The organism is Geomonas limicola (assembly GCF_014193675.1).
GTDB lineage: Bacteria > Desulfobacterota > Desulfuromonadia > Geobacterales > Geobacteraceae > Geomonas > Geomonas limicola.
Genome location: NZ_BLXZ01000004.1, coordinates 1 through 230686, shown reverse-complemented (window position 1 = coordinate 230686; position 230686 = coordinate 1). Strand labels below are relative to the sequence as shown.

General features: G+C 61.7%; 206 protein-coding genes and 1 tRNA gene. 109 read left to right on the top strand and 98 right to left on the bottom strand.

Translation table 11 applies throughout. The features are described 5' to 3' along the window. Positions 1 to 567: 567 nt before the first annotated feature. Positions 568 to 1980, bottom strand: coding sequence for a tyrosine-type recombinase/integrase (locus H7688_RS11440; RefSeq protein WP_183361246.1), 1413 nt, complete (start codon positions 1978 to 1980; stop codon positions 568 to 570). A gap of 618 nt (positions 1981 to 2598) precedes the next feature. Between H7688_RS11440 and H7688_RS11435 the strand changes: the two genes are divergently transcribed. Continuing rightward, entirely contained in the window at positions 2599 to 3618 is a 1020-nt protein-coding gene (locus H7688_RS11435) for a P63C domain-containing protein (RefSeq protein WP_198424491.1), read from the top strand. Positions 3619 to 3715: 97 nt separating this feature from the next. On the opposite strand, the gene H7688_RS11430 is transcribed toward H7688_RS11435, so the two are convergent. From H7688_RS11430 to H7688_RS11390, 9 genes are all read right to left on the bottom strand, one after another. Further along, positions 3716 to 4147: a hypothetical protein gene (locus tag H7688_RS11430; RefSeq protein WP_183361245.1), complete on the bottom strand. Its 432-nt coding sequence runs from the start codon at positions 4145 to 4147 to the stop codon at positions 3716 to 3718. Positions 4148 to 4266: 119 nt separating this feature from the next. Further along, complete coding sequence (locus tag H7688_RS11425) at positions 4267 to 6669, bottom strand: DUF3631 domain-containing protein (RefSeq protein ID WP_183361244.1); 2403 nt, start codon at positions 6667 to 6669, stop codon at positions 4267 to 4269. A 184-nt stretch (positions 6670 to 6853) separates the two neighbouring features. Then, entirely contained in the window at positions 6854 to 7054 is a 201-nt protein-coding gene (locus H7688_RS11420; RefSeq protein WP_183361243.1) for a helix-turn-helix transcriptional regulator, read from the bottom strand. 115 nt (positions 7055 to 7169) lie between these two features. After that, positions 7170 to 7625, bottom strand: a complete 456-nt coding sequence (locus H7688_RS11415; RefSeq protein ID WP_183361242.1) for a hypothetical protein — start codon at positions 7623 to 7625, stop codon at positions 7170 to 7172. 68 nt (positions 7626 to 7693) lie between these two features. Then, the gene (locus tag H7688_RS11410) at positions 7694 to 8977 is read right to left on the bottom strand and encodes a tyrosine-type recombinase/integrase (protein WP_183361241.1); all 1284 of its coding nucleotides are present in this window, start codon (positions 8975 to 8977) and stop codon (positions 7694 to 7696) included. Between the two features lie 339 nt (positions 8978 to 9316). Beyond that, entirely contained in the window at positions 9317 to 9445 is a 129-nt protein-coding gene (locus H7688_RS22925) for a helix-turn-helix transcriptional regulator (protein WP_183361240.1), read from the bottom strand. Between the two features lie 350 nt (positions 9446 to 9795). Continuing rightward, positions 9796 to 11160: a biosynthetic peptidoglycan transglycosylase gene (locus H7688_RS11400; protein WP_183361239.1), complete on the bottom strand. Its 1365-nt coding sequence runs from the start codon at positions 11158 to 11160 to the stop codon at positions 9796 to 9798. A gap of 275 nt (positions 11161 to 11435) precedes the next feature. Then, positions 11436 to 12191: a hypothetical protein gene (locus H7688_RS11395; protein ID WP_183361238.1), complete on the bottom strand. Its 756-nt coding sequence runs from the start codon at positions 12189 to 12191 to the stop codon at positions 11436 to 11438. Between the two features lie 156 nt (positions 12192 to 12347). Then, the gene (locus H7688_RS11390) at positions 12348 to 14132 is read right to left on the bottom strand and encodes an NACHT domain-containing protein (RefSeq protein ID WP_183361237.1); all 1785 of its coding nucleotides are present in this window, start codon (positions 14130 to 14132) and stop codon (positions 12348 to 12350) included. A 297-nt stretch (positions 14133 to 14429) separates the two neighbouring features. On the opposite strand from H7688_RS11390, the gene H7688_RS11385 reads away from it, so the two are divergent. The 8 genes from H7688_RS11385 (at position 14430) to H7688_RS11350 (ending at position 25278) form a co-directional block, all read left to right on the top strand. Next, the gene (locus H7688_RS11385; protein ID WP_183361236.1) at positions 14430 to 14909 is read left to right on the top strand and encodes a relaxase domain-containing protein; all 480 of its coding nucleotides are present in this window, start codon (positions 14430 to 14432) and stop codon (positions 14907 to 14909) included. A 574-nt stretch (positions 14910 to 15483) separates the two neighbouring features. After that, entirely contained in the window at positions 15484 to 16212 is a 729-nt protein-coding gene (locus H7688_RS11380; RefSeq protein WP_183361235.1) for a 4Fe-4S dicluster domain-containing protein, read from the top strand. Further along, on the top strand, positions 16209 to 19265 hold the full coding sequence (locus H7688_RS11375) for a molybdopterin-dependent oxidoreductase (RefSeq protein ID WP_183361234.1): 3057 nt from the start codon (positions 16209 to 16211) through the stop codon (positions 19263 to 19265). The genes H7688_RS11380 and H7688_RS11375 overlap by 4 nt, the downstream gene beginning before the upstream one ends. A gap of 400 nt (positions 19266 to 19665) precedes the next feature. Next, positions 19666 to 20916, top strand: coding sequence for a two-component system sensor histidine kinase NtrB (locus H7688_RS11370; RefSeq protein ID WP_183361233.1), 1251 nt, complete (start codon positions 19666 to 19668; stop codon positions 20914 to 20916). After that, a complete protein-coding gene (locus H7688_RS11365; RefSeq protein WP_183361232.1) occupies positions 20913 to 22262 on the top strand; it encodes a sigma-54-dependent transcriptional regulator in 1350 nt (449 codons plus the stop codon). Before H7688_RS11370 ends, H7688_RS11365 begins: the two co-directional genes overlap by 4 nt. A 150-nt stretch (positions 22263 to 22412) precedes the next feature. Beyond that, on the top strand, positions 22413 to 22925 hold the full coding sequence (locus tag H7688_RS11360; protein ID WP_246329791.1) for a single stranded DNA-binding domain-containing protein: 513 nt from the start codon (positions 22413 to 22415) through the stop codon (positions 22923 to 22925). A gap of 43 nt (positions 22926 to 22968) precedes the next feature. Further along, a complete protein-coding gene (locus tag H7688_RS11355; RefSeq protein ID WP_183361231.1) occupies positions 22969 to 23823 on the top strand; it encodes a transporter in 855 nt (284 codons plus the stop codon). A gap of 480 nt (positions 23824 to 24303) precedes the next feature. Beyond that, positions 24304 to 25278 carry a hypothetical protein gene (locus H7688_RS11350; protein WP_183361230.1) on the top strand — a complete coding sequence of 325 codons (975 nt, stop codon included), beginning with the start codon at positions 24304 to 24306 and terminating at the stop codon, positions 25276 to 25278. Positions 25279 to 25459: 181 nt separating this feature from the next. On the opposite strand, the gene H7688_RS11345 is transcribed toward H7688_RS11350, so the two are convergent. Both H7688_RS11345 and H7688_RS11340 read right to left on the bottom strand, forming a co-directional pair. Further along, positions 25460 to 27226: a cytochrome c3 family protein gene (locus tag H7688_RS11345; protein WP_183361229.1), complete on the bottom strand. Its 1767-nt coding sequence runs from the start codon at positions 27224 to 27226 to the stop codon at positions 25460 to 25462. 77 nt (positions 27227 to 27303) lie between these two features. Then, positions 27304 to 27846, bottom strand: a complete 543-nt coding sequence (locus H7688_RS11340; RefSeq protein ID WP_183361228.1) for a thioredoxin domain-containing protein — start codon at positions 27844 to 27846, stop codon at positions 27304 to 27306. Positions 27847 to 28279: 433 nt separating this feature from the next. Here H7688_RS11340 and H7688_RS11335 point away from each other — a divergent pair, with 433 nt between their 5' ends. Next, positions 28280 to 29218 carry a cation diffusion facilitator family transporter gene (locus tag H7688_RS11335; RefSeq protein ID WP_183361227.1) on the top strand — a complete coding sequence of 313 codons (939 nt, stop codon included), beginning with the start codon at positions 28280 to 28282 and terminating at the stop codon, positions 29216 to 29218. A 122-nt stretch (positions 29219 to 29340) separates the two neighbouring features. Next, the gene (locus tag H7688_RS11330; protein WP_183361226.1) at positions 29341 to 29955 is read left to right on the top strand and encodes a hypothetical protein; all 615 of its coding nucleotides are present in this window, start codon (positions 29341 to 29343) and stop codon (positions 29953 to 29955) included. Between the two features lie 304 nt (positions 29956 to 30259). Here H7688_RS11330 and arsB read toward each other — a convergent pair whose 3' ends face one another. From arsB to H7688_RS11305, 5 genes are all read right to left on the bottom strand, one after another. Next, on the bottom strand, positions 30260 to 31312 hold the full coding sequence (gene arsB / locus H7688_RS11325) for an ACR3 family arsenite efflux transporter (protein ID WP_183361225.1): 1053 nt from the start codon (positions 31310 to 31312) through the stop codon (positions 30260 to 30262). A gap of 33 nt (positions 31313 to 31345) precedes the next feature. Continuing rightward, positions 31346 to 31762 carry an arsenate reductase ArsC gene (locus H7688_RS11320; RefSeq protein WP_183361224.1) on the bottom strand — a complete coding sequence of 139 codons (417 nt, stop codon included), beginning with the start codon at positions 31760 to 31762 and terminating at the stop codon, positions 31346 to 31348. Positions 31763 to 31815: 53 nt separating this feature from the next. Beyond that, positions 31816 to 32157, bottom strand: a complete 342-nt coding sequence (locus H7688_RS11315; protein WP_183361223.1) for an ArsR/SmtB family transcription factor — start codon at positions 32155 to 32157, stop codon at positions 31816 to 31818. Positions 32158 to 32331: 174 nt separating this feature from the next. Next, the gene (locus H7688_RS11310; RefSeq protein WP_183361222.1) at positions 32332 to 34284 is read right to left on the bottom strand and encodes a molybdopterin biosynthesis protein; all 1953 of its coding nucleotides are present in this window, start codon (positions 34282 to 34284) and stop codon (positions 32332 to 32334) included. 24 nt (positions 34285 to 34308) lie between these two features. Next, positions 34309 to 35541, bottom strand: coding sequence for a molybdopterin molybdotransferase MoeA (locus H7688_RS11305; RefSeq protein WP_183361221.1), 1233 nt, complete (start codon positions 35539 to 35541; stop codon positions 34309 to 34311). A 289-nt stretch (positions 35542 to 35830) separates the two neighbouring features. Here H7688_RS11305 and H7688_RS11300 point away from each other — a divergent pair, with 289 nt between their 5' ends. Next, positions 35831 to 36178 carry a DUF3088 domain-containing protein gene (locus H7688_RS11300; protein WP_198424490.1) on the top strand — a complete coding sequence of 116 codons (348 nt, stop codon included), beginning with the start codon at positions 35831 to 35833 and terminating at the stop codon, positions 36176 to 36178. Between the two features lie 176 nt (positions 36179 to 36354). After that, complete coding sequence (locus H7688_RS11295) at positions 36355 to 36537, top strand: hypothetical protein (RefSeq protein WP_183361220.1); 183 nt, start codon at positions 36355 to 36357, stop codon at positions 36535 to 36537. Between the two features lie 423 nt (positions 36538 to 36960). Here H7688_RS11295 and H7688_RS11290 read toward each other — a convergent pair whose 3' ends face one another. From H7688_RS11290 to H7688_RS23010, 7 genes are all read right to left on the bottom strand, one after another. After that, complete coding sequence (locus tag H7688_RS11290; RefSeq protein ID WP_183361219.1) at positions 36961 to 37422, bottom strand: hypothetical protein; 462 nt, start codon at positions 37420 to 37422, stop codon at positions 36961 to 36963. Positions 37423 to 37509: 87 nt separating this feature from the next. Next, entirely contained in the window at positions 37510 to 38190 is a 681-nt protein-coding gene (gene mobA / locus H7688_RS11285; RefSeq protein ID WP_183361218.1) for a molybdenum cofactor guanylyltransferase, read from the bottom strand. 27 nt (positions 38191 to 38217) lie between these two features. Further along, complete coding sequence (locus H7688_RS11280; RefSeq protein ID WP_183361217.1) at positions 38218 to 39150, bottom strand: formate dehydrogenase accessory protein FdhE; 933 nt, start codon at positions 39148 to 39150, stop codon at positions 38218 to 38220. A gap of 9 nt (positions 39151 to 39159) precedes the next feature. Continuing rightward, positions 39160 to 40062 (bottom strand): NrfD/PsrC family molybdoenzyme membrane anchor subunit, encoded by a 903-nt coding sequence (gene nrfD / locus H7688_RS11275; RefSeq protein WP_183361216.1) that lies wholly within the window; start codon positions 40060 to 40062, stop codon positions 39160 to 39162. Beyond that, positions 40052 to 40873 carry a 4Fe-4S dicluster domain-containing protein gene (locus tag H7688_RS11270; RefSeq protein ID WP_183361215.1) on the bottom strand — a complete coding sequence of 274 codons (822 nt, stop codon included), beginning with the start codon at positions 40871 to 40873 and terminating at the stop codon, positions 40052 to 40054. Before H7688_RS11270 ends, nrfD (H7688_RS11275) begins: the two co-directional genes overlap by 11 nt. Then, positions 40873 to 43494 carry a molybdopterin-dependent oxidoreductase gene (locus tag H7688_RS11265; RefSeq protein WP_503826606.1) on the bottom strand — a complete coding sequence of 874 codons (2622 nt, stop codon included), beginning with the start codon at positions 43492 to 43494 and terminating at the stop codon, positions 40873 to 40875. The genes H7688_RS11270 and H7688_RS11265 overlap by 1 nt, the downstream gene beginning before the upstream one ends. A gap of 21 nt (positions 43495 to 43515) precedes the next feature. After that, a complete protein-coding gene (locus H7688_RS23010) occupies positions 43516 to 44118 on the bottom strand; it encodes a molybdopterin-binding domain-containing protein (RefSeq protein WP_198424488.1) in 603 nt (200 codons plus the stop codon). Positions 44119 to 44627: 509 nt separating this feature from the next. Here H7688_RS23010 and H7688_RS11260 point away from each other — a divergent pair. The 26 genes from H7688_RS11260 (at position 44628) to ybgC (ending at position 78051) form a co-directional block, all read left to right on the top strand. Then, positions 44628 to 46736: a diguanylate cyclase domain-containing protein gene (locus H7688_RS11260; protein WP_183361213.1), complete on the top strand. Its 2109-nt coding sequence runs from the start codon at positions 44628 to 44630 to the stop codon at positions 46734 to 46736. A gap of 208 nt (positions 46737 to 46944) precedes the next feature. Then, entirely contained in the window at positions 46945 to 47658 is a 714-nt protein-coding gene (locus H7688_RS11255; protein ID WP_183361212.1) for a PilZ domain-containing protein, read from the top strand. 220 nt (positions 47659 to 47878) lie between these two features. After that, the gene (gene larB / locus H7688_RS11250; RefSeq protein WP_183361211.1) at positions 47879 to 48634 is read left to right on the top strand and encodes a nickel pincer cofactor biosynthesis protein LarB; all 756 of its coding nucleotides are present in this window, start codon (positions 47879 to 47881) and stop codon (positions 48632 to 48634) included. After that, positions 48631 to 49788 carry a nickel pincer cofactor biosynthesis protein LarC gene (gene larC, locus H7688_RS11245; protein ID WP_183361210.1) on the top strand — a complete coding sequence of 386 codons (1158 nt, stop codon included), beginning with the start codon at positions 48631 to 48633 and terminating at the stop codon, positions 49786 to 49788. The genes larB and larC overlap by 4 nt, the downstream gene beginning before the upstream one ends. Further along, on the top strand, positions 49785 to 50234 hold the full coding sequence (locus H7688_RS11240; protein ID WP_183361209.1) for a phosphatidylglycerophosphatase A family protein: 450 nt from the start codon (positions 49785 to 49787) through the stop codon (positions 50232 to 50234). The genes larC and H7688_RS11240 overlap by 4 nt, the downstream gene beginning before the upstream one ends. Continuing rightward, positions 50231 to 51460 (top strand): competence/damage-inducible protein A, encoded by a 1230-nt coding sequence (locus tag H7688_RS11235; protein ID WP_183361208.1) that lies wholly within the window; start codon positions 50231 to 50233, stop codon positions 51458 to 51460. The genes H7688_RS11240 and H7688_RS11235 overlap by 4 nt, the downstream gene beginning before the upstream one ends. A 74-nt stretch (positions 51461 to 51534) precedes the next feature. Then, a complete protein-coding gene (locus H7688_RS11230; protein ID WP_183361207.1) occupies positions 51535 to 53529 on the top strand; it encodes a sensor histidine kinase in 1995 nt (664 codons plus the stop codon). Between the two features lie 164 nt (positions 53530 to 53693). Further along, complete coding sequence (gene recA / locus H7688_RS11225) at positions 53694 to 54692, top strand: recombinase RecA (RefSeq protein WP_183361206.1); 999 nt, start codon at positions 53694 to 53696, stop codon at positions 54690 to 54692. 11 nt (positions 54693 to 54703) lie between these two features. Beyond that, a complete protein-coding gene (locus H7688_RS11220; protein WP_183361205.1) occupies positions 54704 to 55855 on the top strand; it encodes a type IV pilus twitching motility protein PilT in 1152 nt (383 codons plus the stop codon). Continuing rightward, on the top strand, positions 55856 to 56317 hold the full coding sequence (locus tag H7688_RS11215; protein ID WP_246329790.1) for a regulatory protein RecX: 462 nt from the start codon (positions 55856 to 55858) through the stop codon (positions 56315 to 56317). A gap of 10 nt (positions 56318 to 56327) precedes the next feature. Further along, the gene (gene alaS, locus H7688_RS11210; RefSeq protein WP_183361204.1) at positions 56328 to 58955 is read left to right on the top strand and encodes an alanine--tRNA ligase; all 2628 of its coding nucleotides are present in this window, start codon (positions 56328 to 56330) and stop codon (positions 58953 to 58955) included. Between the two features lie 142 nt (positions 58956 to 59097). Continuing rightward, complete coding sequence (locus tag H7688_RS11205) at positions 59098 to 60237, top strand: hybrid sensor histidine kinase/response regulator (RefSeq protein WP_183361203.1); 1140 nt, start codon at positions 59098 to 59100, stop codon at positions 60235 to 60237. Positions 60238 to 60364: 127 nt separating this feature from the next. Then, a complete protein-coding gene (argB, locus tag H7688_RS11200) occupies positions 60365 to 61243 on the top strand; it encodes an acetylglutamate kinase (protein WP_183361202.1) in 879 nt (292 codons plus the stop codon). A gap of 308 nt (positions 61244 to 61551) precedes the next feature. After that, entirely contained in the window at positions 61552 to 62748 is a 1197-nt protein-coding gene (locus tag H7688_RS11195) for an acetylornithine transaminase (protein WP_183361201.1), read from the top strand. A gap of 265 nt (positions 62749 to 63013) precedes the next feature. Then, the gene (gene argF / locus H7688_RS11190; protein WP_183361200.1) at positions 63014 to 63925 is read left to right on the top strand and encodes an ornithine carbamoyltransferase; all 912 of its coding nucleotides are present in this window, start codon (positions 63014 to 63016) and stop codon (positions 63923 to 63925) included. A 136-nt stretch (positions 63926 to 64061) separates the two neighbouring features. Then, the gene (locus tag H7688_RS11185) at positions 64062 to 65276 is read left to right on the top strand and encodes an argininosuccinate synthase (RefSeq protein WP_183361199.1); all 1215 of its coding nucleotides are present in this window, start codon (positions 64062 to 64064) and stop codon (positions 65274 to 65276) included. Positions 65277 to 65340: 64 nt separating this feature from the next. Next, a complete protein-coding gene (locus tag H7688_RS11180; RefSeq protein ID WP_183361198.1) occupies positions 65341 to 65781 on the top strand; it encodes an NUDIX domain-containing protein in 441 nt (146 codons plus the stop codon). A gap of 203 nt (positions 65782 to 65984) precedes the next feature. Beyond that, entirely contained in the window at positions 65985 to 67142 is a 1158-nt protein-coding gene (locus H7688_RS11175; RefSeq protein ID WP_183361197.1) for a hypothetical protein, read from the top strand. Positions 67143 to 67363: 221 nt separating this feature from the next. Next, positions 67364 to 68740, top strand: coding sequence for an argininosuccinate lyase (gene argH / locus H7688_RS11170; RefSeq protein WP_183361196.1), 1377 nt, complete (start codon positions 67364 to 67366; stop codon positions 68738 to 68740). A gap of 241 nt (positions 68741 to 68981) precedes the next feature. Continuing rightward, a complete protein-coding gene (locus H7688_RS11165; protein ID WP_183361195.1) occupies positions 68982 to 69752 on the top strand; it encodes a fibronectin type III domain-containing protein in 771 nt (256 codons plus the stop codon). An 85-nt stretch (positions 69753 to 69837) separates the two neighbouring features. Continuing rightward, positions 69838 to 70125: an Asp-tRNA(Asn)/Glu-tRNA(Gln) amidotransferase subunit GatC gene (gatC, locus tag H7688_RS11160; protein ID WP_183353984.1), complete on the top strand. Its 288-nt coding sequence runs from the start codon at positions 69838 to 69840 to the stop codon at positions 70123 to 70125. 213 nt (positions 70126 to 70338) lie between these two features. Further along, positions 70339 to 71796, top strand: a complete 1458-nt coding sequence (gene gatA / locus H7688_RS11155; RefSeq protein WP_183361194.1) for an Asp-tRNA(Asn)/Glu-tRNA(Gln) amidotransferase subunit GatA — start codon at positions 70339 to 70341, stop codon at positions 71794 to 71796. A 144-nt stretch (positions 71797 to 71940) separates the two neighbouring features. Next, complete coding sequence (gene gatB / locus H7688_RS11150) at positions 71941 to 73380, top strand: Asp-tRNA(Asn)/Glu-tRNA(Gln) amidotransferase subunit GatB (RefSeq protein ID WP_183361193.1); 1440 nt, start codon at positions 71941 to 71943, stop codon at positions 73378 to 73380. 68 nt (positions 73381 to 73448) lie between these two features. Next, a complete protein-coding gene (gene mtnA / locus H7688_RS11145) occupies positions 73449 to 74489 on the top strand; it encodes an S-methyl-5-thioribose-1-phosphate isomerase (RefSeq protein WP_183361192.1) in 1041 nt (346 codons plus the stop codon). Beyond that, complete coding sequence (gene glnE, locus H7688_RS11140) at positions 74486 to 77653, top strand: bifunctional [glutamate--ammonia ligase]-adenylyl-L-tyrosine phosphorylase/[glutamate--ammonia-ligase] adenylyltransferase (RefSeq protein WP_183361191.1); 3168 nt, start codon at positions 74486 to 74488, stop codon at positions 77651 to 77653. Before mtnA ends, glnE begins: the two co-directional genes overlap by 4 nt. Continuing rightward, on the top strand, positions 77653 to 78051 hold the full coding sequence (ybgC, locus tag H7688_RS11135) for a tol-pal system-associated acyl-CoA thioesterase (RefSeq protein ID WP_183361190.1): 399 nt from the start codon (positions 77653 to 77655) through the stop codon (positions 78049 to 78051). Before glnE ends, ybgC begins: the two co-directional genes overlap by 1 nt. A 132-nt stretch (positions 78052 to 78183) precedes the next feature. On the opposite strand, the gene lspA is transcribed toward ybgC, so the two are convergent. Continuing rightward, complete coding sequence (gene lspA / locus H7688_RS11130) at positions 78184 to 78672, bottom strand: signal peptidase II (RefSeq protein ID WP_183361189.1); 489 nt, start codon at positions 78670 to 78672, stop codon at positions 78184 to 78186. Positions 78673 to 78717: 45 nt separating this feature from the next. Then, a complete protein-coding gene (gene ileS, locus H7688_RS11125) occupies positions 78718 to 81495 on the bottom strand; it encodes an isoleucine--tRNA ligase (protein ID WP_183361188.1) in 2778 nt (925 codons plus the stop codon). Between the two features lie 152 nt (positions 81496 to 81647). On the opposite strand from ileS, the gene H7688_RS11120 reads away from it, so the two are divergent. Next, a complete protein-coding gene (locus tag H7688_RS11120; RefSeq protein ID WP_183361187.1) occupies positions 81648 to 83465 on the top strand; it encodes a KUP/HAK/KT family potassium transporter in 1818 nt (605 codons plus the stop codon). 119 nt (positions 83466 to 83584) lie between these two features. Here the strand turns inward: H7688_RS11120 and H7688_RS11115 are convergent, their stop codons facing one another. Then, positions 83585 to 83908 (bottom strand): hypothetical protein, encoded by a 324-nt coding sequence (locus H7688_RS11115; RefSeq protein ID WP_246329789.1) that lies wholly within the window; start codon positions 83906 to 83908, stop codon positions 83585 to 83587. Positions 83909 to 84114: 206 nt separating this feature from the next. After that, complete coding sequence (locus H7688_RS11110) at positions 84115 to 84870, bottom strand: endonuclease/exonuclease/phosphatase family protein (RefSeq protein WP_183361185.1); 756 nt, start codon at positions 84868 to 84870, stop codon at positions 84115 to 84117. A 653-nt stretch (positions 84871 to 85523) separates the two neighbouring features. Between H7688_RS11110 and H7688_RS11105 the strand changes: the two genes are divergently transcribed. From H7688_RS11105 to H7688_RS11085, 5 genes are all read left to right on the top strand, one after another. After that, on the top strand, positions 85524 to 86273 hold the full coding sequence (locus tag H7688_RS11105) for a TerC family protein (RefSeq protein WP_183361184.1): 750 nt from the start codon (positions 85524 to 85526) through the stop codon (positions 86271 to 86273). A gap of 65 nt (positions 86274 to 86338) precedes the next feature. Further along, a complete protein-coding gene (locus H7688_RS11100) occupies positions 86339 to 86584 on the top strand; it encodes a PGPGW domain-containing protein (protein WP_183361183.1) in 246 nt (81 codons plus the stop codon). Between the two features lie 103 nt (positions 86585 to 86687). Then, a complete protein-coding gene (locus tag H7688_RS11095) occupies positions 86688 to 86906 on the top strand; it encodes a ribbon-helix-helix protein, CopG family (protein WP_183361181.1) in 219 nt (72 codons plus the stop codon). A 51-nt stretch (positions 86907 to 86957) separates the two neighbouring features. Further along, positions 86958 to 87935, top strand: a complete 978-nt coding sequence (locus H7688_RS11090) for a Tim44 domain-containing protein (protein WP_183361179.1) — start codon at positions 86958 to 86960, stop codon at positions 87933 to 87935. A 140-nt stretch (positions 87936 to 88075) separates the two neighbouring features. Then, positions 88076 to 88984, top strand: coding sequence for an alpha/beta fold hydrolase (locus H7688_RS11085; protein ID WP_183361177.1), 909 nt, complete (start codon positions 88076 to 88078; stop codon positions 88982 to 88984). A gap of 8 nt (positions 88985 to 88992) precedes the next feature. On the opposite strand, the gene nrfD (H7688_RS11080) is transcribed toward H7688_RS11085, so the two are convergent. From nrfD (H7688_RS11080) to fdh, 3 genes are read right to left on the bottom strand one after another with little or no spacing between them, the layout of a single operon-like run. Beyond that, the gene (nrfD, locus tag H7688_RS11080) at positions 88993 to 90036 is read right to left on the bottom strand and encodes an NrfD/PsrC family molybdoenzyme membrane anchor subunit (protein ID WP_183361175.1); all 1044 of its coding nucleotides are present in this window, start codon (positions 90034 to 90036) and stop codon (positions 88993 to 88995) included. Continuing rightward, on the bottom strand, positions 90033 to 90821 hold the full coding sequence (locus H7688_RS11075) for a 4Fe-4S dicluster domain-containing protein (protein ID WP_183361173.1): 789 nt from the start codon (positions 90819 to 90821) through the stop codon (positions 90033 to 90035). Before H7688_RS11075 ends, nrfD (H7688_RS11080) begins: the two co-directional genes overlap by 4 nt. Before the next feature lie 2 nt (positions 90822 to 90823). Beyond that, the gene (gene fdh, locus H7688_RS11070) at positions 90824 to 94108 is read right to left on the bottom strand and encodes a formate dehydrogenase (protein WP_216631597.1); all 3285 of its coding nucleotides are present in this window, start codon (positions 94106 to 94108) and stop codon (positions 90824 to 90826) included. A 378-nt stretch (positions 94109 to 94486) separates the two neighbouring features. On the opposite strand from fdh, the gene H7688_RS11060 reads away from it, so the two are divergent. Next, positions 94487 to 94960 (top strand): BON domain-containing protein, encoded by a 474-nt coding sequence (locus tag H7688_RS11060; RefSeq protein ID WP_183361169.1) that lies wholly within the window; start codon positions 94487 to 94489, stop codon positions 94958 to 94960. A 224-nt stretch (positions 94961 to 95184) separates the two neighbouring features. Here the strand turns inward: H7688_RS11060 and H7688_RS11055 are convergent, their stop codons facing one another. The 8 genes from H7688_RS11055 to H7688_RS11020 all read right to left on the bottom strand — a co-directional run bounded on the left by H7688_RS11055 (position 95185) and on the right by H7688_RS11020 (position 104406). Beyond that, positions 95185 to 95364: a CsbD family protein gene (locus tag H7688_RS11055; protein WP_183361167.1), complete on the bottom strand. Its 180-nt coding sequence runs from the start codon at positions 95362 to 95364 to the stop codon at positions 95185 to 95187. Positions 95365 to 95632: 268 nt separating this feature from the next. After that, the gene (fusA, locus tag H7688_RS11050) at positions 95633 to 97768 is read right to left on the bottom strand and encodes an elongation factor G (RefSeq protein ID WP_183361166.1); all 2136 of its coding nucleotides are present in this window, start codon (positions 97766 to 97768) and stop codon (positions 95633 to 95635) included. Between the two features lie 193 nt (positions 97769 to 97961). Next, a complete protein-coding gene (locus tag H7688_RS11045) occupies positions 97962 to 98267 on the bottom strand; it encodes a phasin family protein (protein WP_183361165.1) in 306 nt (101 codons plus the stop codon). Positions 98268 to 98279: 12 nt separating this feature from the next. Then, complete coding sequence (locus tag H7688_RS11040; protein ID WP_246329788.1) at positions 98280 to 98534, bottom strand: hypothetical protein; 255 nt, start codon at positions 98532 to 98534, stop codon at positions 98280 to 98282. A 316-nt stretch (positions 98535 to 98850) separates the two neighbouring features. Further along, the gene (locus H7688_RS11035) at positions 98851 to 100314 is read right to left on the bottom strand and encodes an efflux transporter outer membrane subunit (RefSeq protein WP_246329787.1); all 1464 of its coding nucleotides are present in this window, start codon (positions 100312 to 100314) and stop codon (positions 98851 to 98853) included. A gap of 95 nt (positions 100315 to 100409) precedes the next feature. Next, positions 100410 to 102368 carry a MacB family efflux pump subunit gene (locus H7688_RS11030; protein ID WP_183361163.1) on the bottom strand — a complete coding sequence of 653 codons (1959 nt, stop codon included), beginning with the start codon at positions 102366 to 102368 and terminating at the stop codon, positions 100410 to 100412. A 2-nt stretch (positions 102369 to 102370) separates the two neighbouring features. After that, the gene (gene macA, locus H7688_RS11025) at positions 102371 to 103573 is read right to left on the bottom strand and encodes a macrolide transporter subunit MacA (protein WP_183361162.1); all 1203 of its coding nucleotides are present in this window, start codon (positions 103571 to 103573) and stop codon (positions 102371 to 102373) included. A gap of 125 nt (positions 103574 to 103698) precedes the next feature. After that, entirely contained in the window at positions 103699 to 104406 is a 708-nt protein-coding gene (locus tag H7688_RS11020) for a response regulator transcription factor (protein WP_198424487.1), read from the bottom strand. 231 nt (positions 104407 to 104637) lie between these two features. On the opposite strand from H7688_RS11020, the gene lon reads away from it, so the two are divergent. After that, positions 104638 to 107076: an endopeptidase La gene (gene lon, locus H7688_RS11015; protein ID WP_183361160.1), complete on the top strand. Its 2439-nt coding sequence runs from the start codon at positions 104638 to 104640 to the stop codon at positions 107074 to 107076. 257 nt (positions 107077 to 107333) lie between these two features. On the opposite strand, the gene H7688_RS11010 is transcribed toward lon, so the two are convergent. Both H7688_RS11010 and H7688_RS11005 read right to left on the bottom strand, forming a co-directional pair. Then, positions 107334 to 107819, bottom strand: a complete 486-nt coding sequence (locus H7688_RS11010; RefSeq protein ID WP_183361159.1) for a DUF3124 domain-containing protein — start codon at positions 107817 to 107819, stop codon at positions 107334 to 107336. Between the two features lie 86 nt (positions 107820 to 107905). After that, the gene (locus H7688_RS11005; protein WP_183361158.1) at positions 107906 to 108778 is read right to left on the bottom strand and encodes a LysR family transcriptional regulator; all 873 of its coding nucleotides are present in this window, start codon (positions 108776 to 108778) and stop codon (positions 107906 to 107908) included. A gap of 97 nt (positions 108779 to 108875) precedes the next feature. On the opposite strand from H7688_RS11005, the gene H7688_RS11000 reads away from it, so the two are divergent. The 5 genes from H7688_RS11000 to H7688_RS10980 all read left to right on the top strand — a co-directional run bounded on the left by H7688_RS11000 (position 108876) and on the right by H7688_RS10980 (position 112035). Then, positions 108876 to 109289 (top strand): CidA/LrgA family protein, encoded by a 414-nt coding sequence (locus H7688_RS11000; protein WP_183361157.1) that lies wholly within the window; start codon positions 108876 to 108878, stop codon positions 109287 to 109289. After that, positions 109279 to 109995 carry an LrgB family protein gene (locus H7688_RS10995; RefSeq protein ID WP_183361156.1) on the top strand — a complete coding sequence of 239 codons (717 nt, stop codon included), beginning with the start codon at positions 109279 to 109281 and terminating at the stop codon, positions 109993 to 109995. Before H7688_RS11000 ends, H7688_RS10995 begins: the two co-directional genes overlap by 11 nt. Before the next feature lie 133 nt (positions 109996 to 110128). Then, positions 110129 to 111118: a zinc-dependent alcohol dehydrogenase family protein gene (locus tag H7688_RS10990; RefSeq protein WP_246329786.1), complete on the top strand. Its 990-nt coding sequence runs from the start codon at positions 110129 to 110131 to the stop codon at positions 111116 to 111118. 391 nt (positions 111119 to 111509) lie between these two features. Continuing rightward, positions 111510 to 111647, top strand: coding sequence for a hypothetical protein (locus H7688_RS10985; RefSeq protein WP_183361154.1), 138 nt, complete (start codon positions 111510 to 111512; stop codon positions 111645 to 111647). A 181-nt stretch (positions 111648 to 111828) separates the two neighbouring features. Further along, a complete protein-coding gene (locus tag H7688_RS10980; protein WP_183361153.1) occupies positions 111829 to 112035 on the top strand; it encodes a hypothetical protein in 207 nt (68 codons plus the stop codon). A 77-nt stretch (positions 112036 to 112112) separates the two neighbouring features. Here H7688_RS10980 and H7688_RS10975 read toward each other — a convergent pair whose 3' ends face one another. The 3 genes from H7688_RS10975 to H7688_RS10965 form a co-directional block, all read right to left on the bottom strand. Continuing rightward, on the bottom strand, positions 112113 to 112586 hold the full coding sequence (locus H7688_RS10975; RefSeq protein WP_183361152.1) for a phosphate-starvation-inducible PsiE family protein: 474 nt from the start codon (positions 112584 to 112586) through the stop codon (positions 112113 to 112115). A 262-nt stretch (positions 112587 to 112848) separates the two neighbouring features. Then, positions 112849 to 115572 (bottom strand): HAD-IC family P-type ATPase, encoded by a 2724-nt coding sequence (locus H7688_RS10970; protein ID WP_183361151.1) that lies wholly within the window; start codon positions 115570 to 115572, stop codon positions 112849 to 112851. A gap of 1313 nt (positions 115573 to 116885) precedes the next feature. Then, a complete protein-coding gene (locus H7688_RS10965) occupies positions 116886 to 117335 on the bottom strand; it encodes a magnesium chelatase subunit ChlI family protein (protein ID WP_246329784.1) in 450 nt (149 codons plus the stop codon). A 32-nt stretch (positions 117336 to 117367) separates the two neighbouring features. Here H7688_RS10965 and H7688_RS10960 point away from each other — a divergent pair, with 32 nt between their 5' ends. Next, positions 117368 to 117802: a helix-turn-helix domain-containing protein gene (locus H7688_RS10960; RefSeq protein ID WP_183361149.1), complete on the top strand. Its 435-nt coding sequence runs from the start codon at positions 117368 to 117370 to the stop codon at positions 117800 to 117802. Between the two features lie 304 nt (positions 117803 to 118106). Here the strand turns inward: H7688_RS10960 and H7688_RS10955 are convergent, their stop codons facing one another. The 5 genes from H7688_RS10955 to H7688_RS10935 form a co-directional block, all read right to left on the bottom strand. Then, the gene (locus H7688_RS10955; protein ID WP_183361148.1) at positions 118107 to 119021 is read right to left on the bottom strand and encodes a hypothetical protein; all 915 of its coding nucleotides are present in this window, start codon (positions 119019 to 119021) and stop codon (positions 118107 to 118109) included. Between the two features lie 695 nt (positions 119022 to 119716). Beyond that, positions 119717 to 120955, bottom strand: a complete 1239-nt coding sequence (locus H7688_RS10950) for a type II toxin-antitoxin system HipA family toxin (protein WP_183361147.1) — start codon at positions 120953 to 120955, stop codon at positions 119717 to 119719. Then, a complete protein-coding gene (locus H7688_RS10945) occupies positions 120942 to 121286 on the bottom strand; it encodes a helix-turn-helix domain-containing protein (RefSeq protein WP_246329783.1) in 345 nt (114 codons plus the stop codon). Before H7688_RS10945 ends, H7688_RS10950 begins: the two co-directional genes overlap by 14 nt. Before the next feature lie 472 nt (positions 121287 to 121758). Further along, on the bottom strand, positions 121759 to 123087 hold the full coding sequence (locus H7688_RS10940; protein ID WP_183361146.1) for an RNA polymerase sigma factor sigma-70 region 4 domain-containing protein: 1329 nt from the start codon (positions 123085 to 123087) through the stop codon (positions 121759 to 121761). Then, on the bottom strand, positions 123077 to 123748 hold the full coding sequence (locus tag H7688_RS10935) for a hypothetical protein (RefSeq protein ID WP_183361145.1): 672 nt from the start codon (positions 123746 to 123748) through the stop codon (positions 123077 to 123079). The genes H7688_RS10940 and H7688_RS10935 overlap by 11 nt, the downstream gene beginning before the upstream one ends. Positions 123749 to 124256: 508 nt before the next feature. Here H7688_RS10935 and H7688_RS10930 point away from each other — a divergent pair. The 10 genes from H7688_RS10930 (at position 124257) to H7688_RS10885 (ending at position 131434) form a co-directional block, all read left to right on the top strand. After that, positions 124257 to 125195, top strand: a complete 939-nt coding sequence (locus tag H7688_RS10930) for a site-specific integrase (protein ID WP_183361144.1) — start codon at positions 124257 to 124259, stop codon at positions 125193 to 125195. Between the two features lie 682 nt (positions 125196 to 125877). Next, positions 125878 to 126135 carry a DUF6471 domain-containing protein gene (locus H7688_RS10925; RefSeq protein WP_183361143.1) on the top strand — a complete coding sequence of 86 codons (258 nt, stop codon included), beginning with the start codon at positions 125878 to 125880 and terminating at the stop codon, positions 126133 to 126135. A gap of 9 nt (positions 126136 to 126144) precedes the next feature. Beyond that, positions 126145 to 126474 (top strand): hypothetical protein, encoded by a 330-nt coding sequence (locus H7688_RS10920; protein WP_183361142.1) that lies wholly within the window; start codon positions 126145 to 126147, stop codon positions 126472 to 126474. A 93-nt stretch (positions 126475 to 126567) separates the two neighbouring features. Beyond that, positions 126568 to 127740 (top strand): DNA cytosine methyltransferase, encoded by a 1173-nt coding sequence (locus H7688_RS10915; RefSeq protein ID WP_183361141.1) that lies wholly within the window; start codon positions 126568 to 126570, stop codon positions 127738 to 127740. Positions 127741 to 127900: 160 nt separating this feature from the next. Further along, a complete protein-coding gene (locus tag H7688_RS10910; protein WP_246329782.1) occupies positions 127901 to 128530 on the top strand; it encodes a GIY-YIG nuclease family protein in 630 nt (209 codons plus the stop codon). 27 nt (positions 128531 to 128557) lie between these two features. Then, a complete protein-coding gene (locus H7688_RS10905; RefSeq protein WP_183361139.1) occupies positions 128558 to 129004 on the top strand; it encodes a very short patch repair endonuclease in 447 nt (148 codons plus the stop codon). 14 nt (positions 129005 to 129018) lie between these two features. After that, a complete protein-coding gene (locus H7688_RS10900; RefSeq protein ID WP_183361138.1) occupies positions 129019 to 129414 on the top strand; it encodes an EVE domain-containing protein in 396 nt (131 codons plus the stop codon). Between the two features lie 220 nt (positions 129415 to 129634). Beyond that, a complete protein-coding gene (locus H7688_RS10895; RefSeq protein ID WP_183361137.1) occupies positions 129635 to 130222 on the top strand; it encodes a recombinase family protein in 588 nt (195 codons plus the stop codon). Between the two features lie 90 nt (positions 130223 to 130312). After that, entirely contained in the window at positions 130313 to 130885 is a 573-nt protein-coding gene (locus tag H7688_RS10890) for a thermonuclease family protein (protein ID WP_183361136.1), read from the top strand. 27 nt (positions 130886 to 130912) lie between these two features. After that, a complete protein-coding gene (locus H7688_RS10885) occupies positions 130913 to 131434 on the top strand; it encodes a hypothetical protein (RefSeq protein ID WP_183361135.1) in 522 nt (173 codons plus the stop codon). Positions 131435 to 131498: 64 nt separating this feature from the next. Here H7688_RS10885 and H7688_RS10880 read toward each other — a convergent pair whose 3' ends face one another. From H7688_RS10880 to H7688_RS10870, 3 genes are all read right to left on the bottom strand, one after another. Further along, positions 131499 to 131846 carry a hypothetical protein gene (locus H7688_RS10880; RefSeq protein WP_183361134.1) on the bottom strand — a complete coding sequence of 116 codons (348 nt, stop codon included), beginning with the start codon at positions 131844 to 131846 and terminating at the stop codon, positions 131499 to 131501. A 140-nt stretch (positions 131847 to 131986) separates the two neighbouring features. Continuing rightward, entirely contained in the window at positions 131987 to 132283 is a 297-nt protein-coding gene (locus H7688_RS10875; RefSeq protein ID WP_183361133.1) for a hypothetical protein, read from the bottom strand. Positions 132284 to 132789: 506 nt separating this feature from the next. Next, on the bottom strand, positions 132790 to 132963 hold the full coding sequence (locus H7688_RS10870) for a hypothetical protein (protein WP_183361132.1): 174 nt from the start codon (positions 132961 to 132963) through the stop codon (positions 132790 to 132792). 158 nt (positions 132964 to 133121) lie between these two features. Here H7688_RS10870 and H7688_RS10865 point away from each other — a divergent pair, with 158 nt between their 5' ends. Continuing rightward, positions 133122 to 134600, top strand: a complete 1479-nt coding sequence (locus H7688_RS10865; protein WP_183361131.1) for a recombinase family protein — start codon at positions 133122 to 133124, stop codon at positions 134598 to 134600. On the opposite strand, the gene H7688_RS10860 is transcribed toward H7688_RS10865, so the two are convergent. Beyond that, positions 134587 to 134994, bottom strand: coding sequence for an ATP-binding protein (locus tag H7688_RS10860; protein ID WP_246329781.1), 408 nt, complete (start codon positions 134992 to 134994; stop codon positions 134587 to 134589). The two genes, H7688_RS10865 and H7688_RS10860, sit on opposite strands and share 14 nt — an antisense overlap. A 67-nt stretch (positions 134995 to 135061) precedes the next feature. Here H7688_RS10860 and H7688_RS10855 point away from each other — a divergent pair, with 67 nt between their 5' ends. Then, the gene (locus H7688_RS10855) at positions 135062 to 136684 is read left to right on the top strand and encodes a recombinase family protein (RefSeq protein WP_183361130.1); all 1623 of its coding nucleotides are present in this window, start codon (positions 135062 to 135064) and stop codon (positions 136682 to 136684) included. Continuing rightward, positions 136681 to 137061, top strand: coding sequence for a hypothetical protein (locus H7688_RS10850; protein WP_183361129.1), 381 nt, complete (start codon positions 136681 to 136683; stop codon positions 137059 to 137061). Before H7688_RS10855 ends, H7688_RS10850 begins: the two co-directional genes overlap by 4 nt. Before the next feature lie 202 nt (positions 137062 to 137263). On the opposite strand, the gene H7688_RS10845 is transcribed toward H7688_RS10850, so the two are convergent. Beyond that, positions 137264 to 137548, bottom strand: a complete 285-nt coding sequence (locus tag H7688_RS10845; RefSeq protein ID WP_183361128.1) for a hypothetical protein — start codon at positions 137546 to 137548, stop codon at positions 137264 to 137266. Positions 137549 to 137717: 169 nt separating this feature from the next. Between H7688_RS10845 and H7688_RS10840 the strand changes: the two genes are divergently transcribed. Further along, a complete protein-coding gene (locus tag H7688_RS10840; RefSeq protein WP_183361127.1) occupies positions 137718 to 138374 on the top strand; it encodes a recombinase family protein in 657 nt (218 codons plus the stop codon). 329 nt (positions 138375 to 138703) lie between these two features. On the opposite strand, the gene H7688_RS10835 is transcribed toward H7688_RS10840, so the two are convergent. The 9 genes from H7688_RS10835 to H7688_RS10795 all read right to left on the bottom strand — a co-directional run bounded on the left by H7688_RS10835 (position 138704) and on the right by H7688_RS10795 (position 142006). Continuing rightward, positions 138704 to 138877, bottom strand: coding sequence for a hypothetical protein (locus tag H7688_RS10835; protein ID WP_183361126.1), 174 nt, complete (start codon positions 138875 to 138877; stop codon positions 138704 to 138706). 107 nt (positions 138878 to 138984) lie between these two features. After that, positions 138985 to 139257 carry a hypothetical protein gene (locus H7688_RS10830; protein WP_183361125.1) on the bottom strand — a complete coding sequence of 91 codons (273 nt, stop codon included), beginning with the start codon at positions 139255 to 139257 and terminating at the stop codon, positions 138985 to 138987. 154 nt (positions 139258 to 139411) lie between these two features. Continuing rightward, positions 139412 to 139582, bottom strand: a complete 171-nt coding sequence (locus H7688_RS10825) for a hypothetical protein (protein ID WP_183361124.1) — start codon at positions 139580 to 139582, stop codon at positions 139412 to 139414. 112 nt (positions 139583 to 139694) lie between these two features. Next, the gene (locus H7688_RS10820; protein ID WP_183361123.1) at positions 139695 to 139844 is read right to left on the bottom strand and encodes a hypothetical protein; all 150 of its coding nucleotides are present in this window, start codon (positions 139842 to 139844) and stop codon (positions 139695 to 139697) included. A gap of 87 nt (positions 139845 to 139931) precedes the next feature. Then, positions 139932 to 140162 (bottom strand): hypothetical protein, encoded by a 231-nt coding sequence (locus tag H7688_RS10815; protein ID WP_183361122.1) that lies wholly within the window; start codon positions 140160 to 140162, stop codon positions 139932 to 139934. Further along, the gene (locus H7688_RS10810) at positions 140155 to 140370 is read right to left on the bottom strand and encodes a hypothetical protein (RefSeq protein WP_183361121.1); all 216 of its coding nucleotides are present in this window, start codon (positions 140368 to 140370) and stop codon (positions 140155 to 140157) included. The genes H7688_RS10815 and H7688_RS10810 overlap by 8 nt, the downstream gene beginning before the upstream one ends. A 132-nt stretch (positions 140371 to 140502) precedes the next feature. Continuing rightward, complete coding sequence (locus H7688_RS10805; RefSeq protein WP_183361120.1) at positions 140503 to 140721, bottom strand: hypothetical protein; 219 nt, start codon at positions 140719 to 140721, stop codon at positions 140503 to 140505. After that, entirely contained in the window at positions 140708 to 140929 is a 222-nt protein-coding gene (locus H7688_RS10800) for a hypothetical protein (RefSeq protein WP_183361119.1), read from the bottom strand. Before H7688_RS10800 ends, H7688_RS10805 begins: the two co-directional genes overlap by 14 nt. 72 nt (positions 140930 to 141001) lie before the next feature. Further along, positions 141002 to 142006: a replication initiation factor domain-containing protein gene (locus tag H7688_RS10795; protein ID WP_183361118.1), complete on the bottom strand. Its 1005-nt coding sequence runs from the start codon at positions 142004 to 142006 to the stop codon at positions 141002 to 141004. Between the two features lie 704 nt (positions 142007 to 142710). Between H7688_RS10795 and H7688_RS10790 the strand changes: the two genes are divergently transcribed. The 3 genes from H7688_RS10790 (at position 142711) to H7688_RS10780 (ending at position 144213) form a co-directional block, all read left to right on the top strand. After that, positions 142711 to 143046: a helix-turn-helix domain-containing protein gene (locus H7688_RS10790; RefSeq protein ID WP_183361117.1), complete on the top strand. Its 336-nt coding sequence runs from the start codon at positions 142711 to 142713 to the stop codon at positions 143044 to 143046. Between the two features lie 3 nt (positions 143047 to 143049). Then, on the top strand, positions 143050 to 143637 hold the full coding sequence (locus H7688_RS10785; protein ID WP_183361116.1) for an ImmA/IrrE family metallo-endopeptidase: 588 nt from the start codon (positions 143050 to 143052) through the stop codon (positions 143635 to 143637). Positions 143638 to 143985: 348 nt separating this feature from the next. Further along, the gene (locus H7688_RS10780; RefSeq protein WP_183361115.1) at positions 143986 to 144213 is read left to right on the top strand and encodes a protein L; all 228 of its coding nucleotides are present in this window, start codon (positions 143986 to 143988) and stop codon (positions 144211 to 144213) included. Positions 144214 to 144290: 77 nt separating this feature from the next. Here the strand turns inward: H7688_RS10780 and H7688_RS10775 are convergent, their stop codons facing one another. Then, complete coding sequence (locus tag H7688_RS10775) at positions 144291 to 144953, bottom strand: magnesium chelatase domain-containing protein (protein ID WP_246329780.1); 663 nt, start codon at positions 144951 to 144953, stop codon at positions 144291 to 144293. 270 nt (positions 144954 to 145223) lie between these two features. Beyond that, positions 145224 to 146174 (bottom strand): thioredoxin-disulfide reductase, encoded by a 951-nt coding sequence (trxB, locus tag H7688_RS10770; RefSeq protein ID WP_183361114.1) that lies wholly within the window; start codon positions 146172 to 146174, stop codon positions 145224 to 145226. A gap of 151 nt (positions 146175 to 146325) precedes the next feature. Between trxB and H7688_RS10765 the strand changes: the two genes are divergently transcribed. The 3 genes from H7688_RS10765 to ilvA are packed head-to-tail and all read left to right on the top strand — an operon-like array spanning position 146326 to position 149353. Next, positions 146326 to 147081, top strand: coding sequence for a hypothetical protein (locus tag H7688_RS10765; protein WP_183361113.1), 756 nt, complete (start codon positions 146326 to 146328; stop codon positions 147079 to 147081). Between the two features lie 46 nt (positions 147082 to 147127). Continuing rightward, positions 147128 to 148123: a cation diffusion facilitator family transporter gene (locus H7688_RS10760; RefSeq protein ID WP_183361112.1), complete on the top strand. Its 996-nt coding sequence runs from the start codon at positions 147128 to 147130 to the stop codon at positions 148121 to 148123. A gap of 21 nt (positions 148124 to 148144) precedes the next feature. Further along, on the top strand, positions 148145 to 149353 hold the full coding sequence (gene ilvA / locus H7688_RS10755) for a threonine ammonia-lyase (RefSeq protein WP_183361111.1): 1209 nt from the start codon (positions 148145 to 148147) through the stop codon (positions 149351 to 149353). Between the two features lie 113 nt (positions 149354 to 149466). Here ilvA and recQ read toward each other — a convergent pair whose 3' ends face one another. The 26 genes from recQ to H7688_RS10625 all read right to left on the bottom strand — a co-directional run bounded on the left by recQ (position 149467) and on the right by H7688_RS10625 (position 172938). Then, positions 149467 to 151260, bottom strand: coding sequence for a DNA helicase RecQ (gene recQ, locus H7688_RS10750; RefSeq protein WP_183361110.1), 1794 nt, complete (start codon positions 151258 to 151260; stop codon positions 149467 to 149469). A 149-nt stretch (positions 151261 to 151409) separates the two neighbouring features. Beyond that, positions 151410 to 152087, bottom strand: coding sequence for a TIGR04282 family arsenosugar biosynthesis glycosyltransferase (locus H7688_RS10745; protein WP_183361109.1), 678 nt, complete (start codon positions 152085 to 152087; stop codon positions 151410 to 151412). A 124-nt stretch (positions 152088 to 152211) separates the two neighbouring features. Further along, positions 152212 to 152979 carry a GTP cyclohydrolase FolE2 gene (gene folE2 / locus H7688_RS10740; RefSeq protein ID WP_183361490.1) on the bottom strand — a complete coding sequence of 256 codons (768 nt, stop codon included), beginning with the start codon at positions 152977 to 152979 and terminating at the stop codon, positions 152212 to 152214. A gap of 111 nt (positions 152980 to 153090) precedes the next feature. Continuing rightward, a complete protein-coding gene (gene queC / locus H7688_RS10735; protein WP_183361108.1) occupies positions 153091 to 153771 on the bottom strand; it encodes a 7-cyano-7-deazaguanine synthase QueC in 681 nt (226 codons plus the stop codon). A gap of 210 nt (positions 153772 to 153981) precedes the next feature. Continuing rightward, on the bottom strand, positions 153982 to 155736 hold the full coding sequence (rpoD, locus tag H7688_RS10730) for an RNA polymerase sigma factor RpoD (protein ID WP_183361107.1): 1755 nt from the start codon (positions 155734 to 155736) through the stop codon (positions 153982 to 153984). Between the two features lie 28 nt (positions 155737 to 155764). Then, the gene (gene dnaG / locus H7688_RS10725) at positions 155765 to 157540 is read right to left on the bottom strand and encodes a DNA primase (protein ID WP_183361106.1); all 1776 of its coding nucleotides are present in this window, start codon (positions 157538 to 157540) and stop codon (positions 155765 to 155767) included. Between the two features lie 18 nt (positions 157541 to 157558). Continuing rightward, positions 157559 to 158080 carry a CvpA family protein gene (locus H7688_RS10720; RefSeq protein WP_183361105.1) on the bottom strand — a complete coding sequence of 174 codons (522 nt, stop codon included), beginning with the start codon at positions 158078 to 158080 and terminating at the stop codon, positions 157559 to 157561. A gap of 115 nt (positions 158081 to 158195) precedes the next feature. Beyond that, on the bottom strand, positions 158196 to 158639 hold the full coding sequence (locus H7688_RS10715; protein WP_183361104.1) for a GatB/YqeY domain-containing protein: 444 nt from the start codon (positions 158637 to 158639) through the stop codon (positions 158196 to 158198). 9 nt (positions 158640 to 158648) lie between these two features. Next, the gene (rpsU, locus tag H7688_RS10710) at positions 158649 to 158846 is read right to left on the bottom strand and encodes a 30S ribosomal protein S21 (RefSeq protein WP_183349251.1); all 198 of its coding nucleotides are present in this window, start codon (positions 158844 to 158846) and stop codon (positions 158649 to 158651) included. 126 nt (positions 158847 to 158972) lie between these two features. Continuing rightward, positions 158973 to 159305: a phosphoribosyl-ATP diphosphatase gene (locus tag H7688_RS10705; RefSeq protein ID WP_183361103.1), complete on the bottom strand. Its 333-nt coding sequence runs from the start codon at positions 159303 to 159305 to the stop codon at positions 158973 to 158975. A 234-nt stretch (positions 159306 to 159539) separates the two neighbouring features. Next, positions 159540 to 160298: an imidazole glycerol phosphate synthase subunit HisF gene (gene hisF / locus H7688_RS10700; RefSeq protein WP_183361102.1), complete on the bottom strand. Its 759-nt coding sequence runs from the start codon at positions 160296 to 160298 to the stop codon at positions 159540 to 159542. 25 nt (positions 160299 to 160323) lie between these two features. Then, positions 160324 to 161049 (bottom strand): 1-(5-phosphoribosyl)-5-[(5-phosphoribosylamino)methylideneamino]imidazole-4-carboxamide isomerase, encoded by a 726-nt coding sequence (hisA, locus tag H7688_RS10695; protein WP_183361101.1) that lies wholly within the window; start codon positions 161047 to 161049, stop codon positions 160324 to 160326. Positions 161050 to 161276: 227 nt separating this feature from the next. After that, on the bottom strand, positions 161277 to 161900 hold the full coding sequence (gene hisH, locus H7688_RS10690) for an imidazole glycerol phosphate synthase subunit HisH (RefSeq protein ID WP_183361100.1): 624 nt from the start codon (positions 161898 to 161900) through the stop codon (positions 161277 to 161279). Between the two features lie 158 nt (positions 161901 to 162058). Further along, positions 162059 to 162646: an imidazoleglycerol-phosphate dehydratase HisB gene (gene hisB / locus H7688_RS10685; protein ID WP_183353920.1), complete on the bottom strand. Its 588-nt coding sequence runs from the start codon at positions 162644 to 162646 to the stop codon at positions 162059 to 162061. Positions 162647 to 162695: 49 nt separating this feature from the next. Beyond that, positions 162696 to 163985 (bottom strand): histidinol dehydrogenase, encoded by a 1290-nt coding sequence (gene hisD / locus H7688_RS10680; protein WP_183361099.1) that lies wholly within the window; start codon positions 163983 to 163985, stop codon positions 162696 to 162698. 81 nt (positions 163986 to 164066) lie between these two features. Then, on the bottom strand, positions 164067 to 164390 hold the full coding sequence (locus tag H7688_RS10675; protein ID WP_183361098.1) for a hypothetical protein: 324 nt from the start codon (positions 164388 to 164390) through the stop codon (positions 164067 to 164069). Positions 164391 to 164413: 23 nt separating this feature from the next. Continuing rightward, a complete protein-coding gene (hisG, locus tag H7688_RS10670; RefSeq protein WP_183361097.1) occupies positions 164414 to 165052 on the bottom strand; it encodes an ATP phosphoribosyltransferase in 639 nt (212 codons plus the stop codon). Between the two features lie 57 nt (positions 165053 to 165109). After that, positions 165110 to 165186: transfer RNA gene (locus H7688_RS10665), tRNA-Pro, on the bottom strand. Positions 165187 to 165200: 14 nt separating this feature from the next. Continuing rightward, entirely contained in the window at positions 165201 to 166463 is a 1263-nt protein-coding gene (gene murA, locus H7688_RS10660) for a UDP-N-acetylglucosamine 1-carboxyvinyltransferase (protein ID WP_183361096.1), read from the bottom strand. A 25-nt stretch (positions 166464 to 166488) separates the two neighbouring features. Then, positions 166489 to 167349: a peptide chain release factor N(5)-glutamine methyltransferase gene (gene prmC / locus H7688_RS10655; protein ID WP_183361095.1), complete on the bottom strand. Its 861-nt coding sequence runs from the start codon at positions 167347 to 167349 to the stop codon at positions 166489 to 166491. 191 nt (positions 167350 to 167540) lie between these two features. Further along, positions 167541 to 168614: a peptide chain release factor 1 gene (prfA, locus tag H7688_RS10650; RefSeq protein ID WP_183361094.1), complete on the bottom strand. Its 1074-nt coding sequence runs from the start codon at positions 168612 to 168614 to the stop codon at positions 167541 to 167543. Between the two features lie 33 nt (positions 168615 to 168647). Then, positions 168648 to 169553, bottom strand: coding sequence for a DUF1385 domain-containing protein (locus tag H7688_RS10645; RefSeq protein WP_183361093.1), 906 nt, complete (start codon positions 169551 to 169553; stop codon positions 168648 to 168650). A 99-nt stretch (positions 169554 to 169652) separates the two neighbouring features. Continuing rightward, a complete protein-coding gene (thyX, locus tag H7688_RS10640) occupies positions 169653 to 170342 on the bottom strand; it encodes an FAD-dependent thymidylate synthase (protein WP_183361092.1) in 690 nt (229 codons plus the stop codon). Positions 170343 to 170549: 207 nt separating this feature from the next. Beyond that, complete coding sequence (gene rpmE / locus H7688_RS10635) at positions 170550 to 170756, bottom strand: 50S ribosomal protein L31 (protein ID WP_183361091.1); 207 nt, start codon at positions 170754 to 170756, stop codon at positions 170550 to 170552. 99 nt (positions 170757 to 170855) lie between these two features. Then, positions 170856 to 172106: a transcription termination factor Rho gene (gene rho / locus H7688_RS10630; protein WP_183353910.1), complete on the bottom strand. Its 1251-nt coding sequence runs from the start codon at positions 172104 to 172106 to the stop codon at positions 170856 to 170858. A 376-nt stretch (positions 172107 to 172482) separates the two neighbouring features. Continuing rightward, entirely contained in the window at positions 172483 to 172938 is a 456-nt protein-coding gene (locus H7688_RS10625) for a peptide chain release factor family protein (protein ID WP_183361090.1), read from the bottom strand. Positions 172939 to 173133: 195 nt separating this feature from the next. Here H7688_RS10625 and H7688_RS10620 point away from each other — a divergent pair, with 195 nt between their 5' ends. Further along, positions 173134 to 173985, top strand: coding sequence for a metallophosphoesterase (locus tag H7688_RS10620; RefSeq protein WP_183361089.1), 852 nt, complete (start codon positions 173134 to 173136; stop codon positions 173983 to 173985). On the opposite strand, the gene H7688_RS10615 is transcribed toward H7688_RS10620, so the two are convergent. The 3 genes from H7688_RS10615 to H7688_RS10605 all read right to left on the bottom strand — a co-directional run bounded on the left by H7688_RS10615 (position 173948) and on the right by H7688_RS10605 (position 176187). Continuing rightward, positions 173948 to 174277: a hypothetical protein gene (locus H7688_RS10615; RefSeq protein ID WP_183361088.1), complete on the bottom strand. Its 330-nt coding sequence runs from the start codon at positions 174275 to 174277 to the stop codon at positions 173948 to 173950. The two genes, H7688_RS10620 and H7688_RS10615, sit on opposite strands and share 38 nt — an antisense overlap. A 116-nt stretch (positions 174278 to 174393) precedes the next feature. Continuing rightward, a complete protein-coding gene (locus tag H7688_RS10610; protein ID WP_183361087.1) occupies positions 174394 to 174732 on the bottom strand; it encodes a hypothetical protein in 339 nt (112 codons plus the stop codon). Positions 174733 to 174924: 192 nt separating this feature from the next. Then, positions 174925 to 176187, bottom strand: coding sequence for a glycosyltransferase domain-containing protein (locus tag H7688_RS10605; RefSeq protein ID WP_183361086.1), 1263 nt, complete (start codon positions 176185 to 176187; stop codon positions 174925 to 174927). Between the two features lie 461 nt (positions 176188 to 176648). Between H7688_RS10605 and H7688_RS10600 the strand changes: the two genes are divergently transcribed. The 35 genes from H7688_RS10600 to H7688_RS10430 all read left to right on the top strand — a co-directional run bounded on the left by H7688_RS10600 (position 176649) and on the right by H7688_RS10430 (position 228195). Then, positions 176649 to 178469 (top strand): tetratricopeptide repeat protein, encoded by a 1821-nt coding sequence (locus H7688_RS10600; protein WP_183361085.1) that lies wholly within the window; start codon positions 176649 to 176651, stop codon positions 178467 to 178469. A 229-nt stretch (positions 178470 to 178698) separates the two neighbouring features. Then, a complete protein-coding gene (locus tag H7688_RS10595; RefSeq protein ID WP_183361084.1) occupies positions 178699 to 179919 on the top strand; it encodes a tetratricopeptide repeat protein in 1221 nt (406 codons plus the stop codon). 52 nt (positions 179920 to 179971) lie between these two features. Then, the gene (locus H7688_RS10590) at positions 179972 to 180532 is read left to right on the top strand and encodes a class I SAM-dependent methyltransferase (protein WP_183361083.1); all 561 of its coding nucleotides are present in this window, start codon (positions 179972 to 179974) and stop codon (positions 180530 to 180532) included. Positions 180533 to 180697: 165 nt separating this feature from the next. Then, positions 180698 to 181642, top strand: a complete 945-nt coding sequence (locus tag H7688_RS10585; RefSeq protein ID WP_183361082.1) for a glycosyltransferase family 61 protein — start codon at positions 180698 to 180700, stop codon at positions 181640 to 181642. A gap of 340 nt (positions 181643 to 181982) precedes the next feature. Continuing rightward, positions 181983 to 182921: an NAD-dependent epimerase/dehydratase family protein gene (locus H7688_RS10580; protein ID WP_183361081.1), complete on the top strand. Its 939-nt coding sequence runs from the start codon at positions 181983 to 181985 to the stop codon at positions 182919 to 182921. After that, the gene (locus H7688_RS10575; RefSeq protein ID WP_198424486.1) at positions 182921 to 183679 is read left to right on the top strand and encodes a nucleotidyltransferase family protein; all 759 of its coding nucleotides are present in this window, start codon (positions 182921 to 182923) and stop codon (positions 183677 to 183679) included. Before H7688_RS10580 ends, H7688_RS10575 begins: the two co-directional genes overlap by 1 nt. Then, complete coding sequence (locus H7688_RS10570) at positions 183676 to 184776, top strand: GHMP family kinase ATP-binding protein (RefSeq protein WP_183361080.1); 1101 nt, start codon at positions 183676 to 183678, stop codon at positions 184774 to 184776. Before H7688_RS10575 ends, H7688_RS10570 begins: the two co-directional genes overlap by 4 nt. A gap of 15 nt (positions 184777 to 184791) precedes the next feature. Continuing rightward, positions 184792 to 186306, top strand: coding sequence for a UxaA family hydrolase (locus H7688_RS10565; RefSeq protein WP_183361079.1), 1515 nt, complete (start codon positions 184792 to 184794; stop codon positions 186304 to 186306). A gap of 93 nt (positions 186307 to 186399) precedes the next feature. Beyond that, positions 186400 to 186930: a DJ-1/PfpI/YhbO family deglycase/protease gene (locus H7688_RS10560; RefSeq protein ID WP_183361078.1), complete on the top strand. Its 531-nt coding sequence runs from the start codon at positions 186400 to 186402 to the stop codon at positions 186928 to 186930. Beyond that, a complete protein-coding gene (locus tag H7688_RS10555) occupies positions 186927 to 187805 on the top strand; it encodes a thiamine pyrophosphate-dependent enzyme (protein WP_183361077.1) in 879 nt (292 codons plus the stop codon). Before H7688_RS10560 ends, H7688_RS10555 begins: the two co-directional genes overlap by 4 nt. Beyond that, complete coding sequence (locus tag H7688_RS10550; RefSeq protein WP_183361076.1) at positions 187793 to 188731, top strand: transketolase C-terminal domain-containing protein; 939 nt, start codon at positions 187793 to 187795, stop codon at positions 188729 to 188731. Before H7688_RS10555 ends, H7688_RS10550 begins: the two co-directional genes overlap by 13 nt. Beyond that, positions 188724 to 189428, top strand: a complete 705-nt coding sequence (locus tag H7688_RS10545) for a cupin domain-containing protein (RefSeq protein ID WP_183361075.1) — start codon at positions 188724 to 188726, stop codon at positions 189426 to 189428. Before H7688_RS10550 ends, H7688_RS10545 begins: the two co-directional genes overlap by 8 nt. Beyond that, positions 189422 to 190750, top strand: a complete 1329-nt coding sequence (locus H7688_RS10540) for a B12-binding domain-containing radical SAM protein (RefSeq protein ID WP_183361074.1) — start codon at positions 189422 to 189424, stop codon at positions 190748 to 190750. Before H7688_RS10545 ends, H7688_RS10540 begins: the two co-directional genes overlap by 7 nt. 64 nt (positions 190751 to 190814) lie before the next feature. Beyond that, a complete protein-coding gene (locus tag H7688_RS10535; protein ID WP_183361073.1) occupies positions 190815 to 192233 on the top strand; it encodes a B12-binding domain-containing radical SAM protein in 1419 nt (472 codons plus the stop codon). Next, positions 192230 to 195583: an oxygen-independent coproporphyrinogen III oxidase gene (gene hemN, locus H7688_RS10530; RefSeq protein ID WP_183361072.1), complete on the top strand. Its 3354-nt coding sequence runs from the start codon at positions 192230 to 192232 to the stop codon at positions 195581 to 195583. Before H7688_RS10535 ends, hemN begins: the two co-directional genes overlap by 4 nt. Beyond that, positions 195580 to 196536: an aldo/keto reductase gene (locus H7688_RS10525; RefSeq protein ID WP_183361071.1), complete on the top strand. Its 957-nt coding sequence runs from the start codon at positions 195580 to 195582 to the stop codon at positions 196534 to 196536. The genes hemN and H7688_RS10525 overlap by 4 nt, the downstream gene beginning before the upstream one ends. Positions 196537 to 196709: 173 nt before the next feature. After that, complete coding sequence (locus H7688_RS10520; RefSeq protein ID WP_183361070.1) at positions 196710 to 197675, top strand: NAD-dependent epimerase/dehydratase family protein; 966 nt, start codon at positions 196710 to 196712, stop codon at positions 197673 to 197675. Positions 197676 to 197694: 19 nt separating this feature from the next. Beyond that, complete coding sequence (locus H7688_RS10515; protein ID WP_183361069.1) at positions 197695 to 198645, top strand: NAD-dependent epimerase/dehydratase family protein; 951 nt, start codon at positions 197695 to 197697, stop codon at positions 198643 to 198645. 144 nt (positions 198646 to 198789) lie between these two features. Continuing rightward, positions 198790 to 199989: a DegT/DnrJ/EryC1/StrS family aminotransferase gene (locus H7688_RS10510; protein WP_183361068.1), complete on the top strand. Its 1200-nt coding sequence runs from the start codon at positions 198790 to 198792 to the stop codon at positions 199987 to 199989. Positions 199990 to 200112: 123 nt separating this feature from the next. After that, entirely contained in the window at positions 200113 to 202476 is a 2364-nt protein-coding gene (locus H7688_RS10505; RefSeq protein ID WP_183361067.1) for a TIGR00180 family glycosyltransferase, read from the top strand. Beyond that, the gene (gene pseB, locus H7688_RS10500; RefSeq protein WP_183361066.1) at positions 202476 to 203486 is read left to right on the top strand and encodes a UDP-N-acetylglucosamine 4,6-dehydratase (inverting); all 1011 of its coding nucleotides are present in this window, start codon (positions 202476 to 202478) and stop codon (positions 203484 to 203486) included. Before H7688_RS10505 ends, pseB begins: the two co-directional genes overlap by 1 nt. Before the next feature lie 14 nt (positions 203487 to 203500). Then, a complete protein-coding gene (pseC, locus tag H7688_RS10495; RefSeq protein ID WP_183361065.1) occupies positions 203501 to 204670 on the top strand; it encodes a UDP-4-amino-4,6-dideoxy-N-acetyl-beta-L-altrosamine transaminase in 1170 nt (389 codons plus the stop codon). After that, positions 204667 to 205362: a pseudaminic acid cytidylyltransferase gene (gene pseF / locus H7688_RS10490; RefSeq protein WP_183361064.1), complete on the top strand. Its 696-nt coding sequence runs from the start codon at positions 204667 to 204669 to the stop codon at positions 205360 to 205362. Before pseC ends, pseF begins: the two co-directional genes overlap by 4 nt. A gap of 29 nt (positions 205363 to 205391) precedes the next feature. After that, positions 205392 to 206537: an N-acetyl sugar amidotransferase gene (locus H7688_RS10485; protein ID WP_183361063.1), complete on the top strand. Its 1146-nt coding sequence runs from the start codon at positions 205392 to 205394 to the stop codon at positions 206535 to 206537. Between the two features lie 16 nt (positions 206538 to 206553). Beyond that, positions 206554 to 207168, top strand: a complete 615-nt coding sequence (hisH, locus tag H7688_RS10480) for an imidazole glycerol phosphate synthase subunit HisH (protein ID WP_183361062.1) — start codon at positions 206554 to 206556, stop codon at positions 207166 to 207168. A 25-nt stretch (positions 207169 to 207193) separates the two neighbouring features. Beyond that, positions 207194 to 207967 carry an imidazole glycerol phosphate synthase subunit HisF gene (gene hisF / locus H7688_RS10475; protein ID WP_183361061.1) on the top strand — a complete coding sequence of 258 codons (774 nt, stop codon included), beginning with the start codon at positions 207194 to 207196 and terminating at the stop codon, positions 207965 to 207967. Continuing rightward, positions 207964 to 209013 (top strand): UDP-2,4-diacetamido-2,4,6-trideoxy-beta-L-altropyranose hydrolase, encoded by a 1050-nt coding sequence (pseG, locus tag H7688_RS10470; protein ID WP_183361060.1) that lies wholly within the window; start codon positions 207964 to 207966, stop codon positions 209011 to 209013. The genes hisF (H7688_RS10475) and pseG overlap by 4 nt, the downstream gene beginning before the upstream one ends. Then, positions 209010 to 209570 (top strand): UDP-4-amino-4,6-dideoxy-N-acetyl-beta-L-altrosamine N-acetyltransferase, encoded by a 561-nt coding sequence (gene pseH / locus H7688_RS10465; protein ID WP_183361059.1) that lies wholly within the window; start codon positions 209010 to 209012, stop codon positions 209568 to 209570. The genes pseG and pseH overlap by 4 nt, the downstream gene beginning before the upstream one ends. After that, complete coding sequence (pseI, locus tag H7688_RS10460) at positions 209567 to 210616, top strand: pseudaminic acid synthase (protein ID WP_183361058.1); 1050 nt, start codon at positions 209567 to 209569, stop codon at positions 210614 to 210616. Before pseH ends, pseI begins: the two co-directional genes overlap by 4 nt. 23 nt (positions 210617 to 210639) lie before the next feature. Further along, a complete protein-coding gene (locus tag H7688_RS10455; RefSeq protein ID WP_183361057.1) occupies positions 210640 to 212070 on the top strand; it encodes a B12-binding domain-containing radical SAM protein in 1431 nt (476 codons plus the stop codon). Positions 212071 to 212106: 36 nt separating this feature from the next. Beyond that, on the top strand, positions 212107 to 214308 hold the full coding sequence (locus H7688_RS10450; protein WP_183361056.1) for a serine/threonine-protein kinase: 2202 nt from the start codon (positions 212107 to 212109) through the stop codon (positions 214306 to 214308). 57 nt (positions 214309 to 214365) lie between these two features. Further along, entirely contained in the window at positions 214366 to 217014 is a 2649-nt protein-coding gene (locus H7688_RS10445; protein ID WP_183361055.1) for a class I SAM-dependent methyltransferase, read from the top strand. 13 nt (positions 217015 to 217027) lie between these two features. Further along, positions 217028 to 223045 carry a glycosyltransferase gene (locus H7688_RS10440; RefSeq protein WP_183361054.1) on the top strand — a complete coding sequence of 2006 codons (6018 nt, stop codon included), beginning with the start codon at positions 217028 to 217030 and terminating at the stop codon, positions 223043 to 223045. Next, complete coding sequence (locus H7688_RS10435; protein WP_183361053.1) at positions 223032 to 226400, top strand: O-linked N-acetylglucosamine transferase family protein; 3369 nt, start codon at positions 223032 to 223034, stop codon at positions 226398 to 226400. The genes H7688_RS10440 and H7688_RS10435 overlap by 14 nt, the downstream gene beginning before the upstream one ends. 1 nt (position 226401) lies before the next feature. Continuing rightward, the gene (locus H7688_RS10430) at positions 226402 to 228195 is read left to right on the top strand and encodes an O-linked N-acetylglucosamine transferase, SPINDLY family protein (protein ID WP_246329779.1); all 1794 of its coding nucleotides are present in this window, start codon (positions 226402 to 226404) and stop codon (positions 228193 to 228195) included. 291 nt (positions 228196 to 228486) lie between these two features. Here H7688_RS10430 and flaF read toward each other — a convergent pair whose 3' ends face one another. The 4 genes from flaF to H7688_RS10410 form a co-directional block, all read right to left on the bottom strand. Beyond that, the gene (flaF, locus tag H7688_RS10425; protein ID WP_183361052.1) at positions 228487 to 228879 is read right to left on the bottom strand and encodes a flagellar biosynthesis regulator FlaF; all 393 of its coding nucleotides are present in this window, start codon (positions 228877 to 228879) and stop codon (positions 228487 to 228489) included. Continuing rightward, positions 228869 to 229258 (bottom strand): flagellar biosynthesis repressor FlbT, encoded by a 390-nt coding sequence (locus H7688_RS10420; RefSeq protein WP_183361051.1) that lies wholly within the window; start codon positions 229256 to 229258, stop codon positions 228869 to 228871. Before H7688_RS10420 ends, flaF begins: the two co-directional genes overlap by 11 nt. 4 nt (positions 229259 to 229262) lie before the next feature. Further along, entirely contained in the window at positions 229263 to 230042 is a 780-nt protein-coding gene (locus H7688_RS10415) for a hypothetical protein (RefSeq protein WP_183361050.1), read from the bottom strand. 75 nt (positions 230043 to 230117) lie between these two features. Continuing rightward, the coding region (locus H7688_RS10410; RefSeq protein ID WP_183361049.1) for a flagellin at positions 230118 to 230686 on the bottom strand (569 nt) is incomplete at its 5' end.

Sequence of the window (230686 nt, the reverse complement as noted above, 5' to 3'; positions counted from 1 at the left end):
ATATCAAATTTGCCGTACCCCCTTGCCCCCTGGCGGCCGCAGCCGTCCAGGGGGCTTCTCGTTTAGGCCACATCTAGCTGTTTCCCTTCCAGCCACTGAAAAAAGTCAGCAGCTCGGCAGAGGAGATGCCGCCCGATCTTAGACACTGGCGGCATGGTCGTATGCTTGCGTCCTGTACGAGCGAGAGATAGGTTGGTCAGGAAAAAGCTTTTGCTCTTCCCACTTAGGGCCGCCATCTCGGCAACGGTGAGCCGCTGATCCGGATGGATTGTTGCCGGAAGCTCCCGGTGTCGATTCTTGCTACCCTCAGGCCTACCGCGTCTTTTTTCCTGCGCTACTGCACTCTTCATAGGAACTCCAAAAATTGATGTCTCCCCCGGCTGGGGTCGCCCATACCGGCACCTCCTCTGCGATATTCCAATTTTCGTTATTAACTCGTACTGCCAACTTATAGAGAGACCGATTGTGAAACAAGTCATTCGCCACAAAAAAAATGCAGAGACGAAAAAACCCGGTCAGCGTGGCCAACCGGGCGTAGTATTTTTGCTTCTCTGTAAGGGTATCCTGCTATGCGGCGTTTCTCTTCTGTCTACGATCCTCTAGGTTAACGACCTTACCAGCCTCCCCGCCGTTGTCAGTCTCTGGAGCCGTTCCGTTAAGCCCGGCGTGTTCGAGGATATAAGCCGCCACAGCTTCTACGTCCTGACGAAGAAAATCCATCTCGTGCTGGACGTACCCCTCTGTTACATCGGCAGGCTTTGCGTGGTTCACAAGTCGCTTCTGCGTCCAAGCCGGAACTTTCAACGCATTGCAGAAGGTCAGGAAGGTGCGCCTGAAATCGTGCAGCATGAAGTTAACACCGCTTTCCTGAGTCACCTTCTCCAAAGACTTGCGAGGGTCGCGCAGGTGCCCGGTTACACCGTAGGAAGGGAATATAAAACCTTCTGGACCCGAGTAGAAATTTTCCTTATGTGCCTTCAGCACATCCAAAGCATACTGAGCCACCGGTACAACGAGTATTTTGCCGTTCTTTGTTTCCCGAAACGTAGCAACACCCTGATCAAGATCCACGTCCGACCATTTCAGGCGCAGGATCTCATTTTTCCTGGCACCGGTAAATATGCCAAGGGTGAGTACGGTGCGAGTCCTTACAGTGTCCAGCTTCTTCAACCCCTCAAACCACGGCTTCAACTGCTCGGTGGAAATGTAGCTTTCCCTGCGGTCCAACTTATACCATCCGTCCGTCTTGGATAGGATGCTGACAGGGTTCTTGAGGAACACATCATCATACACAGCCCCACCGTAGGAGAGGACGGCCCGCAGCACGCGCATGGCCGCATCTGCGGCCCCTTTGCCACCACGCTGTCCCTTGCGTTCATTACCCTTAGGAGTAGTGTATTTCTGTTGGATCTTTCCCCTACCTATTTCGATGTGTCGAGCCTCTACCATGCTTCCGGTGATCTCCCTGGCCGGACGCTCCATCCAATCAGCGAAGTGAGTCTCCATGCTCTGCCGGTATTGCCCAACGGTGGAAGCCTTGAGTTTCCCCTTGGCCTCCTTCATGGCAAGGTATCTATCAAATAGGGCGGCAAGGGTAACGTCTTTTGCCTCTTCAATCTTCCTGGTCCGCGCTTCTTCCTGCCTATGAGCCTCCGCCTCCCTCCGGCGGTCCTCGGGGATGACGTCGTTCTCCGCATCGTCCAAGATCTTCTTGGCGCGCTTACATACCTCATCATACTGGGCAGAGTCCACGTTGCCATGTTCATCCCGCCTCACCTTCCCGAGGGTTTCCCTAACCTCTAGCCTATTACCCGTAGGGCTTTTCCGGCTCTTGCACCTGCATTGCACGAAGTAAGTCGCGGTAGACGCCGACACCCTGACACCAAATCCTGTCAACTTGGTGTCGAAGTAGTTAACCTGTTTCCCCGGCTCCCCCTTCAGGTTGCCGACTGCGGTCGCGGTCAGTCTCTTGGTAGGCAAGGCATGCCCCTCCGAAAATATGTAGCAGATATGTAGCAAGTGGGCTTAAAATAGCTTATGACCTAATAATAGTCAACTAGATAATCTATTCAGCCATTTACACTACTTGCAAAGTTACGATAGGGCCAATAATGGTTAAAAATACGAAGCACACCAAACTCGAAATCAGGTGTACCGAAAGGTACCTAGGGTTCGAATCCCTATCTCTCCGCCAATAAAACAAGGGGTTAGCTCAATCGGGCTAATCCCTTTTTTCATTTTGGCACATTGCCGTATCCTTCCTCGTATCCTCTGATCCTTTTGCTAGCATAATTCTCTTGGCTTCACTGTCACGAGCTGTGGCAACGTTGGCCTTCTGCTCCGCCCGCTCCCACCTACTGGCAATTCCATCTACGCTCCTACCATGGTTAGTCCTGCCTGAGGGGGGGGGTGGCATGAAACGCCACTACATTTAACCATTATTGTCCCGCAAAAAAAATGCGCCTAAAAACGGAATTCTATGGCTGAGCAACGTCGCAATGTTTACAATGTAAGTAATATGGCAAAAATAACTTGCATCTTATTTTTTTGCAGGTTAATATTCGAGCCAAATGTATCCTTAGCACAAAGGAGTATTGCATGACTGAGCACAAAGGGCGGGCAAAGGGTGGCTACGCTACAGCAGCTAAAATGACGGCGGAAGAGTTGAAAGAGCGCGCAATGAAGGGCGTGGAAAAACGCAAAGAGAACGCGGAACTCCCCGTCGCGCTGCATGAGGGGGAATTCCCTATTGGCGATTCTTTGATCGCCTGTGCTCATCTGCCTAACGGGCAGAGGATCATCACTCAAGCAACGTTCCTGCGCGCGCTGGGAAGGTCGCGTTCCCCTAAAGCTGGCACGGGCGTCCTCAGCACTTTAGACGCGTTGCCGTTCTTCCTCCAGGCGAACGTACTTCAGCCGTACATCTCTGCGGAAGTGGCCGATGCTAGCAGACCAATCTTCTACAAGAGTAAAAAAGGTACGCGGAATGTGGGATATGACGCCACGCTGCTCCCAAAAGTTGCAGAGGTCTATCTCAAGCTGCGCGATGACTCGCTCGCGAAGACGGGGGAGGTTCCGAGACAGTACGAGCACATCATCAATGCTGCTGACATCCTCATGCGCGGATTAGCCCATGTAGGCATCATCGCACTGGTCGACGAGGCCACAGGATATCAGGATGTCCGGGCAAGAAACGAACTCAACGTAATCCTGCAGGCGTACATTGCAAAAGAGCTGTTGCCCTGGACAAAGCGCTTTCCGGACGAGTTTTATAAGCAGATTTTCCGGCTTCATAACTGGCCATTCAACCCGATGTCTGTGAAACGCCCCGGATATGTCGGTACGCTCACGAATAAACTCGTATATGAAAGGCTCCCTGACGGCGTTCTTGACGAGTTGAAGAAGCGCAACCCTCCCAATGAAGCAGGCAACCGCAAATATCGGCACCACCAGCTCCTGACAGAGAATGTCGGGCACCCCCACCTTGAGAAGCATGTCGCTTCCGTTACTACATTGATGAGAGCATGCGACAGCTGGCAGATGTTCGAGACGTTGTTCTTGAAAGCTTTCCCGATATCCGGAGACCAGGGCAAGCTGTTTAGTGATGAAGGCGAGTGACAGATCGGCGTGACGACGTAGGGAAGAGAGGGGGCTCCAGCAAGGGTATCCCCCCCTCTTTTCATTTTTCGGGATGGGGGCAGCCGTCCATAATGAATTAACCGGAACGCCCTGAATCTTTGGCCAAATCATCCCCGTTACTGGCAAGGACATGACCGTCTCCCCAATCATTGCATGCCTCCCGCACGGCTTCAGCATGGAGTACGGCGTAGTTAGCTGTAGATTCCCCCCGCAGGAGCCGCACTTTGTCTGTCAAGATGCCGCAGGAGACTACTCTCTGGTAGGCGTTGATTTTTTGGATATCCTCGGCGCCGATCGAGTCCAATAGGCGATGATTTAGTTCCTCGTACCGGTCGGCAAGTTCCTGACGGACCTTTTCGACCTCTTGCCGTACCTCCTCCCGACCAAGGGCAGCAGTGACAGTCTTAGGGTCTCTGCCAACGCGTTTTCCTATGGCGTTTGAGGTTAGTCCCTCGGCTGCAAGATTGGCGATCCTGCGAAGTTCATCCGTTGTTACTCGTGGTTTCATAGCGTATTTTTCTCCATATCTTTCCGTATTAAAAAAGACGGCTCCGCTCTTCTGGCAGCAGGCGAAAGGGATGTGTTGCCAAGCTTTCGTCGCGGCCCCACCTTGTCCCCCTTTAAGCGTTAGAAGGGAGCTTCTAACTCCCCTGCAACAACGCAACTATCTCGCAATCTTGAGGTGTTACCAGTTCCAACCTCCGCCACAGTCCCGCAACGTGGCGCGGTGCCCGCAACGGTCGGATTAATGATGTGCGATATAAAGCCTGTGTCAGATATATCCGCAACTGAGACATTATCCGCAACGCCTGAATCGCCTGTACGTACTAGTTGTGGCATTGTTTCGGCTTGTTGCGGCTCTTTAGGGGGTGGTAGGTAACGAGAGAAAGCCTCTTGAAACTGGTCGACGGTGTAACCCTTCGGTGTCGAGTTGTATATCCTGATCGAACGGGAGGTAATGCCGTACTCCTTCAACCGTGATGCCACTTGGCGGGGGCTGATCGCTTGTCCCCGATTGTAAGTTGCCCAAGGCTTTTCGTCGTCGCTACACAGGGCCCGTATTAGGTCTGCGGTGCTAATCCGATCTGTTCCTCGTTCCTCAAAAAGTTCGGCTATATCTGAGAGTAATTCGGTCCCGACAGTCAGGCTCCGCTCCTCCCCGCCGCACAACTCAAGAGCTGCCGTCGTTCCTCGCTGGAGCCATTCCTCCCCTGCCGTCATGGCAATGGCGAGAAGCGGCTCCCAATTGTCCTGGGCACGGTCATTCAGAGCGGGAGGAAGAGGTGGACGTGCTCGCCTTACCGCCTCCTTCGCGTCTTCTGCAAATCGAGCAAGCTTTGAGCGCAAGTTAGCAAATAGGTTCTGCTCTGCGTGGCGTATGCGGTCGACTGTTTCTTCAGGTAATTTCCGCCTCAACTCCAAAGTAATAGCGCGGTCCATAAGCGTATCCGCAAGGTGTCCTATTCCTGCGAGGGCCTTAGCTCCCCAAGTGTTAAACTTTGTGGGTGTAAAATTTTCTCCAATGCAGCGAATTACATAGGCGCTGTCTCTAGTGTGGCCGCTATTCAGCAGGCCGCGCAGCTCCTCGTTATCTTTCATGAAGGCATCAGCTTCGTCGATAAGAAGGGTGGGGCCCCATGCGTCGATAGTACGGAAAAGGGCCGAAGGGGTAATGCTGCTGGCCGTCAACGGCTTGGCTACCAATCGGCCCAATAAAGACAACAGCTGGGTCTTCCCGCAGCGTTTCTCAGGCGCGGTGATAATGGCTAGCGGGGCGACCTCGATCACATCGATAAACCACGTTATTGCGATCCAGAGCGCCGCAGCTGTTGCTGTTTCTGGCGTGCAGATAATGAACCGCCGAATAGTTGCTGCAATATCCGATAAAACTTCTGCAGGGACCACCTCCTCCGGCCACAGTTCAACGCTCTCAAAGGGCAGGTCTTCTCCCTTGCCCCCCTTCCTGGCGTCCTTTACAGCGTCATCTAAGGTCTTTTGCCTGATGCCAAGAAATTTGGCTTCTTCCCCGCGCACCCGGTCGTACTGAACTAGTGAGAGCTTTGATAATCTCGTGGCTGCTTCTTCAAGATCAGGGGGAGCAACTCCAGACGTTGTGGGAGTCGTAGCAATGATGGCTATGCTTTTCGCAGCGTCGATACAGGCTCTGACCGCTTCTAGCCCAGAGATGCGGGCGAGGTCATTAAAGTCCGTGTCCTTCTCACTCCTAGATGGGGGGAACCGGGGGACGGCCAGCAACCCGTCCACAGCCACAGCTGCTTCGGTAGCCTTGGTAACACCAGGATTTTCTTCCGTATGATGGTCGTCGTCGGCACAAACGATAATTCGGATTGTTTTGTACTCGGAGCGGATCACCTGGGCGACGGAGGGCAAGTTTCCCGCATCGAAAGCAATCACAACGGTATGACCGGTAGCTTCGTGGATGCTGGCTCCGGTTGCGTACCCCTCACAGATGGCAACCGTGCCATCTTGAATTTCCCCGATCATGAAAAACTTACCCGCCTTGTCGGTGCCGGGCTTGAACCTCTTGGTTCCGTCTTGGGCGATTGTCTGCAATCCATGTAGCGCACCCGCCAAGTCCCGGACAGGTACAAGGAGCATCTCGTTGGCCGTCTTTAGGCCGTATGGGTGGACTCCTTTCCTCTTGAGATAGGAATGTTCTAGCGTTGCGGCCGCAGCGGCTTCCCAGATGGTCACGCAGGATGCTCGACAGTCGGCATGGCGCTCCTTTTCAACTCTTGCTCTCTCGCTCGAAGCACTACATGTTGCAGGAAACCTAGCACTATGGGTAGAGGGGGCCTTCCATGTGCGTTTACTCCCCGGTTGCTTCCAAGTCCCATAGACACCATTGGGTTTTCCATCCGCGTGCAAGAGGTACCACCCAGCCTTGTTTCCCCGCTTGCCGTCTGCGACGTCGAATCGGTGGAGTCGCCCATCCGGCATGATGCAATCAGGCAGTTCATAACCGGCCTCCAGAGCCGCTTCGCGAAATGCTGAAATTACGTCAGTCATCGCCTCTCCTCTCTGGCGTCCATCCTCAACGTCTCCGTCAAGAGGTAGTAGACGCAATCCAGAAGCGAATGCACGAGCCGGTCCTCGTCTCGCTGCTCCAGTTTTTTGGCGAGACCAAGCAACGCACATCGTAAGGGAAAGGTCAGGAGAGGAGTCGGTTTTTTTCCTGCGTGGGCTGTTTGCATCATTCCACCTCCGCAACTACTGCTTGGCGGACAGCCAGCCAGCTTTCGATTTCAGATCGTCGGTAACCAACGCGGCCAGGGGAAAGGCGAATCCGGTGGGGGAACTGTCCAAGGCGCTCGAGCCGCCAAACCGTCGTCCTGCTCAAGCCGGTTACTTCACGGATTTTCGAAGGGGGAATTACTGCAGGTGAGTAGGTCATTTTAAACCTCCGCAAAAGATTACGTTCGGCATCGCTACCGTACGGTTTCTCTTTTACGCAGGTTGTCTCAAAAAGTCAGTTAGATTGCAGGAGAAATTAAGCGGCGGTTATACACCTAGTTTTTTTCTTGTTGATCGTCAGGTGAGATCGTGCCGACACCTGCTTGTTGACCTTGAGGAGGGCCGATACGTATAAACCGACGGAGAGGCGACTCCATCAACAGTTCCTTTGCCCTTTCCAATTCCTCCCCGCTAACTACTTTACGGACAGCGGCGACTGACATCCCGTGAACTTCGGCAAGGGTAGCAAAAGCAGAATCGGATCCGCTTTTGTCATACAACGCAACGTATTGCTGGCACAGTCGACGGTTCCTATCTCCCGTCCGTGTTGTTCCTGCGGGTCGGTGCGCTGCTTTTTTTGAGGGCTTAAACATCTCAGGGCACAGCAATTCTGCAATTGCATGCCGCTCTTCAGGAGTAAGGTCCTCTCCTCTCATAAGCTTCTTGGCGTAGTAGGCGCCAGCTGCAAGTTCATACATCCTTTTCCAGTTGCTTATTTTTCTTTTTGGCAAGTTCACCTCCTGCCTATTATTTGCTGTTGCGGGCCTTCCACCCGTTGTTTAAGGGCTCGCGCGATCCGTTATGGTTTTCCGCTGTGCTTGGCGTTGCCGATGGGGATAATCTTTCCCCCTGTAGTACCGACAAGGATGCTGTTCAACTTCCGTTCCCACGTCTCAAGAGCCTGTTGTTTCTCTTTGTCGTAGGAGTATCGGTTGTAGATGTGGCCAACCCCCTGCTTCTGCTTCGTGACGTGATTCTGCACCCGGTCAAGGATATCGCCAGGAGTACCCGCTTCTGCCATGCAAGTGGCAGCGGTACGACGAAGGTCATGAGGGGTAAAATGGGCGATTTTCAACCGATCCTCCACCTTACTCTCCGGCGTGTGCGGGAGATTCTCTTTGATGCAGTGCGTCATGGTGCGGACTTCATACGGTTTCGCTGGAAGGGGCGAACCTGCGGCGTCTCTACCCGGATCGGCCGGAGATTCGAAAATGTACCCATCCTTAGTGCCGATCAACTGGAGTGCCAACGGGGTTAGAAAAACTCGGTGGGCCTGCTTGTTTTTTGAACGCTCTGCCGGGATCGTCCACCAACTCCCCTCGATCTCGTCTCTGTGCATGGCAATAACCTCGCCAGGGCGCTGGGCGGTCACCAGAATCAATTTCAAGGCCCGGCGGATATTATCGCTCATTCTGGCTTTTTCGAGATTCTCCCAGAGGGTCTTTATCTCCGGGGCGGACAACGCACGCTCTCGGCTCTTTTCCGCTGCTGGCCGATCCATGCCCATAAAGGGGTTAGCCTCTAGTACGTCACGCTTAACGGCGTAGCTGAACATTTTGCGGGTGTAGGCATGTACCCGGTTTGCCATAACCGGCGCTCCTCGGTCTTTTATCTCGTCCGTGATGATTAAAAGGTCGCGGCGCTTGATGTCCGTGATCTTCCGTTTCCCCCACCTGGGCACAATCTCAGCCCTCAGAGCCCGCTCGATCTCCTTCCAGCCCCGATTGTGCTCCTTAGCATAGCGATTAATGTATTCCTGGACGAAATCGGCAACGAACGGGGTACGGCTGCGTTCAAGTTTGGCAGCATCCTGCTCTGCGAGTGGGTCAATCCCGTTTTTAACCTTTACCTTTGCAATGTCGAATTTTTCACGGGCAGTTGCCAAGGATACCTCGGGATATCCTCCGTCGCCAAGCCGCATGAAGCGCTTGCGCCCTTCGAAGGTGTAGATGTAGTACCACGCCTTTTCCCCGGAGGTGTACACCCTGATGCAGAAGCCTTGCCCTTCGCGCACCCAATACTCTTTGATGTCGGGTTTTAGGTTCATGATGTACTTATCGGTAAAGCGCCCTGATTTTGTCATCGCGAGGCCCCCTCAGGAAAGGATACGGCAGAAACGTATCCTTTAACGTATCCTCTGGCGTGTTGGCAATAGGTGAACTCATAAGGGATACTGTGAAACAGATATTAGCCTCAATGTACAGCTGTGTCAAGCATGTACGGAGCTAAAAAGTCATGTAATGGAAAACAGTGGAACTGATCGAACCTGCCTAATACCTGACTCGAAATCAGGTGTACAGAAAGGTACCTAGGGTTCGAATCCCTATCTCTCCGCCATTTAGAACAGGGGGTTACAGCGATAGGCTATAACCCCTTGTTGTGTTTTTTGGCCCGAGCAACCTCTCGTGCAACCTCCAGGCTTTCATGCCTTTGGCCGAACCACTCTTTCCCGCCCATTTAGCCACTTTTCAACCTCGTCAAGACGCCAGCCAACAGCCCCCCTCCCCAACCTGATCCGCGCCGGGAAATCCCCATTTTTTTCTAACGCCATTGCGTGGTGTTGCTCAGACCAATAAATTCAAGCAATTGCCTGCACCTTAGGACCCATTTCATGAGTAACCTCCGGAGATGGCCGAGTTGTGCAATCACGTTGGCGCCCGACCGTTTTTAGACCTGCCGGATTGAAGGACTGCTGAAACCGTGCTAGGTGTAGGTATTAGTACTTACAAATATTTTATCCTGAGGGGTACTCGGAACTGGCCACGAAGGGGACAACCGGTGTTCAAAATGTGTGATGGCGGGGAACGAGACAAATCTTGGGAGTGGACGGTGCGACATGTCAAACTTCCTAGCTGCAATCTCACCCAGGGGATTCCCCCCCCGTCCTCCCCCTCGAGCGGTTTAATGATGGAAAAAATTGGAGAGTAAAGCCATTCCCCCATCAAGGTCCTTTATTTTACCGCTAGTGGTTGCGTCTCGATATAGCATTAAAAGCTCATCTAAATCTGCGTCCGTAAACATTCCTAATGTTTTTGCATATCTGGCTGTCTGAACGATTTTATGTACTAATATTTTTGAATTAATGTTAGATACTCTTTCAATTAAAAAAAATGATTCAGCTTTTGAGGGTTTAGCTACAATATGATTCCAAAAAAAATGCATTGCTTCCATAACACCATAAACCCCTCGCTCAAATCTAACAGACGCAAGATATAAATCGATTTGCTCATTCTTAGTAAATATTTTGTCAAAGCAAATTGCCAATAGGATTTCGATACTCTTTCTTCTCAGCAACTTTGATTGATCATGGATGAAAAGGGTTCTTACTAATTGCTGAGTTATAGTGGAGCCACCTGAACGCCTTTTTATATTGATAAGCCCTAAAGAAGCACGGATTAAGGCACGCATCGAGACTCCGCTATGTTTGTAAAAGTTGCGATCTTCTATAAGTATAAGAAAGGTTTTTAGATTATCGGTCTTAATTTTTAAGCGATTCATTTCATAGCGGGCTAGGGTGGCGCGATAGATTACGTGCTCAAAATTTGTTACGATTCTGAAGCGTAGCAACTTAGCTAGATTTTGGGTGAATAGCAACATCCGATGTTCATGTACATCAAGTAACGCCCCCCGATATGTGTATGCTAGCAAAAACGCCCATAAGATAGACGTTGTTAGTGTCAACACCCACAGCGGGATCATAGTAAATTGTTTTAGAATAGTTATTTCGGGAGCAAGGCAGGCAAGAAGAAAAAATATTACGGCGGAAGATATTCCTGCGAGAGCATAGTATGGATATGTTACATAAGTGAACCAACCTGGGAATAGTTTTATTGCAAACGGCTCATCCGCCCCCTCTACACGCCAATTTGGTAGTATTAGTTGAACCGTTCCATAACTTAGGCCCATCATTCTTCGCAGGACAATCACCTTTCGAGCTGCAAAAACAAGAGCCCTCTGCCTGTCAGCGAAATACAGCAAGGAGACTACTGACAGTCCCATTATAAATGAAAGAAGGACCCCCATTGTTACGTATGAGGGGATTACCGACTTAAACTGGCTCGAAAGCTTATCTAAGGACCCAACTGCTAAAGATCCGAGCCCTGCAGCGACAATGACCGCAATATTTGATGCATTTAAAAAGACACGTTCCTCTGACTCCAAGCTTTTAGCGGCTGTCTTATACTCCTCCAGCGCAACGTCGCGCTCCTTAAATGCATATGTCGGAAAGTGCTGTCGCCACCCCCGATCCAAATCATCATCTATCACTGAAATATCCTTAATTTGTTTATTTCTCCGCCGCCACCCCAGTGAACTGAGAGGCGCTCATCGCATTCAAACTCTTAAAAGCTCCCGGGGTCCGCTTCTTCGGGATCACGTTGTCGCCGATTTTTATCAGCAGGCTGTGGTCCTTATCTCATCCCTTTCATCCATTTCTATGAGGGGTTAGCAACTCGCACCTACTTTCACGATCTAAATGTTTTTTGTCAAAGGAGGCCCTGCGAGCCCTTGAGCGATGGCGTACCATAGAATCTTAATCCTAATTATTTTGATGGGAATCTAAGTAGGTATTCAAATATCCTATCTGGTGTATTGGTCATAACCATGCCTGTGACTGTCAGCCAGGATCCAGAAATAAGCATATAATAATCAAGAGTCGCTTTATCCCTTAATTCATCTTTGAGAATTGAGATTTGGTGACTAAGATTCCCAGTGACACTATCTATTTTCTCATTCAATTCATTCTTAACCCGCTCAATTAAATTATGATTAGCATCAATTGAGGTTTGAAGTTCAATGACTCGTTTCAGTAAGTACTCCACCTTTTCATCAACATCTTTGAAATTTTGTGTAGACACGGTCAATGCCCCCGAACCAATTGTTGCACCGCCTGTCATACTAAAGGCGCCGAAGCAACCGTTGGTTTGTTTGAGGACAGATTTTAACTCAAACACCCAATTTATAAATGATTTGTGGTAGCCAGCATGGTTATATTTTTTACTTTCTTTTACCAATGACCATACAACTGTCAGTAATCCCATTATTTCTATAACAATACCAATTACTCGAAAGCAATCCAAACCCCACCTAAATCTAGTAAGTAATGGTATAGAGGCCACTGAAAATCCAACTGGAAATATGACTAACAAAAAATTTGATCCTCTCTTGACCCAGTTAAGAAGCTTACTCATAACTAGCAATAAATCGGCCATGACAAGCCATATGAAACCGCAAATGATCCCTATCAAAATCAATAGGGTGAGCAGCATTGAGCCAACTGCTGTAAAAAAAATCGCCATAGTAAGTCCTTACAGATCTCTTGGCGTTAATACCCTCGCATTTAAACGTCTGGGAATTCACCAACGCCCGCGTTACCTGCATACCACATGAATCTCCCGGCTTATTCCCGAGTGGGTCAGTTATTTGAGTTCCGTGGACAATCGAGCGTAGCCACCCTACAGGAAATCTTCCATAAAATCTGTTTTCTCTTGCTCTTTCAGGTACTTTTGACAATCTAAGCCCCGACGGTGTAGTAGGTCAAATACTGCCTCAGCGAAAAGAGTAATTGCTTCGAAACAGATATTATTATCTCTCAATTTCTTCAATGACACCCACCGAGTGCTTGTTTTTGGTTGAAAATCATTTAAGTACTGATGAATTAGATCTTTAGAATCGTTAAAAATCTTGTTTCGTTGTAGGTAATTAGCTAATATACTTCGAGAGGTAACTCTTAGTTCAGATGTTTCAAGAATTGATCTTAGCAGCCTATCGTAGCCAAACCAGATCCAACTTGTTGGTTCCAATGTAAAATAGAACGTTTTCTCAAGAATATTGGAATAATCTTTGGTGATTATTTTTTTTGGTATAGTTTTTTTAGGAGGATTTAAATATTTTCGACAAGCTGGCAACAAAAGATACTTACTGAATCTATATTTATCTATCTCTTCGAGATACAGAAGCTCCTGGTGCCATTTATGCGAATCTAAGTCCATTTTGTCGTAAAACTTAACTGAAACAGAATCTGGCTTGTATTTTATAAAAGATGCAGCAAAGTACTCTTGAATGCTTTTGTGTAAGAAACGGAAAACCTTGCCTTCGTATACTATTAGACAAGTTATTCTGTTGATATCTTGTACATATTTTTGTGGATCAGCGTCAAGTTTACAAATCGATATTGCCCTTGCCGCACATTCATACAAGGTTGAAGCTTTAAATGTTTGACCATTATCTTTTGACAAGAAACACAATGCCTCAAAAATCCTTTGATATTCTATATCATTAAGCGTGCATCTCCGTTCTCTAGTGTACCCAGGCTTTGTTCCATCGTGTCTTTGTAGCATAAGGTGAAACATGCTTTCAAAAAATTCTGAAAGTTGTTCTGGTATTTTTTGATAAGCCTTGTAAGTCAGCACTAAAAGAGTGATCATAAGAGGAGTACATAGCATTTCTTTAATATCAGATTTATGTACATTAATTCTATCAATTAATGTTTCTGCAAATTCTGCACTCTCACTTAATTTAGATATTATCACCTTGTACTCATCATTCCTAACATAGTCAACTTTTGCTACACTAAATGATGGCAAGTACTCTATCCCACTTTCAGGCCTAGAGCTAACTACTATTTTAATTCCTCTATACAAATTAGTTATATCTTCAATCTCGTTTATCAAAGATTTCTGTATCTTATCTGGGACCTCATCGAATCCGTCCAATAAAAATAACATTTTTTCTAGGCTGCATAAATATCTAAATATTTCTGGGTCAATATCAAAACCAAGTTCAACCAACTTTGCATTTATTATTGGCATCAACTCTTGTTCGGAATTTATTCTCCTGAGTTCTATAAATACCGGGATAAAGTTTCCATTATCTAACTCTGTCATGCACAGGTGACGCATTAGTATAGATTTACCTTGCCCAGCAATCCCTTCTATCAATATATTACCGTCGATTTCAAAGTCAGACACCGAGTTGACGACCCTGCGTTCACCATTTAACAAGACATGGCTTTGGCAGTAAAATGAAGACAACTGAATAGACTTATCAGTTTGCCAAATTGTTTTAACTCGGCCTACTTCTTCTATCTTATTGCTAAGAGCAGAAATATTATTTAATGCTGAGATTCTTTCCAGTTTATCCTTATAGCCATCTTTAAAACTCGCATAGAGATCAGCTGTTATTTGATCTATAAGCTTTTTAATAGCTATTGCTCCTCCAATTGCGATGGCTGTTGGCATATCCCCCCCTTCCCGGTTAATAAATCCTTAGATGTCCCAGTTTTCGTTAGATTAAATTAAAACCATCTTCCGATCAAGCTAATTATTGCAGTTACTATGCAACTTTTCCCAACTACACAGGCCCTCGTTAGAATCATTCTCTGCGTAGGTTATTTGGTTAAATTCTTCTTAACTCGATCTCCCTCATGCCGATACAAAAAAGTCATCGTTATCCTAAGCTAGGGGGGCAAATATGTGCCACCACTTTTGCTACGCAGACAGGCCGACCTTTCCAATATGATGTAAATCTCGCCTGGCATGGGGGCAGAGCAAGCCGGCCGGTACTTCTCCAGGGAGGATTACTACCTCCGGGAGGCCGAGCAGGGAGAGATTTCCCGGTGGCTCGGCCATGGCGCCCGGGAGCGCGGGCTCGATGGTCCGGTTGGTGAGGGGGAGTTCCACGCCCTGTGCCGGGGGGAGGACCCGGACGGACGGAGGATCGTTGAGCCCCGGCTCTCCCGCGACAAGGAGACCGGGGAGCTTGTTGAGACCCGGCGGGCCGGCAACGACTGCACCTTTTCCGCGCCCAAGTTGGTCTCGGTCCTCTATGCCTGCGGCAACTCGGAAGTGAAAGAGGCCCACGACGCGGCGGTCCTTACGGTCATGCGGCGCGTCGAGAAGTACCACTGCCACTTCCAGAGCCCCGAGGGGCTTCGGACACGGACACGGCCGCAGGGTCAGGTCTGGACATGGACAAGGCATTGGGACTTGGCCCGTGGTAGAAAAATATTGGGATAAGGTTGTGTGACTAGTATTTGAATCTCCATCTATCCGACATAAAACAGAAGGCCGTAGTCCTCAACTACGGCCTTCTGTCATTTCTGCTTTGTAATGCCTTACTTTTATAGAACCGCCTCCAATTGCAGTTCTGTACAGCGGCGAACCGCTTCGCGTTCACGACACCGATCGCCCTCCGGCCGTTTTCAATTTCGCGGATATGGCGTTTTGGGATGCCTGCCGATGTGGAGACCTGCGTCAATCCTTCACGGTGGCGGAATCCTGCCAGCATCGCACCCGCCCCATTTCCATCAAATTCGGAGCCCCCCCTCCAAGCCGAGCTTTCTTCGACTTTTGACAACCAAGCTTTGCTGCATACGCCCTTAGTTCTCGCAGCTTCTTTGGCAATCCTGCGAATAGATTATCTCCATACTGCACCCTCAGTGGTCACCTTAAAGACCTTTGCCTGTCCATAGCCACACACCCATCGCAAAAGCTTGTCACTGCCATCGGTTTTGTATATAGTGGCGCCGCACTTCCGTCTTGCTACAACATCCCGCCGAAGTGAATCCCCCGCACGAAGGATACAACAGACATGACGAGCACCGAAGGGACTCCGTCCCTGCCACAGGATGACCTGCATCCGGAATCAGTCACCCAGCACACCTCCCGGCGTGCGTTTCTCACCCAGACGGTCCTGGGGATCCTCGCCGCCGGCTCTGCGCGCTCTGCCGGGGCCGCAGAAAAGGTCGCGGAGCAGCGCTGGCGCATGATCATCGACCTGAACCGCTGCACCGGATGCCAGTCCTGCGTCATCGCCTGCAAGGCTCAAAACGACACCGCACCGCAGCAGTTCAACACACGGATCCTGATCGAGGAGAGCAAGGACACCCACGGCTCGCGGGTCGCCTTCACCCCGGTGCAGTGCAACCAGTGCGAGAACCCGCCCTGCGTTCCCTCCTGTGCCCCCAACGCCACATTCAAGCTGCCTAACGGCATCGTGGTCACGGATTGGGAGCGCTGCAGCGCCACCCTCTCCTGCATCAGCGCCTGCCCGTACGAGGCGCGCTACCCGGATCCCCGCCACGGGAACAAGGTAGACAAATGCGACTTCTGCCTGCACCGCCTGGTCAAAGGGCTCAACCCTGCCTGCGTCGACGCCTGCCCCAGCCGGGCCCGCCTTTTCGGCAATGCACTCGCACCTGAAGGGGAGTTCGCCCAGTATCTCTCGCGCAACGACCTGGTCTCCCGCAAGCCCGAACTTGGTATAACCACGAGTCTTCTCTACGTGCCGCTGCGCGCCAGATCAGGGAGGACTGCATGAACATATTTTCCGCATTGGAATCCTCCGTGTTGAAGCTTTCCCGACGCAACTTCCTCACCTACGCTTCGGTCAGCACGGCGACCCTGCTTGCCGCCCGCTCCCAGGCCGAGGCGGCGCGACAGTGGCTCGACCCGCGCCGGGTGCAGGCGACACCGGCCAGCCCCGGCGACAGGGGAACCCGCACCGTCTACTCCGCATGCCTCGGGTGCAACGCGCGCTGCGGCACCCGCATGACGGTTCAGGACGGCAAACTGGCAACCATTGCCGGCAATCCGTACCACCCCTACAACATGCGCTTCGATCCGCTCGAGTACCACACCCCGGTCCGGGAGAGCCTGCAGACGCCGGCTTCGGTCTGCGGAAAGGCACACGACGCCCCCAACTACGTCAACAACCCTTACCGCCTGGTGCGCCCGCTCAAGCGGAGCGGTCCCCGCGGCAGCGGCCAGTTTGAGCCGATCGAATGGGACCGGATGATCGAGGAGATCGTCCAGGGGGGAAAACTCTTCGCCCACGTGGGCGAGGAGCGCCGCGTCCCCGGTCTCGCCGAACTCAACTCCGACCGCCCCATCGACCCGAAGGCGCCGGAGCTCGGGCCGGTGCGTAACGGTTTCGTCTTCATCGCGGGACGCGACCAAAGCGGCCGCCAGGAGTTCACCAGCCGCTTCGTGAAAGAGGCCATGGGGTCGGTGAACCGCGTAGGGCACACCGACATCTGCGGCCTGGGTTTCCGCATGGGGAACTTCGCGCTCACCGAGAAGAAGGAGGTCGAACTCAAGGCCGATCCCTTGAGTGCCGAATACCTGCTCCTCTTCGGTGCGAACATCTACGAGGCGACCCAACCGGGGATCAACACCTACGGTGCCCTGGTGGCAAGCCGCAGCGCCGCCGGCAAGACCCGCTTCACCGTCATCGACCCGCGCGCCACCAACGCCTCGGCCCACGCGGAGGACTGGATCGCCATCAAGCCGGGGCAGGATGGCGCCTTCGCCATGGGGATGGTCCGCTGGATGATGGAAAACGACCGCTGCCACACGGCGTACTTGAGCGCCCCCAACCCGAAGGCGGCTGCGAAAGTTGGTCACGGCTCGTACAGTAACGCGACCCACCTCGTCGTAGTAGAACCGGGACATCGCCAAGAGCACCGCTTTCTGCGCATGTCGGATCTCAACCCCGCACTGACCGGGGAACAGGCAAGCGCCTACGTGGTGCTCGGTGCGGAGGATAAACCGTTTCCCTTCGATGCGGTGGAGAGCGCCCAACTCGACCGCGAGGCGACACTGGTCGGCCCCAACGGGAGCACCATCCGGGTGAAGACCTCCTTCCGCCTGCTGGCCGAATCGGCGCGCAGGTTCACGCTGGAACAGTACGCGGCAAGCGCCGGGGTGACGCCGGAGCAGATCGTACGCGTTGCCCGCGAGTTCACCTCGCACGGCACCCGCGCCGCGGTCTGCCAGTACCACGGGGCAGGCAACTACGCAAGCGGCGTGCACGCGGCCTACTCGGTCGCCGTCTTGAACGCGCTGATCGGGAGCGTGGACCGCAAAGGGGGCTACCTGAAGGGAAGCGGCGCCGCGGGGAGCTGGAACCAGGGGAGCTTCGACCTGAAGGCGTTCCCCTCCCAGCTGAAGGCGAAAGGGGTCATGCTCTCCCGCGAGGGGGCAAGCTACGAGAAGAGCAGCGAATACCGACGGAAAAAAGAGGCCGGCGGCAGCGGCTACCCGGCACGTCGCCCCTGGTTCCCCTTCACCTTGGGGGGGCTCTGCGTCGAGACCTTGAGCGGCATCGACCAGGGCTACCCCTACGCCTGCCAGGTTCTCTTCAGCTACTTCTTCAACCCGGTCTACTCGATCCCCGGCGGGCAGCGTTTCGCCAGCACCCTGAAAGATCCGGCGAAAGTGCCGCTGCACGTCTCGATCGATGTCTGCATCAACGAGTCGAACCTCTACGCCGACTACATCGTGCCGGACATCACCTATCCCGAGGGGCACTACGCCTTCCTCACCCCGCACGCCCCGGCCCTCAAGTTCACCGCGGTGCGTACCCCCGCTATCGAACCGATAACCGGGAAGACCAAGGACGGCAGGTCTTACGGGCTGGAGACCTTCCTGATCGACCTGGCGCTGCGGGCCAAGCTCCCGGGGTTCGGAGCAGGAGCAATCCCCTCCGGCGACGGCAAACTGCACCCGCTCACCACGGGCGAGGACTACTACCTGCGCGGCATAGCCAATCTTGCCGAGAGCGCGAAGCTCCCCGAGGCCTCCCCCGAGGAGGTATCCTTCGTCGAGCAGAACTATCCGGTGGCACGGTTCAAGGCGATGCTCAGCGAGAGTCAGTGGAAAAGGACCTGCTACCTGCTGGCGCGCGGCGGCGCCTTCACCGGACGCTACCGGGACGACTTCCAGGGCGAGAACCACAAGGCGGGGGTGAAGCGGGTCGCCCTCTACAACGAGGAACTGGCTACCTGCCGAAACTTCCGATCCGGCGCCCTCATTCCTGGCGTGGCGACCTACCTCCCTCCGGAAGACGCCGCGGGGAACGTCCTCGAAAGGGCTGACAGCGATTACCCGTTTGCACTGGTCACCCACAAGATGAACCTGCACGCCCAGTCCCGCACCACTTCGCACCGCTGGTCCATGGAGGTGTTCCCCGAGAACTACGTGGTGATGCACCGTGACGATGCTGCGCGGCTTAAGATCCTTGATGGAGAGAAAGTCCGCCTGATCTCTTCGAGCTCACCCCAAGGAGTCACCGGAAAGGTACGGGTGAGCACCCTGGTGCGCCGGGGTTGCCTCGCCGTCTCCTTCCACTACGGCCACACCCAGATGGGCGCCTCATCCCTTCCGGTACGCTCGGCGGACCAGGTGTTCTTAGGGAAGGACGTGGCGGGGCCTCAAGGGCTCAAGGGTGACCCGCGGCTCGGCACCGGAATCCTTCCCAACGACCTGGGGAGGATGGACGAGGCGCTGGGAGGACTGCCGCTCGTGGACGTCGTGGCGGGCATCCCGGACTTCAGCTCCACGCGGGTCAGGGTGGAGAAGCTTTCTTCCTGATACAGGAGACATGAACGACTGAAGGCCGTGGTCCAAAGACCACGGCCTTTTTACCATCTATCCGATCGTGCAAAACGTTAATAGCTCCTGGGTCAGGTCCTGATGGAGCAGGGGCACTGCGCTCCCTTTGGTACACCTTTAAAAAACACCGGGAAGCGGGTCTTCCTGAAGTAGCCAGATCCCAACGGAACATGGACAATGTAGAGAACTGTGATACTCCTTCTGGCAACCTCTCTACTCGCGGCAGCGCACCTGACATAGCTTGAGCCGCGGTAGCTCAAGAGAACTCCGGCCTGGACAACGGTGTCCCGGTCAATCGTGCAGCTATCGTCTCACTCACAGAGTGCGTCTCCACGTAAAGCGCACTGAAACACAGCTGGTTCGTGCAACCAGGAAGTACATGCTCAGAAAAGCCATCATATCGGCAGGGCTTTGCCTCTCCCTTCTGCTCCTGTGGTTTGCCGCCTACAACTACCGACAGGCAGGCCCCATTGCCGAAGAAAACCTGCGCGGCCTGGCGCTGACGCTGAGCGCCGCAATCGACCGCCTTGCAGTCCACGACCCTTCCCTGGCCGACCTCGCGAAGTTTCGTCCGCCCGACATCGCCTATTTCGCGATGATCGACCGGCACGGCATCTACCGTTTCCACTCCAACCCGGACCTCATCGGCACGTCCAGCGGAGACGACGATCTGAAGCGGGGGTTTCCTGGAGCCGCCCCCACCGAAGAGCGGGTGACTCTCGGCACCGGAGAACGGGCCTTCCAGTTCACGACCCCCCTCTACCTTCCCTCGGAAACACTCGTCCTGCGCCTCACGCTCCACACCTACCGCGCCGACTCGGTCATTCGTCGGGCCAGGCTGAACACCGCCCTTTTGCTCGGCATGCTGGGCGTCGTGTGGGTCCTGATCGCCGTGTTGCTCCGCTCTGCGCGCCGGGAGGAACTGATGCAGCGGGAAATGACGCGCCAGGAGAGCCTCGCGCGGCTGGGGGTCATGGGGGCCATGCTCGCCCACGAGATTCGCAACCCGCTCGCCGGCATCAAGGGGTTCGCCCAGGTGATCGAGAAAAGGCCCGCCGAACCCCGCAACAGCGGATTTGCCCAAAGTATCGTGGCGGAGGCCTGCCGTCTGGAGAACCTGGTCACCGAACTTCTCTGCTACGCCTCGAGCGAACCGCCCGCAAAGGATGCGTTCGATCTCGGGGAGGTGACCAACCACGTGGCAGCGATGCTTTCCGACGAGGCTCTCCAGCTGGGGGTGGACGTTTCCATCCAGGCTGCGCAAGAGGTGCGGGTCTGGGGCAATCGGGACCGGATCGAGCAGGTGCTGCTCAACCTGGGGAAGAACGCCCTCCAGGCGATGCCCGAAGGCGGAACCCTGCGCTGGAGCGTCGGTTCCTCGGGCAAGAGCGCCGTCGCCAGCGTCGAAGACAGCGGAGCCGGAATTGCCGGGCACGACCTCCCCAGGGTGTTCGAGCCGTTCTTCACCACCAAGGCGCGTGGCACCGGCTTGGGGCTTGCCCTGTGCCGGAAGATAGCCGAGGAGCACCAGGGGAAAATTCAGTTGACGAGTAAACCGGATGAGGGTACCAAGGTGACGCTGACCCTGCCCCTTGACAGATCCGGCACAGTACACGGGAGTGGACGATGAAGGGAACGATCCTGCTGGTGGAGGACGATGCAACCTTCCGCAGCTTTTTGCAGACCATCCTCGAGGATGACGGGCACCAGGTGCTGTGCGCGGCGGACGGCATCAAGGGGCTCAAGCTCTTGCGGCAGGGGAGCTTCGACGTGGTGATCTCCGACCTGAAGCTGCCAGGGAAGAGCGGCCTTGAGTTGTTCCGCGAAACCAGAAACGACCTCACGGCTCCCCCGTTCATCTTCCTTACCGCGTTCGGCAAGGTGGACGAGGCCGTTGCCGCCATCAAGGAAGGGGCGGTCGACTTCCTCACCAAGCCCCTGGACTCGCCGGACACCCTCCTCGACGTGGTGCGCCGCACCATCGCGGGTCAGATGCAGGCGCGCGAATACCTCTCACTCAAGGAATTGGAAGCGGCCGGGCTGCCACCGGAGGAGCTCATCTTCGCCGGCGCTGCCATGCAGGCGGTGCGTCGCTTGGTGCACGAGGTGGCGGACACCCAGGCTAACGTCCTCATCTTCGGAGAAAGCGGCACCGGGAAAGAGCTGGTGGCCCGGACCGTACACCTGCTGAGCTCCCGGAGGGGGTGCCCCTTTATCCCGCTCAACTGTGCCGCCATCCCGGAAAACCTGCTGGAAAGCGAACTCTTCGGCCACGAAAAGGGTGCCTTCACCGGTGCGATCCAGCCCCGGCAGGGTAAATTCGAACTTGCCAAAGGGGGAACGATCTTTCTGGACGAGATCGGCGAGATGCCGCTCCCCTTGCAAGCCAAGCTGTTGCGTGTCCTGCAGGAGCGGGTGTTCGAGCGGGTGGGAGGAAACAGGGAGATCAAGACGGACGTCAGGATTGTCGCCGCCACCAATCGCAACCTCCGCGAAGAGGTGGACCAGCGACGTTTTCGGGAAGACCTCTACTACCGGCTCAACGTTTTCCCCCTCCATCTCCCTCCCCTGCGCGACCGCAGGGACGCCATCCCCTCCCTGGTTGGCTATTTCCTCAAACGGTTCAGCGGCCAGCTCGGCAAGAGCCTGAATGGGATCGACCCGCAGGCGCTTGCCGCACTGCAAGGGTACTCCTGGCCGGGAAACGTCCGGGAACTGCAAAACGTCATGGAGCGGGCCGTGATACTCTCCCGGGACCTCGTCAGACCGGGTACGCTGCCGGACGAGCTTTTGAACCAAAGGAAGCCGGAAACCCTGGACAGCCGGGAGGCCCTTAAATCCACGGAACGGGAACTCATCGTCAAGGCGGTCCAGAAGCACGGAGGGAACCGCCGTCTGGCTGCGGCTGAATTGGGGATGTCCCGCAGATCACTCCAGTACAAACTGAAGGAGTACGGGCTGCTGGACGAGAGCTGAGCCGTGCAGACGCGAGGTGCAAAGAAGTGCACCTGTTCCAGGGGAAGCTTTTTCACCGAAGCCGATCATCTCGTAAGATATCAGCGTGTTACCCTGATGCGCCCCGCTGGCACGAAACGTGGAATCAGGGTACTGGAGGAAAAACACCCTATGTGCAAAGACCGCGTCATCTTCTTCATGCTGCTCACACTCTGCCTGAACTTTCTGGCGGCCGGTTCCGCTTGCGCAGGTTTTGGCTTTGGTGGGGACAACCTGGGGAAAAGCGGTCTCGACTTCAGCAAAGGGTACGACGTCAACACGGTGACGACGGTCTCGGGTAGCGTGCTCACCTCTCCCAGAACGGAAGAAAACGGAAATGTTTTCGTGGACATCAAAACCGGTGCCGGCGTCGTTACGCTCAGCGTGGGAAAGAGGTCCGAATGGGAAAGAAAGGAGCTCCAACTGCGCCCCAACGACCAGGTGAGCGCCAAGGGTTCCCATGCCCAGGGTAAGGACGGCAAGACCTACCTGATGGTACAGAAGCTCGATAACCGCAGCTCCGGAGGGCAGGCCGTCCTGCGCAACGAGAGAGGCGGCCCCGCGTGGATGGGGGTCAATTCCGGTGGGATGACCGGCAGCCCGGGTGGCGGCATGATGCGGGGCGGCGGCCGGATGATGCGCTGACCGGAGAAATACCTTTACAGCACGTTGCCTCAGGAGGTGCGCCATGGCGCTGCAGATCAAGAAGGTGTTCGGCATCCTTGCACTTGCGGCCCCGCTCCTTTCCCCTGCGCTGCTCCGTGCTGATGACGTACACTACGCGGTGGGGCTTGGCTGCGAGTTTGCCTCCGGCAGCTACGGAACCGGCATTCGCACCGATTCGGTCTTCCTGCCGTTCACGGTTGCCGTGTACCCGACACAGCGGCTGGATTTCTCCCTGGAACTCCCCTTCGTTTACCAGAGCACCGGTGCGGTGGTGGCGGGTCAGTACATGACGATGCAGGGACAGACCGGGGTGGCCCAGCCGGCGATGCTGGCCGGGTCGATGATGGGAGGTGGTATGCGCACCACGGCCTCCGCCAGCGAGGTGAATACCTCCCACTACGGGTTGGGTGACACGAAGCTTAAGGCCGGGTACGTCCTGTACACCGAGGAGGAGTACGTCCCCGCTCTACGGCCCAACTTCTACCTGAAAATCCCCACGGCCGACAAGAACAAGTTCCTTGGTACCGGCGCCTTCGACGAAGGATTTGCCCTCGAACTCAGCAAGTGGTACGGCGACTGGTTCGCCGACGGCGAGTTCGGCTACACCATTCAGGGAAAGTCGGAAATCCTTGCGGTGAAGAACTACCTGTACTATTACGCCGGCGGCGGATACCAGCTGGGCGAACGGCTGCGCCCGATGCTCCTGGTGAAGGGAAGCACCGCGACCACCGAGGGTGGCGGCCCGCTCCTCGAACTGCGCCTGAGGGCCAAGTACCAGCTCTCCAAAGAACTTGGCCTGGACGGTTACCTCGCCAAAGGAATTGAAACTGCCAGCCCGGACTACGGTCTCGGATTGGCAGTCAGCTACCAGTTCTAGAATCCTCACCGGTCACCGTCCCCGACGTGCACAGGCCGCCGGGGACGTGTCCTTTGTTTGTCTTACCCCTCCCCCCACACCGTTCCCCTCTTCTCGTACCCCAGGCGCGCCCCTGGTAGTCAGCTCCCCCTGGCAGACTGGACACCCGTACTTCGTCATGTTCGGTAAAGAAGTGCAAAACTTCGTTCGAGTGGTGCAAAAGATTTCACTTCATCTGCTCCTCCGCCCGACCGCCCAGCGGTAACCCGACAGTGTAAACAGCCGGTTATCGGCAGGCACCCGTTTGGCACGAAGCGTGGAATACCCACGGCAGGTCACAGCGTTAGGGAGGGAAGATGAAGATACAGACCTTACTGGTAACGGTACTACTCCTGGTGTCGATCCTAACCCTCGCCGGTTGCATGGGAGTGTGTCACCTGATGTAAGCGCCCTTGACGGGGACTTCAGATTTTCAACAAACAAGATAAGAGGAGCGGGACCATGAGAACGAGATTTGCGGCGGCAGCGGTACTGGTTGTGGCAGGGTTGATGGCAGGTTGTGGCGGTTCCGGCGGCAGCGCTGGCACGACGGGGAGCACCGGGACTCCGGCGGGCAGCTCGCTTGCCGCGGTATCCGGTAAAGTTGCGGACGGCTACCTGGTGAACGCAACGGTGTTCATGGACAAAAACGGCAACTACCAGCCCGATGCGGGAGAACCGACCGCCACCACTGACGCCAATGGCAACTACACCCTTACGGTCGATCCCGCCGATGTGGGGCAGTACCCCATCGTCGCCATGGCGGTCCAGGGTGTGACCATTGACAAGGACACCAACCAGGTCGTGGCGAACAGCTATGTCCTCAGCATGCCCGCCAACGCCGTCAGCGGCACGGTCAGCAGCAACTTCATCAGCCCCATGTCGACCGAAGTCCACGAACTTATGGCAACGGGTAAATACAACATGCAGCAGGCAATGGACCTGATGAGCGCCCAGCTCGGGCTCCCGGCGGGGACCAACATGCTGGCTGACTACATGGCCAATTCCGGCAGCACCACCGGCCAGACCATGCACACCGCGGCGCAGAACATGGCGAGCCTCATGGGGAGTCAGATGGGGCAGGTGATGATAACCAGCGGTTCCGGCACCACGGTCGACGTCAACCGTTACCGCGGCATGATGGGGGCGATCTTCAGCAACCTGTCCTCGGTCAAGGGGACCGGTGCCGGTTCCCAGGCTGCCATGACGTCTCTCATGGGGAGCATGACCACCACCCTGGGGACGATGCCTGTCGGCCAGCCCTTCCGCAACATGTCCGCATCCTTCAGGGGAATGATGGGCGGCAGCACCTCGGGTGGAACCATGATGGGATCCAGCACCGGGGGAACCACTACCGGATCCACTTCGGGGGGGACCGTGATGGGTTCCGGCACCGGAGCGACCGGGAGTGGCTCGGGAATGGGCGGTCAGATGTAGTAATGGCCATGAGGCCTGGTGGCGAGATCCCTCGCGTAACACGAGCACCGATCCTGCCATTTCTCCTGACGGCCTGAGCATCACCACTCTCCGCCAATAAAGAAGGGCCTGCGCCATGTTGCTGCAGGCCCTTCTTCTTTTTAGTACGTCACCCGCCTAACCGGCGTGCAGGGCACTCCGCTCAGTGCAGCACCCCCGCCTCGCGGGCGCGGCCGCTGTCGCCGTTAACCCGGTCGTAGAGCTTACGGTCCCGAAGCCCCGGCAGGGAAAAGTCTCCGGTGATGCGCCAGCGATCCTTCAGGTACACCCAGGGAGCGAGGCTGGAGAGCCGATAACCGGCGGTCACCTCGATCGGCTCGGAAACCAGCTCCACGATGGCCAGCCCACCCTTACCCGCGACGACGGTGTGGCTCCCGCTGAAGGGGAGCGCACCGGCATCGCTGAAATCCCATTTCACCTGCTGGCGCTGCTCACCGCCGGGGAGCTGATGGCAGGAGGCGCAGGAACGACTCCGGCCGTACTTGTGGGAAACCTTGTCCATCTGGATCCAGAGTAGCGCCTTGTTGTTTTCGGGCAGGCCGTCGAACAAGCCGACCAGACCGTAGGCGTCATCGGTCCTCTGCAGGTCCGGCAACTCCTTGGGCCAGCGCCAGTGCAGCCCGGGCTTCAGGGTGGATTCCTTCTGGTTCAGGACCGCCATCGGGAAAGGCTTCACCGGTATCCAGCGCCCCTTCTGGTCTCGTATGAGGATCGGATCCTTCATGACCCCGTAGTACTCCTTGTATTTGAAGTAGGGGGTTTCGACGCCGGCCAGGCGGCCCGGCCCCCAGTAGGTCCCCTGGTAACCGGAAACGTCGTGGATGTGGCAGGCTTCGCAGGAAAGCGCCTTGTGCAGGGACTTCTCATGCCCCGCGATCTGTTTGGCGTGGCACGTGTCACAGCGCCCCTGCCTCTTGACCATGGCGTGGCCAAGGCCGGTTCCCGACCCGCTGTTTTCGTGGCAGTCGAGGCAGTGCACCTTCTTGGTCTGATGGATGTCCGGCTGCATCCCCTCGGGGTTCGCATAACTGGCACCGAAATAACCGGCACCGCGGCGGCGCTCCTCGGGCCCGGCATGACAAATCTGGCCGCGCCCGCCCCCATAACAGCTCTCCGGCTTGGGCACCCTGTTAAAGGTGTGCATCCCCAGGCGCGGGTCGGCAGGATTAGCAGGCACCGGATCGTAGTGGCAATCGAGACACCCGACATGGCAGGTATTGCAGCTTCTCTGGTTCAGGGCATTTTGTTCCGGTGAGAATGGCAGGGCAGTGTTCGCCGCGATGACCCCGTGGTTCCCTTCGAACCAGGTGCCGCAGTTGTGCGGCCCGCGCTGGGGATCGATCCAGCCCCGGTACTGGCTCTGCTTGGCGTTGCGCCCCATGGTGCTGCGGGTGAACTCGGAAAATTCCTTGGCGTGACAGGCGCCGCAGGTGCGCTCCATGACGGTGAAATCCTGGGACAGGTTGTCCCGGCGCTTGTCCTGGTAGAGGATGAGGGAAACACCCGGATCTCCGGTCACCTTGCCATTTTTTACGATGCGGTGCTTGATCCGGGTCATGGGATCGCCGGTCAGCTCGAGCGGCACCTCGCGGCGCACGGTCTCGACCTGCAGCCCCTTCTTGCTGACCAGTTGCAGGCGCCCCATCCCCTGGTGGGCGGCAGCACTGTCGCGCTGTCCCGGATCTCCCAGGTGGCAGTCGGCACAACCTGCCTGCATGCCGGATTGGCGGGCTACTTGGTCGGGGGTGACGGTGAAGTGGGGAAACCCCAGTTGAGTCATTCTGGATCGGTCGGCATGGCATTCCACGCAGGAATCATTGCCCGCGGCAGCCGCCAGGGAGGCGACCAGCAACAAAGCTGCGGCCAGCGCGCTAACGGTGCAGCAGGTACCCGATTTTTTTCGCATCATCCCCCCCCTCCTAAGCTCAACGATGCCGGCCGGAGCAGTGAAGCCCCCCATCATGGGCAGAGCACGTCCTCAGGCTGTCACCAATCGGGATCGGCTGCCGAAAAGGGGATCTTCGCCCCTCCCAGAAGGCGCTCGATATCCCCCACCTTGGCACCATCGATCCGGACACCCTTGATGACATAGGTTGGAGTCCCCCCGGCACCGATCTTGTCGGCGACTTCACGGTGTACCCGGGCAAGGCCCCGGTCGTCACACCTGCGCTCGGACATCTTTTCCCCGAAATCGAGCCCGCCCGCATAGACCTCGCGGTACGCTGCCACCCGGTCCCGGGCGCAGAGTATGAAGCTCAGTTTGCCAGCAGCTTCGGGGTGATTTTTCAGTGCGACCAGAAAGATGAACCGGGTGACGTCCTGCCGCTGGTCCCAGTAACGGACCATCCTGCGGCTGAACCGGCAGTCCGGATCAGAGACCTCGACCACCACCTCGGGCCCCGACCCGATCCGTATCGCCTGGTCGAGGGGGAGCCCGGCAAACCAGGGTAGCTCAGCAGCAGTCGCAGGGGTCGCAAAGCCCGTAAGCGCAAGGCAGAGTGCAACTATGAGTACCAGGTCTCTTGTCATAAAAGCTGCTGATCCAGGAGGTTTAGCTATAATCTCCCCCGAAGTGCGAGACAATCGCTGAATGTAGTTTCATGGAGTTTAGATAAAGTCTTGCCATATGCAAGGTTCTGCATAAATTTAAATGTCATGAGCAGAGGATTGATGTCTCTGTATCAACGCAGTGTGGTGCAAGAACGATGTTGTTACCTGATAGACGTGACGAAGCGCGTGGAGGGCTTACGATGGTGGGAGTACCGCTCTCGCGGTTACAGCTCAGGCGGGATGGTAGAGAGAGATCTCGTGTGGGACGAACACTATGCTGAAGCCGTAGGCCAGACATTCCGCAGGAAACTGGATGCAATTCAGCTCATTGTCTGCAATTTCCTTGATTTATGCGGCTCGGGTACCGTATTCTCCCCTGAGATACTCCCATTCCAGCACGCGCACCTAAGACATGATCAAACCTGAACACGATACCCTGAAACGCAAGGCAGCCCTGCTTTCCGTGCTCTCCAACACGACCCTGGTTGTGGGGAAGCTCGTGGTCGGCCTTCTCTCCGGTTCGGTCTCCATCCTCTCGGAGGCAATCCATTCCGGGGTCGACCTGGTCGCCGCCGGCATCGCCTGGTACTCGGTACGCGAGTCGAGCAAGCCCGCAGACGATCAGCACCGCTTTGGCCACGGCAAAATCGAGAACGTCGCGGGGACTATCGAAGCGCTGCTCATCTTCGGCGCCGCGTTCTACATCATCTGGGAGGCCGCCGGCAAGCTGCGCACCGGCGTGGTGGAAGTGGAACACCTGGGACTGGGAGCTGCCGTCATGGCGGTCTCCGCGCTGGTGAACTACCTTATCTCCCGACACCTTCTGAATGTTGCCAACACAACCGACTCGGTCGCGTTGGAAGCGGATGCCATGCACCTGCGAACCGATGTCTACACCTCGGCCGGCGTCATGGTAGGCCTGGTAGCCATCAAGGCGACCGGGATCGCCATGATCGACCCGATCATCGCCATCATCGTCGCCACCCTCATCTTCAAGGCCGCCTGGGATCTCACCAAGACCGCCTTCTTCCACATCCTCGACGTAAAACTCCCCGAAGAGGAGGAAGCCGCCATCCACGAGGTGATGGACGGCTTTGCCGGCAGGTTCATCGAGTACCACAAGCTGAGGACCCGAAAGTCCGGCCACATCCGGCACATCGATATGCACCTGGTGGTTCCCCGGCAGATGACCGTCGAGGCCGCACACACACTCGGTGACGAGATCACCGTCGAAATCAAGCAGCGTCTCCCCTACAGCCACATCCTGATGCACATCGAACCCTGCCCGGGCGGCTGCGACCTCTGCGCCGAAGAGTGCCCCAAGGTGCTCGAGGTCGCAGAGCGGGAATAGTTCGTGCCGCGTCGACTACCCTCCCTGAAGGAAAGGGCAGTGCTGCAGCATGATATTTTTCCCTTGCGTTTCCTTAATGGCCGGATACCATTTTTAGAAATTTCTAAAAATGGAGGCCCACCATGCCCTACATCAACCTAACCAACGACGCACTCATTCTAAAGACCAAAGAGCTGCTCCAGGCATTGACCCCCGAGATGCAAAACCTTTTGTTCTCGCTTATGCCAAACGCAGAGAAGCTGACTGCCGCCACCCTCAGGCACCAGGAGAACTACGCCGGATTTCTCAAGGGAGAAGCCGATGCGGCTAAAGCTTGCGAAGAGAGCCGCCTGGAAGTTTGCAAACAGCTCACCCAGTACCACGGCGTGATCAAGGCATGTGCTACGGTGGAGCCGAAAGTTGCGCAGTTACTCGGCACAGTTCCTGTTGCAGAAAAGGCCTCTTCGGCCCCTCAAGTTCTTTCGGAACCTCGCGATATGAAGGTAACGTACAACAAATTCGGGCAACCCGTGGTCTCCTTCAGCAAGGTGCCGGGCGCCAAGGGTTACCAGATTTGGGTCAGCAACGGAGACCCCAGCATCGAATCGAACTGGATGCTCTTTGAATCCTCATCCACCTGCAGAGGAATAATACTCTCAGGACTTGATCGCGGGACCTTTCACTGGTTGAGAATTCGAGCTAACCGCGGTAACCAGACCGGTCCATGGTCGGCATCCATCAGCCTCCCCAACCACTAAACCGGCACCTAAAGCTCCCGCCTTCCTCACGGCGGGAGCGCTTCCTCCCCCCAACATCAACACCTCTTTCGGGTAAGACCTCTCCCCCGTAATAAAATCGCCCTTCGCATGACAAAGCTTTGCCTTCACACCTCAAAGCTTCACTTCGCGTCGCGAAACTTCATTTCGCCACCTCGAAACTTCACTTCGCGCTGCGAAACTTCATTTCGGCTCCTCGAAGCTTCACTTCACGTCCTGAAGCTTCATTTTGCCTCACCGGCCTTACCGTCCCTTCTTCACTGCCCTTTCCTGGACCGTAAGCTTCTCAGATTGTTGTCTGAAAGTACCGTCTCTGGAACCAGAACGCCACGTTGACCAGCCCGATCATGACCGGAACCTCGACCAGGGGGCCGATCACCGCGGCGAAGGCCGCACCGGAGTTGAGGCCGAAGACGGCAACGGCCACGGCAATCGCCAGTTCGAAGTTGTTGCTAGCCGCAGTGAAGGCGAGGGTGGTGGTCTTCGAGTAGTCAGCCCCCAGCCGCTTCCCCATCCAGAAGGAGACCAGGAACATCACCACGAAGTAGATCAACATCGGGATCGCAATGCGCACCACGTCGAGCGGCAGCTGCACGATCAGGTTCCCCTTCAGGCTGAACATGACGACAATGGTGAAAAGCAGTGCGACGAGGGTGATGGGACCGATCTTGGGAACGACCTCCCGGTGGTAGCGCTCCACACCAAGCCGCTTCACCCCCACCAGACGGGTGAGCGCGCCGGCAATACAGGGGATACCGAGGTAGATAAAGACGCTCTGGGCAATCTGGGCGATGCTCACCTCGACAAGGCTGCCGGAGAGCCCGAAGAACGGAGGAAGGACCGTGATGAAGAACCAGGCGTATACACTGTAGAAAAGAACCTGAAATACGCTGTTGAAGGCCACCAGCCCGGCGGCATACTCGGTGTTTCCCTTGGCTAGTTCGTTCCAGACGATGACCATCGCGATGCAGCGGGCGAGGCCTATCATGATAAGCCCCACCATGTACTCGGGCTTGTCGGGCAACAGCGCGACGGCAAGAACGAACATGAGCACCGGCCCGATCAGCCAGTTCTGGACCAGGGAAAGCCCGAGGATCTTCTTGTTGCGGAACACCTCCGGCATCTCCTCGTACTTCACCTTGGCAAACGGCGGGTACATCATCAGGATGAGACCGATGGCAATCGGGATGTTGGTAGTGCCGATCTGGAACCTGTTGATGAACGCCTCGATGCCGGGAACCGTCACGCCGAGACCAACTCCGAGTGCCATGGCGGCAAAAATCCAGAGGGTAAGCCAACGGTCGAGGAACGAGAGCTTGTGCGAAAGGCCTGAGGACATGGTTTTTCTCCTTTTACAGAACTGGGCGCCCGTTTACGGCTTGGTCAGGAACTCGGTGAGCTTTACCCGGATTTCGTCCCGCACCTTGCGGAACTCCTCCATGATTTCGGCCTCGGTCCCCTCCTTGATACGGGAAGGATCGCTGAACCCGATGTGGATCCGCTGCACGCCGCCGAAGAAGAGCGGGCACTTGTCGTTCGCGTCCCCACAAAGGGTGATCACATAGTCGAACTGCTGGCCGTCGAACTCGCCAAGCACCTTGGAGCGGTGCCGGGAGATGTCGATACCGATCTCCTTGAGTATTGCAATGGCCCTGGCGTTCACCGAGGTAGCCTCGGTGCCGGCGGAAAAAGCGTCGAACCGGTCACCCAGGTCGTGGTTCACGATTCCTTCGGCCATCTGTGAGCGGCAGGAGTTATGGGTGCAGAGAAAAAGAACCCGTTTTTTCATGGAAACTCCACTTTATAAATCCGTCCAGGCGGATATAGTCGGACAAAAAAAATTCAGGCGCAGCGGTTACTTTCGGACGTACCCTGAAGCCGTTGCTGGTCCGCACGGGCCTCCGGCAGTCGCTGAAGGTGCGCAGAAAGAAAGCTGAGCAGGACCTCGGCAAACCCGGGCGTGCGCTGGATTGAGTAGTACATCCAGAGGCCCTCCCGACGGTCCCTGACCAGACCTGTTTTCCTGAGATAAGCCAGGTGACGGGACACCGTGGACTGAGGTAGTTGCAGTGTGGCCGTCAGATCGCAGACGCAGAGTTCCCCATTGGCAAGCAGTAACGCGAGAATGCGCAGACGTGTCTCGTCGGAGAGGGCCCTGAAGATTTTTGCAGGTTCATCGAACATGGCGCGAACTATATCCGGGCAGGCGAATATAGTCAATACCATCTTTGCTGGGAGTAGTGTCGCTTCGGGAAGACAGGGAGCAGGAATTCACGAGGGGGATGCCGAAACGGAATCCCCCTCTGGCAGGTGGTCCTCCAAGGGGAGGTTACCCAGTGTTGCAAGACAGCAGGAGAGCTAAGCGATCTCGATTACTTCGCCCATGTGGGAGGTGTCGTACCCTGCCAGGGCATTGAGTTCCTCGCGCAGCCTCGTGCCGTTCACCAAGTCCAAAAGCGGGCGCAAAAGCTCGCTCTCGAAGTAGACGCGGGGGATCACCAGGTCGTAGCGCTCCTTTTCCAGCGGGATGAAATCGAGCCCCAGGGCCTGGGCCGCGGAGGCGATCCCCAGGCCGCAGTCGGCGGCACCGGACTGTACCGCTACGGCCACCGCCATGTGGGTGAACTCCTCGCGCCGGTAGCCGCTGATCGTGCCGGCGGCGATCCCCTGTTTTTCCAGGTGGTAGTCGAGGAGCACCCTCGTTCCGGCACCGCGCTGGCGGTTCACGAACTGCACGTCCTCGCGGGGGAGATCGGCAAGGGTGCGTATCCCTTTCGGGTTCCCCTTGGCGACGATGAGCCCCTGCTCGCGGTGCACCAGGGTCATAAGGACCACCGGGATCCCCGGAAGATGCTGCTTCACGTAGGAGACGTTGTACTCGCCGGTTACCGGGTCGAGCAGGTGCGAGCCGGCGAGATGCGCGTCGCCGCGCCTGAGGGCCAAGAGGCCACCGAGGCTCCCGGCGTTCGCGCTGGTGAAGCGCCGCCCGCTGTCGGCCAGGTGCTGGGCCAAAAGATCGAGGCAAAGGTCGTGGCTCCCGATATGCACCACGGTCCGCTCGATGTCGGCAGGAGTTCGGTACAGCTCGATGGTTACCTCCTGGCCGGCCTCGACTCCCTCGGAGAAACGGGGGATGCGCACGATGCCGTCCGCGCGCACCAGCGAGGTGATGACGCCGGCCCCGCGCGACAGGGGTGCCGCGACGACGCGCTCCCCTACCCTTCCGGCGGTTACCCGCACCATCTCGTCCTCGCCGATGGGGGAGAGAAGTTTCCGGGTGATGCTCGCCTTGACCCGGGGTTTCTGGTTCGGCTGCTGGCCGCGCCAACGCGACAAAAGCGGCTCCACGAAGGTCTCGGAGGTGAGTGCGCAGGAAACCGGGTAGCCGGGGATACCGATGACCGGCTTGTTGGCGACCATCCCCAGGATCACCGGGTGCCCCGGCCGTACCGCCACGCCGTGCACCAAAAGCGTCCCCAGATCCTCGACGATGCTCGAGGTGAAGTCCTCGCTCCCCGCGGAGGAGCCGGCGTTCACCAGCACGAGGTCGTGCGTTTCGGCCGCAGTACGCACCTTTTCGCGGATCAGTTGGTAATCGTCGATGGTGATGGGGTAGCGGGTCGGCTCGCCCCCCCACTCGCGCACCTGCGCAGACAGGACCAGCGAGTTGTACTCGATGATGTCCCCCGGCTTCACCCCTTCGCGGGCGGCCTGTTCCACGGTGATGAGCTCGGTCCCGGTGGGGAGCACCGCCACCCGCGGCTTGCGCCTCACCTTGACGGTGGTGTGCCCGCTCCCCGCCAGCGCGCCGAGGTCCACCGGCTTCAAAAGGTGGTTCGCCGGCAGCACCAGTTCGGTCGCGACCATGTCCTCGCCCATCGGGCGGATCGCGGTCCAGGGCGCCACGGCGGCGTGGATCTCGATCGACTGGCTTCCATCTGCCTCCTCGATCCGCTGGGTGTGCTCGATCATGATGACGGCATCGGCCCAGGAAGGAATGGCGTCACCGGTGTCCACGTAGCTTGCCGGGCCGTTGGGTCCGACCGGGATTCGTTTGGGAGAGGTCTCGGCGGCGCCGATGGTCTCAACGGAACGCACCGCGAAGCCGTCCATGGCGCTTGCGTGGTAGCCGGGCGAGGAAAGTGCCGCCCAGACCGGCTGCGCGGTCACCCGTCCCAACGCTTCCTCGAGCGGCACGTCCTCGCCGGGGAGTTCACTCCACAGGCCGCCCCCCTCCAGTGCCGTAATGAAGCGGCGCCATGCCTCGTCGAGCGGGATGTTCTCCAGGTAGAAGTTCTTGCTCTTGCTCATATTCTCTTCAGGCTCCCTCGCTCTTTAAAATAATTCCACGACAACCGGTTCCCCCTGGTAGAGCCCGCTCGTGTCGAGGGGAACCCTTAAGAGGCCGTCCGATTTAACCAGGGTGTAGATGAGGTTGGACTTGCCGAAGACCGGCTCGGCCCAGAGCTCGCCGTCGCGATGCACCAGCCTTACCTGGACGTAGTCCTCGCGCCCCGGGACCGAGGCGACGTTGTGGGTGAGCCGGGCAGTGACACGCCGAAGCGCCGTGGGGTGACTCCGCCCCTGCAGACGCTCGATAAGCGGCACCAGGAAAAGCCCCGCCACCACCATCGCGCTCACCGGGTTGCCGGGAAGCCCCAGCACCGCCTTGCCGTCGCACACGCCGAGGATGGTCGGCTTTCCCGGCTTCACCGCGACGCCGTGCACCAGGACGCCAGGTTTTCCCAGCCGATTCAAAACCTCCGCCGACATGTCCCGGGTCGACACCGAGGACCCGGCCGAGAGCACCAGGACGTCGGCATCCTCGAGCGCCGCACGAGCCGCGGCGAGAAGAAGGTCGAAGTTGTCACCCACGACCCCGCAGGGTACGGCAATGCCGCCCGCCCTCTCCACGAGCCCCGCAATCGTATAGGTGTTGATGTCGCGGATCTGCCCCGGACCGGGAGTGAGTTCGGGAGCCACCACCTCGTCCCCGGTGGAGATGATCGCGACCCGCGGGCGGCGGGCCACCTGCACGGTGGTGATGCCGAGGGCCAAGAGCCCCCCCAGATCCTGAGGACGCAGGGTGTGTCCCGCCTCCAGGAGCGCCTCGCCTTCTTTGACGTCCTCGCCCACGGCCACCACGTTCTCGCCGGCGGCTACCGCACGCAAGACCTCGATGCCGCTATCCCCCAGTTTCTGGGTGCGCTCCACCATGACCACCGCGTCGGCTCCCGCGGGGAGCATCCCTCCGGTATAGACGACCGCGGCCTGTCCGGAACCGACCGTGAGCTCGCAGCCGCGTCCCATGGGTACCTCGCCGATCACCTCGAGATAGGCGGGGAGCATCTCGCCCGCGCCGAAGGTGTCTTCGGCACGCACGGCGTAACCGTCCATGGTGCTGCGGGGAAAGGCGGGAAGCGGGTGGGGGGCAAGCGGCCTTTCGCTGAGCGTGCGGTCCAGCGCGGCCGAGGTCGCAATCGCTTCACTGGCAACGGCAGCAGGTAATCTTTCGAATAACAGCGTGCGCGCTTGCTCGGGGGGCAGCACGGTGAACATCTCCGCCATCGTGACTCCTTGAGATGAGACTGAGGCCCGGAAATCGGGCTCGCCAGAGTATGCTACATTTGGCGCCAATTGTCAGTCGCAACTTTTCCGCGCCCCGCCCGACAACCGGGACGAGCGCAGGGAGCGTGCAGAATCCTGCACGCCGCAGCCGCCGGAACTCCTTCCGACGGGTCGGACCGCGCGGCTCCCGGGCCGGCCGGATCGCGCCCTTTCCTTGGCACGCTGGTTGTGCTATCTTCCCCGTGCGGCATGAAGGTGCCGATATCATTGCCAATCAAAGGAGACAGACGTGACCAAGGACAAGCTTTTCCTGCTCAAGCCGGACTTCATGGACGGAACCGAGGGACCGTTCTACTGCCCCGAATCCGCCCCCATCGAGGGACTGCTCAGCTACTACCCGAAACTGCGGGAAGAGCTGGAGGTCAGCTACCTCGACTTTCCCCGTCCGCGTCAGGCGATCAGCGCCGAGATAGGCGCCGAGAACCAGGGGATGCCCGTCCTGGTCCTGAAAACGGGCGGAAACCTTCCCGAAGGTGTCTTGGCCGGCGAGGCCTTGGGCAAGAAGTTCATCAGCGGCGACAAGGAGATCTGCAGGTACCTGAGCGAAGTCTACGGTATCGGCAGGGCTCACCCCTAGCGGCCCCGCACGGCAACGACCTCTGCCGCGCCGGGGTCCTGGCGGGTGGCAGTTTTGTTAAAGAGAATTGTGGAGCTTTGCAGGAGCGACTTGAGGTATGATCCTTGTTTGCGGTTTCTGCCGGAAGAACATCGGGAGGAACTAGCCGATGTACAGCACAAACAAGGAGAGAGTTGATGAAAAAGCAGAACCACACCTGCCTCGACTGCAGCTCTGCAGTGCACACCCAGAGCCTTTCGAGACAGAACCGCCACCTCACCATCAAGGACATCACCTTCACCTGCGGCGCACGTCTGCAGGAGATCAGCGACCGGGAAAGCAACACCGCCCAGGTCGTCTTCGAGGGATGCACCTGCTGATAGTATCTGGCAGCTGAAACGGAAAAGGGGGACCGCGCGTGAAGCACGGTCCCCCTTTTTTTCGGTTCTGACCACGTCAGTTTTTATTCCGAGAGCAGGAATTGCATGACGCCGAGGAGGTTGATCCTCCGGCGAAAGTAGAGATTTTTCTCTGATATGTCGTCTACTGATTGGCTCCGTTCGCTCAAAAGCCGGTACTGCTCGTACGCGGTGTCGAACGGATTGACTTTATGTTTCTTCACTTCTGTTACTACTCCCTCCTGGATGAATACCCGCCACCTCAGGTGGCGGCTGGCCGTCACCTGATGACGACTCTGACGGGCCGGGAATCATCATACTACATCCTTTTGAAAAGGTCGATGACAGTAAGGTGACTTTTGTGTCACGGTCTGTGCCAGTCACGCCCGCCCCGTTACCTGCGGGTCAGTCCAGCTTGCGCATCTTGACGGCGATGAGCACCGGCCGGTTCTGCCAACCGCGCGCGGTCTCGGGCGGGAGGTCGATGCGGTAGTCCTGGCGCACCCGCCCCGGATCGTAGGCGGTCGGCGCCCCCTCCACCAGCACCAGTTCCCCCATGTTCACGGCAAACCCGTCGGATTTCACCAGTACCGGGAGCGAGGCGGTCCCCGCGACGCCATCGGCAATGGAAAAGACCCCCGGCCCCGAGGTATTGGAAACGTAGCCGTAGACCCGGATGGTCTTGCCGTAGTAAGGGGTGCCGTCAGCCACCACTTTTCCCGCCATCACCGCATCCGGGGGGAGTCCGCGCGGCGGCCGGTTGCACCCCAGGAAGGTCCCTCCCAGGACAAGGGCGGTACAAAGGCCGGCGAACCAGGCCTTTTGCTGCCAGCTCCCCAGTTCCCATCGTGTCGGTTTCGCGAACATGAGTCACCCTCCGGAAAAGAAGAATTAGCTCTTTCCAATCCGAAGAGAGTACCAGCTTCTGCCTCTCGCTCAACAATGCTGCGGGATTTAATTGAACTGGAACCTCTCGGGGGGAGCCGGCTGCGGCAGGGTCGTGGTCTGAACGGTGCGGGGGGAGCGCTGCTCGAGTTCGCGCAGGGCAAAGTACTCCTGGGGGGTGTTGATGTTGCGAAACGAGAGGGCATCGGGGTCGAGCTCGGCTACCCGGGACGGCTCCAGGCGCACGACCCTCACCTCGGGGAAGAAGGAGACCACCCGGCGCCGGTTTTCCTTGAGCGCGGCCTCCATCGGCGCCAGACAGGCGGTGGAGTAGACGGCGTGCAGCGGTTCGAGCCCCTTTTCGGTCTCGGGGATGACGACCTCCGCCGTCTCGCGTCGCACGACCAGTTCGCGGATCAACCGGTCGTTGAGAAAGGGCATGTCGCAGGCGACGGCGAAGATATGCCGGGTCCGGGTCTCGACCAGGGCGGCGTGCAAGCCGGCGAGCACCCCGAGACCCGCATAGCGGTCGGCAACGACGCGCCCCTCCAGGAAAGCGTAGGTCTCCGGCTCGTTGGCGACGATGAGCACCTCGCAGAACAGGGAACTCAGCTGGCGGTGGATGATCTCGATGAAGCGGCCGTTGCGGATGGGGAGCAGCGCCTTGTTGCTCCCCATCCGGCTGGACTGGCCGCCGGCGAGTATCACCCCGGTCACTTCGGGAAAGGGTATCTGGTAGTGGTCGGTCATCGCGTCTCGGTGCAAAACGTTTCGGGGTTACGGGCGCTGGTAGCCGTGCTGCTGGGCCAGGAAGTCCAGATCCAGGGTCGCCAGGTCCTCGACCACCACGAGCTCGGGGTCGGTCGGGGTGAACGAGGTGATCACCTTGAGGTAGCTCTGGCAGCGGTCGCAGGCCTCGATGCGCCGGTGCTCGCTCCCTTCGGCGTGCAGGTACCTCAGGGTCGCGTGGTCCTCGTTGCCGCAGTGGTGGCACTTAAGGCGCGGGTGGTACCAGTCGGCGCCGCACTGGCCGCAGCGCAGGTGCTTCACCTGGTCGTTGTCCTGCAGCTCCCCAAGCGTGGCCGAGGCCCCGCAGACGTAGCAGGTTCCCTGCTGCCAGACGCCGACCCCCTCAAGAGGCGCCTGCCGGCGCACCTCGTGGAGAAAGGGCCTCAGGGCGTGCTGTGCCAGGGTCCAGAGGAGCTCCCAGTCGACGTCGCAGGCGGCGAACCTGGCGCCGAAACCGGTGCGGTCACCGCTCGCGGCCTGAACCAACAGGTCCCCAAGGTCCAGTTTCCCCGTCCTGAGCAGCTTGTGAATCGCCCGGGCGGCGCGTCGCAGCATGGCGAGGCTCGCCACCTCGTCCTCGCTCCAGTTCTCGGCGCTCCCTCCGAAGAGCCGCCACCTCGCTCCGGCATCGGGAAGCTCGGCCTCCCCCAGGGCGACCAGCATCTGCAGCATGAGCTCTGCCGCGGCGTCGACATCGACCTCGACGTCCGCAGCAGCCAGAAGCGGCTCCCCGCCAGCGAGCGCCCGGTGCAACTCGTCAGGTTCCAGTACGAGGGGCGCGGCACGCACCTCGGCCTGGCGCTGCAACGGAAGGATGGCCTCGTACAGCCGGGTGGTGACCCGCAACTCCGGCGCAGTCACTGCGATCTCGCGCAGGCGTTTCACCACCGGATCCAGGTTTTCGTTACCGTTTGAGCGCATGGTACCTCCCTAGAGCTGACCGGCTTGCAGCAGGCTGATCCTCAAGAGGAGCCCGCCGAGCAGGATGAACAGGTAGTGGGCGAGCACCGGGTTCGCCCCGAAGCGCTCGGCGCGCGAACGGATCTTGAACCAGAGCGGCACCACGATCCCGAAAACAACCGTGCCCATCCAGAACATGACGATGAAGGGGAGCGAGACCAGGGGCGCCGCGGTGCGTCCGGCCATCACGAGAAGTGCCGCCAGAAGCACCAACTCTGCCACCATCACCACCCGGTCGAAGGCCTCCAGGCGCTCGACCTCGCCACCGGAATTCCTCTTGCGCCAGATCAGGAACAGGGAGATGGCCGCGGCACCGGTGGAGGCGCCCGAGACGATGAAGAGCGCCCCCATGAGCGGCGAGGTGGCAGCCCAGAAGGGGCGCGCGGTGACGTTCAGCAGGACGCCCGTGTAACCGGCGATGAAGAAACCGGCCAGGGAGCCGATCACCGCGTAGAGCTTGCGCGGGATCCGGTTGTAGTACCGGGAAAAGAGCGGGAAGGAGATGATCTTGTCCGCCACCAGGTTGTCCAGGAACGAGAGCAGCGCGCAGACGCTGAAGACGAGGAGCACCCAGGAACCGACCGACATGGGAGACTGCAGGTTCAGGTAGGGGTAGCCCGCCTGGTTGTAGACGAACAGGTGCCAGAAGCGCTCGGGGCGCCCCAGGTCGGCAATGAGCGGAATGGGAACCAGGGTGAGCAGCGGGAAGGCGATGTAGCAGGCCGCCCGGCTCACCTCCCGTTCGCGCCCGCTGCCGAAGAGCTCCTCCATGGTGCCGATGAAGTAGGCGCCCGCCGAGGTGCCGGCGACGAAGAAGTAGATGGCGATGTAGTACCAGGCCCACTCGGGGGCTTGAATGATCTCAGGACTCATGGCGCCCCTCCTCGGAAGTTCCGTTCAGGCGTTCGCGGAAGCTGACCAGTGCCGCCGCCCCGATACCGAGCGCGGTCAGGATGGTAACCAGCGAGCAGAGCACCAGCCGGCGCTGCGGCACGATCGGGTGCTCGGGCTGGCCGTAGACCTTGGGGCCGTCCACGAAGAGGTAGAAGACGTTGAGCCCGTCCGCCTCGTCGTAGCCGTAGACCTGCGCCTTCTCCCCCTTGGACTTCAGCTGGGCCACCCGGGCGTCGGCCCGTTTTCTCAGGTCGGCCACCTCGCCGAAGCGGATCGACCCGGTCGGGCAGGCCTTGGCGCAGGCGGTCCCCAGGCCGTTGTGGATCCGGTCGTTGCACAGGGTGCACTTGCGCGCAGTGCCGGTCTCTTCGGAGAAGGAGATCACCCCGTAGGGGCAGGAGGGGATGCAGAACTTGCAGCCGATGCAGGTATCCTGCTGCACCACCACGTTCCCCAGGTCGGTGCGCTGGATCGCCTTGGTGGGGCAGGCGTTCAGGCAGCCGGCGTCCGTGCAGTGCTTGCAGGAGTCGCTGGAAAAGAGCCAGCGTTTCTGGGTCCGCGGCTCGTCGATCTGCTCGACGAAGCGGACGTGGCGCCAGTCGGTGGCGCTCAAGGAGCCGGTGTTGTCGTAGGAGTCGCCGGTGAAGTTGTGGGCGACCGGATAGGAGACCCCCGGCTTCCTGCCGAAGTGGGCGGGCTCGGCGGAGAGGCCGTTCCACTGCTTGCAGGCAACCTGGCAGGACTTGCAGCCGGTGCATATGGTGGTGTCGATGAACATTCCTTTCGGCATCAGATCCGCCCTCCTTTCCTGCCAGCCCTGATGTCGCAGGTGAACACCTTCCCTTCGTGGATGGAGACGTTGGGGTCGCCCACCATGGCGACCAGGTCGTTGGCGACGTCGCCGGCCGCGTTCCCCTGCCACCCCCAATGCCAGGGGATGCCGATCTCGTGGACCTTCTTGCCGTCGATGGTGAAGGGCTTCATCCTGCGGGTCACCAGCGCCCGGGCCTGGATCTCACCCCGCGCGGTGTGGATGGTGACGTACTCGGCGTTCTTGATCCCCTTCTCTTGGGCGAGTTCCGGGGAGATCTCGCAGAAGAGCTCCGGCATCAGCTCGGCGAGCCAGGGGAGCCAGCGGCTCATGGTGCCGCTTAAGTGGTGCTCGGTGAGCCGGTAGGTGGAGACCACGATGGGGAACTTGGGATCGGCGACGGCGTGGTAGCTGTTGCCGTTCACCTGCCAGACCTTGGCAACCGGGTTCACCTGCTGCTGGTAGACCAGGTTCTTGACCGGCGACTCGTAGGGCTCGTAGTGGGTCGGGAGCGGGCCGTCCACGAGGCCCGCCGGCACGAAGAGCCAGGCCTTGCCGTCGGGGCGCATGATGAAGGCGTCGTTGCCCGAGAGCCAGTCGAAGCCAAGCGCGGCATCCTTGCCGATAAAGCCGGGCGCCTTGGTGGGCTGGAAGTCGATCCCCTCGCCCGAGGGGGCGACCCACTTCCCTTTTACCGGGTTGCCCGCCGGGTCCTTGGTGCCCGAGTCGGCAGCCGGATCCCAGTAGATGAGTTTCTTCGCCTCGGACCAGGGGTTACCCTGGCTGTCGGCAGAGGCGCGGTTGTACATGATGTGGCGGTTGGCCGGCCAGGCGAAGCCCCAGTTGGGCGAGATCCAGTCGTCGGGCTTGCGGCGCGCCGCGTTGTTCTTCCCTTCCTCGGGGACCACGCCGGTGTAGATCCAGGCGCCACAGATGGTCGAGCCGTCCTCCTTCAGGTTCGCGAAGGTGGCCAGCGGTTTCTGGTCCGCCACGGTGTAGCCGTTGATCTCCTTGAGGAGCTTGTAGGCCGAGGGCTCGTCCTTGATGCGCCAGGGGGCCACCTCTTTTGGCTCCGGATCGTAGTCCCAGGCGAGGTTCTTGATCCCCCAGTCGAGTTCCAGCGGCGAATCGCGGTACATCTCCTTCAACAGTTTCCCCAGCCGGTAGGTGAACCAGCTGTCGCTCCTCGCATCGCCGGGGGGGTCGGCCGCCTTGTCGTGCTGCTGCAAGAGCCGTTGCGTGTTGGTGAAGGACCCCTCCATCTCGGCGACCGCTGCCGCGGGGAGGAAGAAGACCTCGGTCTTGATGTCGGCGGGCTTCAGCTCGCCGGAGAGCACCTCGGGGGAGTTGCGCCAAAAGGCCGCGGTCTCGGTCTCGAAGTAGTCGCGCACCACCATCCAGTCCAGCTTGGCCAGGGCCTTACGCTGCAGGCGCGCGTTCTGCCCCCCCACCGCCGGGTTCTGCCCCATGACGAAGAAGCCCTTGATCTTGCCGGCGGCCATGTCGAGCATCATCGGCATGTGCGAATGGTCGCCGGTGATCCTCGGGTGGTAGTTGTAGCCGTAGTCGTTCTCGGCCGTGGCCGCGGCACCGTACTGCGCCTTGAAGTAGGAGACCGCGAACTTGGGATAGTTTCCCCAGTAGCTGGTGGCGACGGGCCCCGCCTCGGTGAGGATGAAATCCTTCAGGGTCTCGTGGTTCTTGCGGCCGTCCGGCATGTTCAGGTAGGCCGGCAGCGAGTGGTAGAGCGTCGCGATGTCGGTCGAGCCCTGGATGGTGGCGTGGCCGCGCAGGGCGAGTACGCCCCCTCCCGGGCGCCCGATGTTGCCCAGAAGCGCCTGCAGCATGGCCGCGGCCCGGATGATCTGCACCCCGACGGTGTGCTGGGTCCACCCCACGGCGTAGGTGATGTTGGAGGTCCTGTCGCGCCCGGAGTTGTTGAGCAGGGTGTCGGCTACCTTGAGGAACTGCTCCGGGGTGCAGCCGCAGACCCGGCCCACCAGGTCCGGCGTGTAGCGCGCGAAGTGCCTCTTGATGATCTGGAAGACGCACTGGGGGTCCTGCAGCGAGGGGTCGGTCTTGGGGCGCCCCGGCACCTGCTGCAGCAACAGGTCGCTGAAGGGGCCGAGCCCCCCCTTCCCTTTCGCGGGGGCCGCGTTTCTCTGGTAGGACCAGCTGGCGTTCGCGTAGGACTTGCCGTTGGGGGCGAGCCCCGAGAAGACGCCGTTCAGCTCCTCGGTGTCCTTGAACTCGGGGTTCACCAGGGTGGCGGCGTTGGTGTAGTTCACCACGTACTCGCGGAAGAAGGGGTCCTCGTTCCAGCGCTTCGAGTTGATGACGTGGTTTATGATGGCACCGAGGAAGACGATGTCGCTGCCGGCGCGGATCGGCACGTGCACATCGCAGGCGGCCGAGGTGCGGGTGAAGCGGGGATCGACGTGCATGAGCACCGCGTCATGGTCGGTCCTCGCCTTCAGGGGCCAGCGGAAGGCGACCGGGTGGCACTCGGCCATGTTGGAGCCCATGATGAGTACGGCGTTGGATTTCTCGAGGTCGCGCGGGAAGGTGGTGGAGCCGCCGCGGCCGAACGTGGTCCCCAGACCGGGGACCGTCGAGGAGTGTCAAATTCGGGCCTGGTTTTCCAGGTAGACCACCCCCAGGCCGTGCATCAGTTTCTGGTGCAGGTAGTTCCACTCGTTATCCATGGTGGCGCCACCCAAGGAGGCGAGGGCGTAGGTGTTCATCACCCGCTTCTTGACGGTGCCACCCTTGCCGTCCGGCAGATCCTGGAACTCGTTGAAGTTGGCGTCGCGGGTCTTCCGGGTCAGCTCGGCGATGCGGTGCATGGCCCAGTCGAGCGGCTTTTCCTCCCAGCGGTCGCTGCCGGGGGCGCGGTACTTGACCGTGGTCCAGCGCTCTTCGTTCTTGACGAGCTGAAAGGTGGCGGACCCCTTCGGGCAGAGGGTGCCCTGGTTGATCGGGGAGTCCGGGTTCCCCTGGATGTCCACGATCTCCCCGGCATCGCTCACCGTGACGATCTGGCCGCAGCCGACCGCGCAGTAGGGGCAGATGCTCGGCACCTGTTTGCCCTTCTTGATCGGGACCTTGTTGGCCTTGGCCGCGGCGGCGGCCGTGTTCACTCCCAAAAGGCCGAGTTCGGCAGCGACGCCGCCTCCTACCACTCCGGAGGTGACCTTGAGAAATTTGCGACGGCTAAGTTTCATGTACAAAACCTCCCACTGTTCCCACGAGTTTATGTCACACGCTGCAGCCTCAACTTATGAAGAAGAACTGCTAACTATCTGATACGGTACTGGTTCGCAGCCTCCGTAATTCAAGCAGAACTTTGCCCCCTGTCAATTGGGAAGCACTCATTTTACTGTCAGTTCCAGAAGACGATCATCTGTCACAGATGAAAGGTTGTCATAGTCCTGCAACAAAGCAATGCCGAGGCTGAGTCATTAACCACCCCCCTCTAATCTCACTGTTACAGTAGCTACCCACCCATTCAGTTAACCACCAGCGGAATTCGTACTACCAGAACTGGTATCGACCGAGAGAGTGAAAGCTTTAGTAAGGAGTTTGTCGGTGGGGGTGCCCTGCGCGTGGTTTTTTGCGGCAGCAGGTGCAGAGGGGTAGTCACGGTTCCGGGAAAGTGAAAACTTCGTGGAGAAGAGTTTTCTTAGAATATTTTTATGTCATAGTTATCAGCGTTGCCCGGAGGACGGAGCCCATGAGGAGACACCAGATAAAAACCAAAGTTGGGCTCTCGGTCTCCCTGCTCATGGTCGGGATCATCTTCCTGTTCTCGAGCGTCATCAACGACCACTTCGAATCCCAGCTGAAGCAGCTCATCTCCAAGCAGCAGTTCTCCATGGTCACCGAGATCTGCGACAGCATCGACGCGGACCTGCAGGATGCCCAGCAGGCGCTCATGGCGGAAGCCCCGCTCTTTCTGTCCATCGACCCCAGGCGGCCCGAGGAGGCCCAGCGTCTTTTGGACAGCCGGCCGGCCCTGCACACCATCTTCGACAACGCCCTCTTTCTCTTCTCCGCGGAGGGGAAGATCATCGTGGAATCCCCCTATATCAAAGGGCGCCGGGGACGCGACATCGCCTTTCGCGAGTACTACAAGAAGACCGTGGCGACCATGAGGCCGCAGATCTCCGACCCCTACGTGTCCACCCACACCCCCGGCAAACCGGCAGTCATCCTGACCGTGCCCCTCATCAACTCGCAGGGGAGACTGCTGGCGATCCTGGCCGGCAGCCTCGACCTGACCCGGGACAACTTCCTGGGAAAGCTCTCCCGGGTCAAGATCGGCGACACCGGGTACCTCTACCTCTACAACTCTTCCCGCACGCTCATCATGCACCCGGATCCGGCCCGCATCATGAAGCAGGACCTGAAACCGGGGGTCAACCGCGCCTTCGACAAGGGGATCGCCGGCTTCGAGGGGACCGAGGAGTCGCTGAACTCGAAAGGGATCAGCTCGCTCACCACGGTACGCCACCTGAAGAAAACCGACTGGATCCTGGCGGCCAACTTCCCCATCAAGGAAGCCTACGCACCGATCACCAAGGCGAAGCAGTACGCGAACATCGCGGCGCTCTCGGGAGCGGGGGTCTCGGTCGTCATCGTCTGGCTGCTCATGCACTACCAGATGGCACCGCTCTCCCGGTTCACCGAGCGGATCCGCACCCTGTCCATGCGCGACGGGGTCCCCGAGCAGGTCCCCCCCTCGACCTCGGCGGAGATCGCCGATCTCGGCACGGCCTTCAACGAGATGGTGCTGCGCCTGGCGACCGAGCACCTGGCGCTGCAGGAGGCGATCACCAGCCTGGAAAACGAGAAGGCCAAGACCCAGGCGATCATCGCCGCCATGGGGGTCGGGCTCACCATCATGAACACCCAATTCCGGGTCACCTACCAAAACCAGCAGGGTATCGCCCTCATGGGGAACCACGTGGGGAAGCTCTGCTACCAGGCCTTCGAGCACCACAACAGCGTCTGCCCCGGCTGTCCGATGGCGCTCGCCTTCCAGGACGGCCTGATCCACTCCTCGGTGCGCAGCGTGAGCCCCTTCGGGCAGCAGATCTTCACCGAGGTGACCGCCTCGCCGCTAAGAAACGCGAGCGGCCAGATCATCGCCGGGATCGAGGTGGTGCGGGACATCACCGAGAAGCGGCGCATGGAGGAGACCATCGAGCACCTGGCCTTCCACGACACCCTGACCGGTCTCCCGAACCGGCACCTGTTCCACGACCACTTACGGCAGGCCATCGCGTTCGCCGCGCGCAACAACCAGCTCCTCGCGGTGATGTTCATCGACCTGGACTGTTTCAAGTCGGTCAACGACGAGTTCGGCCACGCCATCGGCGACCAGCTCTTGCAGGGGGTGGCCAAGAGGCTCAAGGCCTGCTGCTGCCGCTCGGGCGACACCATCGCCCGCTACGGCGGTGACGAGTTCCTGGTGATCCTGTCCGACCTGCAAAACAGCGACAACGCGGCCGTGGTGGCGCGGCACGTGGTGGACGAGCTGTCGCGGGCCTTCGTTCTGTCGGAGCAGCAGGTTCAGTCGAGCGTGAGCATCGGCATCAGCCTCTACCCGCAGGACGGCCAGGACGGCGAGACCCTGGTACGTAACGCGGACCTCGCCATGTACCAGGCCAAGGAGCGCGGCCGCAACGACTTCTGCTTCCACCAACCCTCGGCCGAGGAGAGCGCCGCCGAGCGCCCCGCGGAGAGTTCGGTGCTCCCCGCGCTTCCCGTAGATCTCGGCCGCTGCCTCACCCACCCCCCCACGGCGGAGCGCCCGGGGAGCGAGCGCGGCTGCAGCTAAAGAGCGCCTCGGGCTGCGTCCCGCCCCCTCCGTAGCGCGCCCCCCTCCCCTCGATTCTGACGTCCAGGTCGGCGGGAAAATTTCTCTCGCCGCTGGAAAAGAACTATCATTAGCATATACTTAGGTACGTCGTGCGCCGATCCCTGCCGTTCCTGCCACTACCTCACATCATTTCAAAGCCTTAGCCTGCAGACAGCGAGTTGCCGCCATGACCCTGAACAGCGATCAGCAGAGCCAGGAACCGGCCTACGACGAGCAGCAGCGCATCGTCGGCGTGCTGCAGCAGTTGCAGGCCGAACAGCCCGAGGCAAGCCTCACCCTGATCAACATCTACAAGGAACTCCCCATCACCCACCCCGCCAGCATCTGCGAGATCCGGGGTCACCACGTCGAGCTCAGCACGAGTAACTTGCAGCTCGCGGCCATCGCCCAGTGCAACGAGGTCTTCATCCGGGCTCCCTACCTGGAAAAGGCCGTGCACGGCAGGCTGGAAAGCATCGACATCCGGCGCAACCTGGTCCGGCTCTGGGATTTCTCCAGTGTCGAACTGGAGGCGGAAAACCGCCAGACCGTCCGGGTGCGTCTGCACAAGCCGATCGGCGTGATCCTGCACTGCGGCACGGACCGGATTTCCGGAGCGGTGCAGGACATCTCGCTGGGTGGCTGCTGCATCAACACCCTGGTGCGCGTCAGCATCGAGCAGGCGAGGGAGCTGCGGGTCGAGCTGAAGATCATCGACAAGGCGACTGGACTCCCCAACTGCACGCGCATCCCCTGCACCCTGGTACACTGTTCCGGCGACGCGGCCCCCTTTCGCTGCGCCTTCCGGTTCCAGCACGACCAGCAGACCGAGCAGCTTCTGGCGGGCCTGGTCAACCAGCGTCAGCTGGAGATCCTCAAGGAGCTCCGGGACACTCTCTGATGCACGAGCGTAGTACCATCTGCCGAAATCACCCATCCTCGTGCCACTTGCTTCGGCACCTTTCCTTTGGCTGTAAAATATGGCACCTGAGACCCAGGCGGCACGCCACTGTCACCAGGCTTTGGCCTGTGTTGTAGCGTAGTCATTTTTTGCAGCGAAAAATCCGTCGATGTGGTAGCCTTGACCCCGCTTTTGAGCATTCGGAGGAACCATTCAGAGCATGGAGCAGGCAAACATAGAGAAAATCCTCCAAGCCGTAAGCAACGGCACCCTCGAAGTGAGCCAAGCGCTGGAGACGCTGAAACATCTCCCGTTCGAGGACCTTGGGTGCGCCACCGTGGACCACCACCGGGCGCTGCGCCAGGGGTTTCCCGAGGTAATCTACGGCCAGAGCAAGACGGTGGCCCAGATGCAGGCCATCATGACGGCGCTTATCAACAAGGGATCCAACGTGCTGGCGACCCGGGTCTACGGGGCCAAGGCGCGCAAACTGAAGGAGCTCTTCCCCGAAGCGCAGTACCACCCCGAGGCGCGAGCCCTCAGCATCGAGAAAAACCCCATCGTAAACCGCGGGCGGGGCAAGATCCTGGTGGTCTGCGCCGGTACCTCGGACATCCCGGTGGCGGCCGAGGCGGTCCTCACCGCGCGGCTCATGGGGAACGAGGTCGAGCAGCTCTTCGACGTGGGTGTGGCCGGGCTGCACCGCCTCTTGTCGCGCCGGCACCTTTTGAGCGAGGCCTCGGTGGTCATCGTGGTAGCCGGCATGGAGGGGGCGCTCCCCTCGGTGGTCGGCGGACTGGTGGACAAGCCGGTGATCGCGGTGCCGACCTCGATCGGTTACGGCGCGGCCTTCAACGGCGTCGCGGCGCTCCTGGGGATGCTGAACTCCTGCGCGGCCGGGGTCACCGTGGTGAATATCGATAACGGTTTCGGCGCGGCCTACGCGGCCAGCCTGATCAACAGGGACAGGGCATGAAGGTCATCTATTTCGACTGCTTCGCCGGGATCGCGGGCGACATGACGGTGGCGGCGCTCCTGGAACTGGGGCTGCCGCTCGCGGTGTTGCGCGAGGAACTGGCGAAGCTCCCCTTCACCGGATACACCCTGGAGAGCGTCCCGGCCGAGCGTCACGGGGTTTCCGGCACCGGCTTCAGGGTGCGGCTCGCCGAGGAAGACCAGCCGCACCGCCACTACAGCGCCATCGCACGGATGATCGAAGAGGCGCCGCTCAAGCCCGGGGCGAAGGCACTCGCCCAGAAGATCTTCCGCCGGCTGGCCGAGGCCGAATCCCAGGTGCACGGCGTCCCGCTCGAGCGGGTGCATTTCCACGAGGTGGGGGCGGTGGATTCCATCGTCGACATCGTGGGGACCGCCATCGGCCTCGATTACCTGGGGGTGGAGAAGGTCTACTCCTCGGGGCTCCCCTTCGGGCGCGGCTTCGTCTGGACCGCGCACGGCCGGCTGCCGGTACCGGCTCCCGCCACCGCACTCCTCATGAAGGGTATTCCGCTCACCGCCGACGTCGGCGAGGGTGAAAGGGTGACACCGACCGGCGCCGCCATCGTCGCGGCACTCGCCGAGAGCTTCGGCCCCCCCCCGGCCATGACCGTCGAGCGACTGGGCTACGGCGCCGGCGAGAAGGAGTTCGCCGAGCTCCCCAACCTGCTCCGCCTGGTTTTGGGCGACCTGGAGGAGACCACCCGTGCCGGTGAGGTGCTGGTCCTCGAGACCCAGGTAGACGACATGACCCCGGAGCTCCTCGGTTTTCTCATGGAAAGGCTCCTGGAGGCCGGCGCTCTCGACGTGAGCTTCACCGCGCTGCAGATGAAGAAGAACCGCCCCGGCACCCTGGTGAGCGTGCTCGCGAACCCCGGCGACCTGGAGCGCCTCTCCGGCCTCATCCTCGCCGAGTCGAGCGCCATCGGGCTGCGCTACTACCCGGTCCAGCGGATCACCCTCGAGCGCCGCGTCGAGGAGCGGGAGACCTCGCTGGGGAAGCTCAAGGTGAAGCTTCTGGGTAACGGACGCATCACCCCGGAGTTCGAAGAGTGCCGCCGCATCGCGCTCGAGAAGGGGCTGCCGCTCATCGAGGTGTACCGCACCGTGGAGAGGGAGACCTGGCAGGGATGAGGCGCTTCGTGATCCTTTCCACAACCTGGTTCGGTACCGGTTTCTCCCCGTTCGCCTCCGGCACCGTCGGCACGCTCGGCGCGATCCCCTTTTACCTCGCGCTCTCCCGGCTCTCCCTGCCGCTCTACCTCCTCACCACGCTCGCCTTCACCCTGTTTTCCTGCTGGGCCGCCGGTCTCGCCGAGGAGGTCTTCCACGAGAAGGACTCCGGGAAGATCGTCATCGACGAGGTCGCCGGCTACCTGGTGACCATGACGGCCGCCCCCGCGACCTGGCAGGCGGTCCTGGCCGGCTTTTTCCTGTTCCGCCTCTTCGACATCGTGAAGCCGCAGCCGGCGCGCTGGTTCGACCGCTCCCTGAAAAACGGCTTCGGCGTGGTGCTGGACGACATCGTGGCCGGGATCTACGCCTGCCTGAGCCTGCACCTGGTGCTGAGGTTCTTATGAAGGTAGCCACCCTTTCCATCGGCGACGAGCTGATCTGCGGCGAGGTGACCGACACCAACCAGAGCTACCTCGCCACCCGGCTCTTCGACCTGGGGCTGCGCACCGAGCGCCACCTGATGGTCGGCGACGACGAGGAGGCCATCGTGGCAGCACTCGGCGAACTCGGTGCCGTGTACGACGTGGTGCTGGCGACCGGCGGCCTGGGACCGACCCCGGACGACCTGACCTCGGCCGCCGCGGCACGCGCCGCCGGGGTTCCGCTCATCCACTCCCCCGAGGCCCAGGCGCACCTGGCCGAATTCGCCAAACGCCTGAACCGTGAGCTGCACCCCTTGAACGACCGCCAGGCCCAGCTTCCCGAAGGGTGTGGCCTGATCCCGAACCCCAACGGCACCGCCACCGGCTTTCGGGTGAGCATCGGCCGGGCTGACTGCTACTTCATGCCCGGCGTCCCCTTCGAGATGAAGCCGATGGTGGAGCAGACCGTGCTCCCGGCGCTCCTCGAGGCGAGCGGCGTCACCCCCGCGCTGCGCAGCACCCTGAAGATCTTCGGCCTCCCCGAGGCGGTTGCCGCGGCGGAACTCCAGGGGGTGCTCCCCGCGGGGTCCCCGGTGCAGCTCGCCTACTGCGTCAAGTTCCCGGAGATCCACCTGATCCTGCGCACCCCCGGTGCCTACCCGGCCGAGCACCAGGCGGCGCTCGAGGCGCTGCGCGGGCGGATGGCGCACCACCTCTTCGCCGAAGACCAGGCAACGCTCGACTCGGTGCTCGCGGAGCTCTTCACAACGAGCGGGGCGACGCTCGCGCTGGCCGAGTCCTGCACCGGCGGGATGATCGCCGAGCGGATCACCCGGACCGCAGGGAGTTCCGCCTGGTTTAAGGAAGGGGCGGTCAGCTATTCGAACGAGGCGAAGAGCCGCCTGCTCGGCGTGGCGCCGGAGCTCATCGCCGCACACGGCGCGGTGAGCGAGGAGGTGGCGCTTGCCATGGCAGAAGGGGCCCGGGCGGCAAGCGGCGCCGCTATCGCCATCTCGGTCACCGGCATCGCCGGCCCCGAGGGGGGGAGCGCGGAGAAACCGGTAGGAACGGTGTACATCGCGCTGGCCGACGCGGCAGGCTGCCGCGCCAAGCGGCACCAGTTCCCCGGCGACCGGGAGCGGGTCCGCTCGATCACCTGCTTCACCGCGCTCAACTGGCTGCGCCGGCGCCTGAGCACCGGGAACTAGGCCAGAAGACTCACGGGTACCACCGGGGGGAGCCCCGGATCTCATAACGGATCTCGCTGTCACAGGTAGCTGCCTTGAACATTGCGACCCTCATCCTCTTTATCGTGGCCGACCTGCTGCTTCTGGTGGCGGAACGGCTCACCCCCCTGCCCGGCTGGGTGCACCTGGCCGCCATCGTCCTGTTGGCCCAGGCGATCCTCATGCTCTGGACCGCCTTCAGGCGCCGCGAGGAGCGCCTGAGTTCCGGCCTGCGCAACGAGATAAGCGGCATGCAGCAGCAGCTCTCCAGGACCGCCCGCCGCTACAAAAGCCTCCTCGAAGGTGCCGGCAACGCCATCTTCGTCCTCGACGCCGAAACCGCCCGCCTCCAGGAGGTAAACCGCAAGGGGGTGGAACTCTTCGGCTACTCCAAGCCCGAGTTCCCCGGGATGTGGGGGCGCGACCTGGTGCATCCCTGCGACCAGGAGCGTTTCCGCGCCCTCATAAACCGCCTGAACCGCCACGGCAGGGCCACCGAGTCCGACGGGCTCACCTTCCAGAAAAAGGACGGCTCCGTCTTCCTGGGCGAGATCGACGCCCGGGTCATCGACCTGGGGACCGAGCAGCTGGTGCACTGCATCGTGCGCGACATCACCGAGAAGGTGCGCACCGAGCAGGAGATCTGGCAGCGCAACCGCGAGCTTTCCATCCTGAACAACGTGCTGGTCGGGATGAACCAGGGGCCCCGGATCGAAGAGGTGCTCCAGGTGGCCCTGACCGAGACCCTGGAACTGCTCAAGGCCGGCGGCGGTGCCCTCTACCTCTTGCAGGACGAGGGAGCCGCGCCCAAGCTGGTGGCCGCGCAGATGCTGGCGCCCCAGGTGCAGGGGGAGATCCTCGCCGAGCTTGCCGCCACCCCGCCGGCAGCAGCGGGCGTGCGCATTCTCGACCCGCAGGCGCCGCTGGCGCAGGCCGCGGCCGGCGAGGGGTGGCAGGCGGTGACCGTGGTGCCGCTTTTGGCGCAGAACCAGCCGATCGGCGTCATGCACCTTTTCCACGCCGAGCACCGCGACTACACGAGCGAAGAGCTCCGCTTCCTGGGGAGCGTGGGAACCCAGCTGGGGAGCGTCATCGGCCAGCACCGGCTCTTCGAGGAGCTCAACTGGAAAAGCGCCGAGCTCTTGCGCTCCTACCACCTTCTGGAGCGCAGCAGCCACAACCTGGGGCTTTCCGAGACCAAGCTGAAGCAGAACCTCGCCCTGGTGGAGCAGGCGAACATCGAATTAAGCCGCATGGACCGGATGAAGAACCAGTTCCTGGGGATGGTTTCCCACGAGTTCAACACCCCCTTGACCAGCATCATCTCGGGTGCCGAGCACCTGTTGCAGCAGGAGCTTGGTGCGGAGAGCGACCAGGTCCTGGGGATGGTGCGCGACGGCGGGCTGCGCCTCAAGGAGCTGGTAGCCGACCTCTTGAAGCTGGTGAAACTGGAGGCGCGCGGCGACGAACTGGCGACCAGTGCCCTGCACCTCGACGATTCGCTCGCGGAGCTCAAGGCCCAGTTGCAGCCCTTGTTGCTGGAGAAGCGGCAGACCCTGAAGCTCACCGCGCTGGACCGGCTCCCCTACTTCGACGGCGACTGGAAGTACCTGGAGCGTGTCTTCAGCGAGCTCCTTTTGAACGCCATGCGCTTCAGCCCCGAGGGGAGCGAGATCGAGGTGACCGGGCGGGTGGTGGAAAGCGACGTGCTGAAGGCGCGCAGCGCCACCCTGGAGCGCTTCAACAGCGACTTCTTGCAGCGCTGCGGCGACCGCTGCTACCTCGAGGTCGAGGTGCGCGATCAGGGGATCGGCGTGCCGGCCGAAGACCAGCAGCGCATCTTCGAGATCTTCTACGAGGTAGGCGACATCCGACACCACTCGAGCGGCCAGGGGCGCTTCGTGGGGAAGGGGGCGGGGCTGGGGCTTGCCATCGTCAAGGGGATGGTGGAGGCGCACGGCGGCATGGTCTGGGTGGAAAGCGGCCAGGGGAGCTCCTTTTTCGTGGTGCTGCCGCTCGAGCAGGAGGCCATTCAGCCGGCACTGTTTTAGCTGCACCGACCGCTCCGTTCAGTCAGATCCGCCGGAGCGCTCCGCTGAAAGAAAATTCAGACGAAACTTGAAACACCCCAGCATTTCGTGCTACTTTTGGCAGAATTTTTACCCGCGACCCAACCACCAACGACGCCCCCGAACGGGGCGACAGGAGATACTGCATGCTTGACCGCGAAAAAGCGATAGACCTGGCGCTGAGCCAGATTGAGAAACAGTTCGGCAAGGGTGCCATCATGCGCCTGGGCAACGACGAGCCGCTGCCGGACGTGGCGGCCATCCCGACCGGCGCCATCTCGCTCGACATGGCCCTGGGGGTGGGCGGCGTACCGCGCGGCCGCGTCATCGAGATCTTCGGACCGGAATCCTCCGGCAAGACCACCCTCGCCCTGCACGTGATCGCCGAGGCCCAGAAGCTTGGGGGGATCGCGGCCTTCGTGGACGCCGAGCACGCCCTCGACATCGGCTACGCCCGTAAACTCGGGGTGCGCACCGACGACCTCCTGGTCTCCCAGCCGGACACCGGCGAGCAGGCCCTGGAGATCGCCGAGACCCTGGTGAGAAGCGGCGCCATCGACGTCCTGGTCGTCGACTCCGTTGCCGCCCTGGTCCCCAAGGCGGAGATCGAGGGGGACATGGGCGACTCGCACATGGGCCTGCAGGCGCGCCTCATGTCCCAGGCGCTCAGGAAGCTCACCGGCATCATCTCCAAGAGCAACTGCTGCGTCATCTTCATCAACCAGATCCGCATGAAGATCGGCGTCATGTTCGGCAACCCGGAGACCACCACCGGCGGCAACGCGCTCAAGTTCTACGCCTCGGTGCGCATGGACATCCGCAAGATCGCCGCCTTGAAGCAGGGTAACGACATGATCGGCTCGCGCACCCGCGTGAAGGTCGTGAAGAACAAGGTGGCCCCCCCCTTCAAGGAAGTCGAGTTCGACATCCTCTACGGCGAAGGGATCTCCAAGGAGGGCGACGTGCTCGACCTGGCGGTCGAGAAGAACATCGTCGACAAGAGCGGCGCCTGGTTCTCCTATGGCAAGGAGCGCATCGGCCAGGGGCGCGAGAACTCCCGCATTTTCCTCAAGGAGCACCCGGAGATCCTGGAAGAGATCCGCGCCAAGCTCCTCGCCCCGGAGACCGCACAGCCCGCGGCATAAGGTAAACCACCATGGAACTCAACGAGATCCTCACCATAGCCATGAAAGCGAAGGGGTCGGACGTCCACCTGAAGGCGGGCGTCCCTCCCATCGTCCGCATCGACGGCAGGCTGCGCGCCATCCCCAACGCGGAGCGCCTCTCCGCCGATGCAGTGCGCACCATGGCCTTCGGCATCATGAACGATCGCCAGAAGCGGATCTTCGAGGAGTCCTACGAGGTGGACCTCTCCTACGGCGTCCCCGGCCTGGGTCGCTTCAGGGTTAACGCCTTCGCCCAGCGCGGCACCGTCGCCCTGGTGCTGCGCGCCATCCCGATCGCCATCCCGAGCCTGGAGGCCTTGAACCTCCCGCCGGTGCTCACCAAGCTGGCCCAGGAACAGCGCGGCCTGATCCTGGTCACCGGCACCACCGGCAGCGGCAAGTCGACGACGCTCGCCTCGATGATCGACTACATCAACGAGAACCGGACCTGCAACATCATCACAATCGAGGACCCGGTCGAGTACCTGCACAAGGACAAGAAGAGCCTGATCAGCCAGCGCGAGGTGGGGTTCGACACGCTCACCTTCGGCAAGGCGCTCACCTCGGCCTTAAGGCAGGACCCCGACGTCATCCTGGTGGGGGAGATGCGCGACTACGAGACCATCGAGACCGCGCTCACCGCCGCCGAGACGGGCCACCTGGTGCTCTCCACGCTGCACACCCTGGACGCGGCAGAGACCATCAACCGCGTCATTTCGGTGTTCCCCCCCTACCACCAGCGCCAGGTGCGCATGCAGCTCTCGGGGATCCTGAAGGGGGTCATCTCCCAGCGCCTGGTGCCGCGCGCCGACGGCAAGGGGCGTGTTCCCGCCGTCGAGGTGATGATCGGCACCGCGCGCATCAGGGACTGCATCGACGACAAGGAAAAGACCAAGCAGATCCCGGAGGCGATCGCCCAGGGGTACACGAGCTACGGCATGCAGACCTTCGACCAGTCGCTCATGGGGCTTCTGACCAAGGGGCTCATCACCTACGAGGAGGCGCTCAGGCAGTCCTCGAACCCGGACGACTTCGCGCTCAAGATTTCCGGCATCTCCTCCACCTCGGACTCCAACTGGGACAACTTCGCCGAGGCGGAACCCGCCGCGGCAGACGGCGAACTGATCATCGAGAAGTTCTAGGTGGCTACCAGCACCCCGATGGAGAGCGCCCTGCGCGTGCTCACCCTGCGTGACCACTCGGAAGCGGAGCTGAGAAGAAAGCTCAAGGAGAAGGGGTTCAGCGAAGGGGTCGAGGAGACCGTGGTACGGCTTAAGGAGCTGGGCTACCTGGATGACGCCCGCTTCGCGCGCAGCTATGCGACGAGCGCCTTGAGAAACGGCCGGGGCTACGGCAGCCGGATCAAGCAGGAACTGGCGCGCCGCGGCGTGGCCGAGGCGATCATCCGGGAGACCCTGGCCGAGCTCGACCAGGAGTTCGACGAGGGCGAGCTCTTGCGGGAGACCATCGAGCGGCGCTTCGCGAGCTTCGACGTGAAGAGCGCGCCGGACAAGGAAAAACGCAAGGTGGTGGGGTATTTGAGCCGCAAAGGCTTCAGCCTGCGCGCCATCTTCGCGGCACTGAATTATCAATCCATCGACTAGAGGTTAGCTTATGACAGGCAAAGAGATCCGGGCGCAGTTCTTCAGTTTTTTCCAGTCCAAGGGGCACACCCTCGTGGAGAGCTCGAACCTGATCCCCAAGAACGATCCCACCCTCCTTTTCACCAACGCCGGGATGAACCAGTTCAAGGACGTTTTCCTGGGACTCGAGAAGCGCGACTACGTCCGCGCGGTCACCTCGCAGAAGTGCGTACGCGCCGGCGGCAAGCACAACGACCTGGAGAACGTCGGTCGCACCGCCCGCCACCACACCTTCTTCGAGATGCTGGGCAACTTCTCCTTCGGCGACTACTTCAAGAAAGAGGCGATCGGCTTTGCCTGGGAGTTCCTCACCGGGCACATGGGGCTCTCCAAGGACCGGCTCTACGTAACGGTCTACAACGATGACGACGAGGCGGCGGACATCTGGCACCAGCAGGAAGGGGTACCCCGCGAGCGGATCTACCGCTTCGGCGAGAAGGACAACTTCTGGGCCATGGGCGACACCGGCCCCTGCGGTCCCTGCTCGGAGATCTTCTGGGACAACGGCCCCGGCACCGGCTGCGGCTCCGAGGACTGCGCCGTCGGGTGCGACTGCGACCGTTACATGGAGATCTGGAACAACGTCTTCATGCAGTTCAACCGGGACAAGGATGGCACGCTGACCCCGCTCCCGAAACCCTCGGTCGACACCGGCATGGGGCTCGAGCGCATCTCCGCGGTCATGCAGGGGGTCACCTCCAACTACGACACCGACCTGATCCAGGGGATCATCCGCCACATCGAGACCCTGTGCGGCAAGAAGTACCGCGCCAACGAGAAGGACGACGTCTCGATGCGCGTCATCGCCGACCACGCCCGCGCCACCACCTTCCTGATCTGCGACGGCGTGCTCCCCTCCAACGAGGGTCGCGGCTACGTCTTGCGCCGCATCATGCGCCGCGCCGCCCGCCACGCGAAGATGCTCGGCGTGGGGGAGCCGCTTTTGTACCGCGTGGTCGACGCCGTGAACCTGATGATGGGCGAGGCCTACCCGGAGCTTCTCGAGCGCGAGAGCTACGTGAAAAGGGTGATCCTGGCCGAGGAAGAGCGTTTCAACGAGACCCTGGACCGCGGCCTCGCCATGCTGAACGAGGAGACCGCGCGTCTCAAGGCGGCCGGCGAGAAGGTGATCTCCGGCGAGGTGATCTTCCGCCTCTACGACACCTTCGGCTTCCCCGTCGACCTTACCGCCGACATCGTCGAGGCCGAAGGGTTTGGGCTCGACGAGGACGGCTTCGTCCTCTGCATGGAGCAGCAGCGCGCCAAGGCCCGCGAGCACTGGAAGGGCTCCGGCGAGCAGGGGCTGGCCGCGATCTACAAGGAACTGCACGGCTCCGGCGTCAGGAGCTCCTTCGTGGGGTACACCCAGCAGATCGCCTTCGCCCCGGTGAGCGCCATCCTGAAAGACGGCATCCTGGTCGAGGAGGCCAACGAGGGTGAAGAGGTCGAGGTGGTAACGGTATCCACCCCGTTCTACGGCGAGTCCGGCGGCCAGATGGGCGACACCGGCACCATCTCCACCGGGCGTGGACACCTGAGCGTCACCAGCACGAGCCGCCCCTTCACCGACCTCATCGTGCACCGCGGCATCGTGACCTCGGGCACGGTCGCCGTGGGCGAGGCTGCCGAGCTGAAGGTGGACCACCCCTCCCGCGCGGCCACCGCCCGCAACCACACGGCAACGCACCTCTTGCAGGCCGCGCTGCGCCAGGTCCTGGGCGACCACGTGAAGCAGGCGGGCTCGCTGGTCGGCCCGGACCGGCTGCGCTTCGACTTCACCCACTTCTCCGCGATGACCGCAGGCGAGCTGCGCGAGGTGGAGACCCTGGTGAACGGCTACATCGTCACCAACTCCCCGGTCGACTCGGTCGAGATGGCCTCCAGCGAGGCGATGGCCTCGGGAGCCACCGCGCTCTTCGGCGAGAAGTACGGCGACGTGGTGCGCGTGGTGCGGGTGGGCGAGATCAGCTCGGAACTCTGCGGCGGCACCCACGTGAAGGGGGCCGGCGAGATCGGCCTCTTCAAGATCGTCTCCGAGACCGGCATCGCCGCCGGCGTGCGCCGCATCGAGGCGCAGACCGGCATGGGCGCGCTCGCCGTGGTGCATGCACTCGAGGACGAGCAGCGCGTCATCGCCACCCTGGTGAAGGCCGAGGCCGGCGCCGTGGTGGACCGCGTCGACAAACTGGTGGCCGCCCAGCGCGAGCTTGGCCGCGAGATCGAGACCCTGCAGGCCCGCCTGAACGCGACCAAATCCGCCGACCTGATCCAGCAGGTACGTGAGGTGGGGGGCGTGAAGATCCTCTCCGTGAAGGTGGACGGCGATCCCAAGGGGCTGCGCGAGCTCTCCGACACCCTGAAGGAGAAACTCGGCTCCGGCATCCTGGTGCTGGGGACCGCCGACGGCGTCAAGGCGAACCTCCTGGTTGCCGTCACCCCCGACCTGACCGGCCGCTTCAAGGCAGGCGACCTGATCAAGGCCATCGCCCCGATCGTGGGCGGCAACGGCGGCGGGAAGCCGGAGCTGGCGCAGGCCGGCGGTTCCAAGCCGGAGAACCTTGCCGAGGCGTTGGAGGCGGTCTACAAGATCGTGGGGTAGAGAAACGGGTTGAGGTCACGGTTGAGGTTGAGTGATCGATCTCGACCGTACTCCCGGCAGGAAACGTTTTCCTTGAAATTGCAGAATCGCTGGAAACTGTCAATCTAGGCGTCGTCCCTTTTTCAACCGACGGGAATTATTTATGTTCCAGCTCACCCAGAACTCCGACCTGGCGCTCCTGAAGGACAAGGAGAAGAAGACCATCCTCATCGTCGACGACGAGGCGGTCATCCGCGACCTCTGCATGCGGGCGTTGCACGACTACCATGCGGTGGAAGCGGCCAACGGCGAGGAGGCACTCCAGATCTTCGAGCGCGGCGGCATCGACGCCATCCTCACCGACGTGATGATGCCCAAGGTGGACGGGCTGGAGCTGCTCAAGCGCATCAAGGAGCAGGAGCCGACCATGGTGGTGATCATCATGACCGGCTACGCCGACAAGGAACTGATCCTGAAGGCGCTGAAGGCGGACGCCGACGACTTCATCACCAAGCCACTCAACCTCTTGCAGCTGAAAAGCGCGGTCGACAAGGCGCTGGTCAAAAAGGCGCTGAAGGAAGAGATCGCCAACCTGAAGAACCTGGACCGGTTGAAGACCAACTTCCTGTCCATCATCTCGCACAAGTTCCGCACCCCGATCACCACCATATCGCTCTTCCTGCAGAACCTGGCCGCCGGGGTCTACGATCCCAGCGACGAGATGGTCCGCCAGCACATGGGGCTCATCTACGGGGAGGCCTGTTACCTCGGGCAACTGGTCTCCGACCTGCTCACCTTCTCAACCGTGATGGACTCCGGCGGGGCGCTGCGCCTGGAGCCCTGCGACTTGAGCTCGCTCATCCCGAAGCTCGTTACCAGCTCGAAGGAGTGGACCGACAAGCACGGGGTGACCCCGCAGGTCCAGGTGGAGCCGGGGCAGGAGGTCATGCTGGACCGGGAGAAGTTCAGCTTCGCCCTGCAGCAGGTCATCGACAACGCGATCAAGTTCTCCAAGGAAAGCGGCACCGTGCGTGTCACCCTGCAGGACGAGGGGGAGATCAACCGGATCGTGGTCGAGGACCAGGGCATCGGCATCGCGCGGGACGCCATCCCCAAGGTTTTCGAGAAGTTCTACCAGGAGGATGCCAGCCAGAGCGGTCAGATCCGCGGGTTCGGCCTCGGGCTCTTCTACGCCCGGGAGTTCATCCGGATGCACGGCGGCAGCATCGGTATCGAGAGCGAGCCCGAGCTGGGTACCCGCGTGACCATCACCATCCCCCACAAGGGCCGCCAGGACTCCTGAAGCGGCCCCAGCTCCCCCCACCGTTTCCCTCCCTTTTCAGGGTAAAATCCCTCTTTGAAGTTGATTATTTCCCCCTACGTGCTATATTAACGGCTTTCCATGCAGCTATTGATATATAGAGGCGCCCATGCAAAAACTCATAGAGAAAGCCAGCACACTCATGGAGGCGCTGCCGTATATCAAGCGTTTCTCCGGTAAGACCATTGTTATCAAGTACGGCGGTCACGCAATGGCGGACGAGAAACTGCGCAAGTCGTTCGCACTGGACGTGATCCTGCTCAAATACATTGGCATCAACACCGTGATAGTGCACGGTGGTGGTCCGCAGATCAACGAAACCCTGAAACGCTACGGCATCGTCTCCGAGTTTGTCAGAGGGATGCGCGTCACCGACACGGAAACCATGGGCGTGGTCGAGATGGTGCTGACCGGCCAGGTGAACCGCGAGGTGGTGGGCTACCTGAACCAGCAGGGGGGGCGCGCCGCCGGCATCTCCGGCAAGGACGGCAACCTGTTGATCTGCGAGAAGATGCTGCAGGAAGTGCGCGGCGAGGACGGCAAGGTCGAGATGGTCGACATCGGGTTCGTGGGCGACGTGGTCGAGGTGAACCCGGCCATCATCCAGGCCCTGGAGAAAGGCGGCTTCATTCCGGTGATCGCGCCGGTGGGCGTGGGTCGCGACGGCGAGAGCTACAACGTGAACGCCGACCTGGTCGCCGGCCGGGTGGCTGCGGCGCTGGGCGCCGAGAAGCTGATCCTTTTGACCGACGTCTCCGGCGTGAAGAACAAGGAGGGCGAGCTCCTCTCCAGCATTCCGCTCGCCGAGGTGGCCGAGCTGATCGACAACGGCACCGTCACCGGCGGCATGATCCCCAAGGTCACCTGCTGCACCGATGCGCTGGCCGCCGGCGTCAAGAAGGCGCACATCGTGGACGGCCGTATCGAGCACGCCATCCTGCTGGAGATCTTCACCAACGTGGGGATCGGGACCGAGTTTGAAGCGTAAAACCAGGGGCTCGGGACTGGGGACTAGGGGCTAGTATAGGCGCAGGCGAAAACTGGGGCTGGTTTCATTGGTGCCAGAGCCGGGCACCTGCAGGGGGGAATCATCATTCGCCCGTGGCTTCACCGGCTCCCTGGAACTCACCCTCTTCTATCAATTGAAACGCAGGAGACGCGGCGCCTTGCTGCGTGGCAGATTGCGGTTCCTGCCGTTAATAAAGCTGGCGATGGCTCAGGCCCGCGGGCGCTCAAGGTTCTGGTTTTCCCCAGTCCCTGGCCCCCAGTCCCTAGCCCCTGCCTTTTGGAGTTGCCATGAATTCAGCAAAATGGATCGAGAAAGCCGACAAGTACATCATGCGGACCTACGGGCGCTACCCGTTGGTGCCGGTCAAGGGCGAAGGGTGCTACCTGTGGGACGCCGACGGCAAGAAGTACCTGGACTTCCTGGCCGGGGTCGCCGTCAACAACCTGGGGCACTGCCACCCGAAGGTGACGGCAGCACTCGCCAAGCAGGCCGCTGAGCTTATCCACTGCTCGAACTACTACCACATCCCGCAGCAGATCGAGCTGGCCGAGCTCTTGTGCAGCCACAGCTTCGCCAACAAGGCCTTCTTCTGCAACTCGGGCGCCGAGGCGAACGAGGCCGCCATTAAGCTCGCGCGCCGCTACAGCCGCGAGAAGTACGGCCCGGACCGCTATGAGATCATCACCGCGCTCGCCTCCTTCCACGGCCGCACCATGGCCACCGTCTCGGCCACCGGCCAGGAGAAGGTACAGAAGTTCTTCGATCCGCTCTTGCACGGCTTCCGTCACGTCCCCTTTAACGACGCCGCGGCCCTGAAAGCCGCCGTCTCGCCGATGACCTGCGCCGTCATGCTGGAGCCGATCCAGGGTGAAGGCGGCGTGGTGGTGCCGGACCGCGAGTACCTGCAGCAGGTGCGCCAGATCTGCGACGAGAACGGGCTCATCCTGATCTTCGACGAGGTGCAGGTCGGCATGGGACGCACCGGCAAGCTCTTCGCCCACGAGCACTTCGGGATCACCCCGGACATCATGACGCTCGCCAAGGCGCTGGCAGGCGGCGCCCCGATCGGCACCATGCTGGCGACCGACGAACTGGCCGCCGCCTTCGTGCCCGGCACCCACGGTTCCACCTTCGGCGGCAACCCGCTGGTGACCGCGGCCGGCGTCGCCACCGTGCGCGCCATCCTCGAGGATGGGATCCTGAACCACTGCGAGGAGATCGGCGAGTACCTGACCGGCGAACTGGAAGCACTCATGCACAAGTTCCCGCAGGTGATCGCGGAAGTGCGCGGCATCGGCCTGATGATCGGCGTCGAGCTGAAGGTTCCGGGCGGCGACATCGTGAAGACCGCCCTCGAGCGCGGCCTGCTCTTAAACTGCGCCCAGGACAAGGTGCTCCGCTTCGTACCGCCCTTGATCGTCGGCAAGAAGGAAGTGGACGAGATGATCTCCGGGCTGAGCGCCATCCTCGAGGAAATGAAGTAGAGGCAGGGAGTTGAAAGGCAGGGGATAGGGACTGGGGGCTAGGGACTGGGGGGCTAGGGAAAACCCGCACCACGTTCATTCGTTCAGACCATGCCAAATCCTCCCTCCCCCCCAGCCCCCACCCGTCAAGGGCGGGGGGGAATTCGAGCAACGCCGGAAAAGCCGGCACAGATTGACCTGTATTTCTCCCCATTCGCTGTTAAAATCGGCGTATCGGGTATATTAATGAGGCGAACGCGCCTTCCGCAAAGAGAGACCGCAACCTATGAAAAGAGACTTCCTCGCCCTGAGCCAGTTCACCAAGGCCGAACTGGACGCCATCTTCGCCCTCACCAAAGAGCTGAAACAAAAGCAGAAGAGTGGCGTCGAGCATCACCTCCTGAAGGGCAAGACGCTCGCCATGATCTTCGAGAAGTCCTCCACCCGTACCCGCATCTCCTTCGAAGTCGGCATGTACCAGCTGGGGGGGCACCCTCTCTTCATTAGCTCGAAGGACTCCCAGATGGGGCGCGGCGAGCCGATCAAGGACACCGCCCGCGTCATGGCCCGCTACTGCGACGGCGTCATGATCCGTACCTTCGCCCAGGAAACCGTCGAGGAGTTCGCCAAGTACGCCTCGATCCCGGTCATCAACGGGCTCACCGACCTGCACCACCCCTGCCAGATCATGGCGGACCTCTTCACGGTGATCGAGCACAAGGGGAGCTACCAGGGGCTCAAGTTCGCCTGGATCGGCGACGGCAACAATATGGCCAATACCTGGATCGAGGCAGCTGCCATCTTCGGCTTCGACCTGACGCTGGCCTGCCCGGAAGGGTACGACCCGGATGCCACCGTGATGGCCTGGGCCAAGGCAAACGGCACCTCGAAGATCGAGGTGGTGCGCGATCCCAAGGCTGCCGCTCTCGAAGCCGACGTGGTGAACACCGACGTCTGGGCCAGCATGGGACAGGAAGAGGAGCAGAAGATCCGCGAGAAGGCCTTCGCCGGCTACCAGGTAGACAACAACCTGATGTCGGTCGCCAAGGAAGACGCCATCGTGCTGCACTGCCTCCCCGCGCACCGCGGCGAGGAGATCAGCGACGAGGTGATCGAAGGCTGGCACTCGGTGGTGTGGGACGAAGCCGAGAACCGGTTGCACGTGCAGAAGGCCATCATGGCCACCCTGATGAAGTAACTACCAACCCGGGCACGCGGATTGCGCGGAAACCCAGGCAAAGAGGCCGGGTTAACAAGAAACTGATCCTGTTTTTTGTCCTTGTTTCCGCTGTTATCCGTGTGCTAGCCGTTGACTTAAACCTAAGGAGGGCCACATGGCCAAGAAAGAAGTCAAAAAGATCGTCCTCGCCTACTCCGGCGGACTGGACACCTCCATCATCCTCAAGTGGCTCAAAAACGAGTACGGCTGCGAAGTGGTCACCTTCTCTGCTGACCTCGGCCAGGGCGACGAGCTCGAGCCGGTCCGCGAAAAGGCCTTCAAAACCGGCGCCGACAAGGTGTACATCGACGATCTGAAAGAAGAGTTCGTGCGCGACTTCGTCTTCCCCATGTTCCGCGCCAACGCGATCTATGAGGGGCACTACCTCCTCGGCACCTCGATCGCCCGTCCGCTGATCGCCAAGCGCCAGATGGAAATCGCCCAGATCGAAGGGTGCGACGCGGTCTCCCACGGCGCCACCGGCAAGGGTAACGACCAGGTCCGTTTCGAGCTGGCCTACTACCACTTCAACCCGGCCATTACCGTCGTCGCCCCGTGGAGGGAGTGGAAGCTCAACTCCCGCCAGGCGCTCATCAACTACGCCAAGAGAAACGACATCCCGATCCCGATCACCAAGAAGCGCCCCTGGTCCTCGGACCGCAACCTTTTGCACATCTCCTTCGAGGGCGGCATCCTGGAAGACACCTGGATGGAAGCCCCGGAGAACATGTACGTGCTTACCAAGTCGCCGGAGAAGGCGCCCAACAAGCCGCAGTACGTCGAGATCGAGTTCGAGAAGGGTAACGCGGTGGCCGTGGACGGCGTGCGCATGAGCCCGGCCGAGCTTTTGGCCCACCTGAACACCCTGGGCGGCGAGCACGGCATCGGCCGCGTCGACCTCCTCGAGAACCGCTCGGTCGGCATGAAGTCCCGCGGCGTCTACGAGACCCCGGGCGGCACCATCCTGCGCGAGGCGCACATGGCGGTCGAGCAGATCACCATGGACCGCGAAGTCATGCATCTTCGTGACGGCCTGATCCCGCGCTACGCCGAGATGGTCTACAACGGCTACTGGTTCGCACCGGAACGCGAGATGCTGCAGACGCTCATCGACGAGTCGCAGAAGACCGTGAACGGCGTTGCCCGCGTGAAACTCTACAAAGGCCACTGCCGCACCGTGGGCCGCAAGTCCGAGACCAACTCGCTCTTCAACCTCGACTTCGCGACCTTCGAGAAGGACCAGGTCTACAACCAGGCGGACGCCGAGGGCTTCATCAAGCTGAACTCGCTCAGGCTGCGCATCCGCTCGCTGATGCAGAACAAGAAGTAACCGTACCCGCTACGTTTAAGGGAGGTCATAGGGGCACGAGTCACTCGTGCCCCTATCCGCTTATATGGAACCCGTCGGCTTCAAAGCCAGCCATATCGTCACCTCGGTCGTCGCGGTCATCGTGGACCAGGACGAGCAGGTGCTCTTGACCAAGCGCAACGTCCCCCCCTTTAAGGGCGAATGGGTCATGCCGGGGGGCAAGATCGACCTGGGCGAACCGATCGTCGAGGCCTTGAAGCGCGAGGTCTGGGAGGAGGTCGGGCTCGAGGTCGAGGTGGGGAGGCTGATCGACGTCTTCGAGCACGTAACCCCCGGCGCCGACAACTACCACTTCATCATCATCTATTACCAGTGCGCGCCGTTGTACTGCGACGTGAACCACAACCGCGACGAGGTGGCGGAGGCGCGCTGGGTGCCGAAAGGCGAGTTGGGACAGTACAAGATGCCCGACGGTGCGCGGTTCATATTAGGGAAGCTCTTTCCGGGGACGACGGACGGGAAGTAGCGGTCTGGACCCGGGGGCACCGACAGGAAATCCCCCCTGCCCCCCCCTTCGCAAAGGGGGAAACGTTGCGGCCCGTTGCCGACTAAAGGTCGTCACTACCCCGGAACGAGCATGAACTGATTTTTGAAAATTTATGGGCTCTGCCCAAGTACCACCACCCGCTGTAGCGACGCCACCTTCTACGGAGGAGACCCGCCCGGCTTATGGTCAAGATCATCGAGCAGCACCTCCATCTCGAGTTCCCCTTGGGGCACCACCTGCACTGCATGATCGCCCAGATCCCGAACCGGCTCAGGCGCAACGGGCACCTCTACGGCCTTACGGATCCTGAGGAGAAGTGGCGCCAGGTCAAGGGGATCCTCGACCTGGTGGTGGCCGCGGAAGGAAACCTGAAACGGCTGCACTTCCTGATGTTCCCGGAGTGCTCCATCCCGGTGGCGCACTTCGACGAGATGCTGCAGATCATCGAGAAGGGCTTTCTGCACAACACGGTCACCATGTTCGGCCTGGAGCAGATCCCGCTCGAGGTGTACCGGCGCATGCTGGTCCGCTTCCACGCCGACAACGCCGAGGCGCTCGCCTGCGTGGAGCACGACCTCGATTCCGGCGACATCGAGGGGATGCCGGTCAACTGGTGCGCCATCGTGGTGAAGGAGGCGACCGGCAAGCTGCGGGTCTTCCTGGAAGCAAAGACGCACCCGTTCCGGGGCGAGGAGTTCCTGGACAAGGACCATGACCTGTACCGCGGGCGCCACTTCTACCTGTTCCGGGGCGAGCCGGCCTGCTTCAACTTCATGACGCTCATCTGCCTGGATTACCTGTACCGGGACCTCTACTCCTCGAACATCCGGCAGATCATCGACCACGCGGACCGGCTCTTTTTCACCATGCGCCAGTCACTGGACGCGCTCTTCGTGATCCAGTGCAACCCGAAGCCCGAGCACCACTCCTACCGTGAGGTGCTGACCGGCTTCTACGGCGAGTACCTGGAAGACACCCCGGGGGTACGCGAGACGGTGACCGTCTTCGGCAACTGTTCGGACGAAACAGAGCTCGAGGGGACTCAGTGCGCAAGCCAGGGATGCTTCGGCGTCTCCTTCGTGGCGATCAGCGCGCGGCACAAGCTGCACAAGGTGCAGGAGGCCGAGTTCTCCAGCGACGATTTCGGCGGCGCGCCGGTCTGCCGGCTTCGTTTCGGCACCGGCACGAGGCTTTACTACTTCAACCTGCCGCTGCACCACGAGCTCGACCCGCGCAGCTCGCGCATCCCGCTCAAGGTGCACTCGATTTTGACGTGGAACCCCGAGGAGGGGTGGCACAAGCTAAGCGGCGTAGCCCCCTTGGAGTTCCCGCACGCCTGACGGTATGCAGGAAAAAGCGAATCCCCCTGCCCCCCTTTTTCAACGTGGGGGACCGTAGTGCCACCTACTTTATGGCTTTGTGGCTCCCTTACAGGGCAGGCTTCCCGGTAGGGGCGCATAATCATTCGCCCAGCCGCACTCGCCTTAGGCACTGCGGTGGCAGGACAGCAGACAACACAACAACTCGCAGTTCGAGATCACATCCAGCAGGAGATTGAACCATGTCAAAAGACAAGTTGTGGGGCGGACGCTTCACGCAGCCCACCGACAAGTTCGTTGAAGAATTCACCGCATCGATCAACTTCGACAAGCGCCTCTACCACCAGGACATCCGCGGCTCCATCGCCCATGCCACCATGCTCGGCAAGCAGGGGATCATCCCCATCGAGGACGTCGAGCTCATCGTCAAGGGATTGAAGGAGATCCTGGAGCAGATCGAGGCCGGCACCTTCGACTTCTCGGTGTCACTGGAAGACATCCACATGAACATCGAGGCACGCCTCTCGGCGAAGATCGGCGACGCGGGCAAGCGCCTGCACACCGGGCGCTCGCGCAACGACCAGGTGGCGCTGGACATCCGCCTCTACCTGCGCGACGAGCTGGTGGAGATCTCGGCCTACCTCGACCTGCTCATGGATTCGCTCATCTACCAGGCAGAAGAGAACCTGGGCGTGATGATGCCCGGCTTCACCCACCTGCAGACCGCGCAGCCCATCCTGTTCTCGCACCACATGATGGCCTACCACGAGATGCTCAAGCGCGACAAGGGTCGCATGGAAGACTGCCTGAAGCGCACCAACGTGCTCCCTTTGGGCGCCGGAGCCTTGGCCGGGACCACCTTCCCCATCGATCGTGAGCACGTGGCGGAGCTTTTGGACTTCCCCGAGGTAACCCGCAACTCGCTCGACTCGGTTTCCGACCGTGACTTCGCCCTCGAATTCTGCTCGGCTGCCTCGATCCTCATGATGCACCTGTCGCGCTTCTCGGAGGAGCTCATCCTCTGGTCCACCAGCGAGTTCAAGTTCGTCGACCTCTCCGACTCCTTCTGCACCGGCTCCTCAATCATGCCGCAGAAGAAGAACCCGGACGTCCCGGAGCTGGTACGCGGCAAGACCGGCCGGGTCTACGGCAACCTGATGGCGCTTTTGACCGTGATGAAGTCGCTCCCCTTGGCCTACAACAAGGACATGCAGGAAGACAAGGAGCCGCTCTTTGACACCATCGACACCGTGAAGGGGAGTCTCAAGGTCTTCGCCGACATGGTCCGCGAGATGCGCATCAACCCGGTGCGCATGGGCCAGGCTGCCGGCGCCGGGTTCTCCACCGCGACCGACGTGGCGGACTACCTGGTACGCAAAGGTCTCCCGTTCCGCGACGCCCACGAGGTGGTCGGCAAGGCGGTGCGCTACTGCATCGAGAACGAGATGGACATCCCCGAGCTCTCCCTGGCCGAGTGGCAGCTCTTCTCCGGGAAGATCGAGGATGACATCTTTGCCTGCATCACGCTGGAAGCCTCGGTGAACGCCCGCAAGGCGACCGGCGGCACTGCGCTGGAGCGGGTACAGGCTGAGATCGAAAGGGCCAAGGAAGGCAGGTAGTGCCCGGTTCCCCCTCTGGGTAACTCCACCCTCCCCCTGCCGGGGAAGGGCCGGGATGAGGGGGAGGCCGAAGGTACTGACAGTGTTACGTTGTGGCAGCTTCACGCACCCCTCTATCCCCTCCCGCCAAGGGAGGGGAAGAGTTGGGACCTGCCCGGAGCGGCAGGAATAGGCCAACACTCCCGTAACCACGCAGGAGCGTGGGAGCGAGAGCACCGGCACAAAAAGGAGAGGGCTTATCATGACACTTACCCGCAAGAGCGTACTCCCACTCCTTTTCTGCCTGTTCCTTGCCCTGGCCGGCTGCGGCAAGCGCGGGGCCCTGATCCGCCCCGAGGCGCTGGTCCCGGCTCCCGTTACCGACCTCGCAGCTACCCAGCGCGGCAACTTCCTCCAGGTAAGCTGGTCGGCTCCCACGAAAGAGGAGGGTGGCTCGCGCCTCAAGGACCTGGCCGGGTTCATCCTGTTCCGCCGGGTGGTGCTCCCCGCAGGCCAGGATTGCGACACCTGCCCCGAGGCCTACAGCGAACGCGCCCGGGTCGGGCTCGATTACCTGAAGGACGTCACCCGCTCCGGAAGCCGCTACCTCTTCGACGACTACGACCTGAAGGCAGACCAGACCTACCAGTACAAGATCCGCTCCGTAAGCGCCGAAGGGAGCGAGAGCCGCGACTCGAACCGGGCCCGCCGGACGGTGGTCACACCTCCCCTCCCCCCGGTCCTCGAGGCGGCGGCGTCACCGAGCGCGGTGGTGCTCTCGTTCGTGGCCATTCCCCCCGAAAATGGCAAGCTCGCCGGCTACAACATCTACCGTGCCGAGGCCGGCAAAGGGCTGCCGACGAACCTGCTCAACGCGGCACCGGTCAACGCCAATATCTACGAGGACAAGACCCCGCTGATCGGCGTTCGTTACAGCTACTCGGTCCGCACCGTAGCAGAGCTTCCCAACGGCGAGACCGTGGAGAGTGCCTCTTCCAACCTTGCCGACGGAACCCTGCAGGAGCGGGACTAGCCCTCACCTTGCCTTTTCCAGCCTTTCATGATAGATATCGCTATCTAGTTTAATTATCAGGACGCTTTGCGTTCTTGGAGCCTGCATGAAGATCACCAGAGCTGAAGTGGAGCACGTAGCCCGGCTCGCCCGACTGGAGCTCTCCGAGTCCGAGCTGGACACCTTCACCGTCCAGATGGACGGCATCCTCGCCTACGTCGACAAGCTGAACACCTTGAACACCGACGGCATCGTCCCGACCTCCCACGCGGTTCCCATGGAAAACGCCTTCCGGGAGGACACCCTTAAGGATTCCATCGGCGTGGAAAACGCCGTCGCCAACGCCCCGAAGCACGCCGAGAGCTTCTTCAGGGTGCCGAAGGTGATCGAGTAGCGGCTGCCTGGGTTTGCACCGGCTCGTCACGCACCCGTGCTAACTCCCCCTCGCCTTTGGGAGAGGGTCGGGGTGAGGGGGCCGGCCGGACCGACAGCCTCGCTTCGTGGCACCGCCCTCCCCCCTGCCCCTCTCCCGGGGGGTGGGGGGTAAATTCCCCCTTATTCCGGGGGCGACGATCGCAAGAACTGCTATCTTTCCGGAGTGTTATCAATGGAAATTTTCGAGCTGACCATACACGAACTGCACGAGAAACTGAAGGCGAAGGAACTTTCCAGCGTCGAGGCGACCAAGGCCCTGCTGACCCGCATCGACGCGGTGGAGGAGCGGGTTAACGCCTACATCACGGTGACTCCCGAGGAGGCGCTGAAGGAAGCCGAAGCGGCCGACCGCCGCATCGCCCAGGGCGAGATCGACCTGCTGACCGGCATCCCGGTCGGACTCAAGGACATCTTCGTCACCAAGGGTATCCGCACCACCTGCGGCTCGAAGATCCTGCACAACTTCGTCCCCCCCTACGACGGCACCGCGGTGGCTCGCCTCAAGGAGCGCGGCGCCGTCATCCTGGGCAAGCTGAACCAGGACGAGTTCGCCATGGGTTCTTCCTCGGAGTCGAGCTACTTCGGCACGACCCGCAACCCCTGGAACCTCGAGTACATCCCGGGCGGCTCGTCAGGCGGCTCGTCTGCCGCCATCGCGGCCCAGGAAGCGATGGCGACCCTCGGTACCGATACCGGCGGCTCGATCCGCCAGCCCGCTTCGCACTGCGGCTGCGTCGGCTTGAAACCGACCTACGGCCGGGTATCCCGTTACGGCGTCATCGCCTACGCATCCTCGCTGGACCAGGTAGGTCCCCTGACCCGCGACGTGAAAGACGCCGCCATCATGCTGGGTGCGGTGGCCGGCTACGACCCGATGGACTCCACCTCGGTGAACACCCCGGTGCCGGACTACCTGGCGGGGCTGGAGGGCGGCGTGAAGGGGCTGAAGATCGGCCTTCCCAAGGAGTACTTCATCGAGGGTCTCGATCCGGACGTGAAAAAGGCCCTGGACCGCGCGATCGAGCTCTACCGTGCGCTGGGGGCCGAGATCCGCGAGGTGAGCCTGCCGCACACCGAGTACGCCGTGGCCACCTACTACCTGATCGCTACCGCCGAGGCGAGCTCCAACCTGGCGCGCTACGAAGGGGTCCGTTTCGGTCACCGCAGCGAGGCCGCCCGCGGCCTTACCGAGATGTTCGCCAAGAGCCGCGCCGAGGGGTTCGGCTCCGAGGTGAAGCGCCGCATCATGCTGGGAACCTACGCACTCTCCTCCGGGTACTACGACGCCTACTACCTGAAGGCCCAGAAGGTGCGCACCCTGATCATGCAGGACTTCCTGAAGGCGTTCGAGGACGTGGACGTGCTCTTGACCCCGGTTGCGCCGACCCCGGCCTTCAAGATCGGCGAGAAACTGGCGGATCCCTTGCAGATGTACCTCTCCGACATCTTCACGATTCCGGTGAACCTGGCCGGCACCTGCGGCATGTCGATTCCCGCCGGGCTCTCGGCAGCCGGGCTCCCCATCGGGCTGCAGCTCGTTGGGCGTCCTTTCGGCGAGCAGTCGATCCTGAACGCGGCGTACGCTTTCGAGCGCGAGACCGACTGGCACAAGAAGAAGCCGGCACTGTAAAAAAGCCCTGACCACAGAGGCGCACAAGGTACACAGAGGAAAGGCAAAAGATGACTTCTGTTTTTTGGTTTTCCTCTGTGACCCTCTGTCCCCCCTGTGGTGAGTGCTTTAGTAGCTTTTGCATTTAACTCCTGGAGTTCATCTATGAAATATCAGGTTGTCATCGGGCTTGAGGTGCACACCCAGCTCACCACCAACACCAAGATCTTCTGCGGCTGCTCGACCCGCTTCGGTTCCTCCCCCAACTCGCAGACCTGCCCGGTCTGCCTGGGCTTTCCGGGAGCGCTGCCGGTCCTGAACCAGAAGGTGGTGGACTACGCCATCCGCGCCGGTCTCGCCACCAACTGCTCCATCGCGCCCCGCTCGATCTTCGCCCGCAAGAACTACTTCTACCCGGACCTCCCCAAGGGGTACCAGATCAGCCAGTTCGACCTCCCCATCTGCCTGAACGGCCACCTGGACATCGAGGTGGACGGCGTCAAGAAGCGGATCGGCATCACCCGCATCCACATGGAAGAGGACGCCGGCAAGCTGGTGCACGCCGACGTGGCCGGCATCGGCGACGATTCCTGCGTCGACCTGAACCGCGCCTGCACCCCGCTTCTCGAGGTGGTCTCGGAGCCCGACATGCGCTCCCCCGACGAGGCGATCGCTTACCTGAAGAAGCTGCACGAGATCGTGCGCTACCTGGGGATCTGCGACGGCAACCTCGAGGAAGGGAGCTTCCGCTGCGACGCCAACGTCTCGCTCATGCCGGTCGGTTCCAGCGTCTTCGGTACCCGCGCGGAGCTTAAGAACATCAACTCCTTCCGCTTCATCAAGCAGGCGATCGAGTACGAGATGGAGCGCCAGGCCGAGATCCTGGACGACGGTGGCAAGGTGGTCCAGGAGACCCGCCTGTTCGATCCCAACACCGGCACCACCCGTTCGATGCGCGGCAAGGAAGAAGCCCACGATTACCGTTACTTCCCGGATCCGGACCTCGTCCCCGTGATCGTCGACCAGGCCTGGATCGACCAGGTGCGTGAGAGCCTCCCCGAGCTTCCGGACGCCAAGCGGGCCCGCTTCACCGCAGACCTGGGGCTCCCCGAGTACGACGTCGAGGTGCTGACCGCGAGCCGCGAGCTGGCCGAGTACTTCGAGGAGACCCTGGGGCTCTTCCCGCAGGCGAAAACGGTCTCCAACTGGGTGATGGGGGAGCTGACCCGTGCCCTCAACGACGACGGCAAGGAGGTCACCGAGTCGCCGGTCTCGCCGGCACAGCTCGCCGAGCTCTTGAAGCTGGTCGAAAAAGGGACCATCTCCGGCAAGATCGCCAAGACCGTCTTCGACGAGATGTACAAGACCGGCAAAAAGCCCGAGGAGATCGTGGCCGAGAAGGGTCTGGTGCAGGTTTCCGACACCAGCGCCATCGAGGCGATCATCGACGAGGTGCTGGCGCGCGAGGCAGGCCAGGTTGCCGAGTACCGCAGCGGCAAGGACAAGCTCTTCGGCTTCTTCGTGGGGCAGGTGATGAAGGCCTCCAAGGGCAAGGCCAACCCGGGCGTCGTCAACGAGCTTTTGCTCAAGAAGCTTCAGGGGTAATGCCCCAATCGGTCCGATCGGCCCGACGAAGAACTCTACAAACCTGCTGCACCTGAGGTAACTACGCAATGTCTTTCAGAACCATCGAGTGGCGCGACAACAAGGTGATCATGATCGACCAGACCCGGCTCCCCGCCGAGGAGGTCTACAACGAGTACACCGATTTCCAGGGTGTCGCCGAGGCGATCCGCGGCATGATCATCAGGGGGGCCCCGGCCATCGGCGTCGCCGCCGCCATGGGGGTCGCCCTGGGCGCCCGGGACATCATCGCCGACACCTTCGAATCGTTCTACCGCCAGCTGGAAAACGTCTGCGACGTCCTGGGGCGCACCCGCCCCACCGCGGTAAACCTCTTCTGGGCGCTGGAGCGCATGAAGCGTGTGGCGCAGCAGCACCGCGACCTGAACCTCAACTCGATCCGCGAGCTGCTCAAGGCCGAAGCGATCAGCATCGAGGCCGAGGACCTGAAGATCTGCCGCGAAATCGGCAGGCACGGCGCGGCCCTCATCAAGGAAGGGGCCACCATCCTCACCCACTGCAACGCCGGCGGCCTCGCCACCGCGGGGTACGGCACCGCACTCGGCGTGATCCGCGCCGCTCATGAAGCCGGCAAGGGTATCAAGGTCGTCGCCGACGAGACCCGCCCCTGGCTGCAGGGCGCCCGTCTTACCGCCTGGGAGCTCATGAAGGACTCGATCCCGGTCACCCTTATCTCGGACAACATGGCCGGCTGGCTCATGCGTAACGGCGAGATCGACTGCTGCGTGGTCGGCGCCGACCGCATCGCCGCCAACGGCGACACCGCCAACAAGATCGGCACCTACAGCGTCGCCGTCCTCGCCAAGGAGAACCGCATCCCGTTCTACGTCGCGGCGCCCATCTCCACGCTGGACCTGAAACTCTCCAGCGGCGAAGAGATCCCCATCGAGGAGCGTACCCCCACCGAGGTCACCAAGATCCAGGGGGTCGCCATCGCTCCGGAAGGAGTCAAGGTCCGCAACCCGGCCTTCGACGTCACCCCCGCCCGCTACATCACCGGGATCATCACCGAAAAAGGGGTGGTCCGCGGCGACTACGAGCAGGGACTGAAGGCGTTGGTGGGGCAATGAACCCCCTGGCCGACTTCGCCAGTACGCTGCTGGCCTGCCTGAAAGAGGGCTGTGTCGGTCTCCCCGAACTGCTGGAACAAAACGGTTTCAGCTACGGTTCCCGATCTACCGAAAACCTGCGCCTGCTCGCGGAGCTCATCCCTCCCGAGCAGGTTAGCGAACTGGCGCTGGCCTCCCTGGCCGCCCCGCTCCCCGACATGGCCTTGAACGGCATCGAGCGGATCGGCCAGGTCGCCGAGCGTAACGCTTTCCTCGAGATTCTCTCCAAGCACTCGCGAGTCGCGCAGTTGATGAACATCTGCGGCTCCTCCCCGTTCCTCACCAACATCATCTGCAAGGATTCCAGCTACCTGCCGCGCCTTTTGCTGGTTCGCGACATCATGCGGTCGCGCAGCGAGAGCGAGATGCTGGACGCCCTGCGCAGCCAGGTCCCGGCCGATGCCGGCTACCAGGACGTCTTCCCCCTGCTGCGCCGGTTCAAGTATGCCGAGATCCTGCGCATCGCCGCCCGCGACCTGAACGGCCTCGCCACTCTCGAGGAGGTCACCGCCGAACTGGCCGCCCTCGCCTCCGCCACCCTGCAGATCGCCTACGAGGCTGCCCGGCGCGACCTGGTCATGGAGCACGGCATCCCGATGGAGCGCGGCGCAGACGGCACCCTGGAAGCCGAGTTCACCATCATGGGGATGGGGAAACTGGGCGGGCGCGAGCTCAACTTCTCCTCCGACATCGACCTCATCTACTTCTACTCCTCGGACAACGGCGAAACTACCGGTATCGCCGACGGCCGCGGCGGGATGAAGGGGATCATCTCGCTGCACGCCTTCTTCGTGAAACTCGCCGAGATGGTGAGCCGCGCCATCTCGCAGGTCACCGCGGACGGCTTCGTCTTCCGCGTCGACATGGGGCTTAGGCCCGACGGCAAGGGGGGCGACCTCGCCTGCTCCATGCGCTCTGCCGAGGTCTACTACGAGTCCTGGGGGCAGTCCTGGGAGCGTTCCGCGATGCTCAAGGCGCGGCCGGTTGCCGGCTCCCTGGAGCTGGGCGAGCGGATCCTGGCAGCTCTCGATCCCTTCATCTACCGGCGCTACCTCGACTACAACCTGATCGAGGACATGATGTCGATGAAGAAGAAGATCGACGCCTCGCTGGCTCGCTCCCAGGAAGGCGAGATCAACATCAAGCTCGGGCGCGGCGGCATCCGGGAGATCGAGTTCTTCATCCAGGCACTGCAGCTGGTCTATGCCGGGAAAAATCCCAAGCTCCGCGAGAAGAACTCCCTGAAGGCGCTGGCCACCCTGCGCGACTCGCGCATCGTCAAGGAGGCCGACTGCACCTCGCTCGCCGAGGCCTACCGGTTCCTGCGCACCGTCGAGCACCGCATCCAGGTAGTTCAGGAGCGCCAGACCCACTCTCTCCCCCGCAAAGAGGACGAGATGCGCGCGCTGGCCCGGCGCTGCGGCTTCTTGCGGCAGGACGGTCCCGAGCGCTTCGCCGAGGCACTCGAGGCACACCGCGCCAGCGTCTCCGCCATCTACGGCGATCTTTTCCTGTCGCGCGACGAGCGGATCAAGGAGGAGGTAGCGTCGGAGATCTACTTCTTCTTCGACCCGAAGGCCGATCCCGACCTCATCAAGGACATGCTCGCCGAGCGGCGCTTCGAGAACGTGGACGTCGGCTACGACAACCTGGTCATCCTGCGCGACGGGCCGCCCAAGCTGAACCTCACCGAGCGCGGCCGGCGGCTCCTCGAGAAGATCGCACCGCTCTTCCTGCAGGAGGTCTTCGCCGCACCGGACCCCGACCTGGCGCTCGCCAACCTGGAGCGCTTCCTCACCAGCCTGCGCACCCGCTCCTCGCTCTACGCGCTGTTGGCCGAGAACCGCGACATCCTGAAGCTGCTCACCTCGATGTTCGGCATGTCCGAGTTCCTCTCCAAGATCCTGATCGGGCACCCGGAGCTGCTGGACAGCATGATCACCCGCGGCTACGCCTTTTTGCAGAAGGAGCGCGACGCCATGGCCGCCGAGCTCGACTCCCTGCTCACCCAGGCGGCCGATTTCGAGGAACAGCTGGACGCCATGCGCCGCTACCGCAACGAGGAGTTCCTGCGCATCGGCATGAACGACATCCACGGCAAGATGGCCCAGCCCGAGGTGGCGCTGCAGCTCACCCACCTGGCCGAGGTCTGCCTCTCCGCCGCCTGCCGCCTGGCTACCCAGGAGCTGGCGCGTTTCGGCAAGCCGCGGGTGCAGGGAGAAGACGGCACGAGCCGTGAAGCCTCCTTCGCCATATTGGGGATGGGGAAACTGGGCGGGCACGAGCTCAACTACCACTCGGACCTGGACATCATCTACATCTACGACGGCCAGGGGATGACGGACGGCGAGAAGAGCATCACCAACCGGGAGTACTTCGCCAAATTGGGGCAGAAGATCATCATGATCCTCACCACCCAGACCCGCGAGGGGTTCGTGTACAAGATCGACACCCGGCTGCGCCCCTCCGGGAACGCCGGCCCCCTGGTCACCTCGCTGGAATCCTTCCAGAACTACCATGGCAGTGAAGCGCAGATCTGGGAGCGCCAGGCGCTCACCAAGGCCCGCGTCATCTACGGAACCCCTGCGCTACGGGCGGCGATCGGGCACGTCGTCGAGGGGACGGTCTACGGCGGCGGGGCCGACGACTCGGTGCGCAAGGAAATCCACCGGCTGCGCATGCGCATGGAGAACGAGCTCGCCAAGGAGACCACGGGAAGCTACAACATCAAGACCGGGCGCGGCGGCATGGTGGACGTCGAGTTCACCGTGCAGTACCTGCAGCTCTGCCACGGTTGCGAGCATGTTGATATCCGCAACTGCACCACGCTGGCGGCCCTCGATGCGATGCACCGGCAGGGGATCGTCACGGACGAGGATTTCGCACCACTTGGCGAAGGGTACCGGTTTCTGCGCCGTCTCGAGAACCGGCTGCGGCTCATTCACGACAACTCGATGAACGACCTGGGCGGGCCATTGCACTACCTGAACAAGCTGGCGCGCCGTCTGGGCTACGACCCACTTTTGAAGAACCCAGGCGAGGTGCTGATGGCCGACTACGAGCGGGTCACCTCGGCGGTGCGCGCCGTGTACCACAAGGTGCTGGTCCAGGAGGAAACAAACTGATGGACGTGCGCATCTATTACGAAGATACCGATGCCGGCGGGGTGGTGTACCACGCCAACTACCTGCGCTACCTGGAGCGTGCCCGCAGCGAGTACCTGCGCGGCTACGGCCTGTCCGTGCAGGAGATGCACGATGCCGGGATCATCTTTCCCGTAGTGGCCATCGAGATCAACTACCGGGCACCCGCCAGGCTGGACGACCTGCTGGATGTGGAGACGGTGGTTTTCACGGTGAAGAACACAAGCTTCGTGTTGGGGCAGAAGGTGTTCCGGAAGGCGGACCACAAGCTTTTGGTGGATGCCAAGGTGACGCTCGCCTGCGTTGGGGAAGGGATGCGCGCCAGGAGGCTGCCGGTGGAATTGCGGGAGCTGCTCGCTTCGCAGACCGTGGCGGAGTGAGTGGTTTTCTTGTCCCCTCTCCCGGAGGGCGAAGGGTTAATGGTTCGGTAACGCACAAATGAGAAAGGGGATGCTCTTCACGGGCATCCCCTTTTTGCTATTCCAGCAGCGCAAGGCGCGTAAATGTCTTTCCTACTGCTTCCCCTTGGCCCGTTTCTCCTCGAGGTACATGTCGATCGCCAGCAGGAACACCCCGACGCAGATCGCGGAGTCGGCGATGTTGAAGGCGGGCCAGTGGTGGTTGTACCAGTGGGCATCAAGGAAGTCGATCACCTCGCCCAGCCGGATCCGGTCGATCACGTTCCCCAGGGCACCGGAGAAGATGAGCGACAGGGACACCGCCGCCAGCTTCTGATCCTCGCGCAGCTTCTTGATCACCACTACGATGACGCAGATGGCAACGGCGGAAACCAGCAGGAAGAACGGCAGGCGGTACGCGGAGTTGGCCAGGATCCCGAACGCCGCACCCCTGTTACGCAGATAGGTGATGCTGAAGAAATTCGGGATGACCGGGATCGAACTGTGCAGCATCATGCTGCGATCGATGAATATCTTGCTCGCCTGGTCCGCGACCAGCACCAACAGCGAGACGATGAGCAGTATCCGATATCTGAAAGCCATTAAGGTCGTTTCCATTTCCTTGTTCTGAAATTGAGGCCCGAGCCCTTATTCAACCGCCGCCAGGCACTTCGGACAGAGCGTCGGGTGCTCGGTGTTCTGGCCGATGGTCTCGTCGTAGCACCAGCAGCGCTCGCACTTCTCGCCGGGAGCCGCAGTAACCACGACCTCCAGCGCCTCGCCACCTTCCGAACGGTAGACATCCTCGCCGGAAAGTTCCTCGACCAGTTCGGCCTTGGAAACGATGAAGATGCTGGCCAGTTCGCCTACGAATTCCTTCAGGAGATCCGCGGTCTCGCCGCTTGCCTTGATGGCCACGGCGGCGTCCAGCGAGTGACCGATCACCTTCTTCACGCGCGCCAGTTCCAGAGCCTTGGAAACCTCGCCACGCACCTTGATCATCTTCTCCCAACGTCCTTCGAGGGGAGCGTCCTTGCACTCGGGGGTGAGCGCCGGGAAGAGTGCCGTGTGCACGCTCGCCTCGCGCTTGCCCGGAAGCTCCGCCCAGACCTCGTCGGCAGTGAAGGAGAGTACCGGCGCCACCATGCGCACCAGGTTGTCCAGGATGGTGTACATGACGGTCTGCGCGCTGCGGCGGGCCAGGGAGCTCCCCTTCGAGGTGTAGACCCGGTCTTTCAGGATGTCGAGGTAGAAGGCGCTCATCTCGACGGTGCAGAAGCCGTTCACCGCGTGGTAGAGGATGTGGAACTCGCTCTCGTTGTAGGCGGTGAGCACCTTCTCTTTCAAAAGCTCCAGCTGGTGCATGGCCCAGCGGTCGATCTCGGGCATCTCCTTCACCGGCACCAGGTCGGTGGCCGGATCGAAGTCGTGGATGTTCCCCAGGATGTAGCGGAAGGTGTTCCGGATGCGGCGGTAGCTCTCGGAGAGCCGGGTCAGGATCTCCTGGGAGATCCTCAGGTCGTCACGGTAGTCCTGTGCCGCGACCCAAAGGCGCAGCACGTCGGCGCCGAACTTCTTGATGACATCTTCGGGCGCCACCACGTTCCCCACCGACTTGCTCATCTTGCGCCCGGCGCCGTCCATGACGAAGCCGTGGGTGAGCACGCTCTTGTAGGGGGCGCGGCCGCGGGTACCGACCGAGGCGAGCAGCGAGGAGTGGAACCAGCCACGATGCTGGTCGCTCCCCTCGAGGTACATGTCCGCCGGGCTTTCCAGGTTGTCGCGCAACTCGAGGACGGCCGCGTGGGAGACGCCGGAGTCGAACCAGACGTCGAGGATGTCCATCTCCTTGTCGAACTCACCCTTGCCGCAGGCCTTGCAGATGGTCCCTTCCGGCAGGAACTTGGCGGCTTCCCAGTCGTACCAGATGTCCGAGCTGTGCTCGGTGAAGAGGTCGGCCACGTGGTGCATGATCTTGCCGTCGGCCAGGACCTCGCCACAGGATTTGCAGTAGAAGGCGGTGATGGGAACGCCCCAGGAGCGCTGGCGCGAGACGCACCAGTCGGGACGGTTCTCGATCATGCCGTAGATGCGCTCGCGGCCCCACTTGGGAATCCAGGCGACGTTGTTGATCTCGGCCAGAGCCCTTTCGCGCAGCCCGTTCTTCTCCATGGAGATGAACCACTGCTCGGTGGCCCGGAAGATGATCGGCTTCTTGCAACGCCAGCAGTGCGGGTAGGAGTGCGAGATCTCGGCGGTCTTCAAAAGCGCGCCCACCTCGATCAGTTTCTCGATCACGTTCTTGTTGGCGTCGAAGACGAACTGGCCGGCGAAGAAGGGGATGTTCTCGAAGAAACGGCCGCGGTTGTCGACCGGGTTGTAGATCTCGAGCCCTTCCTTGAGCCCCAGCTCGTAGTCTTCCTGGCCGTGGCCGGGGGCGGTGTGAACCGCGCCGGTGCCGGCTTCCAGGGTGACGTGCTCACCCAAAAGGATCACCGAATCCTGGTCCAGGAAGGGGTGACGGGCCAGTTTGCGCTCCAAAAGCTTCGAGGAGAAGGTGGCGACCAGCTTCCCTTCGGCGCCGATCTGCGAGAGGAAGCTCTCTTTCAGGCCGTCGGCGACGATGAGCACCTCGCCGTTCACCTCGAGCCCGACGTACTCGAGTTCCGGGTGCAGCGCGACGGCAAGGTTCGCCGGCAGGGTCCAGGGGGTGGTGGTCCAGATCACCACGGAAGCCTTCTTGCCGGCAAGAGCCGGGATCAAGGCGCCCAGGTCATCCTTCATGGCGAACTTCACGAAGATGGACGGGGACTTGTGGTCGGCGTACTCGACCTCGGCCTCGGCGAGCGCGGTGCCGCAGGAGGAGCACCAGTGCACCGGCTTCTTTCCCTTGTAGAGGCCGCCGTTTTCGGCGAAGCGGGCCAGTTCGCGGGCGATCGCCCCCTCGTAGCTGTTGGCGAGCGTCAGGTACGGATCATCCCACTCGCCGAGGATACCCAGGCGCTCGAACTCGGCGCGCTGGATGGCAACGAACTTGTGGGCGTACTCGCGGCAGAGCTTGCGCATCTCCAGTTTGGAGATCTCGTGCTTCTTGGAGCCCAGGTTCTTCTCGACCTGCAGTTCGATGGGGAGACCGTGGCAGTCCCACCCCGGCACGTACGGGGCCGCGAAGCCGCTCATCCGCTTGTTTTTGAGGACGATGTCCTTGAGGATCTTGTTGAGTGCGTGGCCGATGTGGATGTGACCGTTTGCGTAGGGAGGTCCGTCGTGCAGGATGTAGCGCGGCCTTCCCTTGCCAGCCTCTTCGATCTTGCCGTAGAGGTTGGATTCCTCCCACTGCTTCAGCATCTCGGGTTCGCGCTGGGGAAGATTTCCCTTCATCGGGAAATTGGTCTGGGGCAGGTTGAGCGTATCCTTGTAATCCATTATAGCGGCCTCCGCTGTCTGTTAATGCTTGAGAGAAACGCCTAAAACTACAAGGAAACCTTTGTAATGTCAAGCTTAAACGGGTATTTTCAGTTGTATTCACCGAGGCCAGATGCTATAAGGGCGCTGTTAATTGGGAGGGCCTTAAAGCCATGAGTAAACAGGTGGATTCCTTCTGGGGCGGTATCGTCAAGTCCATGGGATTGGTCTTCGGCGACATCGGAACCAGCCCCATATATACCCTCACCGTTATCTTCGCCATCACCAAGCCGACCCAGGACAACATCTACGGCATCCTGTCGCTCATCGTCTGGACCCTGTTCATCCTGGTCACCGTGGAGTACGCCTGGCTCGCCATGAGCCTTGGGCGCAAGGGCGAAGGGGGGACCATCGTTCTGAAGGAGATCCTGGTGCGCCTGTTGAAGGGGGGGCGCTACCTCGGGGTGGTGAGTTTCCTCTCCTTCATCGGGGTTTCACTGCTTTTGGGCGACGGCGTCATCACACCCGCCATCTCCATCCTCTCCGCGGTCGAAGGTCTGGTGCTGATCCCGGCCTGCGCGAACCTTCCCCAGAACCTCTTGATCCTCTTCGCGGCGGTCATCGCGGTTACCCTGTTCGTGTTCCAGTTCAAGGGAACCGACAAGGTGGCCCGTGCCTTCGGACCGTTGATGGTGCTCTGGTTCGCCGCGCTCTCGCTCTCGGGCGCAGTCGAGATCATCCACGATCCCGGCATCATCCGCGCCATCTCGCCCTGGTACGCCATCAAGTTCTTCCTGGAAAACGGCTGGTCCGGCTTCTTCGTCCTTTCCGAGGTGATCCTGTGCGCCACCGGCGGTGAGGCGCTCTACGCGGACATGGGACACCTGGGGAGAAAGCCGATCCTCAGGGCCTGGTATTTCGTCTTTGCCGCGCTCATCGTCAACTACCTGGGCCAGGGGGTCTTCCTGATGGCCCATCCCGACACCAAGAACACCCTGTTCGGCATGGTGCAGAGCCAGTCCCCGTTCCTGTATATCCCGTTCCTGATACTCACCGTGCTTGCCACCGTCATCGCCTCACAGGCCCTGATCAGCGGGGTGTTCTCCATCGTCTACCAGGGGATCACCACCCGGATCATGCCGCTTATGAAGGTGGACTACACCTCGAGCCACCTGAAGTCGCAGATCTACATCGGAAGCGTGAACTGGTTCCTGATGATCCTGGTCATCTTCATCATGCTGTTGTTCCAGAAGTCCGAGAACCTGGCGGCGGCCTACGGCCTCGCGGTGACCGGGACCATGTCGATCACCGGCATCATGATGACCATCATCTTCGCCAACACCACCAAGAAGTGGAAAGCTCCCATCGCGGCGCTCATCACCCTGGTGGATTTCGTCTTCCTGATCGCGAACCTGAACAAACTGCCGCACGGCGGCTACTGGTCGCTCATCCTGGCCGGCGTCCCCTTCGGCACCATCCTGATCTGGACCAAGGGACAGCGCGCCCTGTACCGCGCCTTGCGACCGCTGGACGCCGAGACGTTCCTGCTCTCCTACGAGCAGATCTACGCCAAGGCGAAAAACATCCCCGGCACCGGACTGTTCTTCACCCGCGAGTGGAACGTGGTGCCCCCCTACGTGGTGCACTGCATGATCCGCTCGAACATCATCTATGAGCGCAACGTGTTCATCTCCATCATGAGGACCGACGAGCCGTTCGGCATCAGCTCCAAGCTGACCACCGGGCGCGGTCCGGGACTGGACTCCTTCGAGATCTTCGCGGGGTACATGGAGGTGATCGACATCGAGGGGCTCTTGAAGAAAAACGGGATCGTCGAGAAGGTCATCTTCTACGGCGTGGAGGACATCGCCACCAACAACCCGGTCTGGAGCGTCTTCTCGACCATCAAGAAGCTCACCCCGAACTTCGTGCAGTTCAACAAGCTCCCCGCCAGCAAGCTGCAGGGGGTTCTCACCCGGGTCGAGATGTAGGGGGCCGCAAGGTAAGCGCCGTCAACACGAAGAGGCCGCCCCCCTGAGGGAAGCGGCCTCTTTTTTTGCCTGACGCGGCAGGTGCAACCGAATGCACCCGCAGGAAACTCCGTGGGATGTTAGACGGTATCCAGCAGGTGCCCCCAGTCGTCCTTCATCTGGATGCGGTGCAGGGCGTTCAAGCCGTTCACCTCGTAGAGGATCTTGTCGGTCTCCTCCTCGCTCAGGCCGACCTTGGGGCGCACACCCATCCAGTGGGTGGCCTGTCCGGCCGGAGCCTCCAGGGGACGCGGCAAGGGGGGGCCTGGCTTGTACTTCTTCTCGATAAACAGGGCAGCCTCGTACTGTCTACCGTGCTTCACCAGGCAGATCTCCAGGAGCGCACCGGTGTTCTGCAACACCCGCTCCAGGATCATCTCCACGACCTCCATATCCTTCGGCATTTCCGTATATTCACTCATAGCTGCTCTCTCCATTGTTCCCGTCACGGGAGGCTACCAAACCGATCACTTCACTCGTCGGCAAATACGGCACCAACTTTAGCAATATTTAGCGTAACTGCAAGCAATCGGAGCGTGTCGGAGGCCGTCCGAGGCACCAGGCCGGAGAGCCCCCAGGCGGCCGGTAAGCCTATGCCGACACACGTCTTTCAAGGTGTGGAAAAACGCAGCCTTACCACCAGCGGCAGGTGGTCCGAGGCCACCTTGGTGAGCTTGGTCCGGGGGATGTGCAGGCTCTCCACGGTGAGGTCCGGAGAGACGAACAGGTGGTCGAAACGCACCACCGGATAGTGGCTGGGGAAGGTCCATTGCGTATGCCCGAGCCGGAGCCTTTCCTGCTCGTCGTAGAGGGCGTCTTTCAACTTCTGGTGCAGCGCCGAACTGGGGAGGGTGTTGAAATCGCCGCACAGGACCACCGGATGTTGGCACTCGGGATCCCCCAGCCATTCCGGACCACAGAGGACCTTCACCTGCGAGGAGCGCTCCGGCGGGGTGAGTCCCAGGTGGGTGTTGATGAGCTGCAGCCGCCTGTCGCAGAGCTCGATCTCCACCCACAGCGCGCCGCGCGGCACGATGGAGCGCCGCCGGGTCTCGGGATGCAGCCCGCCGGCACGGATAAGGCGCATCGGGAACCGGCTGAAGGTGACGTTGCCGTTACGCTCGCGCTCCATGAAGCAGAGTCCCTGCACCGACTCGAGTTCCGCGAGCTCCCGCGCCAGGTCCTGGGCGGTCCCCCCCACCTCGGGGCGGTAGCGGCCACCCGGCAACTCCTGAAGTGCCACGATGTCCGGCTGGTGTTCCTCAATCACCTGCGCGATGCGCAGCGCAGAGGTGTGCCGGTCGTTGCCGATCAGCCGGTGCACGTTGTACGTCATGATGGTGAACGAGCAGTCGCTGTGGTCCATGAGACAACCTTCCCATGAGAAAAAGTGGAACCGGATTAAAAGACCGCCAACTGCCGGGCGGATAAGGAGATTATACCTCCTGCTTTCGGAAATTTGCCATGAGACCGGCTACCTTCTCGCCTTCATGTGCGTTTTCCCCTTGACAACGAAGAGGCAAGCCATTATTTTTGGCATAACTTCTAAAGGGGAGTAGTTATCGGCCAGAGAAAAGGCCGACCCGGACTTCGTCAATACGGTCGCAAGACCCGGACCCGGGGCAGAATCATCTGTCAACAAGACCTTTATCCAGGCAATCGTGCCAAGGGTAATGGTCTTTTTTTATTACCTTCGGCGCAAAAACCAGGGCCACCGGGCACTGGACAGTCGGAGGTAATGCCATGCAAAAACCCGCCAGCACCCCCTCTTCTTCTGTTCGGAACCAATCCCGTCGTTACCGTAAAGCGCCCTGGGGCAGGAGCCTCCACCAGCGGTTCGCGCTCCTGCCTGCCTGGTTTGGCAACTGCCACCTGACGTGCGGCTTGCCGTTGCCTTTTGGCATCGAGGCACGTCCCGCACCGCACCAGACCGGGCTCCGGCTCCAGCACCTGGGACCTTGCGTCCACCTTGATATCTATTACAGTGATCGCTATTGATCACTCTGGAGGTTTGAACCCATGACATGGCTTTCGGATCCGCAGGTTTGGCTGGCACTGGTGACCTTGAGCGCGCTCGAGATCGTGCTCGGCATCGACAACATCATCTTCATATCCATCCAGGCCGGGAAACTGCCCGTAGAGCAGCGGGAAAAGGCCCGGCTGCTCGGCCTGGGACTGGCGATGTTCATCAGGGTGGCACTGCTTTTCTCCTTGAGCTGGCTCATGGGACTTACCGCGCCGCTCTTCACGGCGCTGGGCAACGAGATCTCCGGCCGGGACCTGATCCTTCTTTCCGGCGGCCTTTTCCTGATCTGGAAGAGTACCCACGAGATCCACGAGAAGCTCGAGGGGGGGGATCCCCTGGTAACGACCGGCGGCCGCGCCGGCTTCGCAGCCGTCATCATCCAGATCCTCCTGCTGGACGTGGTGTTCTCGCTCGACTCGATCATTACGGCGCTGGGGATGGCCAACCATCTTGCGGTGATGGTCGCCGCGGTAGTCATCGCGGTCGCCTTCATGATGCTCTTCTCCGGCAGGATCAGCGCCTTCGTAGAGCAGCACCCGACCCTGAAGATGCTGGCCTTGAGCTTTCTGCTGTTGATCGGGGTGGCGCTCATCGGCGACGGGCTCGACATGCACATCCCCAAGGGGTACCTCTACTTCGCCATGGCCTTCTCGGTCATGGTCGAGATGCTGAACCTGCGCATGCGCCGCGGCCAGCCCGTCAAGCTTCACGAGCCGCACCTGGTCGTACCGGGTAAGGAGTAGGGGCCACGACGGTCCAGCCATGCAGGTGAGTCCCCCGCGACGGTCGACAAGGGCGGGAGGGAATCATGCTACGACTGATGAAAGGAACGCTGGGACAGGCCAAGCGGGCCGTGGTCGCCATCGTGGGCGGTACCGTGCTGCTGATCGGGATTGCACTGGTGGTCCTGCCGGGACCGGCTTTCCTGGTGATCCCGGTGGGGCTCGCCATCCTGGCAAGCGAGTTTCTCTGGGCCCGCAAGCTGCTGGAGGTGCTGCGGACCCGCCTGGAGAGTTGGAAGCAGGGAAAAGAAAAATCGAATTCGGACCGGTAGCAGGCGGCAGCGGGCCACCGAAACCCGGTTTGCAACGGGGCTTAAGTCCCTTAAGAAGTTGCCCGAGGGCAACGGTTTCACATGCATTCAAGGAGGCAGACATATGCAGTACCAACATCTGGCACTCGTGCCGACCAGGAGAACCGTCAGGAAAAAGGAGCGCAAGGGGCTCAACAACGTGGTGTCGCTGCGCATCAGCGACCAGGAGAAGCGGGTGCTGGACCGGATCAGCGAGGCCACCCATACGAACCTCTCGGACGTGGTGCGCGAGGCCCTGAGCTTCTGGCTCACCACCCGCAAGGGGATCTGCCTGGAGCCGTAAGTGGCGCCGGCGACCATTTCAGAAAACAACCGATCTTTAAGGAGCTAAACGATGAAAAACAAGGCAGCCAGACTTTTCGCAATCCTTGCCGCGGTCCTCATGATGAGCGTAACCGTCATGGAGCTGAACGCCGAGGCACGTGCCGGCTCGAGCCGCTCCATGGGGAGCCGCGGCACCCGCAGCTACTCGCGGCCGGCGACCTCGACCCCGTACACCCAGCCAAGCCAGATGCGCCAGCAGGCCGCACCCACTCCCAACAGCTTCCAGCAGCCCGCCACCGGCGGATTTTTACGGAGCATGGCCGGTGGCCTGGTAGGCGGCATGCTGGGCGGCATGCTCTTCAGGAGCATGGGGATGGCCGGCGGCATGGGCGGCATGGGTGGCGGCGGCATCGGCCTCTTCGAGATCGTCCTGTTGGCCGGCATCGGCTACCTGATCTACCGGTTCGTGAAGAGCCGCAGGGAACCGGCCACCCAAGCGACCTACAGCCAGACGGGCTACCAGCCGGGCGGTTACCAGCAGGGGTACCAGGACCTCACCCTGCCGCAGGGGTCCTACCAGCAGGTCGAGAGCCCAACAGCTCACGACCTGGAAACCGGCATCTCCCACCTGCGCCAGATGGACCCGTACTTCGATGAGCAGCGCTTCGGCGATAATGCCATGGATCTCTTCTTCAAGATCCAGGGGGCCTGGATGAATCGCGACCTGGCACCTGCGGCTGGCCTGCTCACCGAGGAGATGCGCGGCATCCTGCAGGAAGACGTGAGCCGCCTGGTGCGCGAGCGCCAGGTGAACCGCCTGGAGAACATAGCGGTGCGCAAGGTGGAACTCGCCGAGGTGTGGCAGGAGTCCGGCCAGGACTACGTCACCGCGCTCATCCACGCGAACCTGCTCGACTACACCACCGATGAGGCCGGCAACGTGGTCTCGGGCAGCAAGACCGAGCCGGTGAAGTTCGAGGAGTACTGGACCTTCACGCGCCCGGTGGGCAACAACCCCTGGCGCCTGTCGGCCATCCAGCAGAAGTAGCAACCGGATTCTAACAGCATGCGCCACGGAGGCACGGAGGACACGGAGGAGGCTATTTACCTGCCTGCTTCGGGAACCTCCGTGCCCTCCAGGGCCAGGCACCTCTCTTAAAACCTTTTTGTTTCTGCTACACTGACCGCATGGATAACCCTCTTTTTACCTGCAACCTCTCCGGCAAGGAAATCCTGCGCTACCGCGTGGCCGGGCACGGTCCCCGCGCGCTGGTCCTCTTGCACGGTTTGGCCTCCCGCTCCCAGTGCTGGACCGACCTGGTCCCGCTCTTCTCCCCCGACAGCTACACCATCTACCTCGTCGACCTGCTCGGTTCGGGCGAGTCGGCCAAACCAGCCGAGGCCGACTACTCGATCCGGGGGCACGCGCACCGGTTGCTCGAGTTCCTGGAACGGTTAGGCCTTAGGCAGGCCAGCGTCGTCGGCCATTCGCTGGGCGGAGCGGTGGTGCTTCTCGCCACCCTCCTCGCCAAGGAACAGAGGCGGCAGCACCTGCTCCGCAAGGTGGTGGTCCTGGCGGGTCCCGGCTACCTGCAGGGTCTCCCCCTGATCGCACGGGTCTTCCGCTACCCCCTGGTCGGACCGTTCTTCATCAACCTCTACGCCCCCACCGCCTGGGTCAAGGTCGGACTGAAGGCCGCCTACTACGACCAGCACCTGGTAGATCGGGAGCACATCGAGCGCTATGCCCCCTGCTATCAGGACCGGGCGTCCCGCCAGGCCCTGGTGGCGACCTGCCGGCAGCTGGTACCGCCGGACGTGGCGAGCATCCCAGAAAGGTACGGGGAGATCGACACCCCGATGCTTCTTTTGTGGGGGAGGCACGACCTGATCGTGCCCTTGTCGCAGGGGGAGCGTCTGGCGCAGGCCGTACCCGGGGCGCGCCTGGTGGTCCTCGAGGCCTGTGGCCACAATCCGCAGGAGGAGAAGGCGCTAGAGACCTACCTGGTCATCGAGCAGTTTTTGAGGATGGGGACTGACAAGGACGTGCCGAAGACGGTGGGGGCGGAACTGGCGGGGGCAGAGCTTTTCGAGTAACGATCCTCTTACCGACCGTCCCCCTTGCGCTGCGCCTTGATCACCGCCTGGGGATCGCGCACCGCCTCTTTCCCCGCCTCCAAAAGCCCGAAGCGCAGGCAGAGCGCCCCGATGGTGGTGAGCGTTCCGGCCGCACGCCTCTTGCCGACCGAGTGCCCCGGCAACAGGCTTACCGCGATCCCCGCCACCAGAAACCCCTTCGCCCCGTTCCAGAGAACCCCCGCCTTGCTGCGGTTGAGTGCCCGGGCCGCCTCCGGATTTTGCGCCGCCTCCAACTCGAAAAGTGCCATACTCCCCGCCTCGGCGATCTTGCCGATGGTGCCGAAACGCCGCACCACCCGTTCCTCCTGCCGGTTCAGCGTGAAGAGCTCCAGGAGTGCCGAGGTGCTTGCGATGGCCGACGCCGTAAAGAGCAGCGGCAGGGTAAGCCGGGTCCCCTGCCAGAGCGGGTTCGCGCTGTTGCCGAGGAGCACCCCGGTATAGCCGGAAACCACCAGCCCACCACCCGCCAAGGCCCGCGTGGTCGGCTTGGCCGCGGGGCGGTCCCCCTGGATGAGCGCCAGGGTCGCGAGCGCACCAGACCCCGCCAGGGACCAGGAGCCGACGCTCATGGGGGAACTGGGCCGAAACACCCGGAGCATGTTGAGAAAACGCCCCATCCTCCCCAGGTCGTAGGTAAGAAGCGCCGGCCCGACCGTGGTCCCGGCAAAGGCGAGCCCGCGGCAGAGCGAGGCGAGCTTTTTAAGCCCGCGCTTGCCGTGCGCCAGTGTCGCCAGGAGTGCACTCCCCCCCGCCACGCCACCCAGGTAGAAGTAGGCCGGGACGGACCAGATCCAGACCGGCTCCTTCAAAAGCGGCAGACGGTAGTAATCCTGGTGGGCCGCTTCGCCGGGCTGCGAGGGGACCTTTTGCCAGAGCGGGATCGGCGGCACCCCCTGCTGGGCTGCGGGGTGTTTGACGTGCAGCTTGGCGGCCTCGCCGGTCAGGTGAGCCAGCTGCGGATCGAGTTCGCGCTCAGCCGTCGCCTGTTGCTTCGTAAAAAGTCCGATCATTTCTCACCTCCCGCCCTGACCGCGGCAATGGCCGCCGCCACCATTCCCGCCGCGGCGAGTCCCATCATCCCCCAGGCCCTCCCCACCTCCTTGGTCGGCACCCGGGGCTCGGGCGGCAGGTTGTAGGCCTCGGGCCGATCGAGGAGCAGGAAAAAGGCGTTGAGCCCTTCGGTCCCCGGCTGGTCCAGCTCTGTCATGCCGTAGAGCCTCGCCTCGTGCACCCCTTTACGGTGCAGCTCCAAAAGGCGCGCCTGGGCCCGGACCTGGAGCTCCCCGACCGGCCCGAAGAAGATCGAATCGGTGGGGCAGGTCTTGGCGCAGGCCGGCTCCAGCCCGACCTTCTGTCGATCGTAGCACAGGGTGCACTTCCAGGCCCTCCCGTCGTCCTCCCGGCGGTTGATCACCCCGAAGGGGCAGGCCACCACGCAGTAACCACAGCCGTTACAGACGTCGGGTTGCAGGTAGACGCTGGCGAACTCGGTGCGCACCAGGGCCCCGGTGGGACAGGCCTCCAGACAGCCGGCCCGGTTGCAGTGCTTGCAGACGTCGGAGAGAAAGAGCCAGGAAAAGGGGCGTGCCGTGGTCTGCCCCGAGAGCTGCCGGCTGCGCTCCAGAAAGGCCACGTGGCGCCAGGTGGTCGACTCCAGGTGCATGGTGTTGTCGTAGGAGCGGCCGCTGAAGTAGGCCCCATCGGCGGGGAGCTGGTTCCACTGTTTGCAGGCGACCTCGCAGGCCTTGCAGCCGATGCAGACCGAGGTGTCGGTGAAAAAGCCGTGTGGTTCCATGATCACGCCTCCTCGGTCTGTTGCTGGCGCCCGGAGCGCTCGCCGTGGGTCGCCGGTTTCTTGGTGCGCACCTCGGGGAGGTCGCGGCTTGGTTCCCCTCCGTCCTCCTGGCCCGGTTCCGGCGCGGCAAGCGGCCCCACGGCACCGGCGCGCCGGCGGCTCGCCCGACGCCCGGCAACGATCTGCACCGAGAAGGCCTTCGACTCCTCGATGCTCACGTTGGGATCGGCGACGAAGGCGGTGAGCTCGTTAGCGGCGTCTCCAGTACTGCGCCCCACGTAGCTCCAGTGGTAGGGGATCCCGACCTGGTGCATGACCTGTCCCTGCACTACCAAGGGCTGCAGGCGCTCGGTCACCAAGACGCGCGCTTCGATCTCGCCGCGGATGGTGCTCACCGTGGCCCAGCCGCCGTTCTCCAGCCCGCGCAGCCCCGCGAGTTCCGGCGAGACCTCGACGAACATCTCCGGCTGCAGTTCGTTGAGCCAGGGGAGCCAGCGACTCATCCCCCCTGCGGTATGGTGTTCGGTGACCCGGTAGGTGGTGGCGATGAAAGGATAGCGCGGGTCGCCCCAGGCCTTGTGGTACGGGTTGTCGCGGCGCACCCACTCGAGGCGTGCCGGGTTGCACTGCTGCCCGTAGAGCGGGTTTTTCAGCACCGACTCCTGCGGTTCGTAGTGGGTGGGGAGCGGGCCGTCCAGAAGGCCACTCGGGTCGTAGAGCCACCCCTTCCCTTCGGCCTGCATGATGAAGGGATCGATGCCCGAGAGGGTGTCGATCCCCTGGGCCCCTTCGGGCGGCCGGTACTCCGGAGGGCGCGTGGCGATGCAGTCCGGGTTGTCGTAGCCGGTCCACTTCTTCTGTTCCGGATCCCACCAGACGTACTTCTTGCGCTGCGACCAGGGTTTCCCTTCCGGGTCGGCTGAGGCGCGGTTGTAGAGCATGCGCCGGTTGGCGGGCCAAGCCCAGCCCCACTCCAGCGCCACCCAGTCCTGCTCGTCTTTCGGCGTGCGGCGCGCCGTCTGGTTCACGCCGTCCTTGCGGCAACCACAGTAGATCCAGCAACCGCAGGCGGTGCTGCCGTCCTCGTTCAGCTCGGTGTAGGCGGAAAGCGGTTTTTCGTCTGGCAGCGAGTGACCGTTGATCTCCGCCAGCACCTCTTCGGCATCGGGTTCCTGGATCTCCCCGATTTCCCGGTAGTTCCAGGCCAGATCGCGGATCGGGTGATCCTTCGAGTCCGGGGAGTCCCGGTAGAGCTCCTTCAAACGCTTGCCCAGGTGGTAGACGAAGTGCAGCTCGCTGCGGCAATCCCCCGGCGGCTCGATCGCCTTGTGGTGCCACTGTAAAAGCCTCTGCGTATTGGTGAAGCTGCCGTCCTTTTCGGTGTGGGCCGCGCAGGGGAAGAAGAACACCTCGGTGGCGATCTCCTCGGGCTTCACGTCGCCTGCCACCACCTCGGGGGCCGAGCGCCAGAACTCCGCGGTCTCGGTCGGTGCGAAGTCGCGCACTACGAGCCACTCCAGCTTTCGGAGCCCCTTGCGTTGCAGCGAGGCGTTCATCGACCCGACCGCCGGGTTCTCGCCCAGTACGAAGTACCCCTTCACGAAGCCGTCGGCCATGGCCGCCACGGTGACCATGTGCGAGTGGTCGCCGCTTATGTGCGGCAGGTAGTTGTAGCAGTAGTCGTTGACGGCGCTCGCGTTGTTGCCGTACCAGGCCTTCAGGAGCGAGACGATGTACTTGGGAAACTCGCTCCACCAGCCGCTGGCCGACCTGTTGTACTCGATGTACTTTTCGAGGTCCGTGTCGTAGGAGGCCTTGGGCATGGGGAGGTAGCCCGGCAGCATGTTGTAGAGAGTCGGGATATCGGTGGAGCCCTGGATGGAGGAGTGGCCGCGCAGGGCCATGATGCCGCCGCCGGGGCGCCCGATGTTCCCCAAAAGGAGCTGCACGATGGCCGCGGTCCTGATGAACTGGACCCCGACGGTGTGCTGGGTCCAGCCGACCGCGTAGCAAAAGGCGCTGGTTCGCTCGAGCCCGGAGTTGTCGCACAGGGCCCTGGCAACTTTAAGGAAGAGATCGGGGGCGATGCCGCAGGCCTGCTGCACCACCTCGGGGGTGTAGCGCGCGTAGTGCCGTTTCACGATCTGGAACACGCACTTCGGGTCAGTCAGGGTGGGATCATGCTCCTCGGCGGTGATGCTCGCGCCCCGCTCGGAGCGCGGCTCTCCGGAGAACATCTCGCGGTGGCCGGCAGCCGGGGAGACCTCGACGCCGCGGTACTGCCAGCTCTTGGGATCGTACTGCCCCTTTTCCGGGTCCCAGCCGCTGAAGAGGCCGTCCAGGTCCTCGGTGTCCTGGAAATCCTCGGAGATGAGGGCTGACGCATTGGTGTAGTTGACCACGTACTCCCTGAACCAGCAGTCGTTGGAGATGATGTAGTTGACCAGTGCCCCCAAAAAGGCGATGTCACTGCCGGCCCGGATCGGGACGTGGATGTCGGAGACCGCGCTGGTGCGGGTGAAACGGGGGTCGATGTGGATGATGGTCGCACCGCGCCGTTTGGCCTCCATGACCCACTGGAAACCGACCGGATGGCACTCCGCCATATTGGAGCCCTGTATGACGATGCAGTCGCTGAACTGCAGGTCCTGCTGGAAGGTGGTAGCGCCGCCGCGGCCGAACGAGATCCCCAGACCGGGGACCGTGGAGGAGTGTCAGATGCGCGCCTGGTTTTCCACCTGGACCACTCCCAGGCTCGAGAAGAGCTTCTTGATCAGGTAGTTCTCCTCGTTGTCCAGGGTTGCCCCGCCCAGGCTGGCGATCCCCAGGGTGCGTCGCAGCGGATGCCCCTTCTCGTGCTGGTCCTCCCAGGTGTCATCGCGGGTCTTTTGGACCCGACGCGCCACCAGGTCCAGGGCGCGCTCCAGCGGGATCTCCTCCCACCTGGTGCCGTAGGGGCGACGGTAGAGGACCGTCTTGACGCGGTGGGTTCCGGTAACCAACTGCATGGTGGCGGCCCCCTTGGGGCAGAGACAGCCGCGCGAGATCGGGGAGTCGTAGTCTCCCTCGATGTCGAGGATCTTCCCGTCCTTCACGTACACCTGCTGACCGCACCCTACACCGCAGTAGGGGCAGACGGAGCCGACCGCCCGGTCCGCCTCGTTGATGCGTGCCTTTAAGGCGCGGCTGCGCGGGGAAAACGCCGACGCCCCCAGCCCCACCGGATCACCGTTCGCCAGTTGCCGCCATGCCGGCCAGGCCGGTATTTTCGAGCTGTCCGCTGCCATACCACCTCCTTGGTGCCGCACCCGCACCGGCAGGTCCAGCACCGTCCGCCCATGAGAGAGCTGAGCACCCGCGTACGAGGAATAAGAGTGCGTTCTATTAACAAACACCAATGCTACCCAACTTCACCTTTATGTCAAAACTCATGATTTCGATCGGGGGGTAACGTGATGACATTACTGGCGGTGGTGACTCTGCGGTCAGGTTCTCATGGGGGGATGGGGTAAAACGGTGCTTTGCGGCAGACACAGAAAAATAAAGAGATTCAGCGAGGCGGGGCAGTTGACAAATGAAGAAGTACGATTAATGTTCTTTAACCATATTAAGCAGGCGCAGCGCCCTGACCGGCAAGAGGCGCCTGCACCAAAAGGAGGCAATCGATGAAGACGAACTACCTGTTGCTGGCGCTCGCCCTGGCGGCGACCCTCGGTCTGTCGGTACCCGCACAGGCGACGGAAAGTAAGAAGAGCACGTCCGACACGACGAGCGGTGCCGCCGACAACACCAGGCAGAACAAGCAGCACTCCCAGGAAATGACGGCGGACCAGCAGGCTGAGACTCCGGCAGATCGCAAGATAACCCAGCAGATCCGGCAGGCCATCGTTAAAGACAAATCGCTTTCCCAGTACGCCCACAACGTGAAGATCATCACCCGCGGCGGCGCAGTCACCCTCAAGGGGCCGGTGCGCAGCGAAAAAGAGAAGCAGGCAGTGGAGAAAGCGGCAACCGGGGTGGCCGGCCAAGGGAACGTGAAAAACGAACTGGAAATCGCTCACAAGAAAGAGAAAAAATCCGGCAAAGAAAAGAACTCGGAGAAAAAGTCAGACACCTCGAATAAAGAACAGGAGAAATAGCCGGGAACGGCAGGAACCAGGCGGTGCTGCTTGGTCAATGAACACGCCCCCTCTATCAGCCCCCTCTATCAGCCCCCTCTATCAGCCCCCTCTATCAGCCCCCTCTATCAGCCCCCTCTATCAGCTTTCAGCTGGAGAGTATGGTTCTCGAAGGTAAAACAAAACAAGCCGCCTCCTTGTGAGAAACGGCTTGTTTTTGTCAGTAGTGTGCAATTGCTGTGACACTATTTTTCCAGAACCTTTTCTGTATCTCCAACTTTTTTCTGGATTTTTCCTGCTACTTTTTCGCTATGTCCTTCTATTGCCACTTTCGGGTTGTTGATTGCTTTACCGGTGGACTCTTTTACTTTGCCTTTTACTTCGTGAAATTTACCTTCAACTTTGTCTTTAGTGCTGTCTCTCATGAGTTATACCTCCGGATTAAGGAGTAATATGCCAGCTACATTTATATTGTATGTTTTAGCCTATGCTATATCAATATAAAAATGTGCTTTCATTCACGGCTTAACCTGCCAAGGTTCTAGTACAACTTATGAATCAGCAGCACTAAAATTCCTACAGCATCACTACTACCATTGCCTGCAACAGATCCTTCTTGATAAGAAGGTGTGAGTCCAGTCGCCACAGGAGTTCCTGCACCAGCTAATTCATGAGGAGGCTGGCGAAAACGGGTCAGCCCGGGAGCAGGCCATAGTCCTGCTGAACCTCGGTGGGAGCCTCCTCGAACCCCTTGAACTCCATGGTGTAGCTGCCGCGCCCCTTGGTGGCGCTGCGCAGCTCGGTCATGTAACCGAACATCTCGGCCAAGGGGACCGTAGCCCGCACCACCTGGACCGCTCCCCGCTCTTCCATCCCTTCGACACGCCCCCGCTTTTGCTGCAGGGACCCCAGGACCTTTCCCAGGTGCTCGCTAGGAAGCTCCAGCTCGAGCGACATGATCGGCTCCAGTAAGAGCGGTCCCGCCTCCCGGGCGGCCAGGATCACCCCGCGCTGGGCCGCCCCCCACAGTGCGGTTTCGCTCGGCACTCCACCCTCGACGGGGATCTCCAGCACCTCGACCTTCACATCGGTGAGCGGATACCCGGTGCGGCAGCCGGCCTCGCACCCCTGCTGCAGGCTGCGCCGCACGGTGGCCATTAGCTCAACGGTGAGCAGCCCCGTGGCGGGCGGCACCTGGATGCGCACCCCCTTGCCGCGCGGCAGCGGACCGACCCGCAACAGGACCTCCGCGTTCTCCGAACGCCGGTCTCCCGCCTCGCAGTGGAACACCTCGCGCCGCTCCACCTGCCGACGCAGGGTCTCGCGATAGACCACCCGGGGCCGGCCGGTCTTCACCTGCACCCCGTACTCGCGGCGTAGCCGGTCCAGGATGACCTCCAGGTGCAACTCGCCCATGCCGGTGAGGATGGTCTGCCCGGTGTCAGGGTCCTCGTGCACCCTGAAGGTGGGATCCTCCCAGCCGAACTTCTCCAGCGAGCTCAACAGGTTCTCCCGGTCATGCGTCGCCTTCGCCTCCACCGCCAGCGAGACCACCGGTTCGGGGACCTCAAGCCCCTCGAGCAGCAGCGGTTGTCCCGGGTCGCTCAGCGTGTCGCCGGTGAGGGTGACCTGGCAGCCGGTGACCGCGACGATGTCTCCGGCACGCCCTTCGGGGATCTCCTCGCGCTTGTGGGCGTGGATGTGGAAGATGTGCTTGATCCGCTCGGTGGCGCGCCGGGCGCTGTTCAGAAGGGCCGCCCCCGGCTTCAGCGTCCCGCTGTACACCCTGAGGTAGGTAAGCCGGCGCCCCTCCTCGGCCATCACCTTGAAGGCGAGCGCCTGCAGCGGCGCGGCCGGATCGCAGGCAAGCGCCTGGCTCACCCCGGTCTCCGGATGGCGCCCCACCAGCGCGGGGAGCTCCTGGGGCGAAGGAAGGAAGTCGCAGACCGCGTCCAGAAGCGGCTGGATCCCCTTGTTGCGCAATGCCGAGCCGAGGAGTACCGGGAAGATGGCGCAGGAAAGTGTGCCGCGCCTGAGGGCCGCGCGCAGACGATCTGCCGAAATCGTCTTGCCATCCAGGAAATCGGCCATGACCTCGTCATCGAAATCGGCGGCCGCCTCGGTGAGTTTCAGACGCGCCTCCCGGACCTCGGCCTCATACTCCTCTGGTACCGGAGCTCTCCGGACGGTCCTCCCCAGGTCGCCCTCCTCGAAGCTCACCAGTTCTTCGTTGAGAAGGTCGATGACCCCAGAGAAAGCGTTCTCCACCCCCGCCGGCAACTGCAGGAGCACCGGGCGTGCCTTGAGCCTATCCACCACCTGCTGCAGGGCCTGCTGGTAGTCGGCGCCGATGCGGTCGATCTTGTTGATGAAGCAGACCCGGGGGACCCGGTAGCGATCCGCCTGGCGCCAGACCAGCTCGCTCTGCGGCTGTACCCCCTCCACCGCGCTGAAGATGGCGATGGCGCCGTCCAATACCCGCATGCTGCGCTCCACCTCGATGGTGAAGTCGATGTGCCCGGGGGTGTCGATGAGGTTGAGTCGGCAGTCACGCCAGCGGCAGGTCGTGGTACTCGCGGTAATGGTGATGCCGCGTTCCTGTTCCTGGGGCATCCAGTCCATCACCGCCAGACCGTCGTGCACCTCCCCCATCTTGTGGGTCTCGCCCGAGTAGAAGAGGATGCGCTCGGAAACGGTGGTCTTGCCGGCGTCGATGTGGGAGACAATGCCGAAATTGCGGAGGTTTTTGATCTGGTCGAGGTCGAGAGGCTGGATGGTCGTTCTCCCCCTGCGGACCCCATGGCAAAAGCGGTGGGTTGGGGGCCGCATCAAACTACAAAAGCTGCAGGTGACTGGGCGAAACAACAAAGGAGGTACGGGTCTTCTCGTTACGGTCGTACCAGTCAGTTCTTATATCATGAATTCGGCGGATGGGAGTACCTCATTGTGATAAATGGTGAGCCCTTGCTTGGGGGACAGGCAAGGGCTCGGTCTTGCGACTTGTAGTATCAGACCTTGGTCCCTAGTCGCCGTACTTCACCTGTTCCCGGCGCAGCAGGGCGATCTCTTCGCGCAGGGCGGCGATGTCGGCGTGGGTGGCCAGACCGAGGTCACCTACCACTTCCTTCAACAGATCCTTGATCATCCCCTTGAACTGGCTCCGCTCGCTGCTCCCCTTGGCTACCGCTTCATCGTAGAACTCACGAGCTTTCTGGTCGCCCTGTTCCTTGAAACTGCGGCTCATCTCCGTCGCCTTGTCCATCTTCTCCTTGGCCAACAGGATGCTCCCTACTCCGAAATAGAAAAGCTGCTCAAGTGTGTCTTTCATGGTGACTCCTTTTTAGCTGTCGAGGTCTGGCCGCGACGCGAGGTCGGCCAGTATCGATTCATGGGCGGCTATGGAAGCGTCGATGCCGGTGTCGCTGACCACGCCACGTCCGCTCCAGTCATTGCCCTGCCGTACGTAAAGGCTTTTCAGAATACCCCGTATCTGTTGCAACGCCCACCGCGGATCCTTGCGGACCATCTCGACAAGCGCCTCGTAGACCGATTCGAACGTGCTGTCGTAAAGCTCATCCAGGTACTTGCTGCACATGTTCCATCCCCTTCGTCCTGCCAGAATGCCGGGGGTGATACTGCACAGGCCGGGTCGACCAGTCGGCGGTTCCCCGGCACTGGCCCTCTCGTGGCGACCTTTTTTTCTTTATCATATCCCGTTTGCCTCTACCATTGGCGTAGAATAATGTGTCGATCAGGATAACCGCCCAACCTCCGGCCACGGCGTTTCCCGAACCGGAACTGCCGGCACTCCTGCGCACCTGCCTCCTCTTCACTCCACCCAATGCTCGCAGACCCTTGCTGCCAACCGGTACAGCGTCACAACCCGGCAAACCTTCACCGGCAGCACGCGCCTAGTTTGGTTGGCGTGGTGCCTCCCTCTCAACCTCAACCTTAACCTCAACCTGCTTCTCCTTCGGCACCGGGCCGCCCAGCGCCTGGTAGAGCGTCATCAGGTTCTTCAGGCGGTTCAGGCGGTTCTCGGCGAGGGCCTTTTCGGCGCTGCGCCTGCTCTCCTGGGTGTCGAGCCAAGCCTGCAGCGCGGTCGAGCCGGCACGATAGCGGATCTCAGCCAGTTCTTCAGCCCGTTTCGCCAGGGCGAGCGACTCCTCCAGCTGGCGGTTCCGCTCGGCGTAGCGCTCCCGCGCCGAAAGGGCGTTCTCTACGTCGCCCAGCGCCACGTAGAGCAACTGCCGGAAGTTGACCACTGCATCCTCGTAGTCGGTCTTTGCGATCTCCACGTTGAGCTTCATGGTGTTCCACTGCACGAAGGGGAGCGTGATCCCGGCCCCCAGGGTGCCGTAGGGGTTTTGCAGCACGCTTAAAAGGGTGGCACTGGCGGTCCCCAGCGAGCCGGTCAGGGTGAAGCTCGGATAAATGCTGGCGCGGGCGGTATCGACGGTGGCGAGGTATTTCCTGAGCCGCTGTTCCGCCGCCTTCAGGTCCGGGCGCTGGGCCAGCACGCTGGCCGGAAGACCGGCTGCCACCTCAGGGAGTGGAGTGTCCGGCAGCCTCGTCGGCTCGGCAACCTGCCGCTCGGGTGCCTGATCGAAGAGGAGCGCGAGGGCGTTACGCGCCTCGGTACGCTGCTGCAGCAACTGGGTCAGCTCCGCGCGCTGGGTGGCCATGGTCTGACGGGCCTGAACCTGATCCTGCGCCGACACCGCGCCGGCTGCGTACTTCACGTTGACCAGGTCGAGGATCTGCTCCGCATACGCGATGCTCGCCTGCGCCGTTTCGATCCGCTCGTTCAGGTAGCCGATCTGCCAGTAATCCGCAGCGGTAGTCCCGATGAGGGTGAGGGCACTCGCCTGACGATCGAACTCGGTGGCCGCCGCCTCGAACCGGCTGGCGTCCCGGGCGCTCGCCAGCTTGCCCCAGAGGTCGAGTTCATAACTCACCGTGCCGGTCACGCCGCTCGACCGGGTATCTTGGCCGCTCTTCACGTCATGGTTCAGGCTCGAGTTCCCCGAGACGCTGACCGACGGAGTTCGGTTGGTGTCGGTGAGGCTTGCGTTGAGCCGGGCGCGGCGCACCTTGATGGCAGCGGCCGCCAGGTCGTTGTTGCTTGTCAGGGCGCGCTCGATGACGCCACTTAACTGCGGGTCGTTGAAGTCGCGCCACCAACCGTCCTTCAGGGCGACCTCGCTGCCGGTCGGCGTCTGCTGCTGCCAGGTTTGCGGCACGGCCGATGCCGGGGTACTGTACTGGCTGCGCGGCAAGAGCCCCGCGCAGCCGGAAAGCAGCAGCGAGCCAGAAAGGAGCAGGCCGATGAAAGCCGCCCGGCCGCAACCGGAAAGAGCCTTGCCAAGGTTCAACTTCCCCCTCACCCCAACCCTCTCCCGCAAGGGGAGAGGGAGAGCTTCTGGTGCACAGCTGGAGGTATCGATAAAAGATATTTTCATAGGCTCACCTACTCCCTGGCCAGCGCGTCGATAGGGTCGAGCCGTGCCGCGTTGCGCGCCGGCAGAAAACCGAACACGACACCGATTAACGTCGAACAGAGAAAGGCGGAGACCACCGAGACCAGGGAGAACTTCATGGCAAAGCTCTTCACGAAGACCGAGAAGACCGTGCCGACCCCGTAGGAGAGCAGGATGCCGATCATCCCTCCCACCAGGCAGACCAGCACCGACTCGATGAGGAACTGCTGCATGATGTCTTCCTGCCGTGCCCCCACCGCCATGCGGATGCCGATCTCGTGGGTCCTTTCGGTCACCGACACCAGCATGATGTTCATCACCCCGATCCCCCCGACCACGAGCGAGATCAGCGCGATCGCCGAGATCATCAGTGCCAGGGTCTGGGTGGTCTTGTTCACCGTCTTCATGATGGTGTCCGAGCTGCTGGTGAAAAAGTCCTTGCGCCCGTGGCGCTGGGTCAAGAGCTTGACGATGCTCTGCTCGGCGATCTGGTTGGAGATCCCGTCCCGCACCCGCACCGTTATGGAGTTCAGGTACTGCTGACCCAACAGGCGGGCCATCGCGGCGCTGGAGGGGATCCAGACCTCCAGGTTCTGGTTGTTGCCGAACGGCCCTTCCTTCTCCTTGGTGACCCCGATGACGCGGCAGGGGAGCGAGCCCACCAGGAGCACCTTGCCGATCGGCTCCTCCTGGGCGAAGAACTTCTTGCTGGTGTTCTTGTCGATCACCACCACCTGGGCCTGGAGCCGGGCATCCTCAGCACTGAAGCCGGAGCCCTTCTCGAACTCGTAGCCGCGCACCCGGAAGTACTGCTCCCCTACCCCCTTTACCTGGGCGCTGGCCGTCACGTTGTGGTAGCGCAAGAGCTGGCTGTCGCTTAGCACCGGAGTCGCGCTGTCCACGTAGACCTGCACCTTCAGCGCCTCCAGGTCCGCAAGGACCAGGGTCTGGATGCTGGCAGCGTCCTCGTCGCCCCAATCCTTGCCGGGGCTGATGTCGATCACGTTGGTCCCCATGGCCGAGATGTCGTTGATGACCTTCTGGCGCGCCCCCTGCCCCAGTGCGACCACCGAGACCACCGAAGTGATCCCGATCACGATCCCCAGCATGGTCAAGAGGGTGCGCATCCGGTGGCTGGCCATGGCGATGAGTGCCATTTTGAAGGCCTCGGCAAAGCGCCCCCAGGTCGCCGCAAACAGCGATGCCTCCCTGCGCACCGGAGCCTTGTCCAGCGGCTGGCGGGACTGCCGGGGCGCGGCCGCGGGGTTCGGTCGATCTGATACGATCCGGCCGTCGCTGATCTCGATGATCCGCTCCGCGTGGCTCGCCACCTGCGCGTCGTGGGTCACCAGGATGATGGTGTGCCCGGCATCGTGCAGCTCATGAAGCAGCGCCATCATCTCCTGGCCGCTCTTGCTGTCCAGGGCGCCGGTCGGCTCGTCCGCCAGGATCACCTCGCCACCGTTCATGAGGGCTCGGGCGATACTCACCCGCTGCTGCTGTCCGCCGGAGAGCTGGTTGGGGCGGTGCTCGCAGCGCTCCTCGAGCCCGAGCCGGCACAGAATTTCCCGGGCGCGCGACCGACGCTCCTCCTTGGGTACTCCCGCGTAGACCGCCGGGATCTCGGCATTCTGGGTGGCAGAGAGATGCGGCATCAGGTGGTAGCGCTGGAAGATGAAGCCGAAGTACTCGCGCCTGAGGCGGGCCAGCTCGTCTCCGGAGAGGGTGCCGGTCTGCTCGCCATTGATCCGGTAACTCCCCTCGCTGGGGCGATCCAGGCACCCCAGGATGTTCATCAGGGTGGACTTGCCGGAACCCGAGGCCCCGATGATGGCGACCAGCTCCCCGGCGTTGATGGTAAGGTTTACCTCCTTGAGGACGGCGATCTCCTGCTCGCCGGTGGCAAAGCGTCGCCCCAGCCCGTTGAGCTCCAAAAGCGGCCGACCCATGGCTAGCGCCTCCCGCCCGGAGGTGGCATCTGGCCGGAACTCGCGGTCGTTTCCGGGACGCTGGAGCTGTCGCCCACTACGACCTTCTCGCCGGCCTTGAGCCCCTCCAGCACCTGCACCTGGACGTTGTTGCCGATGCCGGTACGGATACTGCGCCGTTCCACCTGCGCGCCCCTGAGCACCTGGACCGTCGCCTGTCCGTCGTTACGCTTTTCGGTGAGCGCGGCGACCGGGATGCAGAGAGCCTGTTTCGCCTGGTTCAGGATGACGGCGACCTGGGCGGTCATGGAAACCTTGAGCCGATTCTCGGCGTTGGGGACCTCGAACAGCCCGTAGTAGTAGATCGCCGAGCTGCCAGAGCTGGTACTGGAGCTGCTGGTCGAGCTGCTGCCGGTGCTCGAGGAAACCGGCCCCGGCTCGATGGCCCGCAGCTTGCCATAGTAGCGCCGGTCGGCATCCCCGAGAAGGGTGAAGTAGGTGGTGAGCCCCGGCTTTACCTTGGTGACGTCGGCCTCCGAGATCTTGGCCTTGACCGTCATGGTGTCCAGGTTTGCCAGGGTGAGGATGGTGGTGGCGGACTGGGTGGAGACCACCGTTTGCCCCTCCTCGGTGTCGATGGAGATCACCACCCCGTCGATCGGTGCGTTGATCCGGGTGTAGCCCAGGTTGGCCCGGGCGGTGTCCACGGCGATGATCGCCTTCTTCAACTGGGCATCCAGCGCCGCGATCTCGTAGCGGGTGCTCTCCAGTTGGGCCTGGGCGCTCTCCAGGTCGGCGCGTGGTCCGGCGTCCTTTGCCACCAGCTGGCTTTGGCGCTGGAAGGCGAGCCGGTACTGCTTCAAGAGCTCCTCCTTGGAGCGACGCTGGGCCTTCAGGTTCTCCACCTGGGCCTCGGCGTCTTTCAGCGTGTTCTGCTGCAGCACCGGGTCGATCTCGGCCAGGAGCTGCCCCTTTTTCACCTTGTCACCCAGCGCCACGTGTAAGGTCTTTAACTGCCCGGAGACCTGGGCACCCACCGCAACCGTCTTGAACGCCTTCAGAGTGCCGCTTGCCAGGACACTTTCTTCCAGATCCATGGTCGTCGCCGGCGCCGTCAGGTACGTCGGCTTCGGCTTGCTGAACCCCTTCTGAGCCGCCAGCCCCGCACCTCCCAGGACCAGCAAAACGACCAGTGCCACGACAATCTTCCTGCCAGAAAACTTCATTGTTTCTCCTGATCCTTGTTCCATCATCCTTCAAAGCCTGAGGGGTTTCCGCCTCCGGCATCCAGGTTTTCCCCTTCCTGCCGTTCCTCGGTTTTCCCCTCCGTGTTCCCCTGTGGTGAGACGCTTTACTGGCTTTGCCATTCCGACGAATACCCGTAGAGGTAGCCCACCCCGCGCACCGATTTGATCCTGTCGCCACCGTCCGTCGACGTGCCGAGTTTCTTGCGCAGGCCGCTCACGTGGACGTCCACGCTCCGGTCGAAACTGCGGAACTCGCGCCCCAGCGCCTGGCGGGTCAGATCCTCGCGGGTCACCACGTTTCCTGCCATGCGCAGCAGCACCTCCAGTACCGAAAACTCCGAAGAGGTGAGCTCCACCGCTTCGCCCGAACAGTAGAGCGAACGTGTCCCCAGGTTCATGGCGACGTCCCCCACCACCAGGGTACCGGGTCGCGACTCGTGGGCGGGGATCCCGCTGCGCCGCTGGATGGCACGCAGCCTGGCGATCAATTCGCGGGGGTTGAACGGCTTGCAGAGGTAGTCGTCAGCCCCAAGCTCGAGCCCCACGATCCTGTCCACCTCCTCGCCCCGCGCCGTCAGCATGAGAACCGGGACCTCGGAGCACTGCCGCAGCTTGCGCAGCACCTCGAAGCCGTTCAGCCCCGGCAGCATCACGTCGAGGATCACCGCTGCGTAATCACCCTCAAGCGCTGCGAGCGCCCCTGCGTTTCCGTCATGGACGGTGTCCACCTCGAAATCTTCGCTCCCCAGGTAGCCCTCCAGCAGCTGACACAGGCCGGCATCGTCATCGATAAGCAGGATCTTTTTTGCCACGACATCCCCCGATTTCATTATTTGTGGGCGAGTATAGCCCAAGCTGGTATAGGCAACTGTTAAGAGTTGTAAAGAAGTTTTAAGTAGTTTTCGGTGGTTGGAGCGAGGACTGGCGCAGGCTTTCCTTCAGGGGGCCAGGTTCGGACGGCAAGGTCAGGCGCAGCCCGCCCCCGGTTGACAACGCAGGGGTGGATGCTTAGGTTTCATGAAAACAACTACGGGAGCCTGAACATGAGTGAACAGCCCACCATAGATGTCGAATACAACGGCAAGCCTGACAGCGAGGAAAGCGGCGGGCTGGTGCTCGCCTCCGAGGTGCTGCCGCCAAGCCTTCCCATCATCCCGATCAAGCCGCGACCGGCCTTCCCGAATCTCCTCTTTCCGATGGCGGTCAGCGATCCCCACCAGAAAACCGCGGTGCAGCGCGCCCTGGAGAACCCCTCCCACGCGCTGGGACTCGTGCTGGTGCGCGATCCGTCCCGTCCCGACGGGCTGGAGAACCTGCACCGCGTGGGGGTGGTCGGCAAGGTAGTAAAGGTGATCCACCAGGACGAGGAGAACATCCACTTCCTGGTGAACACGCTGGAGCGCTTCAGCATCGAGGAGGTGACCGACCTGTCCGGAGCCTACTTCGCCCGGGTGCGTTACGAGTACGCGCCGGAACTCTCGGTGAACGAGGAGCTGAAGGCCTACTCGATGGCGGTCCTTTCCACCCTGAAGGAGCTGGTCCAGATCAACCCGCTCTACACCGAAGAGATCAAGCTCTTCCTGAGCCGCTCCAGCCTGGACGATCCGGGGCGCCTGGCCGACTTCGCGGCGAACCTCACCTCGGCCGACGGCCAGGAACTGCAGCAGGTACTGGAAGCGCTGGACGTCCGCAAGCGCATCGACCTCGTGCTGATCCTCCTCAAAAAGGAACTGGAGGTCTCCCGGCTGCAGACCAAGATCACCAAGCAGATCGAAGAGAAGATCAGCGAGCAGCAGCGCGAGTTCTTCCTGCGCGAGCAGCTGAAGGCGATCAAAAAGGAACTGGGGCTGGAGAAGGAAGGGAAGACTGCGGAGATCGAGAAGTTCGAGGAGCGCCTCAAGAAGCTCACCTTGAACCCGGAGGCGAGCCGGGCGGTCACCGAGGAGGTCGAGAAGTTCCGGCTCTTGGAGCCCTCTTCCCCCGAATACCACGTGACCCGCAACTACCTGGACTGGCTCACAGTGCTTCCCTGGGGGAGCTTCAGCAAGGATTCCTACAACCTGGACAAGGCGCGGCGCATCCTGGACCGCGACCACCACGGGCTCTCGGATGTGAAGGACCGCATCGTCGAGTTCATCGCGGTAGGGAAACTGAAGGGGAATATCTCGGGGTCGATCCTCTGCCTGGTGGGGCCGCCGGGTGTCGGCAAGACCTCCATCGGTCGGAGCATCGCAGACGCCCTGGGGCGCAGTTTCTACCGCTTCTCGCTGGGCGGCATGCGCGACGAGGCCGAGATCAAGGGGCACCGGCGCACCTACATCGGCGCCATGCCCGGCAAGTTCATCCAGGCCATGAAGAGCGCAGCGACGGCGAACCCGGTGCTCATGCTGGACGAGATCGACAAGGTGGGTGCCTCCTTCCAGGGTGACCCGGCCTCCGCACTCCTCGAGGTCCTCGATCCGGAGCAGAACGCCACCTTCCGGGATCACTACCTGGACGTCCCCTTCGACCTTTCCAACGTGCTCTTCATCGCCACGGCGAACCAGCTGGACACCATACCGGCGCCGCTCTTGGACCGCATGGAGATCATCCGGCTTTCGGGGTACGTGCTCGAGGAAAAAATGGAGATCGCCAAGCGCTACCTGATACCCAAGGCTACGAAGAACGCGGGGCTGAAGCCCGGACAGGTGACCATCAAGAAAGAGGCGCTCGCCGCGCTTATCGACGGCTGGGCGCGCGAGGCAGGGGTCAGAAACCTGGAAAACCGGATCAAGAGGCTGATGCGCAAGGCGGCGCTCGAATTCGCCTCCGGGCGCACCGAGCCGGTGGTGATCGGCAAGAAGGATCTCGCCGGTTACCTGGGACAGCCGGTGTTCGTGACCGAGGAGATCTTCCAGAACGTGGCTGGTGTCGTCACCGGGCTTGCCTGGACCAGCATGGGTGGCGCGACACTTCCCATCGAAGCGGCGGCGATGCCGAGCAAGGGTAAAGGGTTCCGCCAGACCGGGCAGCTCGGCAACGTCATGGTGGAGAGCTCCGAGATTGCCTACTCCTTCGTCATGGCGCACCTGAAGGAGTACGGTGTTGCCGAAGATTTCTTCGACACCCATTTCGTGCACCTGCACGTGCCGGCCGGTGCCACCCCGAAGGACGGCCCCTCCGCCGGGGTCACCATGGCCACCGCACTCATCTCGATGATGCGCGGCAAGCCGGTGCGCGCCAAGCTCGGCATGACCGGCGAGTTGACGCTTACCGGTCGGGTGCTCCCCATCGGCGGGGTAAAGGAGAAGACCATCGCCGCCCGCCGCGCCGGATTGAACGTGCTCATCTTCCCCGAGGCGAACCGAAAAGATTTCGCCGAGCTGCCCGATTATCTGCAGGAGGGAATCGAGGTACACTTCGCCAGCGAGTACCAGGACGTGTACAAGGTGGCCTTTGGCGAACCGGTTCAGAAGGTGAAGGCAAAACCGAAAGCGGCCTGACAAGCAGGGGCAGCATCTCAAGTGGCTGACAACAAAAAAGGGACTGGCTCCGCAAGGTGCCTGTCCCCTTTTTTTAATTAAAACCAAACCCCCTCTGTCTCCCCTTCGCAAAGGGGAGAACGTGGGGCTGCCCGTAGAGCTACCTAGCGACCGCATCCAAGCACCCGGAACTCGCGGAAGCACTTCCCCCTAAGAAGGTTCCCCTATGCCCCCACCGGCCCTTACCTTCCAGCTGCCATTGAGCCCTTCCCTGCTTACTACTCCTTGATCTCCTGCCCCGGGCTCACAAACGAGATCCCTTGCCCCGATGCCGTTCCGATCATGACACACTCGATGATCGGGGTGTTGATAGCGCGATCCGCATCCCACCGAACGATGAAGTTCGCACCGAAGCCACCCGCCACATCCTTCTCGTCGATGTGGAAATCCGCCGAGGCCAGCGGCCCCAGATTCAGCGCACCGGTGCGGTAGCGGCGCACCAGCTTGCCGTTGGTGTCGTAGTAGTCGATGGCGGTGATCCTGAAGGGCGCACCCGGATCGGTGTTCCTGATGCTCAGCGTGGCGGCAAGCTGGAAGGGGCGTTTCTTCGGACCGCTGAAGACGTTGGAATAGACCGGCACGTACACGGTCTGCCCCTTGGAAAGCCGGTACTCCGGCGCCGCATTTGCCGGGGCCGCGGCAACAACGAGCGACACGGCAACGAACAGGATAAGAGCGATCAGCGCGGGAAATTTCTGTTTCATGGTACAGCCTCCTTGTCGGTCTTGTTCACGTTCGCGAAGGAACTGACACCTGCAGAGCCAGTCCCCAAACTGAAGCTTTTCGTCGTTCAGCCTTCCGCAGCCAACGCCAGCCAGGCCTGGGCAGCCGGCGAGAGGTAGCCGCCACGCCGCCAGATGAGCGCCAGGTGCCAGAAGAGCGCCGGCTGTTCGACCGGAACCCGCCGGGTCAAGGGATGCGGCCGCTGCTCCGCGATCATGCGCGGCAAAAGCGCCACCCCCAGGCGGGTAGCCACCAACTCGATCACGAAATCGACCTGGCTCGACTGTGCTGAGACCTTTGGGGTAAAGCCGCTCTCCCGGCAGGCGTCGATAATCATCTGGTTCAGCGCGAAGCCCGGACCGTAGAGGATGAAGGGGAGCTCCTTAAGCTGCCTGAACGCCAGTTTGTCTGAGGCAGCCAAAGGGTGCTCCACGGGAAGCAGCACGTCGATCGGCTCGCGCCAGACCTCCTGCCACTCGAACTCCTCGCCGACGGGCAACAGTGTCGCCGCCAGGTCCAGCTCCCCTGCCAGCACCAACTCCTCGAGCCGCTTGCTGCCATGTTCCATGAGCTGCAGCTCGATTCCCGGGTAGCGGGTCCGATAGGCGGCGAACCGGTGGGCAAAAAGCGTGTTGCTGCCGATGAGCGGCACCCCCAGGCGCAAGACGCCCCCCTTCAGGCCACGCAACTCCTCGAGTTCCGCCTTCAGGTCGTCCCCCTGCGCCAGGATGGTCAGCGCACGGCGGTAGACGATCTCGCCGGCAGCAGTCAGCTTCACGTTCGTCCCGATCCGGTCCAAAAGCTGCAGCCCCAGCTCGTCCTCGAGCTGCTTGACCGCCTTGCTCACCGTGGACTGGGTGACGAAGACCGTCTTGGCCGCCCGGGAAAATCCTCCCTGCCGCACCACCTCGACGAAGGTCCGTAAGGTCCGCATCTCCATACACTATTCCTGATCAGAATCGGTTTGAGTCGAAAACTTCATTTTACGAATATCACAGAACAACCTATGATTCAAACATCGGAAACGGGAGAGACACATGACCAGGTATCTACGCACCACCTTCTGGAGGACCTTGCGCTCCAGCCGCTTGTTCCAAATCGCCCTGATCCTGCTGTTTTGGGCAGCGGGCGAAGGGATCGCGCGCACCACCCACCTGATGATCCCGGGCCCGGTACTTGGCCTGTTCATCGTACTCTTGCTGCTGGCTACCCGGCGGTTGAACATCCTCACCGTGCGCCGCGGAGCCCAGTGGTTTTTGGCCGAAATGCTCCTCTTCTTCATCCCGGCGGTTCTGGCGGTGCTCGATCATCCCGAACTGCTCGGCATGCTGGGACTGAAGATCCTGGCGGTGATCCTCTTCGGGACGATCACCATCATGGTGGTGACGGGTGCGGCAATCGATCTGTGCTATCGGTGGGTAAACCGTGGGGAGAAATGCGATGTGGTGTGATGAGCTGCTGATTCACGCAGTTTTCTGGTCCCTTTTGACCGTGGCCCTCTACGCTTTGGGGAAATTCCTGAACGCGCGCCGCCCGAGCCTTTTCACCTCGCCGCTCGTCTTCACCCCGGTACTGCTCATCGCTGTCGCCCTGATCGGCCACGTCCGGTATGCCGAGTACATCCGCGGGACGCACTGGCTCATGATGCTTTTGGGGCCGGCGACCGTGGCGTTTGCCATTCCCATTTACGAGCAGCGCGTGCTGATCCGCCGTCACTGGATGCTCCTGCTCATTGGGGTCGTCGCCGGCAGTTGTACTGCCGTCATCTCGTCCTGGCTCCTCTCCAAGCTCTTCGGGCTCGACGCCACCTTGTGCCTGAGCCTCTTGCCGCGCTCCATGAGCACCCCCTTTGCCATGACGGTTTCCGGTGATATCGGGGGAGTTCCCGCGCTCACCTCCGTCTTCGTGGTCATCACCGGCGTTCTCGGTGCAACCATCGGGGAGCTCCTGCTCAACTGCCTCCCCTTCCGTTCGGCGCTGGCCCGCGGGGCACTGCTCGGTATGGGGGCCCACGGTGCCGGCACTGCGAAGGCGCACCAGATCGACAGCGAGGTAGGTGCCATCGCCGGCCTGGTCATGGTCCTGGTCGGCCTGCTCAACGTCCTCAGCGCCCCGCTGCTCGCCCACGTGGTCTCATCCGCACTTCATTCATGGTAAATCAGCTTAAGCCCAAGGCTCGCGACAGGATCCCCGCCCCTTGCTTCTTTCTCATTTAGACGTTAGATTAATGAATCTGGGGGGTGGAAAGCCCCCCAAGGCATGAGAAGGGAGCAGAGTGACGATGAGAGCCATGGTACTGCAGCATTCGGGATCGCCCTTGCAGCTCAAAGATCTGCCGATCCCCGCGCCCGGTCCCGGGCAGCTGCTCATTAAGGTTGCCGCCTGCGCCATTTGCCGCACCGATCTGCACATCCTGGACGGTGAACTGACCGAGCCCAAGCTGCCGCTGGTGCCAGGGCACCAGATCGTGGGGCGGGTGGTGACCTCGGGGAGCGGTGTCACCCAGTTCAAACCGGGAGACAGGGTCGGCGTGCCGTGGCTCGGCTCCACCTGCGGCCATTGCCCGGACTGCAACGATGGACGAGAAAATCTCTGCGACCAGGCCCGCTTCACCGGCTACCACCTGGACGGCGGCTATGCCGAGTACGCCGTCGCCGACCAGCGCTTCTGTTTCGCGCTTCCCGAAGGGTTCGGGGACCTGCAGGCGGCGCCGCTTCTCTGCGCGGGGCTTATCGGGTACCGATCGCTGCGCATGACCGGCGAGGCCCGGCGGCTCGGGATCTACGGCTTCGGAGCCGCGGCTCACATCATCATCCAAGTGGCGCGCTGGCAGGGACGCGAGGTCTATGCCTTCACCCGCGCGGGGGACTACGAGGGACAGCAGTTCGCGCGCCAGTTGGGCGCCGTCTGGGTCGGAGCCTCCGACCAGCTCCCGCCCGAGACACTGGACGCCGCCATCATCTTCGCCCCTGCGGGAGAACTGGTCCCCGCGGCGCTAAAGGCCGTACGCAAGGGTGGAACCGTCGTCTGCGCCGGCATCCACATGAGCGACATCCCCAGCTTTCCGTACCACCTCCTCTGGGGCGAGCGCGTGCTGCGCTCCGTCGCCAACCTGACCCGCAGGGACGGCGAGGAGTTCCTGGAGATCGCCCCCCGGGTGCCGGTGCGTACCGAAGTGCAGCTCTACCCGCTTGAAGCCGCCAATGAGGCGCTTGCTGACCTGAAAGGCGGACGGGTGAAGGGGGCTGGTGTGCTGGTGGTGGATCAGAACAGTATCTGATACGAGCGGAACAGGCACAGCCAGGCATCCGGGGCTTTCAGGCGCTTTTCCGGTTCCTCTTGACAGAGAGCAATCTAAGTTATTACATTGGTTACGAAGCATAAAGGGGAGTAGTTGACGGTCACCTGAAAAGACCGACCCGGATCTCGTCAATACGGCTAACAGCCCGGGACCGGGGCAAACCTGCCAACAAGACCTTTATCCAGGCATCACGCCGGGGTAAAGGTCTTTTTCGTTACCCCGGCGGAACTCCAACGTCGGAGGTAACGCCATAAAACCATCCTCCCACGGAGGAGTGCATCGCCCGCCTGGAGCGGATGGCACGCTGGCGACGACGGCTCGTACCAAGGACGGTTTCCAGAGCCCCCCTTGGGGCAAGAGGAGAACGATAATGACAACGACCTGGAAAGGATTGGGATCAAGAATCAGGGACCGCATACGGGAGTGGATGGAGGACCTGATCCCCGCGATGTTCCCGCCACAGTGTCCGGTGCCGGTACCGGTCAAGGACGACCGGCGCCCGCGCTAAAGGGGCAGCGGCGAGGGAGGGCAGAGGGTACGCGCCCCCTCGCCGGCCTGCTTGGCACGACACGCATTGTCCTTCATGTCGTGCCCCATCCTGCCGATAGGGTTAGCAAGGCTTGGGATCGCGCGGCGCGGCAAGCGGCGCACCGGCATCGGGATGGTACGCAAACGGGGGAGGAAACAACGTGGCACAGGAAACGGATAAAGGATGCAGCAGTCAGGAGCACAGAGGTCACCTGTGCGAGTTGGAGAGTCAGGAAGAGTGGGAGATTCTCAGGGATGTCACCAACCAGCCCAAGGTGCGCTGCGAAACCTGCGGCGGCCGGGCCAATGCTGCCAGAAACGTCTGCCTGCCGACCGACCTGGAGGGGAACCTGCTGTCCTGCGACTAGCGATCATTTAAACGGGGGCGGATCAAGAGAACCGTCCTGACTGACAGGGACCGGAGCCGTGAGGAACCGGTCCTTTTTTATTGGCAGTGACCACTGTCGTCCGGGTGGATTTCGTTCGTCGTCGGATCGTGCGTGCCCGCATTGGCCGCGGCAGTTTTACGCGTGATCAGATAATACCCGATGGAGAGGGCCAGGATGATGGCGGCAATGCCCAATAACGCCAGGCCTGACAGGTCTTTGACGTCGAGGATGATGACCTTCCGCGCGATTGCGATAATTGCGACTGCCATGACGATCTGGGCGTGGTCAGTCGCTTCGCCCATGTAGGTCTTGGCGATGGTATCCAAGAGCTCGATGCCGATCAACACCAGCATGAAGAGTCCGAAGATATCGAGCAGTTCGTCAATTTCCAACAAAAATGTCGGTGGCGTAATGACATCCTTAATGATTACCCATGCGAGTTCGACTGTAGCAAGGAGCAGAACAAATATCATCATTACTACGAGAACCCGGACAATGATCTTCTCGAAACTCTTTATCACCGGCAGCATGCGTTTGTCTCCGTAGCATTAATAAGTCATGGGAAGAGTGATTGTCGCAACGCCCCTTGAGTATCAGCAGCTGCAAGTGCCACTGATTCAGTGGATGCAGAGGCATACCACCAGTAACCGCTTCTATTGTCAACAAATTTCCGACACCAAAGACAGATGAGATCCCACCTGTGCAGGACAGCAACAGTACGGGAGCGGTGGGCCAGGTTCAGGAGAACTAACTGCGGGAGGATCAAGGCGTAACCTCTCGATTTCAGTTATTTCATCTGGCGGGCCGATTTCTCAGCCACTTTTCCAGAGTAATGACGGGCAGAACGATTGCCCCGACCGCCATGGCAAGCAGCCATGCCCTGGTGTCCAGAGGAGTCGAACCGAAGAATCCCTGCAAAGGAGTGAGTTGCAGGAAGCCTGTTTGCATGAGCAAGAGGACACCGATGCCGACGAAAACCGATGGATTACTGAAGATACCTTGTGATCGGAGCGAGTTGCGCAGCGAGCGACAGTTCAGCAGATAGAAAATCTGGGAGAAGATAATGCTGGTCACGCAGATGGATTGCGCTTCGGCCAGTGCAAAGGCGTGCCGAGCCGCAGATACCGGCCCGGCCCCGGCAATCCGGAAGTATTCCCAGAGAAACAGGCCGCAGGCACCCAGGGACATGAGCAGGGCAACCAGCACGATGCGGGTGACGATAAAACCTGAGAAGACCGGTTCATCGGGAGACCGCGGCGCCCGCTTCATCGCCTGCGTCTCCAGCACCTCGAAGGCCAGCGGTACAGAGAGGGTTACGCTTGCCACCAGGTTTATCCAGAGGGTCTGGCTGGGCGACAGGGCCATGAGCAGTTCATTGGCACCTTCGACCCGGACCGTCGGAAAGAAGAACATCGCCAGGGAGAGCGTGCAGGCGAGGCCGAGATTGGTCGGGAGCACGAAGGCCAGGGACCGGACGAGATTGTCATAGACCCGGCGCCCCTCCTCTACGGCTGCAGCGATGGAAGCGAAGTTGTCGTCCATCAGGACGACCTTGGCCGCTTCCTTGGATACCGCCGTGCCGGTAATACCCATGGCAACGCCGATGTCGGCACGTTTGAGCGCAGGTGCGTCGTTGACCCCGTCACCGGTCATGGCAACTACATGACCTTGCGCCTGAAGCGCCTGAACCAAGGCGATCTTGTGCTCTGGCGCAACACGGGCAAAGACATTGGTGCTCATGACGGCGTCCCGGAGCTGGGCCTCGGAAAGACCATCCAGGTCTCTCCCCTGCATGGCGGTCTGCCCGTGCTTTAACAGGCCGAGTTCGCGGCCAATGCTTTCAGCAGTCACCGGATGGTCGCCGGTAATCATCTTAACCGTAATACCGGCCGCGTGACAGAACCGGATGGCCTCCACGGCCTCAGAACGGGGCGGGTCGATCATGCAGAGCAGACCGACAAAGTGCAGCCCTTGCTCAAGGTCACCAGGAACTATCTGCTCTTGTTGGGCACCTCTGCGCCGGGCACAGGCAATGACCCGCATCCCCTGGCGAGCGTAGGTATCCATGGCGTCATTGATAGTTAGCCGTTGCGCTTCACTGAGTTCACAACGGATCAGCACAACCTCCAAAGCACCCTTGAGGAGAATGTGGCTTTCACCGTCGATTCGGTTGAGCGTGGCCATGAACTTGGTGTCCGACTCGAAGGGTATGACGTCCAGACGTTCATGGCGTTTACGCAGTTCCTGGGCATCAAAACCGGCTTTGTGGCCGGCAGCGACCAGAGCCGCCTCAGTAGGATCACCCGTTATGCCCCAGGCATCTCCCTCTGCATGCAGGACGGCATCGTTGCAAAGGGTAGCGATTGTGAGTAGTTCCCGGAGAGGTTCCGGAAAAGTCGTCAGCCGGATACCGTCACGCTCGATATCACCATAGGGGGCATATCCAACGCCGGTGAACCGGTATTCCTGCCCATCAAGCCAGGCCACTTGTACCGTCATCTCGTTGCGGGTAAGAGTGCCGGTCTTATCGGAGCAGATAACGCTGGTAGAGCCCAGGGTTTCCACCGCCGGGAGGTGGCGGACAACAGCATGACGTTCCGCCATGCGACGCACACCCACCGCAAGGCAGATGGTGATTACCGCCGGCAACCCCTCGGGGATAGCCGCCGCGGCCAGAGAAACAGCAACCATCAAGGCCTCATCAACCGGTGCGCCTTTGAACCAGATTCCGAAGGTGATCAACACGGCGACCACGATTACCACGGCGACGGTAATCCCGCTGCTGACTTTGGCCAGTTGCCTCGTCAACGGGGTCTCCAGTTGTCCCGTCTGGTTGAGCAGGGCATTGATCCGGCCCAATTCGGTGCTGTTTCCCGTGGCAATCACCACGCCGGTGGCGGTGCCCTGGACCACCATGGTGCCGCTGTAGGCCATACACACCCGATCCCCCAGGGGAGCATCCGCGGAAACCGCGTCGATTCCCTTTCCGACCGGCAGCGATTCCCCGGTGAGTGCAGCCTCCTCGACAAGGAGGTTCTTGACCCGTATCAGGCGCAGGTCGGCCGGCACCTTGTCGCCACTTTGCAGGGTCACCACGTCGCCGGGAACCAACTCTTCGGCGGAAACGGTAACAGGAGTTCCCCCCCGGATTGCCGTTGTCGCCTCGGGAATCATGGCTGCCAAGGCCTCAATGGCCTTGCCGGCACGATATTCCTGGATGAAGCCGATGATGGCATTGATACCGACCGCGCCAAATACGACCGCTGCGTCGGTGAGTTTGTGGAGGGTAACAGCTAGACTGCCTGCCGCAAGGAGTAGCCAGCCGATGGGATTGTTGACCTGCCGCCAGAAAATGAGCCAGGGACCTGCTCCGCTGCTACGGGAAAGCGAGTTTTTCCCGTACTTCTTTTGACGCTGCGTGACATCGTCATCCGGTAGTCCAGTAATCCGAGATCCCAGTTCTGCCAATACTGAGTCTTCGGTCAAGGTATGCCACTGTCGTGTGTTTGCTTTCACTGAAGCCCTTTTATACCAGCTAGATCCATCCGGGGTATCGGCTGGAAAGCTCGTTCTTTCTGAAGAGTAAAGGTGAGATCCGAACACTTTATTGACTGATACAAGCTGATTGAGAGACTCATCTCATGCATTTCAAGATTCTGGGCAAATCACTCTTGCTCTTAATTGGGGGGCATGAGCCTATACCCCATATCAATGCCAGAGAGTGTCAAAATTGAGAGAGTTTTAAATATATCTTGAATGAATCAGGTTTCAACTCCCTTTCTATCCCTACGCCGACAAGATAACCGTAAAAGATCCGGCACCATAAGGTACCTGCTCTCTCCAATGACCTGTGACGAACCGCACAAGTGCCAACGGGGAGAGCAGTGCAGCATATCGCGCAATGGGTCGGCTTGTCCGCAGTTTTTCCGAGTCACGTGTAAGCCGAGATTCCGATGTACAGGGCAAATAAGCAAAAGACGCCCTGCTTTTTCTAATGCGAGCCTTATTTAAGCAAAGTGACCTCTGCTTTAGCTTAAAATACGCTGCGAATACCTACTGAACCTCGCCACGAAATATTTCTTCCCTCGTTTTTCGTTACGACACCTCAGCTCAAACCTAAAAAAACGCTGAACAGGCTTTTGCTCCCCCGTTTTTACCTAATGCGGCCTCGGTTTTCAAATCTTTGGCACGGCATTTTCCTGCGAAAGAGGCGCCAGTTTTACATTAGGATCGCGATTAGCTTAAATGCGAGGGCATTTAGCTTAACTACGAGGGCACTTAGCTTAACTACGAGGGCATTTAGCTTAACTACGAGGGCACTTAGCTTAACTACGAGGGCACTTAGCTTAACTGCGATGGCACTTAGCTTAACTACGAGAGCACTTAGCTTAACTACGAGGGCATTTAGCTTAACTACGAAGGCACTTAGCTTAACTGCGAGGTCACTTTGCTTAACTGCAAGGTCATGTAGCTTAACTGCGAGGGCATCGAGCTTAATATCGCGGAAATTAGCCTAGTGCCGCCGATTTTAGCTTAAGTAAGGGTGCCCTTAGCCTAACCAAGCGCAGGCTTGGGTCAATTTCCGGCGAATTCGGTTAAGGGCGCCAGGCTTTCAACTAAAAATGCGGCAGCTTTGGCTTAACGTAGGTATTTTTTGCTAAAGCATGAGAGGGATCAGCTTATATGGGGGGAATGTCAGCAAATCAGAGGTGCGGCACAGCTTAGGCGCAGAGATTTAAGCGAACCTGCAGGTGTGAATCGGCGAAGGTCGCGGGCTGAACGGCCGCGGCAGGCGTCGCCGGATCTTTTTTACCCCTTGCGGGGTTCCACTACCCCGTTTTCCGGTCCAGGCTGCGGTACTGGATCGCTTCGGAGATGTGGGTTTCCTTGATCTGCTCGACGAGTTCCAGATCGGCTATGGTGCGGGCCACTTTGAGGATCCTGGTGTAACTCCGGGCGGAGAGTCCCAGCCGGTCGGTGACCATCTCGAGCATCCTGTTCCCGGCCGCGTCCGGCTCACAGAACTTGCGGATCATGCGCGCCGACATCTGGGCGTTGCAGTGCACCCGGGTCCCTCGGAAGCGTTCCTTCTGCACCTCGCGGGAGCGCGCCACCCTTGCCGCGATGGCACCGGAGTTTTCTCCCTCGCCGCGATCGACCAAGTCCCGGAACTTGACGGCAGGGACCTCGATGTGGATGTCGATGCGGTCCAAAAGCGGACCCGAAATGCGCGAGCGGTAGCGCTGGATCATGAGCGGGGTGCACGAGCAGAGGTGCACGGGATCCCCCTGGTAACCGCAGGGGCAGGGATTTGGCCACAATTCCCAACTTTTCCATTGAAACCGTATCGGTACCCCGTGCCGTAGTGCCACCTAAAGGGTACCAGGTAAATCCTCAGACGATTGCCCAACATCTGCGGAAAAGGAGGATCGATCTCGGCTTGTTGCAAAGGCAGGTAGCTGAGGTGATTGGGGTAAATAAGGATAGCATCTATAACTGGGAAAGAGGTATTAAGCCGGAGTTACGGTTCATGCCTAAGATCATTGCATTTATTGGCCATGTCCCGTTCGAAGAGCCAACAGATATCCTTGGAAGGCTAGCCTACTATAAGCGGATACACGGATTGAGCTACGAGGGGCTTGGGGCAAAAGTCGGTATTCATTACGAGCAGCTTCAAGCTTGGCTGACCGGGAGAAAAAGGCCGAGCAGGAAGAACTTAATTCGCCTTGAAGATCTCCTTCGCTAGCATAGCAACTTCTGTCTGAAGCAGAGGGAAAGTACCTCCTCTTTTCGGACAATTTTTGTAACTAACGGACATATATTTAGAAAAGAACGACCGCAAGGGGAAGTAATGCCCTTGCGGTCGTATGCATTCGCGGCTAAAAATATAGTTGTGCGTAACTAGCTAGCAAGTAGGATTAGTCTAGTTTGATACTTCTCACCATTGTCTTCATACTTTAGCTCTGCATAATCCATTTTTTTCCCTGATTTCTCGGGAACACTAATCTTAGGCGAGTTCGATTTTGTACTTAATGTTTTAGAAATCTTTCTCACTTTAATCCTCCATTGCCTTGAGCCAACTGAAATCTATATTTTCGATATGTATCGAAAATAGAAAACAACGCATCAGCCAATATTAAGCCAAGTTGAGTGTCGTACCTTTCTGAAAAGGTCTGTCTTGAGTTACTATCTACTGCAAGAAAACCGTATATGTCTTGGTCTTTACCTTCACGACAACATCCATGATGCTCATTCTCACAGTAAACATACCTTATTGGCCACACTATCGTTGATCGATATTTTTTGTTTTCTGGCTTGAGTTGAAATGATGAGTTCTCGTAGTTTTCAAGATTTAAAACATCGTTGCTAAAAAAATAACTTCGGACGCGTTTGATGATTAAATTAAAATCGGTGTTGTCAGATATAAGGTGACTTTGCCCCTCTCTTTTATCTGACGCTAGACATTGTTCATTTGATACACCGTCTCTGGCTAATGTCGTTACAAAGTATGATGAGTAATGAGCCTCTGGCGCGTTGTCTTTTATGCCTACAACTTTTATGCACAACCGGCACTTAACACCAGTAGAAAGATTAAAAGCCTGAACGGCCGAGGTCAGAACCCGCACCAGGTCGTTTTTAAATTCATGGTGTTCATAATGGATTTTTTTATTCAGAGCCCAGTCGAGTCGGTGATATATGTCTCTTGACTGATGGATAGCTTCGTGCATGCACGCAAGAGCTTCTGCATAACGAGCTTTCTTTCCGTTTGTAACCGAAAAAAATATTACAACGATAAGCAAGACAAAAAAATACACCAAAAGTGCTATAAGCAGAATTACTTCTTTTGCGGTATGGCCAGAAGCAAAGACGCTCCCCAACGCACCTAATACCGCAAGGACCACATAGACGTGATGAAGATGGTCAAACCAATGTAGGCGTTTTAATCGAGCAACCCAAGCCGACATCTTTCTCCTTGCCGCAGGTATCCTCTTGAAAAAGGTCCTGCCCCCGTCTGGGGACCAATAGATTTATCGAATCGTGATAAACGAGAACACATTTACACGACTTAACGAATCTAGGCAAGGATTTTTTAATCAGTATAGCACTTTTTGACACTACCACCACACCAAAGGTGGCAAGCTCCTTCGTTCTCAGATGCCGCCATTTAACGGAATTTGGCAGCAATCGGTTACTGCAATTCCCTTAGGGTACCAGCATATCACATGCCATCACAAAGTGCCGTATTTTTCTGATACCCGTTTGGCCCTAGCCACCCAAAATGTTAAAAATTTCAACACTGCTGTTGGTTTTTTTAACACACGCGGACGACGTCAGGTGAAGGGGGGCTACTCCGGCTTTCAGCCATATAGCGGAGCCCTCCAATTTCTCACCTTTGCATCATAACCAGAACATCGACGTAGCCAGGGAAAACTTGAATGCGAAAAGCCTGACTCACATTAGCGTGCGCCTGCCCCTTCGTCCTCTGAAAAAGTACCTACCCAACCAACCGCGCATACCCCTGATTCACGGAATGAGCTACAAGGGGCTAGGGACTTGGGGCAAAGGTCGGCATTCCCTACAAGCAACTCCAACCTGGCTGATCGCGAGGACCAAGCCCAGCAGAAAGAGCCTGTAGACGGAAGTGATGTTTCTCCGAGGCTCAAACCATGAATAGATGCTCCCTCTCTAGAAGTTCGCCACGGGGGATTCCTAGCTTTGCGGCGTGAGCCTGCCACTGCCGTACTTCTCCCAAGACTCGGCCCATTATTTCCTCCGCGTCCCGTTCTCTCAGACGGTAGAAAGAGGCAGTTGCAAAGACCGTGTCTAGGTCAGGGTGGGTGCTGTCTGTATCCAGCGCTAAGACGTGGTCCGTTTTAGGCGACGGGTTCATGTCGTATGCCGGCGCTAGGCGCCAACCGTCCGGCAACCTCATGAAGCCGTGGTTCCGCAAGTGGTCGTCTCGGTTTGCCGTAGCCACATTGAACACCACTCGGATAAACATCTCCCGCAAGTCATGGTCAATCCAGCGCGGCTCCCCAACTTTGGACAAAAAATCTGCGAGATCAAGGTAACTACCCTCCTCGGCATTCTTACGTTCTAGTACTGTCATAGCCGAAGTGAAGAAGCGTCGTTGGCCATCCACCCTGTCGAACCGTCGTACCAGGAAGGTATGGTGGCGATGGCTCCCAATACGCAGCACCTCAGATTCTGGTACCGTAATACCGCAGCGCCCAGCCATATCGTGTACCAGCTTTTCCCAAAGGGCAACATCGTGGTCATCCTCGTTGGCCGGGAATTTTGCTATCCACAGCGATCCGTCCTTATTGGTGATGTTCGCCTTTGGGCGCGCGCCCCCCAATGATGACCCCGGCGCTACCAAAACGCGTAACCACTGCCTGATCTTGTCGAGGTCGTCCTCTTTAGGATTCTCCAACGCCAGGGCCACCTGCTGCAACTCTGCGATTCTGGTCACAGGCGGTGCGGCCAGCGCCTCATCAGCTAGGAACTGTGTTGTCCCTGGTGCACTAAACCGTAGAGCGCCCATACGTGTCAGATCCTGGACCCCTACAAGGTAATCCCAATCTGTGAGGGTTTTAGGTGGCCTTCTCTCTGCCTTCGCCTCTATTGCTTCACGGCGCTTCATCAGCACGCGACCCCAGCGGTCAGGGCAGGAGTCGAGGAAAACGGCAAAATGGGATTCCGTCGGAAACTGGTTACCTGTTACCAGAAAAAGCTCTGGGTCAAGCTGAAAGCTATGTGTGTGGCGGAGCCATTCACGGTCATAGACGAACCGGATCGTGCCACGCTCTCCCCGGAAAAGGGAACCTATTTGCTGCAATTGGCCATATGACGGATCATCCAGCCAAACCAGCAGTTGCTCATCTTTATTTTTTGCCATCGTTTTCTCCGGCGGATTGCACGAGCCTGCGAGGTGCACGCTTCCTCTGGGGGAGAGCTTCGTCTTGTAGTTGGCGGCCCAGGACATCATCCTTGGCCAGCAGCCCCAAATCGCCTAGCAAGCCCAACACACGCAATATCTGAACGTAAGTCCCAATTGCAACAGAAGCGTCGCCACTTTCGACCTTGTACAGGGTAGGCCGGGAAATGTTCGCTCGAGCGCAGACGGTCTCCATGGAGAAGCGGCGACGGAGCCTCGCATCTTTCATGCGTTGCCCCAGGGCTTCCATTTCCTTCGCCGCAACGGGGTATAGTAAAGTTTTAGTTTTCATAACGGATGTTATTATTTACATTCGTGCTCTTATTTGTCAACTTTATTTATCGTTAGCCCCTATCAGCTCAGACAAAGCGTTGTTGGTGCAAATAAATAGGGAGTTGACAAATAAAAGCTACCAGTGTACCCTGCCGCCGCAGACGACGCGGCGGCAGGGTACACTGGTGATAAAACACTTGACAGGCCAACAAGCGGCATGCTACCCTTTCTGCGCGCCTGATGCGCGCAGAAAGGGTAGCATGCCATCCCTCCACAATTATTCATACCTTCAACAATCTGCAATTTGCCGCGCGCAAATGTGGCCCGGTCAGTTGTACGACTAACCCTGGCCTACTGTCGGCTAGCTCAAAACCATACGACCGCAAGACTGCCTGTAAAATTGCAAAGTCCGTGCGTATAGCTAATGACATGGCGTAGCCCTAGCTTCATCCTACCAAGCCCCCACCCCACACTGCCGACATCTCCATCGCCTAAGAAGGAACGGGCCGCGCCTTCCTTGCCCGTGCCGATTCAGCAAGATACTTCTGGACTGAACTCACTGACCGATTTGTAGCTGAAGAGATTTCCTCAACGCTATATCCAATCTCCTTCATTAATAAGGCCGTGCTCCTAGCATCTACTGCCTCTGCTAAATATTTTGCCCTGCTTATCGCACCATCAGCGGCACGTCTTTGCCGCTGACGGTCAGCATGTCGTGTGGCCGCCTCCTCGGCGGAAATGATCGTCTTCATTTCTTTCATCTCAGCCGGGGTCAGTCCCAAGCGTACTACCAGTTCCGCATTTCCAAAGGTGTACCTTGGGTCAATTAACTTCCCCCGAAACATGACCATCTGGCCCTTCATTGCGGCCTCCCAGCGCGAGACAACTGACGACATAAAGCCCTCTACTTCCGCAGCAGACATCCCTGGAGCAAACTCCTCAGCCAGATAACGCAATTCCCCCGGCAACTCATGTGCGTCGTAACAGTGAGCAGCAAAACATGCTGCTAAAAATAAATATTCATCCCGTTGGCCCACCGGTACTCCACCTCGCATCCTGGCCAAGGCTCGCAGGTCATGCAGCCGATCCCAATGTAGTTGCTCACTCGAGAACACAAGAAGGTTCGGGTTCTGGCATTTATTTATGAACCTGGGGCCCGGCGCCTTTTTGCTCTGTTTCGGAGATGCCTCTACCTTCCTTTTTGCCACCTCGTCCCGCGAGAAGGGTAGGACTTCATCGCAAAGGGTATCGAAATCGTAGCAATCGGACCCTCTCCACAGAATCTCACATGGCTTCCCTGACTTGCTATTCACTGAACCTTCGATTCGTAGGACCCTTGAGGGCTCATTCGGTCGCGGGTCAGCTCCAAACGGCTTGAATTTCTTAAGCAGGTTTTTTTGGACCGCTATCCATCTAGGGAGGGCTTTTGAAGAGACTGGCTCGTCATAGTACCATTTCATGTAATACCCCCGGCCAGAGCTCATTATGACAGATGGCGGAGGCACGTGGAGGTCCTCGCAGTGCGCAAGTAGCAGGCCTACCATCTGGTAGTGGTTATACCCGCAGTAATCTGTATCGTAGGTGTCCAGGTCGAGAAACGTGACGCAAATGCGAGCAAGGCTCTCTTTTCTCCGATTCGGGCGAAAAAACTCGTTCTGGCTTATAAAGGTGTCTTGTATCCCCGCAACCATTTCCAAGGCAACGTTGAGTTGGTTTAAGCGGTAAGACCTTTGCCTCGACTTCTTGCCGCCCAACTGCTGCCATATGGCGAAGAAACCTTTTCTGTCAGTACTGTGATAACGGTTCGGCTCACTTTGCATCTTTGCCCCCATAGGTTCGAATTTGGTCCGACTCCTTTATTTCATCGGGACAGCAATACCGATTTGGGCTCGTCTGAGGAACCGGATTCTCAATGCCTGCAAGGGTTCGTTCCCGTACTATATGGTTGTAAGTTTGGCGGATCCAACCATACGCCCAGGTGGTCCTATGGTTCACCGCTAGGTAGGCAGCGACCTCTCTCCATGAAAGCCGATGCTCGTCTCGCAGCACCTGGACGAGTTGGAAGTAGGCCAACCGAAATTTTTCCCGTTCAGGTGCTCGCTTTCCACGTTTGAGAGCCTTGACTCGCGCTACACGGTGTTTGAGGATTTCACCCAGAGCCTCTGGGCAGCCTTTCCGTTTCAGCCGTTTTTCGTTATGGCGTATGTGGAGCACAGCGAGCACCAGGTTTGCGTAGCGAACCTCAGCCAGCTTCTCCCTAGGTATCTGCGTCGTCTGCTCCCCACCTCTGCGCTCGTTGTTAAATTTACTCAATAGATCCGTTTGAAGCCTGATCGCCTCCAACTTCACCGCCTCGCCTTGCCGCCCTAACCACGCCAGGAGTTCATTACGCTCTGAAGCTTTAAGAGCCGTAAGTTTGTCTACTAATTCCAGGTCGATGCGATATGTCCCTGTAAATTCATCGATGTTACAATCATTCATGTCCTACCTCCTCTTGTTACTTACTGATATAATTTGTACGAGCCAGCAATAGAGTTTTTTAGATGTGATAGTTTTTCACTATTAATTTTATAACTGACTGTTATAACAAGAGATAAGTCGCTTTAGGTGTTAACCTAAAGCGACGTAGTCGCTCGCGTTAGCGATAAAAAACCTTGCTGGCTTGCACAATATCTATCAGATGAGTTATTGCAATATAGTGCCAACAACGTTTTTATCTCCCGACTGGGATTTATATAGCAGCTGAGCAAAGCCAGCCCCCCCACCTAGTAGTAAAAATCACCCGTGAGGACGTTTGTCTTTGAAGCAGGGGGGAAAGAGCAGGAAGGGCTGAAGAGCGGACACCCTACTTAAAGTGTTGCCTATGGCGCGGCACGCACTCCGTTCGAACTGGACAGCTACCAGTAAAAAAGCTCGGTGTTCAAGCCAGGTTGTCCCAATGCAGGGGGTAGATAAATGCTGCATATCAGGTAATCAGGAGGCAGGACACATGCGGGGCACGATAGATTGGCAGACTCACGAACTTTTTAAGGCTGTGGACTGCGTGGGTAGCAGTAAGCATACGGCGAAGGAGGCAGCTCGTGAGAAGGGAGCTGAAACGTGGGCTGAGATCGGCAAGGAAATTGGTGTCCACTCGTATGCGACCGCTGATGCATATCGGGACATTTGGCAAGCGATAGGTGAGCATGCCAAGGCCGAAACTGGCTTAAAGGATATGACGAAGTTGGAGGCCTCGCACGTTCAAAGCTACCTTGAATCAAAGATTGAACAAGGCGTGAGCTATGCCACGTTCCAGCAGTATGCCTCTGCTGCAACCAAGTTGGAAGTAGCGCTGAATAGGTTCGCGGAACAGCACGGCCTTGAGCGGTCATATAATTGGGAACTGAGAGATGTGCGAGCAGAGGCACAGCAGGAACTTTCACGTTTTGAGGGCAGTAGAGCGTATCAGGATCCCTGGGCCGCGGTTGCAGCGATGCCTTCCCCCGATGCACGACTTGCTGCCTCGGTTCAGTACGAGGGAGGCGCAAGGATCAAGGAGGCCTCGCATATCAAAGAAAATCAACTGAAAGGTGTGGCAACAGTACCACACACAGGACAACCAGCGGGTGTTATCAGCGTTATCGGGAAAGGCGGCAAGGAGCGGGCCATCTATGTCGCGGTGAGCACCTATAGGGCCTTAGAGACTGCGGTACAACAAGGAGGCGGGCGGTTTTCCGTTTCACCTGACGCCGTTAGGAACGGGCTAAAGGAATCCACAGCTACAACAAAACAGATCTATACAGGCAGTCACGGACTGCGTTGGAATTTCGCTCAGGAACGGTTTGCCGAACTACAAGAGAGAGGAAAAACGCGGGAAGAAGCTTTATACCTCGTCTCGAACGAAATGGGGCATGAAAGGTCGGACATAACGGAGCATTATCTAAGGTAAATGAGGGCTAGGCGGAATCTCGGATAACCAATAACCAGATAGCAAAGCGCCACACCGTCACACACCACCAGGCGGCCAGGCCGGGGGAAGGCCAGGCGATCAGCAACTGGCAGCTAACATCACTATTTGACTCAGTTTCGCGCCCTCTCACGTTGGCATATCGCGGATGCCCGGGCGGTCATTTCCCCTTCCATTGCCAGGTATAACGACTGTAAGAAGCGCTCAAGATGACCAAGATCCGACCATAAAAGGTTCAGTCCAAAGTGGACCTAAATCCACACCATATCTCCAACCACTTGGAATTACTTTGGTTTGACCTTTTAGGAGGGCCGCTTCATGCCAGACCATTTCATGCCCATTCAACCGGAATCCACCACGCAAAGTGCCAGTTCTGGGCATGGTGAGGTTTGGCATATCATGGATGCACACCCCCACAAGGTACCAATATTCCATCAAATTCCAGAGAACCACCTAAATACGACACCTTTTCCGACACCCCGCGACCACCCCGCGACCACCTTGCGACCACCTTGCGACATACTTTGGCATCAGCCAGGCCTATCGTTGCATGGGAGTCCACACCCTCAGTTTAATAGCAAAGGTCGATATATAGACTAATAGGTTGAATTTATCTTATCATTTATGATAATATATAGTCATAAATGATAGCTTGGGAACTTTGATGCCAACAGAAGTCTCGAAAAAAACCGATTTGGAGGCGGGCCTGAATGACGAGGCAAAATGCCTGTTAAAGGCGGAACTCGCTCGGCGAAACATCTCGCACCAGGATCTGGCAAATCGCCTTTCAGCCGCAGGGCTTGCAACCACCAAAGCAAGCGTGGATTGCAAACTGAGCCGGGGCAGCTTTGGAGCCGGGTTCTTTTTGAAGTGCTTGAAAGTTATCGGCTGCGAAAGCCTGCCGATTTGCGACCTGAAATAGGAGGAGAATATGGGCGCATTGGACCGGAAGGAAATCGCTGCCGAGGCCAAAAAGCCGACGACCGGCACCCCGGAGGGAACCGAGAACCCGGCCCTGACAGCTAAGCTTGCCACTAGGGAACTGATAGACGCAGATGCTTCGGTAGAAAGTCTGGCTGTCAGGAAAGGCGGCGAAGCTGCCTTTGATAGGGCACGACTGTTGGCGCAAGGGCAGAAGTGTGATTGCTGCGGCGAGTTCAAGCAGTACCCCGAGGGAGTGGCCCTGTATGAGGAGCCGTATTGCGAGGACAAATGGTTCTGCCTGAAGTGCTACCCTGAATCGGAGCCTGACGACGAGTAGAGAGTCGAGCCGTATATCGATTTTTTTTAGCCCCCTAATAACTGTTGATGGCTGGAACAGAATATTATACAAATTATGTCTAAGAGGTGTAGTATGCACGGTTTTTACGAGTTTTTCGCTGGCGGTGGGATGGCAAGGGCCGGGCTTGGTTCCGACAACTGGAACTGCCTTTTTGCCAATGATTTCAGCGCCAAGAAGGCGGCAGCCTATCGCCAGAACTGGGGGGCGGGCGACCTACTCCACGAAGACATCAATCTGATCACTACCGCTCAGCTTCCCGGCGCACCGGACCTTGCTTGGGCGTCCTTCCCCTGCCAGGACCTTTCCCTTGCCGGCAACTACGTCGGCATCGGCCACTGGGCATCAAAAGCGCAAACCAGATCCGGCACTTTCTGGCCTTTCTGGCGGCTGATGCGAGCCCTCCTGGATGAAGGCCGCGGCCCGAAAATCATTGTGCTGGAAAACGTGTACGGCGCTCTAACCTCCAATGACGGCAAGGATTTCGCAGCTCTTTGCTCGGCGTTCTCCGGTGCAGGATACTCGTTTGGTGCCATGGTCATTGACGCGAAGCACTTCTTGCCCCAGTCTCGTCCTCGGTTGTTCGTGGTCGGTATCCGCGGCGACATGGATGTTCCTGTCGGACTCGCTGCAAACAATGCCGTTACGCCCTGGCACCCTGATGCCTTGATCGAGGCCCAGGCAGAACTCTCGGCAGAGGCAAAAAGGCGGTGGGTCTGGTGGAACCTTCCGGTTCCCGAACCTCATGGCGTCAGATTCGCCGATATCATCGAAGAAAATCCTCAGGGTGTTGAGTGGCATACCCCAGACGAGACGAGGTACCTGCTCTCTCTGATGAGCGATACTAACTTTGCCAAGGTCGTGCAGGCAAAGCGTGTCGGCCGCAGGATGGTGGGCGGCATCTACCGCAGGACGAGACCTGATGCCGACGGCACCAAACATCAGCGGGCCGAGGTTCGGTTTGACGATCTTGCGGGTTGCCTTAGAACCCCAACGGGTGGCTCCTCCAGGCAGACCCTCATTGTTGTTGATGGCGATCTGGTGCGCACCCGCCTTCTCTCCCCCAGGGAAGCGGCCCGGCTGATGGGCCTCCCGGAGAGCTACGTCCTTCCGACGAAGTACAACGAAGCATATCATCTTGCTGGTGACGGGGTTGCGGTTCCTGTGGTCCGGCATTTGGCCGCGAATATCTTCGAGCCGGTGCTGGCTGGCCATAACGAAATAGAAGATCTTGCTGTTGGCGGGTAATTTCAGGTTGTATGGAACTAACAAAAGGTGTAAAAAGGCGGCTTGAATAAATCCTCCTAACCTAGAGGTTTTAATGCCAGGGCCGCCTAAGTCTGATGCGACACACAAGCCACCTTTTGAAACAGAAGAACTTCGCCAAAAATTGGCAGAGTTTCTTGACATGGAAGTTGAGGTTCCCGGCTCAAAGGCCAAAAAGAAGGTTGGGAATTTTCAGTTCGGCATCTATGCTTTTTTTGACTACGACAAAGAGCCAATCTACGTAGGACAAACCAACGAGCAAATCAGAACAAGAATTAGGCGTCACCTGACAAATCAAAGGACAGATGCGGTTGCTATGAACGTGCTGGATCCGTTTGAGGTTTATCAGATCGAGGTCTGGCCCTTGCCTGAGTTGGAGGGGAAGGATTCTAAAGATGCTGCCGCAAAAAAAATTCTGAATGCTCTGGAGTATCAAATCTTCGTAAAGCTCCGCGAGGAGTCAAGCTTCAAGGCGGTTCTAAACGAAAAAGAGCCAGGAAAGCCGGATTTCGAGGTGGAAATCCCCCATTCCTATAAAGGAATCGTGGTCTCTGACGAAGTTTTTGCCATCCGGAACCATCCTGACGTCCGAATTGCTCGTCGTGCATCCACATTATCGCGGTTGGCGCAGATTATCAGTGAGCGCCAGGTTCAAAGAGGACTGAGGAATACCCTTCTTACTCAGGCAACCAGGCTGCGTGCATTGACAGAGAGACGATTGCGTGGCCTTGAAGAAAAGGCTAAGAAACAGGGAGCGGAGCCCGAAGAGTAAGCCGTCGCGCTGCCTGGAAGGACATCCATGCAGGCCAAAGGAAAGAATAAGAGCTCTTCCCCACCAAAGCCGCCCCTGACCAGATCAGAGATCATGGCCAGGGTGCGGTCTAAAAATACCTCCCCGGAAGTCCTAATTAGATCTGCTCTTCATAGGGCTGGCCTCCGCTTCCGGATCCATCGAAAAGACCTTCCCGGAAACCCTGATATTGTTTTCCCATCCCGCCGAATTGCGCTTTTCGTGAACGGGTGTTTTTGGCACCAGCACCCGGGTTGCAAGCGGGCAACGATCCCGGCGAGCAGTCGAGAATACTGGGAAAAGAAGCTACTGCGAAACTCAGAGCGGGATGCTGCTAACCATGCTGTGTTGCAATCAGATAGGTGGAGGGTGGTCGTGGTATGGGAATGTGAAATCAACTCTGAGATAATCGATTTGTTGATCGAGGAGATAAAATCCACAAGTCCCATGGACTAGACACGGGAGGTACGATGCAGGCCAAAGTCAGAATTTGTTCTCTGAGTGGAGACCACTTTAAGGTTTGCTGCAAGCACAAGCTTTGGGGTGCCAACAGTTTCGCTCCGAAGTCCTGGGCAGTCGGAGATATCCTGGTATTCAAAGTTGATAATGAGTTGGCTGGCGTCGCTAGAGTGGCCGGCACGGCTTATATGGATGACACCCCTATTTGGGATAACGGCCTGTTCTTTTATCGGGTTAAGCTGAAGTTCGACAAGATCCTGAATGTCAGGGAGCGAATCCCCTTTGACGGAGAGGTTAAGGCATGTTTCGTTGAGAAATGGGGCAGGAACTGGGGGTGGGTCCTCCAGAACAAATACCCACTGCCGGCAGATGTGGCTGAGGTGGTACTTAAAAAAATGGGTATTTGAGCTGGCTTGGCGTAGGTTGCATACGGTTTAATTACCGTTATATGGCAGAGAATTTGAGCATTTTTGACAGTGCAAAAAGTTTACTTTTCGCACTGTCCGCACACCCCGCCTGGGACTCCTCCTCGCGGGGTTTTTATTGACGATTTGAGTGCAAAAAGTGTTGCAACTAACAAAGTGCGGGTATATGTTGGCGACGTTAGGTTTTCGCACAGGAGGTGGTATGGGAGATAAGGTAGGGTACGCCAGGGTGTCAACTAGGGAACAAAATCTGGATAGTCAGCTCGACCAGCTCAAGGCAGTCGGGTGCACCAAGATCTTTATCGATAAAGCCAGCGGTGTAAGTGCTAATCGTCCAGGCTGGCTTGAACTGATGGGCTATGTGAGAAGCGGGGACACCGTTGTTGTCGCAGAACTCTCAAGGATGAGCAGAAGCCTGCTTCACTTCCTATCCACAGTCCAGGAGCTCGAGAAGATGGGCGTGCAGGTGGAGAGCCTCCGGGAAAACATAGACCCGTCAACAGCAACAGGGCGAGCGTTTATGGGCTTCATGGGAGTGATCCACCAGTTGGAGCTTGACCTAAAGGCTGAACGCGCAGCAGCAGGCAGGGCAAGTGCTAAGGCTCGTGGGAAGACGGGAGGTCGTCCTCGGACTGATCAGGACAAACTTGAGCAGGCGAGGATCCTGTACGAAAACAGCGAGAAGACAGCAGTAGAGGTATGTAAAATTGCTGGGGTTGGCAGACGAACTTTCTTTGCGTATCTGGCAGAGGCAAAGGCCAAAGCGGGCATCACGGCAGCCGTGATTTGATTTATACCGAATCTGGTGGAATACCTGGTCTGCTAGCTGACGCTCTGATATCTAACGGATAAATACTGCGAGGGAGATGGCGCCGATAAAATGTTGAAATGGGCAATCCCTACAATACTTCTTACGCTTCTCGGTACCTTCCCTGCTTTCGCCAAGCCCCCCATCCGAGTCATCAATGGAGCGGTCACGAGAGTGACGGACGGCGACACGGTACAGGTAATAGATTCATCCGGCGTGAAGGTCAAGGTCAGACTTTTCGGGATAGATGCGCCAGAGACAGAGAAAAGAAACTCGAGAACCAAGGCGGTCGTCAAACCTGGGCAGCCGTACGGCGGTGAGGCGCACCAGGCGCTCCGCCATAAGGTCGCAGGGAAACAGGTAGCCGCAGAGATAATGGATATTGATCGATACAAGAGATCCGTGGCTATCCTGCGCCTCGGCAACCGCGACATCAATCAGGAGATGGTCAGAGAGGGGTGGGCATGGGCCTACCGTCAGTATCTCGATCGTCCCCACGCATCTGGATATATCGCGTCAGAGGCGGCGGCCAGGCGGGAGAGACTGGGGCTGTGGCAGCAAGGGAACCCACAACCGCCCTGGGAGTTCCGCAAGGCGCTGAGAGGCAAGGGCCGGCAGCCGAAGCCAAGAGGAACTGCGCCATGAGGATGGTTCCGAGGTGATTAAGAAGAGATGGACAAGGTCTTTGGTGAGGCAAGTTTCTTAGAGTATTTGCAACCTGGTTGCGTCTTCCGGCGGTCGGATCTCATCGGCCGTCTCAACGGCATTGATCGGGTGCTTGGTAGGCTCCTGGCTGCGCAACTCGTTGTCCGGGTCGGCCGCGGGATGTACCACTACCCTAAACTGTCGCGTTTTGGGGTGCTGCCGGCGGATCCTGAAGAGCTGGTACGCGTGTTCTTGGGTAATGCGGATTTTCTGCTGGTCTCTCCAAACGATTTCAACGGCCTATCGGTCGGCACAACACAACTGTACAACCACGTCCTGGTCTACAATCGGAAGCGCCGCGGCCGGGTGATCCTGGATGGTCGTGAGTTCGAGTTCCTGGTTCGGAGTGATCTGCCGGATAGGGTGACTCCTCTATTCCTACTCGAGGCATTGTTGGGATACCTAGACAACCTGGCGGAGGATCGGGTGGCGGTGCGCTCCAGGGCGCAAGAAAGGCTGCGGGAACTGAAAAAGGATTCTGGGGGCTGATTAAGCAATCCCTATGGGCGGCTTTTCGCAAACCAGCTCAAAACCTCCCTTGAGGAGCCGATTATTACTGGATCAAAAATGGTTGTATGTCTGCCGGCACATCCAGCAACTCGGCCTCATGATCCGCCGCCAGCTTGAGCAGCCGCCCCGCAGCTTCCCGCTTTTCACTGGTAGTCAGCAATGCCAACTCAAACTTGCAGCCGAGGCAGTCACCGGTAAGGACAGCCTGGTTATATCCGCTTGCCTTGTATGCTGCGACCAGCGAGCGCGGCATTACAGTGACCTTGTTTTTAGAGCCTACCATGACCGGCGTGACCAATACAACAAGCAACTCCCCGCGCTGCTTCATGAGCTTTATATAGGCCGTTTTCTTCAATTCTGCCGCCTTGATCGTACTGTCCACCTGTTTCATGTCTCCCCCCCCTTCCAGCACCTTTGGGGTGAAAAGGCCAGCTACATTTCAATAAAAGCCTTAGCAGCAGCCCCCTTTACCTGACTTTGGTGCGGTTTGAGTTATGTGTGATCCTCATGTTGGCTGTTCTTTTGTAAGGGTCATTCCTGCATCAGACGCGTAAGAATGCCTTCGACTATAGGACGTATTCCTGCATTCTCCGACTCAATCAGGAGGTGATGCACTCGATTGGCAACCGTCTGACGTTGCCGATGGCTCTCGTCACTGCCTTTGATAAAGAGTGCCATCTGGTCGGGTTGGTTGACGCCGGTCAGTAACCACCAGGCCACCGAATCCGCCAGAGACGCCGGCCCTTCCAAGGGAGGCCTGCCCCCATGCTCACGCACCACCTCCACACTCATGTTGCCTCCCGAGCAAGCATCGCTGATCTCAAACATCGCGTTCTCCTTAAAAGTAGTTTCTGACTCCGACGGCATGGTACACGAGGTGATGTTGAAAACCAACGGTATTTTTTCCCAGCTAAAGCGGTAACAGTTCGTAATTTAAGCACAAATACCAGATTTGGTATTTGTGTTCAATTTCATTTTCTATTAAAACCGCAATCTTAGGTCCACGATGGTCCTCACTATCGCAGCAATAAGAACCGTCCGTAAGTTTTTTCGGCCGGGAAAAAGGGCTAAGCTGCCGATAACGGTAGCCGACCTTTACCCTCCCCTGTTTTCGTAACCAGTTTCAGCTCTCATTCCCCTACGCTTAACCTGGCTGAAGATCGGGACGCGGTGCGTTCTAGGACGCAAGAGAGACTACGGGAATTGACCTCTGGTGATTAAATCTCTGTTCTACTGATAGGTTAATGGCATCTCCCCCAGCAGGCTGGTCATACCATTTTTGGTATGATTTCAGATACTTGTAATCTCCCTACCCATAATATACACTCCTGGAATTATTCCATCGCTATTAAGCTCGAACCGGTGGTTACCGATACGTCCTGAAGTGTAGCCCTGTCCGCTGCCGCCCTCATTATCGCTTGAAGCGATGCGGCCTTGACCTTGAGCTCCTCAATCGAGATTTCTACATACGTAAACTTCGTCTGGTAATCTGCCGCTGTTTTCTTCATAGGTGCGCTCTCCTTTCCAGGAGTTGCGCAGAGCGGCAATAGCCGCTTTTCAGGCCAAACCAGTCATGAACAGGCGAAATCGATTTATTTTTAGCCAGTTACAAAGAACATCCCTTGAGATACATTGATAAATTATAATTTTTTGCAAGGAAAAAAAGATGAAAGTAGGCATTTGGATACGGGTATCAACCAATGAGCAAGTAATCACTGAGAGCCCTGAAACCCACCGCCAGAGGGCTGTTGACTTCTGCAAAGGTAGAGGATGGTCTGTTGAGGAGGTTTATGACTTGTCTGGGGTTTCTGGCAAATCAGTCCTCGACCATCCGGAAGCTAAGCGGATGATGCGCGACATAGAGACCAAGAAAATCCGCGGTTTGGTCTTCAGCAAGTTGGCACGCCTAGCAAGAAACGCCAAAGATTTACTTGAAATCTCCGAGTACTTTAACCGTTTTAATGCTGCCTTAGTCTCTATTGGGGAAGATCTCATTGATACTTCCACTCCAAGTGGAAGGATGCTTTATGGGCTGATAGCTGTCCTTGCGGAGTGGGAAAGGGAGGAAATCTCAGCTCGGGTGGCCGCTTCCGTGCCCATTAGAGCAGGCATGGGTAAGCCAATTGGTGGCAGGGGTCCGTTCGGATACAAGTGGGTCGATAAAAAATTAGTCGTGCACGAAGAGGAGGCCATTGTCGCCAGGAGAGCTTTTGAGTTGTTTAACGAAAAGCAAAAACTCCTGCCCACGTGCAAGCAGCTGAATGAGGAAGGATTTCGGGCTCGGAAGTCGCCTTGGCGAAACACAACCTTAAAGCGATTGTTGACCGACACCGTGTGCATAGGGAAAAAACGAGCTAATTACTGCACGAACCGTGGAGAAAGCAAGTCGTGGGTTCTTAAGCCCGAAACCGAGTGGGTCATTCAAGATGTGGATCCGATCATTTCTATTGAAACGTGGGAAAAAACTCAGCTTATTCTTGCTGGCAGACCGATTACATATCAAAGCTCAGTGCCAAAGGAAGGTAAGTACCTTTATTCTGGCCTACTGGTATGTGGCAACTGCGGGGGGAAAATGTATGTCAGCGCCTACAAAGGAATGACGCAACCAAGATATATTTGCAAAAAATGTAAAACAAAGATTAACGAAGATGTAATTACCGAATATTTCAAAATTGGATTAGAAAGGATCACAATGGTTGATCCTGACAGAACTCCGCAAGACGATATGGTTATTGCAGAAAAGACTGAACGGCTTCAGCTTTTGAACAAAAACTTACGAACACAGCAAGGCAAAATAGATCAACTCTTCGAAATGAGATACTCGGGAATTGTCGATGACCGTGGATTTCAAGACCGCTATGAGCCTCTAAGGATACGTAGGGACCAGATTACTGACGAGATCCCAATTATTACGGAAGAGATTGCAACGGCAGAGAACATTAAAAAGAACCGCGTCCACTTGGTCAAAGAAGCTAAAAGATTGTCGGACCTCTGGGGATTTCTCAGAGAGGATGAGAAAGGGAGGGTTGCAAAAGACTTGATCCAAAAGGTCGTAATTGAAGGTGATTTTCTAAATTTTACCTTTTACTACCTGCCTGAGCTTGAGGAAATAGGGAATAGTGCCCAAACCCTCACGGGTTCATAGCTGCGACGAGCATGATACGCGACGGATAGGTGACGCTGGAGAGGGCACGGGAGATGGTAACACGCCCGTCCTCCATCGGCTGGCGCAGCACTTCGAGGACGTGCTTCTTGAATTCGGGGAGTTCATCCAGAAAAAGGACGCCATTATGGGAGAGGGAGACCTCACCGGGTTTGGGGGTGTTGCTGCCGCCGATGAGGCCAACGTCGGATATGGTGTGGTGCGGCGAGCGGAAGGGGCGGCTGGAAATCAGGGAGTGCTCGCGCTCCAAAAGCCCCATGACGCTGTAGACCTTGCTGGTCTCGATAGCCTCCTCGAAGAGCATGGGCGGCAGGATGGAGGGGATCCGCCGGGCAAGCATGGTCTTGCCGGATCCTGGCGGACCTATCATCAGCATGTTATATTGAGCTAGACCCAATTGCTTTTCCGTGATACAAAACTACCATTCCATAAGGGGTTATACAATGCCGAAGGCCTACAGCTACCTGAGATTTTCCCGACCCGAACAGGCGAAGGGCGACAGTACCCGCCGCCAATACGAAGCCGCGAAGCGGTACGCCGCAGAGAACGGCCTGGACCTGGACGACGGCCTGACCTTTCGCGACGAAGGCATCTCTGCTTATCAGGGGAAGCACCTGGAGACCGGACGACTCGGTGACTTCCTGAACGAGGTGAAGGCGGGCCGTGTTGAGCCTGGGAGCTACCTGCTGGTTGAGAGCCTTGACCGCATCAGCCGCCAATCTGCCCGCAAAGCGCAGCGCATCCTTGAGGACATCTGCGAAGAGGGCATCACAGTTGTCACACTGATCGACGGTCGCAAGTACGACCGCGCGGCGCTCGACTCCGATCCAATGGCGCTGATCCTGTCGCTGCTGACCTTCCTGCGTGCCCACGAAGAGAGCGCCACCAAGGCGAAGCGCCTCAAAGCCGCCTGGGCCAATAAGCTAAAGAATATCGCGGAAAAGCCGTTCACCTCTAAGGCTCCCCACTGGCTCAAGCTGAACAAGGAGACGGCGAAATTCCAGGTGATCGAAGATCGGGCAGCGCGCGTGCGTGAGATGTTCGACCTGTACCTCTCTGGTATGGGGCCGTCCGGGATCGCGAAGCGGTACAATCAAGAGGGGTTGGCCCCCTGGGGGCGGGGGCAGATGTGGTTTGAGTCGTACATCATCAAAATTCTGGCGAATCCCGCAGTGTACGGCGTCATCACTCCGCATAAGCTGGAGTACGACAAGAGCGGAAAAAAGAAGCGCGTTCCCCTGGACCCAATAACCGGATATTACCCGGTGGTGGTCGATGAGCACACCTTCCTGCGTGCTCAGGAGCTGAAGACCAGCAAAGGGGTTAAGGGACGGCGGGCAACGGTACCCCTTCAGAACATTTTTTCCGGCCTGGGTCGGTGCCCGGTCTGCGACAGTGCAATGGTACGCGTCAACAAGGGCAAGACATTTCAGTATCTGGCGTGCGGTGCGGCGAAGCATGGGGCTAAGCTGTGCTCCTACCGCTCCATTCCCTACTACCGGCTTGAGGGGTCTTTCCTGGAGGCCGTGCGGGCTGGGCTTAAAATTCCGGTAGAGCAGGAGAAGCTGAAGGCGCTGGAGGCTGAGCTTGCGCGGGCTGAAGCGAACATGGAATGCGCTGTCAGCCAGCGTCGGAATCTGATAGAGGCTATCAAAGTAGGGGCGTTGAAAGAGGAGTCCATAACAGACACGAGCTACCCTCAATATGTGCTCACTGACATCATTGAAGAGGGGCCGGTGTTCCGTGAGAAGTGGGGGCCGCGTACCCTGCGAGATGAGATTGAGCAGCTAGATGAGTGGGTTGAGCGCGACCGAAAGAACATCATCAAGCTGCGTGGTCAAATCAACCTCCTGCGGCCTGCTGCCGTAGAGGCCCGGCTGAAGGAGCTGGAGGCCGCAGCCAGGGCGCAGACGCTGGACCCTCAGCGGTTCAACGCCGCCCTTCAGTCGATATGCAAAAAGGCCGTGATCGAGTACGACCATTCCGCCGTCGATCTTCAATTTAAGCACACAGACCTAGTGCTGCGCGTACCGGTCACCATGTGGTCCGGTCGGGAGGGCAAATGAGGTTGAAGCTACTGATTGCCGGGGCGCTGCTGGCGCTGTCCAGCTCCCCGGTGATCGCCGGACACCTTCACCCTGAGAGGGAATATCAGGCGGCATGGTGCCAGAGGGCAGGAGGGGAGCAGGAGGTGGTGCTTGACGACAGGAGCCGCGTTGACTGTCTTACGGAGGTGTACGCGGTAGAGGTCGAGTTCGCGCCGAAGTGGAAGGAGGCCGTGGGACAGTCACTTTTCTACGGCCTGAAGCTGAAGCGAAGGCCTGGAATTGTGCTGATCCTGGAGGAGCCAGAGGAGCACCGGTATCTGGACCGGCTGAAGCTGGTAGCTGATCGGTACGGGATTCAGGTGTGGGAGATGGGGCCGGGAGCGTTGGAGCAGTAGGTTATATAACCCTTCCCGCTACTTTTCGCGGCGGCGAGCGCCTTTTCCAGGAATGACTTTCGGTTTTCAATTCGAGGGGCACGGGGGTAAGGACCTGATTTCATTATATAATACTGCTGGCACCCTTCATGGCCGCGAACGCCCCATCGGCAAAAACAATTATGACTTTCAATACTTAGCCGCCCCGACCTCCCCATGTAACTCAAGCCCCAAAAGGTGAAGGCATACTCAGATAGTACCCCCTCACGGCCTCAACGGTCTCCGAGTCAGAAAGGTCAAGCGCTCCCCGGTACTCTTCAGGCAGCGATACCTCAAGACGCCTCTCCTTGGACCCGGTGCAGGCAGACTCTCTGACAACAGCGTAAGCGTGCTCTACCCTGGTCTCCATCGCCCCCTCGACGCGAACACTGAAGCGCACCATTGTCAAAGTGTGCCTGTCTGAGGACTCGACAACCTCGACTCCTTCACAGCCAATCCGTACTGTCATTCGTTACCTCCATTTTTCTTTTGCCACAACCCTACCACAAGAGCATGTATTTATCAATCCATATATATTACATTCTACCACACATTTGAGCCAGTTGACTTTACCCTGCGCCAGTGCTATAACATTTGCACAAACGGACGTTGTTAGAAATGTTATAGAGGGTGGCACCATGGAATACGTGGCTTACCTGAGGGTTTCGACCGAAGATCAAGGCGCGGCTGGCCTGGGCATTGAGGCGCAGAGGAAAGCGGTTGAAGACTTCGCAGCGGCAGAAGGGGCCGTCATCCTCAAGACCTTCATTGAGGTCGAGAGCGGCAGCATCAGCGACCGCCCCCAGATGAAGGAGGCGATGGTTTACGCTCAGCTTCGCGGTGCAGTCCTCCTGGTGAAGACCCTGGACCGGATAAGCCGCGACCTCCATTTCATCACGGCGCTGGAAAAGTCTGAGGTGGCGTTTAAGATCGTGGACATGCCGAACGCCGACAGCTTCACCCTTCACATTTACGGGTCGCTCGCAGAGCGGGAGCGCCAGCTTATCAGCATCCGCACAAAGGCGGCTCTTGCAGGTAAGGAAGGCCTGGGCACCCCGGAGAACCTGACCGATGAGGCCAGGGCGCTGGGCCGTGCTGCTTCGATTGCCGCCAGGAGGGCGAACGCCGAAAAGTTCGCTGAGATGATAGGGCCGATGATCGCCGCCAGGAGGGCGGAAGGGATGGGCTGGGCCGCTGTCGCGACCTGGTTGAACGGCGAGGGCTTCAAGACGAAGAGAGGCGGGGCCTTCCACGCTGCGACGGTGCAGAGGATCGCGGAAGGTGTGAAGGGTTAGGCGGGCGGCAGAGGATGCCCTACAAGGGCCAATCTCGGCGCGGGCCATACCAGGACAAGGGCATTTCTCATGAAATTGGAAAACCTATTCCCCTCATTAGTTTTTTCTTGACCAATTTCTAATCTCATGGTATAATTGGGGAGTCGCCGCTGCGACGACCTACCCATAGAGTAACCAGAAGAGACCAGCGGGAGCCAGAGACTACCCTACCGATTAACAGTGAAACGCGAGCAAAGCGAGCGGGTCATTCTTGAGCTTAGAGCTAAACAAAAACAGCCACCAGGGGAGCGCTCCCGGTGGCTGTTTTGGCTTTGCAAGCAGCTTTTTTTCTACTCGATGTCATCGAAAAGCAATAGGAAATCGTCGTCTTCCTCTTCGGAAGTCCCAAGTGCCTCACCTTCTTTGCTGGCCTTCCGTAGTTCATCCTCGGCGGCATTCGGCACATCCACCACCTCCATCAAGCCAACCTCTGCCTCCAGCTCCCGCGCGTCAATCTGCACCACATGGACCTCCAATGGGAAAATAAGATGGGCGGGAAGCTACCACATGAGCGGCAGGTCGTCAATCGCAAAAATTGTGTATTTTCAGGTAGTTATTCACGCAAGAATATCTATTCGGGCGTGAATTTTTCTGCGTCCTGGTCGTCGGTCCAGTTGGCTGGGTCACATGGGTCGTCCAGTTCGTCGGCGGCTGAATCATGGCAGGCGTCGAGCAGTTCCTGGTACGGTGCCAGCTCGTCGCTGGGATCGTCGGCGCGGTCGCCGGGGTACCTGATCGCCTGGGGGCCGTGGTCTATCTCGCCGTCATGGCGCGGCCAATATTCACCGCTGGCTGCTGCGGTGGGCCTGAAGCCGCGCCTGGGACGCTTCCACTCTGATGGCATCCAGACCTTGCAGGCGGGGCACTGTGTGCCAGCAGGTACGCCAGGGCGACCGCAATAACCGCACTCAGGACCGCCAGCGGATGCGCGGGGAGCGGCGATGTGTTGAGCTGAACTCTTCGGGACGTGGAGGGTGTGCTCGATCATGCCGCAGCTCCTATGCGCACGATGCGGCAAGGCAGACCTTGCTGGACCTGGGTGTCGGTGAAGAGCCGGACAGCAGCGTAGAGCCGGGTGCGCCGACGATCTGGGACCGCCTTACGATCTCGCCTTCACGGCGTACCTCGTAGGTGATCCTGAAATTCTTGGTGGTGGGTGTCTCTGTCATTAGTTTCTGTCTCCTGGATAGTCGGAACGGCCTGGTTAGGCCGATGTGGTGCATGGGTGTTGGTGTGGGTCGCGCGAGAAGTACCGCCAGAAGTTAAATATGGAAGCCGTGGCTACTGCTTCGCGGCAACAGTGAGCGGCTGAAGGCCCTGGAGCTTGAGCCAGGCGGTGACCATCGCCTCTGCGATGTCCGGCGAGCTGGCGCGGGTGGTGATCGTCCTGGTCCTGCGGGACGTGCTGAAGGTGACGGCGTAGAGGGTCAAGTCGGTTCTCCTGAAACGACAAAGGCCGCTCAGGGGATGTGAGCGGCCTTCGTGGCGTCGATGTGGTTGTGGGTCGGCCTTCGCGGGTTAGGCGTGGCCGAGAAACTGAACGGTGATGTCTTCGATCTGGTGCGGGTCGATGTCTGCGAAGACCGCAGGGCGGGCATACTTCGCGCTGAAGTTACCGCGAGCCAGGGCGGCGACAGCGCGGCAGGCGGCGGCGGGGTCAGTCGCCGGGATCGCTACCGACTCGCGCCTCACGGAGCCGTCGTACATCTCGATCCTCACTGCGACCATGAGTTTCGGCCTGTTACTCACTGGGAACCTCCAGCGGGATCAAGGTAAGCCTGCAAATGCGGTCGTTGAGCCAGTGAGACTCTATGAGGGTGTACTCGGTGTCGTCAGGGCCGATGATGGTCTGGCCTTTGGAGAAGCCGTCCAGCTCGGACTTCGTGTGGATAATGAGGGGGCCGTCACACGGGGTGAAGGAGCCGCCGCGATGGTTACGGAATGTGATGTCGGTCATTTTGTTATTTCCTTTTCGGTTGAGATGATTGGGGCGCTGCTGTCCGGGCAGCGCCCCGGCTAGGAGAAGCCCCGGCGTTGGTCCGGGCCGGGGGCCGGGTAGTGCCCCGATGAAGAGGTGGGGCAGAGCTGGTTAGAGGTGCTGCGCCAAGATGGTGAGCTGCTGCGCGATGGAGGTGAGTTGCTTCACCCGCTCCAGGTCTTCGTCTTCCCACAGTTCGCCGTCGATCTCCACGAATGACTTGCAGGCGTCCATCTTGATCCGGTATTCCGGGGCCGATTTCGTCGTCTGTAAGTCGTCCGGGAGGATCGCCTTACGGAGTGTATCTCCGACGCGGTTAAGCGTGGGCATGGTAGGCCTCCTGGGGGAGGGGCTGCGCCCCTCCTACCTCGCCGCTGCGCGGCTCGGTCGAAGCTAGGGCCTTGGCGGTCTGGTGCTTCTTGACGGTCTCGATGAGGTGCAGTTCAACCAGGTGCAAGGTCTCACGGATTGCACGTTTGGCCTCGGGGTTGTTGCGGTTGGCTGCGATGAGTTCCTTCATGGCGGTTTCAAATTTCATTGTTGTGGTCTCCTGTAGGTTGTCGATTTTTCTAAATTTGTTTGAAACAGGTAAAAACGAGGGGTATGTGTATTACTGCTCTTCTTGCAAATTCCACTGTTGGGCTACCTGAAGGTTGGCATACACTACGCGGATGGCTTCGGCCACATCACCGAAATGCCCGTCAAGGTTCAACGCCTCACTGAGGTACCGCGTGACTGCGAATTTAGACGGGGCCTTCTTCCCTTCCACAGTTTCCTCGGTCTTACCGGCGCGATGCCTCTTCAGCTCAAAGGCGGCTCCTTCGGCAATTAGGTCTTCCCACCAGGTGCAAGTGGGCCGGTTGTACTTCGACCGGGTGCCTGGATTCACGAACCTGAGGTACCGTGCCAGTAATCCCGCCACAAGCTCCCCGATGGAGCGACCCGCCACAATCTCTTCTTTGACAGTCCTGAGCAAGTCCCGGTCCTTCGTGCGAAACTCCAGCCTGAACCAGGGGAAGTCTGCGCCTGTCTGCTTGCCCTTGTCGTACCCGTGGATGCAAGTTCCTTTGTTCAGGTGGCCGTAGTAAATGCTTTGGTCCCAGATGCCACACGGCTGCGAACTTCGACAGAGAGCGGTGATGGTCCGGTCTCTCCACACATCCGGTGCCGATGCCTCGCGCATGAGGGCCAGGGTGGGCTTGCCGTCGAAGCGGTCTAATGCTCCATCGAATCTGGTGAGGTTGCCGCCGATGGCGTCTATCTTCCGCACCAGCTCCACGGGGTCCAGGGTGTGCAGAGCGTCGGGCCTGGAGCTGAGCGCGTAGCCGGTGACCGCGAAGGCAGTGGTGTTCCGGTTCTGCTCAGCGGTCGGCTCGGTGTAGACGTGGAGCAGCGGTACCCCGCTGGCAGTGGTCACCATGTGCCGGTGCCTGTACCAGTTCGCGCTTCTGGTTTTGACTGTGACGCCCTGCGGGTCGATTCCGAATAACTCCTGGAGCAGCGGCGTGATGTCGTTGGGGGTGAAAGAGTGGGCGGGCCAGTTGTAGGTCTGGGGGATCGAGAACCCGAGCCAGTCTATGAGGGCATGGCCGGGTCGGTGGTGCTGCTGCGTCATGGTGTCACGTATTCTCCGTTAATGAAATGTTCGCTTTCATTAATTTTATATACGCAAAAACGACCGTTTTTTGTCACAGCTTGGAAAATTTTCTGCGATTGGCTGAGTTTATAGAATACTGCACGGAGGAGGGGGGGGCGTGGGAACTACCCGGCTGGGGCCGTCGAAGTGTTGGCAAGGCTCAGGTTACCGGATGGCACATGTGAAAAGGATGAGGCCCGTGGATGATAAGGCTTCCACCTGACCTTTCTGTGCCAATTACTATAACTATTGATAAACCGAGCTATTTTAAAGTCGGAAATCCCCTGACGTTGAATCCGCGAGGATCGTGAGAATGGCTCGCCAGAGAGACTGGCTTGACATTATTTTTCACCAATCTTCTGCGATAAAGCAATTTTAGCACTCTCAACGTCAGAGTGCTAACTTCTCCAGTCGAATCCGAAGGTTACACAGGCAACAACCACAACATCTATTGCATACTGCATACACTATTTCCTGTAAACACCTATTGTCCCTAGTTTTTTAATTTGCGTGCGTTTGACTCGGCACCACATCTTGTGTTAAGTTGCCCAAAGAGACGGACGACTTTTACGCTAAAAATGGGACAAAAAAACTGCTTGCCTTCCGGCGCCATTTACGCTAGATTTAGCGTAAATGATGTTCTTACTATCGTATCCAACCACGGGAGGAAAGGAGGTACAGCGATGCTTGCCGCTGCGCTGAAGGATGCACGGAAACGTGCCCGGAAGACCTTGCGGGACGTCGCGGAAGCGACAGGCTTGTCCATCGGCTTCATTTCAGACATTGAACACGGGAGGAGACGGACTACCCCAGAAGTGCTTGAGGCGATCCAGAAGGTGCTCGGGGTAAAAGACAACGCACTGATTAAGGCAGGACAGGAATCACAACTCTTAAAGGAAAAGCTCCGGTTTCTTTACGAGTCAAGGCCGCAGTCTAGCTTCGCACTTGCTCGACTTGCCGAGGACCTCTCTGACGAGGACCTGCTTGAAATGCTGAAGACGCTTGAGCAAAAAAGGTGAGACATGGCATCAATCGACTTCAAGTTTCCTGGCATGAGCCGCGAGACCATCGAGAGAAAGGCTGAGCACCTCCTGCGCCAGTACCAGCCGAGTGTTTTGAGCGCAGAAGAGCCCTTTTTCATCGAACAGTTTGTTGATCTACACCTGGAGGACCTGACCGGCGTTCAGCCCGACTACAGAAACCTGCCTGCTGGTATCTATGGGCTGACCGACCAAAACGAGATGGTAATTGACCTTAGCTTGGTAGAGGACCCTACTGCGCGGCAGTTCCTGCACTCGACCACCGGGCATGAGTTGGGGCACGCAATACTGCACGTTCCGGTTCTCCGAAACTACGGACGCCAGCAGGTGTTCGCGCAGAAGAAAGAAGGGCAAGGGGAAGTCAACCTGTACAGGCGGAGGGACTTGAAAGCCTACGAAGACCCGGAGTGGCAGGCATGGCGGTTTGCAGCAGCGGTACTAATGCCTAGAGCTGCGATCACCGCCCTGTGTAGACGAGGCTACAACCTATATGATCTTGCTCAGCACTTCCAGGTAAACCTGATTTTCGTTGAGCGTAGACTGCGCCAACTAGGCCTTGTAGCCGGTTGAGCGCTTAGAAAAGGAAACCCCGTAGTTGGGGAACTACAGGGTGCCTTTTCCCCGGCATGGAGAATTGCCGGGCAGCTTTGGGGAAAGCTGTGTGTTGTGTTGCTTGACAACGACACATTATCACACAACTCACTACCCCTCAAGCTGAAAAAATCTATTTCCAAGAGGGTGGTGATGTGCCTTGAGGCAGCGTAGAAAACGGCTGATCTTTAGGCCCTGGATCACGAGGGGCGGGAAGCGCGTCTATGCATCGGAGTACGGACTCCGGGCGTGGCCGATTTGGGTTTAACCTTCACCTTCGGGCGGGGTTGAGCCCCGCCCGATTCTCAAGATCGCAGAGGCCAAGAGATGACTTACTACAAGTATCCGAAATTCTTTCAACAATCCGACAGCGAGGCGTTTGACACCTTAACCAACCCTGGCGCGGTCACGCCCCACTCCGGCATCTACCGGTGCGAAGGGTGCGGGCGCGAGGTAGTCTCAACACAGGGGCATGTCATGCCGCCCCAGAACCATCACCAGCACTCCTACTCCCAGGGAAACATCCGCTGGCGGCTGGTGGTGGGACACAACTAGCGCTTCCAGCAGCAAACCAACAAAAAACCGGCCCCCAAAAGGCCGGTTTTTTTGTTTATCGAATTGGGTCTTGCACACTACAACATGAGGAGGTTATGACTTCCGGCCGCGGCAACCTCGAGTGCACGCTTGGCGTGCTCCTGGCCGCGCACCTCACTGAAGTCGTCTCCGGGCTCCCCTCCTTGGCTGAACAGGTCGGCGAGTTCCGCGCGATACGGCGGGATCTCGAGCTTGCCGTTCAGGAAATCCACCACCTGGGACAGCTCGCTCACCCCGATAACCTCGACCCCCTCGACGACCCCACCCTCGCAGACGTTTTCCGCCGGGATGATGATGCCGGCAAGGCCAGCCTCGCGCGCCGCGACCGCCACCGACAGGCAGCCGCGCACCGGCTTGACGCTCCCGTCCAGGGAGAGTTCTCCCAGAAGGATGTAGCGGCCCAATTTTTCGGGTTTGATGACGGCGGTGGCGGCCAGGATGCCGATGGAGATGGGGAGGTCGAAAGAAGCCCCTTCCTTCTTGACGTCGGCAGGGGCGAGGTTCACGGTGATCTTGCGGTTGGGGAATTCGTAGCCGGTGTTCTTGAGGGCGGCCTTGACGCGGTCCTTGCTCTCCTTGACGGCGTTGTCCGGCAGTCCGACGGTGGCGAGTTGCGGCAGCCCCTGGGCGATGTCGACCTCGACGTCGATGAGGATCGCGTCGATGCCCAGGAGCGCACTGGAGAGGACCTTGGCGAGCATGAGCCCTCCGCTGCAGACAGGCAGAAACAAGATTCGCCCCTACCGGTTTCACCTTGCGGTATGTGGTAGGAGCGAACCTCGTAATGCCCAAGACTTTTGGGGTAGGAACAAACGCAGCAAAAAGCATAGCACGCGCGGCGAAATCCGGTAGCAAGTGCAGCCCGATTCTCGCCCCCAGCCCCAGCTTTAAAAAACAAGGGACCAGGAACTTTGCCTCTATCCCTAGTCCCTAGTCCCTAGCCTCTGCCTTTAAGTCCCTAGTCCCTGCTTCTAGTCCTTCAGCATCTCCAGGTAGCGGTCGGCATCGAGCGCCGCCATGCAACCGGTGCCGGCGGAGGTGATGGCCTGTTTGTAGAGTTGGTCCTGCACGTCGCCGGCAGCGAAGACTCCCGGTACGCTCGTCGCGGTGGCATCGCCGTCGCAGCCGCCGTTGGTGCGGATGTAGCCATCCTCCATGTCCAGCTGCCCCTTGAACAACTCGGTGTTCGGAGTGTGACCGATAGCGATGAAGCAGCCGTGCACCGGGATGACCTTGTCCGAGCCGCTGCTGTGGCGGATACGGACGCCGGTTACTCCCGATTCGTCGCCCAATACCTCTTCGAGCGTCTGGTTCCACTCGATGGTGACCTTGCCGGTCTGGGTCTTCTCGATCAGGCGGTCCACCAGGATCTTCTCGGCGCGGAACTTGTCCCTGCGGTGTACCACGGTGACGTGGCTGGCGATGTTGGCGAGGTAGAGCGCCTCCTCGATAGCGGTGCTGCCGCCGCCCACAACGGCAACCGGTTTGCCGCGGTAGAAGAACCCGTCACAGGTGGCGCAGGCGGAAACGCCTTTCCCCTTGAAGGCGTGCTCGGAGGGGAGCCCCAGGTAGCGGGCCGAGGCGCCGGTGGCGATGATCAGCGCATCGCAGCTGTAGATACCGCTGTCGCCTTCCAGGATGAAGGGGGGCTTCCTCACCTGTGCGGTGTGGATGTGGTCGTAGATCATTTCGGTGCCGAAGCGCTCAGCATGACGCCTCATGCGCTCCATAAGGTCGGCCCCCATCACACCGTCAGGGTCGCCGGGCCAGTTGTCCACCTCCATCGTTTGCATGAGCTGCCCACCCTGCTGCAGACCGGTGATCAGCACCGGATTCAGGTTCGCACGGGCCGCGTAGATCGCTGCACTATAACCGGCCGGGCCGGATCCAAGTATAATGAGACGGTGGTGAATCGGTTCCATTTGCGCTTCCCTCCAACATGACTTTGGCCGGAAGGTTAACAGTATATGCAGAAAATTGCAAGGCGCCAGAGGCCCTAAGTGATTGACCCTAAAAGGTGCCTCTGCTAAGATTAAAACGTGTCGGACTTTTCAATGAGAACGGAGGACGGACGTGAAGAAGATCATTATAATGGCCCTGTCACTGTTTCTAACCGTAACAACCGGGGCTTTCGCACGGGATCTCAGCTTCACCCAAGGGATCGGTCAGAGCGCTTTCAAGAGCCTGAGCCAGCAGGCCGGTGCAGCGATTTCCTACAAGAACACCGCTCCGGCCGACCCGCTGGGCCTGACCGGCTTCGACATCGGTGTCGAGGTCACTGCGGTCGACATCAAAAAGGACGCCGACTACTGGCGGGCGGCCTTCGGCAACGACGCCCCTTCGTTCCTGCTGCTTCCCAAGCTGCGCGCCAGGAAAGGGCTCTTCTGGGGTATCGACGTGGGCGCCATGTATGCCTATGTTCCGGACTCCAACATCAAGCTGTACGGTTTCGAGGTTAGCAAGGCCCTCCTCGAGGGTACTGCCGCCACCCCCGCCCTCGGGATCCGCGGCAGCTACACGAAGCTTGCAGGGGTCAATGACCTTGACCTGCAGACGGCAGGCGTCGACGCGACCCTCAGCAAGGGGCTCTTGATCCTGACCCCGTACCTCGGTGCCGGCGCAGTCTACGTGAACAGCAAGGCTGCCGGCAGGCTCCAGTCGCTCTCCACCACGCTACAGGGTGGGGTGCCGCTCAAGACCGAGGAATTCTGGCAACCGCGCTACTTCGCAGGGCTCAAGATATCTCCCCTGCCGCTTTTCGGGGTAACCGCCGAGGTCGAGTACCAGGAGCGGATGATCTACTCGCTCAAGGCTGCCCTCACCTTCTAGGAATGTACGCCGGCAGGGGGCTTTCCCCTGCCGCCTGAGGCACCATATGCACGCGCACGCTGAGACCCATCTGGACCAGAGCATTGCCGGGCGGTTCAAGTTCGCCATCTTCCTCACGGCCGCCACGCTGATCGCGGAAGTGATCGGCGGCCTGTGGACCAACTCGCTGGCGCTGCTCTCGGATGCGGCCCACGTGTTTCTCGACCTCTTTGCGCTGCTGCTCTCGCTCGGGGCCATCAAGCTCTCCTCCTACCCCGCGACCGACACCCGCACCTTCGGTTGGCACCGCATGGAGGTCTTCGCCTCGTTCATAAACGGCAGTACCGTGTTCATCATCGCGCTGGTCATCTGCTACGAGGCCATGGGGCGCATCCAGCACCCCGAAGAGGTAAAGAGCTTCCCGATGATGCTCATCGCCTTAGTGGGCCTGGCCATGAACGTCTTTGCCGCAGGAGCCCTGCACTCGCACTCCCACGACGACCTCAACGTGCACAGCGCCTTTTTGCACATGATCGGGGACGCAGCCGCCTCGGTCGGCGTCATCGCCGGCGGCATCATCATGTACTTTACCGACTGGTACCTTTTGGACGCCATCATCTCGGTCGGTATCGGCTTCGTGATTTTCTGGGGTTCCTGGCGGGTGGTGCGCGATTCCGTGCACATCCTGCTCGAGGGGGTGCCCCGGGGACTGGAGATCAGCAAGGTTGCCGCCGCCATCCGCGAGGTGGACGGGGTCGAAGAGGTGCATCACCTCAACATCTGGACCATCTGCTCGCACATCAACGCGTTGTCCGGGCACGTGGTGGTCCCGGCAAGCTACCGCGGCGACCACAGCGGCCTGTTGCGCAAGATAGAGGAGCGCCTGTTCGAGCTTTTCCACATCTCGCACACCACGCTGCAAGTGGAGAGCACCAGCTGCACCACCGAGACCGGACACGCCAAACAGTTCCGCCACCGGCCCCGTTTCTCGTCCCACGGGCACGCGCATGCACACCGGCATGGGCACAGCTGCTCCGGTGACCACCATCACCACGACTATTAACCACCCCGCCGGAAGGAACACATGCTCGATTACAACCTGATCCTCGACGCCGCTCATCGACTCAAGAAAAGGGTGCGTCGTACGGAACTGATCCAGGCCCACCACTTCAGCGAGCAACTCGGTCTGCCGCTCTACTTCAAGTGCGAAAACCTGCAGCGCACCGGTGCCTTCAAGATCCGCGGCGCCCTCAACTTCATGACTTCGCAGCCCCGCCAGGCGCTGAGCGGCGGCGTGATCACCGCCTCGGCGGGTAACCACGCGCAAGGTGTCGCCTTCTCGGCAGACCTTCTTGGCGTGAAGGCAACGGTGTACATGCCTGAGAGCACGCCGCCCCAGAAGGTTTTCGCCACCCGGGATTACGGGGCCACCGTGGTGCTGGAGGGGAAGAATTTCGACGAGGCCTGCGCTGCCGCGCTGCGTGAGGCCGAGGCGAGCGGAGCACTCTTCGTGCACCCGTTCAACGACCCTCACGTCATGGCCGGCCAGGGGACCATCGGGCTCGAACTTCTGGAGGACATGCCGGATTTGGCCAACGTTTTGGTCCCCATCGGCGGCGGTGGCCTCATTGCCGGCATCGCCCGCGCCATCAAGGAAACCCACCCGCACGTGCGCATCATCGGCGTCGAGTCGGCCGCCGCTCCGTCGATGCAGCTTTCGCTGAAAAAGGGGCATATCCTCACCGCCCCCATCATGGCGAGCCTGGCTGACGGTATCGCCGTGAAGACGGTGGGGGATAAGACCTTCCCGGTGGTGAAGGAGCTGGTGGATGAGGTGGTGCTGGTGGACGAGGAGGAGATCGCCCTTGCCATCGTGTCGCTTCTGGAGCGCAACAAGCTGATGGTCGAGGGAGCCGGTGCCGTTGGCCTGGCCGCGCTGTTGAACGGCCGGGTTAAGCGGCTCTCCGGGAAGACCGTGGCGGTGTTGTCCGGCGGGAACATCGACGTGAAGACCATCGCGGTGGTGGTGGAGCGCGGCCTCCTGGCAGCGGGGCGCTACCTGAAGCTCAAGGTCGAACTGGACGACGTGCCGGGGGCCCTGGCGCGGCTTTCCGCCGTCATCGCGGAGGCGCGGGCCAACATCTCGATCATCACCCACGACCGCCGCTCAAAGTCGCTCCCCATCGGCAAGACCGAGGTGCTGGTGGAGCTGGAGACCAGGGGCGCCGAGCATATCCAGGATGTGGTGAAACACCTGGAGAAGAGCGGCTACCTGCTGGAGGTGATTAGGTAGGGTCGCAGCTCAAGCAGGGCAATGAGATGAATGAACGAAAAAGGGGGACTGGCTTTGCTGCCGATCCCCCTTTGCTCTTTTGATCACAAGGTAAGTCCGAGATGGTACCCCCCCTACCCTTCCTTGTGCTCCTTGATCACCCGCAAGAAGGCGTCGCCGTAGCGGGCCAGCTTGTGCTGGCCGACGCCGGTTATCTTCAAGAGTTCCCACTTGTCTCTGGGCTTTTGGGCTGCCATCTCGGCGAGCGTCGCATCGGCAAAGACGACAAAGGGGGGCACCTGCTGCTCGTCGGCGATCGTCTTCCTGAGTTCCCTGAGTTCCTGGAACAGGGCGCCATCGTAGCCCGGTTTTTTTGCGCTGGTGCTCTTCTTCTCGACGACCCTGCTGTCCCTGGGGCGCGCCAGCTCCAGCTTTTCCTCACCCTTCAAAAGCGGTCTCGCCCGCTCGGTAAGCCGCAGTACGGAGTAGTTTGCCAGGTCCTGCTCGAGATACCCCAGGTGCACCAGCTGCCGGATCAGGCCGCTCCAGGCGTCCTGAGAGAGATCCTTGCCGATCCCGTAGGTGGTGAGCTTGTCGTGCTTGAGCTCGATAATCCGTTGGTTCTGGGAGCCGCGCAGCACGTCGATCACGTGCATCATCCCGAAGCGCTGGCCGACCCGGTACACGCAGGAGAGCGCCTTGCGCGCGTTCTCGGTCGCATCGAAGCGCTCCGGCGGGCTCTCGCAGATATCACAGTTGCCGCAATCCTTTTCCAGCCGGTCACCGAAGTACCCTAATAGCACGCGACGCCGGCAGGTCTGCGCTTCGGCGAAGGCCGCCATGCAGTTCAGCTTGTGCAGCTCGATCCGGTTCTGCTCCGCGTTGTTGCCGCTCTCGATGAGCCCGCGCGCGATGGCGATGTCACCATACCCAAAGAGGAGCAGCGCCTCAGCCGGCAGCCCGTCACGCCCGGCGCGACCGGTTTCCTGGTAGTAGCTCTCGATGCTCTTGGGCATGTCGTAGTGCACCACGAACCGCACGTTGGACTTGTCGATCCCCATCCCGAAGGCGACCGTCGCTACCACGACGCGGATGTCGTCCTTCAAGAAGGCATCCTGGACCCGGTGTCGCACCTGATCCGGGAGCCCCGCATGATAAGCGGCAGCCTTGATCCCGCTGGCTTCCAGCTTCTTGGCGACCTCCTCGACACGCTTGCGGGAAAGTGCGTAGACGATGCCGGCTTCCTCTTTTCTGCCGGCCAGAAAAGCCGTCAACTGGTTGAAGGGCTTGTGCTTCTCCACCACGTTGTAGCGGATGTTCGGACGATCGAAGCCGGCCACGTAGCAGGCCGCCTGGGAGAGACCCAGTTGGGAGAGGATGTCGTTTCTGGTCTGGCTGTCGGCGGTCGCGGTGAGCGCGACCATCGGCACCTGGGGAAAGATCTCGCGTAAGAGACCGAGCTGGGCATACTCGGGGCGGAAGTCGTGTCCCCAGGCGGAGACGCAGTGGGCCTCGTCAATGGCGAAGAGCGAGATCGGAAGCTCCTTGATCCGCTCGATGAAACCGTCGCTCAACAGCCGCTCGGGTGCCACGTAGAGAAGTTTCAGCTCGCCCGCATGCAGCTGGGCCAACACCCGGCGCGCCTCGGCCTCGGTGAGGGCCGAGTTGTAGCACCCGGCAGGGACACCGTTCTCGCGCAGGGCGTCCACCTGGTCCTTCATCAGCGAGATGAGGGGTGACACTACCAGCGCCGTCCCCGGGAGGCAGAGCGCGGGGACCTGGAAACAGAGCGATTTCCCGCCACCGGTCGGCATCAGCACGAAGGCGTCACCGCCCGCGATGACGTGCTCGACAATCTCGCGCTGATAGGGTCGGAACGCTTTAAAGCCGAAGACCTCATTGAGGATTCTGTGGGGAGTGTCGGGCATGGGGTAACCGTTTTGCTGGAGTTGGGGAACCTGGATACGGAACGGTGGAGGAAACCAGTGTTGCAGCGTCAGTGGGTGCACCCGGGGTGATGTCGCGCGGCCCGGATGGAAAACGTTACCATGAAATCATGAATCCCCGGGATGTCAACTCAACCGCACGAGCAGGCTACGGCGCCGAGGGGTTCGATGCCGCGCTCCAGCAGGAAGCGCCGGGTAAGGGTTGCTCCGCTCTCGGGGTCGTACAGCCCGGGACGCAGCAGATCCTCGTAGCTGTCGATGTCGTACCAGGTGGAAATCAGTTCCACCGCAAACTCGGCGTGCTGCGCCTTCTGGTAACTTACCGCGAGGACTTCCGAGGTGGACCAGGGAACATCCTGGAACAGATCCGCCATCCCGCCGCTCAAACCGACGAGGTAGTAACCACCATCCTCGGCGGGCCCGAAGACCACATCTTTCCCCGTCCCCAAAAAATCGAATGCCTCGCGGATGAAGCTCAGCGGCAGATCGGGAGCGTCGCTGCCGATCACCACGCGTTCCCGGTAGCCCAGATCTTCCAGCTGTCGGAAAGCGGCCTCCAGCCGTTCGCCAAGTCCCGCCTGGTGCTGTCGGATCAGTCTGAGGCCCGGGTGGAAATTCCGGAAGAACTCTTCGTCACCATCGTAAAAAATGACCGTTTCGACGCCCAGGGTGCGCATCCGGGCGATGGTGTCCTGGAGCATGCAGTGGTAGAGTTCGGCCCCCTCCTCGGGGGTGAGAGCGGGCGCCAGGCGGGTCTTAACCTTGCCAGGATGCGGGGTTTTTGCGAATACGGCCAGTACTGGTTTCATTAGCAGCGCACTATTTAAAAGGAGTAAATGAAAGATTAAAAGCTAGTTTTGTCCACATTTTTGCCATTTATCAACAAAGTTATCCACAGTCAAAGCATTGACCGGCTTTGTCCGACAAGTGGGACTACTTGCTCCGTTCGATGGCGGCGTAGGCCGAGTGCTTGTGGATCGACTCGAAATTTTCGGCCTCGACCGAGAACCAGGTGATGTTGTCCATGGCCAGCAGCCGCACCGTCGCCTCACGCACCATGTCCTCGACAAACCGCGGATTTTCGTAGGCCCGCTCGGTGACGAATTTTTCGTCCTCGCGCTTCAAAAGCGAGTAGACCGGTGAGGAACCGCACTCTTCGATGAGCTCGATGAGGTCCTCGATCCAGATGAACTCGTTGTAGCGGACCTGTACCGTCATGATCGAGCGCTGGTTATGGGCACCGTAGGCGGAAAGCTCGCGGCTGCAGGGGCAGAGCGACGTCACGGGCACCTTGATCCCCAGCACGAAGTCGAACTTGTCAGAAAGCGAGGCGCTGAAGGTGCAGGAGTACTCCATGAGGCTCTTAGCCTTGGAGACCGGCGCCTCTTTTTCCACGAAATAGGGGAACTCGAGCTCCATGTGGGCGTTGGAGGCACCCAGCTTCTGCTTCATGGAAGCCAGGATGGTCTCCATCTTGTCCAGCGCGATGTCTTCCCGGTACTTGTTGAGGATCTCCACGAAACGGCTCATGTGGGTCCCCTTGAAGTGGTGCGGCAGGTCGACGTACATGTTGATGCGCGCGATGGTGTTCTGGAAGGAGCGGTTCTTGTCCATCACCACGATGGGATAGGAGATGTCCTTCACGCCAACCTTGCTGATCGGGATGTTGCGGGTGTCGTGGGTGAGTTGGACGTCGCTCAGCTTGTGCTTGGCGTTCTTCGGTTGTGTTGCGCAGCAGGAGGCTTCCTGCGGGGAATTTCCTGAAGTCGTATCGTTCACGTTACCACCTTCGTCTGTGTTGCCTATCGGATACTACCCCTTGACGTACCGGGCCGGATCGCTCACTCCCGCCTCGGCGAACCCTTTCAGGCGCAGGCGGCAGGAGTCGCACAGGCCGCAGGCGGCGCCGTCCTCGGCCGGATCGTAGCAGGAGTGGGTCTGGGCGTAATCGATACCCAGCGATAGCCCCTTCTTGATGATTTCTGCCTTGGTGAGGCTGATGAGCGGGGTATGGATGGTGAGCTTGCTCCCCTCGACGCCCGTCTTGGTGGCCAGGTTGGCCATCTTCTCATAGGCTTCGATGAACTCTGGGCGGCAGTCCGGGTAGCCGGAGTAGTCGAGCGCATTCACGCCGATGAAGATGTCGAATGCACCCAGCACCTCGGCCCAGCCCAGGGCGAAGGAGAGGAAGATGGTGTTGCGGGCCGGCACGTAGGTCACCGGGATCTCGTTCTCCTCGACGCCGGTCTTGGGGACGGCGAGATCCGAGGTGAGGGCACTCCCTCCCATCTTTCTCAGGTCGAAATCGACCACCAGGTGATCGGCCGCGCCCATGGGACGCGCGTTGCGCTTGGCGACCTCCATCTCGTGGGAGTGGCGCTGGCCGTACCGGAAGCTGATCGCGTAGGGCTCGAAGCCCTGTTCGCGGGCAATGGCCAGGCAGGTGGTGGAATCAAGCCCGCCGCTGTAAAGGATTACCGCTTTTTTCTGCATTTGTTCACCTCTTCAAAAAACTGGTTTCGCCACGGAGGCACGGAGAACACGGAGAGATACACCCACTGCAAGACTGAGGGTAAAACCCAAAAGCTTGGGTCGTGCCGAGGCTTTCGCCTTCTCCGTGTGCTCCGTGTCTCCGTGGCAAAATTGAAGCTTTGTGTCTCAAAGAAAAGGGCCGCGCCGGAATCCGGTGCGGCCCTGGTGGCTTTACTCTACGAAGCTCTTCAGCTTCTTCGCCCGGCTCGGGTGGCGCAGCTTCCTGAGCGCCTTGGCCTCGATCTGCCGGATACGCTCGCGGGTCACCTCGAAATCCTGTCCGACCTCTTCGAGGGTGTGGTCGCTCTTCTCGCCGATGCCGAAACGCATCCTGAGGACCTTCTCCTCACGCGGGGTGAGGGTGGAAAGCACGCGCGAGGTCTGCTCGGAAAGGTTCGCCTTGATGACCGCTTCGAGGGGGGAAACCACGCCCTTGTCCTCGATGAAGTCCCCAAGGTGGGAATCCTCTTCCTCGCCGATCGGGGTCTCCAGGGAAATCGGCTCCTTGGCGATCTTCAGGACCTTGCGGACCTTGTCAAGCGGCAACGCCATGCGCTCGGCGATCTCCTCCGGGGAGGGCTCGCGACCGATCTCCTGCACCAGCTGACGCGAGGTGCGGATCAGCTTGTTGATGGTCTCGATCATGTGCACCGGGATCCTGATGGTGCGGGCCTGGTCCGCAATGGCGCGGGTGATGGCCTGACGGATCCACCAGGTGGCGTAGGTGGAGAACTTGTAGCCGCGCTGGTACTCGAACTTGTCCACCGCCTTCATGAGGCCGATGTTCCCTTCCTGGATCAGGTCGAGGAACTGCAGGCCGCGGTTGGTGTACTTCTTGGCGATGGAGACTACCAGACGGAGGTTCGCCTCGACCAGTTCGCTCTTGGCCAGCTTCGCCTTTCTTTCGCCTTCTTCGATGGCGAGGAGAGCGTTGTGCAGCTCGCTTGCCTTGAAACCGGACTCGTGCTCGATCTTGGTGAGTTTCTTCTCGATGGTGCGGTAGCGCTTCTCGAGCTTTTGCGCCTCGTCGTGGCTCATGCTGAGCGTGCTCTTGAACTGGGCTTCGCTGCCACCCTTGAGACTGTCAAACCCGCTCAGGAAGGAAACCATCTGGGTGCCGGTTTCCTTCTCGACCTCGGAGCTCTCCTGCATCACCAGGTCGACCTTGCAGGATAGCTCCTTCAGGCGCTGGGCGATCTTCTCGATGTGACGGTCCTTGAGACGCAGGGACTTCAGGAGGTCCGCCATCTTCACCTTGTGCTCGGTGTTCTCCTGCAGCAGGGCGTCGCGGTCCTTGTGACCCTCCGCCAACTGCTCGAGCGCGGTCTGGATCTCCTCCATGCGGGTGTCGATGTCCTTGATCTCGTCGATGATCCCGAGAACGCGCGTTGCCTGTACGTCCTCTTCGCCCTCTTCGATGACCTCTTCCTCGACATCCTTGCTGATCTCGATGGCGCCGATCTGGAACTTCCTGAGCCGCTCGCCCAGGGAGATCACTTCCTTCACGGTAATCGGGGTGTTCAGGATGACGCTTGCCACGTCCCGCTCGCCCACCTCGATGCGCTTGGCGATCTCCACCTCACCCTCGCGGGTCAGCAGGGATACCGAGCCCATCTCGCGCAGGTACATGCGGACCGGGTCGCTGGTGCGGCCGAGGGTGCCAGGTTCGAACTCGACCTCTTCCTGCTCCCCTTCGTGCTCCTCGTCCTCTTCGAGGTCCATCTTGATCTTGGGGATCTTCACCTTTTGGGCGGAGTCCACGATCTCGATGTCCATATCTCCGAACATGCTCATCACATCGTCGATCTGGTCAGACGAGACGATATCGGGCGGCAAGAGGTCGTTGACTTCCTCATAGGTGAGAAAGCCCTTCTCTTTGCCGAGGTCGATGAGCTGCTTCACTTCATCCATGCTTTTCTTTGCCATTTACCACACTCCGCGACTACGATGCCTACTATAATAATTTCGATTTCTTATTACGCAATGCTTCCAGCTCCAAGAGTATCTCCGCAAACCGGGGAGAATCCGGGTCGAGCTGGGCGAGTTCCAACCTGAGGGCCTTGGCATCTCCCTTCAGGGCGCCGCGCTGCAGCGTCTGGCGGCACTGTTCGAAGGCCTTCAGGGGATCGATATCCTCCAGATGGTCGTCCTGCACGAAGAGCCCGGAAAGCCGGGTGCGCTCCTCGGGGGACTCGAGCGACTCCAGCACCGTGGAGAGGTCGAAGTCGCCGTTCAGGGACTGCGCCGCGACAGCCTGGGCAACGCGCAGATGCCCGCCGCTGAAAAAAGCTTCGGGCCCGGTTTCCCGGACCTTGTTGACCACCTCCGGGAACTTCACCATCAGGGTAAGCAGCACCTCTTCGGTGCTCGGCCCCTGGCGCAGTGCCGGCCGCGGCCTGGGTCGGGGCTGGGACGACGCCTGGGGTGCGGCGGGAACCGGACCGCCGACCTTCTTGCGCAGCATGGCGAGATCGATCCCCGCCGCTTTGCAGATCTCCTGCTCGTAGAGCCCGCGCTCCAGAGAATCCTGGATCTTAACGAGACGCGGCCCTACTTCGTTGACGAAGGCCACCTTCCCTTCCACGCTCCCGGTGTCGATGCTGGCCGCCACTCCGCGGTAGTAGAACTGGAAGATGGGAAGTGCCTTTTCCAGAAGCGGCGCGAAACCGGCCGCCCCTTCGCGACGGATGAAGGTGTCCGGGTCGTCCTCTTTGGGCACCTCGATCACCCGCGCCGGGAACCCTTCCTCCAGGAAGAGCTCCATGGAGCGGACCGTCGCCTTGCGCCCCGCCTCGTCGCCGTCGAAGAGCATGTACACCTTCTCGGCGTAGCGCCTCAAAAGCTTCAGGTGCTGCGGGGTGAGGGCCGTGCCGCAGGTGGCCACCACGTTGGTGAATCCGGCCCGGTAGAGCGCCAGGTGGTCGAAGTACCCCTCGACGATGATGGCGCTCCCCTGTTCCCGCATCCCCTTCTTGGCCAGGTCGAGCCCGAAGAGCACCTCGCTCTTGCGGTAGATGGCCGACTCCGGCGAGTTGATGTACTTGGGGAGCGCATCGTCCATCACCCGGCCGCCGAAACCGATGGCCCGGCCGTGCAGGTCGGCGATGGTGAAGAGCAAACGGTTGCGGAAGGTATCGTAGTAACCGTCCCGCCCCTCACGCTTGCGCAACAGCCCCAGCTTTTCTGCCTGGGCCAGCGCGATCCCCTTGCGTTGCAGGTGCTTCGCCAGGTTGTCCCAGCCTGCGGGGGCGAACCCCATCCGGTAGGTGGCGGCGATGTCGTCGTCGACCCCGCGCTTCACCAGGTACTGCCGCCCCAGGGCACCGGTCTCGTCGGACTCCAGCACCCTGCGGTAGAACCGTGCAGCGATTTCGTTGATCTCGTAGAGCATCTCCTGCTCGTCGAGTTTGTGCTTCTCTTCGCGGGTGAGCGGCCGCTCCGGGATCTCAACACCTACGCGCTTGGCCAGAAACTTGACCGCCTGGGGGAAGTTCATTCCCTCCATGCGCATCACGAAGGTGACCACGTTGCCGCCTGCACCGCACCCGAAGCAGTGAAAGATGCCCCGTGCCGGGTTCACGTTGAAGGATGCCGTCTTCTCCCCGTGAAAGGGACAGATGCCCTGGTAGTTCGCCCCGGATTTCCTAAGGCTCATGTAGCCGGAGATGACCTCGTATATGGAGGCCCTTTCCCGCACCTCCCTGACTTTGTCGTCCGGTATCATCGACACGTTAAAGTATCCTTGCTGCTATTGTGCGCCAACTCCTGCACCAATCCGAGACAATTCCCTGCGCGCCGGCCCTTCCCACCCTGCCGCGATGCTGCTTCCCGTTGCGGAGAAGGCCTGCGCGGTCTTCGATCTCGCGATCGCCACCTTTACCTTGTCGGGCATCGGCTTCGTGCTTGCCAGGTAGAGCACCATGCAGACGATGAATCCCCCTTCCAGAAAGCCGAACACGACACCGCCGATCCTGTTGATCCCGCCCAAGAGCATGATCTTGAAGATAACCGTGAGCAGATGACCGAGGAAATAAAAGAGGATGCCAAGCAGCAGAAAGATGAGTAGAAACGCGAGCGGCTGCGCAACCTGGGGCGGGAGATTTATGAGTACCCGGATCCCCTGGCTGAGAGAAGAGTAATACCTGAAGGCGGCCCAGCCACCGAGAACCAGGCCGAGCAGGGAGCAAGCCTCCCGAATTAGCCCTTTTGAGAAACCCTTAGCTACGAAAAACAGCAAAACTGCCCAGATAAGAATATCGAGAAGGATCATCCACGCACCTGGTAGCTGCCACAAAGTAAAAGAAGGGGCAATCGCTAGATTCGCCCCCACTCAATACATCGAAGAACCCGCACAACCCCCGGAATGTCAGTTCCGGGGGCGTTCATCATGCGAGTTTCTGCTTTACAACTTCGCTAACCAGCTTGCCATCTGCGCGGCCGGAAACCAGGGGCTGTAGGTGTTTCATCACCTTGCCCATGTCTTTTCCGCTTGTGGCGGAGGTCTCCGAGATAGCCTGGGCCACGAGGGCCTCCAGCTCTTCCCGAGTCAGCTGCTGGGGGAGGAATTCCTGCAGGAGCGCAAGCTCCGCCTCCTCCTTATCCACAAGCTCCTGCCTGCCAGCTTCTTTGAAAAGCCTGATGGACTCCCTGCGCTGTTTACAGAGGGTTACGATGGTTTCGGTGATTTCCTGATCGTTCATCTCGCGGCGAAGCTCGATGTCGCGGTTTTTCACCGAGGAGAGCGTCATGCGGATAGCGGAGAGCCGTAACGAGTCACGGTTCTTCATCGCCTCCTTCATTGCTGCAGTAAGTCTCTCCCGCAGTTGCATACTTCCCTCTTAGTCAACCATCTTGCGCTGCTTCTTCAGAGCACGCTTGCGAGCAGCGATGGCCTTTTTCTTCTTCTTGATGCTCGGTTTTTCGTAGTGCTCACGCTTGCGCACTTCCGAAAGGATCCCGGCTTTCTCGCACTGCTTTTTGAACTTCTTGAGCGCAAGCTCAAACGGTTCAGTTTCTTTTACCTTTACTCCCGGCATTCATATTCCCCCCCCTTCTTTCTTTGGATTTAATAACTTGTGGGTAGATCGGGGCCGGCAGAGTTTTTCACGAAAGAGCAATATAGCATCGTGACGATATTTGTCAATGAGTTTCTATGCAGAAGCTTACTTATCTTTGCGGGAAGCCTTCTCTTCGATCCCCGACATGCCGAAGCGGCGACGCAGCTCGTTGAAGACCTCTTCGGGGTCAATGTCGTAGAAACCGAGCAGCACCAGGTTGTGGAAGATGAGGTCGGCGGTCTCGTAGACGATCTCCTCGCGCTTGCCACCTTTGCCCGCAATGACCACCTCGGTCGCCTCTTCGCCCAGCTTCTTGAGGATCTTGTCGACCCCCTTGGCCATGAGGCTCGCGGTATAGGAGGAATCGGTTGGGTTTGCCTTGCGTTCCTGGATGACGCGGTAGACCGCGGAGATGATGTCGTCAGTGGGTTGTTCCATGATGGAGCTCCTGCACGGGGATTCGTGCAGGCATCTGCACGGTGGGTGACTCTGGATCTTTTATTAACTCGGACAAGCTACCCCTCCCTCCTGGCGGGGGAGTGTCGAGGTGAGGGGGACGCCGGCAGCTGCGGCCAGGTCACTTCGTGGCGGCTTCACCCACCCCCCAGGCCCCTCCCGTCGAGGGCGGGGGAGAGTGAAGACTTGTCGTAAACAGTTGGAAGGACTTGCCGCTTAGAGCCGCACCGCCACGCCGCGGCCGCGCAGGTACTGCTTGGCCTCTTCGATGGTGTGCTCACGGTAGTGGAAGATGGAGGCGGCGAGGCAGGCGCTGGCGCCACCCTGGGTGAAACCGTCGTAGAGATGCGAGAGGTTTCCGACGCCGCCGGAGGCGATGACCGGGATGCTGACCGCGTCGACCACGGCGCGGGTCAGCGGCAGGTCGTAGCCGTCCTTGGTGCCGTCACGGTCCATGCTGGTCAAAAGGATCTCGCCGGCACCCAGGCTCTCCATCTTGTGGGCCCACTCGATGGCGTCAATGCCGGTCGGGTTGCGGCCGCCGTGGGTGTAGACCTCCCACCCGCCGCCGGCACGGCTGCGGGCGTCGATGGCTACCACGGTGCACTGGGAGCCGAACTTCTCGGCCGCTTCGCTGACGAACTCGGGGCGATGCACTGCTGCGGTGTTGATGGAAACCTTGTCGGCCCCGGCATTCAACAGGCGCCGGATGTCATCGACCACGCGGACCCCGCCGCCCACGGTGAGCGGCATGAAGACGCGCTCCGCTGTGCGGCGCACCACGTCGATGATGATATCGCGGTCGTCCGAGGAGGCGGTGATATCGAGGAAGGTGAGCTCATCGGCGCCCTGGGCGTCGTACATCTCGGCGATCTCCACCGGGTCACCGGCGTCGCGCAGGCCGAGGAACTGGACACCTTTGACAACGCGTCCACCTTTAACGTCGAGGCAGGGAATGATTCTCTTGGTCAGCATCGTGTTGTTTCTCCGAAACAGCCTCTTATTTCTTAGTCAGGGCGATCGCCTCGGCCAGCTTGATGGCTCCGCTGTAGATCGCCTTGCCGGTGATGACGCCGGTCACGCCGGATGACTCGATGGCCATCAGGTTCTCGATGTCTTTGAGCGAAGAGAGCCCACCCGAGGCGATGACGGGGATACTGATCGCCTCGGCAAGCGCCTTGGTCGCCTCGATGTTCGGCCCCTGCATCATGCCGTCGCGGCTGATGTCGGTGTAGATGATGGCGGAGACGCCGTCGCCTTCGAACTTCTTGGCCAGTTCGGTCGCCGTCACGCCGGTCACCTCGGCCCACCCCTGCACGGCTACCATGCCGTTTTTAGCGTCGATGCCGACCACCACCTGTCCCGGGAACTTCTCGCAGGCCTCTTTGACGAACTCGGGGTTGCGCTGAGCTGCGGTGCCGATGATGACCCGGCCGATCCCCAGCGAGAGGTAGGCCTCGACGGTGGCGATGTCGCGAATGCCGCCGCCCAGCTGGGTCGGGATGCTGACGGATTTCACGATCGCCTCGATGGCGCTGCGGTTCTTTGGTTCACCGGCGAAGGCACCATCCAGGTCCACAATGTGCAGCAGTTCGCCGCCCTGACGCTGCCACTCGGCCGCCTGGGCACCCGGGTCGTCGTTGAAAACCGTATCCTTGTCCATCAGCCCCTGCTCGAGGCGCACACAGCAACCGTTCTTCAGGTCTATCGCGGGTATGACGATCATTGCAACTCCAGAATTTCTGAAATGAAAACTAAAGGTCAACCTTACGGCCACATCGAGTCAAAGACAAATCCCCCCTGTCCCCCCTTCGCAAAGGGGGACCGTAGGGGCGGCGTCATCCATAAAAAAGCTTTCAGCCGGAACACTTCAGCTTCGGAGACTGCAGGAACCGGGGTGTCGTAGGGACGAATCATCATTCGCCCTTGCTACGCTGGCCGTTCCACGACTAGCTACTTCATCGTGGCGAAATTCTTCAGCATGGCCAGGCCCTTGTCCTGGGACTTCTCCGGGTGGAACTGGGTGGCCATGATGTTGTCGCGCCAGATCGCGGCGCAGAAGTCGATGCCGTAGCGGGTCGAGGCCGCCACCACGCTCTCGTCTTCCGGCTTCACGTAGTAGGAGTGCACGAAGTAGACGTTGCTGCCATCGGCGATACCGTCGAAGAGCGGAGCCTCGCGCTTGATGGCGAGCTGGTTCCACCCCATGTGCGGGACCTTGAGCGCCTCGCCCTCTTCTACCATCCCGTCCGCGAAACGCAGCACGTTGCCCGGGATCACGTTGAGCCCCTGGTAGATGCCGAACTCCTCGCTCTGGGTGAAGAGGAGTTGCATCCCGACGCAGATGCCGAGGAAGGGCTTCCCTTCCTGGATCACCTTGAGGATCGGCTCGACGAAGCCCGCCTGCTCCAGGTTCCTCATGCAGTCGCGGAAGGCTCCCACACCCGGCAGCACCACCCGCTCCGCTTCCTTCAGAATGTTGGGATCCGCGCTGACCACGGCGTCAAAACCGATCTTCTCAAACCCCTTCTGCACGGAGCGAAGGTTTCCCATCCCATAGTCGATAATCGCGATCATAAATCCTCAAAAGCCCAAGAGGCTGTTCTACGTTCTATGTTCTAGGTTCTACGTTAACACCCCGGACTGTTTCCAGCCGGCTCCGTTCACCAGCCCAACCCTCCAACACCACCGTTCGCGTCCACGCCTCTAACCTAGAACGAACAGCAGTTAGGGTTTTACAGCTTTCCCTTGGTGGACATGACCCCTTCGATGCGGGGATCGTGCTGGGTCGCCATGTCGAGGGCCCGGGCGGCCGCCTTGAAACAGGCTTCCAGAATGTGGTGCACGTTCTCGCCATACATGACGTTGATGTGCAAGTTGCAGGCGCAGTTATTGACGAAGCCCTGAAAGAACTCGCGCACCAGCTCGACGTCGAAGTCGCCGATCTTCACCTTCGGGAGACTCACGTTGTAGACCAGGTAGGGACGGCCGGAGAGGTCGGTGACCACGCTGGCCAGTGTTTCGTCCATCGGCACGGTGGTCTGACCGTAGCGGCGGATACCGCACTTGTCGCCCATGGCCTCTTTGAAAGCAGAGCCGAGTACGATGCCGATATCCTCGACCGTGTGGTGGAAGTCGATGTCGATGTCGCCTTTGGCTTCCACGGTCAGGTCGAACAGGCCGTGCCGGGCGAAGAGGTCCAGCATGTGATCCAGGAAGGGGACCGAGGTGCAAATGCGTCCTTCACCTTTACCGTCAAGGTTCAGGGAGAGCTTGATCTGGGTCTCCTTGGTGATCCGTTCGATGACTGCCGTTCTGGCCATGGCGGCTCCTCCGTGTATGGTGTGCCCCCTTGTTATGGGGACCTGCGAACTACTTGTCCAGCCTGAAGCTCACCGACCTCGCGTGGGCGTCGAGCCCCTCGAGTCCCGCTATCCTGACGATATCGGCGCCAACCCGCTCCAGCCCGCCCTTGGTGAAGTAGAGGATAGAGCTCTTCTTCACGAAGTCGTCGACGGACAAGGGGGAGAAGAAACGCGCGGTCCCGCCGGTCGGGAGGGTGTGGTTGGGACCCGCCAGGTAGTCGCCCGCGGCCTCGGGGGTGTAGTGCCCCATGAAGATGGCGCCGGCGTTGGTGATAAGCGGCAGGATCTCGAACGGGTTCTCGACGGCCAGTTCCAGGTGTTCCGGCGCGATCCGGTTCGAGAAGCTGATCGCCTCCTCCATGGTGTCGGAGACGATGATGACGCCGAAGGATTCCCAGGACTTGCGGGCAATGGCCTGGCGCGGCAGCTCGTGCAGCTGGCGCTCGACCTCGATGGCCACGCGCTGCCCGAAGTTGCGGTCGGTGGTGATGAGTACGGCGGAGGCAAGCTCGTCGTGCTCGGCCTGGGAGAGCAGGTCGGCCGCGATGTGCATCGGGTTGCCGCTGCCGTCGTTGATGACCAGGATCTCGCTCGGGCCGGCGATCATGTCGATGCCGGTCTGCCCGAAGACGAGCTTTTTCGCGGTGGCGACGTAGATGTTGCCGGGTCCGGTGATCTTGTCGACACGGGGAATGGTCTGGGTGCCGTAGGCGAGCGCCGCCACAGCCTGCGCGCCGCCGATCTTGAAGACACGGTCCACGCCGGCAAGCTTCGCGGCCACCAGCACGTGCGGGTTGGTCTCGCCGCCGGGAGCCGGAGCGACCATGATGATCTCTTTGACGCCCGCGACCTTGGCCGGAACCGCATTCATGATGACGCTGGAGGGGTAGCTCGCCTTGCCGCCCGGGACGTAGATGCCGACCCTGGCGAGCGGGGTTACCTTCTGGCCCAGCATGATGTCGGATTCCTCGGTGGAAAGCCAGCTCTGCTGCTTCTGCTTCTCGTGGAAGCGCTCCACACGCTGAACCGCGTGGCGCAGGGCTGCCAGGTCGCGCGCATCGACGGCCGCGAAGGCCTGTTCGAATTCGGCCTGGGTCACCTCGAGGCCGGCCGCATCGCACTCGACACGGTCGAACTTCCTGGTGAACTCTACCAGCGCCTCGTCGCCACGGCTGCGCACCTGGTTGATGATCCCCTGGACCACCTCCTCGACCTCACGCCCCGACTCCTCGCTGCGCTGCACCAGCGCCGCGAATTTCGCATCAAATCCCGGTTCCTTAATATCGAGGAATTGCATAATAAAACCTCATCGCTTGGCGTACTAATTAGACCGCCTCGTTATTCTGCCCCCGAACGGGGCCGGCTGGCAAGCCCTGAGTCAGCCCAGCGGCTGGCGTTCCACCACGTTGAGCCGGTCCTGGAAGCTCTTCAACTGTTTCTTGAGATCCTTCACCTGCTGCTCCAGGCCAGCGTTCTCGGAACCTTCTGCCTCCAGCGCATCCTCGATCAGCTTGAGCCGGTCGCCGATTTCGGCGTAGCCGTCCTCCAGTATGCCGAGGCGCTTGTAGATGGAGTCGAGGTGCCCCACGACCTCGGCGAGCCGCTCGTCGTGCACGGCCTGGTTCCCCTTCAGGGCATCGAACTCGGGTTTCAGCACCTTCTGGTAGAAATTCAAGAAGGCATCAGCCAGCACCTGTTCCATGAAATTCCTCCTGCATCATTTCATTAGATATGCTGTTCCAGCCCTTCAATAATCTTCGAGATGCGCTCGTGCTTGGTCTTCAGGCTCGCCCGGTTCACGATGAGGCGGCAGGTGATTTCGGCAATGGTTTCGATCTCCACCAGACCGTTCTGCTTCAGGGTCTCACCGGTGGACACCAGGTCGACGATGCGCTCGGAGAGGCCCACGATCGGGGCCAGCTCGATCGAACCGTACAGCTTGATCAGCTCGACCTGCACCCCCTTGGCAGCGAAGTATTTCTCGGTCACCTTGGGGTACTTGGTGGCGATGCGGATGTTGTTCCAGGCCGAGGGATCGTCCTTGCTGGAGAGCTCCGCCGGTTCGGCGACCATCAGGCGGCAGTAGCCGAACTTGAGGTCGAGCGGTTCGTAAAGATCCTTCTCCTGCTCCATCAGGGTATCTTTGCCGACGATGCCCAGGTCGGCGCAACCGTACTCCACGTAGGTGGGAACGTCGGTGGCGCGCACGATCATGTAACGCATCTTCTGCTCGGCGTTCTCGAACACGAGTTTGCGGGTATCGGAGAGGAGTTCCTCGCAGTCGATGCCGATCTTCTTGAAGAGGGCTACCGAGTCCTGCAGGATGCGGCCCTTGGGAATAGCAATGGTGATGAAATCGGACATAAAAACCTCTGGTTGGCAGAAGTGCACGCCCCACTGTGGAAGCGAGGCTTAAAAAAATGGTCGGTGCGACTGGATTCGAACCAGCGACCACTAGACCCCCAGTCTAGTGCGCTACCAGGCTGCGCTACGCACCGATTATGCCTGTCGTTTACTGGCTCTCGTCCTTCACCCTGACGATGTCGGCGCCCAGGCCGGCGAGCTTTTTCTCGATCGACTCGTAGCCGCGGTCCAGGTGGTAGATGCGCGAGACTTCGCTGGTGCTGTCGGCGGCAAGCGCAGCCAGAATCAGCGAGGCCGAGGCACGCAGGTCGGTGGCCATGACCGGGGCGCCGGAGAGCTTCTTGACCCCCTTGACCGTCGCGGTGTTTCCTTCCACGGTGATGTCGGCACCGAAGCGCAAAAGCTCCGAGACGTGCATGAAGCGGTTCTCGAAGATGTTCTCGCTGATGACGCTGGCCCCCTCGGCGATGCACATGAGCGCCATGAACTGGGCCTGCATGTCGGTCGGGAAACCCGGATAGGGGCGCGTCTTGATGTTGACGCTCTTGATCTTCTTGGGCCCCTTGACCCGGACGATGTTGTCCTTGTTGCTGATCTCGACACCGGCGTCCTGGAGTTTGAACGCCAGGGCGTCCAGGTGGTCCAGGCGCATGTTGTGGATCCTGATGTCGCCGCCGGTCATGGCTGCGGCGACCATGAAGGTTCCCGCCTCGATCCGGTCCGGCATGACGGTATGGTTGGTCGGCTGCAGCTCGTCCACCCCGATGATGCGGATGGTGTCGGTGCCGGCCCCTTCGATCTTGGCGCCCATCTTGTTCAGAATGTCGGCGTGGTCCACGATCTCCGGCTCACGCGCCGCGTTCTCCAGGATGGTCTCGCCCTTGGCGGTGGCGGCAGCCATGAGAAGCTGCTCGGTGCCCCCGACGGTCGGGAGGTCGAAGTGGATGCGGGCGCCCTTCAACTTCTTCGCCTTGGCCTCGACGTAGCCGTGCTCCAGGGTGATCTCGGCGCCCAGCGCGGCAAGCCCCTTCAGGTGCAGGTTGATGGGACGCGCGCCAATGGCGCAACCGCCCGGCAGCGAGACCCTGGCCTGGCCGAAACGCGCCAAAAGCGGCCCGAGCACCAGCACCGAGGCGCGCATGGTGCGCACCAGGTCGTAGGTCGCCTCGAAGCTGTTCAGGTCGGTGGTGTCGATCTTCACCACGTTACCCTTGCCGTCGACGCGAGCGCCCAGCTGCTCAAGCACCTTGATGGTGGTGTTGATGTCGCGCAGGAAGGGGACGTTGCTGATCTCGTGGCAGCCGGGTGCCAGGATGGTGGAGATGAATATGGGGAGAGAGGCGTTTTTCGATCCGCTCACGGTCACGTCGCCGGAGAGCTTCTTGCCGCCGTTGATTACCAGTTTGTCCACAAGGTACCTCTGTTGGTTTTGTTATCTAGCTATTCAGCCTGCCGCCCACCACCCGGTCGATGCCGGCGGGGTCCGGTGCGGTGAAGGTTTCTGCTGCGAATCCGCCCTGTTGCAACAAAGCCAGCACGTCCGGAGCCTGCCCGGCGCCCACCTCGAAGAGGAGCCAGCCGCCCGGGTTCAGGTGCCTGGGCGCGTCCGCGACGATGGCACGGTAGAAGTCGAGGCCGTCGTTGCCGCCGTCCAGCGCGCTCATCGGCTCGAAGCCGCGCACCTCGGGCTGCAGGGTGTCCAGCTCGTCCTTCCGGATGTACGGGGGATTGGATACTACCATGTCGAAGCGCCGCCCGGCAAACGGTTCGAAGAGGGATCCCTGAAAAAAGTGCACGGGGGAGCCGCTGCGCTCGGCGTTGCCGCGGGCCACCTCGATAGCTTCCGGAGAGATGTCGACCGTGGCGACCTCGGTTTCCGGGAGCTCCCTGGCAAGGACGATTGCCACGCAACCGCTGCCGGTGCCGATATCGAGGAGGGTCTTGATCCCGGCGGCGTGCCGGATCGCTTCGCTCACCAGCACCTCGGTGTCGTGGCGCGGGATGAGGACAGCCGGCGTCACCTGGAACTCGAGCCCCATGAACTCCTGGGTCCCCAGGATGTACTGCAGCGGCTCGCGCTTGGCCCGGCGGACCACCATGGCTTTATAGGCGGCGAGTTCGGCGTCGCTTAACGGCTTGTCGAAGTTGAGGTAGAGACCGACGCGGTCCAACGAGAGCGCCTCGCAGAGCAGCCACTCGGCCTCGAGCCGGGGATTCTCCACGCCTTTTTCCGCCAGATACCCCTTGGTCCAGTTGAGTATCTTGAGGACGTCCCATTTTTCCTGCTGCTGCGCCATGAACAGTCTCGAGGGTGTAGAAGGTTGGGGTGCTGCCAGGCGGCCGCCATCTGTGGCCAACCTCCCTCTCCCCTGGCGGGAGAGGGTCGGGGTGAGGGGGACGCCGGCACAAGCACAACGTCACTTCGTGGCACCTACCCCCACCCCCCTACCCCCTTCCGCAAGGGGAGGGGGGGGGAAGTTCGGCGGATTTACACGATCTGGCTCTGCTCCTGGAGCGCCTCCATCTGGTAGTGGGCGCGCAGGGCGTCGGCGATCTCGTTGATGTCGCCGGCCATGATGGAGTCGAGCCGGTACAGGGTGAGCCCGATGCGGTGGTCGGTCATCCTCCCCTGCGGGAAGTTGTAGGTCCGGATGCGCTCGCTGCGGTCGCCGGAGCCGACCTGGCTCTTGCGGTCTGCGGCGAGTTTCGCGTTCTGCTCGGAGATGATGTTGTCGAGGATGCGCGACTTCAAGACCTTCATCGCCTTCGCGCGGTTCTTGATCTGGCTGCGCTCTTCCTGGCAGGCCACCACGGTCCCGGTCGGGAGGTGGGTGATGCGCACCGCGGAGTCGGTGGTGTTGACGTGCTGGCCGCCGGCGCCGGAGGAGCGGTAGACGTCGATCTTCAGGTCGGCCGGGTTGATGTCGATGTCGATGTCCTCGGCCTCGGGGAGTACGGCCACGGTGCAGGCACTGGTGTGGATGCGCCCCTGGGCCTCGGTCTCGGGGACGCGCTGCACGCGGTGGGTGCCGGACTCGTACTTGAGCTTCGCGAAGACGCCGGCCCCCTCGATGAGGGCCACGACCTCTTTGAAGCCGCCGCGCTCGCTCTCGGAGGCGGAGATCAACTCGACACGCCAACGGTTCGTTTCGGCAAAGCGGGAGTACATGCGGAACAGGTCGCCGGCAAAAAGGGCGGACTCGTCACCGCCGGTGCCGGCGCGGATCTCGAGGACCACGCTCTTGTCGTCATTGGGATCCTTGGGCAAGAGGAGCACCTTGATCTCGCCTTCCAGGGCCTCGCGACGCTCCTCGAGGGACTGCAGCTCGGCCTGCGCCATCTCGCGCATCTCCTGGTCCGGCTCCTTCAAAAGTTCCTGGTTGTCCTCGATGTCGGCCAAAAGCTTCTTGTATTCGCGGAAGGCGGCGATCAGCTCGGCGAGCCCGGAGTGCTCCTTGGAGAGCTTGCGGAACTCGGTCTGGTTAGCGAGTACGGTGGGGTCGGCAAGGAGGGATTCCAGCTCTTCAAAGCGCCGCTCCAGCTCCGCTATCTTGTCAAACATAGATGAACCTCAAAAGATGATTTTTCGGTACGACTAGACGACCAGCCGGTCGTCCTTGTAACCGCCGTTCAGCTCCAGCGCCTCGCTCATGGAACGGATCGCGACCTCGATCTGGTGGTCGTCCGGCTCGCGGGTGGTGAGACGCTGCAGGCAGAGCCCCGGTGCGATCACCAGCTTCACCAGCGGGTGGCTGTCGTGCTTCGCGGTCCACTTGAGCACCTCGTAGGAGAGCCCGGCGATGATGGGCAACAGCACGACGCGCGATCCGGCCTTGAAGTAGAAGGGCCACAGCTTCGGGATGAGCGAGAACACCAGGATGCTCACCAGCATGACGATCAACAAAAAGCTGGTGCCGCAGCGCGGGTGCAGGCAGCTGTACTTGCGGACGTTCTCCACGGTGAGCTCCTCGCCGGCCTCGAAGGTGAAGATCGACTTGTGCTCGGCACCGTGGTACTGGAACACCCGCTGGATGTCCTTCATCCGGGAGATCCCCATGATGTAGAGCAAAAAGACCACGACCCGGATCAGGCCGTCCACCAGGTTGAAAACGAGGTTGGAGTCGCCGATGATCGGGATCAGGAGCTTGGTCAGGTAGAGCGGCATGATGAAAAAGAGCAGGATGCCGAAACCAAACGCCGCAGCCATGGTACCGCCCATCGCCCAGTTGGAGAGCTCTTCCTTCTCCTCCCCCTCGGCGAGCGCCTCGTTGGCCGAGAAGTTGAGCGCCTGGATGCCGATCAGGAGCGAGGAGAACATGGCCACCGCGCCGCGCACGATGGGGAGCTTGGTGATGGGGAAGCGCTCGGAGAGCGGCACCACCACTTCCTTCTTCACCGAGATCTCGCCGTCGGGGCGCCTAACGGCAATGGCCATGGAGCGCGGGGCGCGCATCATGACACCTTCGAGAACTGCCTGACCACCTATATTGATTTTAGACATGGGGTACCTCGTGGTTGCCTGCCGGCATGAGGGCCGGCCGGGAAAGGCCGCAGGAGGCGAGAGAGGTGCGCGCGGGGCGGCCCGAAAGCTCCAGGGGTGCTAAAGCTCCTGGAAGAACTTCCTGACGTCCACCATCTTGCCGCAGCACATGCTCCCTTCGGGGCAAGGACCGGCCAGACAGCCCGGACCGGCTTTCTTGAAAATGGTGGGTGCTACCGGACGGACCAGCTTGAGCATCTCGACCGCCATGGCCCGGATCTCCCACTGGGCGCGCTCGCAGCAGCGCACGCCGAAGAAGTGCAAAAGCTCGCGGGCGTTCATGGTCACGATGATCTTGGTCTCGGTGGCGTTGGGGAGCAGGTAGCGCGCGTCCTCGGCGGGCACACCGGCCTCCACCAAGGCGGCGTAGCCTGCGTGCAGGGCGGCGATCTGCGCCTCGAAAAGCGCGGCAAACTCCGGGTTCTCCGCGATGGTCGGCGGCGTCACCACGGCGAAACGCTCCTTGTGCGAGACGTAGCGCTGGGACTGCTGCGAGTAGGAGGCGACGCGGTGGCGCACCAGCTGGTGGCTGGTCACCCGCGAGATCCCCTCGATACCGAAGGTGAAGGAGGCATGCTCCAGCACGGACTGGTGTCCGAGCGACATGATCTTGTCGAGGAAATTGTTGATGTCGGCGCCGGAAAGTCGGTCTTTGAGCGCCTCGATGTCGACGTGCGAATAGCAGAGCCGGGCGGCCAGTGCTACGGACAGCTCCGGATCGGGGGTGTGTTGAAGCAGCGCTACCTTCATGAAGATCCTGATGTAAATCGTTGTTTGCCAGGGAGACGCGGAGGGCTCGGAGGAACAAACCCGGTCAGGGTCTGCTCCGCGTGCCCCGTGACTCCGTGGCGTATGTTTCGCCTGCCAACGGGTAAAGTCGGTAACCAGTAAAAACGAAACAAGGGGATTTCGCCAATGACAAAATCCCCTTCACGGTTTATGCAAACGCGAATGCCCTTACTTTTCCGCCAGGTTGTATCTCTTGCGGAAGCGCTCTACGCGGCCGGCGGTGTCGATCAGCTTCTGCTTGCCGGTGTAGAACGGGTGGCACTGCGAGCAAATTTCGGTGGAGATCTCTGCCTTGGTGGAACGGGTCTCGAAGTTGTTCCCGCAGAGGCATTTTACGGTGATCACGTTGTACTTGGGATGGATTCCCTCTTTCATATCTTCCTCCTCGCGGGGCTCCGCCCCGTTACCTTACTTATTTTTGCACCGGAAAGTTGCTATAAATAACACCTCCGGCGCAAAGTTTCAAGCCTTTTTTCACCCCTTGCTCATGGAGTCCAGGAAATCCTGGTTGCTCTTGGTCCCTTCCAGCTTGGAGATCAGGAACTCCATGGAGTCGACCACGTTCATCGGGTGCAGCACCTTCCTCAGGATCCAGATCCGGTTCAGGGAGGCCTTCTCGATGAGGAGCTCCTCCTTCCTGGTGCCGGACTTGTTGATGTCGATGGCGGGGAAGGTGCGTTTCTCGACCAGCTTGCGGTCCAGGTGCAGCTCCATGTTGCCGGTCCCCTTGAACTCCTCGAAGATCACCTCGTCCATCTTGGAGCCGGTGTCGACCAGGGCGGTGGCGATGATGGTGAGCGACCCCCCTTCCTCGATGTTGCGGGCCGCGCCGAAGAAGCGCTTGGGCTTATGGAGGGCGTTCGAGTCCACACCACCGGAGAGTATCTTGCCGGAGGGGGGGATCACGGTGTTGTAGGCGCGGGCCAGGCGGGTGATGGAGTCGAGCAGGATCACGACGTCACGCTTGTGCTCGACCAGGCGCTTGGCCTTCTCGATGACCATCTCGGCCACCTGGATGTGGCGCGAGGCCGGCTCGTCGAAGGTCGAGGAGATCACCTCGCCCTTCACGGAGCGCTGCATGTCGGTCACCTCTTCCGGACGCTCGTCGATCAGGAGCACGATCAGGAACACCTCGGGGTGGTTCTCCGCGATGGAGTTCGCGATGTTCTGGATCAGCATGGTCTTGCCGGTGCGCGGCGGGGCGACGATGAGCCCCCTCTGCCCCTTGCCGATCGGAGCGATGAGCTCCATCACCCTGGTCGACATGTTGTCGTGGGTGGTCTCCAGCTTCAGCTTTTCCTGGGGATAGAGCGGGGTCAGGTTGTCGAAGAGGATCTTGTCGCGGGCGACTTCCGGGGACTCGTGGTTCACCGTCTCGACCTTTAAGAGTGCGAAGTAGCGCTCACCCTCTTTCGGGGGACGGATCTGGCCGGCCACGGTGTCGCCGGTGTGCAGGTTGAAGCGGCGGATCTGCGAGGGTGAAACGTATATGTCGTCGGGACCCGGCAGGTAGTTGTAGTCCGGTGCCCTCAAGAAACCGAAACCGTCCGGCAGCGTCTCCAGGACCCCCTCGCCGAAAATCATGCCGTTTTTCTCGGTCTGGGCATTGAGGATGGCGAAGATCAGGTCCTGCTTGCGCAGGCTCGATGCCCCCTCGATGTTGAGCGCCTTGGCGATCGCCGTAAGATCGTTAATCTTTTTCTCTTTCAGTTCTTGTAGGTTCATCTGTTCTCCTGGTCAGGGCGCAAAAGTACATCGTGAAGGCGATGCCTCGGTGCGAGCATGGGGTGTGAAATGTGGGATGGGGGCATGAGAAAACACGCGCAAAACGCTTAGTGTGTATATGAATCGTGTGTGAAGTTTAGAGACCTTGAGGTGTCGGGTACTATTCGGTATGAAAAGCAGGAGTAGTTGTTTGGTCAAATAGAAGGATACGGTAGTTATACCCTCCAGCCGAGAACCTTGTCAACTTTTTTTCTGAGACTGCCCGCGCCGCGGCTCGCCACTCTGCGGCACCGCCCAAAACAGGCGCCACGCCTCGATTAGCGGGGATAGCAAATTTCTTGCCAATGGTTTTCAGGCGAGCAAGCCGATACGCAGGTCATTCGTGGGGAGTACCTTTTTGAGCGTCCGCGGGTGCCGGGCCAGCCGGATGGGAACCCTGGTCGCCGGCTGCGGCTCCCGGTTCGGCAGCTCCGGTTTTTCCCTGGTACTTCGCACCGCTACGCCGTTTGCGGCGGGCCTTCTGGCGCCGCAGCTTCTCGGTCGCCGCGTCCTTCACCGTGTCGCCGCCGGCAAGCGCCGCCACCTTCTCCAGGAGGTAGCGCCGGGCCAGGAAGCGGTTCAGCGACTGGCTACGCGACTCCATGCACTTCACTTCCGCCCCGCTGGGGAGGTGCTTCAGGTAGACACAGGAGGAGCTTTTATTGACATGCTGCCCGCCGCGTCCCGAGGCATGGACGAAGCGTTCCTCGAGATCGGCCTCGCTCACCCCCAGCTGTTCCATGCGTTCCTTGAGCCAGCGGTTCTTCTCCGGGCTCACTGCGAATTCAGCCATGATTCCCCCTGGCGGGCATGATAGCCTCAGCAAGGGGGCGAAGTCAAAGGCATCTGCGTCTTTTTCCCGCGGCACCCGGCTTCCCGGCTCAGGAAGAGTAAGTACCTGAGCGTCCGCAGTTGAGTTAGAATTTACTTACATCTCGAATGGCAACCGCCCGATGTCAGAAGCCCGGGCATTCCGGAGGTCAAAATAATGGCAGCAATTTCGCGACGCATGTTCTTGATGGGGAGCGCCTCGTTGTTCCCCTACCTCTACCTGGAGAGACTCTCGGTGGCGGTCCGGCGCTACACCGTGCCGGTGCGACAGCTTCCCGCCGCGTTCGAGGGGTTCACGATCCTGCACCTGAGTGATCTGCACGACAAGGAGTTCGGTACGGCTGGCGAGGAGCTGGTGGCACTGGTTCAGCAGGAACACTACGACGTCATTGCCGTGACCGGCGACCTGGTGAACGGGTACCGCCCGGTGCTCACCCCGGCGCTCGAACTGCTCACCTCGCTGCGCAGGGCGGCGGACCGCCCGGTCTTCGCGGTACTGGGGAATCACGATTGGCGGCTGGAGCGCGGGCTGGAGTTTGCCCAGAGGCTGGAAGAGGCAGGTGCCCAGATGTTGTTCAACAGCGCGGCGCCTCTCGAGAGGAGCGGGCAGCGGCTCTGGATCGCCGGGGTAGACGACCCGATCACCGGGCGGGACCGGCTGGACCAGGCGCTCACCGGGACCGCTGCCGGGGAACCGCGGGTTTTGCTCACCCACTCCCCGATGCTCTTCCCCCAGGCCACCCAGCTCGGGCTCGATCTCCTGCTGGCGGGGCATACCCACGGCGGCCAGATCCGCCTGCCGATCGTCGGCGCCGCCTACGTGCCGCGCATCGGCTTCTTCCCCCCCTGGGACTACGGCCTCTTCCGAAACGGCCACACCACGCTCATCGTGAGCGGCGGCCTGGGCGAGAGCGGCCTTCCCATCCGCATCAACATCAGGCCCGAACTGGCCCTGGTGACCCTGGTAAACGCTACCGGGAGCCCCGGCGCTCCCCACCTTCCAGCATGACCGGAGCCTGGTCGCTGCCGATGGCGCCGGCGCCGCTTTGTACCTTGGCCGTGCATTCCTGGACCAGCAACTGGAAGGTGTCGGCCAGGGTTTCAGGGTCATAGCCGTAGGAGACCAGGTCTACCCGACAGACGCGCGCCAGGCGGTGCACTATCATGCGCACCGCCGCGTCCTGCTCGGCCCCCACCCCCTCGCCGGCCGCTTCTTCGGCCGCAACCACCAGCGATCGGGCCATGGCCCGGATGTTGATGGCACCCTCCTGGATTCCCAACGCGTCCTTGTGGCGTTTCATGGTGCACCTCCGGGGACGGGAGGCCTCTCCCGCACTCCTCAAGTTTTGGGGAACTCATACTGGCAAAGCTGGACGTGGCGAAGTGGCCCGGAGGTGGTGAGCCTCCGGAGAACGGCTTAGCGGGAACGCGGGTCGAAGGGGAGCCGCTTGGTGGGGGTGAAGAGGTCAGGGAGCGGGAAGACGAGCTCATCGGTGCTCTCGGTCGCCCTGGCCTTGCACTCCTTCATCAGCGTACAGTAGGTATCGGCCAGGGTGACGGGGTCGTACCCGTAGGTGATGTCGTCGACCTGGCAGAGACGGGCCAGGCGATAGGCGATCAGCCGCACGGCTGGGTCGCGCTCGGGGCCGCCCCCCTCGCCGGCGGCTTCGTCGGCCGCGGCGGAAAGCACCCGCGCAATGGTGGCCAGATTGGGGACCGCGTCCAGAACTTCCAGAGCTGCCTCGTGCCGTTTCATCTGCTCCTCCTTTTGCGGGGCTTCCGTCCGCGTATCGAACCCGGTCCGAGCGGTTGCTCAGTGTAGTTCTTCGCAGGGAAATTCTTACCAATGGTAGATTAAGACATTCTATTTAAAAGAGTCAACCCCCCTTGACATTTTCTAGCCCCAAAAACGAGATGCGGACACGCAGTCAGTCGCGTACGTCGGCTCTTACTTCTGGATGTAGAGCAGGTACTCCTGACCGTAGCCGGTCTCGCTGTCGATCCGGACCATCTCGACGGAGTGCGGCTGGAATTCGCGCAGGATCCCTTCCAGTTCCTCGCGCCCCAGGGAGAGATCCGGCACATCGACGCCGTGCGCCCTGTTGTGCGCGATCTCCCGGGAAGAGGTATCGGCAAGCGGGGTAAAAAGGACGATGCACAGCTTCTTCGTTGCGGAACCAAGCGCGTTGCGCAGAATCGCCTGCCACTGGTAGTTGTGCTCCAGGACATGCCGCATGAAGATCCCCTCGCACGGCGAGGTGTAGTTCACCAGGTCGACATACTTCTTCTCGGCATGCGGGGTATTGCTGCCGTCGACTCCGATCGCATCGGGCCGGAAGCGCTTGAACCCCCCCGCTCCGGTCCCCCAGTCCTCGACCACCCGGCAGTCCGCCAGGAAATCGCGCCCCATCTCGTAGGTCACGGTATCGGAATACCTGAAGGCCCCCGGTGCCTGGGACAGCCCCTGATACCAGGTATCCCACTTGCCGACGTTGCTTGCCTGTTCCGGCGCAGCCGGCACCTCGCAGTGGCTTAGGTACCGGCAGGTAAAGATCCCCTCGGGGAAACAGCCGACCTTGAGCCCGGCGCGCTCGAGGGTGCTCACCAGGTAGGGGAGGCTCAACTGGTCCTGAATGCTGTAGCGGGCGTTGTGGTAAAACCAGAGCGGCAGGAGGTTGTACTCCGCGGCGGTGAGGGCACCGCTGTAGACGAAGGCACCGCAGGCAAAGAGCCGCTCGTCGCGAAAGCCCTGGTCCGCCAGATACAACGCCACCTGGTCCTCGACCGGCTCGGACTGGTAGCGCTCCAGGAGGTAGCCGTTGCCGGTCTGCATCTGGTCCTGCATGTACGCCAGCTCCTCGCCGAGCGAGGTGCGGTACGGGTGCCGGAACAGCACCAGATCCTTGTCCCGGCAGACACCTACCAGCCAGCTGACCGCCTGCGGGTGCGCCAGGATGAAGGAGCTGTCGAGCCAGATGTAGAAGTCGTAACCGGGCGCCAGCTCGTAGCCGAGCATCTTGGGGATCTTGGCCTGCAACCGGGGGGACAGGGAGGCGCGCTGGGGAAAGGTGGCGTCGTCGAAGAAGAATACGTCGAGCGACCACCCCTCCGGGAGTTCCTGGGCGACATAGTGAGCGGTCCGGTTACCCCGCACCCCCCCCAGATCGGCGGATATGAGGGCGACCCTCAGGTGTCCATTGTTGCTGAGCATGTCTCTCCTTCCTTCGGGCTCCAGCACCGAGGGCTCCGCGAGGGAGACCCTGGTCCGGCCCGGCTGATAGTAACGGCCGGCGTGTCGGATGCAAGTTACCTGCCGCCACGGCCTCGCACCCTTTCGCGACCGGGAGCGAGGCCCCGCTCCCACCAGGGAGACTCCCGTTCAGCGCCGTCAACCGGGCCTGCGGCTCCCCCCGGCCAGGAACCCTGGCAGCCCCTGTCAACGATTTGACCGGAAGCGCTCCGGATCGGCCACCAATATTTTGACGCGACCAGCCCCGCTGCCCGTGAGCCCGCGCCCTGAAACGGAACGTCGAACCCACGGCACGCCTGAGACTTGGCTCCAGGACCTCTGGCATATCAATTGCAAAATCGAGCCAGACCCACGGCAGAAGCGCTGTTCGTCCCAAAGCAGCACCGCCAAAATCTTTACGTCCGGATAAGGGAGACAACCTCATGAGGCAACTCGTTAATCGCCCGGCTGGCGAAATGGTCGCCGGCGTCGTCAAGCGACCGCTCATCTCGGTCATCCTGGTGACCCGCAACAAGGAGTCCTACCTCAGGGAGTGCCTGAACGGACTCATGGAACAGACGGTCGCCCAACGGATGGAAGTGATCGTGGTGGACCAGGGCTCGGAACAATCCGAGTGGTCGGTGGTCGTAGACCTGCAGCGCCGCTACGCGAACCTGGTCGCCGTGAGGACCGCGGCAGACGAGGGGGCCGGTGCCGGGCTGAACCTGGCGCTCAAGATCGCCTCGGGAAGCTACCTGACGGTGCTGGAGCCGAGCGACCGCCTGCGCAGCGATGCCTACGAGCTGCTGGTGAACACGCTGGAGTCCCGTCCCGACGCCATGCTCGCCTACGGCGATACCTGCTTTACCGCCATCCCCCACGAGACCTTCGCGAACCACACGAGCTACGGGAAGATGATCTGGCCCCACTACAGTGCGCAGCAGTTGCTGCAGCTCTCCCTGATTGCCCCGCATCCGGTCTGGCGCCGCGAACTCAACGACGCGGTCGGCGCGTTCGACGCCAAGTTCCAGTGCGAGGCGCTGCGCCACTTCCTGCTGCGGGTGGTGGACAACTTCACCATGCTGCATGTCGAGGAGTTCGTCGGGCTGCGCCTGGTGGAGACCGGTACGTCGCTCGGCCAGGAAGGCTCCCAGCGCGAGCTTGCCGACCTGAAACAGAACTACCCGGCGACCGGGCGCCAGTGCGCGCTCCCCGTGACAGCGGCCCCGGCGTCTTCGCCGAGCACCGAGATCCCTCCGCAACCTGCCCAAGCTTTTGTAGCGCCAGCGGCAGCCGCCCCGGCACCGCAAGCGCCCCTGAGCGCCGAAGCGGCCTACCGGTCGGTCGAGGAACTCGTGGCGGCCGGCGCCACCGGTGACGCCCTGGAAGCGCTCCGTGAGCACCTGGTCCGCTATCCCGACCACGCCCAGGCACACAACGACTATGCCACCTTGCTGGTGCAGCAGGATGACGCCGAGACGGCCCTCAGCCACTACCGCAGGGCGGTGGCGCTTGCCCCGCAGGAGAACACCTATCGCAAGAACCTGGCAGACCTCTTGTTCGTGGCCGCCGGCGAGGTCGACGAGGCGATCGCCATCTACCTCGACCTGCACCAGAAGGAGCCGCGTGACACGGAGACCCTGACCAACCTCGGTGTCATCTGCGAGACGGTGGGACAGCCCGACGAGGCGAAGATCTTCTATCAGCGGGTACTGGACATCGAGCCCTGGAACCAGGAGGTGCGCCAGCGCATCTGCCAGTTGCGCGAGACAGCCGCAGCAGCCGAGGACGACGAGGAAACCGCGGAGGAGCGTTACGAGAGGGTGCAGGGGTTGGTAAGCGAGGGCGACCTGTCAGGCGCCGCCCGGGAACTGGAAACCACCCTGAAGAGCTACCCCGGCTTCGCCCCTGCGCACAACGACCTTGCGGTGCTCAGTTACCAGGAAGGAGACAAGGAGAAAGCCCTGCACCACTACGAGCAGGCGGCCGTCCTGGCCCCCGGCAACTCCACCTTCCAGAAGAACCTGGCCGATTTCTACTTCGTCGAAGGTCACGACGTGGACGGTGCCATTGCCATCTACCTGAAGCTCTTGGAAAAAGAGCCCAAGAACATCGAGACGCTCATGAACCTCGGCAAGATCTGCACCGTCCTGGAGCGCCCCGAGGAGGCGAAGAGCTTTTACGGGAAGGTCACCCAGCTGGAACCCTGGAACCAGGACGCGCGGGAATGCCTGGCCAACCTGCGCCAGGTGGTAAACGGGTAAAAATACCGGGTCGAGGTTGAGAAAATCCGGCAAGCGACCGGCCACCTCGACCAACGTCGCCGCTTGAAGCCATCGCCTGCCAGACGCCGCGGCGCCGCCTCCCGTCCGGGTAGCGGCGCCGCGGTCTGCGCCTGCCGGTGGCGGCCGCATTTTTCACTCAAGTTGTCACGGCCTCGAGCCGAAACGTTGACTGCACCACTCCGACTGCCTGCACGATTGGAGAACGACTATGGCTTCCCTGCTCGATGGCGCCACCACTACCAGCACCAGTGAAAAGGCCTCCGCCTACGACATCTACACCACCCTCTCGACCCAGTCGAGCCAGATGTCCAACCTTGCGAAGAGCGCGTTAAGTAGCGGCCTGGCCTTCTACCAGAAAAAGGATTACACCCGGGCCCAGAAGGAGATCCAGCGCTCCTTGGCCATGGACCCTTCGAGCACCCAGGCCACCAACTACCTGGCCAAGACCTTCGAGGCACAGAAAAAGTACGCCGAAGCCATCAAGACCTACAAGAACTCCCTGGCCCTCGACCCGCAACAGGACACCGTCAACCTGGCCCTCGGCAACATCTACCTGCAGCAGAAGAAGTACAACGACGCCGAGAAGCAGTTCAAACAGTCCATCAAGCTCAATCCCCAGGACACGGTGGCCCCCTACACCCTGGGGCAGATGTACCAGCAACAGGCGCGCTACAGCGATGCGGAGGCCCAGTTCAAGAAGGTGATCCGGATGGCGCCCCACGACGCCAACCCGCTCTACGCCCTGGGTGCCACCTACAACAAGGAAGGGAAGTCCGCGGAGGCGGTGACCGTCTTGAAGCAGGCAGTGGCCCTGAAGCCGAAGATGGCCGCGGCGCACCTCGAACTGGGGACCGCCTACGCCGCCCTGGGCGATACCGCCAACGCCAACCTGGAAGTCGAACGTTTGACGGCGCTCAACAGCACCCAGGGTGCGCTCTTGAAGGCGATCGTCGCCAAGCCGAAGTTCGTCGCCGGCGGCGGCGGAGACGCCGACAGCTTCCCCAGCGCCCTGGGCCCCGGCACCAGCCTCTTCGGCCTTTTGGGTGTCGACAGCAACACCGGCACCCCCAACAATTCAAAGCTCTTCACCTTTACCTTCTCCTTCGATTCAGACATGGACGGCACTTCGGTGCAGGATACCCGGAACTGGACCATCACCAAGGCGAGCGGAGGCGCTGCCGGGTACTACAACAACCTGCAACCGGTGCTCCCGACCGAGGCCTACATCCCCCAAAACCCGGTGAGCGTGAGTTACGACCCGAACCAGCGCCAGGCGACGGTGACCTTCCTCCTGACCCAGAACTCGACCGGCGACGCCACCATCGACCCCTCGCACATGGTCTTCAAGTTCGCCGGCAAGGATTCCAAGGGAAAAACCATGGATCCGACGGCAGACCAGTACGATGGCGCAGCCTCCGATGTCTTCTAGGATGCCTGGCAGACAAAGGGGTGGCACTGCGCTGGAAAGGCGGGCGTAAGCCATGTGGTTGAATCTCGGATGCGGACTGCGCCCCCTGCCGGGGTACCTCAACGTGGACCGGTTCGGAAAGCCGGACCTGCGGCACGATCTGGAGACCTTTCCCTGGCCCTGGCCGGACAACTCGGTCTCCAAGGTCCTGATGATCCATGTCCTCGAGCACCTCGGGCGGGACCCGGAGATCTTCCGCAGGATCATCCAGGAGCTGTATCGCGTCTGCTGCGACCGTGCCCAGATCCACCTGGTGGTTCCACATCCCAAGCACGACACCTTCCTGAGCGATCCCACCCACGTGCGTCCCATTTCCGAAGAGACCCTCTACCTCCTGTCCCGCGCCAAGAACCTGGAGTTCTTGCGGGCCGGCGCCTCCAACTCCTGCCTCGCCCTCGAGTGGGAGGTCAACTTCGAGCTCACCGACATCATCTACCACTTCGACGCACGCTGGAAAGCGCGCCGGGCCAGCGGCGCCATCAGCACCGAGGAACTCCTCGAGGCGGTCCTCAACCACAACAACGTGATCGAAATGCTGGAAATGACCCTCACGGTCGACAAGTCCGCGCCCTGAAACCCGCTGCCACCCGTGCCGTCGCGACTGCGGTTCCCGGCCGCCCCCTGCACCGCCCCTTCTTAACGAAAAATCTGGCACACCCGATGCAGAAGCACACGGTGCAGTTCTCCCGCCCCCCGTTAGGCAGGGATCCAGACTTCCTCGGACACAGGTACTCAGACCATGCCCTTCCCGGTAATCGATGCCCACTCGCAAAACGCTGACGATGCGCGGTACTTTCGCGACGTCTTCCTCTACGGCCGCGAGGGAATCCCGTTGCAGGGGGAACGGATCATCAACCGCTTCACCAACTTCCCCGACGAGCAACTGCGCCTGTGGCTCTCCGGGCACCAAAGCTCCGCGCTTACCGGCATTCCCGGAGTGACGCTGCCGCTCTACGGGGACTGGAGCGGCAACTTCTGGCACTGGATCTACGAGGCACTTCCCGCCGCCCTGACCGCGCACCGCATGGGGTTTGCCGGCAACTACCTGATCCCGGCGCTCCCCTTTGCGGTGGACACCCTGAAGTACCTCGGCATCCCTGCCGAGCGGATCTACCAGGACGACGGCAGCGACTACCATCTCGAGTGCATGTACCTCCCCGGGAAAAAACGCGGCCACCGGCCGGAGAACCTGGACGCGGTCCTGACCCTCAGGTCCCTTTTGCGCGAGAGGTTCGTCGAACCGGGTCTCGACTACCGGCTCTACGTCTCCCGCAACGGCCGGCCTCAAAACCCGCGCAGGGTGATCAACGAAGAGCAGCTGCAGGAAGTGCTCGAGAAGTACGGCTTCCTGACGCTGCACATGGAGCACCTCACCCTCGAGGAGCAGCTGCGCTACACCTGCAACGCCTCGGCGCTGGTCACCCCCCATGGCGCCGGCATGACCCACACCGCCTTCATGACGGCGGGAGCCCTGGTCCTCGAGCTGTTCGCCCCCAGCTATGTGAACCCCTGCCAGGTGCCGACCTGCCAGAAGCTCGGGCACCGCTACTACCAGCTCACCAGCTGCTGCCTGCACACCGGCTACCCCTACAGTCAGGACATCGAGGCCTACCCCGAGATGATCGAGATGACCCTGTCCCGCGAACTGCTGCACCGCGCCCCGTCAAACGACCGTCGCAGTTGAAAGCCTCTCGGCCCCGCATTTCCCAAGGTAATTGACGCGTGTCAATACTTTGAACCCGCGACGCTGTCATCCAAAAAACCGCCATCCCCCCGATCTACCCATCCCGGACTCCCCCCCCTCTTTCCACAAGCGCTCGTTTTCCTCCAGAACGAGCCAAAGTCCCTTTATTATCCAAAGCTTGCATCGGAGCACCACCTGCCGGCACCACACGGCTCCCCACAGCCCGGGGATCCTCCACACTGGCATGTCTATTGCTTTCCCCGGAGATGCCACGCGGTTTTAATGTGTTAGCTCGAGAGCAGGCACTTATTAACCGCAGACTTCTTCCGGGAGAAACGTGATGTCCAACCGCATTCTGGTTACCGGCGGCGCCGGCTACCTCGGTTCCGTACTCTGCGAACACCTCTTGGCCCGCGGCTACCAGGTGACCGCACTCGACAACCTGCTCTACGGCGAGCAGAGCCTGTTCCACCTCTGCGCCAACCCCGACTTCGACTTCGTGCAGGGCGACGCCCGCGACGAGGCGCTCATGACGCGGTTGGTTGCCAAGGCCGACGCCATCATCCCGCTGGCCGCCATCGTCGGGGCTCCGGCCTGCGACCGTGACCCGCTGATGGCCACCTCGGTGAACCTGGACGCGATCCGCATGCTGAACCGGCTGCGCAGCCCCTCCCAGCTCATGGTCTACCCCACCACCAACTCGGGCTACGGCACCAAGAGCGGCGAGATCTACTGCACCGAGGAGACTCCGCTCGAGCCGATCACCCTCTACGGGCAGACCAAGACCGAGGCCGAGGCCGAGGTGCTGAACTCCCCCAACTCGATCACCCTGAGGCTCGCCACCGTCTTTGGCACCTCGCCGCGCATGCGGCTCGACCTCCTGGTGAACCACTTCGTCTATGCCGCGCTCACCGACCGCTACATCGTCCTGTTCGAGAAGGACTTCAAACGGAACTACATCCACATCCGGGATATCGCAGACTGCTTCCTGCACTGCCTGGAGAACGGCCCGGCCATGGTGGGGCGCCCCTACAACGCGGGGCTCGACGCGGCCAACCTCTCCAAGGAGGAGCTCGCCCTGAAGATCAAGGAGCACCTCCCCCAGTTCCACATCGTCTGCTCCGAGATCGGCAGCGACCCGGACCAGCGCAACTACATCGTCTCCAACGATCGACTGCGCCAGGCGGGGTTCGAGGCAAGACGCTCGCTCGACTTCGGCATCCAGGAGCTGATCAAGGGCTACCGGCTCTTCGGGCGCGGCATGCGCAAGAACATCTGATGGGACGTTCCCCCTTGTCGCATACCACCGCGGTGGTCCTGGCCGGCGGCCTGGGCACCAGGCTGAGAAGCGTGACCGGCGAACTCCCCAAGGTGCTGGCGCCGGTACTGGGGCGACCCTACCTCCGGTTCGTGCTGGACCAGCTGGAACGGGCCGGGCTTACCGAGGTGCTGATCTGCACCGGGTACCGCAGCGCCGAGGTCGAGGCCAGCATCGGGACGCGCCACGGCACCCTTTCGGTCGGCTACAGCGCCGAACCCGCACCCCTGGGCACCGGGGGCGCGCTGCGCTACGCGCTTGGCAAAATGCGCCACGAGGAGCTTTTGGTGTTAAACGGCGACTCCTTCGTGGAAGCCGACCTGGGAAGCTTCACCCAGCTGCACCGCAGCAGCGGGGCAAAAGCCTCGCTGCTGCTCACCGAGGTGCCCGAGGTGGGGCGCTACGGCTCGGTGCAGACCGACCAGGCCGGAGCGATCCTGGGCTTCAGCGAAAAGGGGGGTCACAGCGGCTGCGGGACCATCAACGCCGGGGTCTACCTGCTCGGGCGCGACCTGATCGCCGCGCTTCCCGAGGGACGGGAGCTCTCCCTGGAGCGCGAGGTCTTCCCCTTCCTGGTCGGCCAAGGGTTCTACGGTTTCAACCTGGGCAGGCGGTTCATCGACATAGGCACCCCCGAGTCGTACCGTGAAGTCGGGGCTTTCTTCTGCGCCGCTGGCGCCGGAGCTTACACAACGTGGCAAAGGGAGCACGCGCAATGATCATCAGCAGAACTCCGTATCGCATCTCGTTCTTTGGCGGCGGCACCGACTACCCGGCCTGGTACCTGAAGCACGGCGGCTCCGTCCTGGCGACGACCATCGACAAGTACTGCTACATCACCTGCCGGTACCTCCCCCCCTTTTTCGAGCACAAGCACCGCATCGTCTATTCCAACATCGAAAGCTGCAAGCATCTTGACGAGATCCAGCACCCAGCCTTCCGGGAGGTGCTGCGCTTCATGGAGATCGACCGCGGTGTCGAGGTGCACCACGACGGCGACCTGCCGGCGCGTTCCGGCATGGGCTCCAGCTCGGCCTTCACGGTGGGGCTGCTCAACGCGCTCTACGCGCTCAAGGGTGTCATGGCCACCAAGCAGGAACTGGCCATGAAGAGCATCCACATCGAACAGAACATGATCCGGGAGACCGTCGGTTCCCAGGACCAGACCCTCGCCGCCTACGGCGGGTTCAACCTGATCCAGTTCCAGCCCAACCGGGAGATCTCGGTGCGCCCGGTGATCACCACCCCGGAGCGGGTGCGCGAGCTGAACTCCCACCTGATGCTTTTCTACACCGGGATCAAGCGGACTGCGGCCTCGGTGGCCGACAGCTACGTGCACGATCTGGAGGGACGCAAGCGGCAGCTGCGCATCATGAAGGACCTGGTCGACGAGGGGCTCTCGGTGCTGAACAGCCACCACGACATCGAGGGGTTCGGCGAGTTGATGCACGAGGCCTGGCTCTCCAAAAGGAGCATGAGCTCGAGTGTCTCCAACAGCGAGGTCGACGGGCTCTACGAGGCGGCCCGCAGGGCCGGTGCGGTCGGTGGCAAGATCACCGGCGCCGGTGGCGGCGGGTTCCTCCTCCTGTTCGCCCCCCCAGAGCTGCACCAGAAGATCAAGGAAGCGCTGAACACGCTGATCCACGTCCCCTTCTCTTTCGATTACACCGGCAGCCAGATCATCTACTTCCAGCACGAGGAGGATTTCTCCCATGCGGAGCAGGTTCGGGGTGGCCAGGTCATCGCGCCCTTTCGAGAGTTGAGCCACGCCGGCTTTCCTGACAAGCCGCAACGCGCAGTGGCGGCGAGCGCTTAAGCGGACCAAAGCGCCATGCGACTCGAAGAGATAGCCCTCATCGTGGCACCGGAGGCGGACAACGTCGCCCTGGTCAAGGTCCCCGCCCCGGCCGGCACCCGGCTCGAGACCCCCGAGGGGGAGCTGGTGCTCCCGGAGGAGGTTCTCCCCGGCGAGCGGATCGCCCTGTGCGACCTCCCCGGCGGCAGTTACCTGTACCAGTACGGGTTCCCCTTTGCCACCTCCTGCGGCATCGCCCGCGGCCAGGCGGTGCACGGCGGTAACACCCGCGCCGAGATCCCCCCCTGCAGTGCGGCTGCCGGGACCGCCAGCGTCACCCTCCCCCCCTTGACCGGCAAAAGCTTCCAGGGGTACCGGCGCGCCGACGGGCGCTACGGCACCCGCAACTACTACATCGTGATCCCCACCTCGATGTGCGCCAGCCAGGTGGCGGTGCAGATTGCCGAGCCGTTCCGGAGCGCACCCCAAGGGATCGACGCGGTACTCGCCCTCCCCCACACCGAGGGGTGCGGCTGCGCGGCGGGGCTGCAGATCGACCGGCTGTTGCACGTACTCAAGGAGATGATCGCGCACCCCAACGTAGGGGGCGCGCTGGTGGTCGACCTCGGCTGCGAACAGAGTAACGCCGCGGTGCTCAAGGGGGTCATCCCTTCCGGGTGCGCCGGCAAACCGGTGGAGTGGCTCACCATCCAACAGCTGGGCACCCCCGCCACCATCGCCCAAGGGCGTGCCCTTATCGAGGAGCGGCTCCCCGAGGTCGCTTCGGCGCGCCGCACCCCGTGTCCGCTGGAGCGACTGGTCCTGGCCGGGGAGTGCGGCGCCTCGGACGCCTTCTCGGGGGTCACCGCCAACCGGGTCATCGGCGGCGCCGTGGACCGGGTCATCGCCGCGGGGGGCAGCGCCATCATCAGCGAATTTCCGGAGATGGTCGGGGCGGAACAGGTATTGTTCCCGCGCATGCAGCGCCCCGAACTGGTCGACAAGTTCCAACGGCTCATGGGGTGGTACCGCGAGGTGGCCTCCCGCCTGGGCACCGTACTGGACCACAACCTGGTCCCGGAAAACAAGGCGGGCGGCCTGATCAACCCGTACATCAAGAGCCTGGGCGCCGTGGTGAAGGGGGGCTCCGGCCCGATCACCGGGGTCCTCGACTACGGCGAACGCTGCGACAAACCGGGCCTGCACCTCATGCAGGGGCCTGGCAACGACCCCGAATCGGTGACCGGCCTCGCGGCCAGCGGCGCCAACCTGATCCTCTTCTCGACCGGACGGGGCACCGGCACCGGCTGCGCCCTGGTCCCGGTCATCAAGATCTCCTCGCAGAGCGCCCTCGCCCGACGCATGCCCGACGACATCGACTTCGACGCGGGGAGCATCCTGAGCGCCGAGGACCCGACAAGCGAACGGGAGCTTTTGGCCGACCGGCTGCTCGACCAGCTGATCGCTGTCGCCTCCGGCCAACCTACCAAGGCCGAGCACAACGGGCAGCACCAGTTCCAGATCTGGAGCGCCGGCAAGCTTTCCCTGTAGGCCCCGCCCCGGCCGGCACGCCGGGACCTGCAGCACTTCAATGGCAGCATCCTATGTCGGGTCCCTGACCCTTTTCCATCAAAGGAGCATCCCATGCAGAAACGAGCAGTGATCATCACCGCCCAGGGTTTCCAGGACGAGGAATTCGTCTACCCCTACTACCGGCTCATCGAGGCCGGCTTCCAGGTCGACGTGGCCACCAAGGACCAGGCGCCGGTTACCGGCAAGTTCGGGGTCCCGGCCCGCCCCAACCGCCCCACCGAGGGACTCGACGCCAAGGACTACGACCTGGTGCTCTTGCCCGGCGGGTTCGAGGCCCCGGACCGGGTGCGCCTTATCCCCGAGGTGCTGGAGTTCGTGCGCCAGATGGATACCGCCGGCAAGGTGGTTGCGGCCATCTGCCACGGCCCCTGGATCCTGATCTCCGCGGGGATCACCCGCGGGCGCCGCATGACCGCCTACTGGAGCATCGAGGCCGACGTGCGCAACTCGGGCGCCGACTACCAGCACAAGGAGCCGCTGGTCATCGACCGCAACCTGGTCACCTCCCCCCACTACAACAACAACCACGACTTCATGAAAGGGGTGCTCTCGCTCTTCCCGGACTGCGGTTGCGGGAAATGAGACGGGCCGACTACGGGGTGCGCCCCGACGCCAGCGGCAGCTTCAGCAAGGCGGAGACCCTTGCCCTCTACGAGAGCATCTGCCGGAGTCACTTCTTTGACAGCCAGGTCATCGACGCGGTCAAGAGCGGGCTGACCAACTACCAGGTCTACCTCTCGCTCGGGCAGGAAGCCGGGCCCGCCGCGCTGGCCGCCGCCCTGCCCGGCGCGCAGCTCTTCACCCAGCACCGCTGCCACGGCTACTTCATCGCCTTCGGCGGCCCCCCCGAAAAGCTGCGCGACGAGCTTCTGGGGCGTCCTTCCGGCTCCAGCGGCGGCCGCGCCGGCTCGAACTGCCTGCAGCACCACGACGAGCGCCTCGCCATGTTCGGGCACCACGGGCTGATCGGCGAAAACGTGCCGCTGGCCGTGGGCGCCGCCTTCGGCAACCAGAAGAAGACCATCGCGGTCTTCGGCGACGGCTCGGCCGAGGAGGATTACATCTACCCCTCGCTCGGCTTCGCGCTGACCCACCGGCTCCCGATCCTTTTTGTCTGCGAGGACAACGACCTCTCCATCCTTACCCCCACGAGCACCCGGCGCAGCTGGGAATTCACCCAGATGGCCAAGGGGCTGGGGCTGCCGGTGCGCGACCTGGCCGACGACCCCTGGAGCGTGGTGCAGGCGGTCCGGGAGCTCAAGGGGGAGCTCCCCGCGGTGCTCAACATCCGGACCTGCCGCCGCCAGTGGCATGTCGGGGTGGGGTGCGACGGCCCCCCCGAGTGGGACCGGTTGGCCCTGGTCCAGGCCGAACTGGACCGGCTGGGGCTGGGAGCCGAGCGGCAGGAGATCGAACGGCAGGCCCAGCAGGAGATGGAGCGTCTATGGAACGAGTAACAGTCGCCGACACCATACGTGAACTGAGCCGGGAGCACCTGGAACAAAACGGCGGGCTCTTGCTGGGGCAGTCCATCTCGGCGGTTGGGTGGGTCAACAACACGGTGCCCGACTGCCAGGGGATCGTGGAGCTCCCCATGACCGACGTGGCGGGTGCGGGTTTCGCGGTCGGCGCAGCCCTGGTGGGGCGGCGCCCCATCTTCGTGATCCGCTTCCAGGACTTCCTCCTGTTAAACGGCAGCCCCCTCATCAACTACGCGGCCAAGAGCAAGGAGCTGCACGGCAGGCCGGCCCCGGTCTTCGTGCGGGCCATCGGCGCCGACGGCATCGGCCCGGTGCACTCGGGGGTGGTGCACAGCATGTTCATGCACTTCCCCGGCTTCAAGGTCTGCTCTCCCATGACCCCCGGCGAGTACCGCAGCATCTGGCAGGAGTACCTGACAGGAGACGACCCGATGCTGGTGAGCGAGCACCGGGCGAGCTTCCAGAACTGCAACGAACTGCCGGACCTCCTAATCCCCGATGCCGACATCACCCTCTACCCGGTTTCGGCGACCCGCTTCGAGGCGGTCAAGGCGGCGGAGCTTCTGGCAGCCGAAGGGATCCGCTGCAACGTGGTGCACATCCTGTGGCTCAAACCGTTCCGGGTCGACCAGAGGGTGGCACACCCCTTGCTTTGTTCCGGGCGCGGACTGGTGATCGACCCCGGCTACAGCATCGCCGGGGCGGCGCAGGCCCTGGCCTACGAACTCTCCCAGGAGACGGGCCTGCCGGTGGCGGCACTGGGGCTGGAAGATGCCACCAAGTGCCTGTGCCAGCCGCTGCAGAACCGGCTCCCCGACGCCGCCCGCATCGCGGAGCGGGTACGCCAGATCGTCAAGAAAGGCGCCCGGGGCGCTCAATCCACCGGAGGCGGACATGTCTGACTACGAAAACGGAATCGTCACCAAGCCGTGGGGCTACGAATACCTCATGTACGAGAGCTCGAAGATCGGTATCTGGTACCTGCACATCGCCCACGGTCGGCAGACCTCGCTGCACTGCCACCCGGACAAGAAGACCGGCTACATCCTGCTCTCCGGCGAGGCAGAGGTCTCATTCCTCAACGATTCCACAAAGTTGAACGGGCTTTCCAAACTCATGCTGCGCGAGGGACTCTTCCACTCGACGCGGGCGCTCTCCCCGGAGGGTATCCATGTCATCGAGGTGGAGAGCCCGCCGGACAAGGAGAACCTGGTGCGCCTTGATGACCCCTACGGGCGCAAGGAGCAGCCCTACGAGGGGGCGGACTGCGTGGTCCCCATGACCGAGGACTGCGTGACCCTGAGCGAACCGGCAGCCGGCCGCCCCGCCAGCTACCGGATCCACGACACCGAGCTCACCCTGGAGAAAATCGAGGAGGTTGCCCTCCTCAAGGAGCGTGACCCCGCGGAGATCATCCTGGTGCTGGACGGCGGCCTGGTGAGCAAGAACAACGAGCCGATCGTCAGTCCCGGCGACGTGGTCACCATCGCCACCTTCAACCGGCTGGCCGAAACCTTCAGGGCTCCCGAAGGAGTCACTCTTATGACGGTACGGAAGTGTCAAGCTTTCGACAGCCTCAAGGAATGCGCCTCATGCTAACTGTCGGCTTCCTGCTCCCGAGCAGCGACTACCTCTTCGACCCCTTCCGTGGCGACCCCCACTCCCACTTCCAGCTCCTGACCGTGCTCGAATGGCACTTCGGCGCCCGGGTGCAGGTCTCGCTCATCGACCTCAGGGGGATCAAGCGGGAGTTCGCCCAGTACCACATCCCGGCCTGCGACGTCTACCTGCACTCGGTCTACACCCTGGACTACGCCGAGCAACTGGAGACGGTCGAGACCCTGCGCCGGCGCTTCCCCGAGGCAAAGCACATCGCCGGTGGCCCCCACGCGGTCACCTTCCGCGAGGAGTCCCTCAAGGTGTTCGACGCCCTGGTCCTGGGGGACGGCGAGCGCTGCCTGGTAGAGGCGCTGGAGGACCTGGAGCGGGGCTCGCTCAAAAAGGTCTACGAGCAGCGCGCACTGATCGACATCAACGAGTACCCCTTCCCGCGGCGCCACTTCCTCCCCGCCTCCGCGGTGGCCCGTCCCGGGCTCGTCTCGCTCAAGAACACCCCGGGCTACGAGAAGCTCAGGTCCACCACGGTGATCTTCAGCCGCGGCTGCCCCTACGACTGCCGGTTCTGCGCCATCCCCGAGGTGCGCGAGTACGCGCCGGGGGTGCGCTACCGCAAGCCGGAATTCGTGGAAGAGGAGATCGAGTACCTCAAGAAGGAGTACGGCGTCGAGGGGATCAGCCTTTTGGACGAGATCTCCATCCCGCTGCCGCGCGCCCAGGCCGTCGCGCACCTGGAGGCGATCGGCCGCACCGGCATCGTCTGGCGCGCCCAGTGCCGGGTGGACGGCATCACCCCGGAGATCGCCAAACTGGCCCGGGAGGCGGGGTGCGTCACCATGGCGATGGGGGTGGAGAGCGTCTCGCAGCGTTCCCTGGACCTGATCAGCAAGCGGATCAACGTGGCCAAGACCCGCGAGTCGATCCGGCTCTTGAAGGAGGCGGGGATCGAGTGCCGCATCTACATGATCCTCGGGCTCCCCGGCGAGCCGGAGGACATCGTCCAGCAGACCTGGGACTTCATCGAGGAGACCGACCCGGAATCCGTCTACCTCTCCGTCTTCACCCTGCGCCCCGGCACCGAGGTCTACACCAACCCGGAACGCTTCGGCATCAAGCGGGTCTCCAGCGACTGGAGCAAGACCATGCACATGTACGGCCGCTACGACGCCGAGACCCCGGACCTCACCTTCGAGTACCAGGAAACCACCCCCTGGGGGCGCGGCTTCACGGCACGCGAGATCGTGGGGAACTACCTGGAGCTGCAGGATCGCATCAAGGCAAGCGGCAGGGGCCCCGTCAAGTAGCGCCCCACCGCAGCGACGACACGAGGGCGACCCCGCTCGCCCCTCACGCATTTGAGGCCGCACTATGAACGTTCTTCTGGTTAACCCTCCGGTACCGAGCTACTACCACAACAGGGAGTTCTACCTCCCCTCGGGCCTGCTCTACATCGCCTCGTCGCTCAGCGCCGACGGCAACCAGGTCGAGCTCCTCGACCTGAAGACCTTCGATTCCCGCAGGGGGCGCCCCGGCAGCTACGAGTCGCTTCTCGAGGAGCGGCTGCGCGCCTTCGAGCCCGACCTGATCGGCTTTGGCTGCCTCTTTTCCGGCAACTTCCAGGACATCCTGGGGTACGCGCGCCGGTGCAAGGAGGTCCGCCCCCAGACCCCCATCCTCTTAGGCGGCATCCACCCCACCATCTACCCCGCCGAGATCCTCGCCAACTGCCCCGAGCTCGACTGGATCGTCCTCGCCGAAGGGGAGCAGAGCACGGCCCAGCTGGTGCGCATGCTGGAGGGGCGCGAGCCCCGGGACTTCGGCCGGATCGACGGTTTTGCCTACCGCGCAGGTGAGAGCGTCCTGGTGAACGAGAAGAAAGGCTACATCGAGGACCTGGACGCGCTGCCGTTTCCGGCCTACGAGCTGATCGACATCGAGGACTACCACGTCGACACCGACCTCTGGCACAACCCGCGCCGGCTGCCGATCAACACCTCGGTCCCCATCATCTCCAGCCGCAGCTGCCCGCACAAGTGTCCCTTCTGCTCCATGTTCAAGGCCATGGGGCCGGCCTGGCGCCCCCGCTCGGCGAGGAACGTGGTGGACGAGATCGAAGAGGTCTACCACCGCTTCGGGCAGCGCCACTTCTCCTTCATGGACGACAACTTCTCGCTCAGCAAGCGGCGCACCATCGAGATCTGCAACGAGATCGTCAGGCGCGGCCTCGCCATCCAGTTCGAGACCCCCAACGGGCTGAGCGTCAACACACTGGACGCCGAGGTCATGGCTGCCCTGGCAGCGGCGGGGCTGGTGCGCATCTCGCTCGCCATCGAAAGCGGCTCGGACTACATCCGTAACCAGGTGATGCGCAAGAACACCTCCCGAGAGAAGATCTTCGAGGCGGTGCGCCTCTCCAAGAGCTACCCCGACATGTACGTCAAGGCCTTCTTCGTGATCGGCAGCCCCGAGGAGACCCGGGAGACCCTGGAAGAGACCTACACCATGATCCGCGACATCGACGTGGACAAGATCCACCTGATGAACATGGTCCCCTTCCCCTCCACCCCGATCTTCCAGCAGGCGGTCCGGGACAACCTGTTGGTCGACGGACTGGACGTGGACAATTTCTACCGCTCGAGCGAGCTCTACGTCGCCAACTACAGCACCTTCTTCATCAAGCCCTACGCGCTTACCTTGGAGGAGCTGCGCGAGTTCCGCACCCGCTGCGAGGCACTCATCGCCGAGCAGGCCAGCCGGCGCGCCACCATCAAACAGGTGGCGGCATGACCACCGTCGGCTTGGTCCAGATCAACAACAGCTTCTCCGACGCCTGCTACCTCCCCTACTCAGTGGGTCTTTTGCAGGCCTACTTCCAGGAGCACTCGCCGCGCGCCGCGGAAGTCTCGTTTCTCACCCCGCTGTACCGCCGCATCCCGATGGCCGAGGCGCTCAGGCACCTGGAGCCGGCCGCCGTGGTGGGGATCAGCTGTTACGCCTGGAACGCCGCCTTTTCGGTGGAGCTCGCGCGCCAGCTGAAGGCGGCCGACCCGGGGCGCCTGGTGGTACTGGGGGGGCCGCAGGTCCCGGACCACGCCGAGCCGTTTCTAAGGGAGCACCCCTACATCGACCTGATCTGCCACGGCGAGGGGGAGGTGGTCTTCACCGAGATCCTGAACCGCGTGGAGAGCCGCGCCTGGGACGGCATCCCGGGCCTGAGCTACCTCGCGGGCGGGGAGTTCCGCCACACCCCGGTCCAGGAGCGCATCAAGGACCTGAACCGGCTCCCCTCCCCCTACCTCTCCGGGGTCTTCGAGCCGCTCCTGCGCGAGGACCGGGGCCACCAGTGGCTGGCCTTGTGGGAGACCAACCGGGGCTGCCCCTTCTCCTGCGCCTACTGCTACTGGGGCTCCGCCACCAAGTCCGAGCTGTTCTGCTTCGAGCAGGAGCGCCTGGACCGGGAGATCGCCTGGTTCGCCGCCAAGCGGATCGAGTTCGTCTTCTGCTGCGACGCAAACTTCGGGCTCTTGCCGCGCGACCTGGAGATCACCCGCTCGGTGGCCCGCCAGAAGGAGCAAAGCGGCTACCCGATGGCGCTCTCGGTGCAGAACACCAAGACCAGCGCGGAGACCTCCTACGAGATCCAGCGGGTGCTCTCCGCCTCCGGCCTCAACAAGGGGGTGAACCTCGCCCTGCAGAGCGTGCACCCCGAGACCCTGGCGAAGATCGGGCGCAAGAACATCCCGGTCGAGGTGTTCCAGGAACTGCAGCAGCGCTTCAGCCGCGACAAGGTGGAGACCTTCACCGACATCATCCTGGGGCTCCCCGGCGAGAGCTACGCGAGCTTCACGGCAGGAATCGACCAGATCGTCAGGCACGGCCAGCACCACCGGATCCAGTTCATCAACCTCTCCATCCTGGCCAACGCCCCGATGTCCGAGCCGGCCTACCGCGCCGAGCACGGCATCGAGACGGTGCGCACGCCGCTGGTCAACATCCACGGGATGCTGGAGCAGGCCCCCGGCGAGGTACAGGAGAGCCAGGAGCTGGTGATCGCGACGGCGAGCCTGCCGCGCGAGGAGTGGGTGCGGACCCGGGCCTACTCCTGGATGGCCTCGCTGCTCTACTTCGACAAGCTTTTGCAGATCCCCCTGGCGCTGGTCGGCAAGCTCGAGGGTACCGGCTTCAGCCGCCTCATCGAGCTCTTCATGGCCGCCGATGCCGGGCGCTACCCGATCATACACGGCATCAACGCCTTCTTCGAGGCGTGCGCCCGGGACATCCAGCAGGGGGGGCGCGAGTTCCTGCACGCGCCCGAGTGGCTGGGGATCTTCTGGCCGCAGGACGAGTACCTCTTCATAAAGCTCAGCGTGGAGGGGAAGCTGGACCAGTTCTACCGGGAGGCCGAGGCGCTTTTGACCCGGGAAACCGGGTGCGACCCGGCACTTCTGACCGAGGCCCTGGCACTGAACCGCCAGCTGGTGAAACAGCCCTTCGTCAGCGAGGACTGCGTGATCACCCTGGGGCACAACGTCTGGGAGCTGTACCGCTCGGTGCTCTCCGGCGCAGAGTGCCACCCCGTTGCGGGTACCCGGCGCTACCGCATCGACCGCTCGGCCCAGCGCTGGACCAGCTGGGAGCAGTGGTTCAGGGCAGTGGTCTGGTACGGCAACAAGAAAGGCGCCTACTTGTACGGCGTCGACAACCAAACGTCAGCACAGGAGGTCGCCATGCCGGCCACGGAAGCAGCCTGCTACGCAGCAGTTCACGAAAAATACGGGATCAACATCCTCAACTACGGCAGTTTCATGTACAACGAGTACCCGCACAAGAGCGTCTGGGACAACCCCTTCCCGCTCCAGGGGTGGTACGACACCCTGGACCGCCTGGGGCGCGCGGAGGCCAACCCGCTGCTCATGTACGTGCACGTGCCGTTTTGCCCCAAGCAGTGTTTCTACTGCCTGTGCAACACCATCATCAGCAGCAACCAGGAACGCATCTCGCGTTACCTCGACTACCTGCACCGCGAGATCGGCCAGGTCGGCGCCTTCTTCCAGGGCCGCGGCCTCAAGCCGAACTTCCGGCGCATCCACATCGGCGGCGGCTCGCCGACCGCCCTGTCCCGCGCCGACTTCGGCGCCCTGGTGGCCCGGCTGCGTGAGCTCATCGACTTTGAAGAGCTCGACGAGTTCACCCTGGAGATCGACCCGCGCGGCGTGAGCGCCGACGACCTGGCCTTCTACGCCTCGCAGGGTGTCAGCCGCCTATCCCTGGGCATCCAGGATTTTGACCCCGACGTGCAGCGCGCCATCAACCGCATCCAGCCCCCGGCGCTGGTGAAGGAGCTGCTGGCCCCCGAGGTGCGCGCCCTCTTCAAGAGCGTCAACTTCGACGTGCTTTGCGGCCTGCCGCGCCAGACCATGGCGTCGTTCCTGCGCACCATCGACACCGTGGTCGAGCTGGCGCCGGACCGCATCATGGTGATGTTCCTTACCCTGGCCCCGGAGGTGCGCGCCCACCAGAACCTGATGCCGCTCGACACCCTGCCGGACCTGGAGACCCGCACCGCCCTGTACCTGGCGGGGGTGCGGCGCCTTATGGAGCACGGCTACCAGCGTATCGGGGCGGACCACTTCGCCAAACCGGAGAACGACCTGGCCCGGGCCGCCCAGGCGGGGACCCTGCAGTGGAACTCCCTGGGCTACGTGCCGGTACCCAGGCTCGACGTGCTCGGGGTGGGGATTGGCAGCTCCAGCTTCCTCGACGACGACTGCTACGTGCAGAACAGCTACGAGATGGACGAGTACGAAAAGGCCATCGACGCCGGCCTCCCCCCCATCTTCCGCGGCTACCAGTTAACCTCCGAGGACCTGCTGCGTGCCGAGATCATCAACGAGATCAGGTGCCGGCTCTCCCTCGACCTCGCCGGCTTGGAGGCCCGCCACGCCCTGATCTTCCGGGAAAGCTTCGCCGAGGAGCTGGAACAGCTCAAGGTGCTGGAAGCTGACGGTCTTATCAGCCTCTCAGCCTCCCGGCTCGAGGTCAGCGAACTGGGGAGGTACTACACCGGGCTGATCCTGAGCGTGTTCGACACCCGGCGCCAGGGCTTCGCCATCCAGCCGGCACGGAGGGTGGCATGAGGTACCGCGGGCTGGGAGACACGGGGCTTCAGGTCTCGGAAATCGGCTTCGGCGCCTGGGGGATCGGCGGCACCACCGGCGACGCGCGCGCCTACGGCCCCACCGACGACGCGGTCTCGGCACGGGCGCTGAAAAAGGCCTTCGACCTGGGGGTCACCTTCTACGACACCGCCGCCCTCTACGGCTACGGGCACAGCGAGGAGCTGATCGGGGAGACCCTGGCCCCGGTGCGCGACCGGATCGTCATCTCCACCAAGGTGGGGTACCTCGACTTCAGCGGCAAGCAGGACTTCAGCCCGGCCCATATCCGGCGCTCCCTGGAGCAGAGCCTGCGGCGTCTGAAGACCGACTACGTCGACCTGTTCCAGCTGCACGACCCCGCCATCGAGCTCTTGACTCCGGACGGCGAGGTGCTGAGCACCCTGCGCCAGCTGGAACAGGAAGGGAAGATCCGGGTCGCGGGGATCTCCACCCGCTCCCCCAAGGACAGCCTCACCGCGGTGCGCGAGCTCGGCTTCAAATCGGTGCAGGTGAACTTCAGCCTGGTGGACCAGCGCTGCATCGAGCTCGGCATCTTCGACGCCTGCCGGGCGGCGGGGGCGGGGATCATCGCCCGCACGCCGCTCTGCTTCGGGTTCCTGACCGGCAAGTACGAGAACCAGAGCTACGCGGCGGGAGACCACCGCAACCTCTGGAAGCCCGAGCAGATCGCATGCTGGGCCAAGGCCTACCAGCTCTTCGCCACGCAGCTGGCGGGCGAGGGGGCGCTGAGCCACGCCCAGAACGCCCTGCGCTACATCCTCTCCTTCGCCGAGGTCTCCACCACCATCCCCGGGATGCTGACCGAGGAGCACGTGCTGGAGAACGTCCCGGCCAGCGATCTCGGTCCCTTCGCCCCGGCGGAGCTGGAGCGTTTCGCCGCCATCTACGCCGAGAACCGCTTCTTCGTGTAAGACACAACCCGCACAGCCCCCCTCGCTACCTCCTAAAAGGGGCGCCCCCTCCTGCGGCGCGCCCCTTCCCTATCCAAGAACCGGCACACCCCTTGCAAATTCCCCGATACCTAGAGGCTCGCTGTCAACTTTTTGAACAGCAGACCCCGACCCCCCTCACCCGCGAGACAACCATGGATTTCCAATTCCTGAAGGGCACTAAAATACTGGTCACCGGCGGCGCCGGTCTCCTGGGCACCGCGCTGGTGCGACGGCTGGTCGGCCTGGGCGCCGAGGTCGAGGCGAGCTGCTTCAGCCGCCCCCCCCACCCGGCGCTGGCCGCGCACTACCGGCGCTACGACTTCAACAACTACCAGGACTGCCTGGATGCCACCGCCGGCAAGGACATCGCCATCGTCTGCGCGGTGCAGGCCTCCGGGGTCCAGGGGGTACGCACCTCCCCGGCCGCCACGCTCATGCCCAACCTAGCCATCCACGCCGGGCTCTTCGAGGCCATGAGCGCGAACCAGGTGAAGAAGGCGGTCTGGGTCAGCAGTTCCACCGTCTACCAGGAGGCGAACTACCCGATCCGCGAGGAGGAGCTGGACCTGAACCTGCCGGTCTTCGAGCTCTACGCCGGTATCGGCTGGGTGTACCGCTACCTGGAGAAGCTGGCCGAGTTCTACCACCAGAAGCTGGGGCTCAACATCGGGGTGATCCGCACCTCCAACATCTACGGCCCCTACGACCGCTTCGATGCTGCCAAGTCCCACGTCATCCCGGCCCTGATCCGGCGGGCCTTGGCCGGCGAGACCCCCTTCACGGTCTGGGGCGGCCCGGAGACGGTGCGCGACTTCATCTACGTCGACGACCTGGTGGAAGGGGTGCTGCGCCAGCTGGCCGTCGACTGCCACGCCGACCCGATCAACGTAAGTAACGGCACCCCGGTCACCATCAAGGAGCTGGCCGAGGTGGTGACCGACTGCTGCGGCCACCCCGGCCCCCTCGACTTCGACCGCAGCAAGCCGAGCGCGGTCCCCTACCGGGTGCTGGACAACTCGAAATGCCACCGGCTGCTCGGCGCATTCCCCCGCACCTCCCTGAGGGAGGGGATCCAGCGCACCATCGAGTGGTACCGCTCGCCCCTGGCGCGCGACTGACCTGCTACGGAGCCACACCATGAAGAAAAAACTGCTCATCCTGGGGGCCACCGGCTTTATCGGCCGCAATCTCACCGAGTACTTCGTGAAAGAGGGGAAGTACCAGGTGTATGGGAGCTACTTCCGCTCGCGCCCGCTGGAACTGCCGGGGCTCACCATGGTGCAGGCCGACCTGACCCGGGCCGAGGACGTGGAGCGGGTGCTCACCGGCATGGACGTGGTGCTCCAGGCAGCCGCGGTCACCTCCGGGGCCGGGGACGCGGCTGCCAAGCCGCAGATGCACATCACCGACAACGCCATCATGAATTCGCTCATCTTCCGGGTTGCCCACGAGCTTATGGTCTCCCGCCTGGTCTTTTTCAGCTGCTCGGTGATGTACCAGAACCGCCTGACGCCGCAGAAGGAGTCCGATTTCGACGCGAACCTGGAGGTGTTCCCCAACTACTTCGGCGGCGCCTGGAACAAGATCTACTTCGAGAAGATGTGCGAGTTCTACGCGCGGCTGGGGCAGACCCGGTACACCGTCATCCGCCATTCCAATATCTACGGCCCCTACGACAAGTACGACCTGAAGCGCTCCCACGTCTTCGGGGCGACCATCGCCAAGGTCGAGATGCCCGGCGCCGACAAGGTGGTGATCTGGGGGAAGGGCGAGGAGGGGCGCGACCTGCTGCACGTCTCCGATCTCGTGCGCTTCGTCAAGTTGGCGCTCGAGAAGCAGCAGGAGCCCTTCCGGCTCTACAACGCCGGCAGCGGCGTCGCGGTCACGGTGCGCGACCTGGTACAGGCCGTGGTGCGCCTTTCGGGGCGCCGCCTGACCATCGAGCACGACCTGTCGAAGCCGAGCATCCCGACCACCATCGTGCTCGACGCGCAGAAGGCGCAGCAGGAGCTGGGCTGGAGCCCGGAGGTCCCGCTGGAAACCGGCATCGTCGAGACCTTGGCGTGGTACCGCGCCCAGCCCCGCTGACGCCGGGCCGCTGTCAAAATTCAGTACCGTGCCCCCGGGGCGGCCTTAGTCCCGCCCGCGGCAACCAGGGAGAGCACGTTGCACGACTGTAGCGACCGATGCTCGCGCCTGAACCATCAATTAACCGTACGAGGACACCAGGACATGAAGATACCTTTTGGAACCATCACCATCACCGACCGCGCCAAGGAACTCATCGTCGAGGCGCTCGACCAGAAGCGCATCTCCAGCGGCAAGCTGGTGCGCGAGTTCGAGGACGGCTTCGCCCGCCTGGTGGGCGCGCGCGAAGCGGTGGCCGTGTCGAGCGGCACCGATGCCGACATCCTGGCCCTGGCGGTGCTGCACGACCTGGGGGCCAAGCGGGGCGACGAGGTGATCGTCCCCTCCCTCTCCTTCGTGGCCACCGGCAACGCGGTGCTGCACGCCGGCTTCACCCCGGTCTTCGTCGATATCGAGCGCGACACGCTGAACATCGACCACTCCCGCATCGAGGCCGCCATCACCCCGCGCACCCGGGCCATCCTGCCGGTGCACCTGATGGGCAAGCCCGCCGAGATGGACACCATCAACGCCATCGCGAAGGCCCACGGGCTTTTGGTGGTGGAGGACGCCGCCGAGGCCCACGGCGCAAGCTACAAGGGGCGCAGCGCCGGCACCCTGGCCGACCTCGCCGCCTTCAGCACCTACGTCGCCCACATCATCACCACCGGCGAGGGGGGTGTGGTCACCACCGACAACGAGGAGTACGGCGAGATCCTCAGGTCGTTGAGATCCCACGGCCGCAACTGCACCTGCAAGCACTGCATCCTGAATGCCGGGGCCGACTACTGCGCCAAGCGCTTCCGCGGCCCCGGGGGCGAGGACGTCCGCTTCACCTTCGACCGCATCGGCTACTCCTGCAAGATGAACGAGCTGGAGGCCGCCATCGGCATCGGCGCCCTCGAGTTCTACCGGGAGATCCTGGGAAAACGCCACCAGAACCTGCTCCACGTGCTGGAACGCTTCGACCGCTTCGCCCCCTTCCTCTCTTCCATCAAGGAGGAGCCGCACGAGAAGATCGGCCCGCACGCCATCCCCATCGTCATCAACGAGGGGGCCCCCTTCACCAGGTCGGAATTGACCCGGCACCTCGAGGAGCGCGGCATCGAGACCCGCACCCTGTTCGTTTCCATGCCGACCCAGTGTCCGGGCTTCGCACCGCTTGGGTACCGGCTGGGACAGTTCCCCAACGCGGAGTACCTCGGGCAGTACGGCCTGCACATCGGGGTGCACCAGGACCTGGGCCTCGAGGAGATGGACTACATCCTGAACGTCATCGACCTGTTCCTGGCTCGTTACCGCTGATACCCGGCCCCTTTTAGGGGCCCTTTTTCGGGCGCCGGGTCACGGCGCGGTCCCCGGCACCAGGGGACCGACAGCCGCCCCCGGACACCCCTGCCGCCGGCACGCTGCCTGCGAGGAGAAAGCATGCTGTCCTCCGAACTCACCATCATCATCCCGACCTTCAAGCGCCCCGACTATATGATACGGACCATCCGGTACTATCACGACAACGGGTTCAAGGGGCACCTTTTGGTCGGCGACTCCAGCGACGCGGCGACCCGCCGCCGGATGATCGCCTTTTTGGAGGAACACCGGTTCCCCCGGGTGCAGTACCTTAACTGCGAGCACCAGGGGGTTCTCGAGGTGCTGGCGCTGTTTATGCCCCAGGTCACCACGAAGTACGTCGCATGCTGCGGCGACGACGACTACCTGGTCCCCTCCTCCATCGAGCGCTGCATCGACTTTCTGGAGCACAACCCGGATTACTCGTGTGCCGGCGGCCGAATGATCACCTATACCCTGACCGGGTACGACAAGGGGACCGACACCCACGAGGGGCCGGTCACCAACTTCTGGGAGTACTACATCCCCTCCATCGAACAGGAGACGGCGGACGAGCGGCTCGCCTACTACTCGATCCACAACCCGCTCATCACCTACTCCATCTTCAGGACCGAAACCCGCGCCGTGCCGTTTCGGTTCCAGCACCTCCCCAACCTGGACAACTCGCTTCTGGGCGAGCTGGTCCCCAACTTCTGCACCCTGATCTACGGGAAGCTGAAGTCGTTCGACCACCTGCACTCCTTCAGGCAAAAAGGGGCCCAGCACCTCACCAACCCGAACCTGATCGAGGGGCGCTCCCCGGAACACATCGACTGGATCCTGACCCCGACCTTCGCCGAGTGCTACCAGTACTACCGGGAACTGGGGACCCGCATCCTTGCCGAAACCACCGGCATGACAGAGCAGGCGGCCGAAAAGATCGTGATCAGGCACTTCCAGGCGAGCTGCGCCGCGCACCTGCTCTTCCCCGCCTTCAACGTCTACCGGGAGCACCCCCCCTGGCACGCCGAGCACGAGGAGCTGCGCCGCTGCCTGCGCTCCCTGGTCGGCGAGTTCGACCGCACCCTGCCGCCAGGCGGAGCGCACCAGGAAGAATCCGAACCGGCCGCCGACCGCCCGCGCCTGTTGCTGGTGACCCCGCGCTGGGAAGGGGGGATGCCCGGTGGGGGAACCTCCCAGGCATCCTGGACCCAGGTCGAGGCGCTCCTCGAGTGCCCCGAGTACGACGCCTGCATCCTCTACACGGACCAGCTCTGGCACGACTTCGGCCTCAGCGCCGACACCGCGTTCGCCGCCGCGATGCAGGCTGGCCCCTTCGACGCCGTGGTGATCTCCTCACAGCTCGAGGTGAACCCGGTCAAGCCTTCCACGCTCGCCTTCCTGGCCCACAGTGGCATCCCGGTGGCACTCACCTGGGACACCCCGGAAAACCAGGCACTGGCTCAGTACTACCGCCAGGCGGAGTGCCGGGTGCACCTGGTACCTGAGCCGAAACCGGGGAACCGGCTGGAGCTCTGGCCGCCGCTTCCGGCTCACACCTTCCACGACCCGGGTCTCGAGCGCGACCTGGGGATCCTGTGCCTGGGCGAGCCGCTGGGGTCCCCGCAGGCGCTGGCCGACCTCCGCCCCCTCGTGGCGGCACAGGTCGAGGTGCAGGGGATCCGGGACTGGCGCTTCGACTACTTCATGCGCCAGGGCCGCAGCCTTGAGGAGGCATGCAACTTCCAGAGCTCGCTGTTTGACGAGCAGTACTACCTGACGGCGCACCCGGTGACGCTTCCCGAGGGGATGGATGCGCTCACTCACTACCAGGAGGTCGGCTGGCGGCTCGACTACAACCCGAACCCGCTCTTCGATACCGCCTACTACCGCAGCCTGTATCCCGATGCACAGGCCCCGGGGTGCAACCCGCTTTGGTACTACCTCAACGCCCCCCTCGAGTGGTGCCACACCCCACACCCCGCCTTCGACGGGTTCTACTACCTGGCGACCTACCCGGACGCGGGGCAAAGCGGCCTGCACCCCCTGGACCACTACCTGAAGCTCGGAGTGGCGCAGGGAAGAAGGTCCTGCCCCCCCCTGGTCGGCAGCGAGCTGGCCGCGCAACTGAAGCGCTCCCGGCTGGCGCTCAGCCTCCGCGGCGCCGCCGGCCCGCAGGACGCGGCACGCGCCGCGCTGCAGGCCCTCTCGTGCGGCGCCCTGCTCCTGGAGCCCGAGGAGAGCCCGCTCGCCCGGTGGTTCACCCCCATGGTCGACTACGTCCCCTACCGCGACGCGGACGACCTGGTCGCCAAGGTGCAGCACTACCTGGAACATGAAGAAGAGCGCGCGGCAATTGCCCGCTCCGGCAGCCGCAAGGCCGCGACGCAGTTCAGCGGCACCGCTTTCTGGCATGCACTGTGCAGTCACCTCTGGCAGCGTACCAGCACCCTAAGGGAGGCATGATGTTAAAAGGCAAATCGATTCTGGTTACCGGTGGTACCGGCTCTTTTGGTAAAAAATTCGTCGCCATGACCCTGGCCCAGCACCCGGGCGTGGAGCGCCTGGTGGTCTACTCGCGCGACGAGCTGAAGCAGTACGAGATGCAGCAGCAGTTTCCGGAGCGCGAGTACCCGCAGATGCGCTACTTCATCGGCGACGTCCGGGACCGCGAACGGCTCCTGCGGGCCTTCGAGGGGATCGACACGGTGATCCACGCGGCGGCGCTGAAGCAGGTGCCCGCCTGCGAGTACAACCCCTTCGAGGCGGTGAAGACCAACATCCTCGGGGCCCAGAACATCATCGAGGCCGCCATCGCCACCAACGTGAAGCAGGTGGTGGCGCTCTCCACCGACAAGGCCGCCGCCCCCATCAACCTCTACGGGGCAACGAAGCTCTGCTCGGACAAGCTCTTCACCGCGGCGAACCTGTTCCGCGGCAAGAGGGACCTGAACTTCTCGGTGGTGCGCTACGGCAACGTCATGGGGAGCCGCGGCAGCGTGATCCCGTTCTTCCTCAAGGAACGCGAGAAGGGGGTCATCCCGATCACCGATGAGGCGATGACCCGCTTCAACATCACTCTGGAAGACGGCGTCAACTTGGTCTACTATGCCATCCAGCACATGTGGGGGGGCGAGATCTTCGTCCCGAAGATCCCGAGCTACCGGATCGGCGAGCTGGCCGAGGCCCTGGCACCGGGGTGCCCGCACAAGGTGGTGGGGATCCGCCCGGGCGAGAAGATCCACGAGGAGATGATCACCGAGACCGACTCGCTCAACACCGTGGAGTTCGACAACTACTTCGTCATCCTCCCCTCCTATCCCCTCTGGGACCAGGAGAAGTTCCTGAAGACCTACAACGGCAAGCCCTGCCCGCAGGGGTTCCGCTACAACAGCGGAGAGAATACCGACTGGCTCTCGGTGGAACAGATCCGCGAGCTGGTGCGTCAGCACGTCGACCCGCAGTTCACCGTCTGATCGAAAGGTTCCCGATGCCGCACCCCTTCATCCCATACGGACGGCAGTCCGTCTCCGAGGCCGACATCGAGGCGGTCTGCGCAGTGCTCCGCTCGGACTGGCTCACCCAGGGGCCGACGCTGCCGCGCTTCGAGGCCGGTGTCGCGGCCCGCTGCGGCGCGGCGCACGCCGTCGCCGTGAACAGCGCGACCTCGGCCCTGCACCTCGCCTGCCTGGCCCTGGGGCTCGGCCCCGGCGACACCCTCTGGACCTCACCCAACACCTTCGTCGCCTCGGCCAACTGCGCCCGTTACTGCGGCGCCTTAGTCGACTTCGTGGACATCGACCCGAAAAGCTACAACCTCTGCCCCGTAGCGCTTGAGAGGAAGCTCGAGCGTGCGGCGCAGACCGGAAGCCTCCCTAAGGTGCTGGTCCCGGTCCACTTCTCCGGCCAACCCTGCGCCATGGAGCGCATCGCCGAGCTGGCAGCCGCCTACGGGGTGCGCGTCGTCGAGGACGCGAGCCACGCCATCGGCGCGAGCTATCAGGAGGAGCCGGTGGGGAACTGCCGCTACAGCGACCTGACCGTGTTCAGCTTCCACCCGGTGAAGATCGTCACCACCGGCGAGGGGGGGATGCTCCTTACCCAGTCCCCGGAACTCAACGAGCGGCTGGTGCGCCTGCGCAGCCACGGCATCACCCGCGACCCTGCGCTCATGGAGGGGGAGCCGGACGGCGACTGGTACTACCAGCAGCTGGAACTCGGCTTCAACTACCGGATGACCGACCTGCAGGCCGCCCTGGGCCTAAGCCAGCTGGAGAGGCTCGAGGAATTCGTGGAGCGGCGCCGCCTGCTTGCCGAACGCTACCGGGAACTCCTTGAGGGACTGCCGCTGGTACTCCCCTGGCAGGCGTCCGAGGCGCGTTCCGCCTGGCACCTCTTCGTGGTGCGCCTCGACCCGGAACGGGCCCGGCTGACGCGTCGTCAACTTTTTGACCAACTGCGCCAGGCCGGCGTCGGGGTGAACGTCCACTACCAGCCGGTACACACCCAGCCCTACTACCGCCGCCTCGGCTTCGCCCCCGGGATGTTCCCCCAGGCCGAGGCCTACTACGCCCAGGCGCTCACCCTGCCGCTCTACCCGGGGCTCGAGGAGGCGCAGCAGGACCGGGTGGTCGGGCTTGTCAGGGAGGCGCTTTCGTGAACTGCCTCGCCATCGTCACCGCCCGCGGCGGCAGCAAGCGGATCCCGCGCAAGAACATCCGCTCGTTCCTTGGGCGCCCCATCATCGCCTACTCCATCGCCGCCGCCCTCGAATCGGGCTGTTTCAGCCGGGTCATGGTCTCCACCGACGACGCGGAGATCGCCCAGGTGGCCCGGGAACTGGGAGCCGAGGTCCCCTTCCTGCGCTCGGCGGCCACCTCGGACGACTTCGCCACCACGGCCGAGGTGCTCCTGGAGGTCCTGGCCGAATACGCGCGGCGCGGCGAGGAGTTCGACTGCGCCTGCTGCCTCTACCCCACGGCCCCCTTCGTGACTGCGGAGAGGCTCAGGGAGGCCCACCGGCTGCTTCTTACGAGCGGCGCCGACGCCGCGGTCCCGGTGGTGCGCTTCAGCTTCCCCATCGAGCGCGCCCTGGAGATCAGGGACGGGCGGCTCGCCTTTCGCCACCCCGAGTTCCGCAACAGCCGCTCCCAGGACCTGACCCCGGCCTTCCACGACAGCGGCCAGTTCTACTTCTTCCGGGTCCCCCCGTTTCTGGCAAGCCGCAGCCTCTTCGGCGAGCAGACCGTAGCGCTCGAGCTGCCGGAAACCGAGGTCCAGGACATCGATACCGAGGAAGACTGGCAGCTCGCCGAACTGAAATACCGCCTCCTTAGGGGGGGCGACCGCTAGCACCACGAGCATCAAGGAGAGAACCACCCATGCGTTACTGCAACCGTTGTGTCATGCCGGATACCAAGCCGGATCTCTTCATCGACGAAGAGGGGGTCTGCAACGCCTGCCGCAGCTACGAGTCTCGCGCCACCGTGGACTGGGACGCCCGTTACCGCGAACTCCAGCAGCTTTTGGAGCGCTACCGGGTGAAGGACGGCTCCCGCTGGGACTGCATCGTCCCGGTAAGCGGCGGCAAGGACAGCACCACCCAGGTGGTCCGCATGCTGCAGCTCGGGCTGAACCCGCTCTGCGTCACCGCCACCACCTGCGACCTGAGCGACATCGGCCGCAAGAACATCGAGAACATCAAGAACCTCGGGGTCGACTACATCGAGTTCTCCCCCAACAAGGTGGTCAGGCGCCGATTGAACCGGATCGGCCTCACCCAGGTGGGGGACATCTCCTGGCCCGAGCACGTCGGCATCTTCACGATTCCCGTGCGCGCCGCCGTCGAGTACGGGGTGCCGCTCATCGTCTGGGGTGAGAACTCCCAGAACGAGTACGGCGGCCCCGCCGCGGCGAGCGAGAACAACGTGCTGAACCGGCGCTGGCTCGAGGAGTTCGGCGGGCTCTTGGGGCTGCGGGTCTCCGACCTGGTCGGGATGGAGGAGATCGAGCAGCGCCACCTGATCCCCTACGTCTACCCGACGGACGAGGAGCTGAAGAGGGTCGGGGTGACCGGCATCTTCCTTGGCTACTACATCCCCTGGGACGGCCTCTCCAACGTGCTGATCTCGCAGGGGCACGGCTTCTCCAGCTACCCGACTGCGCTCGAGACCACCTTCCTGAACTACGAGAACCTGGACAACTGCCAGGCCGGGATCCACGACTACTTCAAGTACCTGAAGTTCGCCTTCGGGCGGGCCACCGACCACGCCTGCCTGCACATCCGCCGCGGGCGCATCACCCGGCAGGACGGCGTCGACCTGATCAGGAAGCACGACGGCAAGTTCCCCTGGACCTACCTGGGCAAGCCGCTGGAGCAGATCCTGGCCCCCCTGGACCTGACCGTGGACGAGTTCATCAAGGTCTGCGACCGCTTCACCAACAAGAAGCTGTTCCAGACCGACGCCCGCGGCAACCTGGTGAAGGACAAGCAGGGAAACCTCACCAAGCTGCACTACCCGGTCTAGCCGGGACGGGGGGAGGATGTCTGTTCTCATCATCGACTACGGCATGGGGAATCTCGGCTCGGTGCGGCGCGCCTTCGAGGAGTGCGGCGCAGACGTCTTCATCTCCGAGGACCCGGGCGAGTGCCGGCACGCCAGCCACCTGGTGCTCCCGGGGGTGGGAGCCTTCCCCGACGGCATGGAGGCGCTGACCCGGGGGGGGTGGCTCCCCGCCCTGAAACAGGCGACCGCAGAGGAGAAGCTCCCCTTGTTGGGGATCTGCCTCGGCATGCAGCTTCTGGCCGACCACGGCACCGAGGGGGGCGCCCGCGCCGGGCTGGGCCTGATCCCCGGCACGGTGCTCCGCCTGGTACCGGACTCCCCGCAGACCCGTATCCCCCACGTCGGCTGGAACGAGGTGCACCACGACGGCAGTAACCCGCTCCTGGCGGGGATCCCGGACCGGGCCGATTTCTACTTCGTGCACAGCTACCACTTCGTCCCCGGCACCGCCGACGCCACAATCGCCACGACCCCCTACTGCGGCTCCTTCGTCTCGGTGGTGGGGCACGGCAGCGTCTTCGGCACCCAGTTTCACCCGGAGAAGAGCTCCCGCTTCGGGTTCCAGTTGATCCGCAACTTCCTGGCGCTCTAGCCAGCCAACACCAGAAGGTGGCCCCGTGCTCAAAGTCCGCATCATCCCCACGCTGCTCTGGAAAAACCTCGGCCTGGTCAAGGGGGTCGGCTTCGACAGCTGGCGCCGGGTCGGCACCATCATGCCGGCGGTCAAGGTCTACAACACCCGCCAGGTCGACGAGCTGATCGTGGTCGACATCTCCGCGACCTCGGAGGAGCGGCTCCCGGACTTCGCGGAGGTGCGCGAGTTCTCCGCCGAGTGTTTCGTGCCGCTCACCGTGGGGGGCGGGATCCGCGAACTCGCCGAGATCAAGGAACTCTTACGGGCGGGAGCCGACAAGGTGAGCATCAACTCGGCCGCCTACGAGCGCCCGACCCTCATCGAGCAGGCGGCGGAGCGCTTCGGCGCGCAGTGCGTGGTCGCCAGTATCGATGCCAGCCGCAACCCCGACGGCAGCTACCGCTGCCTCAGCCGCAGCGGGAGCGCCGACACCGGCCGGGAGCCCGGGGAGTGGGCCGAGGAGCTGGAGCGCCGGGGGGCCGGGGAGATCCTGATCACCTCGGTGGAGCGCGACGGCACCATGACCGGCTACGACTTGGAGCTGATCCGCCTGGTCGCCGACCGGGTGAAGATCCCGGTGATCGCCTCGGGAGGGGCGGGGAACTACGGCCACCTCCACGAGGCCCTCACGGTGGGCGGGGCCGCCGCGGTCGCCGCCGCCAGCATCTTCCACTTCACCGAACAGACCCCGCTGGAGGCCAAGAAGTTCCTGGCGGCCCAAGGGATCCCGGTGCGCAACGTGCGGGTGGCGCCGTGAGGCTCGTCATCCGCGCCGACGCCTCGCAGGAGCTGGGAAGCGGTCACGTCATGCGCACCCTGGCCCTGGTCGAGGCGCTCGCCCCGCGCGGCGGGGAGTTCTCCCTGGTGAGCCGGGACCTGCCGGAGCACCTGGCCGAACTGGCCGCGGCCCGGGGGGTGCGGGTGCTGCCGCTTGCCGGCCCGGCACCCGGCGACCCGGCAGAGGACGCCGCACAGACCGCCCGCCTCATTGGGGGACGCCCCGACTGGCTGGTCGTGGACCACTACCGCCTGGACGCCGCCTGGGAGCGGCTTGTGCGCCCCGGGGTGCGGCGCCTCATGGTGATCGACGACCTGGCCGACCGCCCCCACGACTGCGACCTCCTGCTGGACCAGAACCTCGTCGAGGGGATGGAGCTGCGCTACCGCGGCCTGGTGCCGGAAGAGACCCGCCTCCTTATCGGGCCGGCCCACGCCCTCTTGCGCGGGGAGTTCGTGGCACAGCGCGCCGCCCTCCCCCCCCGGGACGGTACCGTGGAGCGCATCCTGGTCTGTTTCGGGGGGAGTGACCCGACCGGCGAGACCGCAAAGGCGCTCGAGGCCCTGGCGCTCCCCGAGTTTGCCGGGCTGGAGATCGACGTGGTGGCGGGAGGCTCGAACCCGCACTGGGCCGACCTCGAGGCGCAGTGCCAGAAGCTCCCCCGTGCCTCGTTCCAGCGCCAGAGTTTCGAGATGGCCCGGCTCATGGCGCAGGCCGACCTGGCCCTGGGGGCCGGCGGAGGGAGCGCCTGGGAGCGCTGTTTCCTGGGGCTCCCGACCCTGACCGTCACCGTGGCCGCCAACCAGGAGGCCCCGGCCTTGGCCGCCGACCGCGCCGGGCTCGCCCGGCTCCTGGGGAGCTCCTACGAGGTGACCAGCGCCGTCCTCGCCCGGGCGCTTCGCGCGGCACTCGCCGCCCCGGCCGAGCTCGAGGCTATGGCGAATCGCTGCCTCGCCTTTTTCCCCCCGCGCCACGGCGCCCTCTCCGACGAGCTCTACAACGCCCTTACCCGAGGTACCCCATGAACCGCGACGACTGCCTGCTGCGCCCCTTAGCCGAGGGGGATCTCGACCTGGTGCTCGCCTGGCGCAACTCGGACCGGGTGCGCGCCTGCATGTACACCGACCACCTGATCAGCGAGGAGGAGCATCGCGCCTGGTTCAGGCGCAGCCAGGAGGCCCCCTTCCCCGCCACACTCATCTTCGAATACCGCGGTATGCCGGCCGGCCTGAAGAGCTTCTCCCAGGTGGACCGGACCAGTAACCGCTGCCACTGGGGCTTCTACCTGGGGGCCGAAGACCTGCCGCGCGGCGCGGGGTCCGCCATGGGGTTCCTGGCCCTGGAGTACATCTTCGAGCGCCAGGGGTTCCGCAAGCTGTGCGCCGAGGCCTTCGCCTTCAACGAGGGGAGCGTCCGCTACCACACCCGGCTCGGTTTCACACAGGAGGGGCGTTTTGCCGCCCACGTGCTGAAAAACGGCTGTTACCACGACGTTCTCTGCTTCGCGCTCTTTAGCGATACGTGGCAGGAGAACAAGGCCGCCCTGGCGGCCAGGATCTTTACGGCAGGAGGGAGCTTATGAGCGGCGTTACCATAGGGGGCCGGCGCATCGGAAGCGCGCAGCCGCCGCTGGTCATCGCGGAGATGTCCGGCAACCACAACCAGTCGCTGGAGCGCGCCCTCGAGATCGTCGAGGCAGCGGCCCGGTCCGGAGCCCACGCCCTTAAGCTGCAGACCTACACCGCGGATACCATCACCCTGGACGTCCAGGAGGGGGATTTCCGGATCTGCAACCGGGAGAGCCTGTGGGACGGCGCCAACCTGCACCAGCTCTACCGGCAGGCCTCCACCCCCTACGAGTGGCACGCGGCGATCTTTGAGCGCTGCCGCGAACTCGGCGTGCTCTGCTTCAGCACCCCCTTCGACGAGAGCGCGGTCGACTTCCTCGAGGAGCTGGGCGCCCCGGCCTACAAGATCGCCTCCTTCGAGAACGTGCACCTCCCGCTGATCCGTAAGGCGGCGGCGACCGGGAAGCCGCTCATCATCTCCACCGGTATGGCAAGTCTCGCCGAGCTGGACGAGGCGGTGACCACCGCCCGCGCGGCGGGGTGTCGGGAACTCGTGCTCTTGAAGTGCACCAGCAGCTACCCGGCGACCCCCGAGTTCTCCAACCTGCGCACCATCCCGCATCTGCGCGAGTTGTTCGGGGTCGAGGTGGGGCTCTCGGACCACACCCTGGGGATCGGGGCGGCGCTCGCCGCCGTGGCGCTCGGGGCAACCGTGATCGAGAAGCACTTCACCCTGTGCCGGGCAGACGGTGGCATAGATTCTGCTTTCTCGCTGGAGCCGGCGGAACTCGCCGCCCTGGTCCAGGAGACCGAGCGGGGCTGGCAGGCCCTGGGGACGGTGAGCTACGGCCCGACCGCGAAGGAAAAGGCCTCGCTCCAGTTCCGGCGCTCGCTCTACCTGGCCCGGGACATGCGCGCCGGGGAGAGCTTCACCCCCGAGAACCTGCGCGTGGTGCGCCCCGGTTTCGGACTCCCCCCCAAGTACTACGAGCTCATGCTCGGCAGAAAGATCACCCGGGACGCCCCCAAGGGGACCCCGCTCAGCTGGGACCTGGTCTAGCGCCGGCCCGCAAAGGAACCGCCATGAACATCGCGCTCATCAACATCTGCATCCGACCCTACATGGACAAGCCGAACTTCCCGATCGGGCTGGCCTACGTGGCCACCGCGCTGGAAAAGGCTGGCTACGGCTTCGACCTGATCGACATCGACCGGCACCGCTATACGGATGACCAGGTGGCGGAGCTCCTGCGCGCCAAGGACTACGACGTGATCGCCCTGGGGACCCTGGTCTCCGGCTACAAGTTCGCCAAGAGCCTGGCGGCGCTGGCTCGCAGCACCAACCCCGGGGCCCTCATCGTGGCCGGCAACTCGGTCGCCTCCTCCATCTCCGAATTCCTCCTGGAGCAAACCGAGGTGGACGTGGCCCTGAAGGGAGAGGGGGAGACCGCCTTCTTGGACCTCCTGGACGCCCGCCGCTCCGGCCGCCCCCTTGACGAGGTGAAAGGGATCGTGTTCCGCCAGGACGGTCGGTATTTTGACACCGGCTTCGCGGCGCCGCTCCCCATCGAGTCGGTGGGTTACCCCAACTGGGAGCTCTTCGACGTCAGGTACTACATCGAGAAGTCCCTGCAGGACGTCCCCGAGCCCTACCCGGTCCCCCGGGAGGAGATCCGGGCCTTCGTGGTGAACACCGCGCGCGGCTGCCCCTTCCGCTGCACTTTTTGCTACCACGTCTTCCAGTACACCAAGTACCGCTACCGCTCGCCGGAGTCGATCCTCGAGGAGATCGCCCTTTTGCAGGAGCGCTACGGGGTCAACTACATCAACTTCTTCGACGAGCTGACCTTCTTCAGCAAGGCGCACATCGAGGCGTTCGTCGACGCCGTCCTCGCCAGCGGCCTCACCTTCTACTGGAACGCCGACATCCGCTCCGACCTCTTCGGCGAGGGGGACGAGGCGCTGCTCGCCAAGGTCAAGGCGGCCGGCTGTCAAGGTTTTGGCTACTCGCTCGAGTCGGGGAGCCCGGAGATCCTGAAGAAGATGGGGAAGCAGCTCACCGTCGGGCAGTTCGCCGCCCAGAAACTGGCGCTGGACCGCGCCGGCATCAAGACCTTCACCAGCATCGTGATCGGCTACCCCGAGGAGACCGTGGAGACCCTGGCCCAGACCTTCGACCTCTGCTACGAGCTCAACATCTTCCCGAGCACCGGGTACCTCCTGCCGCAGCCGGGGACCCCGATGTTCGACGCCGCCCGCGAGAAAGGGTACGCGGACGACCTGGAGGCCTACCTGATGAAGATGGGGGACCGCCAGGACCTGCGCTACAACCTGACCGGGATGACCGACGAGGTGCTGGTAGGCGAGGTGCGCCGCCACCTGCAGCGCATCTCGGACAAGCTCGGCCTGGGGCTGGGGGGCGACAAGCTCATCAAGACCTTCACCTTCATCACCTCGCAGGAGGAGGCGGACAACGCGCCTGACACCTGCCTTGCCGCCGTGCACAACGGCTAGGGGCGCTACGCCCCTCCCCCGTTTCAGGATCAAGACATGGACCGGATTCTCTTCTTCGTCCCCTTCGGCAGCTACGCGGTCCACAACCAGCTGGATGCCATCTTCGCCACCAGGTTCCGCCAGGCCGGCCTCGACCCGGCCGTAGTGCGCTGCGACGGCCTGTACCGGCACTGCGACATCCTCGCCTGGTCGGGCGAGCGCAGCGCCGAGGACTGCCGGGGGTGCCAGGAGGCCGGGGAGCGTTTCTTCGACGCCTTCGGACTCCCCCGCCTGCAGATGAGCGGCTACCTGACGCCGCAGGACCACCAGGCCGCCGAGGCCTGGGCGGCCGGGCTCGACCCGGCAGACTACCTGAACGCCCGCTACGGGGAGCTCCCCGTCGGCTACTGGGTGATCTCCTCGATCTTTTCCTACTTCCGGATCACCGACAAGGGGCTCGTGCTCCCGCAGGTGCGCGAGGTGCACCGCAGCTTTTTAAAGAGTGCGCTGTTGACCTACTGGGCCCTGAAGCGGCTCATGACCGAGCAGCAGCCTCGTGCCGTCTTCATCTTCAACACCCGCTTCACCCCCTACCGGGTGGCCTACGAGGTGACCCGGGAACTTAGGATCGAGGAGATCACCCACGAGCGGGGCTGCTTCGACGACTCCTTCGTGCTCTACAACAACCGCACCTGCCTGGATACCGAGCCGATCTTCGAGATCTACGACGCCTGGCGCGAGGTCCGGCTCTCCCGGGAGCAGCTTGGCGCGGCGCTTGGCTACCTGCGCAACCGGGAGCAGGGGCGCGACCTCAACTACCCCGCCTTCTCGGACGTCCGCAACGAGTTCCACACCATCCGCCACACCCTGAGGATCCCCGAAGGGGCGCGGGTCCTGGCCGTCTTCACCTCGGGGGAATCGGAGGGGGCCTACTGCGGCGGCTACTCGGAGGTGACCACCCAGTTCGACCGGATCGATACCCTGATCGAGCTCTACCGCAAGCGCAGCGACTACCTGGTGATCCGGCACCACCCGCACATGGCGGGCAACGCCCAGGAACCCCCCGAGAACTACTACCTGACCCGCGCCTACCAGCAGGCCTGGAAAGCGCCGGCCAACGTGCGGGTCGTCATGCCCCACGAGGCACTCAGCAGCTACGCGCTCTTGCGCAACGTGGACGGCGTGATCTCCTACTTCAGCTCCGTGGGGTACGAGGCGGCCGGGCGAGGTGTCGCGGCCGCGGCGCTCCCGCAGTGCCCGTTCAGCAGGGCGATGCGCCACGAGGTCCCCGACCGCCCCGAGGAGGTCGCGGCACTCATCGACCGGCTCTACGAGCAGACCGACGCGCTCGACGCCGCCGACCTGGTGCGCAGCTTCCGCTTCGTCTACGCCTACATCTACCGGCTCTCCCTGCAGTTTCGCTCCTTCGGCATCAAGGACAACTACCAGATGGACCTGAGGATCCAGTCCCTGGACGAACTGAGCCGCGGCGTCGACCCCGAGCTGGACCGGGTCTGCCGCAGCGTCCTGGAGAACACCCCGATAAACCGCGGCCCCGGGCCGGCCGACCCGGTTTACCCGGCCGAGGAGGAGCAGGAGTTCGTCGCCGGCTACCAGGCCGAACTCGCCAGGGAGCGCCAGTGGGTGCGGGCCCGCTCGCGCGTCTGGGCCGCCTCGCGCCTGGCGCCCGCCGTCGCCGTCCTGGAGCCGGAGCGCCCGGGCGGGGCGCAGCGCAGCCCCTTCCCCTCCTGGCAGGAGCGCAGCCGGCACACCCGGCTGACGCGCTACCCTTTTGCCGGGAGCGCGGCCCCGGGGAGGCTGCCGGAGGCGCTGGCCCCCCTGGTGGCGGGCCTCGAGGAGCAGTACGTCCTCATCGCCCCCCCCGAGGTCTACCACGACGAGGCCTTCCTCTCGGGTGCCCTCGACCAGCTGCTGGCCGACCCCCGGCTGGAACTCGACGGGGTCCGCTCCGGCATCTGGACCTTGACCCCCGAAGGGGTGGTGGACCAGGAATTCTGGACCAAGCGCACCCCGACCCCCGACCTCGACACCCTGCTGGCTGCCAACGCCGGCTTCGCCGACCCTCTGGCCCTCTGTGCCACGGTCCTCTTCCGCAGGGACGCGCTGGCCCGGCTCCTCGAGCGGATCGCCACCCTCCCCCCCCAGAGCCTCAGCGCCGGGTTGCTGGCGCACCTGGACGACGAGCGCTCCTTCCGCCAGCCCCTCATCCCCCTGGCATTGATTTCGCATAACGGATAGCGCCGCACCTGCCGTCAGCTGCCGGCATACGTCCCCTCCAGGAAGGCGAAGCGCACCATGAGCATGCCCCCCGTACTCTTCATCATCTTCAACCGCCCCGAACCGACCCGGGTCGTCTTCGAAGCGATCCGCAAGGCCCGCCCCGAGCGCCTCTTCATCGCCGGCGACGGCCCGCGCCCCGGGCGCGCCGGCGACGCCGAACTCTGCCAGGCCACCCGCGACGTCGCCCTGCAGGTGGACTGGGAGTGCGAGGTCCAGGTGCTGTTCCAGGAAAAGAACCTCGGCTGCAAGCTCGGGGTGAGCACCGCCATCGACTGGTACTTCAGCCAGGTCGAGGAGGGGATCATCCTGGAGGACGACTGCCTCCCCGAACCGAGTTTCTTCGGTTACTGCGCGGAACTGCTCGAGTTTTACCGCAACGACCCGCAGGTCATGATGATCTCCGGGGACAACTTCCAGTACGGCCGGGTGCGCGGCGAGGGATCCTACTACTTCTCCCGCTTCACCCACATCTGGGGCTGGGCCAGCTGGCGCCGGGCCTGGCGCCACTACGACGTCGCCATGAGCCGGTTCCCCGCCTTCGTGCAGCAAAACCGCATCGAGGCGCTCTTCGATCAACAGGAGGCCCGGGACTACTGGCTCTACAGCTTCGTGCGCTGCTACCAGGGGGAGATCGACACCTGGGATTACCAGTGGACCTTCGCCCTCTGGGAGCGTGACGGGGTGGCGATCCTCCCCAACGTCAACCTGGTGACCAACATCGGCTTCGGCCCCGGCGCGGTGCACTGTCAAAATTCGGACAGCGTGCTCGCCAACCTGCCGACCTTCCCGATCGGACCGCTCAAGCACCCGCGCCGGGTCGAGGCCGACCGGGAGGCGGACCGTTTCACCTTCGAGTACACCTTCCTGGGCAGGACCGACGCCAATGGAGCGCTCATCGTCCCGGAACAGCTCCCCCCGCAACCTGAAAACCAACGAGGTACCCAGACCATGAGCGAAGCATCCCCCGTAAGCTACCAGGCAACCCCTGCCGGGTGGCACCCCGCCGCCCCCGTCCCGGCCTCCCCCGAAGAGCTCAAGGCGAGCGCGACCCAGCACCTCGCCGCAGGGAGGGTGCGCGAGGCCTTCGACGAACTGGTGCGGGCCAAGCAGCTCAAAAAGCCCCTGGAGGGGATCGACCTGCTGCGCGCCCACTGCTTCTTGAGGCTGGAACAGCCCCTTGGAGCGGTCGAGGCGCTGCGCGAGGAGCTGCGCTTTTTCCCGGGCAACCGCGAGGCCGCCGAGCTGCTTCGGGAACTCGAGCGCCAGATGCCGGCCGGCGCCTACGGCAGCTGCGGCACCGACGATCCCGAGTTCCGCGAGCTTTTGGCGGCGATCCGCCCCTACACCATGCTGAGCGAGCAGCGCCTCTACAGCCTGTACACCCTGGCCCGCACCGTCTGCGAGAACGACCTCCCCGGCAACTTCGTGGAGTGCGGCGTCGCGGCGGGGGGCTCCTCGGCGCTGTTAGCCTACGTCATCAAGAAGTACAGCCGCCAGCCGCGCCGGCTCTTTTCCTTCGACTCCTTCTCGGGGATGCCCCGCCCCGGCGCGCTCGACGCGCACCAGGGTATCGACGCCGAGGCGACCGGCTGGGGTACCGGCACCTGCTCCGCCCCCGAGGCGAGCGTGCGCCAGATCTGCGAGCGGCTCGGGGTGGCGGACCTGGTCACTACCGTCAAGGGGTACTTCCAGGACACGCTTCCCCAGATGCGCAACTGGGTCGGGATGCTCGCCTTCCTGCACCTGGACGGCGACTGGTACCAGTCCACCCGCGACATTCTGGACAACCTCTACGACCGGCTCATGCCGGGGGCGCTCCTGCAGGTGGACGACTACGGCTACTGGGACGGCTGCCGCAAGGCGATCCACGAGTTCGAGGGCGAGCGCGGGGTCAGCTTCGCCATCAACGGCATTGACGGTACCGGGGTCTGGTTCGCCAAGCCGGACGGGTTCCCCGTGAACCCCGCCATCCCGCAGGCGCTCATCGACGAGTTCTTCCTGGACGACCCGGCCCTCAAGGGGGTGGTGAGCCAGATGTCCGTCAACGAGCGTTTCCAGCTCTACTACCTGATGCGGACCCTCGAGGAGCGCGGCACGCTGACCCGCTTCGTGGAGATCGGCTCCTACAGCGGCGCTTCGCTCCTGCTCTCGCACCAGGCGCTGGTGCGCCGGGGGAGCACCTTCCAGGGGATCTGCGTCGAGCCCGGCGGCACCGGGCAGTTCCACCAGATCATCAAGCTTTTGGAGCGCGACGTGATCCACCTGCCGCTCTTCTCCCACGACGCCGCCCGCAAGCTCGAGGTGATGTGCCAGGCGGACCGGCTCCCCGACATAATCTTCGTGGACGGCGACCATACCTATCCCGGGGTGCGCCAGGACATCCTGGACTACTACGGGCTGTTGGCCCCCGGCGGGATCATGGTGTTCCACGACTACCTCCCCCACCTGGACGACGAGAACCGCGCCTACATCCTGAACCACCACGGTAACGCCGAGCCCGGCATCCGCCAGGCGGTCCAGGAGCTCATGGAAGAGACCTACCGCTGCGAGCGGATCGAGCTGCCGCTTTTGTACCCGACCGACCCGACCCAGACCCAGGCGCAGCTCCCGATCATCCCGGGGGTCTTCTCGACGGTACGCGCCTACCGCAAGCCGCTTAACTGATCCGGGTGACCACGTGACGCAACGCGCAACGAGACAGACCGAGCGCCCCCTTAAGGTGGTGCACCTCGCCACCACCGACTTCGGCGGCGCCGGCAAGGCGGCCTACCGGCTGCACCGCGGGCTTTTGGCGCAGGGGGTCGACTCCACCATGCTGGTGGTGAACCGCAAGAACGACGACCCGACCGTGCGGCTCATCCCGAGCGGGCAGGTGGGGGGGATCGTCGAGTGCCCGGAGAGCTACCCCCCCAACCAGGAGTACGCCCACCGTATCTGGCGGCACTGGCAGGAGAACGTGGCCCGCTACCCGGACAGCCCCCCGGGGATCGAGATCTTCAGCGACGACCATTCCGAGATCGCCCTGGAGTGCTCGCGGGAATTGCAGGAGGCCGACATCGTTAACCTGCACTGGGTGGCCGGCCTGGTGAACTGGGTGAACGCGGCACGGGCGCTCAAGGGGAAGCGAATCGTCTGGACCATGCACGACATGAACCCCCTGACCGGCGGCTGCCACTACTCCGGCGCCTGCACCCGCTACCTGGAGAGCTGCGGTGCCTGCCCGATGCTCGGCTCTACCGAAGAAGATGACCTGTCGCGCAGCATCTGGCAGTACAAGCGCTTTGGTTACGGAAAGCTCGACATCACCCCGGTGGCCCCGAGCCGCTGGCTGGCCGAACTGGCCCGCAAAAGCGCGCTGCTCTCCCGGTTCGAAAGCCGGGTCATCGCGAACGGCATCCCCAGCGACGTCTTCCACCCGGGCGCCCGGCGCGACGAGGTGCGGGCGAGCTACGGCATACCGCAGGGGGCCAAGGTGGTGCTCTTCGGTGCCGAGAGCCTGTTGACCGAACGCAAGGGGTTCGGCTACCTCTTGCACGCCATCAAGGGGATGAGGAGCGAGGGGATCGTCTTCGCCTTCTTTGGAAAGCTTCCCAAGGAGGTCGAGCAGCAGCTCAACCTGCCGCTGGTGAACGTCGGTTTCCTGGAGGACGAAGCGGCACTCGCCGCGGTCTACGCCATGGCCGACCTGTTCGTGATCCCCTCCGTCGAGGACAACCTCCCCAACACCGTGGTCGAGGCGATGCTCTGCGGCGTCCCGGTGGTCGGCTTCGACATCGGCGGCATCCCGGACATGGTGGAGCACCAAAAGACCGGCTACCTGGTCAGGCCGCGCGACGTGGCGGGGCTCGTCCAGGGGATCCAGTGGTGCCTGTTCCACCCCGATGCCGTGGGTCTCTCCGCCCACTGCCGGAAGCGCGCGCTCGAAAAGTACCGCCTCGAGGTGCAGGCGCAGAACTACACGGCACTCTACCGTGAACTCCTCGCCGCGCCGGCCGAACTGGCAGCGCACGCCACGGCCACCGCACAGCAAACCCCGGAACCGGCAGCCCCCGCAGCGCCGCAGGGAGCCGCCCCGGCGCACCCGGCTGAGCTCCCGGGAGAAAAACCGTCCTACCTGGTCTCCGCCATCGTCTCCTGCTACGCCTCGGAGCGTTTCCTGCGCGGCAAGCTGGAGGACCTGGAGGCGCAGACCATCGCGGACCGGCTGGAGATCATCGTGATCGACAGCGGCTCGCCGGAAAACGAGGCCGCCATCGTCGCCGAGTTCCAGGGCCGCTACCAGAACATCCGCTACCTGAGAACCGAGCGGCGCGAGACGGTCTACCAGGCCTGGAACCGCGGTCTTAGGATGGCGACCGGCGAGTTCGTCTGCAACGCGAACACCGACGACCGGCTGCGCCCGGACGCCTACCAGGTGCTGGTCCAGGCGCTTAGGGAGCACCCGGAGTGCGTGCTCGCCTACCCGAACCACCAGGTGACCCGCCGGGAGAACCTCCGCTTCGGCGAACAGGAGCCCGACGGCCTGCAGACCTGGTCGTCCTGCGACCGCTTTTCGCTCCTGGAGCTCTGCTGCATCGGTCCCTTCCCGCTCTGGCGCCGGTCGTTGCACGAGGAGATCGGCTACTTCGACGAGCGCTACCAAAGCGCCGCCGATTTCGAGTTCTGGCTCAGGGCCGCGGCGTCGCACCGCTTCCTCCACGTCCCCGAATACCTGGGGCTCTACTGGCTTTCCGAGCAGACCGTGTCGCGCAAGGGGGAACTCCCGACGCTTGAGTACCTCCAGGTGCAGCGCAGCTACCTGGAGCGCTTCGCCCCGCTGGCCCCGCAACCGACCCCGCTGCCGGCTCCTGCGGCAGAGCGGCTCGCAGCCCTCGACCGCGCCCCCGCAGGCGCCGAACGCCTGACACAGCTCGCCGGGATCCTGACCGAATACCCCGACTGCGCCGCGGCGCACCTCGCCGCCGCCCGCTGTCTCGTGGACCAGGGCGAAAGCGTGGAGGCGAAGCGGCACTTTTTGAAGGCGGCCCTCCTGGAGCCACGCTCCCCCGAGTACACCCGGGCACTGGACGACTTCCTGGCCCGGCAGCTCGATCCCGCGCTGGAACACTACCGCGGCACCCCTCCTCCGGGAGCCGATGCGGTTAACTACCGGCTGAGCGCCGGCCTCATCCTGCTCATCCAGGGCGACGCGGCTGGGGCAGCCGACCAGTTCCGGGCGGCGCTCGAGCTCGACCCGGAGAACGCCCCGGCCCGCGGGCATCTGGCGGCGCTCGAGGCACCGGCCGTAGCCGGGCCGGAGTGCCGCGACGCGGAGTCGGCCACCGGCTATTTCGGGTTCCGGCGCCCCGAGGTGCAGCGCCTGGTGTCCCGGCGTGCCCGGCGGGTACTCGATATCGGCTGCGCCCAAGGGCGGGTCGGGTCGGGGATCCGGGAGCGCCAAGGTGCCGAGGTCTGGGGGGTGGAGGCCGACCCGAACGCGGCGGCGCTTGCCGCCCGGGTACTGGACCGGGTCATCCCCCTGCCGGTGGAAGCGGCGCTTGCCGAGCTCCCCAACGGGTACTTCGACAGCATCATCCTGGCCGACGTCCTGGAGCACCTGGCCGACCCTGCTGCGGTGCTGGCGGGGTTGGTCGGAAAATTGACGGCGCACGGCGAGCTGGTGGTGAGCCTTCCCAACGTGGCACACTGGAGCGTCCTCGAAGGGCTCCTCAACGGGGAATGGGACTACCAGGACGCCGGTATCCTGGACCGCACCCACCTGCGTTTCTTCACCCGGAAAAGCGCCTTAAGGCTCTTCGAGGCGGTCGGCCTCAGCGCGACCCGGTGCATCCCCATCGCCCTCTCCGGCTTGGCCGGGATCCCCGCCCCCCTGGCCGCCGTCCTCGCGGCAAGCGGCAACGCGGGACCGGAGCTTGCCGAGGAGTCGCAGGCCTATCAGTACCTGTTCCGCCTGGTGCGGCCGGAGAGCCGGCTCACCTCGATCGTGATCCTGACCTTCAACGAGCTCGAATGCACCCGCGAGTGCCTGGAGAGTATCGCACGGCACACCCCGGAACCCCACGAAATCATCCTGGTGGACAACGGCTCGACGGACGGCACCCTCCCCTACCTGCGCGAGCTCTGCGCCGTTACCCCCAACTACCGGCTGGTGGAAAACGGCAGGAACCTGGGATTCGCCGCCGGCTGCAACGTCGGGATGCACCTGGCGCGCGGCGGCCGGATTCTGCTGCTCAACAACGACGTCCTGGTCACTCACGGCTGGCTCTCGGGAATGCTGGAGTGCCTGGAGCGCGAGCCGCAGGCCGGTCTGGCGGGCCCCCTCTCCAACGAGGTGGCGGGAGCCCAGCGCATCGCCGCCTCGAGCTACCCCGGAGTCGAGAAGCTGGATGCCTTCGCCCGGGAGTTCGCCCGCGCCCACCGGGGCCGGCGCATCCCGGTGGACCGGCTGGTGGGCTTCTGCCTCCTTATGGACCGCTCGGTCCTGGACGCGATCGGCGGCCTGGACGAGAGCTTCGGCTCCGGTAACTTCGAGGACGACGACTACTGCCTGCGCGCCGCGCTCGCCGGGTATTCCTGCGTCATCGCCGGCGACGTTTTCATTCACCACCACGGCAGCCGCTCCTTCAGCGCGAACCGGATCGACTACGCCCGCGCCATGGCCGAGAACCGGGCCCGCTTCGACGCCAAGTGGGAGCTCGGGCGCCTCGACGAGGAACTCGCCAAGCAGCTGGTGACCCACAATGCCATGGTCCGCGGCAGGCAACTGGCCCGTCAGGGAAAACCCGGCCGGGCGGTTGAACTTCTCCTCGAGCAGGGGATCCGGTTCTCCCCCGCAAACCGGGCTCCCTACCGGGTCCTTGCTGGAATCCTTTGCGAGGCGGGGCGCCACCAGGACGCCATGGAGGTACTGGAACAGCTCCCGGGGAGCTCGCAGCCTGCCGATCTGCTCTTGGCGGCCCGCTGCCACCGGGGGCTCGGCCAGGGCGCACGGGCCGGCGAGCTGGTCGAGGCCGCCCTGGAGCGCGACCCGGAAGCACCGGCGGCCCTTAACGTAAAGAGTGAACTGGCCCTGGAGCGCGGCGACCGTGCTGCGGCCGGGGAACTCTTCCAGGCCTGCCTCGCCGCTGACCCGGGGTTCGCTCCCGGCTACGGCGGCTTAAGCCTGATTGCCGAAGCAAACGGCGCCCGCGAGGAGGCCTTCTCACTCGCGGAGCTCGCTTTCGCCCTCGCCCCGGACAGCGTCCCGGCGCTCGCGCGCCTGCACGACCTGGCGCAGCAACTGGACCGGCTCGAGGTCGAGGAAACACGCCTGGCTGCGGCACGGACCCTCTACCCGGACCACCTGGGACTCACCTACGGCGCGGTCGAACTCGCCCTGAATCGCGGCCGTTTCCCCGAGGCCATGGCGCTCATCGAAGAAGCCGCGGCCCGCTTCGGCATGGACGACGGCCTGATCGACGCGGCACTCGCGGTCCGCAGCCGGTTGGGTGTCAAGAAACCGGAGCCGGGGAAAGGGCTCCTTTCGCTCTGCCTCATCGTGAAGGACGAGGCGGCGAACCTCCCCACCCTGCTCTACTCGGTGCGCTCCCTGGCCGACGAAATCGTCGTGGTGGACACCGGCTCCTGCGACCGCAGCGCCGACATCGCCCGGGTGTTCGGGGCTCGGCTCCACGAATTCCCCTGGAGCGGTGACTTCTCCGCGGCGCGCAACGTCTCGCTCGACCAGGCGAGCTGCCCCTGGATCCTGGTCCTCGACGCCGACGAGGCACTCGCCAAACGCGACCTCGCCGCGCTGCGCACCCTGGTGAAGGAAGCGAGCGGCCCCGTCGCCTACTCCTTCACCACGCGCAACTACACCGATGCCGTGGCGCGCAAGAACTGGTGCGCCAACGCCGGCGCCTACCCCGACGAGGAGCGCGGCCGGGGCTGGACCCCGAGCGACAAGGTGCGCCTGTTCCCCAACGACGCCCGGGTCCGCTTCCGCGGCAAGGTGCACGAACTCCTGGAACCCTCCCTCGCCGAGTGCGGCATACCTGTCATAGCCTGCCCGGTCCCGGTGCACCACTACGGGCGCCTGGACCAGGAGCGCACCCGGCAGAAGCAGGAACAGTACTACCGGCTCGGGCTCGAAAAACTCGCCGAGGGGGGCGCGGACGCTGCTGCCCTTCTGGAGCTGGCGCGCCAGGCCACCGAGCTGCACCACCAGGGTGAGGCCCGCGAGCTCTGGTACCGGCTCATTGCCCTCGATCCGGGTGACGCCGAGGCGCACTTCAACCTGGGATACCTGCACCTGACCGCCGGCGAGTATGCCACCGCCTGGGAACATGCCCGACGCGCGGTCGCCATGGCGCCGCAGCTCAAGGAAGCCGCCTTCAACCTGGCCAAGTGCGAGCTCTTCCTGGGGCGCACCCAGGACGCCTTCACGCGCTGCCAGGAGATGCTCCGGACCTGGCCGGGGCACCCCCCGGCGCTCTCGCTCTACGCCGCGCTCTGCCTGGTGCTCGGGATGGACCATGAGGCCGAAACGAGCATCGACCAGCTGGCGGGACAGGGGTACGGCAGGGTCGACTACCTGGAGGAGTACGCCCAGGGGCTCGTGGCCGGTGGGGCACCCGAATTGGCGGCGCCGCTTTTGGCGCGCCTTGGCGCCCCCAAGGAGGCAGTGTCCAAAGGAGCGAGCCGTGCGGCCTGCTGACAGCGGTCCGGAGTTCTTCGAGCGCGGCAACGAGCTCGTGGCGGCGGGGGACTACCCGGCGGCCGCCGACTGCTACCGGCGGGCGCTCGAGATCGACCCGGCGCTGGCCGGTGCCAGCTTCAACCTGGGGACGCTCCTCGACACCCTCGCCGGCCCCGGCGCCGCGGCCCCGCACTACGCACAGGCGGTGCGGCTGCGTCCGCAGTGGTGGGAAGCCCGGGCCCGGCTGGGGCACGCCCTGGCCCGGCTGGGACGCATGGGCGAAGCCGCCGACGAACTGAAGCAGGCGGTGGCCCTTAATCCCGACGACCCCGGGCTCCAGAACAACCTGGCGCTCGCCCTGAACGCTCTGGGACAAGGCGAAGAGGCCTACGCCCGGTTCCGCGAGGCGCTGCGCCTCGCCCCGGACTACCCCGAGGCCCACAACAACCTGGCCATCCTCCTCGAGCGCTACGGGCACGGTTCCGAGGCGATCGCCTCCTGCCGCAGCGCGCTGGCGCTCAGGCCCGACTATCCCGAGGCACACCTGAACCTTGGCAACGTCCTGAAGGCGCAGGGACGGCACCAGGAGGCCCTCGAGCACTACCGCGAGGCGGTGCGACTCAAACCCGACTTCCTCGAGGCCCGCCAGGCCCTCCTCTTCGCCCTGTGCTACCCCGCAGGCATCAGCCAGCAGCAGATCTTCCGAGAACACCGGGACTTCGCTCGCACCTTGCCAGAGGCCACCCGCGAGCATGCCAACTGCCCGGACCCCGAGCGGCGGCTCAACATCGGCTACCTCTCCCCCGACTTCCGCGCCCACGCCGTGGCCCGCTTCATCGAACCGGTACTGAGGCACCACGACCCGGACCTTTTCCGGGTCACCTGCTACGGCAATCTGGACGCCCCGGACCAGGTAACCGTCCACCTTGCCGGGCTGGCGGGGCGCTACGTCAGCATCGCCGGGCTCACCGACCAGGAGGCCCTGGAGACGATCAAGGGCGACGGCATCGACATCCTGGTGGAGCTCTCCGGCCACAGCGCGGGAAACCGCCTGCCGCTTATGGCGCTCAAACCGGCACCGGTACAGGTGAGCTGGCTCGGCTACCCCGAGACCACCGGGCTTGACGCCATCGACTACCGGATCAGCGACGCGGTATGCGATCCCCCCGGCACGACCGAACCCTTCCACAGCGAGGAGCTCATCAGGCTGCCGGGACTCTTCACCTGTTTTGCCCCCCCGGTCGAGGCCCCGCCGGTCGGCGAATTGCCGGCACGCTCCCGCGGCGTGGTCACCTTCGGTTCCTTCAACAACCCGGCGAAGCTTACCCCGGAGACCGTGGCGCTCTGGGCGGGGGTGCTTAGGCAGGTGCCCGGCTCGCGCCTGTTTCTCAAGGGGTACTCCTTCGCCGACCCGCAGTGCCGGTCCCGCTTCGTGGAACTCTTCGCGAACCACGGTGTCGAGGCGGACCGGCTGGAACTGGTCGCCAACACGCCGGGGTACCGCGAGCACCTGGCCCTCTACGCCGGCGTCGACATCGCCCTGGACAGCTTCCCCTACCACGGCACCACCACGACCTGCGAGGCGCTCTGGATGGGGGTCCCCGTGGTCACCCTGGCCGGCAGCGCCCACCGCTCCCGGGTCGGCGCCACGCTCTTGGGGAGCGTTGGCCTCGGGCACCTGGTTGCCGAGGTGCCGGAACAGTTCGTGGCCGTGGCCGCCCGTCTGGCCGGAGACCTGGACGAGCTCGCCCGGCTGCGCTCCCTGTTACGCTCGATCATGGCCGCAGCGCCGCTCACCGACGGCCCCCGCTTCACCCGCCACCTGGAAGCCGCTTACCGCGAGGCCTGGCGCACCTGGTCCGCCCGGAAAGGCCAGGGTGCAGAGATACCTGCACGCCAGCCGGCCGAGCCGACAGGTGCCGAGGCCTGGGTGGCCCGAGGCACTGAGCTTCTTACCGCGGGAGATCTCGACGGGGCACTTTCCGGGTACCTGGCGGCGTTAGGCGAGGACCCGGGATGCGGCCCGGCGCTCGGCGGCGTCGAGGCCACCCTGGCGCGGCAGACTGCCGAGGACCTGGCGGCGGCCTGCCGGCATGACGCCGCCCGGCTCGGGTTCGAGATGGCGACCAGTGCCGCTGGCCGTATCGGCGACGCCACCCTGGAAAAGACCGCAACGGCACTCCTGGCGCGCGGCCTGATCACCCCCGCGGAACTCGTCTGTCGCTACCTCGAGGATCGCGGCTACCGCAGCGCGCTGGTGAGCCGCACGCTGGGCGAGGTCGCGCTGGCCATCGGCGAGCCCCGATGCGCCGCAAAACAGCTGCGCGAGGCGGTGCGCCTGGGGGGTGGGGGGTACGACCGCATCCTCCTGGTGAAGGCGGAGCAGGCCGCCCTGATGCCCGGGGACCCTCCCAAAGAACGTTACCTCCTGGTCAAGGCCTGGGGCTACGGCTTCTGGTCCGACGTGAACCACGTGCTGGGGCAGTGCCTCTGCGCCGAGATCACCTCGCGCACCCCGGTGGTGCACTGGGGCGACAATAGCCTGTTCGGCGACGACCCCGGCGGGAACGCCTTCGAGAACTTCTTCGAGCCGGTCGGCGGGGTAACCCTCGAGGAGCTCGCCGGCCGCTGCCGCAGTTTCTATCCCCCCAAGTGGCGCGCCGACAACCTGGCCCTAAGCCGCCTCGACCAGGCTACCGGCCCCTGGTCCCGCTGCTCAACCCTGCACGCGCTCACGCGCCGCGAGGACTTGGTGGTGAGCGACTTTCACTACGCGGTTCACGACCTGGTCCCCTGGATTCCCCCGGAGCACCCGCTCTACGGGCTCAGCACTGACGCGGTCTACCGGCACCTGGTGACCCGCTACCTCAAGGTGCGCCCGGAGATCCTCCAGCGGGTCGAGGCCTTCGCCCGGGAGCTGCTTGCCGGCCATCGGCACCTGGCCCTGCACGTGCGCGGCGGCGACAAGGGGGGGGAGGACGCCAACCTTGCCCTGGTGAACAGTCTCTACCCCCGGGAAATCGAGCGCTACCTGGACCGGCACCCGGAGGCCCGGCTCTTTTTGAGCACCGACGACCGCAGCATCCTCTCCGAATACCGGGAGCGCTACGGCGAGCGGCTGGTCACTACCGCCGCAACCCGCACCGGCAACGGCCAGGGGGTGCACTACCAAACGCAGGCCAGCCGGCGCCTCCTGGGCGAGGAGGTGCTCATGGACGCGCTCTTGGCCGCCCGCTGCGACGCCTTCGTCGGCAACGGGCTCTCCAACGTCTCGGTGGCCGTGGCCCAGCTCAAGCAGTGGCCCGCCGAAAGCTGCCGGCTTTTGGGCGCACGCCTGGACCGGCTCCGCAACTTCACCCTCTACAGGAGCTAGCGTGAGCGCCATCGAAACGGTCGGGGCAGAGCCCCTGCTGAAATTTGCCGAGCTCCTGCTGAAGAAGGGGATGCTGGAGGAGGCGGAGTGCCAGCTCGAGGAGGCGCTGCGCCAGGATGCCGGTAACGCCCGGTGCCACTACCTGCTCGCCGTGGTCCGCATGGCGGTGGGGAACCCGGCAGCGGCGCTCCCCGCATTCCGAGCGGCACAAGGGTTGAGCCCGGACGACGTCAAGATTTTGAACGATTGCGGCGTGGCGCTGCAGCAGCTGGGACGCCCGGAGGAAGCGGCCGCCTCGTACCGCGAGGCGCTGCGGCTGGCGCCGGACTACCCGGATGCGACCGTCAACCTCGCGCTGCTCTACAAGGATCAGGGGAGACTGGTGGCGGCCGAGCGGGTACTCCGCGAGGCGCTCCCCCACCAGCCCGACTCGCTCAGGGTGCGCTACAACCTCGCCAACTTCCTGCACCAGCAGGGACGCAGCGTGGAGGCGGTACAGGGGTACCGCGAGGTACTGCGCCTCGCCCCGGAACATCTGGGCGCCCTGCAGAACCTGCTGTTCGCCCTGCACTACTCCCCCAGCTTCAGCGACTACCAGATCTATCAGGAGCACCTGAGAGCTTCCAGAAACCCCGCCCTGCGCGGAGCCCCGGTGCCCGCCTCCCCCCTCCGACAGCGGGGAGGGCGCATCCGGCTGGGGTACCTCTCCCCCGACTTCCGGGGGCACTCGGTGGCGAGCTTCATCGAGCCGGTGCTGGCCCACCACGACCGCGAGCGTTTCGAGATTTTCTGCTACGCGAACCTGGGAAACCCCGACGAGAGCACCGGGAGGATCAAGGGGCTTGCCGAGCACTGGCGCGACCTCTACCAGCTAAGCGACGAGAAGGCTGCCGCGCTCATCACCCAGGACCGCCTCGATATCCTCGTCGACCTGGCGGGGCACACCGCAGGGAACCGGCTCCCGCTCTTTGCCGGCCGGCTGGCCCCGCTCCAGGGGACCTGGCTCGGCTACCCTGACACCACCGGGATGCCCGCGCAGGATTTCCGCATCAGTGACCCGCTCGTCGACCCGCCGGGACAAAGCGACCTCTTGCACAGCGAGCGGCTGGTGCGCCTGCCGCGCTGCTTCTGCTGCTACCTCCCCCCGGCCTGCGCGCCGGCGCTGGCGGAGCTCCCGGCGCTGCGCAGCGGCCGGGTCACCTTCGGTTCGTTCAACAACCTGGCCAAGGTGACCCCCGAGGTCATCGCGGTGTGGGGGCGCATCCTGACCGCACTGCCCGCTGCGCGCCTGATGCTCAAGTGCAGCCCGCTTGCCGACCCCGAGGTGTGCGAGCGGCTGCGCGCAGCCTTCGCCGAGCTGGGGATCGCCCCGGAGCGGCTGGAACTCAGGCCGGGCGACCCGGCACCGGCGCAGCACCTGGCACGCTACGGCGAGGTCGATATCGCGCTCGACACCTTCCCGTACAACGGCACGACCACCACCTGCGAGGCGTTGTGGATGGGGGTCCCGGTAGTCACCCTGGCCGGTACCCGCCACGCCGCGCGTACCGGCGTGACCCTGCTTGCCGGCTGCGGACTCGAGGAACTGATCGCCCGGACTCCCGAAGCGTATGTTGAGCTGGCCTACCGACTGGCCGGAGATCTGGACCGTCTGCAGCGGCTGCGTAAGGGGCTTAGGGCGCGGTTGGCCGGTTCTGTGCTCTGCGATGCCGCAGGGGTCACCCGCGAGGTGGAGGCAGCCTTCGAGGTGGAGCTCGCCAGACAAACAGGCGTACCACGCTCAGGCACCGTGTAAAAAACCTGCAGGGCCTGGCGTTCACTGACATGATCGAAAGAAACGGCGCGCAGTCGCGACAGCCGGAAGTGGGGTGCAGGGGCGCCCCTCGCTTGGACAGAAAGGGCTCGGGAAGGTCTGGCGGGCGGTAAAAAAGTGATAGGTGGGCAGCTTGTCGCACCCGTGACATGGGGCGGGTACCTGGCGCACCGTGAGGGGGGCTTTAAAGACAAAGAGGACCCTGCTTCCCTTTGGGGAAGCGGATCCTCCGTCGTCTGCCTGTGAGGTTTGGGAAAGTGCTGCAGCCGGAGCCTAGGCGGCGTGAGTTTCCGGAGCGGTCCTGAGGCCGGCAGCGATGTTGAAGTTGATGTCAATCGCGATGGAGAGCTTGTCCGGGTCGGGGTACGCCATCACCTCGAAGAAGCGTTTGTCCAGGAAGAGACTCAGGTTGAGGATATCCTCGCGCAGCTTCTTGGGCATCGGGTTGCCCGGCTCGGAAAGCTCCGCCTGAAAGAAACTCCAGACCTTCTGGTTGAACTTGATGGCGTCCAAAAGTTTCGCCTCCCGATCGGGAGCGTCCCAGTTGTCCTGGCAGGCCTTCAGCATGAGTCCTGCCTTGGTAAGCACCGAGGCTTCCAGCTCGCGCCCCGACATGCTCTCCTTCTGAATGCCAACATACTCTCTGATCGCGTTGTTAGTTTGCATTTTTCAGTAGCTCCTCTTCGTAATCGATGAGATTCCGTGCCATTTTCAGGGCCTGGTAGTAGTTCTCAGCAAGGACGCGTTCGCTGATCTTTTCGATGTAGCTCGCCGTGCTGGGCGCAGCCTTGAGCACCTCCCCCGCCAGCTCCGAGAAGGCCAGCCGGTACTGAGGCACGTTGGACTCGTCTATGTACATGAGCTGTATCGTGAAATAGACGCGCTTGCACGGGGTGTCGGCGTCCTTCTCCCCCAGGATGTCCTTCTCACGCAGGATCGGGGTGGTGTTCTCGATGTAGAGCACCGTTCCCTTGCCGCCGTTTCTCACCACGGCACCACCCACGATCAGCCGCTCGTTGCTCTTCAAGGATATTTTCAGGGCCATGTCGTTAGCTCAATCCTTTGAGGAATTGGGGACTGGCGGAGGCCATCCCCTGAGCTAACGAAGATGCAAATTGCCGGCCAACTTCCAGGCTTTTTTCCGAGGCACCACGTTCCGAGAGAGGAATCTCGGAAACGCCTGTTTCCGCGGAGTTAGCCCGAGAAAAGATCGCGCTGAAGCGGCCGCTTTGCACAAGATCGCTGGTACCGGCGGCCAAATCGGCCCGCGTACTGTCGAGCGCAGCCCCGGCCGCGTCAAGTTTGGTCAGGTGGTCAGCAATTTGACTGTCGGTAGCGTCCATGGGGAGCGGCTCTGGCAAGGACTGGCCCTTGGGGGCCTGGCCCGCCTCTGCCCTGCGGGCAGCAAGCACCTCCGGTGGAGGCGGCGTGGTGAGCTGGTCGATCTCCTTGCGCAGGCCGGCGTACTCCTTGAGCAGGGCGACCCGGGCTTTGTCTTCCGGGGCGAAGGGAGGAAAGTTTTTGACGATGGCTTCGAGCGGCGCCTTCAGGCTGTCAACCTTTTGACTGACGACGTGCAGCGAGCGGTCCGTGCGCCGGATGGCCTGCGCGGTGTCGTTGCTGTGCTCGTTGCGAACTTGCAGTTCCTGGTAGGCGCGTTCGCGATTGCCGGATAAAACAACGACATCGTCCTGAGCCTGAGTGCTCCGAACGATGTCTGGGGAAGGCGCGGCACTGGCTGGCGAGACCGTGGCGTCGAGGTGGTTTTGCTGCGCGACTGGCGGCGAGAAGACTGCTGCCGCGTCTTTTGCTACCGGTGTGATGGTCATGATGTGCCCCCGGCCTTAGAGGGAAAGAGTTTCGGGCGGCGCCGGATGGCGCCGCCCGAAACCGGGAATACCCGATTAGAACAGCTTCAGGACCGCCTGGGCTGCCTGAGACGACATCGAAAGCGAGGTCGTGCTCAAGGACTGGCGAGTCTGCAACATCAGCATGTTGGCGCCTTCCTGGTTCATATCCGCCAAGGTCAGGTTGTCCGCACCGGTCTGCAGGGTGTTGATCATGTTGTCGGTGAAGTTCTGACGCGTGGTGATGATGTTCAGGTTCGCTGCCAGGGTCTGGGTGCTGGTACGCAGCGAGGTGATCGCCGAGTCCATCTTGGCTGCGTCGCTCGTGATGGACGAGGTCGCCTGCCAGTTGCCCGAGGTGGCCGAGAGGCTCAGGCCCGAGGAGTTACCCAGGAAGCCGATCACGTTCAGCGAGGACGAGGCGTTCTCGTTGAAGTTGACCGTCAGGGTGTTGTTGGAGCTCAAGAGGTTCAACCCCTTGTAGCTGGCGTCGGAAGACATCTGGTCGATCTGGGTGCGGATGGTATCGTACTGGGCGGCGAGTTTCGACTGGACGGTGGTGTCGGAGGTCGAGAGGGCCGACTGCGAGATACCTTTTGCTGCCTGGATCAGACCGGTGATGGCGG

Bases quoted from the DNA above. Each gene is read 5' to 3' on its own strand.
- H7688_RS11435 (WP_198424491.1), top strand. From the start codon at position 2,599: ATGACTGAGCACAAAGGGCGGGCAAAGGGTGGCTACGCTACAGCAGCT.
- H7688_RS11430 (WP_183361245.1), bottom strand. From the start codon at position 4,147: ATGAAACCACGAGTAACAACGGATGAACTTCGCAGGATCGCCAATCTT.
- H7688_RS11425 (WP_183361244.1), bottom strand. From the start codon at position 6,669: ATGACTGACGTAATTTCAGCATTTCGCGAAGCGGCTCTGGAGGCCGGT.
- H7688_RS11420 (WP_183361243.1), bottom strand. From the start codon at position 7,054: ATGACCTACTCACCTGCAGTAATTCCCCCTTCGAAAATCCGTGAAGTA.
- H7688_RS11410 (WP_183361241.1), bottom strand. From the start codon at position 8,977: ATGACAAAATCAGGGCGCTTTACCGATAAGTACATCATGAACCTAAAA.
- H7688_RS22925 (WP_183361240.1), bottom strand. From the start codon at position 9,445: ATGGCGTTAGAAAAAAATGGGGATTTCCCGGCGCGGATCAGGTTGGGG.
- H7688_RS11395 (WP_183361238.1), bottom strand. From the start codon at position 12,191: ATGGCGATTTTTTTTACAGCAGTTGGCTCAATGCTGCTCACCCTATTG.
- H7688_RS11390 (WP_183361237.1), bottom strand. From the start codon at position 14,132: ATGCCAACAGCCATCGCAATTGGAGGAGCAATAGCTATTAAAAAGCTT.
- H7688_RS11385 (WP_183361236.1), top strand. From the start codon at position 14,430: ATGGGGGCAGAGCAAGCCGGCCGGTACTTCTCCAGGGAGGATTACTAC.
- H7688_RS11380 (WP_183361235.1), top strand. From the start codon at position 15,484: ATGACGAGCACCGAAGGGACTCCGTCCCTGCCACAGGATGACCTGCAT.
- H7688_RS11375 (WP_183361234.1), top strand. From the start codon at position 16,209: ATGAACATATTTTCCGCATTGGAATCCTCCGTGTTGAAGCTTTCCCGA.
- H7688_RS11370 (WP_183361233.1), top strand. From the start codon at position 19,666: ATGCTCAGAAAAGCCATCATATCGGCAGGGCTTTGCCTCTCCCTTCTG.
- H7688_RS11365 (WP_183361232.1), top strand. From the start codon at position 20,913: ATGAAGGGAACGATCCTGCTGGTGGAGGACGATGCAACCTTCCGCAGC.
- H7688_RS11360 (WP_246329791.1), top strand. From the start codon at position 22,413: ATGTGCAAAGACCGCGTCATCTTCTTCATGCTGCTCACACTCTGCCTG.
- H7688_RS11355 (WP_183361231.1), top strand. From the start codon at position 22,969: ATGGCGCTGCAGATCAAGAAGGTGTTCGGCATCCTTGCACTTGCGGCC.
- H7688_RS11350 (WP_183361230.1), top strand. From the start codon at position 24,304: ATGAGAACGAGATTTGCGGCGGCAGCGGTACTGGTTGTGGCAGGGTTG.
- H7688_RS11345 (WP_183361229.1), bottom strand. From the start codon at position 27,226: ATGATGCGAAAAAAATCGGGTACCTGCTGCACCGTTAGCGCGCTGGCC.
- H7688_RS11340 (WP_183361228.1), bottom strand. From the start codon at position 27,846: ATGACAAGAGACCTGGTACTCATAGTTGCACTCTGCCTTGCGCTTACG.
- H7688_RS11335 (WP_183361227.1), top strand. From the start codon at position 28,280: ATGATCAAACCTGAACACGATACCCTGAAACGCAAGGCAGCCCTGCTT.
- H7688_RS11330 (WP_183361226.1), top strand. From the start codon at position 29,341: ATGCCCTACATCAACCTAACCAACGACGCACTCATTCTAAAGACCAAA.
- arsB (WP_183361225.1), bottom strand. From the start codon at position 31,312: ATGTCCTCAGGCCTTTCGCACAAGCTCTCGTTCCTCGACCGTTGGCTT.
- H7688_RS11320 (WP_183361224.1), bottom strand. From the start codon at position 31,762: ATGAAAAAACGGGTTCTTTTTCTCTGCACCCATAACTCCTGCCGCTCA.
- H7688_RS11315 (WP_183361223.1), bottom strand. From the start codon at position 32,157: ATGTTCGATGAACCTGCAAAAATCTTCAGGGCCCTCTCCGACGAGACA.
- H7688_RS11310 (WP_183361222.1), bottom strand. From the start codon at position 34,284: ATGAGCAAGAGCAAGAACTTCTACCTGGAGAACATCCCGCTCGACGAG.
- H7688_RS11305 (WP_183361221.1), bottom strand. From the start codon at position 35,541: ATGGCGGAGATGTTCACCGTGCTGCCCCCCGAGCAAGCGCGCACGCTG.
- H7688_RS11295 (WP_183361220.1), top strand. From the start codon at position 36,355: ATGAAAAAGCAGAACCACACCTGCCTCGACTGCAGCTCTGCAGTGCAC.
- H7688_RS11290 (WP_183361219.1), bottom strand. From the start codon at position 37,422: ATGTTCGCGAAACCGACACGATGGGAACTGGGGAGCTGGCAGCAAAAG.
- mobA (WP_183361218.1), bottom strand. From the start codon at position 38,190: ATGACCGACCACTACCAGATACCCTTTCCCGAAGTGACCGGGGTGATA.
- H7688_RS11280 (WP_183361217.1), bottom strand. From the start codon at position 39,150: ATGCGCTCAAACGGTAACGAAAACCTGGATCCGGTGGTGAAACGCCTG.
- nrfD (WP_183361216.1), bottom strand. From the start codon at position 40,062: ATGAGTCCTGAGATCATTCAAGCCCCCGAGTGGGCCTGGTACTACATC.
- H7688_RS11270 (WP_183361215.1), bottom strand. From the start codon at position 40,873: ATGCCGAAAGGAATGTTCATCGACACCACCATATGCACCGGCTGCAAG.
- H7688_RS23010 (WP_198424488.1), bottom strand. From the start codon at position 44,118: ATGAAACTTAGCCGTCGCAAATTTCTCAAGGTCACCTCCGGAGTGGTA.
- H7688_RS11260 (WP_183361213.1), top strand. From the start codon at position 44,628: ATGAGGAGACACCAGATAAAAACCAAAGTTGGGCTCTCGGTCTCCCTG.
- H7688_RS11255 (WP_183361212.1), top strand. From the start codon at position 46,945: ATGACCCTGAACAGCGATCAGCAGAGCCAGGAACCGGCCTACGACGAG.
- larB (WP_183361211.1), top strand. From the start codon at position 47,879: ATGGAGCAGGCAAACATAGAGAAAATCCTCCAAGCCGTAAGCAACGGC.
- larC (WP_183361210.1), top strand. From the start codon at position 48,631: ATGAAGGTCATCTATTTCGACTGCTTCGCCGGGATCGCGGGCGACATG.
- H7688_RS11240 (WP_183361209.1), top strand. From the start codon at position 49,785: ATGAGGCGCTTCGTGATCCTTTCCACAACCTGGTTCGGTACCGGTTTC.
- H7688_RS11235 (WP_183361208.1), top strand. From the start codon at position 50,231: ATGAAGGTAGCCACCCTTTCCATCGGCGACGAGCTGATCTGCGGCGAG.
- recA (WP_183361206.1), top strand. From the start codon at position 53,694: ATGCTTGACCGCGAAAAAGCGATAGACCTGGCGCTGAGCCAGATTGAG.
- H7688_RS11220 (WP_183361205.1), top strand. From the start codon at position 54,704: ATGGAACTCAACGAGATCCTCACCATAGCCATGAAAGCGAAGGGGTCG.
- alaS (WP_183361204.1), top strand. From the start codon at position 56,328: ATGACAGGCAAAGAGATCCGGGCGCAGTTCTTCAGTTTTTTCCAGTCC.
- H7688_RS11205 (WP_183361203.1), top strand. From the start codon at position 59,098: ATGTTCCAGCTCACCCAGAACTCCGACCTGGCGCTCCTGAAGGACAAG.
- argB (WP_183361202.1), top strand. From the start codon at position 60,365: ATGCAAAAACTCATAGAGAAAGCCAGCACACTCATGGAGGCGCTGCCG.
- H7688_RS11195 (WP_183361201.1), top strand. From the start codon at position 61,552: ATGAATTCAGCAAAATGGATCGAGAAAGCCGACAAGTACATCATGCGG.
- argF (WP_183361200.1), top strand. From the start codon at position 63,014: ATGAAAAGAGACTTCCTCGCCCTGAGCCAGTTCACCAAGGCCGAACTG.
- H7688_RS11185 (WP_183361199.1), top strand. From the start codon at position 64,062: ATGGCCAAGAAAGAAGTCAAAAAGATCGTCCTCGCCTACTCCGGCGGA.
- H7688_RS11180 (WP_183361198.1), top strand. From the start codon at position 65,341: ATGGAACCCGTCGGCTTCAAAGCCAGCCATATCGTCACCTCGGTCGTC.
- H7688_RS11175 (WP_183361197.1), top strand. From the start codon at position 65,985: ATGGTCAAGATCATCGAGCAGCACCTCCATCTCGAGTTCCCCTTGGGG.
- argH (WP_183361196.1), top strand. From the start codon at position 67,364: ATGTCAAAAGACAAGTTGTGGGGCGGACGCTTCACGCAGCCCACCGAC.
- H7688_RS11165 (WP_183361195.1), top strand. From the start codon at position 68,982: ATGACACTTACCCGCAAGAGCGTACTCCCACTCCTTTTCTGCCTGTTC.
- gatC (WP_183353984.1), top strand. From the start codon at position 69,838: ATGAAGATCACCAGAGCTGAAGTGGAGCACGTAGCCCGGCTCGCCCGA.
- gatA (WP_183361194.1), top strand. From the start codon at position 70,339: ATGGAAATTTTCGAGCTGACCATACACGAACTGCACGAGAAACTGAAG.
- gatB (WP_183361193.1), top strand. From the start codon at position 71,941: ATGAAATATCAGGTTGTCATCGGGCTTGAGGTGCACACCCAGCTCACC.
- mtnA (WP_183361192.1), top strand. From the start codon at position 73,449: ATGTCTTTCAGAACCATCGAGTGGCGCGACAACAAGGTGATCATGATC.
- glnE (WP_183361191.1), top strand. From the start codon at position 74,486: ATGAACCCCCTGGCCGACTTCGCCAGTACGCTGCTGGCCTGCCTGAAA.
- ybgC (WP_183361190.1), top strand. From the start codon at position 77,653: ATGGACGTGCGCATCTATTACGAAGATACCGATGCCGGCGGGGTGGTG.
- lspA (WP_183361189.1), bottom strand. From the start codon at position 78,672: ATGGCTTTCAGATATCGGATACTGCTCATCGTCTCGCTGTTGGTGCTG.
- ileS (WP_183361188.1), bottom strand. From the start codon at position 81,495: ATGGATTACAAGGATACGCTCAACCTGCCCCAGACCAATTTCCCGATG.
- H7688_RS11120 (WP_183361187.1), top strand. From the start codon at position 81,648: ATGAGTAAACAGGTGGATTCCTTCTGGGGCGGTATCGTCAAGTCCATG.
- H7688_RS11115 (WP_246329789.1), bottom strand. From the start codon at position 83,908: ATGCCGAAGGATATGGAGGTCGTGGAGATGATCCTGGAGCGGGTGTTG.
- H7688_RS11110 (WP_183361185.1), bottom strand. From the start codon at position 84,870: ATGGACCACAGCGACTGCTCGTTCACCATCATGACGTACAACGTGCAC.
- H7688_RS11105 (WP_183361184.1), top strand. From the start codon at position 85,524: ATGACATGGCTTTCGGATCCGCAGGTTTGGCTGGCACTGGTGACCTTG.
- H7688_RS11100 (WP_183361183.1), top strand. From the start codon at position 86,339: ATGCTACGACTGATGAAAGGAACGCTGGGACAGGCCAAGCGGGCCGTG.
- H7688_RS11095 (WP_183361181.1), top strand. From the start codon at position 86,688: ATGCAGTACCAACATCTGGCACTCGTGCCGACCAGGAGAACCGTCAGG.
- H7688_RS11090 (WP_183361179.1), top strand. From the start codon at position 86,958: ATGAAAAACAAGGCAGCCAGACTTTTCGCAATCCTTGCCGCGGTCCTC.
- H7688_RS11085 (WP_183361177.1), top strand. From the start codon at position 88,076: ATGGATAACCCTCTTTTTACCTGCAACCTCTCCGGCAAGGAAATCCTG.
- nrfD (WP_183361175.1), bottom strand. From the start codon at position 90,036: ATGATCGGACTTTTTACGAAGCAACAGGCGACGGCTGAGCGCGAACTC.
- H7688_RS11075 (WP_183361173.1), bottom strand. From the start codon at position 90,821: ATGGAACCACACGGCTTTTTCACCGACACCTCGGTCTGCATCGGCTGC.
- H7688_RS11060 (WP_183361169.1), top strand. From the start codon at position 94,487: ATGAAGACGAACTACCTGTTGCTGGCGCTCGCCCTGGCGGCGACCCTC.
- H7688_RS11055 (WP_183361167.1), bottom strand. From the start codon at position 95,364: ATGAGAGACAGCACTAAAGACAAAGTTGAAGGTAAATTTCACGAAGTA.
- fusA (WP_183361166.1), bottom strand. From the start codon at position 97,768: ATGCGGCCCCCAACCCACCGCTTTTGCCATGGGGTCCGCAGGGGGAGA.
- H7688_RS11045 (WP_183361165.1), bottom strand. From the start codon at position 98,267: ATGAAAGACACACTTGAGCAGCTTTTCTATTTCGGAGTAGGGAGCATC.
- H7688_RS11040 (WP_246329788.1), bottom strand. From the start codon at position 98,534: ATGTGCAGCAAGTACCTGGATGAGCTTTACGACAGCACGTTCGAATCG.
- H7688_RS11030 (WP_183361163.1), bottom strand. From the start codon at position 102,368: ATGGGTCGGCCGCTTTTGGAGCTCAACGGGCTGGGGCGACGCTTTGCC.
- macA (WP_183361162.1), bottom strand. From the start codon at position 103,573: ATGAAGTTTTCTGGCAGGAAGATTGTCGTGGCACTGGTCGTTTTGCTG.
- lon (WP_183361160.1), top strand. From the start codon at position 104,638: ATGAGTGAACAGCCCACCATAGATGTCGAATACAACGGCAAGCCTGAC.
- H7688_RS11010 (WP_183361159.1), bottom strand. From the start codon at position 107,819: ATGAAACAGAAATTTCCCGCGCTGATCGCTCTTATCCTGTTCGTTGCC.
- H7688_RS11005 (WP_183361158.1), bottom strand. From the start codon at position 108,778: ATGGAGATGCGGACCTTACGGACCTTCGTCGAGGTGGTGCGGCAGGGA.
- H7688_RS11000 (WP_183361157.1), top strand. From the start codon at position 108,876: ATGACCAGGTATCTACGCACCACCTTCTGGAGGACCTTGCGCTCCAGC.
- H7688_RS10995 (WP_183361156.1), top strand. From the start codon at position 109,279: ATGTGGTGTGATGAGCTGCTGATTCACGCAGTTTTCTGGTCCCTTTTG.
- H7688_RS10990 (WP_246329786.1), top strand. From the start codon at position 110,129: ATGGTACTGCAGCATTCGGGATCGCCCTTGCAGCTCAAAGATCTGCCG.
- H7688_RS10985 (WP_183361154.1), top strand. From the start codon at position 111,510: ATGACAACGACCTGGAAAGGATTGGGATCAAGAATCAGGGACCGCATA.
- H7688_RS10975 (WP_183361152.1), bottom strand. From the start codon at position 112,586: ATGCTGCCGGTGATAAAGAGTTTCGAGAAGATCATTGTCCGGGTTCTC.
- H7688_RS10955 (WP_183361148.1), bottom strand. From the start codon at position 119,021: ATGTCGGCTTGGGTTGCTCGATTAAAACGCCTACATTGGTTTGACCAT.
- H7688_RS10950 (WP_183361147.1), bottom strand. From the start codon at position 120,955: ATGGCAAAAAATAAAGATGAGCAACTGCTGGTTTGGCTGGATGATCCG.
- H7688_RS10945 (WP_246329783.1), bottom strand. From the start codon at position 121,286: ATGAAAACTAAAACTTTACTATACCCCGTTGCGGCGAAGGAAATGGAA.
- H7688_RS10940 (WP_183361146.1), bottom strand. From the start codon at position 123,087: ATGCAAAGTGAGCCGAACCGTTATCACAGTACTGACAGAAAAGGTTTC.
- H7688_RS10935 (WP_183361145.1), bottom strand. From the start codon at position 123,748: ATGAATGATTGTAACATCGATGAATTTACAGGGACATATCGCATCGAC.
- H7688_RS10930 (WP_183361144.1), top strand. From the start codon at position 124,257: ATGCGGGGCACGATAGATTGGCAGACTCACGAACTTTTTAAGGCTGTG.
- H7688_RS10925 (WP_183361143.1), top strand. From the start codon at position 125,878: ATGCCAACAGAAGTCTCGAAAAAAACCGATTTGGAGGCGGGCCTGAAT.
- H7688_RS10920 (WP_183361142.1), top strand. From the start codon at position 126,145: ATGGGCGCATTGGACCGGAAGGAAATCGCTGCCGAGGCCAAAAAGCCG.
- H7688_RS10915 (WP_183361141.1), top strand. From the start codon at position 126,568: ATGCACGGTTTTTACGAGTTTTTCGCTGGCGGTGGGATGGCAAGGGCC.
- H7688_RS10910 (WP_246329782.1), top strand. From the start codon at position 127,901: ATGGAAGTTGAGGTTCCCGGCTCAAAGGCCAAAAAGAAGGTTGGGAAT.
- H7688_RS10905 (WP_183361139.1), top strand. From the start codon at position 128,558: ATGCAGGCCAAAGGAAAGAATAAGAGCTCTTCCCCACCAAAGCCGCCC.
- H7688_RS10900 (WP_183361138.1), top strand. From the start codon at position 129,019: ATGCAGGCCAAAGTCAGAATTTGTTCTCTGAGTGGAGACCACTTTAAG.
- H7688_RS10895 (WP_183361137.1), top strand. From the start codon at position 129,635: ATGGGAGATAAGGTAGGGTACGCCAGGGTGTCAACTAGGGAACAAAAT.
- H7688_RS10890 (WP_183361136.1), top strand. From the start codon at position 130,313: ATGTTGAAATGGGCAATCCCTACAATACTTCTTACGCTTCTCGGTACC.
- H7688_RS10885 (WP_183361135.1), top strand. From the start codon at position 130,913: ATGGACAAGGTCTTTGGTGAGGCAAGTTTCTTAGAGTATTTGCAACCT.
- H7688_RS10880 (WP_183361134.1), bottom strand. From the start codon at position 131,846: ATGAAACAGGTGGACAGTACGATCAAGGCGGCAGAATTGAAGAAAACG.
- H7688_RS10875 (WP_183361133.1), bottom strand. From the start codon at position 132,283: ATGTTTGAGATCAGCGATGCTTGCTCGGGAGGCAACATGAGTGTGGAG.
- H7688_RS10870 (WP_183361132.1), bottom strand. From the start codon at position 132,963: ATGAAGAAAACAGCGGCAGATTACCAGACGAAGTTTACGTATGTAGAA.
- H7688_RS10865 (WP_183361131.1), top strand. From the start codon at position 133,122: ATGAAAGTAGGCATTTGGATACGGGTATCAACCAATGAGCAAGTAATC.
- H7688_RS10860 (WP_246329781.1), bottom strand. From the start codon at position 134,994: ATGCTGATGATAGGTCCGCCAGGATCCGGCAAGACCATGCTTGCCCGG.
- H7688_RS10855 (WP_183361130.1), top strand. From the start codon at position 135,062: ATGCCGAAGGCCTACAGCTACCTGAGATTTTCCCGACCCGAACAGGCG.
- H7688_RS10850 (WP_183361129.1), top strand. From the start codon at position 136,681: ATGAGGTTGAAGCTACTGATTGCCGGGGCGCTGCTGGCGCTGTCCAGC.
- H7688_RS10845 (WP_183361128.1), bottom strand. From the start codon at position 137,548: ATGACAGTACGGATTGGCTGTGAAGGAGTCGAGGTTGTCGAGTCCTCA.
- H7688_RS10840 (WP_183361127.1), top strand. From the start codon at position 137,718: ATGGAATACGTGGCTTACCTGAGGGTTTCGACCGAAGATCAAGGCGCG.
- H7688_RS10830 (WP_183361125.1), bottom strand. From the start codon at position 139,257: ATGCCATCAGAGTGGAAGCGTCCCAGGCGCGGCTTCAGGCCCACCGCA.
- H7688_RS10825 (WP_183361124.1), bottom strand. From the start codon at position 139,582: ATGACAGAGACACCCACCACCAAGAATTTCAGGATCACCTACGAGGTA.
- H7688_RS10810 (WP_183361121.1), bottom strand. From the start codon at position 140,370: ATGACCGACATCACATTCCGTAACCATCGCGGCGGCTCCTTCACCCCG.
- H7688_RS10805 (WP_183361120.1), bottom strand. From the start codon at position 140,721: ATGCCCACGCTTAACCGCGTCGGAGATACACTCCGTAAGGCGATCCTC.
- H7688_RS10800 (WP_183361119.1), bottom strand. From the start codon at position 140,929: ATGAAATTTGAAACCGCCATGAAGGAACTCATCGCAGCCAACCGCAAC.
- H7688_RS10795 (WP_183361118.1), bottom strand. From the start codon at position 142,006: ATGACGCAGCAGCACCACCGACCCGGCCATGCCCTCATAGACTGGCTC.
- H7688_RS10790 (WP_183361117.1), top strand. From the start codon at position 142,711: ATGCTTGCCGCTGCGCTGAAGGATGCACGGAAACGTGCCCGGAAGACC.
- H7688_RS10785 (WP_183361116.1), top strand. From the start codon at position 143,050: ATGGCATCAATCGACTTCAAGTTTCCTGGCATGAGCCGCGAGACCATC.
- H7688_RS10780 (WP_183361115.1), top strand. From the start codon at position 143,986: ATGACTTACTACAAGTATCCGAAATTCTTTCAACAATCCGACAGCGAG.
- H7688_RS10775 (WP_246329780.1), bottom strand. From the start codon at position 144,953: ATGCTCGCCAAGGTCCTCTCCAGTGCGCTCCTGGGCATCGACGCGATC.
- trxB (WP_183361114.1), bottom strand. From the start codon at position 146,174: ATGGAACCGATTCACCACCGTCTCATTATACTTGGATCCGGCCCGGCC.
- H7688_RS10760 (WP_183361112.1), top strand. From the start codon at position 147,128: ATGCACGCGCACGCTGAGACCCATCTGGACCAGAGCATTGCCGGGCGG.
- ilvA (WP_183361111.1), top strand. From the start codon at position 148,145: ATGCTCGATTACAACCTGATCCTCGACGCCGCTCATCGACTCAAGAAA.
- recQ (WP_183361110.1), bottom strand. From the start codon at position 151,260: ATGCCCGACACTCCCCACAGAATCCTCAATGAGGTCTTCGGCTTTAAA.
- H7688_RS10745 (WP_183361109.1), bottom strand. From the start codon at position 152,087: ATGAAACCAGTACTGGCCGTATTCGCAAAAACCCCGCATCCTGGCAAG.
- queC (WP_183361108.1), bottom strand. From the start codon at position 153,771: ATGCAGAAAAAAGCGGTAATCCTTTACAGCGGCGGGCTTGATTCCACC.
- rpoD (WP_183361107.1), bottom strand. From the start codon at position 155,736: ATGGCAAAGAAAAGCATGGATGAAGTGAAGCAGCTCATCGACCTCGGC.
- H7688_RS10720 (WP_183361105.1), bottom strand. From the start codon at position 158,080: ATGATCCTTCTCGATATTCTTATCTGGGCAGTTTTGCTGTTTTTCGTA.
- H7688_RS10715 (WP_183361104.1), bottom strand. From the start codon at position 158,639: ATGCAACTGCGGGAGAGACTTACTGCAGCAATGAAGGAGGCGATGAAG.
- rpsU (WP_183349251.1), bottom strand. From the start codon at position 158,846: ATGCCGGGAGTAAAGGTAAAAGAAACTGAACCGTTTGAGCTTGCGCTC.
- H7688_RS10705 (WP_183361103.1), bottom strand. From the start codon at position 159,305: ATGGAACAACCCACTGACGACATCATCTCCGCGGTCTACCGCGTCATC.
- hisF (WP_183361102.1), bottom strand. From the start codon at position 160,298: ATGCTGACCAAGAGAATCATTCCCTGCCTCGACGTTAAAGGTGGACGC.
- hisA (WP_183361101.1), bottom strand. From the start codon at position 161,049: ATGATCGTCATACCCGCGATAGACCTGAAGAACGGTTGCTGTGTGCGC.
- hisH (WP_183361100.1), bottom strand. From the start codon at position 161,900: ATGATCGCGATTATCGACTATGGGATGGGAAACCTTCGCTCCGTGCAG.
- hisB (WP_183353920.1), bottom strand. From the start codon at position 162,646: ATGGCCAGAACGGCAGTCATCGAACGGATCACCAAGGAGACCCAGATC.
- hisD (WP_183361099.1), bottom strand. From the start codon at position 163,985: ATGCAATTCCTCGATATTAAGGAACCGGGATTTGATGCGAAATTCGCG.
- H7688_RS10675 (WP_183361098.1), bottom strand. From the start codon at position 164,390: ATGGAACAGGTGCTGGCTGATGCCTTCTTGAATTTCTACCAGAAGGTG.
- hisG (WP_183361097.1), bottom strand. From the start codon at position 165,052: ATGTCCGATTTCATCACCATTGCTATTCCCAAGGGCCGCATCCTGCAG.
- prmC (WP_183361095.1), bottom strand. From the start codon at position 167,349: ATGGCGCAGCAGCAGGAAAAATGGGACGTCCTCAAGATACTCAACTGG.
- prfA (WP_183361094.1), bottom strand. From the start codon at position 168,614: ATGTTTGACAAGATAGCGGAGCTGGAGCGGCGCTTTGAAGAGCTGGAA.
- H7688_RS10645 (WP_183361093.1), bottom strand. From the start codon at position 169,553: ATGTCTAAAATCAATATAGGTGGTCAGGCAGTTCTCGAAGGTGTCATG.
- thyX (WP_183361092.1), bottom strand. From the start codon at position 170,342: ATGAAGGTAGCGCTGCTTCAACACACCCCCGATCCGGAGCTGTCCGTA.
- rpmE (WP_183361091.1), bottom strand. From the start codon at position 170,756: ATGAAAGAGGGAATCCATCCCAAGTACAACGTGATCACCGTAAAATGC.
- rho (WP_183353910.1), bottom strand. From the start codon at position 172,106: ATGAACCTACAAGAACTGAAAGAGAAAAAGATTAACGATCTTACGGCG.
- H7688_RS10625 (WP_183361090.1), bottom strand. From the start codon at position 172,938: ATGGCTGAATTCGCAGTGAGCCCGGAGAAGAACCGCTGGCTCAAGGAA.
- H7688_RS10620 (WP_183361089.1), top strand. From the start codon at position 173,134: ATGGCAGCAATTTCGCGACGCATGTTCTTGATGGGGAGCGCCTCGTTG.
- H7688_RS10615 (WP_183361088.1), bottom strand. From the start codon at position 174,277: ATGAAACGCCACAAGGACGCGTTGGGAATCCAGGAGGGTGCCATCAAC.
- H7688_RS10610 (WP_183361087.1), bottom strand. From the start codon at position 174,732: ATGAAACGGCACGAGGCAGCTCTGGAAGTTCTGGACGCGGTCCCCAAT.
- H7688_RS10605 (WP_183361086.1), bottom strand. From the start codon at position 176,187: ATGCTCAGCAACAATGGACACCTGAGGGTCGCCCTCATATCCGCCGAT.
- H7688_RS10600 (WP_183361085.1), top strand. From the start codon at position 176,649: ATGAGGCAACTCGTTAATCGCCCGGCTGGCGAAATGGTCGCCGGCGTC.
- H7688_RS10595 (WP_183361084.1), top strand. From the start codon at position 178,699: ATGGCTTCCCTGCTCGATGGCGCCACCACTACCAGCACCAGTGAAAAG.
- H7688_RS10590 (WP_183361083.1), top strand. From the start codon at position 179,972: ATGTGGTTGAATCTCGGATGCGGACTGCGCCCCCTGCCGGGGTACCTC.
- H7688_RS10585 (WP_183361082.1), top strand. From the start codon at position 180,698: ATGCCCTTCCCGGTAATCGATGCCCACTCGCAAAACGCTGACGATGCG.
- H7688_RS10580 (WP_183361081.1), top strand. From the start codon at position 181,983: ATGTCCAACCGCATTCTGGTTACCGGCGGCGCCGGCTACCTCGGTTCC.
- H7688_RS10575 (WP_198424486.1), top strand. From the start codon at position 182,921: ATGGGACGTTCCCCCTTGTCGCATACCACCGCGGTGGTCCTGGCCGGC.
- H7688_RS10570 (WP_183361080.1), top strand. From the start codon at position 183,676: ATGATCATCAGCAGAACTCCGTATCGCATCTCGTTCTTTGGCGGCGGC.
- H7688_RS10565 (WP_183361079.1), top strand. From the start codon at position 184,792: ATGCGACTCGAAGAGATAGCCCTCATCGTGGCACCGGAGGCGGACAAC.
- H7688_RS10560 (WP_183361078.1), top strand. From the start codon at position 186,400: ATGCAGAAACGAGCAGTGATCATCACCGCCCAGGGTTTCCAGGACGAG.
- H7688_RS10555 (WP_183361077.1), top strand. From the start codon at position 186,927: ATGAGACGGGCCGACTACGGGGTGCGCCCCGACGCCAGCGGCAGCTTC.
- H7688_RS10550 (WP_183361076.1), top strand. From the start codon at position 187,793: ATGGAACGAGTAACAGTCGCCGACACCATACGTGAACTGAGCCGGGAG.
- H7688_RS10545 (WP_183361075.1), top strand. From the start codon at position 188,724: ATGTCTGACTACGAAAACGGAATCGTCACCAAGCCGTGGGGCTACGAA.
- H7688_RS10540 (WP_183361074.1), top strand. From the start codon at position 189,422: ATGCTAACTGTCGGCTTCCTGCTCCCGAGCAGCGACTACCTCTTCGAC.
- H7688_RS10535 (WP_183361073.1), top strand. From the start codon at position 190,815: ATGAACGTTCTTCTGGTTAACCCTCCGGTACCGAGCTACTACCACAAC.
- hemN (WP_183361072.1), top strand. From the start codon at position 192,230: ATGACCACCGTCGGCTTGGTCCAGATCAACAACAGCTTCTCCGACGCC.
- H7688_RS10525 (WP_183361071.1), top strand. From the start codon at position 195,580: ATGAGGTACCGCGGGCTGGGAGACACGGGGCTTCAGGTCTCGGAAATC.
- H7688_RS10520 (WP_183361070.1), top strand. From the start codon at position 196,710: ATGGATTTCCAATTCCTGAAGGGCACTAAAATACTGGTCACCGGCGGC.
- H7688_RS10515 (WP_183361069.1), top strand. From the start codon at position 197,695: ATGAAGAAAAAACTGCTCATCCTGGGGGCCACCGGCTTTATCGGCCGC.
- H7688_RS10510 (WP_183361068.1), top strand. From the start codon at position 198,790: ATGAAGATACCTTTTGGAACCATCACCATCACCGACCGCGCCAAGGAA.
- H7688_RS10505 (WP_183361067.1), top strand. From the start codon at position 200,113: ATGCTGTCCTCCGAACTCACCATCATCATCCCGACCTTCAAGCGCCCC.
- pseB (WP_183361066.1), top strand. From the start codon at position 202,476: ATGTTAAAAGGCAAATCGATTCTGGTTACCGGTGGTACCGGCTCTTTT.
- pseC (WP_183361065.1), top strand. From the start codon at position 203,501: ATGCCGCACCCCTTCATCCCATACGGACGGCAGTCCGTCTCCGAGGCC.
- H7688_RS10485 (WP_183361063.1), top strand. From the start codon at position 205,392: ATGCGTTACTGCAACCGTTGTGTCATGCCGGATACCAAGCCGGATCTC.
- hisH (WP_183361062.1), top strand. From the start codon at position 206,554: ATGTCTGTTCTCATCATCGACTACGGCATGGGGAATCTCGGCTCGGTG.
- pseH (WP_183361059.1), top strand. From the start codon at position 209,010: ATGAACCGCGACGACTGCCTGCTGCGCCCCTTAGCCGAGGGGGATCTC.
- pseI (WP_183361058.1), top strand. From the start codon at position 209,567: ATGAGCGGCGTTACCATAGGGGGCCGGCGCATCGGAAGCGCGCAGCCG.
- H7688_RS10455 (WP_183361057.1), top strand. From the start codon at position 210,640: ATGAACATCGCGCTCATCAACATCTGCATCCGACCCTACATGGACAAG.
- H7688_RS10450 (WP_183361056.1), top strand. From the start codon at position 212,107: ATGGACCGGATTCTCTTCTTCGTCCCCTTCGGCAGCTACGCGGTCCAC.
- H7688_RS10445 (WP_183361055.1), top strand. From the start codon at position 214,366: ATGAGCATGCCCCCCGTACTCTTCATCATCTTCAACCGCCCCGAACCG.
- flaF (WP_183361052.1), bottom strand. From the start codon at position 228,879: ATGCAAACTAACAACGCGATCAGAGAGTATGTTGGCATTCAGAAGGAG.
- H7688_RS10420 (WP_183361051.1), bottom strand. From the start codon at position 229,258: ATGGCCCTGAAAATATCCTTGAAGAGCAACGAGCGGCTGATCGTGGGT.
- H7688_RS10415 (WP_183361050.1), bottom strand. From the start codon at position 230,042: ATGACCATCACACCGGTAGCAAAAGACGCGGCAGCAGTCTTCTCGCCG.